Annotated in this window: 203 protein-coding genes and 2 tRNA genes (1 of these 205 cut by a window edge); 109 read left to right on the top strand and 96 right to left on the bottom strand. The window is 69.3% G+C overall.

From position 1 onward, the window contains the following. Positions 1–899: 899 nt before the first annotated feature. Entirely contained in the window at positions 900–2,360 is a 1,461-nt protein-coding gene (locus ACT54X_RS08720) for an MFS transporter (protein WP_294366796.1), read from the bottom strand. A gap of 122 nt (positions 2,361–2,482) precedes the next feature. On the opposite strand from ACT54X_RS08720, the gene ACT54X_RS08725 reads away from it, so the two are divergent. Continuing rightward, a complete protein-coding gene (locus ACT54X_RS08725) occupies positions 2,483–2,719 on the top strand; it encodes a hypothetical protein (RefSeq protein ID WP_476346100.1) in 237 nt (78 codons plus the stop codon). Between the two features lie 248 nt (positions 2,720–2,967). On the opposite strand, the gene ACT54X_RS08730 is transcribed toward ACT54X_RS08725, so the two are convergent. The 5 genes from ACT54X_RS08730 to ACT54X_RS08750 all read right to left on the bottom strand — a co-directional run bounded on the left by ACT54X_RS08730 (position 2,968) and on the right by ACT54X_RS08750 (position 7,072). Beyond that, positions 2,968–3,798 carry an urease accessory protein UreD gene (locus tag ACT54X_RS08730; protein WP_476346102.1) on the bottom strand — a complete coding sequence of 277 codons (831 nt, stop codon included), beginning with the start codon at positions 3,796–3,798 and terminating at the stop codon, positions 2,968–2,970. Positions 3,799–3,928: 130 nt separating this feature from the next. Continuing rightward, a complete protein-coding gene (locus ACT54X_RS08735; RefSeq protein ID WP_294366802.1) occupies positions 3,929–4,447 on the bottom strand; it encodes a nucleoside deaminase in 519 nt (172 codons plus the stop codon). 206 nt (positions 4,448–4,653) lie between these two features. Next, positions 4,654–4,923, bottom strand: coding sequence for a hypothetical protein (locus ACT54X_RS08740; protein WP_294366804.1), 270 nt, complete (start codon positions 4,921–4,923; stop codon positions 4,654–4,656). A gap of 140 nt (positions 4,924–5,063) precedes the next feature. Next, positions 5,064–6,026 carry an isopenicillin N synthase family dioxygenase gene (locus tag ACT54X_RS08745; RefSeq protein WP_294366806.1) on the bottom strand — a complete coding sequence of 321 codons (963 nt, stop codon included), beginning with the start codon at positions 6,024–6,026 and terminating at the stop codon, positions 5,064–5,066. 17 nt (positions 6,027–6,043) lie between these two features. Continuing rightward, positions 6,044–7,072: an ABC transporter substrate-binding protein gene (locus ACT54X_RS08750; RefSeq protein ID WP_294366808.1), complete on the bottom strand. Its 1,029-nt coding sequence runs from the start codon at positions 7,070–7,072 to the stop codon at positions 6,044–6,046. Between the two features lie 535 nt (positions 7,073–7,607). On the opposite strand from ACT54X_RS08750, the gene ACT54X_RS08755 reads away from it, so the two are divergent. Continuing rightward, entirely contained in the window at positions 7,608–8,612 is a 1,005-nt protein-coding gene (locus tag ACT54X_RS08755; protein WP_476346103.1) for an isopenicillin N synthase family dioxygenase, read from the top strand. A gap of 33 nt (positions 8,613–8,645) precedes the next feature. Here the strand turns inward: ACT54X_RS08755 and ACT54X_RS08760 are convergent, their stop codons facing one another. Beyond that, the gene (locus ACT54X_RS08760) at positions 8,646–9,335 is read right to left on the bottom strand and encodes a GntR family transcriptional regulator (protein ID WP_476346105.1); all 690 of its coding nucleotides are present in this window, start codon (positions 9,333–9,335) and stop codon (positions 8,646–8,648) included. 101 nt (positions 9,336–9,436) lie between these two features. On the opposite strand from ACT54X_RS08760, the gene araD reads away from it, so the two are divergent. The 6 genes from araD (at position 9,437) to ACT54X_RS08790 (ending at position 16,022) form a co-directional block, all read left to right on the top strand. Continuing rightward, positions 9,437–11,167 carry an L-arabinonate dehydratase gene (gene araD, locus ACT54X_RS08765; protein WP_476346106.1) on the top strand — a complete coding sequence of 577 codons (1,731 nt, stop codon included), beginning with the start codon at positions 9,437–9,439 and terminating at the stop codon, positions 11,165–11,167. Positions 11,168–11,241: 74 nt separating this feature from the next. Next, entirely contained in the window at positions 11,242–11,952 is a 711-nt protein-coding gene (locus ACT54X_RS08770) for a ribonuclease activity regulator RraA (protein WP_294366815.1), read from the top strand. Between the two features lie 41 nt (positions 11,953–11,993). Further along, entirely contained in the window at positions 11,994–12,974 is a 981-nt protein-coding gene (locus tag ACT54X_RS08775; protein WP_476346109.1) for a Bug family tripartite tricarboxylate transporter substrate binding protein, read from the top strand. 12 nt (positions 12,975–12,986) lie between these two features. Further along, entirely contained in the window at positions 12,987–13,958 is a 972-nt protein-coding gene (locus ACT54X_RS08780) for a tripartite tricarboxylate transporter substrate binding protein (RefSeq protein ID WP_294366819.1), read from the top strand. A gap of 65 nt (positions 13,959–14,023) precedes the next feature. Continuing rightward, positions 14,024–14,983 (top strand): 2-hydroxyacid dehydrogenase, encoded by a 960-nt coding sequence (locus ACT54X_RS08785; RefSeq protein ID WP_294366821.1) that lies wholly within the window; start codon positions 14,024–14,026, stop codon positions 14,981–14,983. 49 nt (positions 14,984–15,032) lie between these two features. Further along, the gene (locus ACT54X_RS08790; protein WP_294366823.1) at positions 15,033–16,022 is read left to right on the top strand and encodes a Bug family tripartite tricarboxylate transporter substrate binding protein; all 990 of its coding nucleotides are present in this window, start codon (positions 15,033–15,035) and stop codon (positions 16,020–16,022) included. 56 nt (positions 16,023–16,078) lie between these two features. Here the strand turns inward: ACT54X_RS08790 and ACT54X_RS08795 are convergent, their stop codons facing one another. Together ACT54X_RS08795 and ACT54X_RS08800 are read right to left on the bottom strand one after the other, a co-directional pair. After that, positions 16,079–16,528 (bottom strand): C40 family peptidase, encoded by a 450-nt coding sequence (locus ACT54X_RS08795; protein ID WP_294367611.1) that lies wholly within the window; start codon positions 16,526–16,528, stop codon positions 16,079–16,081. An 89-nt stretch (positions 16,529–16,617) separates the two neighbouring features. Further along, complete coding sequence (locus ACT54X_RS08800; RefSeq protein ID WP_476346111.1) at positions 16,618–17,667, bottom strand: DUF2272 domain-containing protein; 1,050 nt, start codon at positions 17,665–17,667, stop codon at positions 16,618–16,620. Between the two features lie 226 nt (positions 17,668–17,893). Between ACT54X_RS08800 and ACT54X_RS08805 the strand changes: the two genes are divergently transcribed. After that, positions 17,894–18,307, top strand: a complete 414-nt coding sequence (locus tag ACT54X_RS08805; protein ID WP_294366826.1) for an OsmC family protein — start codon at positions 17,894–17,896, stop codon at positions 18,305–18,307. A 342-nt stretch (positions 18,308–18,649) separates the two neighbouring features. Here ACT54X_RS08805 and ACT54X_RS08810 read toward each other — a convergent pair whose 3' ends face one another. The 8 genes from ACT54X_RS08810 to ppc form a co-directional block, all read right to left on the bottom strand. After that, entirely contained in the window at positions 18,650–19,417 is a 768-nt protein-coding gene (locus ACT54X_RS08810; RefSeq protein WP_294366827.1) for an ABC transporter permease, read from the bottom strand. Between the two features lie 24 nt (positions 19,418–19,441). Then, entirely contained in the window at positions 19,442–20,284 is an 843-nt protein-coding gene (locus ACT54X_RS08815) for an ABC transporter ATP-binding protein (protein WP_476346114.1), read from the bottom strand. Positions 20,285–20,363: 79 nt separating this feature from the next. Next, on the bottom strand, positions 20,364–21,395 hold the full coding sequence (locus ACT54X_RS08820; protein WP_294366831.1) for an ABC transporter substrate-binding protein: 1,032 nt from the start codon (positions 21,393–21,395) through the stop codon (positions 20,364–20,366). 188 nt (positions 21,396–21,583) lie between these two features. Beyond that, positions 21,584–23,884 carry an NADP-dependent malic enzyme gene (locus ACT54X_RS08825; protein ID WP_294366834.1) on the bottom strand — a complete coding sequence of 767 codons (2,301 nt, stop codon included), beginning with the start codon at positions 23,882–23,884 and terminating at the stop codon, positions 21,584–21,586. Between the two features lie 287 nt (positions 23,885–24,171). Further along, on the bottom strand, positions 24,172–25,146 hold the full coding sequence (locus ACT54X_RS08830; RefSeq protein WP_294366837.1) for a 2-hydroxy-3-oxopropionate reductase: 975 nt from the start codon (positions 25,144–25,146) through the stop codon (positions 24,172–24,174). Between the two features lie 41 nt (positions 25,147–25,187). Next, entirely contained in the window at positions 25,188–25,967 is a 780-nt protein-coding gene (gene hyi, locus ACT54X_RS08835; protein ID WP_476346117.1) for a hydroxypyruvate isomerase, read from the bottom strand. Between the two features lie 93 nt (positions 25,968–26,060). Beyond that, entirely contained in the window at positions 26,061–27,854 is a 1,794-nt protein-coding gene (gene gcl, locus ACT54X_RS08840) for a glyoxylate carboligase (protein ID WP_354318452.1), read from the bottom strand. A gap of 175 nt (positions 27,855–28,029) precedes the next feature. Next, positions 28,030–30,891, bottom strand: a complete 2,862-nt coding sequence (gene ppc, locus ACT54X_RS08845; RefSeq protein WP_476346119.1) for a phosphoenolpyruvate carboxylase — start codon at positions 30,889–30,891, stop codon at positions 28,030–28,032. Positions 30,892–30,995: 104 nt separating this feature from the next. On the opposite strand from ppc, the gene hemC reads away from it, so the two are divergent. From hemC to ACT54X_RS08865, 4 genes are read left to right on the top strand one after another with little or no spacing between them, the layout of a single operon-like run. Then, entirely contained in the window at positions 30,996–31,907 is a 912-nt protein-coding gene (gene hemC / locus ACT54X_RS08850; protein ID WP_476346121.1) for a hydroxymethylbilane synthase, read from the top strand. A 42-nt stretch (positions 31,908–31,949) separates the two neighbouring features. After that, the gene (locus tag ACT54X_RS08855; protein WP_476346123.1) at positions 31,950–32,708 is read left to right on the top strand and encodes a uroporphyrinogen-III synthase; all 759 of its coding nucleotides are present in this window, start codon (positions 31,950–31,952) and stop codon (positions 32,706–32,708) included. Next, positions 32,705–33,790: a uroporphyrinogen-III C-methyltransferase gene (locus ACT54X_RS08860; protein ID WP_476346125.1), complete on the top strand. Its 1,086-nt coding sequence runs from the start codon at positions 32,705–32,707 to the stop codon at positions 33,788–33,790. Before ACT54X_RS08855 ends, ACT54X_RS08860 begins: the two co-directional genes overlap by 4 nt. A 4-nt stretch (positions 33,791–33,794) precedes the next feature. Beyond that, on the top strand, positions 33,795–35,069 hold the full coding sequence (locus ACT54X_RS08865; protein WP_476346127.1) for a heme biosynthesis HemY N-terminal domain-containing protein: 1,275 nt from the start codon (positions 33,795–33,797) through the stop codon (positions 35,067–35,069). Positions 35,070–35,278: 209 nt separating this feature from the next. Here ACT54X_RS08865 and ACT54X_RS08870 read toward each other — a convergent pair whose 3' ends face one another. Continuing rightward, positions 35,279–38,296 (bottom strand): Rne/Rng family ribonuclease, encoded by a 3,018-nt coding sequence (locus ACT54X_RS08870; protein ID WP_476346129.1) that lies wholly within the window; start codon positions 38,294–38,296, stop codon positions 35,279–35,281. A 140-nt stretch (positions 38,297–38,436) separates the two neighbouring features. After that, positions 38,437–38,637, bottom strand: coding sequence for a hypothetical protein (locus tag ACT54X_RS08875; protein WP_147284333.1), 201 nt, complete (start codon positions 38,635–38,637; stop codon positions 38,437–38,439). A 229-nt stretch (positions 38,638–38,866) separates the two neighbouring features. Here ACT54X_RS08875 and ACT54X_RS08880 point away from each other — a divergent pair, with 229 nt between their 5' ends. The 4 genes from ACT54X_RS08880 (at position 38,867) to ACT54X_RS08895 (ending at position 42,177) form a co-directional block, all read left to right on the top strand. Next, positions 38,867–39,925: an RluA family pseudouridine synthase gene (locus ACT54X_RS08880; RefSeq protein ID WP_476346131.1), complete on the top strand. Its 1,059-nt coding sequence runs from the start codon at positions 38,867–38,869 to the stop codon at positions 39,923–39,925. Further along, positions 39,912–40,592, top strand: a complete 681-nt coding sequence (locus ACT54X_RS08885) for an HAD-IA family hydrolase (RefSeq protein WP_294366859.1) — start codon at positions 39,912–39,914, stop codon at positions 40,590–40,592. The genes ACT54X_RS08880 and ACT54X_RS08885 overlap by 14 nt, the downstream gene beginning before the upstream one ends. 118 nt (positions 40,593–40,710) lie before the next feature. Further along, a complete protein-coding gene (locus ACT54X_RS08890) occupies positions 40,711–41,082 on the top strand; it encodes a Rieske (2Fe-2S) protein (RefSeq protein ID WP_234196047.1) in 372 nt (123 codons plus the stop codon). 45 nt (positions 41,083–41,127) lie between these two features. Continuing rightward, positions 41,128–42,177 carry a S49 family peptidase gene (locus tag ACT54X_RS08895; protein WP_234196049.1) on the top strand — a complete coding sequence of 350 codons (1,050 nt, stop codon included), beginning with the start codon at positions 41,128–41,130 and terminating at the stop codon, positions 42,175–42,177. A gap of 26 nt (positions 42,178–42,203) precedes the next feature. Here ACT54X_RS08895 and ACT54X_RS08900 read toward each other — a convergent pair whose 3' ends face one another. The 3 genes from ACT54X_RS08900 to ACT54X_RS08910 are packed head-to-tail and all read right to left on the bottom strand — an operon-like array spanning position 42,204 to position 44,763. After that, positions 42,204–43,382 (bottom strand): MFS transporter, encoded by a 1,179-nt coding sequence (locus ACT54X_RS08900; RefSeq protein ID WP_294366863.1) that lies wholly within the window; start codon positions 43,380–43,382, stop codon positions 42,204–42,206. Next, on the bottom strand, positions 43,379–44,185 hold the full coding sequence (locus ACT54X_RS08905; protein ID WP_294366865.1) for an SAM-dependent methyltransferase: 807 nt from the start codon (positions 44,183–44,185) through the stop codon (positions 43,379–43,381). Before ACT54X_RS08905 ends, ACT54X_RS08900 begins: the two co-directional genes overlap by 4 nt. Further along, the gene (locus ACT54X_RS08910) at positions 44,182–44,763 is read right to left on the bottom strand and encodes a Maf family nucleotide pyrophosphatase (protein ID WP_294366867.1); all 582 of its coding nucleotides are present in this window, start codon (positions 44,761–44,763) and stop codon (positions 44,182–44,184) included. Before ACT54X_RS08910 ends, ACT54X_RS08905 begins: the two co-directional genes overlap by 4 nt. An 81-nt stretch (positions 44,764–44,844) precedes the next feature. On the opposite strand from ACT54X_RS08910, the gene ACT54X_RS08915 reads away from it, so the two are divergent. From ACT54X_RS08915 to ACT54X_RS09025, 23 genes are all read left to right on the top strand, one after another. Continuing rightward, a complete protein-coding gene (locus tag ACT54X_RS08915) occupies positions 44,845–45,411 on the top strand; it encodes a YceD family protein (RefSeq protein WP_294366869.1) in 567 nt (188 codons plus the stop codon). Positions 45,412–45,686: 275 nt separating this feature from the next. Beyond that, positions 45,687–45,869, top strand: coding sequence for a 50S ribosomal protein L32 (rpmF, locus tag ACT54X_RS08920; protein WP_017760020.1), 183 nt, complete (start codon positions 45,687–45,689; stop codon positions 45,867–45,869). A 60-nt stretch (positions 45,870–45,929) separates the two neighbouring features. Further along, a complete protein-coding gene (gene plsX, locus ACT54X_RS08925; protein ID WP_294366873.1) occupies positions 45,930–47,021 on the top strand; it encodes a phosphate acyltransferase PlsX in 1,092 nt (363 codons plus the stop codon). After that, positions 47,018–47,995, top strand: a complete 978-nt coding sequence (locus ACT54X_RS08930) for a beta-ketoacyl-ACP synthase III (RefSeq protein WP_294366876.1) — start codon at positions 47,018–47,020, stop codon at positions 47,993–47,995. The genes plsX and ACT54X_RS08930 overlap by 4 nt, the downstream gene beginning before the upstream one ends. A gap of 72 nt (positions 47,996–48,067) precedes the next feature. Beyond that, entirely contained in the window at positions 48,068–49,015 is a 948-nt protein-coding gene (gene fabD, locus ACT54X_RS08935) for an ACP S-malonyltransferase (protein ID WP_294366878.1), read from the top strand. A gap of 30 nt (positions 49,016–49,045) precedes the next feature. Beyond that, the gene (fabG, locus tag ACT54X_RS08940; protein WP_294366879.1) at positions 49,046–49,789 is read left to right on the top strand and encodes a 3-oxoacyl-ACP reductase FabG; all 744 of its coding nucleotides are present in this window, start codon (positions 49,046–49,048) and stop codon (positions 49,787–49,789) included. A gap of 152 nt (positions 49,790–49,941) precedes the next feature. Beyond that, complete coding sequence (acpP, locus tag ACT54X_RS08945) at positions 49,942–50,181, top strand: acyl carrier protein (RefSeq protein ID WP_017758944.1); 240 nt, start codon at positions 49,942–49,944, stop codon at positions 50,179–50,181. Between the two features lie 181 nt (positions 50,182–50,362). Next, on the top strand, positions 50,363–51,607 hold the full coding sequence (fabF, locus tag ACT54X_RS08950) for a beta-ketoacyl-ACP synthase II (protein WP_114802592.1): 1,245 nt from the start codon (positions 50,363–50,365) through the stop codon (positions 51,605–51,607). 50 nt (positions 51,608–51,657) lie between these two features. Continuing rightward, positions 51,658–52,119: a hypothetical protein gene (locus ACT54X_RS08955; protein WP_294366886.1), complete on the top strand. Its 462-nt coding sequence runs from the start codon at positions 51,658–51,660 to the stop codon at positions 52,117–52,119. Continuing rightward, entirely contained in the window at positions 52,116–52,754 is a 639-nt protein-coding gene (gene rpoE / locus ACT54X_RS08960; RefSeq protein ID WP_294366888.1) for an RNA polymerase sigma factor RpoE, read from the top strand. The genes ACT54X_RS08955 and rpoE overlap by 4 nt, the downstream gene beginning before the upstream one ends. Before the next feature lie 13 nt (positions 52,755–52,767). Then, positions 52,768–53,394, top strand: coding sequence for a sigma-E factor negative regulatory protein (locus ACT54X_RS08965; RefSeq protein WP_294366889.1), 627 nt, complete (start codon positions 52,768–52,770; stop codon positions 53,392–53,394). Between the two features lie 26 nt (positions 53,395–53,420). Next, positions 53,421–54,503: a MucB/RseB C-terminal domain-containing protein gene (locus tag ACT54X_RS08970; protein ID WP_476346139.1), complete on the top strand. Its 1,083-nt coding sequence runs from the start codon at positions 53,421–53,423 to the stop codon at positions 54,501–54,503. Positions 54,504–54,632: 129 nt separating this feature from the next. After that, entirely contained in the window at positions 54,633–56,102 is a 1,470-nt protein-coding gene (locus ACT54X_RS08975) for a DegQ family serine endoprotease (RefSeq protein ID WP_294366893.1), read from the top strand. Positions 56,103–56,660: 558 nt separating this feature from the next. Next, the gene (gene lepA, locus ACT54X_RS08980) at positions 56,661–58,472 is read left to right on the top strand and encodes a translation elongation factor 4 (protein ID WP_294366895.1); all 1,812 of its coding nucleotides are present in this window, start codon (positions 56,661–56,663) and stop codon (positions 58,470–58,472) included. A 52-nt stretch (positions 58,473–58,524) separates the two neighbouring features. Next, a complete protein-coding gene (lepB, locus tag ACT54X_RS08985; RefSeq protein WP_294366897.1) occupies positions 58,525–59,499 on the top strand; it encodes a signal peptidase I in 975 nt (324 codons plus the stop codon). A 63-nt stretch (positions 59,500–59,562) separates the two neighbouring features. After that, positions 59,563–59,919 (top strand): DUF4845 domain-containing protein, encoded by a 357-nt coding sequence (locus ACT54X_RS08990; protein WP_294366899.1) that lies wholly within the window; start codon positions 59,563–59,565, stop codon positions 59,917–59,919. 61 nt (positions 59,920–59,980) lie between these two features. Next, positions 59,981–60,664 (top strand): ribonuclease III, encoded by a 684-nt coding sequence (rnc, locus tag ACT54X_RS08995; protein WP_294367614.1) that lies wholly within the window; start codon positions 59,981–59,983, stop codon positions 60,662–60,664. Between the two features lie 80 nt (positions 60,665–60,744). Next, positions 60,745–61,731 carry a GTPase Era gene (era, locus tag ACT54X_RS09000; RefSeq protein WP_294367615.1) on the top strand — a complete coding sequence of 329 codons (987 nt, stop codon included), beginning with the start codon at positions 60,745–60,747 and terminating at the stop codon, positions 61,729–61,731. A 221-nt stretch (positions 61,732–61,952) separates the two neighbouring features. Beyond that, complete coding sequence (gene recO / locus ACT54X_RS09005; RefSeq protein ID WP_294366900.1) at positions 61,953–62,735, top strand: DNA repair protein RecO; 783 nt, start codon at positions 61,953–61,955, stop codon at positions 62,733–62,735. A 58-nt stretch (positions 62,736–62,793) separates the two neighbouring features. Continuing rightward, entirely contained in the window at positions 62,794–63,558 is a 765-nt protein-coding gene (locus ACT54X_RS09010) for a pyridoxine 5'-phosphate synthase (RefSeq protein WP_294366902.1), read from the top strand. Beyond that, positions 63,555–63,950 (top strand): holo-ACP synthase, encoded by a 396-nt coding sequence (gene acpS / locus ACT54X_RS09015; RefSeq protein ID WP_017758930.1) that lies wholly within the window; start codon positions 63,555–63,557, stop codon positions 63,948–63,950. Before ACT54X_RS09010 ends, acpS begins: the two co-directional genes overlap by 4 nt. Before the next feature lie 105 nt (positions 63,951–64,055). Next, positions 64,056–65,159 carry a beta-N-acetylhexosaminidase gene (gene nagZ / locus ACT54X_RS09020; RefSeq protein WP_476346142.1) on the top strand — a complete coding sequence of 368 codons (1,104 nt, stop codon included), beginning with the start codon at positions 64,056–64,058 and terminating at the stop codon, positions 65,157–65,159. Between the two features lie 10 nt (positions 65,160–65,169). Beyond that, the gene (locus tag ACT54X_RS09025; protein WP_294366912.1) at positions 65,170–65,403 is read left to right on the top strand and encodes a DUF167 domain-containing protein; all 234 of its coding nucleotides are present in this window, start codon (positions 65,170–65,172) and stop codon (positions 65,401–65,403) included. A gap of 38 nt (positions 65,404–65,441) precedes the next feature. On the opposite strand, the gene lysS is transcribed toward ACT54X_RS09025, so the two are convergent. Together lysS and ACT54X_RS09035 are read right to left on the bottom strand one after the other, a co-directional pair. Next, positions 65,442–66,980: a lysine--tRNA ligase gene (gene lysS, locus ACT54X_RS09030; RefSeq protein ID WP_354318431.1), complete on the bottom strand. Its 1,539-nt coding sequence runs from the start codon at positions 66,978–66,980 to the stop codon at positions 65,442–65,444. 231 nt (positions 66,981–67,211) lie between these two features. Beyond that, on the bottom strand, positions 67,212–67,838 hold the full coding sequence (locus ACT54X_RS09035) for an LON peptidase substrate-binding domain-containing protein (protein WP_354318430.1): 627 nt from the start codon (positions 67,836–67,838) through the stop codon (positions 67,212–67,214). Between the two features lie 72 nt (positions 67,839–67,910). Here ACT54X_RS09035 and ACT54X_RS09040 point away from each other — a divergent pair, with 72 nt between their 5' ends. Next, positions 67,911–68,468 (top strand): YggT family protein, encoded by a 558-nt coding sequence (locus ACT54X_RS09040; RefSeq protein ID WP_294366920.1) that lies wholly within the window; start codon positions 67,911–67,913, stop codon positions 68,466–68,468. Positions 68,469–68,528: 60 nt separating this feature from the next. On the opposite strand, the gene ACT54X_RS09045 is transcribed toward ACT54X_RS09040, so the two are convergent. The 21 genes from ACT54X_RS09045 to ACT54X_RS09145 all read right to left on the bottom strand — a co-directional run bounded on the left by ACT54X_RS09045 (position 68,529) and on the right by ACT54X_RS09145 (position 93,386). Then, positions 68,529–70,994: a PepSY domain-containing protein gene (locus ACT54X_RS09045; protein WP_476346144.1), complete on the bottom strand. Its 2,466-nt coding sequence runs from the start codon at positions 70,992–70,994 to the stop codon at positions 68,529–68,531. Positions 70,995–71,012: 18 nt separating this feature from the next. Next, positions 71,013–73,106: a TonB-dependent siderophore receptor gene (locus tag ACT54X_RS09050; RefSeq protein WP_476346146.1), complete on the bottom strand. Its 2,094-nt coding sequence runs from the start codon at positions 73,104–73,106 to the stop codon at positions 71,013–71,015. 167 nt (positions 73,107–73,273) lie between these two features. After that, a complete protein-coding gene (accD, locus tag ACT54X_RS09055) occupies positions 73,274–74,146 on the bottom strand; it encodes an acetyl-CoA carboxylase, carboxyltransferase subunit beta (protein WP_017761322.1) in 873 nt (290 codons plus the stop codon). A 108-nt stretch (positions 74,147–74,254) separates the two neighbouring features. Then, positions 74,255–75,118, bottom strand: coding sequence for a tryptophan synthase subunit alpha (trpA, locus tag ACT54X_RS09060; RefSeq protein WP_476346148.1), 864 nt, complete (start codon positions 75,116–75,118; stop codon positions 74,255–74,257). Beyond that, positions 75,115–76,371: a tryptophan synthase subunit beta gene (trpB, locus tag ACT54X_RS09065; protein ID WP_294367617.1), complete on the bottom strand. Its 1,257-nt coding sequence runs from the start codon at positions 76,369–76,371 to the stop codon at positions 75,115–75,117. Before trpB ends, trpA begins: the two co-directional genes overlap by 4 nt. A gap of 127 nt (positions 76,372–76,498) precedes the next feature. After that, positions 76,499–77,191: a phosphoribosylanthranilate isomerase gene (locus tag ACT54X_RS09070; RefSeq protein WP_354318427.1), complete on the bottom strand. Its 693-nt coding sequence runs from the start codon at positions 77,189–77,191 to the stop codon at positions 76,499–76,501. A 64-nt stretch (positions 77,192–77,255) separates the two neighbouring features. After that, positions 77,256–78,068 carry a tRNA pseudouridine(38-40) synthase TruA gene (gene truA, locus ACT54X_RS09075; RefSeq protein WP_354318426.1) on the bottom strand — a complete coding sequence of 271 codons (813 nt, stop codon included), beginning with the start codon at positions 78,066–78,068 and terminating at the stop codon, positions 77,256–77,258. 124 nt (positions 78,069–78,192) lie between these two features. Beyond that, entirely contained in the window at positions 78,193–80,880 is a 2,688-nt protein-coding gene (locus ACT54X_RS09080; RefSeq protein ID WP_476346151.1) for a motility hub landmark protein FimV, read from the bottom strand. A 145-nt stretch (positions 80,881–81,025) separates the two neighbouring features. Further along, positions 81,026–82,156 (bottom strand): aspartate-semialdehyde dehydrogenase, encoded by a 1,131-nt coding sequence (gene asd / locus ACT54X_RS09085; protein ID WP_476346153.1) that lies wholly within the window; start codon positions 82,154–82,156, stop codon positions 81,026–81,028. 318 nt (positions 82,157–82,474) lie between these two features. Continuing rightward, positions 82,475–83,545, bottom strand: a complete 1,071-nt coding sequence (gene leuB, locus ACT54X_RS09090) for a 3-isopropylmalate dehydrogenase (RefSeq protein ID WP_476346155.1) — start codon at positions 83,543–83,545, stop codon at positions 82,475–82,477. Between the two features lie 29 nt (positions 83,546–83,574). Then, positions 83,575–84,225, bottom strand: coding sequence for a 3-isopropylmalate dehydratase small subunit (gene leuD, locus ACT54X_RS09095; protein ID WP_294366963.1), 651 nt, complete (start codon positions 84,223–84,225; stop codon positions 83,575–83,577). Between the two features lie 17 nt (positions 84,226–84,242). Beyond that, positions 84,243–85,664, bottom strand: a complete 1,422-nt coding sequence (gene leuC / locus ACT54X_RS09100) for a 3-isopropylmalate dehydratase large subunit (protein WP_294366967.1) — start codon at positions 85,662–85,664, stop codon at positions 84,243–84,245. A 208-nt stretch (positions 85,665–85,872) separates the two neighbouring features. Next, positions 85,873–86,844, bottom strand: coding sequence for a LysR family transcriptional regulator (locus ACT54X_RS09105; protein WP_294366971.1), 972 nt, complete (start codon positions 86,842–86,844; stop codon positions 85,873–85,875). Between the two features lie 186 nt (positions 86,845–87,030). Next, complete coding sequence (locus ACT54X_RS09110; protein WP_114802580.1) at positions 87,031–87,171, bottom strand: entericidin A/B family lipoprotein; 141 nt, start codon at positions 87,169–87,171, stop codon at positions 87,031–87,033. 171 nt (positions 87,172–87,342) lie between these two features. Beyond that, positions 87,343–88,653: a citrate synthase gene (locus ACT54X_RS09115; RefSeq protein ID WP_294366975.1), complete on the bottom strand. Its 1,311-nt coding sequence runs from the start codon at positions 88,651–88,653 to the stop codon at positions 87,343–87,345. A gap of 63 nt (positions 88,654–88,716) precedes the next feature. Next, positions 88,717–89,028, bottom strand: a complete 312-nt coding sequence (locus tag ACT54X_RS09120; RefSeq protein ID WP_294366978.1) for an FAD assembly factor SdhE — start codon at positions 89,026–89,028, stop codon at positions 88,717–88,719. A gap of 34 nt (positions 89,029–89,062) precedes the next feature. Then, positions 89,063–89,764: a succinate dehydrogenase iron-sulfur subunit gene (locus ACT54X_RS09125; protein ID WP_017761520.1), complete on the bottom strand. Its 702-nt coding sequence runs from the start codon at positions 89,762–89,764 to the stop codon at positions 89,063–89,065. 28 nt (positions 89,765–89,792) lie between these two features. Further along, entirely contained in the window at positions 89,793–91,601 is a 1,809-nt protein-coding gene (gene sdhA, locus ACT54X_RS09130) for a succinate dehydrogenase flavoprotein subunit (protein WP_294366993.1), read from the bottom strand. Between the two features lie 4 nt (positions 91,602–91,605). Continuing rightward, on the bottom strand, positions 91,606–91,971 hold the full coding sequence (gene sdhD / locus ACT54X_RS09135) for a succinate dehydrogenase, hydrophobic membrane anchor protein (protein WP_017761522.1): 366 nt from the start codon (positions 91,969–91,971) through the stop codon (positions 91,606–91,608). A 25-nt stretch (positions 91,972–91,996) separates the two neighbouring features. After that, positions 91,997–92,443 carry a succinate dehydrogenase, cytochrome b556 subunit gene (gene sdhC / locus ACT54X_RS09140; protein ID WP_234196121.1) on the bottom strand — a complete coding sequence of 149 codons (447 nt, stop codon included), beginning with the start codon at positions 92,441–92,443 and terminating at the stop codon, positions 91,997–91,999. A gap of 187 nt (positions 92,444–92,630) precedes the next feature. Then, on the bottom strand, positions 92,631–93,386 hold the full coding sequence (locus ACT54X_RS09145) for a GntR family transcriptional regulator (RefSeq protein WP_234196123.1): 756 nt from the start codon (positions 93,384–93,386) through the stop codon (positions 92,631–92,633). Positions 93,387–93,592: 206 nt separating this feature from the next. On the opposite strand from ACT54X_RS09145, the gene ACT54X_RS09150 reads away from it, so the two are divergent. From ACT54X_RS09150 to ACT54X_RS09170, 5 genes are all read left to right on the top strand, one after another. Continuing rightward, on the top strand, positions 93,593–94,579 hold the full coding sequence (locus tag ACT54X_RS09150) for a malate dehydrogenase (RefSeq protein WP_058644257.1): 987 nt from the start codon (positions 93,593–93,595) through the stop codon (positions 94,577–94,579). A 134-nt stretch (positions 94,580–94,713) separates the two neighbouring features. After that, positions 94,714–95,490, top strand: a complete 777-nt coding sequence (gene tam / locus ACT54X_RS09155) for a trans-aconitate 2-methyltransferase (RefSeq protein ID WP_294367006.1) — start codon at positions 94,714–94,716, stop codon at positions 95,488–95,490. Then, a complete protein-coding gene (locus tag ACT54X_RS09160; RefSeq protein ID WP_294367009.1) occupies positions 95,487–96,512 on the top strand; it encodes an HpcH/HpaI aldolase/citrate lyase family protein in 1,026 nt (341 codons plus the stop codon). The genes tam and ACT54X_RS09160 overlap by 4 nt, the downstream gene beginning before the upstream one ends. Before the next feature lie 31 nt (positions 96,513–96,543). Further along, the gene (locus tag ACT54X_RS09165; protein WP_294367012.1) at positions 96,544–97,128 is read left to right on the top strand and encodes a hypothetical protein; all 585 of its coding nucleotides are present in this window, start codon (positions 96,544–96,546) and stop codon (positions 97,126–97,128) included. A 147-nt stretch (positions 97,129–97,275) separates the two neighbouring features. Then, on the top strand, positions 97,276–99,867 hold the full coding sequence (locus ACT54X_RS09170; protein WP_294367014.1) for a bifunctional aconitate hydratase 2/2-methylisocitrate dehydratase: 2,592 nt from the start codon (positions 97,276–97,278) through the stop codon (positions 99,865–99,867). A 149-nt stretch (positions 99,868–100,016) separates the two neighbouring features. On the opposite strand, the gene ACT54X_RS09175 is transcribed toward ACT54X_RS09170, so the two are convergent. Beyond that, positions 100,017–100,514, bottom strand: a complete 498-nt coding sequence (locus tag ACT54X_RS09175) for a pyridoxamine 5'-phosphate oxidase family protein (RefSeq protein ID WP_234196131.1) — start codon at positions 100,512–100,514, stop codon at positions 100,017–100,019. A 117-nt stretch (positions 100,515–100,631) separates the two neighbouring features. Continuing rightward, positions 100,632–101,492, bottom strand: a complete 861-nt coding sequence (locus ACT54X_RS09180) for a helix-turn-helix domain-containing protein (RefSeq protein ID WP_294367020.1) — start codon at positions 101,490–101,492, stop codon at positions 100,632–100,634. 136 nt (positions 101,493–101,628) lie between these two features. On the opposite strand from ACT54X_RS09180, the gene ACT54X_RS09185 reads away from it, so the two are divergent. The 6 genes from ACT54X_RS09185 (at position 101,629) to ACT54X_RS09210 (ending at position 108,830) form a co-directional block, all read left to right on the top strand. Continuing rightward, entirely contained in the window at positions 101,629–102,048 is a 420-nt protein-coding gene (locus ACT54X_RS09185; RefSeq protein ID WP_294367022.1) for a hypothetical protein, read from the top strand. Between the two features lie 81 nt (positions 102,049–102,129). Next, positions 102,130–104,886: an aconitate hydratase AcnA gene (gene acnA, locus ACT54X_RS09190; protein WP_476346163.1), complete on the top strand. Its 2,757-nt coding sequence runs from the start codon at positions 102,130–102,132 to the stop codon at positions 104,884–104,886. A 224-nt stretch (positions 104,887–105,110) separates the two neighbouring features. Next, positions 105,111–105,404, top strand: a complete 294-nt coding sequence (locus ACT54X_RS09195; protein WP_234196137.1) for a FeoA family protein — start codon at positions 105,111–105,113, stop codon at positions 105,402–105,404. Further along, entirely contained in the window at positions 105,397–107,277 is a 1,881-nt protein-coding gene (feoB, locus tag ACT54X_RS09200) for a ferrous iron transport protein B (RefSeq protein WP_294367035.1), read from the top strand. Before ACT54X_RS09195 ends, feoB begins: the two co-directional genes overlap by 8 nt. Positions 107,278–107,302: 25 nt before the next feature. After that, positions 107,303–107,569, top strand: a complete 267-nt coding sequence (locus tag ACT54X_RS09205) for a DUF6587 family protein (protein WP_294367037.1) — start codon at positions 107,303–107,305, stop codon at positions 107,567–107,569. A gap of 64 nt (positions 107,570–107,633) precedes the next feature. After that, a complete protein-coding gene (locus tag ACT54X_RS09210; protein WP_294367038.1) occupies positions 107,634–108,830 on the top strand; it encodes an FAD-dependent monooxygenase in 1,197 nt (398 codons plus the stop codon). A 7-nt stretch (positions 108,831–108,837) separates the two neighbouring features. Here ACT54X_RS09210 and kynA read toward each other — a convergent pair whose 3' ends face one another. After that, positions 108,838–109,722 carry a tryptophan 2,3-dioxygenase gene (gene kynA / locus ACT54X_RS09215; protein ID WP_294367041.1) on the bottom strand — a complete coding sequence of 295 codons (885 nt, stop codon included), beginning with the start codon at positions 109,720–109,722 and terminating at the stop codon, positions 108,838–108,840. A 26-nt stretch (positions 109,723–109,748) separates the two neighbouring features. Beyond that, complete coding sequence (locus tag ACT54X_RS09220) at positions 109,749–110,942, bottom strand: amino acid aminotransferase (protein ID WP_294367048.1); 1,194 nt, start codon at positions 110,940–110,942, stop codon at positions 109,749–109,751. 220 nt (positions 110,943–111,162) lie between these two features. On the opposite strand from ACT54X_RS09220, the gene ACT54X_RS09225 reads away from it, so the two are divergent. Continuing rightward, positions 111,163–111,543: a RidA family protein gene (locus tag ACT54X_RS09225; RefSeq protein ID WP_476346167.1), complete on the top strand. Its 381-nt coding sequence runs from the start codon at positions 111,163–111,165 to the stop codon at positions 111,541–111,543. Between the two features lie 6 nt (positions 111,544–111,549). On the opposite strand, the gene kynB is transcribed toward ACT54X_RS09225, so the two are convergent. The 4 genes from kynB to ACT54X_RS09245 all read right to left on the bottom strand — a co-directional run bounded on the left by kynB (position 111,550) and on the right by ACT54X_RS09245 (position 114,789). Then, positions 111,550–112,194 (bottom strand): arylformamidase, encoded by a 645-nt coding sequence (gene kynB / locus ACT54X_RS09230; protein WP_294367053.1) that lies wholly within the window; start codon positions 112,192–112,194, stop codon positions 111,550–111,552. 100 nt (positions 112,195–112,294) lie between these two features. Further along, positions 112,295–112,603: a YkgJ family cysteine cluster protein gene (locus tag ACT54X_RS09235; RefSeq protein WP_294367055.1), complete on the bottom strand. Its 309-nt coding sequence runs from the start codon at positions 112,601–112,603 to the stop codon at positions 112,295–112,297. A 19-nt stretch (positions 112,604–112,622) separates the two neighbouring features. After that, positions 112,623–113,579, bottom strand: a complete 957-nt coding sequence (gene argF, locus ACT54X_RS09240; RefSeq protein WP_234196151.1) for an ornithine carbamoyltransferase — start codon at positions 113,577–113,579, stop codon at positions 112,623–112,625. 4 nt (positions 113,580–113,583) lie between these two features. Then, on the bottom strand, positions 113,584–114,789 hold the full coding sequence (locus ACT54X_RS09245; RefSeq protein ID WP_294367059.1) for an aspartate aminotransferase family protein: 1,206 nt from the start codon (positions 114,787–114,789) through the stop codon (positions 113,584–113,586). A 178-nt stretch (positions 114,790–114,967) separates the two neighbouring features. On the opposite strand from ACT54X_RS09245, the gene ACT54X_RS09250 reads away from it, so the two are divergent. Continuing rightward, a complete protein-coding gene (locus tag ACT54X_RS09250; RefSeq protein ID WP_017761816.1) occupies positions 114,968–115,291 on the top strand; it encodes a DUF3579 domain-containing protein in 324 nt (107 codons plus the stop codon). A 141-nt stretch (positions 115,292–115,432) separates the two neighbouring features. On the opposite strand, the gene rpsT is transcribed toward ACT54X_RS09250, so the two are convergent. Next, positions 115,433–115,747 carry a 30S ribosomal protein S20 gene (rpsT, locus tag ACT54X_RS09255; RefSeq protein WP_017761815.1) on the bottom strand — a complete coding sequence of 105 codons (315 nt, stop codon included), beginning with the start codon at positions 115,745–115,747 and terminating at the stop codon, positions 115,433–115,435. 165 nt (positions 115,748–115,912) lie between these two features. Here rpsT and murJ point away from each other — a divergent pair, with 165 nt between their 5' ends. The 5 genes from murJ (at position 115,913) to yccS (ending at position 123,082) form a co-directional block, all read left to right on the top strand. Further along, entirely contained in the window at positions 115,913–117,475 is a 1,563-nt protein-coding gene (gene murJ / locus ACT54X_RS09260; protein ID WP_294367069.1) for a murein biosynthesis integral membrane protein MurJ, read from the top strand. Positions 117,476–117,561: 86 nt separating this feature from the next. Beyond that, positions 117,562–118,413: a SirB1 family protein gene (locus ACT54X_RS09265; RefSeq protein WP_294367072.1), complete on the top strand. Its 852-nt coding sequence runs from the start codon at positions 117,562–117,564 to the stop codon at positions 118,411–118,413. A gap of 146 nt (positions 118,414–118,559) precedes the next feature. Next, positions 118,560–119,249: a response regulator transcription factor gene (locus ACT54X_RS09270; RefSeq protein ID WP_076507850.1), complete on the top strand. Its 690-nt coding sequence runs from the start codon at positions 118,560–118,562 to the stop codon at positions 119,247–119,249. Beyond that, positions 119,246–120,685 (top strand): sensor histidine kinase, encoded by a 1,440-nt coding sequence (locus ACT54X_RS09275; protein ID WP_476346171.1) that lies wholly within the window; start codon positions 119,246–119,248, stop codon positions 120,683–120,685. Before ACT54X_RS09270 ends, ACT54X_RS09275 begins: the two co-directional genes overlap by 4 nt. A gap of 117 nt (positions 120,686–120,802) precedes the next feature. Then, positions 120,803–123,082: a YccS family putative transporter gene (yccS, locus tag ACT54X_RS09280; RefSeq protein WP_294367083.1), complete on the top strand. Its 2,280-nt coding sequence runs from the start codon at positions 120,803–120,805 to the stop codon at positions 123,080–123,082. On the opposite strand, the gene ACT54X_RS09285 is transcribed toward yccS, so the two are convergent. The 5 genes from ACT54X_RS09285 to purM form a co-directional block, all read right to left on the bottom strand. After that, positions 123,037–124,098 (bottom strand): GlxA family transcriptional regulator, encoded by a 1,062-nt coding sequence (locus ACT54X_RS09285; RefSeq protein WP_294367085.1) that lies wholly within the window; start codon positions 124,096–124,098, stop codon positions 123,037–123,039. The two genes, yccS and ACT54X_RS09285, sit on opposite strands and share 46 nt — an antisense overlap. Continuing rightward, entirely contained in the window at positions 124,095–124,448 is a 354-nt protein-coding gene (locus ACT54X_RS09290) for an antibiotic biosynthesis monooxygenase family protein (RefSeq protein WP_294367088.1), read from the bottom strand. The genes ACT54X_RS09285 and ACT54X_RS09290 overlap by 4 nt, the downstream gene beginning before the upstream one ends. Before the next feature lie 96 nt (positions 124,449–124,544). Next, positions 124,545–125,117, bottom strand: coding sequence for an isochorismatase family protein (locus tag ACT54X_RS09295; protein WP_294367094.1), 573 nt, complete (start codon positions 125,115–125,117; stop codon positions 124,545–124,547). A 124-nt stretch (positions 125,118–125,241) separates the two neighbouring features. After that, positions 125,242–126,291 carry an AI-2E family transporter gene (locus ACT54X_RS09300; protein ID WP_294367097.1) on the bottom strand — a complete coding sequence of 350 codons (1,050 nt, stop codon included), beginning with the start codon at positions 126,289–126,291 and terminating at the stop codon, positions 125,242–125,244. Between the two features lie 25 nt (positions 126,292–126,316). Then, entirely contained in the window at positions 126,317–127,384 is a 1,068-nt protein-coding gene (gene purM, locus ACT54X_RS09305) for a phosphoribosylformylglycinamidine cyclo-ligase (RefSeq protein WP_294367100.1), read from the bottom strand. A gap of 160 nt (positions 127,385–127,544) precedes the next feature. Here purM and hda point away from each other — a divergent pair, with 160 nt between their 5' ends. The 5 genes from hda to ACT54X_RS09330 all read left to right on the top strand — a co-directional run bounded on the left by hda (position 127,545) and on the right by ACT54X_RS09330 (position 132,237). Further along, positions 127,545–128,228, top strand: a complete 684-nt coding sequence (hda, locus tag ACT54X_RS09310) for a DnaA regulatory inactivator Hda (RefSeq protein WP_294367103.1) — start codon at positions 127,545–127,547, stop codon at positions 128,226–128,228. A gap of 46 nt (positions 128,229–128,274) precedes the next feature. Next, entirely contained in the window at positions 128,275–129,915 is a 1,641-nt protein-coding gene (gene pcnB / locus ACT54X_RS09315) for a polynucleotide adenylyltransferase PcnB (protein ID WP_294367106.1), read from the top strand. A 95-nt stretch (positions 129,916–130,010) separates the two neighbouring features. Beyond that, entirely contained in the window at positions 130,011–130,463 is a 453-nt protein-coding gene (gene folK, locus ACT54X_RS09320; protein ID WP_476346174.1) for a 2-amino-4-hydroxy-6-hydroxymethyldihydropteridine diphosphokinase, read from the top strand. Positions 130,464–130,562: 99 nt separating this feature from the next. After that, positions 130,563–131,207 carry a DUF47 domain-containing protein gene (locus ACT54X_RS09325; RefSeq protein WP_017759823.1) on the top strand — a complete coding sequence of 215 codons (645 nt, stop codon included), beginning with the start codon at positions 130,563–130,565 and terminating at the stop codon, positions 131,205–131,207. A 19-nt stretch (positions 131,208–131,226) separates the two neighbouring features. Next, positions 131,227–132,237, top strand: coding sequence for an inorganic phosphate transporter (locus ACT54X_RS09330; RefSeq protein ID WP_017759822.1), 1,011 nt, complete (start codon positions 131,227–131,229; stop codon positions 132,235–132,237). Between the two features lie 28 nt (positions 132,238–132,265). Here ACT54X_RS09330 and ACT54X_RS09335 read toward each other — a convergent pair whose 3' ends face one another. Both ACT54X_RS09335 and ACT54X_RS09340 read right to left on the bottom strand, forming a co-directional pair. Next, positions 132,266–132,766, bottom strand: a complete 501-nt coding sequence (locus ACT54X_RS09335; RefSeq protein WP_294367114.1) for a TM2 domain-containing protein — start codon at positions 132,764–132,766, stop codon at positions 132,266–132,268. Positions 132,767–132,775: 9 nt separating this feature from the next. After that, positions 132,776–133,303, bottom strand: a complete 528-nt coding sequence (locus ACT54X_RS09340; RefSeq protein ID WP_294367118.1) for a GNAT family N-acetyltransferase — start codon at positions 133,301–133,303, stop codon at positions 132,776–132,778. 156 nt (positions 133,304–133,459) lie between these two features. Here ACT54X_RS09340 and rpsP point away from each other — a divergent pair, with 156 nt between their 5' ends. The 7 genes from rpsP (at position 133,460) to hisC (ending at position 138,705) form a co-directional block, all read left to right on the top strand. Continuing rightward, positions 133,460–133,735, top strand: coding sequence for a 30S ribosomal protein S16 (gene rpsP, locus ACT54X_RS09345; RefSeq protein WP_294367120.1), 276 nt, complete (start codon positions 133,460–133,462; stop codon positions 133,733–133,735). A 17-nt stretch (positions 133,736–133,752) separates the two neighbouring features. Next, the gene (rimM, locus tag ACT54X_RS09350) at positions 133,753–134,313 is read left to right on the top strand and encodes a ribosome maturation factor RimM (protein ID WP_017759818.1); all 561 of its coding nucleotides are present in this window, start codon (positions 133,753–133,755) and stop codon (positions 134,311–134,313) included. A gap of 35 nt (positions 134,314–134,348) precedes the next feature. Continuing rightward, positions 134,349–135,107, top strand: a complete 759-nt coding sequence (trmD, locus tag ACT54X_RS09355) for a tRNA (guanosine(37)-N1)-methyltransferase TrmD (protein WP_294367126.1) — start codon at positions 134,349–134,351, stop codon at positions 135,105–135,107. Between the two features lie 148 nt (positions 135,108–135,255). Beyond that, entirely contained in the window at positions 135,256–135,639 is a 384-nt protein-coding gene (rplS, locus tag ACT54X_RS09360; protein ID WP_017759816.1) for a 50S ribosomal protein L19, read from the top strand. Between the two features lie 88 nt (positions 135,640–135,727). Then, the gene (locus tag ACT54X_RS09365) at positions 135,728–136,486 is read left to right on the top strand and encodes a CoA pyrophosphatase (RefSeq protein ID WP_294367132.1); all 759 of its coding nucleotides are present in this window, start codon (positions 135,728–135,730) and stop codon (positions 136,484–136,486) included. A 75-nt stretch (positions 136,487–136,561) separates the two neighbouring features. Next, positions 136,562–137,557: a CobD/CbiB family protein gene (locus ACT54X_RS09370; RefSeq protein WP_294367135.1), complete on the top strand. Its 996-nt coding sequence runs from the start codon at positions 136,562–136,564 to the stop codon at positions 137,555–137,557. A 62-nt stretch (positions 137,558–137,619) separates the two neighbouring features. Continuing rightward, entirely contained in the window at positions 137,620–138,705 is a 1,086-nt protein-coding gene (hisC, locus tag ACT54X_RS09375; RefSeq protein ID WP_294367137.1) for a histidinol-phosphate transaminase, read from the top strand. 75 nt (positions 138,706–138,780) lie between these two features. Here hisC and rsgA read toward each other — a convergent pair whose 3' ends face one another. Both rsgA and ACT54X_RS09385 read right to left on the bottom strand, forming a co-directional pair. Further along, positions 138,781–139,695 carry a ribosome small subunit-dependent GTPase A gene (rsgA, locus tag ACT54X_RS09380; protein ID WP_294367621.1) on the bottom strand — a complete coding sequence of 305 codons (915 nt, stop codon included), beginning with the start codon at positions 139,693–139,695 and terminating at the stop codon, positions 138,781–138,783. Between the two features lie 61 nt (positions 139,696–139,756). Continuing rightward, on the bottom strand, positions 139,757–141,025 hold the full coding sequence (locus ACT54X_RS09385) for a M48 family metallopeptidase (RefSeq protein ID WP_294367139.1): 1,269 nt from the start codon (positions 141,023–141,025) through the stop codon (positions 139,757–139,759). A gap of 69 nt (positions 141,026–141,094) precedes the next feature. Here ACT54X_RS09385 and orn point away from each other — a divergent pair, with 69 nt between their 5' ends. The 4 genes from orn to greB all read left to right on the top strand — a co-directional run bounded on the left by orn (position 141,095) and on the right by greB (position 145,032). Further along, entirely contained in the window at positions 141,095–141,679 is a 585-nt protein-coding gene (gene orn / locus ACT54X_RS09390) for an oligoribonuclease (RefSeq protein WP_294367142.1), read from the top strand. A gap of 275 nt (positions 141,680–141,954) precedes the next feature. Further along, positions 141,955–143,877, top strand: coding sequence for a DEAD/DEAH box helicase (locus ACT54X_RS09395; protein ID WP_294367144.1), 1,923 nt, complete (start codon positions 141,955–141,957; stop codon positions 143,875–143,877). 428 nt (positions 143,878–144,305) lie between these two features. Next, positions 144,306–144,382 (top strand) — tRNA-Arg (locus tag ACT54X_RS09400). Positions 144,383–144,465: 83 nt separating this feature from the next. Further along, complete coding sequence (gene greB, locus ACT54X_RS09405) at positions 144,466–145,032, top strand: transcription elongation factor GreB (RefSeq protein WP_294367146.1); 567 nt, start codon at positions 144,466–144,468, stop codon at positions 145,030–145,032. 37 nt (positions 145,033–145,069) lie between these two features. Here the strand turns inward: greB and ACT54X_RS09410 are convergent, their stop codons facing one another. The 4 genes from ACT54X_RS09410 to ACT54X_RS09425 all read right to left on the bottom strand — a co-directional run bounded on the left by ACT54X_RS09410 (position 145,070) and on the right by ACT54X_RS09425 (position 149,196). Next, a complete protein-coding gene (locus ACT54X_RS09410) occupies positions 145,070–147,325 on the bottom strand; it encodes a RelA/SpoT family protein (RefSeq protein ID WP_294367148.1) in 2,256 nt (751 codons plus the stop codon). Positions 147,326–147,426: 101 nt separating this feature from the next. Beyond that, positions 147,427–147,630, bottom strand: coding sequence for a DNA-directed RNA polymerase subunit omega (gene rpoZ / locus ACT54X_RS09415; protein ID WP_017758912.1), 204 nt, complete (start codon positions 147,628–147,630; stop codon positions 147,427–147,429). Between the two features lie 22 nt (positions 147,631–147,652). After that, entirely contained in the window at positions 147,653–148,273 is a 621-nt protein-coding gene (gene gmk, locus ACT54X_RS09420; RefSeq protein WP_017758911.1) for a guanylate kinase, read from the bottom strand. A gap of 5 nt (positions 148,274–148,278) precedes the next feature. After that, a complete protein-coding gene (locus ACT54X_RS09425; protein ID WP_294367152.1) occupies positions 148,279–149,196 on the bottom strand; it encodes a YicC/YloC family endoribonuclease in 918 nt (305 codons plus the stop codon). A gap of 119 nt (positions 149,197–149,315) precedes the next feature. Here ACT54X_RS09425 and ACT54X_RS09430 point away from each other — a divergent pair, with 119 nt between their 5' ends. The 9 genes from ACT54X_RS09430 to ACT54X_RS09470 all read left to right on the top strand — a co-directional run bounded on the left by ACT54X_RS09430 (position 149,316) and on the right by ACT54X_RS09470 (position 158,121). Next, positions 149,316–150,329, top strand: coding sequence for a serine/threonine protein kinase (locus tag ACT54X_RS09430; RefSeq protein WP_294367153.1), 1,014 nt, complete (start codon positions 149,316–149,318; stop codon positions 150,327–150,329). Continuing rightward, the gene (locus ACT54X_RS09435) at positions 150,326–151,228 is read left to right on the top strand and encodes a PP2C family protein-serine/threonine phosphatase (RefSeq protein ID WP_294367156.1); all 903 of its coding nucleotides are present in this window, start codon (positions 150,326–150,328) and stop codon (positions 151,226–151,228) included. The genes ACT54X_RS09430 and ACT54X_RS09435 overlap by 4 nt, the downstream gene beginning before the upstream one ends. An 82-nt stretch (positions 151,229–151,310) precedes the next feature. Next, positions 151,311–152,042 carry a ribonuclease PH gene (rph, locus tag ACT54X_RS09440; RefSeq protein ID WP_017760655.1) on the top strand — a complete coding sequence of 244 codons (732 nt, stop codon included), beginning with the start codon at positions 151,311–151,313 and terminating at the stop codon, positions 152,040–152,042. A gap of 23 nt (positions 152,043–152,065) precedes the next feature. After that, complete coding sequence (rdgB, locus tag ACT54X_RS09445) at positions 152,066–152,674, top strand: RdgB/HAM1 family non-canonical purine NTP pyrophosphatase (protein ID WP_294367163.1); 609 nt, start codon at positions 152,066–152,068, stop codon at positions 152,672–152,674. Further along, on the top strand, positions 152,671–153,930 hold the full coding sequence (gene hemW, locus ACT54X_RS09450) for a radical SAM family heme chaperone HemW (protein WP_476346183.1): 1,260 nt from the start codon (positions 152,671–152,673) through the stop codon (positions 153,928–153,930). The genes rdgB and hemW overlap by 4 nt, the downstream gene beginning before the upstream one ends. Before the next feature lie 98 nt (positions 153,931–154,028). Next, a tRNA-Ser gene (locus ACT54X_RS09455) sits at positions 154,029–154,116 on the top strand. A gap of 82 nt (positions 154,117–154,198) precedes the next feature. Then, positions 154,199–156,376: a sensor histidine kinase gene (locus ACT54X_RS09460; protein ID WP_476346185.1), complete on the top strand. Its 2,178-nt coding sequence runs from the start codon at positions 154,199–154,201 to the stop codon at positions 156,374–156,376. Continuing rightward, positions 156,373–156,987: a response regulator transcription factor gene (locus ACT54X_RS09465; protein ID WP_294367173.1), complete on the top strand. Its 615-nt coding sequence runs from the start codon at positions 156,373–156,375 to the stop codon at positions 156,985–156,987. Before ACT54X_RS09460 ends, ACT54X_RS09465 begins: the two co-directional genes overlap by 4 nt. A 150-nt stretch (positions 156,988–157,137) precedes the next feature. Further along, on the top strand, positions 157,138–158,121 hold the full coding sequence (locus tag ACT54X_RS09470) for a tripartite tricarboxylate transporter substrate binding protein BugE (protein ID WP_294367176.1): 984 nt from the start codon (positions 157,138–157,140) through the stop codon (positions 158,119–158,121). A gap of 146 nt (positions 158,122–158,267) precedes the next feature. Here ACT54X_RS09470 and ACT54X_RS09475 read toward each other — a convergent pair whose 3' ends face one another. The 4 genes from ACT54X_RS09475 to ACT54X_RS09490 form a co-directional block, all read right to left on the bottom strand. After that, positions 158,268–159,584 carry a c-type cytochrome gene (locus ACT54X_RS09475; protein ID WP_294367179.1) on the bottom strand — a complete coding sequence of 439 codons (1,317 nt, stop codon included), beginning with the start codon at positions 159,582–159,584 and terminating at the stop codon, positions 158,268–158,270. Then, the gene (locus ACT54X_RS09480; protein ID WP_294367183.1) at positions 159,581–160,288 is read right to left on the bottom strand and encodes a c-type cytochrome; all 708 of its coding nucleotides are present in this window, start codon (positions 160,286–160,288) and stop codon (positions 159,581–159,583) included. Before ACT54X_RS09480 ends, ACT54X_RS09475 begins: the two co-directional genes overlap by 4 nt. A gap of 93 nt (positions 160,289–160,381) precedes the next feature. Further along, a complete protein-coding gene (locus ACT54X_RS09485) occupies positions 160,382–161,515 on the bottom strand; it encodes an HPP family protein (RefSeq protein WP_476346189.1) in 1,134 nt (377 codons plus the stop codon). 168 nt (positions 161,516–161,683) lie between these two features. After that, positions 161,684–163,099, bottom strand: coding sequence for a short-chain fatty acyl-CoA regulator family protein (locus ACT54X_RS09490; RefSeq protein ID WP_476346191.1), 1,416 nt, complete (start codon positions 163,097–163,099; stop codon positions 161,684–161,686). A gap of 163 nt (positions 163,100–163,262) precedes the next feature. Here ACT54X_RS09490 and prpC point away from each other — a divergent pair, with 163 nt between their 5' ends. From prpC to ACT54X_RS09535, 9 genes are all read left to right on the top strand, one after another. Continuing rightward, positions 163,263–164,441 (top strand): bifunctional 2-methylcitrate synthase/citrate synthase, encoded by a 1,179-nt coding sequence (gene prpC / locus ACT54X_RS09495; RefSeq protein WP_294367191.1) that lies wholly within the window; start codon positions 163,263–163,265, stop codon positions 164,439–164,441. 110 nt (positions 164,442–164,551) lie between these two features. Then, on the top strand, positions 164,552–165,529 hold the full coding sequence (locus tag ACT54X_RS09500) for a tripartite tricarboxylate transporter substrate binding protein (RefSeq protein WP_476346193.1): 978 nt from the start codon (positions 164,552–164,554) through the stop codon (positions 165,527–165,529). 81 nt (positions 165,530–165,610) lie between these two features. After that, positions 165,611–168,259, top strand: a complete 2,649-nt coding sequence (gene acnD, locus ACT54X_RS09505) for a Fe/S-dependent 2-methylisocitrate dehydratase AcnD (protein WP_476346195.1) — start codon at positions 165,611–165,613, stop codon at positions 168,257–168,259. 3 nt (positions 168,260–168,262) lie between these two features. After that, complete coding sequence (gene prpF / locus ACT54X_RS09510; RefSeq protein WP_476346197.1) at positions 168,263–169,456, top strand: 2-methylaconitate cis-trans isomerase PrpF; 1,194 nt, start codon at positions 168,263–168,265, stop codon at positions 169,454–169,456. 64 nt (positions 169,457–169,520) lie between these two features. Continuing rightward, positions 169,521–170,381 carry an isocitrate lyase/PEP mutase family protein gene (locus tag ACT54X_RS09515; RefSeq protein WP_476346199.1) on the top strand — a complete coding sequence of 287 codons (861 nt, stop codon included), beginning with the start codon at positions 169,521–169,523 and terminating at the stop codon, positions 170,379–170,381. A gap of 12 nt (positions 170,382–170,393) precedes the next feature. After that, on the top strand, positions 170,394–171,362 hold the full coding sequence (locus tag ACT54X_RS09520; protein ID WP_476346201.1) for a DUF4434 domain-containing protein: 969 nt from the start codon (positions 170,394–170,396) through the stop codon (positions 171,360–171,362). 133 nt (positions 171,363–171,495) lie between these two features. Continuing rightward, entirely contained in the window at positions 171,496–172,668 is a 1,173-nt protein-coding gene (locus ACT54X_RS09525; protein ID WP_476346203.1) for an acyl-CoA dehydrogenase family protein, read from the top strand. A 34-nt stretch (positions 172,669–172,702) separates the two neighbouring features. Further along, complete coding sequence (locus ACT54X_RS09530; RefSeq protein WP_476346205.1) at positions 172,703–172,942, top strand: phosphopantetheine-binding protein; 240 nt, start codon at positions 172,703–172,705, stop codon at positions 172,940–172,942. Between the two features lie 17 nt (positions 172,943–172,959). Further along, on the top strand, positions 172,960–174,399 hold the full coding sequence (locus ACT54X_RS09535) for an AMP-binding protein (RefSeq protein ID WP_476346206.1): 1,440 nt from the start codon (positions 172,960–172,962) through the stop codon (positions 174,397–174,399). On the opposite strand, the gene ACT54X_RS09540 is transcribed toward ACT54X_RS09535, so the two are convergent. The 9 genes from ACT54X_RS09540 to ACT54X_RS09580 form a co-directional block, all read right to left on the bottom strand. Next, a complete protein-coding gene (locus ACT54X_RS09540) occupies positions 174,389–175,075 on the bottom strand; it encodes an alginate O-acetyltransferase AlgF (protein WP_476346208.1) in 687 nt (228 codons plus the stop codon). The genes ACT54X_RS09535 and ACT54X_RS09540 overlap by 11 nt on opposite strands. After that, complete coding sequence (locus ACT54X_RS09545) at positions 175,075–176,658, bottom strand: MBOAT family O-acyltransferase (RefSeq protein ID WP_476346210.1); 1,584 nt, start codon at positions 176,656–176,658, stop codon at positions 175,075–175,077. The genes ACT54X_RS09540 and ACT54X_RS09545 overlap by 1 nt, the downstream gene beginning before the upstream one ends. A gap of 5 nt (positions 176,659–176,663) precedes the next feature. Beyond that, positions 176,664–177,770: an alginate O-acetyltransferase AlgX-related protein gene (locus ACT54X_RS09550; RefSeq protein WP_476346212.1), complete on the bottom strand. Its 1,107-nt coding sequence runs from the start codon at positions 177,768–177,770 to the stop codon at positions 176,664–176,666. A 2-nt stretch (positions 177,771–177,772) separates the two neighbouring features. Continuing rightward, a complete protein-coding gene (locus tag ACT54X_RS09555) occupies positions 177,773–178,762 on the bottom strand; it encodes an alginate O-acetyltransferase AlgX-related protein (protein WP_476346214.1) in 990 nt (329 codons plus the stop codon). Positions 178,763–178,823: 61 nt separating this feature from the next. Further along, the gene (locus ACT54X_RS09560; protein WP_476346216.1) at positions 178,824–182,027 is read right to left on the bottom strand and encodes an NfrA family protein; all 3,204 of its coding nucleotides are present in this window, start codon (positions 182,025–182,027) and stop codon (positions 178,824–178,826) included. After that, positions 182,024–183,721, bottom strand: coding sequence for a glycosyl transferase family protein (locus ACT54X_RS09565; RefSeq protein ID WP_294367624.1), 1,698 nt, complete (start codon positions 183,719–183,721; stop codon positions 182,024–182,026). The genes ACT54X_RS09560 and ACT54X_RS09565 overlap by 4 nt, the downstream gene beginning before the upstream one ends. 198 nt (positions 183,722–183,919) lie before the next feature. Next, positions 183,920–186,115 (bottom strand): cellulose biosynthesis cyclic di-GMP-binding regulatory protein BcsB, encoded by a 2,196-nt coding sequence (locus ACT54X_RS09570; RefSeq protein WP_476346218.1) that lies wholly within the window; start codon positions 186,113–186,115, stop codon positions 183,920–183,922. Next, positions 186,112–187,287 (bottom strand): non-hydrolyzing UDP-N-acetylglucosamine 2-epimerase, encoded by a 1,176-nt coding sequence (wecB, locus tag ACT54X_RS09575; RefSeq protein WP_476346220.1) that lies wholly within the window; start codon positions 187,285–187,287, stop codon positions 186,112–186,114. The genes ACT54X_RS09570 and wecB overlap by 4 nt, the downstream gene beginning before the upstream one ends. Before the next feature lie 410 nt (positions 187,288–187,697). Beyond that, positions 187,698–187,889 carry a CsbD family protein gene (locus ACT54X_RS09580; RefSeq protein WP_476346222.1) on the bottom strand — a complete coding sequence of 64 codons (192 nt, stop codon included), beginning with the start codon at positions 187,887–187,889 and terminating at the stop codon, positions 187,698–187,700. A gap of 383 nt (positions 187,890–188,272) precedes the next feature. On the opposite strand from ACT54X_RS09580, the gene ACT54X_RS09585 reads away from it, so the two are divergent. From ACT54X_RS09585 to ACT54X_RS09610, 6 genes are read left to right on the top strand one after another with little or no spacing between them, the layout of a single operon-like run. Next, on the top strand, positions 188,273–188,731 hold the full coding sequence (locus ACT54X_RS09585) for a type IV pilin protein (protein WP_294367221.1): 459 nt from the start codon (positions 188,273–188,275) through the stop codon (positions 188,729–188,731). Continuing rightward, positions 188,719–189,348 (top strand): GspH/FimT family pseudopilin, encoded by a 630-nt coding sequence (locus ACT54X_RS09590; protein ID WP_476346225.1) that lies wholly within the window; start codon positions 188,719–188,721, stop codon positions 189,346–189,348. Before ACT54X_RS09585 ends, ACT54X_RS09590 begins: the two co-directional genes overlap by 13 nt. Positions 189,349–189,355: 7 nt before the next feature. Further along, positions 189,356–189,781, top strand: coding sequence for a type IV pilus modification PilV family protein (locus ACT54X_RS09595; RefSeq protein ID WP_294367225.1), 426 nt, complete (start codon positions 189,356–189,358; stop codon positions 189,779–189,781). Between the two features lie 20 nt (positions 189,782–189,801). After that, the gene (locus ACT54X_RS09600) at positions 189,802–190,983 is read left to right on the top strand and encodes a PilW family protein (RefSeq protein WP_476346227.1); all 1,182 of its coding nucleotides are present in this window, start codon (positions 189,802–189,804) and stop codon (positions 190,981–190,983) included. After that, positions 190,980–191,609, top strand: a complete 630-nt coding sequence (locus tag ACT54X_RS09605; protein WP_476346229.1) for a pilus assembly PilX family protein — start codon at positions 190,980–190,982, stop codon at positions 191,607–191,609. Before ACT54X_RS09600 ends, ACT54X_RS09605 begins: the two co-directional genes overlap by 4 nt. 53 nt (positions 191,610–191,662) lie before the next feature. Continuing rightward, positions 191,663–195,982, top strand: a complete 4,320-nt coding sequence (locus ACT54X_RS09610; protein ID WP_476346231.1) for a PilC/PilY family type IV pilus protein — start codon at positions 191,663–191,665, stop codon at positions 195,980–195,982. Positions 195,983–196,015: 33 nt separating this feature from the next. Here the strand turns inward: ACT54X_RS09610 and ACT54X_RS09615 are convergent, their stop codons facing one another. After that, positions 196,016–198,154, bottom strand: coding sequence for a putative bifunctional diguanylate cyclase/phosphodiesterase (locus ACT54X_RS09615; protein ID WP_476346233.1), 2,139 nt, complete (start codon positions 198,152–198,154; stop codon positions 196,016–196,018). Between the two features lie 186 nt (positions 198,155–198,340). On the opposite strand from ACT54X_RS09615, the gene ACT54X_RS09620 reads away from it, so the two are divergent. The 5 genes from ACT54X_RS09620 to ACT54X_RS09640 all read left to right on the top strand — a co-directional run bounded on the left by ACT54X_RS09620 (position 198,341) and on the right by ACT54X_RS09640 (position 204,837). Beyond that, positions 198,341–199,261, top strand: a complete 921-nt coding sequence (locus tag ACT54X_RS09620) for a DUF4394 domain-containing protein (protein WP_476346235.1) — start codon at positions 198,341–198,343, stop codon at positions 199,259–199,261. Positions 199,262–199,282: 21 nt separating this feature from the next. Next, positions 199,283–199,906 carry a methylamine utilization protein gene (locus tag ACT54X_RS09625; protein WP_294367236.1) on the top strand — a complete coding sequence of 208 codons (624 nt, stop codon included), beginning with the start codon at positions 199,283–199,285 and terminating at the stop codon, positions 199,904–199,906. Then, positions 199,903–202,320, top strand: coding sequence for a putative bifunctional diguanylate cyclase/phosphodiesterase (locus ACT54X_RS09630; RefSeq protein ID WP_476346237.1), 2,418 nt, complete (start codon positions 199,903–199,905; stop codon positions 202,318–202,320). Before ACT54X_RS09625 ends, ACT54X_RS09630 begins: the two co-directional genes overlap by 4 nt. 155 nt (positions 202,321–202,475) lie before the next feature. Beyond that, complete coding sequence (locus tag ACT54X_RS09635; RefSeq protein WP_294367241.1) at positions 202,476–203,060, top strand: protein-tyrosine phosphatase family protein; 585 nt, start codon at positions 202,476–202,478, stop codon at positions 203,058–203,060. Between the two features lie 16 nt (positions 203,061–203,076). Further along, on the top strand, positions 203,077–204,837 hold the full coding sequence (locus ACT54X_RS09640; RefSeq protein WP_476346239.1) for a hypothetical protein: 1,761 nt from the start codon (positions 203,077–203,079) through the stop codon (positions 204,835–204,837). A 21-nt stretch (positions 204,838–204,858) separates the two neighbouring features. Here ACT54X_RS09640 and ureG read toward each other — a convergent pair whose 3' ends face one another. From ureG to ureE, 3 genes are all read right to left on the bottom strand, one after another. Further along, the gene (ureG, locus tag ACT54X_RS09645; RefSeq protein ID WP_476346241.1) at positions 204,859–205,506 is read right to left on the bottom strand and encodes an urease accessory protein UreG; all 648 of its coding nucleotides are present in this window, start codon (positions 205,504–205,506) and stop codon (positions 204,859–204,861) included. A 38-nt stretch (positions 205,507–205,544) separates the two neighbouring features. Then, complete coding sequence (locus tag ACT54X_RS09650; protein WP_476346243.1) at positions 205,545–206,216, bottom strand: urease accessory protein UreF; 672 nt, start codon at positions 206,214–206,216, stop codon at positions 205,545–205,547. A gap of 225 nt (positions 206,217–206,441) precedes the next feature. Next, on the bottom strand, positions 206,442–207,110 hold the full coding sequence (ureE, locus tag ACT54X_RS09655; protein ID WP_476346245.1) for an urease accessory protein UreE: 669 nt from the start codon (positions 207,108–207,110) through the stop codon (positions 206,442–206,444). A 64-nt stretch (positions 207,111–207,174) separates the two neighbouring features. On the opposite strand from ureE, the gene ACT54X_RS09660 reads away from it, so the two are divergent. Next, positions 207,175–207,402 (top strand): AbrB/MazE/SpoVT family DNA-binding domain-containing protein, encoded by a 228-nt coding sequence (locus ACT54X_RS09660; RefSeq protein ID WP_294367250.1) that lies wholly within the window; start codon positions 207,175–207,177, stop codon positions 207,400–207,402. Next, on the top strand, positions 207,399–207,800 hold the full coding sequence (locus tag ACT54X_RS09665; RefSeq protein WP_476346247.1) for a type II toxin-antitoxin system death-on-curing family toxin: 402 nt from the start codon (positions 207,399–207,401) through the stop codon (positions 207,798–207,800). The genes ACT54X_RS09660 and ACT54X_RS09665 overlap by 4 nt, the downstream gene beginning before the upstream one ends. Positions 207,801–207,816: 16 nt before the next feature. Here ACT54X_RS09665 and ACT54X_RS09670 read toward each other — a convergent pair whose 3' ends face one another. From ACT54X_RS09670 to ACT54X_RS09690, 5 genes are all read right to left on the bottom strand, one after another. Next, positions 207,817–208,329 (bottom strand): GNAT family N-acetyltransferase, encoded by a 513-nt coding sequence (locus ACT54X_RS09670; protein WP_476346249.1) that lies wholly within the window; start codon positions 208,327–208,329, stop codon positions 207,817–207,819. Next, positions 208,329–210,047 (bottom strand): urease subunit alpha, encoded by a 1,719-nt coding sequence (gene ureC / locus ACT54X_RS09675; RefSeq protein ID WP_476346251.1) that lies wholly within the window; start codon positions 210,045–210,047, stop codon positions 208,329–208,331. Before ureC ends, ACT54X_RS09670 begins: the two co-directional genes overlap by 1 nt. Next, positions 210,047–210,352: an urease subunit beta gene (locus ACT54X_RS09680; RefSeq protein WP_017761531.1), complete on the bottom strand. Its 306-nt coding sequence runs from the start codon at positions 210,350–210,352 to the stop codon at positions 210,047–210,049. Before ACT54X_RS09680 ends, ureC begins: the two co-directional genes overlap by 1 nt. Positions 210,353–210,368: 16 nt before the next feature. Further along, positions 210,369–210,974 (bottom strand): HupE/UreJ family protein, encoded by a 606-nt coding sequence (locus ACT54X_RS09685; RefSeq protein WP_476346254.1) that lies wholly within the window; start codon positions 210,972–210,974, stop codon positions 210,369–210,371. Between the two features lie 113 nt (positions 210,975–211,087). Next, complete coding sequence (locus ACT54X_RS09690; RefSeq protein WP_017762114.1) at positions 211,088–211,390, bottom strand: urease subunit gamma; 303 nt, start codon at positions 211,388–211,390, stop codon at positions 211,088–211,090. A gap of 69 nt (positions 211,391–211,459) precedes the next feature. Between ACT54X_RS09690 and ACT54X_RS09695 the strand changes: the two genes are divergently transcribed. Both ACT54X_RS09695 and ACT54X_RS09700 read left to right on the top strand, forming a co-directional pair. Beyond that, entirely contained in the window at positions 211,460–215,302 is a 3,843-nt protein-coding gene (locus tag ACT54X_RS09695; protein ID WP_476346256.1) for a hybrid sensor histidine kinase/response regulator, read from the top strand. 2 nt (positions 215,303–215,304) lie between these two features. After that, positions 215,305–216,393 carry a response regulator gene (locus ACT54X_RS09700; RefSeq protein WP_476346258.1) on the top strand — a complete coding sequence of 363 codons (1,089 nt, stop codon included), beginning with the start codon at positions 215,305–215,307 and terminating at the stop codon, positions 216,391–216,393. Here ACT54X_RS09700 and ACT54X_RS09705 read toward each other — a convergent pair. From ACT54X_RS09705 to ACT54X_RS09735, 7 genes are all read right to left on the bottom strand, one after another. Continuing rightward, positions 216,353–217,099: a hypothetical protein gene (locus tag ACT54X_RS09705; RefSeq protein WP_476346260.1), complete on the bottom strand. Its 747-nt coding sequence runs from the start codon at positions 217,097–217,099 to the stop codon at positions 216,353–216,355. The genes ACT54X_RS09700 and ACT54X_RS09705 overlap by 41 nt on opposite strands. 49 nt (positions 217,100–217,148) lie before the next feature. Then, on the bottom strand, positions 217,149–218,861 hold the full coding sequence (locus ACT54X_RS09710; protein WP_476346262.1) for an AIPR family protein: 1,713 nt from the start codon (positions 218,859–218,861) through the stop codon (positions 217,149–217,151). Between the two features lie 443 nt (positions 218,862–219,304). After that, positions 219,305–220,024: a gamma-glutamylcyclotransferase gene (locus ACT54X_RS09715; protein ID WP_476346263.1), complete on the bottom strand. Its 720-nt coding sequence runs from the start codon at positions 220,022–220,024 to the stop codon at positions 219,305–219,307. A 64-nt stretch (positions 220,025–220,088) separates the two neighbouring features. After that, a complete protein-coding gene (locus ACT54X_RS09720) occupies positions 220,089–221,075 on the bottom strand; it encodes a Bug family tripartite tricarboxylate transporter substrate binding protein (RefSeq protein WP_017760886.1) in 987 nt (328 codons plus the stop codon). 81 nt (positions 221,076–221,156) lie between these two features. Next, positions 221,157–222,305, bottom strand: coding sequence for a mandelate racemase/muconate lactonizing enzyme family protein (locus tag ACT54X_RS09725; protein ID WP_476346265.1), 1,149 nt, complete (start codon positions 222,303–222,305; stop codon positions 221,157–221,159). 37 nt (positions 222,306–222,342) lie between these two features. Next, entirely contained in the window at positions 222,343–223,338 is a 996-nt protein-coding gene (locus ACT54X_RS09730; RefSeq protein WP_476346267.1) for an NAD(P)-dependent oxidoreductase, read from the bottom strand. Positions 223,339–223,488: 150 nt separating this feature from the next. Further along, positions 223,489–224,334 (bottom strand): FadR/GntR family transcriptional regulator, encoded by an 846-nt coding sequence (locus tag ACT54X_RS09735; protein WP_294367276.1) that lies wholly within the window; start codon positions 224,332–224,334, stop codon positions 223,489–223,491. Positions 224,335–224,471: 137 nt separating this feature from the next. On the opposite strand from ACT54X_RS09735, the gene ACT54X_RS09740 reads away from it, so the two are divergent. Continuing rightward, positions 224,472–224,536 carry the beginning of a 2-hydroxyacid dehydrogenase gene (locus ACT54X_RS09740; RefSeq protein ID WP_476346270.1) on the top strand. It continues 907 nt past the right edge of the window, so the window shows 65 of its 972 coding nt (coding positions 1–65); its start codon is at positions 224,472–224,474; its stop codon lies off the right edge, out of view.

Here is a 224,536-nt window from a genome sequence, read left to right on the forward strand (position 1 = left end):
CCCGGTGGACTCCAGGCCCAGCACGCTCGAAGGGGGCACTGCGCCGAGCAATTGGGCAATGCCAGAGGCGGTGTTGGCGAATCGGCGCACGCCGGGCTGTCCATGCACCGCGACGTCCAGATGGGCGCTGGCGACATCCACGCCGACAAACGCAGTAGCCGGATGAGTCTTCATTGCGCAAAATACGAGCGCCGGGATGTGCCTGCTGTCGGCGTGAGCTTGCAAGAATCGGGGATCGTTGCTGCACAGCGCATGCGACGTCGCCAGGTTCCTTATCGACGCTCGGCGCAGGGATGGGGTGATGACTCAGGGTGTCGGTCGGTAGGGTCTGAAGCTACCGCCGATGCCTGTCGATGTCCCTACATCCCGGCTCCTCGCCCTTTCTTACGGTTTGGTTGATGGAAACCAAACCATACAAGCCTGTCGAAGGGCAGAGCGGCGCGCGGCGCAAATGCCCGGCGGTGCTTGAGCCGCCTGCGTGCTGCCTATAGGGGCGGGCTGCGACAGGCTCAGCCCGAACGGGTTGGGATTGACTGGCCGGCATTAGCTCCAGCGCCCGAAGGGCCCAGAGCACCCGAAGACCCGACGACGCCGAAGACCCAACGGCGTCAAAGACCCAGGGTCCTAAAAACGGGAGGGCTCGCGCGCAGCGTCGAGGCGGAGGGTGCCGGTGTGCGTGCGGAGGTGCCATTCGCGGCGCCGTGCAGTGCGGCAAGCACGTCGGTGGAAAGCGAGCACCTGTGTCGCGCAACAAGCCGGTCAGCGCGAGCGTGCACCGGGAGCGCGCATGCCGGCGCCCTCTGCCGGGTTACCGCCCCGACGACCTGCGAACCCAGGCCTTCAGAGCGCCCCTACGACTGGCAACAGTACACCCTGACTGCCCCACCCACCCGACCGGCTCAAGACCCCCGCCGCGCCCCCTCCATCGGCGGCGCAATCTCCTCCAGCGTGCGCCGCTCCGCATCCACGCCCCAGCGCAGCGCCGCCAGCCCCGCCGCGATGACAAGTGCCGCACCGATGCCGTAACCGATGGCCACCGCCCCGCGGCTGCCCGTCTCGATCAACGCCCCGAAAAGCCAGGGCGCCACGAAGCCGCCCGCACCCGTGCCCAGCGCGTAGAACAGCGCAATCGCGATGGCCCGCATCTCCAGCGGAAACACCTCGCTCACCGTCAGGTAGGCCGAACTGGCCGCCGCCGAGGCCAGGAAGAACACCGCCGACCAGGCCAGCGCCTGCGTCAAGGCATCCAGCCAGCCCGCCATGAAGGCCACACCCGTCAGCGCCAGGCCCACGCCCGCGCCCGCATAGGTGAGGGCGATCATCCGCCGCCGGCCCACGCTGTCGAACAGCGGCCCCAGCAGCAGCGGCCCCAGCACATTGCCCAGCGCGAAGGGAAAGATGTACAGCGCCACCCGCGACGCATCCACGCCGTGGAAGCGCGTCAGCACCAGCGCATAGGTGAAGAAGATCGCGTTGTAGAAGAAGGCCTGCGACAGCATCAGCCCCAGCGCGACCGCGCTGCGCTGGCGGTAGTGCACCAGCAGCACGCGCGCCACCTCGCGTAGGCTGGGGCTGGGCCGGTGGCCCACCGGCGCATGGACGACCGGCGGCGGCAGCGGCCCGTGCTCCCGCGCCACCTGGGCCTCGATGTCGGCCAGGATCCGCTCGGCCTCCGCCGCCCGCCCGTGCGCGGCCAGCCAGCGCGGACTCTCGGGCACATGGCGGCGGATCAGCACGATGGCCAGGGCCAGCAACGCACCCAGCCCGAAGCCCACCCGCCAGCCCCACACCGGACCGAACACCCGCGGGTCGAGCACCACCAGCGCCAGCCCCGCGCCCAGCGCGGCGCCAAGCCAGAAGCTGCCGTTGATCGCCAGGTTGACCCGGCCCCGCACCCGCGCCGGCACCAGCTCGTCGATGGCGGAGTTGATCGCCGCATATTCGCCGCCGATGCCCAGGCCGGTGAAGAAGCGGCAGACCGCGAAGATCGCGAAGGTGGGCGAGAAGGCGGTGGCGAAGGTCGCGGCCGCGTACACGGCCAAGGTGAGCATGAACAGCTTCTTGCGGCCGAGCCGGTCGGTCATGCGGCCGAAGACCAGCGCACCGGTCACTGCCCCCGCCACGTAGAGCGAGCCGGCCAGGCCCACCTGCGCGGCCGTCAGGCCCAGGGTGTCGCCGCGCTCCAGCACGCCGCCGATGGAGCCGACCATCGTCACCTCCAGCCCGTCGAGCACCCAGGCGATGCCGAGCGCGATGACCACGCGCCAATGCCAGCGCGACCAGGGCAGTCGGTCCAGTCGTGCGGGGATGTCGGCGCCTGCAGGCGCCGACGGAGAGGAAGAAGTGGCAAGGGTCGTCATGGCGCTCCGATCTGCGGGCCACGCTAGCGCGGCCCGGGACGCGGAGGCGTCGGCCATGGCTGACAGGCGATGTGGCGAATGGACGTAGACGGACGCGGGCGCTGGGCCGCAGCGTCGCGGTGATGACCCAATCCCAAGACCCCTTCCAGGACGTCGCCACGCAAGGCGCGACGCCCGCCTCGTCGCCGCAGCGCGAGACGCCCCGCCAGGACAAGGCCTCGCCCGGCACGCATTACAAGGACGAGCCGGAAGTCACCCAGGAAGAGTCCGTGCCCCTCGACGGCAAGGACCCGGTGGGCGAGAAGATGATGGAAAAGCTGGGCGACGAACGTCGCCAGCAACAGGAGGATCGCCAATGAAGCGCGGGCACGACGCACTGGCAATGGGCGAGACGGTGCCCGTCATCGATCCGCCGCCGCCCACCCCGGTGCCGCCGTTGACCGAACCTTTCCCGCCCGGCACGGAACCCGCGCCGCCTGTGCCGCCGTCGCCCTCGCCGGAGCCGCTGCCCGCGCCGTTTCCTGCGTAGCCTGCGAGACGGGCCGGAAGCCCCACGCCCGGCCCTGCGCCACGACCGATGCCGGGCCCATGCCGGCAATGCGCCGATTCAGGTGGACCAGATGCGCGGCGGCGCCCCGTCCAGCCGCCACAGTTCGCGGCGCCAGTCGGTCCAGATGCCCCGCAGCAGCTGCATCGCCGGCTCGACCACCGGCGCGAGCACCCGCACGACGATCACCGAGGGCTGTGGGCTGGTGGCGCCGGCGGTCTCGCCCAGGGCGTGGCTGTCGATGCGGGTGCGGGCGATTTCCAGAAGGGCCTCGCGCCGTTCGCGAGGGATGGGCGTGCCGCTCACATGGAAGAGCGAGGCAATGCAGCGCCGACCGGCCAGGCCCAGCGCACCGTCGAGCAATGGGGCATCGCCGGCCTCGATGCGTCCCCGCTCCAGCCAGACACCGGGCACCTCCAGGTGCTGCTGCAGGCTGCCCGCCACGAAGGGCTGGCCTGCATGGGGCAGGCCGAGGGCCGTCACGTCCCAGCCGATGAATTCGCCGCCCGGTTCCACATCCATGCGCAGGCGGTTGTGGGCCTGGCAGCCGCTGTAGCACAGGGCTTCCAGCGGCAGCCATTCCAGCCGCGCCCCGGCCTGCACCTGCAGGTGCGTCTGCTGCACCGCGGGTTCGCCTTCGCTGCGGTAGAAGCGGGATGCGCCCGGCGTGGTGACCAGGCCGTGGCTGCCGGCAGCGGCCGTCGCGTGGATGTCGAGCGTGTCGCCACCCACCAGGCCGCCGGGTGGGTGCACCAGCACGTTGTGGCAGATGGTGTCGCCTTCGGGGTAGAGGCTCTGCAGGATGCGCAGCGGACCGTCATGGCGGAAACGCGCCACGCTGCGGCCGTCGCGCGCGGCATAGTCGATGGAGAGTCGGGCGTGCCAGGGCATCGGGGGAGTCTAAGCAGGCGGAAAGTGCGGTCTCGGCGGCGCAGGCTGCAGAGACGGCCTGCCGCCGACCGTTGCGGGGCGGCATCGCCGTGCGGCGGCCGGAGGCGCGTCCGGAATGAAGCCGCGCAGACTACGCGGCCTTCCAGGCCCCGAAGTGCGCCGCACCGGCCTCGTCGATCAGGGCGGGGCCGAGGCAGTCGATGGCATGCGGCGAGGCGCGGAACACGTCGCGGCAGGAGAGCTCGGCATCGCGCTGGTCCGAGCGCTCGCCACGGAACTCGCGCAGCCGCTCGGCATCGATGCCGAACACCACGCGGCCGATGCCCGACCAGAAGATCGCCCCCGCGCACATCACGCACGGCTCGGCCGAGGAATAGATCGTGGCCTTGGCCAGCACCTCGCGGCCGAGGCCCAGGCCGGCGAGCTTGCGGATGGCATTGGCCTCGGCATGGCCGGTCACGTCGCCGGTCTCGCCGCTGTTGCAGTAATCCTCGGTCAGCACGCGGTTGTCCTCGGACACGATGACGGCGCCGAAAGGGCGGTTGCCGCGGCGGCGGCCGGCATGCGACCAGCCGATGGCCTTGCGCAGGTAGCGGCCGTCGCGTTCGTCGAGCGCGACTTCCGGGGGAAGCAGGGTGGAGAAAGACATGGAGCGGGCGGCGGGCAGGTGCCGCGGAACGAAGGGGGAAGAGGCAGAACGGCCGGGCGTCGCAGACTGCAGGAGGCATGCCAGCCGCGCCGGAAGGCGCGCGATGGGCACGGGACAGGGATTGAAATGCGCCAAGCCTGGCGAAGGTGGACGGCCTGCGATGAAGCCGGCAGGAAGGAAAGGAGGATCGGTGCGGGCTCGGGCGATCAGACGTCGAAGTCCAGCGAACGCTCCTGCCGGTGCAGCGGTGCCTCGGGTGGCAGCGTCGACTGGCGAAGGGTGCGCAGGCCCAGCTCGGTGATGCCGAAGACGACCGCCTCGCGGGCGGAGCCCGGCCCGAAAGGCCCCACGGCCGGCACGCTGGCGGTGATCAGTTGGGCAGCCTTCAGCAGCAGCACGTGGTCCACCTCGGCCGTCTGTCGGACGGCCAGCGGAAAGCGTTCCTTCTCGATGCGAGCCAGGTATTCGAGGGACATCGCCACCTCCTGTGCGAACCGCCATTCTGTGACTTAATTCACAAACAAGTGTGACGCTGGATCAAGGCCTTGTGTCGACTGTGAGTACTTGTTTGCGACAGCGGCACGGGCCGGCGCGGGTAGCCCGGCGCGCCACCGCATCAGGCCGCGGCGGCGATGCCGTAGGTGCGCCGGTACATCTCCACCAGGTGTTCGCCGGCCGTGCACGGCGCGAAGCGGGGCGTCTCGCCCGCTGCGACGGTGCCGGGCACGGCCTCGATGCGGGCCAGGTAGTCCGGCTCGTAGAAGAAGGGGATGGAATAGCGCGGCGCGCCGCCCGAATGCAGGTTGCGCACGCGGTGCGGGTTGGAGTGGTACAGGCCGTTGGTCCAGCGCGGAATCATGTCGCCCAGGTTGACCACGAAGCAGCCTGCGATGGGCGTGGCGGGCAGCCAGTCGCCACCGGGCATCTGCACCTCCAGGCCGCCGTGGCCGTCCTGCGCCAGGATGGTGATGGCGCCCCAGTCGGTGTGCGCCCCGGCGCCGAACGTGCGCGCGTCGGCGCCTTCGGGGTGGGCGGGGTAGCGGATCATGCGCAGCGTGACCATGGGGCTGTCGCTGGTGGCGTCGAACCAGGTCTCGGGCAGGTCGAGCGAGAGGGCCATCAGCTGCATCAGCCGGCGCGACAGGGCCAGCATGGCCTGGATGTACGCCTCGCACTGCGCGGGCGCCTCGGGCACTTCGGCCGGCCACTGGTTGTGGCCGTAGGTCTGGTAGCCGGCGAGCACATAGGGATGGTCGGCCGGGTAGGCCATGCCGCAGTAGAAGCTTTCCTTGAGGTCGGGGCGGGCGGCGGCGTCGAGGGTCTGTGCACCCATCAGCTCGTAGCCGCGCATCGCGGGCGACTTGTGCATCTCCAGCGCCTCGCGCGTGGCCATCGGCACGTCGAGCAGCCGGCGGGCCAGCTCGAACTGGGCCTGCACCTGCGCGGCCGGCACGCCATGGTGGCGCACGTAGAAGAAGCCCGAGGCCATGGCGGCGGCGCGCATCTGCGCGGCCACCTCGGCGCTGCGCGGCCCGCCCAGGGCGAGCGCGCCGCCCAGGTCGATGACGGGGATGGTCATGGCGGCCTCGTACCTTGTCAGGCCTTGAGCTTGCGCTCGGCAGCCGTGGGCAGGAAGCGGTCGGTCCAGATGTCGCCCACGGTGGGCGAGCTCTTCAGGCCGAAGGCGGCGACGGTCTCGTCGATGGTGGCCTGCAGGCGGTCGGGCGTGGCGGCGCCCCAGCCGAGGGCCATCGTGCCCGGTGTCTTCATGCTGCCGTCGACGATCAGCTGCAGGCGCTCGTGCTCGATGGCCTCGTTGGCCAGCGGTTCGCGGGCCTTGATGGCGGCGGCGCCCGCCTTCGTGTCCGCCATGGCCTCGATCCAGCCGCGTGTGGTGGCCTTGACGAAGGCCTTCATGGCCTCGGCGTTCTCCATGCTCTTCGCATTGGCGACCAGACCGTTGCCGTACGACTTCATGCCGTAGTCCGAGAAGCGGAACGCCGTGATCTGCTCCGGGCCCATGCCGCGCAGCTTGAGGTTGAGCAGACCGGTGAAGTAGAAGTAGCCCGCGCCGTCGAAGTCGCCCTTGACGAAGCGGGTGTCGCCGATGTCGGGCGCCACGTTCTCCCACTTGACGCTGGCCGGGTCGAAGCCCTGGGCCTTGGCGAAGACGGGAAACAGCTTGCGCGAGGCATTGAAGGGCTGACCCAGCAGCGTCTTGCCCGCCAGGTCGGTGGGCTTCTTGATGGGGCCGTCCTTGCGCACCAGGATGGCGTTGGGGTTCAGGTCGTACTGGATGGCCACGGCCTTGAGGCCCGCCGTGGGGTTGTTGACGTCGAACTCGACCATGGTGGCCAGATCGGCCGAGGCGCAGTCGTAGGCGCCGCTGCCCACCAGGCTGATGGCGGCGGCCGAGCCGTTGCCGGTGTCGATGGCCACGTCGAGCCCGGCGTCCTTGTAGTAGCCGCGCTGCTGCGCCAGCAGGAAGCCGGCGGCCGTGGCCTCGACCTTCCAGCCCAGGTTGAACTTGAACTTCTGCAGGGAGCCCTGGGCACGCACGAAGGGCGTGGCGGCAAGCAGGGTGGCGGCGCCCGAGGCGGCCAGGAGGGAGCGGCGGTGCAGCATGGTGCGGTCTTCGAACAAATGCGTTGGAAAGCCCCGCGGGCGGTGGGCCGGGCGCGGGGATGCCAGAGCAATTTCCGGGCGGCTCCGGGTGGGGCCGCTGAACGCTTCTACTCCTGCAAGGGTTTCAGCACGATCCATGCCGCGCGCGTTGCAATGCCTGCGCGCCCGCGCGGCCTGGGCTCGTGCACCACCAGCGCTCGCGTGTGGTGCGGCCATGGCGGCGCGCGCACCGCCCTGGTTGGTCACGCCCCGGCTTGGCGCAAGAGACCCTTGGTCGATCTCGGAAAGCGCACAAAACGCTTGCTGCGTCCCGGGGTGCGCCGCCCATAATCGCGGCCCAGAGAGTAGAAGCGTTCAGCAACGCCCGCCTGCCGCCCCGGCAGGTGTCAGCGGCCCGGGAATTGCTCTTGACGTCCTGCCCACGTGCACCGTGGCGCGGCGCGATCAGGATGCAGCAGCAGCCCCGAAGCCCGCCCTCCATGGTCTCCGACGGACGGACAACTTCCTTCCACCCCACTCACCGGAGAGCCCCACCATGACCGCCATCGCCACCACCGCCCCCGACTTCGCCCTTGCCGAGCTTGAAAAGGAATCGCGCATGGGCGCGATGGGTTCGGAGACCACCACCCGCGAGGTGCGCCGCATCAGCCTGGCCGACTTCGACACCCGCCGCGCCGAGATCGCCGACCAACTGTGGGATGCCGCGGTCGACGTCGGCTTCTTCCAGCTGGTGGACCACGGCATCGACCTGGCCGACATCCGCGCCGCCTTCGCAGAGGCCGAGCGCTTCTTCGCGCTGCCCGATGCGGTGAAGGCCCAGTACCCGCTGGCCAACAACGCCGGCTGGGAGAGCAAGGCGCAGGTGCGGCCCTCCACCGGCACCGCCGACCAGAAGGAGAGCTACCAGATCACGCTGCCGCTGATGGGCCCGCTCTTTCCCACCGAGGCGGAACTGCCCGGCTTCAAGGCCGCCATGCTGGCCTTCGAGCAGAAGAGCTGGGAGATCGGCATGAAGGTGCTGTCCTGCTTTGCGCTCAAGCTGGGCTTCGACACCGAGTTCTTCACCCGCGCGCACGACAAGTCCAGCGCCGAGTACCAGAGCACGCTGCGTCTGCTGCACTACTACGCCATCCCGCCCGAGGCGCAGGCGTATCTCGACCTGTGGCGCGCCGGCGCGCACACCGATTTCGACTGCCTCACGATCCTCTACCAGCGCCAGGGGCAGGGCGGCCTGCAGGTGTGCCCGGGCAAGGAATTCGAGAAGCAGGAATGGACGTCCATCCCGCCCGACGAGGACGTCATCACCTGCAACATCGGCGACATGCTCATGCGCTGGAGCGACGACCAGCTGCCCAGCAACTTCCACCGCGTGCGCAACCCGCTGCCGGGCGAGTACATGGGCCCGCGCTACAGCATCGCCTTCTTCTGCCAGGCCAACCGCGACGCGCTGATCGAATCGCCCTCGGGCAAGTACCCGTCCATCACGGCGGGCGACTACCTCAAGCAGCGGATTGCGGCGAATTTCGGCAGGAAGTACTGAGCCTCGCCACGCAGGAGGCGGGCCCGACCCTGCTCAGACGAGCACGTAGTCCGGATACTGCCGGCAGATCTCGTCCACCGCGCTGAGCGTGCCCGACAGGTGGGTGCGCAGCGCCTGCTGCGCGGCGGCCGGATCGCCGGCCTCGATGGCGCGCACGATGGCGCGGTGGTCGCGCAGGATCGACTCGGTCTTGCCGGCCGTCGGCAGGTGCAGCCGCCGCAGCCGGTCCACATGGCCCGAGGCCTTGTTGACGAGTGCCCACAGGCCGGGCACTTCGGCGGCCTCGTACATCAGGCGGTGGAAGTCGCGGTCGGCCTCCACGAAGTCGCCATAACGCTGGGCCTTGGCCAGCGCCGACTGCTGGGTCACCGTGGCCTTCAGCCGCGCCAGCAGCTCGGGCGGCGCGCTCGTCGCCAGCTGGTGGACCAGCTCCAGCTCCAGCGAGCGGCGCAGAAAGTGGGACTGTCGTGCCGCCGCGATGTCGATGCGGCTGACCAGCGTGGCGTGCTGCGGAAACACATCCACCAGCCCTTCCTCGGCCAAGCGCAGCAGGGCCTCGCGCACGGGCGTCTGGCTGACGCCGAAATGATCAGCCAGCTCCTGGCGCGCGAGCACTGAGCCGGGGGGGAGGTCGAGCGCAAGGATCGCGTCGCGCAGCGTTTCGAGCACCTGCGGCGCGGCAAGGCGCGTGCGGTCGAGTCGGGTCTTGGACAGGGGGGCCATCAGCGCCCCGATTCTGGCATTTGACGCACTAATATATTAGTGTTTCAATGCGCCTCGACCGCCGGACAGACGACCACCGGCGGCGCCGGAGACACGCTTTCATGACCCGACGCACCCCCGAGAGCCTGCGCAGCGCGCGCTGGTTCGCCCCCGACGACTTCCGATCCTTCGGCCACCGCTCGCGCGTGCTGCAGATGGGTTACGGCTACGAGGACTGGATGGGCAAGCCCGTCATCGCCATCGTCAACACCTGGAGCGATGCCAACCAGTGCCACAGCCACTTCAAGCAGCGGGTGGAGGACGTCAAGCGCGGCATCCTGCAGGCCGGCGGCTGGTCGCTGGAGCTGCCGGCCATCTCGCTGTCGGAGAGCATGGTCAAGCCCACCTCCATGCTCTACCGCAACTTCCTGGCGATGGAGACGGAGGAGCTGCTGCGCAGCCATCCGGTGGACGGTGCCGTGCTCATGGGCGGCTGCGACAAGACCACGCCCGGCCTGGTGATGGGCGCCACCAGCATGGGCCTGCCCTTCATCTACCTGCCCGCCGGCCCCATGCTGCGCGGCAACTGGAAGGGCCGCGTGCTGGGGTCGGGCTCCGACGCCTTCAAGTACTGGGACGAGCGGCGCGCCGGCCGACTGGACGAGACCGCCTGGCGCGAGATGGAGGCCGGCATCGCCCGCAGCCACGGTACCTGCATGACCATGGGCACGGCCGCCACCATGATGGGCATCGCCGAGGCCGTGGGCCTGACGCTGCCGGGCGCCAGCAGCATTCCTGCCGCCGATGCCAACCACATCCGCATGAGTGCCGACTGCGGCCGCCGCATCGTCGAGATGGTGTGGGAAGACCTCACGCCCGCGCGGCTGCTCAGCCGCGCCAGCTTCGAGAACGGCATCGCCTGCGCCATGGCGATGGGCTGCTCGACCAACGCCATCATCCATCTGATCGCGATGTCGCGCCGCGCCGGCCATCCGGTCAGCCTGGAGGACTTCGACGCCGCCAGCCGCCGCGTGCCCGTGATCGCCAACATCCGGCCCACTGGCGACGCCTACCTGATGGAGGACTTCTATTACGCCGGTGGCCTGCGCGCCCTGCTGGAGGCGATCCGCGGCCACCTGCACACCGAGGCGCTCACCGTCAACGGCTGCACGCTGGGCCAGAACATCGCCGGTGCAGAGGTGCACCACGCGGACGTGATCCGGCCGCTGGACAACCCCATCTATGCCGAGGGCGCGCTGGCCGTGCTGCGCGGCAACCTGGCGCCCGACGGCGTGGTCATCAAGCCCAGCGCCTGCGCGCCGCACCTGCTGCAGCACACCGGTCGTGCGCTGGTGTTCGACGACTATCCCTCGCTCAAGAAAGCCGTGGATGACCCGGCGCTCGACGTCACGGGCGAGGACATCCTGGTGCTGCGCAATGCCGGGCCGCGCGGCGCCGGCATGCCGGAGTGGGGCATGTTGCCCATCCCCACCAAGCTGCTGCGCCAGGGCGTGAGCGACATGCTGCGGCTGTCGGACGCGCGCATGAGCGGCACCAGCTACGGCGGCTGCCTGCTGCACTGCTCGCCCGAGGCGGCCGTCGGCGGCCCGCTGGCGCTGGTGCAGACGGGCGACCGCATCAGCGTGGACGTGCCGACGCGGCGCATCCACCTGCATGTGGACGACGAGGAGCTCGCCCGCCGCCGCGCCGCCTGGAACCCCCCGCCGGCGCGCTACGAGCGCGGCTACGGCTGGATGTTCGGCCGCCACATCAAGCAGGCCCACGAGGGCTGCGACTTCGACTTCCTCGAAACCAGCTTCGGCCGGCCGGTGCCGGAGCCGGACATCTTCTGACGCTGGCCGGGCGCGGATTGCAGCGCGCCCGTGCCTCCCGCACCGACTTTCTCTTCTTCCGACAGGAGCCCTTCGTGAAAGACCAGACCCGCGCGCTGCTGATGAAGGTCAGCACCGCCACGCTGTGCACCGCGCTGTTCAAGCGCGGATTGCGCCACCAGATGATCCAGGACGTGCGTCCGCTGAACCCCGGCCTGCCCAACATGGTGGGCGAGGCCTTCACGCTGCGCTACATGCCGGCGCGCGAGGACCGCAACCGCATCGACGTCTTCCTCGACCGCAACCATCCGCAGCGCCAGGCGGTGGAGCAGTGCCCGCCCGGCGCCGTGCTGGTGATCGACAGCCGCAAGGACGCGCGGGCGGCCTCGGCCGGCGGCATCCTGGTTGCGCGGCTGATGAAGCGCGGCGTGGCCGGCGTGGTCACAGACGGCGGCTTTCGCGACAGCCCCGACATCGCGCGTTACGACATGCCGGCCTACCACCTGCGGCCCAGCGCCCCGACCAACCTGACGCTGCACGAGGCCATCGAGATCAACGGCCCCATCGGCTGCGGCGATGCCCCGGTGTTTCCCGGCGACGTGGTGGTGGGCGATGCCGAAGGCGTGATCGTCATCCCCGCCCACCTGGCCGACGAGGTCGCGGCCGAGGCCACGGAGATGACGGCCTTCGAGGACTTCGTGCAGGAGAAGGTGATGGAGGGCCGATCCATCCTCGGCCTCTATCCGCCCACCGAAGAGCAAAGCCGCAGCGACTTCGCCGCCTGGCGCGCCGAGCGCGGCCGCTGAGCCCGCAGGCCGACCCCTCGAACAACAACGGAGACGACACCATGACCATCAACCGCCGCCAGGCCCTGCAGGCCGGCATTGCCCTGACCCTGCCCGGGCTGGCCCAGGCCCAGGCCGAGTGGCCCACCGCCAAGCCCATCACCTACGTGGTGCCCTTCACGCCGGGCGGCTCCACGGACATCGTTGGCCGCACCCTGGCCCAGAAGCTGGGCGAAAGCCTCAAGCAATCGGTGGTGGTGGACAACCGCCCCGGCCAGGCCGGCGGCATCGGTGCCGCATACGTGGCCAAGGCCGCGCCCGACGGTTACACCCTCTTCGGCGGCACCATCAGCACGCACGCCATCAACGCCAGTCTGTACCGCAAGCTGCCGTATGACCCGGTGAAGGACTTCGAACCCGTCTGCCTTGCCGCCCGCCTGCCGAACGTACTGATCGTCAACACGCAGTTGGGCGTCAACTCTGTGGCAGAGCTGGTGACGCTGCTCAAGAAGGACCCGTCCAAGCGCAACTTCGCATCGTCGGGCGCGGGCACGTCCACGCACCTGGCCGGTGAAATGTTCGCCGACGCCATCGGCGTCAAGCTCACCCACGTGCCCTACAAAGGCACGCCGCCGGCCATGACCGACGTGGCGGCGGGCCTCGTGCCCTTCATGTTCGACCAGGTGACGGCGGCGCTGCCGCTGGTGCAGAGCGGCAAGCTCAAGCTGCTGGCCGTGACCGCGGGCAAGCGCATCGCACTGCAGCCGCAGCTGCCCACCATGATCGAGGCCGGGCTGCCCGGCTTCGAGATGTCGTCCTGGCAGGCCGTGTATGCGCCCAAGGGCACGCCGAAGCCCATCGTGCAGCGCCTCAATGCCGAGATCGTCAAGGCACTGCGCCAGCCCGACGTCAAGGACAAGCTCGAAGGCCAGCTCGCGATGGAGATCGTGGCGAGTTCGCCGGAAGAACTGCGCGACTTCATGGCGCAGGAGATCCCGCGTTGGGCCGAGCTGGTGAAGAAATCCGGCGCCACGGCCGACTGAGGAGCGCGCATCATGCAACGCAGACACCTGCTTGGCGCCCTGAGCGCCAGCGCCGCCGCCTGGGCCTTGCCGGCCGCGGCGCAGACCGCCTTTCCCAGCCGCTCGCTGACCATCGTGGTGCCCGCCTCGCCGGGCGGTGCCATCGACCTCGCCGCTCGCCTGATCGGCCAGAAGCTCAGCGAGGCCTGGAATCAACCGGTGGTGGTCGACAACCGTGCCGGTGCCACCGGCATCATCGGCACGGACTTCGTGGCCAAGAGCCCGCCCGATGACCACACGCTGGCGCTGGTGGCCAGCAGCCATGCCATCAATCCGAGCATGGTGCGCAAGCTGCCCTTCGACACGCTGCGCAGCTTCGAGCCCGTGGTGCTGACCCATGTGGTACCGCTGGTGCTGGTGGTGGCGCCCAGCCTGCCGGTGCGCAGCGTGCAGGAGCTGATCGCCTTTGCCAAGGCGCGGCCGGGCCAGCTGGCCTTCGCCTCCAGCGGCTCGGGTGGTGCGCCGCATTTCTCCGGCGAGCTGTTCAAGAGCATGGCGGGACTGGACCTCACGCACATTCCCTACAAGGGCAGCACGCTGGCGCATCCGGACCTGATGAGCGGGCGTGTGGCGCTGATGTTCGACACGCTGGCGGCGGTCAACGCGCAGGTGAAGGCCGGCAAGCTGCGCGCCCTGGCCGTGACCACGCCGCGGCGCGTGGCCATGCTGCCCGACGTGCCCACCATGGCCGAGGCGGGCCTGCCCGGCTACGAGACCAGCACCTGGGGCGGGCTGCTGGCACCGGCCGGCACGCCGGCGTCGGCCATTGGCCGCATCAATACCGAGGTCAACCGCATCCTGGCGCTGCCCGAGGTGCGCCAGCATTTCCAGAACGCCGGCATGGAGCCCGGCGGCAGCACGCCGCAGCAGTTCGGCGCCTTCATCGCCAGCGAGATGGCCAAGTGGGCGCAGGTGGCCCGCCAGGCCGGCATCCAGCCCGAGTGAGCACCGGCACGGCCCCTTTCGAACATCGCCCACGTGCGACCGTCCGTGCAATGCCCGACAGAACCATGACCCTCGACACCCGACCCCGCATCCTCCAGAACGGCCCGCTGCTGCCGCAACTCGAACAGGCGTTGGCCGCCACCTATCGCCTCACCCTTCTGCAGGCGCAGCCGGACCCCGCGGCCTTCCTGGCGGCGGAGGGCGCGCAGTTCGACGGCATCGCCTGCACGGCGCGCATCGGTGCGCCGCGCGCGCTGATCGATGCGCTGCCCTCGTTGCGCGTCATCTCCAACTTTGGCGTGGGCTTTGAGACCATCGATGTCGAGCGCGCCCGGGAGCGAGGCATTGCCGTGGGCTACACGCCCGACGTGCTCAATGACTGCGTGGCCGACACCGCCTTCGGCCTGGTGATGGACGTGGCGCGCCGCTTCAGTGCAGCCGACCGCTTCACCCGCCGGGGGGACTGGCTGCGGGGACAGTTCCCGCTCAGCCACCGTGTGAGCGGCAAGAGCCTGGGCATCGTCGGGCTGGGCCGCATCGGCCGCGTCATTGCCCGGCGTGCCAGCGGTTTCGACATGGCGGTGCGCTACCACAACCGCCGGCCCGTGGACGACGTGCCCTACGGCTACGAGCCCACGCTCGAGGGCCTCGCGCGCTGGGCCGACTTCCTGGTGGTGGCCAGCGCCGGTGGGCCGGCCACGCGCGGGCTGATCTCGGCCGCGGTGCTCGACGCGCTGGGGCCGCAGGGCTTCCTCGTCAATGTGTCGCGCGGCACCGTGGTCGACCAGGCGGCGCTGGTGCAGGCGCTGCAGCAGGGCCGCATCGCGGGCGCCGGGCTGGACGTCTTCGAGCAGGAGCCACAGGTGCCCGAGGCCCTGTTCGCGATGGACAACGTGGTGTTGCTGCCCCACGTGGCCAGCAACACGCACGAGACCCGGCAGGCCATGGCGGACCTCGTGATGGACAACCTGGCCAGCTATTTCGCGACCGGCCGGGTCCGCGTGCCGGTGCCGGGCTCGGCCTGAGGCGCGAGCGCCCTTCGACGATTTCACCGACCAACGAGGAGCAGATCCCATGGAGACAAGACCCTTCCTTCGGCGCCGCGGTGCCCTTCTGGCACTGAGCGCGCTGGCCGGCCTGGCACCGCTGGGCACGCTGGCGCAGTCCGCCTATCCCGTGCGGCCGATCACGCTGATCGTGCCCTTCTCGCCGGGCGGCGGCACCGACATCGCGGCGCGCCTGCTGGCCACGCGCCTCAGTGCCAAGCTGGGCCAGTCGGTGGTGGTGGAGAACCGCGCCGGCGCTGGCGGCCTGGTGGGTGCCGACCTCGTCGCCAAGGCCAAGCCCGACGGTTACACGCTCTTCTTCGGCAACGTGGGCACGCAGTCCATCAATCCCTGGCTCTACAAGATGCCCTACGACCCGGACAAGGCCTTCGCGCCGGTGTCGCTGTTCGCCGAGCTGCCCTTCGCGTTTGTGGTCAACACCGCGCTGCCGGCGCGCACGCCCAAGGAGCTGGTCGCACTGGCCAAGGCCTCGCCTGGCAAGTACACCTTCGCCAGCTCAGGCAACGGCGGATCGCCGCACCTCACCGGCGAGATCTTCCAGCAGGCCACGGGCATCGAGCTGCGCCATGTGCCGTACAAAGGCGGCGGGCCCGCCATGGCCGACCTGATCGCCGGCCATGTGGACATGCTCTTCGCCTCGGTGCTGGAGACCTCCGGCTACGTCAAGGCCGGCAAGCTGCGCGCGCTCGCCGTGACCAGCGCTCAGCGCTCTCCCGCCATGCCCGATGTGCCCACGCTGGCCGAGTTGGGTGTGCCCAATGCGGAGTCGGGCTCATGGACGGCGGTGATGGCGCCGGCCGGCACGCCGCCCGCCATCGTCGAGCGGCTGTCGACTGCGGTGCAGGAGGTGGCTCGCATGCCCGAGGTCAAGGAGGCGCTGGTGGCCCAGGGTGCCACACCGCGGGGCACCACCGCGGCCGAGCTGCAGCAGGTGATCGATGCCGACAAGGTGCGCTATGGACAGGTGATCAAGACGCGGGGCGTGCGCATCGACTGATGAAGTTGCCTGGCCCGGCGCCGCGCCTGTCCTTGCGCTGGATGCCGCGCAGTCGCTCAGGGCCGCCGGGCACTCACGGGCTGTTTCGACCAGTACACGCCGGCAAGCTGGTCCAGCCGCACGGTGCCGCCGGTCGACGGAGCATGCACGAAACGTCCGTCGCCCACGTAGATGCCGGCATGGCTGGGCCGGCCACCACCGAAGAGCACGAGGTCGCCGGTGCGCAGCGCGTCCACGCGCACCGGTTCACCGAACTCGTCGAGCTGCGCCACGGTGCGGGGCGGCACCAAGCCGGCGCGGGTGCGATAGACATAGCCGATGAGTCCGCTGCAGTCGAAGCCACCGTCGGGCGTGTTGCCGCCGTAGCGGTAGGGCGTGCCCACCAGGCCGAGGGCGTGGATCGCGATGTCGCTGGCCTGATCCGGCGTGAGGGGCGGGTAGCGGTAGCGGTCGGGCCGCGACGGTGCGCTGCCGCAGCCCGCCAGCAGCAGGCCCTGAAGCAGCATCGCTGAGAGGAAGAGTCGCTTGCCGGGCGTCACGGGCGCGATTCTGGCGCAGGCCGCCGCCCGCGCACGCACCGCCGACCCTGCTGCCATCAGCGCCATTGCAGCAGCAGCACCCAGGGTGCGGTGCTCATGTGCCGGTCGGTGCAGCCGCTGCAGCCGGGCTGGTAGCTGGCGTCCAGAAGACGGGCGCCCGGCGCAAAGGCCAGGCGCCGCCCGGTCACGCTGTCGAGCACGTTGCCGCCGACGGTGTCGAAGCCACCGTCGTCCATCTGCACGACCACATCGCAATGCATGGGTAGGCCGCTGCCGGCCGTGCGGCGGAGCTCCAGCGCCTGGCCCAGTTCGTCCAGCGTCACGAGGTCGCGGCTGCCGGCGCGGGCATGGCACACCAGGTCGCCCACGCGGGGCGTGGTGGTGCGCAGGTCGCAGGCCCGCATCGCGCCCGTGGAAGGGGCGCCGGCGCCTTCCTGCATGCGGGTATGCCACGCATCGGCCGCATAGTCGGCATGCGCCTCGGAGAAGAGGAACTCGCCAGGCCGCAGGCCGGCCTCGCGCCCGACCCAGCTGATGAAGGCCGCCGACCAGGGCGTGTCGATGACGGCGACGCGCGCCAGCGCCACGGCGATGGCGCGGCGCTCGTCGCTTTGCAGGCCCAGTCCCTGGCCGACGCCCAGGCCCTGGAGCAGGTCGGCGGATGCCATCTGAAGCGCCTGTTCCAGCAGTTCGCGTTGCGCGGGACGCGCGGCGCCGAAGCGCACGGCCGAGGGCCAACGGGCCTGCTCGGCGTCGTCGACGGCGGACCAGTAGCGCAACACGCGCTGCCAGGGTGCGGGTCGGGCGAAGACGCCGCTTTCTTCCGCCTCGGCGGCGCCGCTGCGGATCAGCCGACCTTCGGCGTCCAGCCGCGCGCCGCCCCAGGCGGCGTGCTCGGCCTGCGCGATGCGGGCCATGGCGAGCGCGCGCGGCGGCGAAGGCTGGTTGCTCGTGGCCGCGCAGCGTTCAGGCGAGGAAGGTGCCGCCGCCGGGTTGTCTGCGGCAGCGCAGCGCAGGCTGGCGATCAGCGCAAGGCACGCCGCGAGACAGGGCCGCAGCCAGGTGCGCAAACGGGGTCGCAGCGTGGCGAGAGCCGATGGAAACATGGCGAGGAGCATACGCTGCGCGGATTGCCGGCGATGTGCGGATCGGCGTCTGGCGGAACAGGGGCGTCGTCCTCTTGTATCTTTCGTCCAAGACGTCAGCCGACGCTTGACGGCGCGTTGTCCGTGTACACCGTGGCCCTGTTGTCGTTGGGCGGATTCCGCGGCGGCCCACGGCGCTTGGGCCGAGTCCTTCCTTTTTTCCTTCCTTCAAATCCAGGAGCCTCGAATGACCGTCACCGTTCGCCGCAACGGCAGCAGCGGCACTGCCCACACGCTGCACATCCGCGGCCATGCCATCACCGTCGACGCTTCGATCGCAGGCGGCGGCACCGACGCCGGCCCCGACCCGCACGACCTGTACGACGCCGCGCTGGCCGCCTGCAAGGCGCTCACGATGCTGCTGTACGCACAGCGGCGCGGCATCCCGGTCGAGGACATTCAGGTCGACGTCGACCGCGACGCCAGCCAGGAGCGGCAGGGCACCTACCGGCTGTCGGCCAGGCTGCAGGTCGGCGGCGCGCTCAGCGATGCCCAGCGCGACGAGCTGCTGCGCGTGGCCGGCAAGTGCCCGGTGCACAAGCTCATGACGGAGGTGAAGACCGAGATCGAGACAGACTGGGCCGACGGCACGGTTGCCTAGGGATGCTCTTCACGAATGCGCGCGCCGTGGGCATCTGCGGACTCGGGCGATCTGCGTCGTTGCAAATGCTCGCAATAGCCGGGCTATTGCTATTGCTGCGCTTTGCGCCTCGCAGCTCATCCCGATCCGCAGCGCCCACTTGCCGCTCGATTCGTGAAGAGCACCCCTGGGGCCGGCTCACGCTGCGCGAAGGGCCGCTTCCTTTGGGTGGCCCCGCGACTTGCGCAAGCCCTTTCGCGAAGTGGCCAGTTGCCGTCCCCACCGCGATGCGCCCGCGCTCGCGCGCTTAATGCGCAAGGCTTGGCAGGGCACGGTGATCCGCGCGAACGGGGTGCGCAGCGCTCAGCCGCCCTGCGTGCCCCGATGCGCCCAGGCGGTGGTGTGCTTCTCCAGCGCGCTGAAGAGCTCGTACATCACCATGGCCATGGCGCCCACGACCATCAGGCCGGCGAAGGCCAGGCCCATCTGCATGGCCGAGCCGGCACTGATGAGCAGGTAGCCGATGCCCTCGTTGGCGGCGGTCATCTCCGACACCGTCGTGCCCACGAAGGCCAGCGTGATCGCCACCTTGAGCGAGGCATAGAAGTAGGGCATGGAGCGCGGCAGGCCGATCTTCATCAGCACGTCCCAGCGCTTGGCGCCCAGCACCCGCAGCACATCCTCCAGCTCCGGCTCCAGCGTGGCCAGCCCGGTGGCGATGTTGACCATGATCGGGAAGAAGCTGATCAGGAAGGCCGTGAGGATGGCCGGCCCGACGCCGATGCCGAACCACACCACCAGGATGGGCACGAAGGCCGCCTTGGGCAGCGCGTTGAAGGCCGTCATCAGCGGGTACATGGCCGCATAGGCCAGGCGCGAGCTGCCGATCACGAAGCCCAGCAGCACGCCCACCACGATGGCCAGGCCGAAGCCGGCCATCGTCACCCAGAAGGTGCGCCAGGCATGGCCGGCGATGATGGTCTTGAACTCCCAGAATTGCGTCCAGATGCGCCAGGGGCTGGGGAAGATGAATTCCGAGACGGAGAAGGCCGAGCAGATGATCTGCCACAGCAGGATCACGGCCACCAGCAGCAGCCACGGCGACCAGCGTTCGAGCAACTTGTTGTTCATATGCAGACGGTTCCCTGAGCGTTCTTACTGCGGCAGCGGCGCGGCGGGTGCGCCGGCACCGCCCTGGCGGATGGCCCCGATGTGGCCGCGCAGCTCGTGCACGATGTCGCTGAATTCCTTGGTGTAGGTCACCTCGAGTTCGCGCGGTCGGGGCAGCTCGATCTCGCGCTTGACCACGAAGCGGCCGGGCGACTTGCTCATCACGTACACCGTGTCGGCCAGGAAGACCGATTCGCGCAGGTCGTGCGTCACCAGGATCACGTTGAAGCGCTGCTCGGTCCACAGGTCGCGCAGGATGCACCACAGCTCCTCGCGGGTGAAGGCGTCCAGCGCGCCGAAGGGCTCGTCCAGCAGCAGCATCTTGGGCTCGTGGATCAGTGCGCGGCAGATGCTGGCGCGCTGCTGCATGCCGCCCGACAGCTGCCAGGGGAACTTGTCCTCGTAGCCGGCCAGGCCCACCTTCTGCAGCAGGCGGCGGGCGCGCTCTTCGTACTCTTTCTTCTTCGACTTGAAGGTGGAGCGGTAGGGCGCGACGATCTCCAGCGGCAGCAGCACGTTGTCGACCGTGGTGCGCCAGGGCAGCAGCGAGGGCGCCTGGAAGGCCATGCCCGAGATCTTGAGCGGGCCGGTCACCGGCTGGCCGTCGATGCGGATCCTGCCCATCGACGGCATCTTCAGGCCGGTGGTGAGCTTCATGAAGGTGGACTTGCCGCAGCCCGAAGGCCCGACGATGGCGATGAACTCGCCCTTCTTCACCTTGAGGTCGATGGCCTCGACGGCGAAGTGGTTCTCGCGCAGCAACTGCTCGTTGTAGGCGAGCCAGACGTCCTGGAAGTCGACGAAGGGCGTGGTGTTTTGCGTGTCCATGGGCGGTGCACAAGAAACCGGCCTGCGCCGGCCGCCGGGGGCCGGCCGCAGGCCGAGGAAAAGAAGGCGCGGGCGCCGCTTACTTCTTGAGGATGGCCAGCTCGGCGGCCGGCGGCAGCACGCTGCCGTTCCAGATGGCCTCGGGCTTGACGCGGGTCTTGGTGCCGTAGGCGTCGGACACCTGCGAGGCCATCAGCGCCAGGCGCGCCGGCACCACGTTGCCGAAGCCTTCGGCGCGGGCGTCGGGGCTGTTGATGACGGTGTCGATGGCCAACTGCAGGCGGCGCGTCTCCAGCTTGGTATCGATGATGCCGTCGCGGGCCTTGACCGATTCGATGGCCACGGCCGGGTTGGCGATCACTTCCTTGGCGCCCTTGGTGAAGGCCGACAGGAAGGCCTTGACCACCTGCGGCTTCTCGGCCAGCAGCTTGGGCGACACGATGATGGCGTTGCCGTACAGCTTCACGCCGTAGTCGGGGTAGGGCAGCACGACCACGTCGCTGGCCTTGGCGCCGCGCGCTTCCAGGTTGAGCAGCGAGGTGAAGGTGAAGCCGGTGATGGCGTCGATGTCGCCGCGCATCAGCATGGTCTCGCGCAGCGTCGGGTCCATCGCCGTCCAGGTGACGTTGGTGATGTTGTTGGCCTTGGCGAAGATGGGGAAGGCGCGGCGGCCGGCGTCGAACACCGGGGCGCCCAGCTTCTTGCCCGACAGGTCGGCCGGCTTGGTGATGCCGCTCTTCTTGAGCGCCATGGCCGAAGCCGGCGTATTGTTGTAGACCATCATGACCGCGACCGGCTTGTTGGGGCTGTCGGGGTTGTTGGCGTGGAACTCCATCAGCGCCGCCAGGTCGGCGAAGCCCATGTCGTAGGCGCCCGAGGCCACGCGGGTGACGGTGCCGCCCGAGCCGTTGCCGGCGTCGATGGTCACGTCGATGCCGGCCTGCTTGAAGTAGCCCTTGGCGGCCGGATGCAGGAACAGGGCGGCGGGCCCCTCGAAGCGCCAGTCCAGCTGGAACTTGATCGGCGTGGTGGCCTGGGCATGGGCCGCGCCCAGGCCGAAGGCGAAGGCCGAGGCGGCCAGGAAGGACTGCAGGACTTGTCGCTTGTTCATGAAGACTCTCGCTGAGGGATGTGGCAGGAAAAAGCAATAACGGTGCCTGCACCGTTGGGGTGCGATCCTCAGCCTTGCGCCAAAGCGGTGCACCCGGGTCATCCCGGAGCGGACAGCAAAACGCCCCACGGCGTGCACGCACGTGGGGCGTCGATGCGCCAAGTTGGCGCGTCTTCAGCGGCGGGAACTCAGCGCGTGGTGTTGGCGTTGGCCACGGCCAGGGCCGTCATGTTGAGCACGCGACGCACCGTGGCGTTGGCAGTGAGCACATGGGCGGGCTTGGCGGAGCCGAGCAGGATCGGGCCCACTGTCACGCCGTTGGCGCCGGTCATCTTCAGCACGTTGAAGAGGATGTTGGCCGAGTCCAGGTTCGGGCAGATCAGCAGGTTGGCCTCGCCGGTCAGCGAGGAGCCGGGCAGCGATTCGCGCCGCACCGATTCCGACAGCGCGGCGTCGCCGTGCATCTCGCCGTCGCATTCGATGTCGGGCGCCATCTGCGCGAACAGGTCGCGGGCGATGCGCATCTTGCGGGCCGAGGCGCGCTCGGAGGTGCCGAAGTTGGAATGCGACAGGAAGGCCACCTTGGGCGGCAGGCCGAAGCGGCGCACCTCGTCGGCGGCCATCAGCGCGATCTGCGCCAGTTGCTCGGCCGTCGGGTCCTCGTGCACGTTGGTGTCGGCGATGAACAGCGTGTACTTGTCCAGCATCAGCGCGTTCAGCGTGGCGAAGTCCGGCACGCCGCGCTGGGTACCCAGCAACTGGCCCAGGATCTTGAGGTGGCTGTCGAAGCGCCCGACCAGGCCGCACAGCATGGCGTCGGCGTCGCCCAGGTGCACCATCAGCGCGGCGATGGTGGTGTTGGAGCGGCGCACCATCGCCTTGGAGGCTTCCGGATTGATGCCGTGGCGGCCCATGAGCCGGTGGTAGGCCTCCCAGTACTGGCGGAAGCGCGGATCGTTCTCGGGATCCACCACCTCGGCGTCGACGCCGGGGCGCAGGTTCAGGCCCGCCTTCTTGATGCGCATGGCGATGATGTCGGGCCGGCCGATCAGGATCGGACGCGCGATGCCTTCGTCCACCGCCAGCTGGGCGGCGCGCAGGGCGCGCTCGTCCTCGCCCTCGGCATAGGCCACGCGCTTCTTCTCGGCCATCTTGGCGGCGGCGAAGACCGGGCGCATGAACATGCCGGTCTGGTAGACGAAGCGCGACAGCTGCTGGCGGTAGGCCTCCAGGTCCTCGATGGGGCGGGTGGCGACGCCGGATGCGGCGGCAGCCTTGGCCACGGCCGGGGCGATGCGCAGGATCAGGCGCGAGTCGAAGGGCTTCGGGATCAGATAGTCGGGCCCGAAGGACAGCTCCTCGCCCGCATAGGCGTTGGCCACTTCCTCGCTGATGTCGGCCTTGGTCAGGTCGGCGATCTCGCGCACGCAGGCGAGCTTCATCTCTTCCGTGATCTTGGTCGCGCCGCAGTCCAGCGCGCCGCGGAAGATGTAGGGGAAGCACAGGACGTTGTTGACCTGGTTCGGGTAGTCGCTGCGACCGGTGGCGATGATGCAGTCGGGGCGCACGGCCTTGGCCAGCTCGGGGCGGATCTCGGGCTCGGGGTTGGCCAGCGCCAGGATGATGGGCTTGTCCGCCATGGTCTTGACCATGTCGGCCGTCAGCACGCCCGGGGCCGAGCAGCCGAGGAAGACGTCGGCCTGCTGAACCACGTCGGCCAAGGTGCGCGCGCCCGTGTCGGGCTGGGCGAAGCGAGCCTTGGACTCATCGAAGCCGCCGGCCCGGCCCGAGTAGATCAGGCCCTTGGAGTCGCAGGCGAAGATGTTGGCCGTCTTGGCGCCCAAGCCCACCATCACGTCCAGGCAGGCGATGGCGGCGGCGCCGGCGCCCGAGACGGCGATCTTCACGTCGCCGATCTTCTTGCCCACCAGCTCCAGGCCGTTGAGCAGGGCGGCGGCCGAAATGATGGCCGTGCCGTGCTGGTCGTCGTGGAAGACGGGGATGTTCATGCGCTCGCGCAGCTTCTTCTCGATGTAGAAGCACTCGGGCGCCTTGATGTCCTCGAGGTTGACGCCGCCCAGCGTGGGCTCCAGCGCCGCGATGATGTCCACCAGCTTGTCGGGGTCGCGCTCGGCCAGCTCGATGTCGAACACGTCGATGCCGGCGAACTTCTTGAACAGGCAGCCCTTGCCTTCCATCACCGGCTTGCCGGCCAGCGGGCCGATGTCGCCCAGCCCCAGCACCGCGGTGCCGTTGGTGACCACGCCCACCAGGTTGCCGCGGGCGGTGTATTCGGCCGCCTTGGAGGGATCGGCCTGGATGTCCAGGCAGGGATAGGCCACACCCGGCGAATAGGCCAGCGACAGGTCGCGCTGGTTGACCAGCGGCTTGGTGGGCGTGACCGAAATCTTGCCGCGCACACCGGCGCGGTGGTATTCACGGGCAGCGTCGCGCAGGGCTTCTTCTGCGGGGGACAGCGGCTTGGACATGCAATCTCCTTGGGGGCGGGAAACGGTCGGAATCGTTGGAAAGGGGGCCGAGGCTAACGCAAAGGGCGGGCCCGGAAGAGGCCGGGAGCGACAGCGCCATCAGCCGTCTCATGCCGATACGGCATGGGCTCATGCAGTCGGCGGGATCGCGCGTGGCGGATGCCGAATGCAATGCGCCGCGCGTCCCGGTGGGGGACGCGCGGCGTCGGACATTCTCGTGCTGGTGCGGCGATGCGTCGCGGCTGCGACGCCTAACGAAAGGCGATCCGTTCGGACCTTTCCCTTGTTCAGCCACCGTCTGGTGTCACCGGATGCCCCGCAGTGGCCTCGAGTGCCAGCACCAGGGCGGAATGGTCCGACTGGCCATGACCGAGCGCCGCACAGGCATTCATCAGCTGCGCCGCACCCGCCGTCTGCGGCAGGGCAACGCCCAGGCTGCGGGCGCTTTGCATCGCGAGGTTCAGGTCCTTCTGATGCAGGGCGATGCGAAAGCCGGGGGCGAAGCTGCGGTTGATCATGCGATCGCCATGCACCTCCAGGATGCGGCTGGCCGCGAAGCCACCCATCAGCGCCTGCCGCACCTTGGCCGGATCGGCGCCGGCCTTGCTGGCGAAGACCAGGGCTTCGGCCACGGCAGCGATGTTGAGCGCCACGATGATCTGGTTGGCCACCTTGGTGATCTGGCCGGCGCCCACCTCGCCCACACGCGTCACGTTCCTGCCCATGGTGTGCAGCAAGGGCCGCACGTCCTCGAACACCGCCTCGTCCCCGCCGCACATGATGGTGAGGCTGGCGGCCTTGGCACCGACCTCACCGCCGGAGACGGGCGCGTCGACATAGCCGGCACCCAGGGCCGCGATGCGGCGGGCGAAGTCCTGCGTGGCGATGGGGTCGATGGAGCTGCAGTCGACCACCGTCTTGCCTGCGCCGCCACTGCAGTCGCGGGTTGCGTCGGCCAGGCCCTCGGCCACGCCGTGTTCGCCGAACAGCACCTTCTCCACGTCGGGCGTGTCCGGCACCATGAGGAAGATCACTTCGGCTTGGCGCGCCACCTCGGCGGCGCTGGCGAAGGCCTCGGCCCGGCCGGCAAGGGCGGCCGGCACCTGGCCGCGGGTGTGGACGAAGAGCGTGTGGCCGGCAGCGGCGAGGTGGCCAGCCATGGGCGCTCCCATGATGCCGAGGCCGATGAAGCCGATGCGGCGGGGTGCGGTGGGGGCGTTGCGGGCGCCGGTGCTGGTGTCGGTCGAGGTATGGGCGTTCATGAGGGTCGTCTCCGTCGAAGTGCTTGCGCGATCCGTGCGGCTCAGGCGGTCAGTGCGCTGATCCAGTCCAGCCCTTCCTGCGTGCTGGCGCGGGGCTTGTATTCGCAGCCGATCCAGCCTCCATAGCCCAGCGCGTCGATGTGCTGGAACAGCCATTGGTAGTTGATCTCGCCCGTGCCGGGCTCGCCGCGGCCCGGGTTGTCGGCCACCTGGATGTGGCCGATGCGGTCCAGGTGCCGGCCGAGGGTGTTGGTCAGCTCGCCTTCCATGCGCTGGGCGTGATAGACGTCGTACTGGATGCGTAGGTTGGGCTCCCCCACCTGGTCGAGCAGGGCCAGCGCCTGATCGGTCCGGGTAAGGGCGAAGCCGGGAATGTCGAAGTGGTTGATGGGCTCGACCAGCAGCCGCAGCCCGGCGGTGTCGAGTGCGCGGACGGCGAAGCGAAGGTTGTCAACCAGCACGGGCTGCACGTCGGCAAGCGTCGCTCCTTCGGGCAGCTTGCCCACCAAGCAGTTCAGCTGCGGGCAGCCCAGCGTCTTGGCATAGCCGATGGCGCGACCCACGCCGTCGCGGAACTCGGCCACACGGTCCGGGTGGCAGGCGATGCCGCGCTCGCCCGCCGCCCAGTCGCCGGCCGGCAGGTTGTGCAGCACCTGCACGAGCCCGTGGGCGCGCAGGGCCTCGGCCAGTTCGCGGGCCTCGAAGTCGTAGGGGAAGAGGTATTCCACCCCTTCGAAGCCGGCGCGGGCGGCGGCCTCGAAGCGCTGCAGGAAGGGCAGCTCGGTGAACAGCATGGTGAGGTTGGCGGCGAAGCGGGGCATGGCGGTCTCTTGTTTTCGAAATGGGACGGTGCTCAGCAGGCGTGAGTGAATCCGGCATGGCCGAGCGGCCATGGCGAGTTCGCTCGCACCTTCTCAATCGAGCATGGCGACGGCAAGTGCCGTGGGTGCGTCGGCCAGGCCCTCGGCCAGCGGTTCGAACTCGCGGATGGCGTCGATCTCGGTGCCCATGGCGATGTTGGTCACGCGCTCCAGCATCACCTCGATCACCACCGGCACGCGGTGCTCGGCCATCAACGCTTCGGCCTGGTCGAACGCGGGCTGCATCTCCTCGGGCCGCTGCACGCGGATGGCCTTGCAGCCCAGGCCTTCGACCACCTTTTTGTGGTCCACGCCGTAGTGCCGCTCGATGCCGGCATCGGGCGCGGCATTGATGTTCTCGAAGCCCAGCTGCACGCAGTAGTCCATGTCGAAGCCGCGCTGCGCTTGGCGGATCAGGCCCAGGTAGCTGTTGTTGACCACGATGTGGAGGTAGGGCAGCTTGAACTGCGCGCCCACCGCCAGTTCCTCGACCATGAACTGGAAGTCGTAGTCGCCCGACAGCGCCACCACGCGGCGCGACGGATCGGCGGCGCGCACGCCCAGTGCGGCCGGCACCGTCCAGCCCAGCGGGCCGGCCTGGCCGCAGTTGATCCAGTGCCGCGGCTGGTAGACATGCAGGAACTGCGCGGCCGCGATCTGCGACAGGCCGATGGTGCTGACGTAGCAGGTCTCGCGGTCGAAGTGCCGGTTCATGCACTGGTAGACGCGCTGCGGCTTCATCGGCACCTCGGCGAAGTCGGTCTTGCGCAGCATCGTGCGCTTGCGCTCGCGGCATTCGGCGGCCCAGGCACCGCGGTCGGGCAGGCGGCCCTCGGCCTTCATGGCCTCGGCCACCTCGACGAACAGGGCCAGTGCGGCGCCGGCGTCCGAGACGATGCCGAAGTCGGGCATGAACACGCGGCCGATCTGCGTGGGCTCGATGTCCACATGCACGAAGGTGCGGCCGTGGGTGTAGACGTCCACCGAGCCGGTGTGCCGGTTGGCCCAGCGATTGCCGATGCCCAGCACGAAGTCGCTGGCCAGCAGGGTGGCGTTGCCGTAACGGTGGCTGGTCTGCAGGCCGCACATGCCGGCCATCAGCGGATGGTCGTCGGGAATGGCGCCCCAGCCCATGAGCGTGGGAATGACCGGCACGCCGGTCAGCTCCGCCAGGCGCACCAGCAGCGCGCTGGCATCGGCGTTGACGACGCCGCCGCCGGCCACGATCAGCGGCCGCTCGGCCGCGTTGAGCATGGCCAGGGCCTTCTCGATCTGGGCCCGCGTGGCGGCCGGCTTGTAGGGCGGCAGCGGAGCGTAGGTGTCGATGTCGAATTCGATCTCGGCCATCTGCACATCGAAGGGCAGGTCGATCAGCACCGGCCCCGGCCGGCCCGAGCGCATCAGGTGGAAGGCCTGCTGGAAGACCTGCGGCACCTGCGCGGGCTCGCGCACGGTGACGGCCCACTTGGTGACGGGCTTGGCGATGGACTCGATGTCCACGGCCTGGAAGTCTTCCTTGTAGAGCCGGGCTCGCGGCGCCTGGCCGGTGATGCACAGGATCGGGATGGAATCGGCCCATGCCGAATAGAGCCCCGTGATCATGTCGGTGCCCGCCGGGCCCGAGGTGCCGATGCACACGCCGATGTTTCCCGCCACGGCCCGCGTGTAGCCCTCGGCCATGTGCGAGGCGCCTTCCACATGCCGCGCCAGGATGTGGCCGATGCCGCCATGGGCGCGCAGCGCGGCATACAGCGGATTGATGGCGGCGCCGGGCACACCGAAGGCCTGCACGATGCCCTCGCGCTCCATCACCAGCACGGCGGCCTGGGCCGCGGTCATTCTTGCCATGGGTTCGTCTCCTCGTTCGATGGGTCGAACTCTAGGAAGGACGGCCCGGACGCAGAAGGCGAGGGCGGGCGATAAGCGCTATTCCGCCAGCGAATGGCGCGGCAGGCGCGGGCGAAGAAAAGCCGCGCGGGCCCAGGGCCGGCGCGGCTGTGGAAGGGCGCGGGGCGCCGGAGGATCAGCCCGTGTTGCGCAACCCCGCTGCCACCCCATTGATCGACAGGTGGATGCCGCGCTGCAGCCGCTCGCTGCCGTCGCCGCCGCGGAAGCGCCGCATCAGCTCCACCTGCAGGTGGTGCAGCGGGTCGATGTAGGGGAAGCGGTGGCGCACCGAGCGCTGCAGCTCGGCATTGCCCTCCAGCCGCTGCTTCGCGCCGGTGATGAGCGTGAGCGCATCGGAGGTGCGGCGCCATTCGGCCTCGATCATCGAGAACACCTTCTGGCGCAGCTTGCGCTCGCCCACCAGCTCGGCATAGCGCGCGGCCAGCTGCAGGTCGCTCTTGGCCAGCACCATGTCCATGTTGGACAGCAGCGTGCGGAAGAAGGGCCACTGGGCATACATCTTCTGCAGCAGCGCCTCGCGCTCCTTGCGCGCGGCCGGGTCCTTGGCCTCGGCCAGGAAGGCCTGCACCGCACTGCCGAAGCCGTACCAGCCATTGATGGTGAGCCGGCACTGGCCCCAGCTGAAGCTCCAGGGCACGGCGCGCAGATCCTCGATGTTGCGCTTGGGATTGCGCGAGGCCGGCCGCGAGCCGATGTTGAGCTCGGCGATCTCGCGGATCGGCGTGGAACCGAAGAAGTAGTCGACGAAGCCGGACGTCTCGTAGACCAGCGCACGGTAGGCGTCCATGCTGGCCTGCGAGATCGTCGCGGCCGCCTGCGTGAAGGCCGCGGGCGCGGACTTGGTGGAGCCCAGGAAGGTGGCCTCCAGCGTGGCGGCGACCAGCGTCTCCAGGTTGCGCCGGCCGATCTCGCGGTTGGCGTACTTGGAGCCGATCACCTCGCCCTGCTCGGTGAGCCGCAACTGGCCGCGCACGGTGCCGGGTGGCTGCGCCAGGATGGCCTGGTAGCTGGGGCCGCCGCCGCGGCCGACGGTGCCGCCGCGGCCGTGGAACATGCGCAGGCGGATGCCGTCCTTCTGGCCCTCGTTCATCTCGTCGAACAGCTTCACCAGCGCCATGCCGGCGCGGTAGAGCTCCCAGTTGCTGGTGAAGATGCCACCGTCCTTGTTGCTGTCGCTGTAGCCCAGCATGATGTCCTGCTCGCCACCCGAGCGCTGGATCATGGCGCGCACGCCGGGCAGCTCGTAGACGGCGCGCACGATGGGCGCCGCATTGCGCAGGTCGGCGATGGTCTCGAACAGCGGCACGACGATCAGGTCGCACACTGCGTCCTCCTGCAGCGTGCCGCGCAGCAGGCCCACTTCCTTCTGCAGCACCATGGCCTCGAGCAGGTCGCTCACCGTCTCGGTGTGGCTGATGATGTAGTGGCGGATGGCGGCGCGGCCGTAGCGGCGGTGCGATTCCAGCGCCTGCTGGAAGATCGCCACCTCGCTCACCGTCAGCGGCTGGTAGCTGGCGCCGGGCACGCGCAGCGGGCGTGCGTCGTTCAGCAGCCGCAGCAGCAATGCCTGCTTGTCCTCTTCGGACAGCTCGGCATAGGCGGGCTCGATGCGGGCCACCTTGAGCAGGTCGGCGATCACGGCCTCGTGCTTGTCGGAACTCTGGCGCAGGTCCACCGTGGCCAGGTGGAAGCCGAAGACCTCCACCGCGCGCATCAGTGGGCGCAGGCGCTGGTCGAGCAGCGCGCTGCCGTGCTTGTCGATCAGCGATTCCTCGATGGTGCGCAGGTCGGCCAGGAACTCCTCGGCCGACTTGTAGGGGTTCTGCGGCGCCACGGCATGGCGCGCGGCGACACCGCCGGTTAGGTCGCGCAGTGTGGCGGCCAGGCGGGCATAGATGCCGGTCAGCGCGCGGCGGTAGGGCTCGTCGTGGCGGTGCTCGTTGGGGTCGGGCGAGGCCTCGGCCAGGGCCTGCATCTCCACCGTCACATCGACCAGCGTGGCGGACATCGACAGCTCGCCGCCCAGGTAATGCACCTCGGTCAGGTAGTGGCGCAGGACTAGCTCGCACTGGCGGCGCAGGGCGTATTCGAGCGTCTCGGCCGTGACGTTGGGGTTGCCGTCGCGATCGCCGCCGATCCACTGGCCCATGCGGAAGAAGGAGGCGATGTGCTCCGCGCCCAGGGCCTTTTCCAGCGTCGCATAGACCTTGGGGATCTCGCGCAGAAAGGTGGCTTCATAGTAAGAGAGCGCGTTCTCGATCTCGTCGGCCACGGTGAGCTTGGTGAAGCGCAGCAGCCGCGTCTGCCACAGCTGCACGACGCGGGTGCGCAGCAGGGCCTCGTTCTCTTCGAGCTCGCGCGGCGTGAGCGTGTCCTTCTGGCCGGCGAACAGGAGCTGGCGCTGCCGGATCTCGTCGCGGGCCGTCAGCAGCTGGGCGATGCCGCGTTCGGCGTCGAGGATGGACTTGCGCTGCACTTCGGTCGGGTGGGCGGTGAGCACCGGCGACAGGTAGCTGTGGGCCAGCGTGCCCACCACCTCGTCCGCCGAGACGCCGGCCTTGCGGATGCGGGCCAGGGCCACGTCCAGGCTGCCGTCGATGGCTTCGCCGGCGCGCTCGGCCTCGGTCCGCCGACGGATCAGGTGGCGGTCCTCGGCCAGGTTGGCCAGGTGGCTGAAGTAGGTGAAGGCGCGGATCACCTGCACGGTCTGCGCCGCCGACAGGCCCTTGAGCAGCTGCTTGAGCGCCCGGTCGGCCGAATGGTCGGCATCGCGGCGGAAGGCCACCGACAGCGTGCGCACCTTCTCGACCAGATCGAAACTGTCCTTGCCCTCCTGCTCGCGGATGACGTCGCCCAGGATGCGGCCCAGCAGCCGGATGTCTTCGATCAGGGGGACATCGTCGGGGCCCTTGCGCAAGGGCGGGGCGATGGTGTCGCCGGGCTTCTTCGTGCTCTTCGTCCGGTTGGCGGGCGGCATGCAGGACTCTCCTCTTCGCAGTGGTTGTGGTGTGCGCCATCAGTCGTTGCTGCGGCGCAACATGCTAGCATCCGCGACCCAGCAAACCACGCGGAGACCGCTCTGTGAGCCACATCGTGATCGCCACCCGCGAAAGCCGCCTTGCCCTGTGGCAGGCCGAGCATGTGCGGGACCTGCTGCAAGAACAGGGCCACACGGTCGAACTGCTGGGCATGACCACCCGCGGCGACCAGATCCTGGACCGCACGCTCAGCAAGGTCGGCGGCAAGGGCCTGTTCGTCAAGGAACTCGAGCTCGCGCTGGAAGAAGGCCGCGCCGACATCGCCGTCCATTCGCTCAAGGACGTGCCGATGGAACTGCCCGAAGGCTTCGAACTCGCGGCCGTTCTCGAACGCGAGGATGCGCGCGATGCCTTCGTCTCTCCCACGTACGCCCGGCTGGACGACCTGCCCGAGGGGGCCGTCATCGGCACCTCCAGCCTGCGGCGCACCGTGCTGCTGCGCGCACTGCGGCCCGACCTGCGCATCGAGCCGCTGCGCGGCAACCTCGACACCCGGCTGCGCAAACTGGATGAAGGGCACTATGCCGCGATCGTGCTGGCCGCTGCCGGTCTGATGCGCCTGGGCCTGGCCTCGCGCATCCGCACTGTCTTCGAGCCCGAACAGATGCTGCCGGCCGCTGGACAGGGAGCGCTGGGCATCGAGATCCGTGCCGACCGGCCCGACCTTCGCGAAGCCCTGGCTCCGCTGGTGGACATGACGACCTGGCGCCGTGTGGCGGCCGAGCGCGCGGTGAGCCGGGCCATGGGCGGCAGCTGCTCCATGCCGCTGGCCGCCTTCGTGCAGGACCTCGGCGACGGGCGGCTGCATGTGCGTGCCGCCTGGGGCGATGCGGAGCAGCCAGGTGCGCTGGTGCGGGCCGAGCTGACCGATGTCGCCACCGACCTCGCTGCGGCCGAGGCCCTGGGCACCGAGGCGGCACGGCGTCTGCAGGCCGGCGGTGCCCGGCTCGGCTGAGCGGCACTGGCGCCCGCGGCCCGAGCGCTGTCCTGCCCTGCCATGACTGCGGCGCCGTCGCTGATCGTCACGAGGCCTGAGCCCGAGGCCACGCGCTGGACCGAGGCGCTGCGCGCGCGGGGCATCGATGCACACGCCTTGCCGCTGATCGAGATCGCGCCGCTCGCCGGTGCCATCGCCTGGCCTGTGGGCACGCCGCCGCAGGCCTTGATGTTCGTGAGCGCCGCCGCCGTGCGGCACTTCTACACCGCCCGGCCGCCCGAGGCCGTCGCCACCTGCCGTTGCTGGGCCACCGGCCCCGGCACGGCCCGCGCGCTGGCCGAAGCCGGTGTGGATGCGACCCGCATCGACCAGCCGCCCGCCGAAGGTCCCTTCGACTCGGAATCGCTGTGGGCCCGCGTCCATGACCAGGTCGGGCCGGGCGCCTGCGTCTGGCTGGTGCGCGGTGCCGATGCCGAGGGCCGCGCCGCGGGCCGCGACTGGCTCTCGCGCCAGATCGAGGCCGCAGGGGGCGTGGCCGTGCAACTGCCCGTCTACCGTCGGCTGGCGCCCGTGCTCGGCGACGCGAGTGCCCGGATCGTGCAGGCCGGCATTGAGGGCGGGGCGACCTGGCTGTTCAGCAGCTCGGAGGCCGTGGGCAACCTGCGTGGCCTGGTGCCCCAGGCCGACTGGTCGCGCGCCGCAGCCCTGGCCACGCACGAGCGCATCGCCCAGGCCGCGCGCGATGCCGGCTTCGGCCTTGTCCGCGTGGTGCCGCCCGATCTGGACGCCGTGGCCGCGTCGATAGAATTCCCGCGATGAGCGCACCCCCCGCGACCGACGACACCGTCACCGATCCCGTCGCGCGACCCCTGGCCCCCGTTCCCCCATCTCCCGTGCCCGCCCCCGGCGCCGTGCTGTTGGTGCGGCTGGCCTTTGGCGCCATCACCCTCGCGGCGCTGGTCGCCATCGTCATGGCCGCCATGCTGTGGCAGAAGGTGGGCGGCATGCAGGAGCAACTGGCGCGCCAGAGCGCCGACGCCACGCGCCAGGCCACCGAGGCCCGTACCCTGGCCCGCGAAGCGCAGGAGACGGTGCGCGCCGCCGATGCCCGCGTGGCGCTGCTCGAAACCCGCCTGGCCGAGGTCAGCCTTCAGCGCGCGCAGGTCGAAGAGGCGCTGCAGAGCCTGTCGCGCTCGCGCGACGAAAGCCTGCTGGTGGACATCGACGCCGCCCTGCGGCTGGCACTGGAACAGGCCCAGGCCACCGGCAACGTGCAGCCGCTGCTGGCCGCCTTGAAGGCCAGCGACCAGCGCATCGTGCGCGCCAGCCAGCCCCGGCTGCAGCCCGTGCAGCGGGCCATCCAGCGCGATGCCGACCGCATCCGCGCCACGGCCAGTGGCGACGGCGGCGAGGCCCTGTCGCGGCTCGACGACCTGCTCAAGGGCGTGGACGAACTGCCCGTCATGAACGCGCTGGCGCCGCGCGGCAACCGCGCCGCGAGCGACGGCTGGGCCAACGAGGCCGTGCCCGCCGACGCGCCCTGGTGGCAGCGCATCCTGCTGGCCGTGCGCAACGAGGTGCGCTCGCTGATCCGCGTCTCGCGCATCGACCGGCCCGAATCGGTGCTGCTCGCCCCCGACCAGACCTACTTCCTGCGCGAGAACCTCAAGCTCAAGCTGCTGAGCGCCCGGCTGGCCCTGCTGGCCGGCCAGGTGGCGCCGGCACGGGCCGAGCTGGCTGGCGTGACGGCCTCGCTCAACCGCTACTTCGACCCCGCCTCGCGCCGCGTGCAGGCCGCGGCCACGCAGCTGCAGCAGGTGCAGGCGCTGGTGCGCGCCGCCGAGCCGCCGCGCATCGACGACACCCTCACGGCCCTGGCCGCCGTGTCCGCGGGGCGCTGAGGTCATGCGCGCGGCCGTCTGGCTCCTGGTGCTCTTCGCGGTCGCGGCCGCGGTGGCGCTGTTCGCGGGCAACAACCAGGGCATCGTCACCGTCTTCTGGCCGCCCACGCGGGTGGACCTGTCGCTCAACTTCGCGCTGCTGTTGCTGATCCTCGTGTTCATGCTGCTGTATGGCGCGTTGCGCGCGCTGCAGGCGCTGTTCTCGTTGCCCGTGCAGGCGCGCCAGTGGCGGTTGCAGCAGAAAGAGCGCAATCTGCACGCGGCCCTGCTGGACTCTGTGGTGCAGCTGCTGGCCGGCCGCTTCACCCGCGCGCGCAAGTCGGCGCTGGCGGCGCTGGCGCAGGAGCATGTGCTGGCCGGGCTGGACGCCCGGCTGCCCCAGTCGCAGCAGGTGCGGGTGTTGGCCCACCTGATGGCCGCCGAGAGTGCCCAGGCGCTGCAGGACCGCGCGGCGCGCGACGCCCATCTGCAGCATGCCCTGAACGAGGGCCGCGACCGCGGCGGCATGTCCGCCGAGACACGCGACGGCGTGCAGCTGCGCTCGGCCCGCTGGGCCCTGGAAGATCGCAATGCCGTGGCCGCGCTGGACCGCCTGGCCGAATTGCCGCAGGGCGTGCAGCGTCGCACGCTGGCACTGCGCCTGCGGCTGAAGGCCACGCGCCTGTCGGGCCGCACGCAGGATGCGCTCGACACTGCGCGTCTGCTGGCCAAGCACCGTGCCTTCTCGGAAGACGGTGCGCGCAGCATCGTGCGTGGCCTGGCGCTGGAACTGGTTGGCCAGGCGCACGACCCGGCCCAGTTGATGCGCGCCTGGAACGAACTGGACCCGGCCGAGCGCGCCATCCCCGAGGTGGCCATCCAGGCGGCCCAGCGCATGGTGGTGCTGCGCGGCGACCTTGCGATGGCGCGGGCCTGGCTGCTGCCGGTGTGGGAGCGCTCGCTGGCCCAGCCCGACGCGCTCAGCGACAGTCAGCGTGCCAAGCTCGTGCGTGCGCTGGAGGCGGGGCTCGACACGGTCGATCCCGAATGGCTGGCCCGCATCGAAGGCGCCCAGCGCGCCCAGCCGCGCGATGCGCACTTGCAGTACCTGGCCGGCATGGCCTGCATGAAGCGGCAGCTCTGGGGCAAGGCGCAGCAATTGCTGACCCAGGCCGGCTTCGGCCAGCAGGACGCGGAACTGCATCGCCGTGCCTGGGTGGCCGTTGCCCAGCTCGCCGAGCAGCGCGAGGATGCCGAGCAGGCCCTGATGGCCTGGAAGCGGGCCGCGCAGGGCGGCTGAAAGGCCAGGGCGCGTTCGAGGACAGCCGGTGTCTTCGGCCCCCGGGCGGTGTCGTTCGGGCTCGGGTCCGGCATCTCCCGATGACCGGCCGACTCCCATGCAAAAGGCCCGTGGTTTGCGCCACGGGCCTTTTGCTTTGACGCAACCTGCAAGACAGGTCGGGCCTGGGCTGCCGGCCCGCCGCAGCGGGTCCGGCATGTTCCTTTCGATCAGGACACGGTTGCTGCCGGCTGGCTGCCGAGATCGGCCGCCTTCTCGAAGGGCAGCGTGATGGCGCCCAGGTCGCGACGGGTCTCGACCAGCACCAGCGGGCCTTCGTCCAGCACCACCACCGGCGGCCGCTCGCGCGGCACGTGGACCGGCTTGGGTTCGGCCGCGATGGCCGCCCGCACTTCGGCGATGCGGTCGGGGTTGGAGTTCACCCATTCGAGGCCGGCACCCTGGGCCACGGCGGCCAGTTCGTCGGCCGGCAGGGCGAAGGCGGTCACACGGGGCAGTGCGCCGCGGCCCGGTGCGGCCGCAGCAGGGGCTGGCGCCGGCACGGGCGCGATGGCCACGGGTGCAGCGGCGACGGCCGGCTCGGTCGCCGGTTCGGCGATCGGCGCGGCAGCGGTCAGGCCCGGCTCGACGGCGGATGCCAGCGGCGCGTCGGCCTCGTCGCGGACCGCCTCGCCGGCCTCACGCTCGCGCGAGGCGCGGTCGCGGCGATCACGGCCATAGCGGTCGCGGGAGCGGCGGCGCTCCTCGCCTTCGCGGCGCGGCGCCTGGTCGTCGCCCACCGCGGCGTCGGCCGCTTCGGCAACGGCGGCCGCCTCGGCCGGCGTCTGGTGCAGGGCTTCGGCCTCGGTCACTGCGGCTGGCAGGGCGTCGACCGGGCGCCGCTCGCGGCGGCCCTCACGCGGCGCCGGATCGCCGCCACGCGGTGCGTCCTCGCCCTCGGCAGCGGCGCCTTCGCGCGCCATGCCGTCGTCGCGGCGGCGTTCGCCGCGCTCGCCGCGTTCACGACGTTCGCCCTGGCGGCCGTTGCGCTCGCCACGCTCGCCGCGTTCACGGCGCTCTGCGGGCGCATCGCTGCCCTCGACCGTGCCGTCGACCGGCGCCTGCAGGGCTTCGACCGGCGCGGCATCGCGACGCTCGCCACGGCCATTGCGGCGTTCGCGTTCACCGCCTTCGCGCGGTGCGCGGCTTTCGCGGCCCGCGGTGTCGCCGTTGCGGGCTTCACGCGGCTCGCGGCCCTCGCGGGCGTCACGGCCTTCGCGCGGCTCGCGCCGGCCTTCGCCGTTCAGTGCCTCGCGGCGTTCACCGCGGCCTTCACCACGCTCGCCCCGGTCGGCACGGCCTTCGCGGTTGCCACGGCCTTCACCGCGGCCGTTGCGACCTCCGCGTTCGCCGCGGCGATTGCCGCCGCCTGGGCGTGCCGTTTCTTCCGCCGCCGGTGCCGGTGCAGGAGTCGGGGCGGCGATGGGCGCCGGCGCTGGCGTGGCGCCGAACAGGCCCTTGAGCCAGCCGAAGAAGCCGCGTTCGGCCGGTGCGGGCGCTGCCGGCGCCGGTGCTACCACGGGTGCGGCGGCAACGGGCGCCGGCGCCGCGGGCTTTTCCTCGCGCGCGGGCACGACAGGCGCCGGCGCATCCGGCAGCACACCCTTGATGACGGGGCTCTGGCGGTTGGTCGGCTCCTGCGAGCGGCGCGTGATGCGCGTCGGGTCCTCGACCTCGTCGGCCATGGTGTAGCTGGCACGCAGCTGATCCAGGCGCGGGTCGTCGTGCTTCATCCGCTCCAGCTTGTAGTTGGGCGTCTCCAGCGTCTTGTTCGGGATCATCAGCACGTTCACGCGCTGCTTGAGCTCGATCTTGGCGATCTCGGTGCGCTTCTCGTTCAGCAGGAAGGAGGCGACCTCCACCGGCACCTGCACGTGCACGGCGGCGGTGTTGTCCTTCATGGACTCTTCCTGAATGATGCGCAGGATCTGCAGCGCGCTCGACTCGGTGTCGCGGATGTGGCCGGAGCCGCCGCAGCGCGGGCAGGGGATCGACGAGCCTTCGGACAGCGCCGGCTTCAGGCGCTGGCGGCTCATCTCCATCAGGCCGAATTTGCTGATGGTGCCGAACTGTACGCGGGCGCGGTCCTGGCGCAGCGCGTCGCGCAGGCGGTTTTCGACCTCGCGGCGGTTCTTCGACTCGTCCATGTCGATGAAGTCGATGACGATCAGGCCGCCCAGGTCGCGCAGGCGCATCTGGCGGGCCACTTCGTCGGCGGCTTCGAGGTTGGTGCGGGTGGCCGTCTCCTCGATGTCGCCGCCCTTGATGGCGCGGGCCGAGTTGACGTCGATGGACACCAGCGCCTCGGTGTGGTCGATCACGATGGCGCCGCCGGACGGCAGCTGCACCGTTCGCGCGTAGGCCGACTCGATCTGGTGCTCGATCTGGAAGCGGCTGAACAGCGCGGCATCGTCGCGGTAGCGCTTCACGCGGGCGGCATGCTCGGGCATGACGTGCGCCATGAACTGCTGCGCCTGCTCGTAGATGTCGTCGGTGTCGATGAGGATGTCGCCGATGTCGTGATTGAAGTAGTCACGGATGGCGCGGATGACGAGCGATGATTCCTGGTAGATCAGGAAGGCGCCCTTGCCGCCCTTGGCGGCGCCGTCGATGGCGGTCCACAGCTTGAGCAGGTAGTTCAGGTCCCACTGGAGCTCGGGCGCGGTGCGGCCGATGCCGGCGGTGCGCGCGATGATGGACATGCCCTTGGGGTACTCGAGCTGGTCCATCGCCTCCTTGAGCTCGGCGCGGTCCTCGCCCTCGATGCGCCGGCTGACGCCGCCGCCGCGCGGGTTGTTGGGCATCAGCACCACGTAGCGGCCGGCCAGGCTGACGAAGGTGGTGAGGGCGGCGCCCTTGTTGCCGCGCTCTTCCTTCTCGACCTGGACCAGCAGTTCCTGGCCCTCGCGGATCGCATCCTGGATGCGCGCCTGGCTGGCGGAGACGCCTTCGGCGAAGTACTGCTTGGAGATTTCCTTGAAGGGCAGGAAGCCGTGGCGGTCTTCCCCGTAGTCGACGAAGCAGGCCTCCAGGCTGGGCTCGACGCGGGTGACGACGGCCTTGTAGATGTTGCCCTTGCGCTGCTCGCGCCCTTCGATCTCGATTTCGTAGTCGAGCAGCTTCTGCCCGTCCACGATCGCCAGGCGGCGTTCTTCGGCCTGCGTGGCGTTGATCAGCATCCGTTTCATGGGAGTGCGTGTCCTTGTTCGTGTGTGTCTTCACTGGCCCGGAAGGGGCCCACGATGCGCGGACGACGCGGCGAAACGACAGGACAGCGCCGTTCTCCTTTCCGCAGGTGTGCAGGCGGCACGCAGCCACCGGCCGGGCATCAGCCCGCAGGACGCAGCAGGGGAGGGGGCGCGAGGATGGGCGCGAGACCGATCTGCCGCCGGCCGGACATCTTGGGGACGTCGGGCGGCTGGGCAGGCACCGAAGTGGCGGGCGCTGGATGCATGGGCGCTGCCACCGGCATCAGCCAGCGCAGACACATACGGAGCAGCCACATCAGCAGCACAAGGGGGTCTCGCATCGATCCGCCGTCCGGCGCCCGTCTCTGAAAGAACAGGCCGCCGGCCGGCAAGGGGGGAATCCGTCTCGGGGTTTCGTCGGCGTCGGCTCGCCTTGCGCATCCGGCGCCGCCCGTGGCCTGGTGGGCGCGGGGCCGGCGATGGTGGACCACGCAAGTGGCATCGACCTCCAGCGCTTCCGGCGGGTGCTCTAAACTTCTCGTTCGAATAAGCACTGACCGAGCCGCGCTGGTGACAAATATTATAGGTCTTAAGCCCGGCCCCAAAGAGCGTCCGGCGCGGGCGCCGGCCCCCGAAGTCCGGTTGGTGACGGTGGACGCCGAGTCCGCCGGCCAGCGCCTGGACAACTTTCTTTTCCGTCACCTCAAAGGCGTGCCCAAGACGCATGTCTACCGCATCATCCGTTCGGGTGAGGTGCGGGTGAACAAGGGCCGCGTGCAGGCCGACTCCCGGGTGGAAGAGGGCGACGTGGTGCGCCTGCCGCCGGTCCGGGTGACGGCGGCCCCAGCGCCTTACGCACCGACCGCGCCGGCCCGCGACTTCGATCTGCTGATGGAGGACGAGGTGCTGCTGGCCGTCAACAAGCCTGCCGGCACGGCCGTGCACGGGGGCAGCGGCGTGAGCTTCGGCGTGATCGAACAACTGCGCGCCGCCCGGCCGACGGCGCGCTTCCTCGAGCTCGTGCACCGGCTGGACCGCGAGACATCCGGCATCCTGCTGGTTGCCAAGCGGCGCAGCGCGCTCACGGCGCTGCAGGCGCAGTTCCGCACCCGCGAGACGGGAAAGACCTACTTGGCCCTGGTGGACGGCGACTGGCCGGCCCGCCGCAAGGTGCTCGACGCTCCGCTCGCCCGCTACCTGCTGCCGCCCAAGGACGGCGCCGCCGAGGGCGAACGCCGCGTGAAGGTGGTGGACAAGGACCATCCCGACGCCATGCGCGCCCTCACGCTGGTGCGCGTGCTGGCCCGCGTGCAGCTGCCCGGCGACGACGCGCCGATGAGCCTGCTGGCCGTGACCATCAAGACCGGCCGCACCCACCAGATCCGCGTGCACCTGGCGCACGAGGGCCATCCCATTGCCGGTGACGACAAGTACGGCGACTTCGAGCGTCGCCGTACGCTGGCGCGGCTGGGCCTGCGCCGCATGTTCCTGCATGCCTGGCGGCTGCGCTTCCAGCATCCCGTCTCCGAGGCGCCCGTGGCGCTGCAGGCGGCGCTTCCCGACGAACTGGCGCAGCTGCTGCCGCCGCAGGCGCTCGTCGCCCTGACCGATCCCCATGACGAACACTGACACGCCCGCGGCCAGCCGCCGCTTCGACCTGATCGCCTTCGACTGGGACGGCACGCTGTACGACTCCACCGCGGTCATCGTGCGTTGCATCCAGGAGGCGGTGGTCGACGTCGGCGGCCGCCGGCCCAGCGATCAGGACGCGGCCTGGGTCATCGGCCTGGGCCTGGCCGAGGCGCTGGCCCGCGCCGCGCCAGACGTGCCGCCCGAGAAGTACCGCGAGTTGGGCGAGCGCTACCGCTTCCACTATTTGCGCCACCAGGACGACCTCGTGCTCTTCGATGGGGTGCTCCCGTTGCTCGACGCGCTGGCCGCGCGCGGCCACAAGCTGGCGGTGGCCACCGGCAAGTCGCGCCGGGGACTGGACCAGGCGCTTCATACCGTCGCGCTGCGCCATCGCTTCGATGCCTCGCGCACGGCCGACGAGACCTTCGGCAAGCCGCATCCGCGCATGCTGCTCGAACTGATGGACGAACTGGACGTGACGTCCGAGCGCACGCTGATGATCGGCGACACGGTGCACGACCTGCAGTTGGCACGCAATGCCGGCTGCGCCAGCGTGGGCGTGGGCTATGGCGCCCATTCGACCGAGGGCTTCGAGGCGCTGGGGCCGTTGCATGTGGCCCATTCCGTGGCGGAGCTGACCGACTGGCTTCTGCGGCACGGCTGAGGCCGCCCAGCCCCTGGCCGCGCCGGGGGCACTTGCCGGCGCCGCCGGGCGGTGGCCGGTGTGGCGCCGCGGCAACCCCCGATACGGCATCCGGGGCGTTCTTTGGTACGCTGCCCAAGTGGCCGACGACGCCCCCATTCCCTTGTGCCGCAGCGCCGACCTGACCGATGGTGGGCTGGCGGTGTCATTCGACGTCATCTATGGCGGCCAGACCTGCCGGGCCTTCGCCATCCGCTGGCAAGGTCGGCCGCATGCCTACCTGAACCGTTGCACCCATGTCGCCATGGAAATGGACTATCAGGAGGGACGCTTCTTCGATGACACCGGCCGCTGGCTGCTGTGCGCCACCCATGGCGCGGCCTATTCCCCCGACACCGGCGCCTGCGCCGGCGGGCCCTGCCGCGGCGGGCTGGTGCGCATCGAGCTCAGCGAAATCGAGGGCGTGGTGCACTGGCATACTGCCTGGAACCTGCGCCCGTTCACCTTCTGAACCCGAGCCTGCATTGATCATCACGGCTCGACGGCCTTCCGCATCATGAGTCCTCCCGACCGCCTGGAACCCTCCGGCTTCGAGCCTTTCGAGCCCAAGCCCGCGCCCTTGAACGAATCCGCAGCCCCTGCACCCACTTCCGTGAAAAACGATCCGACCTCCGCGCCCGGTTGGGAGCGCGCCACCTTGGAAAAACTCGCCTTCGCCTCGTTGAAGGAGCAGCGCGCCGCACGCCGCTGGAAGACCTTCGTCCGCCTGGCCTGGCTGGTGTTCTTCATTGCGCTGGCCTGGATGGCCCTGAGCCGCGCAGCGCCCAGCACAGCCACCACCACCGCCCACACCGCCGTGGTGAGCATCCGCGGGGAGATCGCCGACGGCGCAGACGCCAGTGCCGAATTCATCATCGCTTCGCTCAAGAGCGCCCTCGAGGATCCGGGTTCCAAGGGCGTCGTGCTGCTGATCAACTCGCCCGGCGGCAGCCCGGTGCAGGCCGGCATCATCCATGACGAGATCAAGCGCCTGCGCGCCAAATACGGCAAGCCGATCTACGCCGTGGTCGAGGAAAGCTGTGCCTCGGCGGCTTATTACATCGCCGCCGCCGCCGACAAGATCTATGTGGACAAGGCCAGCCTCGTCGGCAGCATCGGCGTGCTGATGGACGGGTTCGGCTTCACCGGCACGATGGAGAAGCTGGGCGTCGAGCGCCGGCTGCTTACCGCTGGCGAGAACAAGGGGTTCCTCGATCCGTTCAGCCCCATGAGCGATGCCCAGCGCGCCCACGCCCAGCGCATGCTCGACCAGATCCATGCGCAGTTCATCGATGTGGTCAAGAAGGGCCGGGGCGACCGACTCAAGCTCGACACGCCCGGCCTGTTCAGCGGCCTGTTCTGGACCGGCCAGGAGGCCGTGGACCTGGGCTTGGCCGACCAGCTTGGCAGCATCGACTACGTGGCGCGCGACGTGATCCAGGCCGAGGACGTGGTCGACTACACCCGCCGCGACAACGTGGCCGAGCGCCTGGCCAAGAAGTTCGGTGCGGCCTTTGCCGATGTGGCGGTGCACGCCACCCTGCGCGCCGCGCCTTCGGTGCGCTGAGCCGGCGCAGCGGCGATGCCGCTTCTTCAGCGGGCGGTGCCGCGTGCCGCGAGCGGCGCCGAAACCGCCAGTGCCAGCGCGAACAGCACCACCACCGAGAGGGCGTGGGTCAGCGAACTGGCGCCGGCGATGAGGCCGATGACGGGTGGTCCCGCCATGAATCCCAGGTAGGCGGCCGCAGAGACGGCCGCGATCCCCCGCGCGGGCTCCACGCCCGGGACGCGGGCTGCGGCTGCAAAAAGCAGCGGCACCACATTCGCGAAGCCCAGTCCGACGCCTGCGAAGGCGGCCAGCGCCACCCAGGGCGAATGCGTGAGCAGGCCGACCGTCATGGAGGCGGCGGCCAGCAGGGCGCTTCCTGCCAGCAGCCGCGTCGACGGGACGCGGGCCCGCAAGGCATCGCCGCCAAAGCGCGCCGCGGCCATGGCCGCCGAGAAGCTGGCGTAGGCGAGGGCGGCCTGCTGCTGCGGGCTGCCGAGTTCCTGCTGCAGGTACAGCACGCTCCAGTCGTACATCGCGCCTTCGGCCACCAGGCCCAGGGCCGCCAGCAGGCCAAGGACGAGCAGCGGGCCGCCCGCATCGCGCAGGCCACCGCCTTCATCTGCGCTGGCGGAGGCCGTGTGCGAGGCGGGGAGCATGCGCGTCGCTGCCACGCCGATGGCGAGCGCCATCGCCCCGGCGACGACCGCCAGGTGGGTGACGGGCGGCCAGCCGGCCGCGAGCAGCGCGGCGCCGCTGCTGGCGCCCGCCATGCCGCCCAGGCTGAACATGCCATGCATGCCGCTCATGCGTGGCACGCCTTCGGCCAGTTCGATGGCGGCGGCCTCGGTGTTGATCGCGACGTCGAACACGCTGGTGAGCAGGCCGAACACGGCCAGCAGCGCGAGCAGGGCGGCATAGCCTGGCATGGCCAGCAGCAGGGCGAGCAGCAGCGCATAGCAGCAGCCGGCTGCGCCGGCGATGCGATTGGCGCCGTGGCGGCCGATCCAGCGGCCGGCGCGCGCAAGGCCGAGCAGCGCCCCCGCGCCAGCGGCCAGCATCGCGAGGCCCAGCGCTGCCTCGTCGATGCCGTAGTGCGCCTTGACGGTGGGAATGTGCACGCCCCAGGTGGCGAAGATGAAGCCGGAGCAGAAGAACTGCGTGCGCGCCGCCCAGCGGGCGGCGGGCAGGCGGGCTGCCGGTTGAATCAGCGGTGGCGCACTCATCGGCCGAACGCGAAGACCGCCGGCAGCTTGCCCAGGGCGCGCTCGGGCAGGGCTCGCCAGGCCTTCACGCTGCGGCTGCTGATCTGCGCCTGCGGCAGGGTGAGTCCCGAGGCCACGGCCAGGCGCGTGTTCGGCTGTAGCGTCTGCACCAGGGCCTGGAGCACGGCCTCGTTGCGGTAGGGCGTCTCGATGACGATCTGCGTCTGGCCGCGCTTGAGGGCCAGGCCCTCCAGGTCGCGGATGCGCTGGCGCCGGGCCTCGGCGTCCTGCGGGAGGTAGCCGGTGAAGGCGAAGTCCTGGCCGCCCAGCCCGCTCGCGGACAGAGCCAGCAGCAGGGACACGGGCCCGACCAGCGGCACCACCGGCGCGCCCAGGTCGTGGGCCGCGCGCACCACGGACGAACCGGGATCGGCCACGGCCGGCATGCCGGCCTCGCTCAGCAGCCCGACGTCGTGGCCGGCCTGCAGGTCGACCAGCAGGTCACGGGCGTCGAAGCCGCCGCCGTGATCGCCCTTCTTGTGCACTTCGCGGGGCAGCTCCCGGATCGACATCTGCTGGATCGGCACGGTGAGCGGCGCCACGCTGTCGATGCGCTTGAGCAGGGCTCGGGCGCTCTTGGCGTTCTCGCAGACCCAGTGGCCGAGGCCGGCGGCCGCGCGCAGGGTGGCGGCGGGCAGGCCGTCCTCGACCGGCACCTGGGTCTCGCAGCCGAAGTCCAGGGGGGCGGGCACCAGATAGAGCGTGCCGGGGCGCGGGTGTCCGTCGGGTGGAAGGGCGTGGGCTGGCGTGGAGGATTCGCTCACAGCAGTTCCACTCCCGCGGCACGCAGCATGCGGCAGGTGCGGATCAGCGGCAGGCCCACCAGCGCCGTCGGATCGTCGTTGTCGATGGCGTCGAGCAGCGCGATGCCCAGGCCCTCGCTCTTGGCGCTGCCGGCGCAGTCGTAGGGCTGCTCGGCACGCAGGTAGTGTTCGATGGCGGCGTCGCTGAGCGTGCGGAAGGTGACGCGCACGGGCGCCAGGTCCTGCTGCACGAAGCCCGTGCGCCGGCAGACCACGGCCAGCGCGGTCTGGAAGACCAGGGTGCGGCCGCTCATCCGGCGCAGTTGGGCGGTGGCGCGCTCGTGGTCGCCGGGCTTGCCCAGCGGCTCCCCGTCGAGGTCCGCGACCTGGTCGGAGCCGATCACGATGGCCTCGGGAAATCGCTCGGCCACCGCGCGGGCCTTGGCCAGCGCCAGGCGGGCGGCGAGTGCGGCGGGCGCCTCGCCGGGGTGGGGTGTTTCATCCACCTCGGGCGGCTGGACATCGAAGGGCAGGCGAAGCCGCGACAGCATTTCGCGGCGGTAGCGGGACGTGGACCCGAGGATGACGGTGCGTTGCATGCGCGGATTCTCTGCGAGCCTTCGGGGGTGGCGGGTCGGCCGCGATGCCGTGCGGCCAGGGGGGGACGTAGACTGCGCCCCATGAAGACGGAATTCGATGCGGCCCGCCTGGACGTGAAGGCCTTTGCCCAGGCCGGTGCCACCCTGGCCGAAACCAGCCCGCTCGCGCAATGGACGCGCCTGACCGAGGAGGCGGCGCAGGCCACCGGTGATGCAGGACCTGTGGAAGTCGCCTGGAGCACGCACGGTGAAATGCGCGGCAGCGCCACCGGCCCCGGCGTGCCCTGGCTCCATGTCGAGGCCGAGGTGCAACTGCCGCTGGTATGCCAACGCTGCCTGGGCCCTGTGCAGACTGTGCTGTCGGTGGACCGGTGGTTCCGCTTCGTCGCCGACGAGGCCACTGCCGCGGCCGAGGACGAAGAAGCCGACGAGGACGTGCTGGCCCTGTCGGCCGACTTCGACCTGCGCGCACTGGTCGAGGACGAGCTGCTGATGGATATTCCCGTGGCGCCGCGCCACGAGGTCTGCCCCGAGCAGCCGCGCTTTTCGGCGGCGGACGAGGATTTCGACGCGGCCGGCAGCGACAAGCCCAACCCCTTCGCGGTGCTCGAAGGCCTGCGCAAGCCCAAGTCCGAATCGAACGATTGACGCCCGAGGCGGCTGGCTCTGGCGCTGACCTTGCCGGCTGGGTTATACTCATTGGCTTCGCGCGCATGCCGCAGGCCCTGTCAGACGATGCACGAATGCTTCGTGCATGTCCGGGCCGCCCCCGGTGCTCCGCTCTTTGGTCGGCATTGCTGACTGATTGTTGGCTGGGCACTCGCGGGTTGCAGCGCGGTTAGCCAGGCCGGTTCGACCGCTGGCGCCGCTGCCTCAGGGTCTCGCGCCTTTCCGCCACCCCAACAGATTCGCAGGAGCCAACCATGGCCGTTCAGCAAAACAAGAAGTCGCCTTCCAAGCGCGGCATGCACCGTTCGCACAACGCGCTGGGCGTGCCCGGCATTGCCGTCGAGCCCACCACGGGCGAGACGCATCTGCGTCACCACATCAGCCCCAACGGCTTCTACCGTGGCCGCAAGGTGCTGAAGACCAAGAACGAAGCCTGATTGCCCCTTCAAGGCCAAGGCCCGAGGCTACTGAACCCGTAGCGTCGGGCCTTTGTTTTGATGTCCAGCACCGATCTGCACGCTCCGGCTGCCACGGCGATCACCCTCGCGGTCGATTGCATGGGCGGCGACCATGGCGCCCGCGTCACGCTCGCGGCCTGCCGCCGTTTTCTCGACAACCATCCTGATGCCCACCTGGTGCTGGTCGGCGTCGAGTCGGCCGTGGCTGGCTTCAGCCACGAGCGGGCGCGGCATGTGGTCGCCACCGAAGTGGTGGGCATGGACGACCCTGTCGAGGTGGCGCTGCGCCGCAAGAAGGACTCGTCCATGCGCGTGGCCATCCAGCAGGTCAAGGACGGCGCCGCGCATGCGGCCGTCTCCGCCGGCAACACCGGTGCGCTGATGGCCATCGCCCGCTATGTGCTCAAGACGCTGGACGGCATCGACCGGCCGGCCATCGCCACCCAGTTGCCCAACATGAAGGGGGGCGCCACCACGGTGCTCGACCTGGGGGCGAACGTGGACTGCGATGCCGAGACGCTGCTGCAGTTCGCGGTGCTTGGCTCGGCGCTGGTGTCGTCGATGAGCGGCGACGATTCGCCCACGGTCGGCCTGCTCAATGTCGGCGAAGAGGTCATCAAGGGCAGCGAGGTCATCAAGCGCGCCAGCGTGCTGCTGCGCCAGGCGGCCGAGTCGCGCGACCTCAACTTCCACGGCAACGTCGAAGGCAACGACATCTTCAAGGGCACCACTGACATCGTGGTGTGCGATGGCTTCGTCGGCAACGTCGCGCTCAAGGCCACCGAGGGCGTGGCCTCGATGATCGTGGACTTCCTCAAGCAGGAGTACTCGCGCGGCCTGATGAGCAAGGTCGCGGCGCTGGTCTCCTACCCGGTGCTCAAGGCCCTCAAGAAGCGGCTGGACCACCGTCGCTACAACGGTGCAGCGCTGCTGGGCTTGCGCGGCTTGGTGTTCAAGAGCCACGGCTCGGCCGACGAGCTGGCCTTCGGGCATGCTCTGGATCGCGCTTATGATGCCGCCCGCAACAACCTGCTCGACCGCGTCCGCGCCCGCATCGCCCATGCCGCCCCACTGCTGGCGCGGCCTGAGGTGACGGCGCCCACCGACAACGCGGCACTCCAAGCTTCATGACGCTCTATTCCCGCATCACCGGCACCGGCAGCTATCTGCCGCCGCGCCGGGTCAGCAACGACGAACTGGCGCAGGAACTGGCTGGTCGCGGCATCGAGACCTCCAACGAATGGATCGTCGAGCGCACCGGCATCCATGCCCGCCATTTCGCGGCAGACGGTGTCAACAGCAGCGATCTGGCGCTGGAAGCCTGCCGCCATGCCCTGGAGGCCGCCGGCCGCAGCGCAGCCGAGGTGGACCTGATCATCGTGGCCACGTCCACGCCCGACATGGTGTTCCCCTCGTCGGCCGCCATCCTCCAGCACAAGCTCGGCATCGCCGGCTGCCCCGCCTTCGACGTGCAGGCCGTGTGCAGCGGCTTCGTCTATGCGCTGACGGTGGCCGATGCCATGGTGCGCACAGGCGCGGCCAAATGCGCGCTGGTCGTCGGCGCCGAAGTGTTCTCGCGCATCCTCGACTTCAACGACCGCACCACCTGCGTGCTGTTCGGCGATGGCGCCGGCGCCGTGGTGCTGGAGGCCAGCGACACCCCTGGCATCCTGGCCAGCGACCTGCATGCCGACGGCTCGCACGTGGGCATCCTGTGCGTGCCCGGCCATGTGTCGGGCGGCCAGGTGCTGGGCACGCCGCTGTTGCACATGGACGGCCAAGCTGTCTTCAAGCTGGCCGTGCGGGTGCTCGAAGAGGCCGCGCGTGCCACGCTGGCCAAGGCCGGCAAGACCGAGGCCGACATCGACTGGTTGATCCCGCATCAGGCCAACATCCGCATCATGCAGGGCACGGCCAAGAAGCTGAAGCTGGGCCTCGACAAGGTGGTCGTGACCGTGCATGAGCACGGCAACACCTCGGCCGCGTCGATCCCGCTGGCGCTGGATGCCGCGGTGCGTGGCGGGCAGGTGCGCACCGGAGACACGGTCATGCTCGAAGGCGTGGGCGGCGGCTTCACCTGGGGCGCCGTGCTGCTGAACCTGTAAGGCGCTTCCGTCACCGGGATCGCTGGGCGTCGCGTCCATCACAGGATGCGCGCCGATGGAGACTCAATCACCATGAAGAACTTCGCATTCGTCTTCCCGGGCCAGGGCTCGCAGTCCGTGGGCATGCTCGACGCCTGGGGCGACCATCCGGCCGTGCGCGAGACCCTCGCCGAGGCGTCCGAGGCGCTGGGCCAGGACGTGGGCCTGTTGATCAAGGAAGGCCCGAAGGAAATCCTGGCCCTCACCACCAACACCCAGCCGGTGATGCTGGTGGCCGGCATCGCCGCTTGGCGCGCCTGGCTGGCCGAAGGCGGCGCTCAACCGTCGGTGGTGGCCGGTCACTCGCTCGGCGAGTATTCCGCGCTGGTCGCTGCCGGCGTGCTGACGCTGGCGCAGGCGGCGCCGCTGGTCCGCTTCCGTGCCCAGGCGATGCAGGAGGCCGTGCCGGTCGGTACGGGCGCCATGGCCGCCGTCCTGGGGATGGCGGCCGAGCAGGTAAAGGCCGGCTGTGCTGAGGCCACGGCCGCCATGGGCGCCCCAGGTGAAGTGGTCGAAGCCGTCAATTTCAACGACCCGATGCAGACCGTGATCGCCGGCAGCAAGGCGGCCGTCGAGCGCGCCTGCGAACTGCTCAAGAGCCAGGGCGCCAAGCGCGCACTGCCGCTGCCGGTGTCGGCGCCCTTCCATTCCAGCCTGATGAAGCCGGCGGCCGAGGCCCTGGCGCGCCGCCTCGCGGAGGTCGAACTGAAGGCGCCGCAGATTCCCGTGCTCAACAACATCGACGTGGCGATCGAAACCGATCCGGCCCGAATCCGCGAGGCGCTGGTGCGCCAGGCGGCAGGTCCGGTGCGCTGGGTCGAGAGCGTGCAGGCGCTGCAGGCCCGGGGCGTCGAGGCCGTCGTCGAATGCGGTCCGGGCAAGGTGCTGTCGGGCATGGTCAAGCGCATCGCGCCCGGTTTGGCCAGCGGCTTCATCCAGGATCCGGCCTCGCTGGGCGAAGCGCGGCAACTGGTCGCCTGACGCCGTCTCTCCCTTTTTCTGGAAACACGCATGAACACTCCCGCGATCCAGGGCCAGGTGGCCCTTGTCACCGGCGCCACGCGCGGCATCGGCGCAGCCATCGCGCTGGAACTCGCCCAGCGCGGCTACAAGGTCATCGGCACGGGCACGAGCGCCGACGGCGCCGCCAAGATCGGCGCAGCGCTGTCGCCCCACGGTGGTGAAGGCCAAGTGCTGAATGTCACCGACGGCCCGGCCGTGGAGGCCATGATCGACGCCATCGTGAAGGCCCACGGGGGCCTGCATGTGCTCGTCAACAACGCCGGCATCACCCGCGACATGCTCGCCATGCGGCTGAAGGACGAGGACTGGGATGCCGTCATCGACACCAACCTGAAGGCTGTCTTCCGCCTCTCGCGGGCGGTGATCCGGCCGATGATGAAGCAGCGCTATGGCCGCATCATCAGCATCACCAGCGTGGTGGGCGCCTCTGGCAATCCGGGGCAGGTCAACTACGCCGCTGCCAAAGCGGGCGTGGCCGGCATGACCCGTGCCTTGGCGCGCGAGCTGGGCAGCCGTGCAATCACGGTGAACTGCGTGGCGCCTGGCTTCATCGAGACCGACATGACCGCAAGCCTGCCCGAGGCGCAGCAGCAGGCGCTGCTGTCGCAGATCCCGCTGGGCCACCTGGGCAAGCCAGCCGACGTGGCCCATGCCGTGGCCTATCTCGCATCGCCGCAAGCGGGCTATGTGACCGGGCAGGAACTGCACGTCAACGGCGGCATGTACATGTGAACGCCGCCAGCCGCCGCGCGCGTCCGTCGGACGAATCTGCGCAGGGGGCTGGACAGTGGCTTCTCCGAGCGGCCGTAGGCCCTTGCCGGGACTTCGCCCGGAGCGGCCCGGCTAAAATCCTTGATTCTTTACCACCCTCAGAGGGAACCTAAATGAGCGATATCGAAGCACGTGTCAAGAAAATCATCGCCGAGCAACTCGGCGTGGAAGAGTCGCAAGTGACCAACGAAAAGGCCTTCGTGGCCGACCTGGGCGCCGACTCGCTGGACACGGTCGAACTCGTGATGGCGCTGGAAGACGAATTCGGCATCGAGATCCCGGACGAAGACGCCGAGAAGATCACGACGGTGCAGAACGCCATCGACTACGCCGTCAAGAACCAGAAGGCCTGATCGGCCAAGCCCCAAGCCGTTTGCCCGCTGCGCTGCACGACCGGCGCTTTGCGAGGCTCCCTCCTCTCCCGTTTCGCGGGCCTTCGGCTTCACTTCCTCCCGGAACCGTCCTTTCAATGACGTTTCAGGCGCACGGCGCCCCAGGTCTGGGAGACCCACCATTGCAGAAAGGTTCGCCGGCATGACTCAACGCCGCGTCGTCGTCACCGGGCTCGGTTGCATCTCCCCCGTCGGAAACACTGTGGCCGAGAGCTGGGCCAATCTCGTGGCGGGCCAGTCGGGCATCAGCACCGTCACCAGCTTCGATGCCAGCAACCTGGCTTGCCGCTTTGCGGGCCAGGTCAAGGGTTTCGACATCACCCAATACATCTCCGAGAAGGAGGCGCGCCACATGGACCGCTTCATCCATCTCGGACTCGCCGCCTCGATCCAGGCGGTGCAGGACAGCGGTCTGCCCACCGGCGAGGCGCTGTCGCCCGAGCTGGCTGAGCGCATCGGCTGCAACATCGGCTCGGGCATCGGTGGCCTGCCGATGATCGAAGAGACGCATGCCGAGCTGACCAACCGCGGCCCGCGCCGCATCTCGCCCTTCTTCGTGCCGGCTTCGATCATCAACATGATCTCGGGCCACCTGTCGATCAAGTACGGCTTCACCGGCCCGAACATCGCGGTGGTCACGGCCTGCACCACCGGTCTGCATGCCATCGGCCTGTCGGCGCGCCTGATCCAGGCCGGCGACGCGGACGTGATGGTGGCCGGCGGCGCCGAATCGACCGTCTCGCCGCTGGGCATCGGCGGCTTCGCGGCCGCCCGTGCGCTGTCCACGCGAAACGACGATCCGGCCACGGCCTCCCGCCCGTGGGACAAGGACCGCGACGGCTTCGTGCTGGGCGAGGGCGCTGGGGTCGTGGTGCTCGAGGAATACGAGCATGCCAAGGCCCGTGGCGCCAAGATCTATGCCGAGCTCGTGGGCTTCGGCATGAGCGCCGACGCGTACCACATGACTGCGCCCAGCGTGGACGGTCCGCGCCGCAGCATGCAGGCCGCCCTGCGCAACGCCGGCATCAACGCCGACCAGGTCGATTACCTGAATGCGCATGGCACGTCCACGCCGCTGGGCGACCTGAACGAAACCAACGCCATCAAACTGGCCTTCGGCGACCACGCCCGGAACATGGTGGTGAACTCCACCAAGTCCATGACGGGCCACCTGCTGGGCGGCGCCGGGGGCATCGAATCGGTGTTCACGGTGCTGGCGGTGCACGAGCAGAAAAGTCCGCCGACCATCAACATCTTCAACCAGGATCCCGAATGCGACCTGGACTACTGCGCCAACACTGCGCGCGACATGAAGATCGACGTGGCGGTGAAGAACAACTTCGGCTTCGGCGGCACCAACGGCACGCTGGTGTTCAAGCGGGTCTGACGCGTTCCCTTGGCGTTCCTCCCGTCGCTTTTCGCCCCTCTGAATTTCCCATGCACCACGCCCCGGCGGTGAGTTTTCCGGTCGGGGCCTCCCGCCGCGCGGTAGCCCTGCATGGGGCCGTCGCGGGCATCGGAGGCCTCTGCGCCTTGGGTTGGGGCTTCCATTTCGCCGCCTTCGATGCGGCGACTGTCGCGATGATCCTGGCTGCAGTGGCGGGCGTGGTACTGGCGTGGGATGCGCGCCGGACCGCTGGCCGGGGCGTGTTGCATTGGACCGGTGGCGAATGGTCGATGACCGACCTTCGCGGCCTGAACCCGCAGGCGGGCGGCGCGCTGGCCGTGCTCATGGACCTCGGCACGCTGATGCTGGTGCGGTGCGTGATGACCGACGGCCGCACCCACTGGATGTGGCTGGACCGGGACGCCGATCCCCTGCGGTGGCGGGCCCTGCGCCGGGCTGCTTTCGATGGTGTGCCCGCCGAAGGGCGCCGTTCCCAGGGGGCGTCGGCATGACGAGCGCTCCGCCGCCGCCACCGCCTGCCAATCCGGGCGAAGCCGATCTTCTGCTGGTCCAGCGCACCCTGGCCGGCGACGCCAAGGCCTTCGAACTCCTGGTGATCAAGTACCAGCGAAGGATCGAGCGCCTCATCGGCCGGATGGTGCGCGATGTGGACCTGATCGAAGACATCGCGCAGGAAACCTTCATCCGGGCCTATCGTGCGCTGCACCAGTTCCGTGGCGACGCGCAGTTCTACACCTGGCTGTACCGGATTGCGGTGAACACCGCCAAGAAGGCGCTGGTGGACATGAAACGCGACCCGACGGTGTCCGAAGCGGCGCTGCGCAGCAGTGACGACGACGATGAAACTTACCGCGGCGGAAACGAACCAATCAGCGACGAAACCCCTGAATCCGTGCTCGCGGCCAATGAAGTGGCTGCGGCGGTGAATGCCGCCATGGAGGCGCTGCCGGCCGAATTGCGCCAGGCCGTGACCTTGCGTGAGATCGAGGGGTTGAGCTACGAGGAAATCGCCGAAGCGATGAATTGCCCGATCGGTACCGTCCGTTCGCGCATCTTCCGGGCCCGCGAGGCGATTTCTGCGCGAGTGAAACCCCTGCTGGAGAACCAGTCGGGCAAACGTTGGTGATCAGGTGAACCCCATGAACGAGCTTAGGACCCAGACCCTCGAACGGGTATCGGCGCTGATGGACGGCGAGATGCCGGCGGACGAAATGGCGCAGGCCGTGCAACAGGTGGCCGGCGACGGCGCACTGCGTGACTCCTGGCAGATGTACCACCTCGTGGGCGAGGCGCTGCGCACCGGACGGCACACCGCCTGCACCGACAGCGATGCCTTCCTCGACAAGCTGCGTCAGCGCATGGCCCAGGAGCCGCCGGTGCTGCGGCCCATCGAAGTGGTGCAACCCCCGTTCGAATGGAGCCGTCGCGCGGAGGCGGCCAACGAACCAGTGTTCCGGTGGCGCATCGTGGCCGGTGTGGCCTCGGTGGCCGTGGCGGCGGCGGTCGGCTGGAGCTTCGTGTCGGGTGGCGGCACCTCCGGCGGCGCCCAGATGGCGAGGCAGGATGTCGGCGCGCCGACGCTGGCGTCCGTCAGTCCGGCGCCCGCGCAGCAGCAGAGCCTCGTCCAGGTGGGCAACCGCCCCGAGGTGATGCTGCGCGACCCGCGGCTCGACGAGTTGCTCGAAGCCCACCAGGAGGCCGGCGGCGCCTCCCAGATGCCATCAGGCTTCCTGCGCAACGCCACCTTCGAAGCCCCTTCCCGCTGACCGACCGGATCGCCATTCCACTGCCGATGCCCGTTTCTCCCGCCTCGCGCCGCCGACTGGTCGCGACCGTTCCCGCTGCCTTGCTGGTATTGGCTGCTGCGCCAGCAGGCGTGCAGGCGGCGCCGCCTCCGGGCAGTGCCTCGCCTTCGACGACCACCTTGCCGCCTGTCCAGGCGCCGACCGGCTCAGGTGCGATCGACTGGCTGCGCCGCATGCACGAGGCGGCGCGCACCACCGAATACGTGGGCACCTTCGTGGTCTCGACCGGCGCCGGCGCGTTGTCGAGTGCGCGCATCTGGCACGCCTGCGACGGCCCGGTGTGCATCGAGCGTGTGGAGACGCTGTCGGGGCCTCAGCGGTCCACCTTCCGCCGCAACGAGCTGGTGCGTACCTTCCTGCCGGACCAGCGGCTGGTCAAGACCGAGCAGCGCGAGAACCTCGACGTCTTCCCCAATCTCCTGGGGGCGACCGAGGGCTCCATTACCGAGTTCTACGACGCCCGTCCGCTCGGGCGGGGCCGCGTGGCCGGCATCGAGGCCGACGTGGTCCAGATCGTCGCCCGCGACGCGATGCGCTTCGGCTACCGCGTGTGGTGCGAGCGACGCTCGGGCCTGGTGCTGAAGCTGCAGACCCTCGATGCGCGCGGCGCCGTGGTGGAGCAGTCGGCCTTCTCCGAACTCCAGTTCGAGGAGCCCATGCCCGTTCCGGCGCTGGCCGAGATGATGGACAACACCCAGGGCTGGAAGACCGAGCGCTCCAGGCTCGAGTCCGTCAATGTCGACGCCGAGGGCTGGACGCTGTCGCAGCCCGTCCCCGGTTTCAAGCCGGTCAGCAGCTACCTGCGTCCCATCGGCGAGCCGCGCTTCTTCTTTGGGCCGCGCAAGCGCATCCTGCAGTGGACCTTCTCCGACGGGCTGGCCACGGTGTCGCTGTTCCTGGAGCCCTACGGCGACCAGCCGCGCCAGGAGGGGGCCCAGGCCCAGGGCGCCACCTACACCCTCTCGCGCAAGCTCCCCGACGCTGCGGGCGACTGGTGGCTCACTGCCGTGGGCGAGGTGCCGATGCGCACCCTGGACGCCTTCGCCCGCGCGCTCGCGCGCACCCGCTGAACCTTTCGCCGCCTGGGCCTTCTCAAGGGCATCTCCCGAGAGGGGCGGCCCAGCGGCTATCGTGGTGCCCGCTCCTTTGCTCTCCCTGTTGTTGAAAGAAGTCCGAGGATGACGAACAGAGACCGTTTCATGTCTTCTTCCGCCCTGGTCCGCCGCGTTCCGGCGCTGGCCTTCGCCGCCCTGTCCGGATTGACGCTGCTGGTGCCGATGCAGCCGGCCGTGGCCCAGGCGGCTCAGGCGACCCGCACACTGCCCGACTTCACCGACCTGGTCGATCAGGTCGGCCCGTCGGTGGTCAACATCCGCACGGTGGAGCGGGTCACGCGCCGCGGTTCGGGGGAGATGGACGAGGAGATGCAGGAATTCTTCCGCCGTTTCTTCGGCCAGCCGCTGCCTAACGTCCCGCGGCAGAACCGGCCCCAGCAGCAACCGCAAGAGGAAGAGCGGCCCCGTGGCGTCGGCTCAGGCTTCATCCTCACCGCGGACGGCTATGTGATGACCAACGCCCACGTCGTCGAGGACGCATCGGAGGTGATCGTCACGCTCACCGACAAGCGTGAGTTCAAGGCCCGCATCGTCGGCGCCGACAAGCGAACCGATGTGGCCGTGGTCAAGATCGACGCCACCGGCCTGCCGGCGGTGAAGGTGGGCGACATCTCCCGCCTGCGCGTGGGCGAATGGGTGATGGCCATCGGCTCTCCCTTCGGTCTGGAGAACACCGTGACGGCGGGCATCGTGAGCGCCAAGCAGCGCGACACGGGCGAATACCTGCCCTTCATCCAGACCGACGTGGCCATCAACCCGGGCAACTCGGGCGGGCCGTTGATCAACATGCGCGGCGAGGTCGTGGGCATCAACAGCCAGATCTATTCGCGGTCGGGCGGCTTCATGGGCATTTCCTTCTCGATCCCGATCGATGAGGCCATCCGTGTCAGCGACCAGTTGCGTGCGACGGGCCGCGTGTCCCGCGGGCGCATCGGCGTGCAGATCGACCAGGTCAGCAAGGATGTGGCGGAATCCATCGGCCTGCCGAAGGCGCAGGGCGCGTTGGTTCGCGGTGTCGAAAGCGGCTCCCCGGGCGACAAGGCTGGCATCGAGCCCGGCGACGTCATCCTGAAGTACGACGGCCGCGACATCGAGCGGCCGAGCGACCTGCCGCGCATGGTCGGCAACACCAAGCCAGGGACCAAGACCACGGTGACCGTGTTCCGCCGGGGCGGGACGCGTGACCTCTCGATCACGGTGGCCGAGCTGGAGGCCGACCAGCCGACGCGCCGGCCGGCCGCCGGCAAGGAAGAGCCCAAGCCTTCCGTTTCGGCGGCCGCGAAGTCGTTGGGGCTGGCGTTGGCCGAGCTCACCGAGGCCCAGCGGCGCGATCTCAAGCTGCGCGGCGGTGTCCGGGTCGAATCCGCCACCGACGCGGCGGCCCGCGCCGGCCTGCGCGAGGGCGACATCATCCTGTCGGTGGGCAATGTGGAAGTGGCCAGCCTCAAGGAATTCGACGCCGCACTGGCCAAGATGGACCGGAACAAGGCCGTCAGCGTGCTTTTCCGGCGTGGGGATTGGGCCCAGTACGCGTTGATCCGCCCCACCCGCTGAGCGCTGCGGACGGTGTCGGGGCCCGTCAGGAGTGCGGCGGGCGGATTCTGAGTGGCCCCATCCATGACTTGGTTTTTGAGGCCATTCGGGCTTCGTGGGGCGGCCTTGACGGCGCCTCTCGGATAAAAATTTGCGAACGACCGGTGGAGGTTGATAGGACGCATCGCCTCGGCGGGATCTCAGGCGCTAACAACCATTTCGGTAGAATGAGGCCGCCTCAGTGCGGTTTTGCTTCATAAGCACCCATCGCTTGTTCACGATGCGGGATTCAAGGTCGCGATGCACCGTCGGTCCACAGATCGCCCACAAGTTGTCCAGAAAACAACCCACACAGCCTGTGAATAAGGTGTTGATAAATTCCTGTTGCTGACCTGCAACGAGGCTTCCCCGGCGTCCGCCGGCCTGTACGCGCCCCCCGTTTTGCCTACAATGAAGTTCCAACTACTGCAGTTGCCATTGCTTGTTGGTTCAGGGCGCGTCTGCCGAGGACGCGCCCTTTTTTCTTGTGCGCTTCGCCCTGCTGCACCAGCAAATTCAAAGACTTAAGTCTTCTCGTTGATGAACCACATCAGAAACTTCTCGATCATTGCGCACATCGATCACGGCAAGTCCACGCTGGCGGACCGCCTGATCCAGCGTTGCGGCGGCCTGGCCGAGCGCGAGATGGAAGCGCAGGTGCTCGACTCCATGGACATCGAGAAGGAGCGTGGGATAACCATCAAGGCGCAGACCGCTGCGCTGCACTACAAGGCCAAGGACGGGCAGGTCTACAACCTCAACCTCATCGACACGCCGGGCCACGTCGACTTCTCGTATGAGGTCTCGCGTTCGCTGTCCGCCTGCGAAGGCGCGCTGCTCGTGGTCGATGCTTCGCAAGGTGTGGAAGCGCAGACGGTGGCCAACTGCTACACGGCGCTGGACCTCGGTGTCGAAGTGCTGCCGGTGCTCAACAAGATGGATCTGCCCCAGGCCGATCCGGACCGCGCGAAGGAAGAGATCGAGGATGTGATCGGCATCGATGCCGGTGACGCCATCCCCTGCTCGGCAAAGACCGGCATGGGCGTGGACGAGATCCTGGAGGCTGTCGTTGCCAAGATCCCTGCGCCGCGCGGCAATCCGGATGGCGCGCTGCGCGCCATGATCATCGACAGCTGGTTCGACGCCTACGTGGGCGTGGTCATGCTGGTGCGCGTGGTCGATGGCCGGCTGGCCAAGGGCGAGCGCATCAAGCTGATGGCCACGGGCGCCACCTACAACGCCGACAACCTGGGCGTGTTCACCCCGGCCAACGAGCCGCGCAACAGCCTGGAGGCGGGCGAGGTGGGCTACATCATCGCCGGCATCAAGGAACTGCAGGCCGCCAAGGTGGGCGACACGGTCACGCTGATCAAGCAGGGCTCCGGTGGCGCCGCCTTCACGGCCACCGAGCCGCTGCCGGGCTTCAAGGAGATCCAGCCGCAGGTCTTCGCGGGCCTGTACCCGACCGAGGCCAGCGAATACGACCAGCTGCGCGACGCGCTGGAGAAGCTCAAGCTCAACGACGCCTCGCTGCATTTCGAGCCGGAGGTGTCGCAGGCGCTGGGCTTCGGCTTCCGCTGCGGCTTCCTGGGCCTGCTGCACATGGAGATCGTGCAGGAGCGCCTGGAGCGCGAGTTCGACCAGGACCTGATCACCACCGCGCCGAGCGTCGTGTACGAGGTACTCAAGAGCGACGGCGAGGTCATCATGGTGGAGAACCCCTCCAAGATGCCCGACATCGGCCGCATGGCCGAGATCCGCGAGCCCATCGTGACGGTGCACCTGTACATGCCGCAGGAGTACGTGGGCCCGGTGATGACGCTGGCCAACCAGAAGCGCGGCGTGCAGATCAACATGGCCTACCACGGTCGGCAGGTCATGCTCACCTACGAGATGCCGCTGGGCGAGATCGTGCTGGACTTCTTCGACAAGCTGAAGTCGGTGAGCCGCGGCTATGCCTCCATGGACTACGAGTTCAAGGAGTACCGCGCCTCCGACGTGGTCAAGGTCGACATCCTGCTCAATGGCGACAAGGTGGACGCGCTGTCCATCATCGTCCACCGCAGCCAGTCGCAGTACCGCGGTCGCGCCGTGGTGGCCAAGATGCGCGAGATCATCAGCCGCCAGATGTTCGACGTGGCCATCCAGGCCGCCATCGGCGCCAACATCATCGCCCGTGAGACCGTCAAGGCGATGCGCAAGAACGTGCTGGCAAAATGTTACGGGGGTGACATCACCCGCAAGCGCAAGCTGCTCGAGAAGCAGAAGGCCGGCAAGAAGCGCATGAAGCAGATCGGCTCGGTCGAGGTGCCGCAGGAAGCCTTCCTCGCCATCCTGCAGGTCGAGGACTGAGCGGATCTGCCGGTCCGCCGCCACTCAGCTTCCCCCAGAACAATTCCAAGCGATGCCCATCCTCACCTCCCTGATCCTCGCCGCGTTCGCCGGCTACATCGGCGCCTGGTATGTCGGCGCGGTGGAGGGCAACTTTGCCCTGCTGCTCTTTCTGGCGACCGTGGTCACGGGCCTTTACTGGCTGGCCGAGCGGCTGGTCTTCCTGCCGCGGCGCCGCCAGGCGGCCCAGGCCTTCGAGGCCACGCAGGCGCAGCGCCGCGAAGAACTCAAGCGCCAGGGCATCGACCGGCTCGACACCGACGACGGCGGCAAGACGCGCGAGCGGTTGCTGGCACAACCCTGGTGGCTCGACTGGACGGCGGGCCTCTTCCCCGTGATCCTGGTCGTCTTCCTCCTGCGCTCCTTCGTGGCCGAGCCCTTCAAGATCCCCTCCGGCTCGATGATGCCGACGCTGCTGACCGGCGACCTCATCCTGGTCAACAAGTTCACCTACGGTCTGCGCCTGCCGGTGCTGGGCACCAAGATCACCGAGGGCACGCCGCTGGCCCGCGGCGACGTGGTCGTGTTCCGCTATCCGCCACAGCCGTCGATGGACTACATCAAGCGCGTCGTCGGCGTGCCGGGCGACGAGGTGTCCTACCAGAACAAGCGGCTGACCATCAACGGTCAGCCCGTGAGCAAGGACCCGCTGCCCGACTACTTCGACGAAGACACGATGCGCTATTCGAAGCAGTACTCCGAGAAGCTGGGCGCCGTCGAGCACCGGATCCTCAACGACGACAGCCGCCGCGCAGGCCTGTCGGACGCCGAGATCATGGCCTTCCCCAATCGTGAAAATTGTCGTTACAGTGTTGAAGGGTTTGTTTGCAAGGTGCCGACCGGTCAGTACTTCATGATGGGCGACAACCGCGACAACTCCCTCGATTCGCGTTACTGGGGTTTCGTGCCGGACCAGAACGTCGTGGGCCGTGCCTTCTTCGTCTGGATGAACTTCGGCAACCTCAAGCGGATCGGGCCATTCCACTGATCAGGCGCCGCAGCGTGGCGGCGGGCAACGAGGGCGGGTCATCCCGGCGAAGGAGTGAAGTTCATGAGGGCAGGCGAAGGCAGAACCCGTCAGCGGGGCATTTCGTTCATCGGGCTGTTGTTCGTCGTGGTCGTGCTGGGCTGTGTCGGCGTGGTCGCCGCACAACTGGTGCCCACCTTGATCGAGTACCAGGCCATCATGAAGGCGGCGGAGCGGGCCAAGGCCGGCACCACCGTGCCCGAGGTCCGCTCGCTGTTCGACCGGGGCCAGGCCATCGACGACTTCACCGCCATCTCGGGCAAGGACCTCGATGTGCAGAAGGTGGGCGACAAGGTGGTGGTCTCCTTTGCCTACGAGAAGCAGATCCATCTGGTCGGACCGGCCTGGCTGCTGATGAAATACTCCGGCCGCACCGACTGAGAGCCGCCTCGGCTTCCAGCAGGCTGCGGCACCACCACAACAGGGAAGTCTTCACGTGAATCTGAGCAGCAGCCTGGCGGCGCTCCAGGTGCGCCTGGGGCATGCCTTCTCCGACGAGCGCCTGCTGCAGCGGGCCCTCACGCACCGCAGCTATTCGGCCGAGCACAACGAGCGCCTGGAATTCCTGGGTGATTCGGTCCTGGGCCTGGCCATTTCGCATCTGCTCTACACCCGGTTGGCCCGTCAGGCGGAGGGCGACCTGTCGCGCGTGCGCGCCAACCTCGTGAAGCAGGACACGCTCCACGGTATCGCGCAGCGCTTGGAGCTGGCCGGCCTGCTGCGGCTCGGCGAGGGCGAGGCCCGTTCGGGCGGCGCGGCCCGCCCCTCGATCCTGGCCGATGCGGTCGAGGCGCTGATCGGCGCCGTCTACCTGGACGCCGGCTTCGGCCCGGCGCAGGCGCTGGTCCAGCGACTCTATGCCGGGATCGAGATCGATCCGCAGATGAGCGCCGCGTCCAAGGACCCGAAGACCGAGCTGCAGGAATGGCTGCAGGGCCACAAAATGAAACTGCCGACCTACCGCGTCGTCGGTACCCTGGGTGCCGCGCACAAGCAGACCTTCGAGGTCGAGTGCGAGGTGCCGGAACTGAGCCTGGTCGAGCGGGGCAGCGGCGGCTCGCGACGGGCTGGCGAGCAGGCGGCGGCCGCCACCATGCTGCAGCGCCTGAAGACCCGCGGCCGCTGAATCTCCCTCTTGCTGTCATGAACGAGCACAACGACCTTCCCGACGTCCCTTCCGCGCCCGACCACGATCCGGTGCCCGACATGCCCCCCATGCCGCCGCTGCCCGCGGGCGTTCAGGCCGAGCCCATCCCGGGCCAGCGTTGCGGGCTGGTGGCCATCGTCGGCAAGCCCAACGTGGGCAAGTCCACGCTGATGAACGCGCTGGTGGGCCAGAAGATCAGCATCACCTCGCGCAAGGCCCAGACCACGCGCCACCGCATCACCGGCATCCGCACCGTGGCCGACGCCGAGGGCCCCGGTGGCACGCAGTTCGTGTTCGTCGACACGCCCGGCTTCCAGACGCGGCATGCCAATGCGCTCAACCGCTCGCTCAACAAGACGGTGCTGGGCGCGGTGGCCGACGTCGACCTGATCCTCTTCGTGGTCGAGGCCGGCCGCTTCACGTCGGCGGATGCCAAGGTGCTGGGCCTGCTCGACCGCAACATTCCAGTGCTGCTGATCGCCAACAAGCTCGACACCGTGCTGCGTCGCGCCGACCTGGCCCCGTGGCTGCAGCAGATGCAGCGCGAGCACGGCGGCGAGGCGCAGGACCGCTTCGCCGAGTTCGTGCCCATGTCGGCCAAGAACGCCAAGGACATCGAGCGCCTGTTCGCGATCTGCGCCAAATACCTGCCCGAGCAGAACTGGTGGTATGACGCCGAGGAGCTGACCGACCGCAGCGAGAAGTTCCTGGCCGGCGAGACGGTGCGCGAGAAGCTGTTCCGCCTGACCGGCGACGAACTGCCCTACACCTCCACGGTGGTGGTCGACAAGTTCGAGGAAGAGCCGCCGCAGAAGAAGGGCCACAAGCGCCTGGTCAAGATCGCCGCCACCATCGTGGTCGAGCGCGACGGCCACAAGGCCATGGTGATCGGCGACAAGGGCGAGCGCATCAAGCGCATCGGCATGGAGACGCGCCAGGAACTGGAGAAGCTGATGGACGCCAAGGTGTTCATCGAGCTGTGGGTGAAGGTGCGTTCCGGCTGGGCCGACGACGAAGCCCGCGTCAAGAGCTTCGGCTACGAGTAATGCTCCCCCCCGTTGCTTGCTCACTTCGTGTAGCCGCCTCCCTCCTCAAGGGGGCCGAGCCCGTACAGCCGAGATCCTGTGAATCTCGGCTGACTGGCGAGGGGTCGCGCCGGAGGGGCGGCGCGGTCTGCAAGACCTCGCTGGCGGCCCGGCTAAGCCGGTTCCGCGGGCGCTCACGCATGGCCTGCTCCGCGGCCATTCGACCGGGGCTGGGGAACTGAGTGGCCGGGGCGGCGCGCCGGGTCGCGCATGAACCCGCCTTCGTGCTGCACCGCTACGACTGGAGCGAGTCCAGCCTGATCCTGGAGGTGTTCACCCGCCACCACGGGCGCATCGCGCTGGTGGCCAAGGGGGCGAAGCGGCCGAGTTCCAACTTCCGGCCGGTGCTGCTGCCGTTACAGCCGCTGCAACTGGCCTTCGGCGGCGATGCCGAGGTGCGCACCCTCAAGTCCGCCGAATGGATGGGCGGCCACGTCATGCCGACCGGCGACGCGCTGATGTCGGGCTACTACCTCAACGAGCTGCTGCTGCGCCTGCTGGCGCGCGAGGATGCGCACCCGACGCTGTTCGACGCCTATGCGGCCGTCGTGCAGGTGCTGGGCACGCCGCACGATCCGGCCTCGCAGCAGGCGGTGCAGGCCTCGGCCCTGCGGGCCTTCGAGCTGCTGCTGCTGCGCGAGACCGGCTTCCTGCCCGACCTGGATGTCCAGACCCTCACGCTGAGCCCGCTCACGCCGGGCGGCCGCTACCTGCTGGTGCCCGAGGCCGGGCTGCGCGAGGCCGGCGAGGACGAGCCCGCGTCCATCGGTGCCGAAGGCTGGCAGTCGCTGCAGCGCGCACTCGCCGACCATGCCCCCTTCACCCGCACGCTGCGCACCGTGGCCGAGCTGTCGCCCGGCGCCAGTGGCGCGCTGCGCAGCCAGCTGCGCCAGCTGCTCCACTACCATTGCGGCGTCGCCCAGCTGCGCACCCGGCAGATGATGCGCGACCTGCAGGATCTGTGAGGCGCGTCCGACCACCGGTCGCAACGTTCGCCATCCAGGCCAAGCCGAAGGTCCATCCGTGAACACCGCCACTTCCTCCCGCACGGCACTGTCCGTCAACGTCAACAAGGTCGCGCTGCTGCGCAACACCCGCCACCTGGGCATTCCGAGCGTCGCCCGTGCGGCCACGCTGTGCCTGCAGGCCGGGGCGCACGGCATCACCGTGCATCCGCGGCCGGACGCCCGCCACATCCGCGCGGGCGACGTGCACGAACTGCACGCGCTGCTGAAGCAGGACTGGCCGGGCGTCGAGTTCAACATCGAAGGCAACCCCTTCCACAACCTGATGGACTTCGTTCGCGAACTGCGCCCGCATCAGGCCACGTTCGTGCCGGACAGCGAAGACCAGTTCACCAGCGACCATGGCTGGACCTTCCCGCAGGACGCCGAGCGCCTGCGCCCGCTGATCGCCGAGGCGAAGGCCCTCGGCGTGCGCGTGAGCCTGTTCATGGATCCTGTGCCCGAGATGATGGCCGCGGCCCGCGCCGTGGGAGCCGACCGTGTCGAGCTCTACACCGAAGGCTATGCGGCCTCCCGCGGCCGGTCCGACGCCGATGCCGTGCTGGCCCGCTACGCCGCCGCTGCCCGGGCCGCGCAGGCGGTCGGCCTCGAAGTGAACGCCGGCCATGACCTGAGCCAGGACAACCTCACGGACTTCCTGCGCGCCGTGCCGCAGGTCAAGGAGGTGTCCATCGGACATGCCTTCGTCGCCGACGCGCTCGAAGCCGGTTACGACGCCACCACGCGCGCCTACCTGGGCTGCATCGACGCGGCTGCCTCGTGATCCACGGCATCGGCACCGACCTGTGCGACATCCGTCGCATCGAAGCCACCGTCGGCCGGCAGGGCGACCGCTTCGCCGAGCGCGTGCTGGGCGATGCCGAGCTCGCGATCTGGCGCCAGCGCAGCAGCCGCTGGCCGGCGCGCGGCATGCGCTACCTCGCCACCCGCTTCTCGGCCAAGGAGGCCTTCAGCAAGGCCATCGGGCTGGGCATGCGCATGCCCATGAGCTGGCGCCTGTGCGAGATCCTCAACGACCGCAGCGGCAAGCCCTACATCGCGCTGCACGATCCGCTCAAGAGCTGGTTCGAGGCGCAGGGTCTGTCGGCCCATGTGACCGTCACCGACGAGGCCGACTATGCGGCCAGCTTCGTGGTGGTCGAGAAGCGCGACTGAGGAGGTGCCGCTCGTTCCTTTGATCGGCGCCCGCCCGGCAGTCTCACAGCGCTTGCCGGTCGCCCCGCCGTCTGTTCTCCGGGCCTCGCGCCGTACCTTGACCCCATGACCGATTCCCCGCTCATCATCGACGTCGCCGGCACCGCCCTCACGGCCGACGACCGGCGCCGGCTGCAGCATCCGCTTGTCGGCGGCTGCATCTACTTCAGCCGCAACTTCGAGAGCCGGGCGCAGATCACGGCGCTCTCGGCCGAGATCCAGGCGCTGCGCCCCGACCTGTTGATCGCGGTGGACCATGAGGGCGGCCGCGTACAGCGCTTCCGCACGGATGGCTTCACGGCGCTGCCGTCGATGCGGTCGCTGGGCATGCTGTGGCAGTCGGGGAGCGATGGCCCGCAGTGCGCACAGAACGCGGCGGCCGCCCTCGGCCAGGTGCTGGCGGCGGAGCTGCGTGCCTGCGGCATCGGCTTTTCCTTCGCGCCGGTGCTGGACCTGGACCATGCCGACGCCGCCGCGGTCGAGACGCCGGGCTCGCGCAGCGCCGTCATCGGCAACCGCAGCTTCCACCGCGATCCGGCCATCGTGGCGGCGCTCGCCCGGGCGGTGATGCACGGCCTGCGCGATGCTGGCATGGCGCATTGCGGCAAGCATTTCCCCGGTCACGGCTTCGCGGCGGCCGATTCGCACGTGGCCGTGCCGGTCGACCCGCGTGGCCTGGAGGAGATCCTGGCCGACGACGCCGCGCCGTATCGATGGCTCAGCGCGACCCTGGCGGCGGTGATGCCCGCCCACGTGGTCTATCCCGCCGTCGATGCGCGGCCGGCAGGCTTCTCGTCGCACTGGCTGCAGGAGGTGCTGCGCCAGCGCCTGGGCTTCACCGGCGCAGTCATCAGCGACGACCTCAGCATGGAAGGTGCCCGCCATCTCGAAGGCCGGCTGCTGACGCCGGCCCAGGCGGCGCTGCAGGCTCTGCAGGCCGGCTGCGACCTGGCGCTGCTGTGCAACCAGAGCCTGAACGGCGGCGCGGTGCTGGACGAATTCCTGGATGCGATGACGCAGGCGCGCGCGAGTGGCGAACTCGCGCCGTCGCCCGAACGCGAAGCTCGCCGTCGGGCCCTGCTGCCGCGCGGGGAGGCACTGGGCTGGGACGCGCTGATGGCCGATCCGGCCTACCGCCACGCCCGCGCGCTGCTTCCCGCCACCGTCTGAGAGCGCGGCCATGGCGACCACGATGCTGCAGGTGAAGGTCAAGCCCAACGCCCGGGCAAGCACGCTGGTGCAACAGGAAGACGGCACCTGGCTGGCCCAGCTGAAGTCGCCGCCGGTGGACGGCAAGGCCAATGCCGAGCTGATCGCCCTGGTGGCGAAACAACTGGGCGTGGCCAAGGCGGCCGTCGACATTCACGCCGGCGCGGGCGGGCGGATGAAGCTGGTGAAGGTGCATCAGGGCTGAGAGCGGCCAGGCCGCCGCGCCGGCCCCGACAGGCCCGTTCAGCCCTCGCGCCGTAGCGCCGGGAACAGGATCACGTCGCGGATGCTGGGCGAGTCGGTCAGCAGCATCATGAAGCGGTCGATGCCGATGCCGCAGCCACCGGTGGGGGGCATGCCGTACTCGAGCGCGCGCACGAAGTCGTGGTCGAAGTACATCGCCTCGTCGTCGCCGCTGTCCTTGGCGGCCACCTGCGCATTGAAGCGGGCGGCCTGGTCCTCGGCGTCGTTCAGCTCCGAGAAGCCGTTGCCGAACTCGCGGCCGGTGATGTAGAGCTCGAAGCGCTCGGTCACTTCGGGCCGCTCATCGTTGGCACGGGCCAGCGGCGAGATTTCGGTCGGGTGCTCCATGATGAAGGTGGGCTGCCAGAGCTTCTCTTCGACCACTTCCTCGAAGTACAGCACCTGCAGGCTGGCCAGGGTGCGGCTGGCCAGGCGGTCCTTCTCTTCGCTCATGCCCAGCTTGCGCAGCGCGGCGATCAGCCAGTCGCGGCTGTCCACGTTGTCGCCGGCCTCGGTGTGCTTGACGATGGCCTCGCGGATGGTGAGGCGCTCGAAGGGCGCGGCCAGGTCCACCGGCTTGCCCTGGTAGGTCAGCTGCAGCGTGCCCACGGCCTTGGTGGCGGCGTCGCGGATCAGCGCTTCGGTGAAGTCCATCAGGTCGCGATAGTTCCAGTAGGCCGCGTAGAACTCCATCATCGTGAACTCGGGGTTGTGCCGGACCGAGATGCCTTCGTTGCGGAAGTTGCGGTTGATCTCGAACACGCGCTCGAAGCCACCCACGATCAGGCGCTTGAGGTAGAGCTCGGGCGCGATGCGCAGGTACATCTCCTGGTCCAGCGCGTTGTGGTGCGTGACGAAGGGCTTGGCATTGGCGCCGCCGGGAATGGGATGGAGCATGGGCGTCTCCACTTCCAGGAAGCCATGGCTCACCATGAATTCGCGGATGCCGCTCACGGCCTTGCTGCGGGCCGCGAAGCGGGTGCGGGCGGCCTCGTCGGTGATCAGGTCGACGTAGCGCTGGCGGTACTTCTGCTCCTGGTCGCTCATGCCGTGGAACTTGTCCGGCAGCGGTCGCAGGCTCTTGGTCAGCAGGCGCAGGCGGCTGACCTTGATCGACAGCTCGCCGGTCTTGGTCTTCATCAGCGTGCCTTCGGCACCGACGATGTCGCCCAGGTCCCACTTCTTGAAGTCGGCGTAGGCCTCTTCGCCCAGGGCGTCGCGGGTGACGTAGAGCTGGATGCGGCCGGTGGCGTCCTGCAGCGTGGCGAAGCTGGCCTTGCCCATCACGCGCTTGAGCATCATGCGGCCGCCCACGCTGGCAGCCACGGGCGTGGCTTCGAGCGTCTCGGCGGCCGTCTCGCCGTGGGCGGCGAGCAGGGCGTCGGCGCGGTCGGCGGGTTTGAAGTCGTTGGGAAAGGCGACACCGCGGCCCTCGGCCTGGCCGGCCCGCAGCGCCTTCAGTTTCTCGCGTCGTTCGGCGATCAGCTGGTTGTCGTCAACGGAAGGGGCGGCAGCGGCCGGCGTGGTGTGGTCGGACATGGAGGGCGTCGTGCAGTTGGAGGCCGCCGCCGGGCGCGGGGGCGACCGGGGGGAGGGCGGCTGTCAGGGGAAGGGCGCCAGGGTCGCCGGGCGGCGGGCCCGGTGCAGCGCGGCCGGCGATTTTAGCGGGGCCGCGCTGTGCAACGCGGTACGCGCGCCGCGGGAACGCCGCCTGGGCGAAGCCTGTGTGCTCGCAGTGTGATAACGGGGCGGGCGGCCCGCGCCGTTCGCTCAGCGCTGGCCCGAGATGCGGGTCTGCGCCAGCAGGTCGCTCACCAGCTCCAGGCGAACCAGCGGACTGTCCAGGGCCAGCAGGCGCTGCCGCATCTCGGAGGGCAAGGGCAGCAGCTCGCACCAGCGGTTGGCCACCCAGGCGCAGTCGTCGTAGTCCGGCGGCTCGGCCAGGGGCAGCGGCCCGCCGCGCTGGCGCAGGGTCTCGGCGAACTGGCGCAGCGCATCGGCCACGCCGAGCAGGTCGTCCGGCACGGGCACGCGGGCTTCGGGCGGCAACACCTCGGTGCGCGCCGTCCACAGGCCGTTGTTTTGCTGCCGGCGCTCCAGGATGCGAAAGCGCTCGGTGCCCACGCATTCGATGACCAGCAGGCCGGATTGAGGCGACTCCAGGTGACGAATGGTGGCCAGCGTGCCCAGGTCCGCAAAGACTTCGGGCGCGGCGCCGGCAGCGCGCACCTCCGCGCCCCGCATCAGCCCGACCACGCCGAAGGGCGTGCCGGCCTTGTGGCACTCGCCGATCATCTGCAGGTAGCGCAGCTCGAAGATCCGCAGCGGCAGCAGCCCGCCCGGAAAGAGCACGGTTCCGAGGGGGAAAAGCGGCAGGAAGGCGTTGGCTTCGGACATGATGGGCGCAAAAGTGCGTGGCTATCATCGCACTCCCTCCTTGCCCCCTGCGGCGCCTTCGATTTCCTGACGATGCTCTACCAGATCCCTTCGTTCCTGCTGGACGTCATCGCCGGCCTGCTGGGCGGCGCCTGCCTGCTGCGCCTGTACATGCAGCTGCACCGCGTGCCCTTCGGCAATCCACTGGGGCGTTTCGTCTTCGCGTTGACCGACTGGATCGTGCTGCCCCTGCGCCGCATCCTGCCCGCGGCGGGCCGCTGGGACCTCGCCAGCCTGGTGGCGGCCTGGCTGATCGTCATGCTCAAGTACCTGCTGCTGATGCTGCTGGCCGGCGGGCTGCGGCCGGTGGCGCTGCCGCTGCTGTCGCTGTTCGGGCTGCTGCAGCTGGCGGTGTCGGGGTTGACGGCGCTGCTGATCGTCTATGCGGTGCTGTCGTGGGTGCCCGGTGCCTCGCCGGTGCTGCACGACCTGGTGCAGCGCCTGGCCGAGCCGCTGGTGCGGCCCATCCGCCGCGTGGTGCCGCTGATCGGCGGCGTGGACCTGTCGCCGCTCGTGGCCATCGTGCTGCTGCAGATCGTGGCGATGGTGCTGGGCAACCTGCTGGTGGGCATCTACGGCATCGGGCGCTGAGGCACGGAGCCGGCGCCGAGCCCCACAGGGCGGGCGCCGGGCAACTGCGCCTGAAGCCGCTCAGTAGACGTCGCGGCGCAGCCGGCCTTCCATGAGCAGCGCCTCCACTGCCGCGGCACCGAGCAGCTCGCGCAACGCGGCATCCACGCCCTGCGCCATGCCTGCCAGGCTGCCGCAGACATAGAGCACGGCGCCGTCGTCCATCCAGCGGCGCAACGCGTCGCCTGCATCCTTCAGCGCGTCCTGCACATGGCGGCCGGTGGGCGCTACGCGCGACCAGGCCAGGTCCACCCGCGGTAGAAGGCCGCGAGCCTGCCAGGCCTGCACGTCGTCGGCGAAGAAGGCATCGTGGTCTGGGTGCCGCTCGCCGAAGATAAGCCAGTTGCGCCCGTGGCCGCGCCGCGCCCGCTCGCGCAGATGTCCGCGCAGGCCCGCGAAGCCCGAGCCGTTGCCGATGAAGATGCAGGGGCGGTCGTCGTCGATCAGCCGGAAGCCCGGGTTGTCGACCAGCCGCAGGCGCAGCGGTGCGCCAGGCAGGGTCTGCACCGTGAGCCAGTTGGACATGAGGCCGAGGCGCCCGTCGTCCAGCACGCGCTGGCGCACCAGCAGGCTGAGGGTGCCGTCGTCCGGGATCGAGGCGACGGAATAGCGCCGTGGCGGCTCGCCGGACGTGGGCGCTTCGATCTCCACCAGCGCGCCTGGCTGCCAGGCGGTCTCGGGGGGCAGGGCGATCTGTAGCTCGAACAGCGGCGAGCCGGCGCTCCCAGGATTCAGGTGCGTGCGCAGGCCCAGCTCGGCATGCAGCCAGTCAGGCGCGGCCTGGGCCGGGCCCAGCGTTGCGTCCTCGTCCAGCACGACGCCGAAGGCTGCGCCCACTTCGGCGCGCCAGCGCACGAGTGCGGAGGCGTCCGTCTCGTCCATTTCCACCAGCGGGAACAGCGGTCGCGCGCCCAGACGCCGTAGTTGCCCGTCGAGTGCACGACCGAAGCCGCAGAAGGCGCCGTACTGGCGGTTGCCCAGGGCCATCAGGCCGAAGGCGGGCGCCGGCGTCAGCGGCCCGCTCATCGTGCTCAACCGCCGGGCGAAGGCGCGTGCCGCGTCGGGCGGCTCGCCGTCGCCATAGCTGCTGGCCACGACCAGCACGCGCGGGTGGCGGGACAGATCAGCCGGGGCCAGCGCCTGCAGCGGCCGGACGTTGGCGGGCACGCCAGCGGCGCCCAGGGCTGCCGCGGTCTGCCAGGCGAGTCGTTCGGCGTGGCCCGTCTGGGTGGCGAAGGCGATCAGCAGCCCGCCGGTCTCGGGTGTGGCGCTGCCCCCTGCGGCGGCCAGCGAGGCCCGCCGCGCCTGCCGAGCCGCCGCTGCCTCGCGTCGGCGGCGCAGGTACAGCAGCCAGCCGGTGATGGCGAAGAGCAGGAGCCCGGCGCTGGCCAGCACCATCACCACCTGGCCGAGCGGGCCCCAGAAGCTGCCCATGTGCAGCGGATAGATGCTGTTGACCAGCCGCGCTGGCGCGCTCAGTTCGGCATAGCGGCGATGCTCGATGGGCTCGCCGGTGGCGGCGTCCAGGTAAAGCCGGTTGCGGGCGCGCTCGTGCTCGGCGTCGCGGCGCAGGTAGGTGACTTCGACGCGCGGATTGGCCCGTGCCGGCAGCCGCAGCGTCACCAGCTGCCAATTGCCGTCCGATGCGCGCAGGAATCCCTGCCAGAGCCGGTCCAGATCGGGCGCGACGCGGGGTGGCGCAGACCCGGGGCCCGCCGCGGACGATGCGCCGCCAGCGGCGCCCATGGTGCGGCCGGCCGGGTTGCCGCCGCTGCGCTGCATGCGCACCGCCTGTCCTTCGCCCACCGCGCCGTCCACCGCCGCACGCACGGCGTCGAAGCCCCAGTAGACGCCGGTCAGCCCCGACACCAGGTAGCACAGCAGCGCCAGCGTGCCCGCCACCGCATGCAGGTTCCACAGCAGCGCGCGGCCGCGCAGGCGCAAGTCCACGCGCAGCCAGGCGCGCCAGTCCAGCGTCCGGCGCGGCCAGCGCAGCACCAGGCCGGAGAGGGCCAGCAACAACAGCGAGGCCGCGAGCACGCCCGTCACCGGCTTGCCGATGTCGCGCGGCAGCAGCAGCCAGCGGTGCAGCGATTCGACGGTCTCGAAGAATTCGTCGCCCTGCGGCTCGGGCAGCGGCTCGGCGGTCCACGGGTCCAGCCAGTGCTGTGCGCCGCGGCGCTGGCCGGGCGCCGCTGCGAGGCCGATGCGCACGGGCCAGCCGGCCTGCTCGCGCAGGGTGAGCGTCTGCACCTGTACCTTCGGGTCACGCGTCTGCACGGCGGCGACCAGCGCGGCGGGGTCGAGCGGCGCAGCGCCGGGCATGGGCGGCTGGCGCTGGAACAGCGCCGGATTCAACGCCTGGACGATCTCCGCGCGGTAGGCCAGCAGCGCGCCGCTGCTGCCGATGACCGCCAGCGCCGTGCCGGCCGTGATGCCGGCCAGCCAGTGCAACTGGAACAGGACTTGGCGCCAGGTCCAGCGCATGTCAGCCTCTCGCTGCGCTCACAGGTCGACCTTCATCAAGGCCTTCACGGTGCGCGGCGTGCCGACAGCCAGACGCGTCCCGGCGGCCGACCAGTAGCGCTTGTCGCCGGCGTTCTCCAAGTTCAGCTGGAACTGGGTGCGCCTGCCGAACAGCTGCGTCACGTAGCGCGCCCCCACGTCGAACAGCGTGTAGCCGCCGATGAAGCCCTGGTTCAGGTCGTCGATGGGCCGTCGGCCCGTGTAGTAGGCGCCGCCGTTGATCGAAAGCCCTGGCACGCCTGCGATGTCATACGACAGGAACAGGCTGGCCGTCTTGCGCGCCGTGTTCTCGGGCATCTTGCCGTTGTACTGGGCGTTGATGTCGCGGAAGGCGGCGTTCAGCAGCTGGCCCGAGGCCTGCCAGGCCAGCTGCTTCGTGATCTGGCCCTGGGCCGACAGCTCCAGCCCGCGGAAGACCTGCCGGCCGTCGCCCACGAAGGTGTTGGCGCTGTTGGTGTAGGTGCCGGGCCGGTCGATGTCGAACACCGCGGCCGAGAACATCGTGCCGGTGGGCGCCTGCCAGCGCAGGCCGAGTTCCTTCTGCTTGCTCACGCCCGGGGCCAGCCGCTGGTTCTGGTTGGTGGTGCCGGCGGGCGCCGCCTCGCCTTCCTCCACACCCTGCGCATAGGAGCCGTAGACGGCCAGGTCCGGCGTGAACTTGTGGGTCAGCGCGAGCAGCGGCGAGGTCTTGTCGACGTCGTAGGCGATCACCGGCAGCGTGGTGCTGGCGCCCTGCACGCTCTGGTAACGCGTGTGGCGCACGCCGGCCACCAGTTGCCACTCGGGCGAGATCACGATGCGGTCCAGCGCGTACAGGCCCAGGTCGCTGCTGTCCTGGAAGCCGTTGGTGGGCACCAGCGTGCGGCTGCTGAGCGCCAGGGGCGCGATGGGAAGCGGGGCGTACAGGTACTGCACCGTGCTGGCGCTGCCGTAGCTGCGGTTGTAGAGCGGTGCCTGGCTCTTGTCGGCCCGTGCCACGCCCAGGGTCAGCTCGTGCTGGAGACTGCCCGTCTGGAAGGTGCCGAACAGCTCGGTGCGCAGCAGCTGCGAGGTCTGCTCCAGGTGCTGCACGGTGCCGGTGATGCGGCCCCGGCCCGTCGTCACGTTGTAGTTGCTGAAGGTCGCCAGCCCGCGGTCGCGCTCGGCGTCGGATCGACCGGCCTCGACCATCAGCGCCCAGTCGCTGTTGATCGAGTAGTCGGCGCGCAGCTGGGTGTTGGTCACCTCGGCGGAGAAAGGCGCCCAGGTGGGGCCGAGCAGCCGGGTGGGGTCGGGCAGGGCCGGCAGCGTGATCACGCCGTTGACTGCCGCCGGCCGGGCGATGCCGGCCTGCTCCACGATGCGCTTCTGGTAGTGCTCGATGTCGGCCTTGAGGGTCAGCTGCGAGTTCACGCGCCAGTCGAAGGCCAGCGACTGCATCTGGCGGTTGCCGTCCACGCCGCCGATGGCCGAGCCCAGGCTGCCGCCCGCGGCATTGATGCGCACGCCGAACTGATCGTCCGCGCCGAAGCGCCGGCCGATGTCCACCAGGCCCTGCGCGCCGCCATGGTCGTCCACCTTCACGCCCACGCTGGTCACCGGTGTGGCGCCGGCCCGCTTGGTCACGAAGTTGACGATGCCGGCCGGCGAGGTGAAGCCGTAGTAGAGCGCCGAGGCGCCCTTCAGCACCTCCACCCGCTCCTTGTTCTCCATCGGGATCTCGGAGATGTTGGGGATGGCCAGCGAGCCGTTGAGCCGGTAGTTGGTGCGGTTCTCGACCCCGATCCCGCGGATCACCAGCTGGTCGAAGGTGTCGCCGCCGTTCTGCTGGCGGGTGACACCGGCGGTGTTGCGCAGCACGTCGTAGACGCTGTCGGCCGCCTGCAGTTCGATGACGGCGCTGGTGACGGCATTCACGGTGGCCGGAACGTCCATCAGCTGTCCGCCGCGGAAGGTGCCCGCCTCCACCGTGTTGGCGACGAAGCCGTTGCTGCGGTCGGCGCGCACGTCCACGGTGTCCAGGGTGGTCTGGGCCAGGACGGCGCAGGGCAGCGGCAGCGCCAGGGCGGCGGCGACAGGGAGCAGTCTTCTCATGAGCAGGCGGGTCGGCGTGCGGCCACAAAAAAGCGCGCCGATGCGCGCTGTTGGCGAACTGGTAAAAACCCTATTCTGCCTTGCTAATGAGAACTTTTCTCATGTTCGTGGCGATTGTCGCAATCGCACCACGGCCCGGCCGCTTCGGACCGGGCGCCCAAGGGCGATCAGCCGACCGCGTCGGCCGGCTGGCGCGTGAGCATGGCCAGCACGCTGGCGATGGTCTTGCGAAGCTCGCGGCGGTCGCTGATGAAGTCGACGGCGCCCTTTTCCTGCAGGAACTCGGCGCGCTGGAAGCCCGCGGGCAGCTTCACCCGCACGGTGGACTCGATCACGCGCGGGCCGGCGAAGCCGATCAGCGCCTTGGGCTCGGCGATCACCACGTCGCCCACGAAGGCGAAGCCGGCCGAGACGCCACCCATGGTCGGGTCGGTCAGCACGCTGATGTACGGCAGGCCCTTCTTGGCCAGGCGGGTGAGGGCGGCGTTGGTCTTGGCCATCTGCATCAGCGACAGCAGGCCTTCCTGCATGCGGGCGCCGCCGGTGGCGGTGAAGCAGATGAAGGGCACCTTCTGCTCGATGGCGGTTTCGACGCCGCGCACGAAGCGCTCGCCGACCACCGAACCCATGGAGCCGCCCATGAACTCGAACTCGAAGCAGGCGGCGACCACGCCGATGTTGAGCACCGAGCCGCCCATCACCACCAGGGCGTCAGTCTCGCCGGTGGACTCCAGCGCTTCCTTCAGGCGCTCGGGGTACTTGCGGCTGTCCTTGAACTTGAGGGCGTCGACCGGCAGCACTTCCTGGCCCAGCTCGTAGCGGCCTTCGGCATCGAGGAAGGCGTCGAGCCGCGCGCGGGCGCCGATGCGGTGGTGATGGCTGCAGCTGGGGCAGACGTTCTGGTTCTGCTCCAGGTCGGTCTTGTAGAGCACCGTCTCGCAGCTCGGGCACTTGATCCACAGGCCCTCGGGCATCTGGCGCCGGGCACCGGGGTCGGTGGGCGCGATCTTGGGGGGGAGGAGTTTTTCGAGCCAGCTCATGGTGTGCGTCCGAGTTCTGTGCAAGGAGGCGGACGGGGCGGCCAGGCCGCCTGTCCGCGGCGCCTGCCGGGCGCGGTGGCCGGGCAGGGCGGGGAACGAGGGGACGGATTATCCCGCTTTCGGCCCGGAGACCGGCAGCGCATCCAGCGCGGCGCGGATGCCGCGCAGGAAATCGCCCGCCGCAGCCAGTGCCGCTTCGCGCGGCTGGCCCTCCAGCAGCTGGATGATCCGCGTGCCGATCACCACCGCGTCGGCCGTGCGGCCCACGGCCTGCGCCGTCTGCGCGTCGCGGATGCCGAAGCCCACGCCCACCGGCACCGTCACGTGCTGGCGGATGCGCGGCAGCATCTGCTCGACGGCACCGGTGTCCAGGTGGCCGGCGCCGGTCACGCCCTTGAGCGAGACGTAGTAGACGTAGCCGCTGGCCACCCGAGCCACCTGCGCCATGCGCGCGTCGGTGCTGGTGGGGGCGAGCAGGAAGATCAGGTCCAGCCCATGGGCGCGCAGGTCGGCGGCGAAGGCTTCGCATTCCTCGGGCGGGTAGTCGACGATGAGCACGCCGTCCACGCCCGCCGCCGCCGCGTCGCGCACGAAGGCGCCGACGCCATGCTTGAGGTCGTAGCGCTCCACCGGGTTGGCATAGCCCATCAGCACCACGGGCGTCTTCGTGTCCTGGCCGCGGAACTCGGCCACCATGACCAGCACCTGCGCCATGCCCACACCCATCGCCAGTGCGGCCTCGCCGGCCTTCTGGATCACGGGGCCGTCGGCCATCGGATCGGAGAAGGGCACGCCCAGCTCGATCACGTCGGCGCCGGCGGCGACCATGGCGTGCATCAGTGCAGGCGTGATGTCGGACTGCGGAAAGCCGGCGGTGACATAAGGAATCAGCGCCTTGCGGCTCTCGCCCGCCAGGCGCGCGAAGGTGGACGCGATGCGCCGGCTGTCCGGCGTGGTGCTCGTGCTGCTCATTGCTTGCCTCCCTTCACCGAGAGGCCACGCATGGAGGGGCGGTCGTAGAAGTCCACGCCCGACAGATCGGCCACGGTGCCGATGTCCTTGTCGCCGCGGCCGGACAGGTTGACCAGAATGGACTGGTCGGGCCGCATCGTCTTGGCGAGCTTCATGGCGTAGGCCACCGCATGACTGGACTCGAGCGCCGGGATGATGCCTTCGGCGCGGCACAGGTGGTGGAAGGCAGCCAGCGCCTCGGTGTCGGTCACGCCCACGTACTCGGCGCGGCGGATGTCGGCCAGGTAGGCATGCTCGGGGCCCACGCCGGGGTAGTCCAGGCCGGCGCTGATGCTGTGCGTCTCGGTGATCTGGCCGTCCTCGTTCTGCAGGATGTAGGTGCGGTTGCCGTGCAGCACGCCCGGGCTGCCGCGCTGGATCGAGGCCGAATGCTTGCCGCTGTCCAGGCCCTCGCCGGCGGCTTCCACGCCCACCAGCTTCACCTGCTCATAAGGGATGTAGGGATGGAAGATGCCCATGGCATTGCTGCCGCCGCCCACGCAGGCCACCACCACGTCGGGCTGGCTGCCTTCGCCCGGGAGCATCGAGGGCATCTGCTCCAGGCATTCCTTGCCGATCACGCTCTGGAAGTCGCGCACCATGGCCGGGTAGGGGTGCGGGCCGGCCACCGTGCCGATGATGTAGAAGGTGTTCTCCACGTTCGTCACCCAGTCGCGCATGGCCTCGTTGAGCGCGTCCTTGAGCGTGCGGCTGCCGGATTCGACCGGCACGACGGTGGCGCCCAGCAGGTTCATGCGGTAGACGTTGGGGCTCTGGCGCTTGACGTCCTCGCTGCCCATGTAGACCACGCATTCCAGGCCGTAGCGGGCGCAGATGGTGGCCGTGGCCACGCCGTGCTGGCCGGCGCCGGTCTCGGCAATGATGCGCGGCTTGCCCATGCGGCGCGCCAGCATGGCCTGGCCGATCACGTTGTTGATCTTGTGGGCGCCGGTGTGGTTGAGGTCCTCGCGCTTGAGGTAGATCTGCGCGCCGCCCAGCTCGCGGCTGGTGCGGGCCGCGTGGTAGATCGGCGATGGCCGGCCGACGAAGTGCTTGAGCTCGTAGGCGAATTCGGCGAGGAAGTCCGGGTCCTCGCGGTAACGGTCGTAGGCCTCGCGCAGTTCGGCGATGGCATGGGTCAGCGTCTCGCTGACGAAGCTGCCGCCGTAGGGGCCGAAATGGCCGGCGGCGTCGGGCAGGGCATAGGTGGGCATGTTCATGGCGATCGTGATGATGGCGCCGGTGCGCAGGCGGGCACCGGCAGAACGATGAGGTCTTCTTGGCAGCCGTCAGGACGCGCAGTGTCCTGACGGTGCAGCCGGCGGGCCCGAAGGCCCGGGCTCAGCGGGCGAGGAGCGCGTCGGCCGCGCGGACGGCGGCGACGAACTCGCGGATCTTGTCGCCGTCCTTGATGCCCTTGGCCGTCTCGACGCCCGAGCTCACATCAACCGACAGCGACCGGCAGCGCGGGCGCAGCAGCGCAATGCCATCGCCCACGTTTGCAGGTGCGAGCCCACCACTCAAGACGAGGTGAGCGTCGACGGCGGTTGGAAGGAGTGACCAATCGAAGACCTTGCCGGCACCGCCATAGCCGTCGACATGGGCGTCGAGCAGGATGGCGCTGGCCTGGGAATAGGAAGCCGCGTAGTTTAAGAGGTCGAAGCCGGCCCCTGCCGCGCCCAGGGGGATGCGGGCGGCGCGCAGCCAGCGGTGGCGGCCCTCGGCGGCGGATTGCCAGCACAGTTCAGGCGTCTCGTCGCCATGGAACTGGGCCATGGAACCCGGCACCGCCGCCAGCGCGGCCTGCACCCGATCCGGTGCTTCATTGACGAAGAGCAGCACCGGCACCACGAAAGGCGGCAGCCGGCGCGCCAGCTCCGCGGCGCGCTCCACGGTCACGGCCCGCGGGCTTTTGGCGTAGAGCACGAAGCCCACCGCATCGGCCCCCGCGTCCACGGCCGCGTCCACGTCCTGCTCGCGCGTGAGACCGCAGATCTTGATGCGGGTGCGGAAGGTGGCGGACGAAGGGGGCATGGCGTGTGCGGACAGAGGAACAGGGCGCGTGACTGGGCGAGAGGGGGTGACTGCCCGACGAGGTTCAGGGCAGGTCCTCGCAGGCACCAGGCTCCACGCCCATGGTGACCTCGGGCGGAAGTCCCCATGCGGCGTCGTACATCGGCCCGAGGAAGTACAGCCCGTCGGCTGCGAAGGTGGGCGCCGCTGCCTGCCGGCTGCGCGCGTCGCGCACCTCGCGCAGCCAGTCGGGTGTCGCATGGCCCTGGCCCACGCGCACCAGGCAGCCCATGATGTTGCGGATCATGTGATGCAGGAAGGCGTCGGCCTCGAAGTCGAAGTGCCAGTGGCAGCGCTCTGCCGCACCGACGCGCGCGATGGCGATGCGCCGCACGGTCTTGACCGGCGATTTGGCTTGGCACGCCGAAGCGCGGAATGAGCTGAAGTCGTGCTCGCCCAGCAGGTGCGCGGCGGCGGCGCGCATGGCCTCTCCATCCAGCGCATGCATCGACCAGCCCACCTTGCCCGCCTCCAGGCTGGGCCGCACCGGCGACTGCGACAGCACATAACGGTAGCGCCGCCCCAGGGCCGCGGCGCGGCAGTGGAAGCGGTCGGGCACCGGCTGCGCCCACTGCACGGCGATGTCCTCCGGCAGGAAGCGGTTGGGCCCGCGCACCCAGGAGAAGGGCACGCGCTCGACGTCGGTGTCGAAGTGCACCACCTGCATCCAGCCATGCACGCCCGCGTCGGTGCGGCCGGCGCACAGCGTGCCGATGCGCTGCTGCGCAAAGCGTTCGAGCGCCCGTTCGAGCTGGTCCTGCACCGTGCGACCGGAAGGCTGGCTCTGCCAGCCGTCGTAGGCGCGGCCGTTGTAGCGGACGCCGAGCGCGAGCCTCATGCGCGCGACGCGCCTGCAGCGGGCAGGCAGGCGAGGAAGATCGGAGGGCAGGACGGCAGCGCGGGCATGGCAGAAAAAGAGGGCCGGCCACCCTGGGTGGGTGGTACGGCGCGGCCCTGGAGTATCAGCGCAGTTCGGCCAGCAGGCGGCGTGCGTCTTCCTGCAGGGCGCCGTCGCTTTCAGCGATCAACTCCTCCAGCAGCATGCGGGCGCCTTCCGGATCGCCCAGCGCGTGCAACTCGCGCGCGAGCGACAGCTTGACGGCGTCGGCACTCTCCCCGGGGCCAGGGTCGATGCCCGTGGGAATGTGCAGCGGCAGGTCCATGGGCTGCGTGTCGGCCGTGTTGAGCGCGGCGTGGAAGTCGCGGCTGAAGATGTCCGAGCCTTCCATGGACAGCGGCGCGTGCAGCGTGGCGGGCTGGGTGTGCACCTCGTCGCCGACATGGCGGAACCCTGCCATTGGCTCCAGTTCGGCCGGGGCGGTGTCGAAGTCGTTGCCCAGATCGCCGACCGGGGCCGAACGCAGGGGCGCCGGAATGGTGGGCTCGTCCGCCGCGCCGCGAAGTCCCGAGGCTGGCCCGCCGGGGACCGGACGCGCGTCGTCTGCCAGCGCCGACGGGAACAGCGACGAGACCGATGGCGTCGTGGGCGCCGGAGCGGCCGCCGGCGTGCGTGCGGGCGGCAGGTCCAGATCCAGGTCGAAATCCAGGGGCGCGACCGAAGGCACGAACGCCTGGGGCTTCGGCTCCTCCGGGGGGGCGGACATGGCGCCGGCCGCGCTGGCGGATGCGGCGATGCCGGCGGCGCTCATGGCAGGCGCCAGGCCGGCAGGCAGGGCGGCTGCCGGGGCGTCGGCCGCATGGGCGCCCTGGTAGAGCGCGTTGGACGGGTCTAGGCTGCGGCCCAATTCCTGCGCGCGATGCCAGTCGGACCCCTTGCCGCCCGTCTGCCCCTGCAACTCGAGCGCCAGTTGCTCGAAAGCGCGGGCGTCGCGGCGGCGGGCGTAGATCTCCAGCAGCTTGAGCTGGATGCTGGTGCGTTCCGGCGACGTGCGCAGCGCTTCCTTGAGGATCTCCTCGGCCTGGAGGTCGCGGCCGTAGGCGAGGTACACGTCCGCCTCCGCCACCGGGTCCACATCGCCTGCATCGAGCTGGCTGGGCGAATAGTTGAGCGAGGAGGCGCCGCTGTGGTCCTCCTTGGTGTCGACCGTCGCGCCGCCGGAGCCGCCGAAGTAGGAGTCCTTCTGCAGGCTTTCGGGGAACAGGCTCTCGGCCGCGTCCTTCTTCTGCTGCTGGCGCCGGCGAGCCAGCAGGGCGAGCAGCAACAGCAGCAGGACAATGCCGCCACCCGCCAGCATCAGCGGATTGGCCAGCAGCGAATCCAGCAGGCCTTGTTCTTCCTGCGCGGCGGAGGGGGCAGGCGGGACCGGTGCGGGAGCCACCGCTGCGGAGGCGGGTGGTGCCGGTAGCGCCACGGCGGCCCCGCCGGACGCGGCGGCTTGCGGCGTTGGCGCCGTGGCTGCGGGTGTCGACGAGGCGGACCCTGTGGTGGAAGGCGCCGTCACGCCTGGTGCGCCCGTACCGCCCGCCGTTCCCTCGGAGGGCGCCGCGGCCTGAGGGGCGGAAGGCCCGGCAGGTGCAGCCTGTGCGGGCGCCGCCGTGCCTGCGGACGCGCCGCTCGATGCGCCTTGCAGCCGGTTGAGTTCCTCGATGTTGCGGGAGAGTTCGGCGACCCGGCTGCTGGATTCCTTTGCCTGGCGCTGCTGTGCCAGGCGCTCCTCGGCCGAGGCCTGGCCCGGCGCCGCGCCCCGCGAGATGGTCAGCCGGTCCGCGGATGCACCCGCGGCCGATCGGTCCTGCACGCGCGCCTGGAGGCCGCCCGACGCCTGCCGGTCCGCCCCTTCCACGTTCATCGACGGCGCGTTGGTGGCCAGGCGTTGCCGGTAGCTGTTGAAGTCGCGGCTCTGGGCCACGATGGTGCGGCGGGCTTCTTCCGGCGGTGTGGCCCGGGCCGCGTCGGCCGAAGGCATCTGCAGCACGGCGCCGGCGCGCAGCCGGTTGACGTTGCCGTTCATGAAGGCGCTGGGGTTGGCGCGCAGCATGGCCAGCAGCATTTGGTCGAGCGAGACATCGGCCGGCTTGGCGGCCGCGGCCAGGCGGCCGGCGGTGTCGCCCGCGCGCACGGTGATGGCGCTTGCAGCCCCTGGCGGCGCCGCTGCCGGAGCAGGCGCTGCCGCGCCTTCCACCGGGGTTGCTGCCGGCCGCTCGGCCCTTGCGGACTGGCGGGTGGGTGCGGGCGTGATCGGTCGGTCGATGGCCACACCCGACGATGTCGCGGGCGCCCGGCCCTGCGGCGGATCGATTAGGGCGGTGTAGTCCCGGACCAGTCGCCCGCTGGGCGAATTGGCTTCGATCAGGATGTCCACGAACGGGTCGTTCATCGGACGCACCCCTTCCAGGCGGACGACGTAGCCGCCGTCCGCGCGCCGCTGGAGCGTGGTGCGCACGCCCTGGAGCGTATCGGCGAACGTCAAGCCGGCGTTCTGGAAAGTCTGAGGTGCAGCCAGGCGGACCTGCAGGTTCGTCGCCTCGGCCTGGGTGACGTCGGTGACCTGGACTTCGGCCCGCAGGGGCTCGCCCAGCGCCGACAGCACATTCAGCGCGCCCAGCGTCAGCGCCTGCGACTGGGTGGACCACAGGCCGAACGCCGCCACCACGGCCCAGCCCAGTGGAGAAATGCGGAAACGGCGAACGGCCGCCGAAGCGGCCGTGTCGCGCCCGGCGGCCTGCGCAGGCGGCGAGAGTCTGGTCATGCTGTCGCGGGCCATGCCCGAAAAATGTAAGTAGACGTTAACACCCGCGCTGCCCAAAAACAAGGCGAAGGGCCCCGCTCGGTTGGGGCGCCGGCCGTCTCATCCAGATCATGCGTTGCCCCGGGGCAACGCATGATGAGGAGTGTTAAGCGTCCAGCAGGATGCGCAGCATGCGGCGCAATGGTTCCGCCGCGCCCCAGAGCAGCTGGTCGCCGATGGTAAAGGCGCCCAGGTACTCGGAGCCCATGGCCATCTTGCGCAGCCGGCCGACCGGGATCGTCATGGTGCCGGTCACGGCCACGGGCGTCAGGTCCTTGAGGGTGGCTTCGCGCGTGTTGGGCACCACCTTCACCCAGGCGTTGTCGGCCGCGATCATGGCCTCGATGTCGGCCAGCGGCACGTCCTTCTTGAGCTTGAATGTCAGGGCCTGGCTGTGGCAGCGCATGGCGCCCACGCGCACGCAGAAGCCGTCGACCGGCACGGCGGGGCTGCCGAAGCCCTCGCCCTGGCCGAGGATCTTGTTGGTCTCGGCCATGCCCTTCCATTCTTCCTTGGACATGCCGTCGCCCAGGTCCTTGTCGATCCAGGGGATCAGCGAGCCGCCCAGGGGCACGCCGAAGTTGGCCGTCTCTTCGCCCGAGAGGCTGCGCTGCCTGGCGATGACCTGGCGGTCGATCTCGAGGATGGCGCTCTTGGGGTCGTCCAGCAGGGCCTTCACTTCCGAGTAGAGCGTGCCGTACTGCGTGAGCAACTCGCGCATGTGCTGCGCACCGCCGCCCGATGCGGCCTGGTAGGTCTGCGTGCTCATCCACTCGACCAGGCCGGCCTTGTAGAGCGCGCCCACGCCCATCAGCATGCAGCTGACGGTGCAGTTGCCGCCGATCCAGTTGCGGCCGCCATCGGACAGGGCGTTCTTGATGACCGGCATGTTGACCGGGTCCAGCACGATGACCGCGTCGTCCTTCATGCGCAGGGTGGAGGCGGCGTCGATCCAATGTCCGTTCCAGCCGGCGGCGCGCAGCTTCGGGAAGACTTCGGTGGTGTAGTCGCCGCCCTGGGCCGTGATGATGATCTCGCAGCGCTTGAGCTGCTCGATGTCGAAGGCGTCCTGCAGCGTGGTCTCGTTCTTGGCCATGGCGGGCGCCTTGCCGCCGGCATTCGAGGTGGAGAAGAACAGCGGCTCGATCAGGTCGAAATCCTTCTCGGCCACCATGCGGTCCATCAGAACCGAGCCGACCATGCCGCGCCAGCCGACCAAACCTACCAACTTGCTCATTTCAAAAGCCCTTTCAGAGTCATACAAAGAAGACCGCGGCGAAGGGGCTGGCCCGCCTGGCTCGTCCGGGGCCAGGGGGAAGGCACGCGCGACGAACCAGGCTGGGTCAGCCCTTAATGGTCGTCGTGGTTTTGGTGATGGATGCGCGCGCGGTGCTGGCCAGGGCGGCAGGCACGGTGTTCAGGGCGAACGGGCGGGCGACAAACATGGGGCGCGATTGTAGCCGGCATCGGCGCAGTCCTACATGCAAAACGGCCCGACAGGGCCGCTTTGCAGTGGGTGTCGCGTGCGCCCGACGGGCGCAGCGTTCACACCTTTTCAGGCCAGGGCCTTCAGAACGGCATCGCCCATTTCCCGCGTGCCAACCTTGGTGGTGCCCTCGCTCCAGATGTCGGGCGTACGCAGGCCCTGCGCCAGCACGGCCTTGACGGCGACCTCGATGCGCTGGGCGGCCTCTTCCTGGTTGAGGGAGAAGCGCAGCATCATCGCGGCGCTCAGGATGGTGGCCAGCGGATTGGCCACGCCCTTGCCGGCGATGTCGGGGGCGCTGCCGTGGCTGGGCTCGTACAGGCCCTGGTTGCTGTCGTTCAGGCTGGCCGAGGGCAACATGCCGATGGAGCCGGTCAGCATCGAGGCCTCGTCCGAGAGGATGTCGCCGAACATGTTGCCGGTCACGATCACGTCGAAGGCCTTGGGCTTCTTGACGAGTTGCATGGCGGCGTTGTCGACGTACATGTGCTCCAGCTCGACGTCCGGATAGTCCTTGTGCACCTCGGTGACCACGTCCTTCCAGAACTGGAAAGTCTCCAGCACATTGGCCTTGTCCACGCTGGTGACGCGCTTGTTGCGCTTGCGGGCGGCCTCGAAGGCCACGCGGGCAATGCGCTCGATTTCGGGGCGCGAGTAGCGCATGGTGTCGAAGGCCTCGTCGGCGCCGGGGAAGTGGCCGTCGGTGGCCACGCGTTTGCCGCGCGGCTGGCCGAAGTAGATGTCGCCGGTCAGCTCGCGGATGATGAGGATGTCCAGGCCTGCGACCAGTTCGGGCTTGAGGCTGGAGGCATGCGTCAGCTGTTCGTAGCAGATGGCGGGACGGAAGTTGGCGAACAGCCCCAGATTCTTGCGCAGGCCCAGGATGGCCTGCTCGGGACGCAGCGGCCGGTCCAGCTTGTCGTATTTCCAGTCGCCGACGGCGCCGAAGAGCACCGCATCGGCTTCCTTGGCCAGCTTGAGCGTGGCCTCGGGCAGCGGATGGCCGTGGGCCTCGTAGGCGGCGCCGCCGACCAGGGCGGTCTCCATCTCGAACTTGAGGTTCAGCGCGTCCAGCACGCGCACGGCCTCCGCGACGATTTCGGTGCCAATGCCGTCGCCGGGCAGAACTGCGATCTTCATAAGTGGTGTTTGGTTGAAAGTGAAATGGGTCAGGCCAGCATTTGATGCGCGAGCCAGGGCTTGGCCGCCAGCCGCTCGGCCTCGAAGGCCTTGATCTTGTCCTTGTGGCGCAGCGTCAGGCCGATGTCGTCCAGGCCGTTCATCAGGCAGTAGCGGCGGAAGGGCTGCACCTCGAAGGGGATCTCCTCGCCATCGGGCTTGACGACGACCTGGCAATCCAGGTCGACGGTCAGCTCGTAACCCGGGAAGGCGAACACCTCATCGAACAGCTTCGCCACGGTGGCCTCCGGCAGCACGATGGGCAGCAGGCCGTTCTTGAAGCTGTTGTTGAAGAAGATGTCGGCGAAGCTGGGCGCGAGGATGGCGCGGAAGCCGTACTGGTCCAGTGCCCACGGCGCATGCTCGCGGCTGGAGCCGCAACCGAAGTTCTTGCGCGCCAGCAGCACCGAGGCGCCTCGGTAACGCGGCTGGTTCAGCACGAAGTCGGGGTTGGGCTTGCGGCTGGCCGGATCCATGCCGGGTTCGCCATGGTCCAGGTAGCGCCACTCGTCGAACAGGTTGGGGCCGAAGCCGGTGCGCTTGATCGACTTGAGGAACTGCTTGGGGATGATGGCGTCGGTGTCGACGTTCTCGCGATCCATCGGGGCCACGAGGCCCTTGTGCACGGTGAATTTCTGCATGGTGTCTGCTCCCTGGCTCAGGCGATGGTGCGGATGTCGACGAAGTGGCCACGGATGGCGGCGGCGGCGGCCATGGCCGGGCTCACCAGGTGGGTGCGCCCGCCGGCGCCCTGACGGCCTTCGAAGTTGCGGTTGCTGGTGGAGGCGCAGCGCTCGCCCGGCTCCAGCCGGTCGGCGTTCATGGCCAGGCACATCGAGCAGCCGGGCTCGCGCCATTCGAAGCCGGCGGCCTTGAAAACCTCGTGCAGGCCTTCGCGCTCGGCCTGTTCCTTCACCAGGCCGGAGCCGGGCACGACCATCGCCACCTTGATGTTCTTGGCCACCTTCTGGCCGAGCTTCTTGACCACCGTGGCGGCCTCGCGCATGTCCTCGATGCGGCTGTTGGTGCAGCTGCCGATGAACACCTTGTCCACGAAGATGTCGTTCATCGCCTTGTTGGGCTCGAGGCCCATGTAGGCCAGGGCACGCTCGATGGCGCCGCGCTTGTTGGCGTCCTTCTCCTTGTCCGGGTCGGGCACGCGGCCGTCGATGGGCAGCACCATCTCGGGCGAGGTGCCCCAGGTGACCTGCGGCTTGATCTCGGCGGCATTGAGCTCGACCACGGTGTCGAATTTCGCGTCGGGGTCGGAATGCAGCGTCTTCCAGTAGGCGACGGCCTGGTCCCATTCCACGCCGGTGGGCGCCAGCGGGCGGTTCTTCACGTAGTCGATGGTCTTCTGGTCCACCGCCACGAGGCCAGCGCGCGCGCCGCCTTCGATGGCCATGTTGCAGACCGTCATGCGGCCTTCCATGGACAGGTCGCGGATGGCGGAGCCGGCGAACTCGATGGTGTAGCCCGTGCCGCCCGCCGTGCCGATCTTGCCGATGATGGCCAGCACGATGTCCTTGGCCGTGCAGCCCAGCGGCAGCTTGCCCTCGACCTTGACCAGCATGTTCTTGGCCTTCTTGGCCAGAAGGGTCTGCGTGGCCATCACATGCTCGACCTCGCTGGTGCCGATGCCGTGGGCCAGCGCGCCGAAGGCGCCGTGGGTGGAGGTGTGGCTGTCGCCGCATACGACGGTCATGCCCGGCAGCGTGGCGCCGTTCTCGGGGCCGATCACGTGCACGATGCCCTGGCGCTTGGACAGGAAGGGGAAGAAGGCGGCGGCGCCGAATTCCTCGATGTTGGTGTTCAGCGTGGTGACCTGTTCCTTGCTGATCGGATCGGCGATGCCGTCGTAGCCGCGTTCCCAGCCGGTGGTGGGCGTGTTGTGGTCGGCCGTGGCCACCACCGAGCTGACGCGCCACAGCTTGCGGCCGGTCTGGCGCAGGCCTTCGAAGGCCTGCGGGCTGGTCACTTCGTGCACCAGGTGCCGGTCGATGTAGAGGACGGCGGTGCCGTCTTCCTCGGTGTGGACGACGTGCTCGTCCCAGATCTTGTCGTAGAGCGTGCGGGCCATGGGGTCTCGTCTTTCGTGGGGGATCGGGGTTGGTATTCGGGAGGTCTCACAAGGTGTGAATGAATCCGGCGTGGCCGAGCGGGCTGCGAAAACGCTCCCAATCAAGGAGCAAAGCGCAGCCATAGCTCGGGCTATGGCGAGCATTTGCAACGCGGAGTGGGCGTGTTTTGGCAGGACGGGCGGGCATGTCGGGTTCGTTCACACCTTGTCAGGCGTCGTCCGCGTCGGCGGGCACCTGTGCGGCTTCTGCCTGCTGCAGGTGCTGAACCAGCGTGCGCGCCGCCACTGGCAGGGTGGAGAAGTCGCGGGCCACCAGGCGGATCTCGCGGTGCGCCCAGTCGTCGCTGAGGTCCACTGCGGCCAGCCGGCGGCCGATGCCCGCCTGCATGAGCTCGAAGGCGCGGCGTGGCATCACGCCTACGCCCAGCCCGTTGTCGATCATGCGGCACATGGCGTCCAGCCCGGTGACGTGGATGCGCAGCCGCACGCTGCGGCCCTCGGCGGTGGCGGCCTGGTACATCGCGCGGTAGATGGAGCTGTGGGTGTGAAGGCCCACGTGGTCCTCGTCCAGCGTCTGGGCGAAGCCGACGCAGGGCTGCGCGGCCAGGGGATGCTGCTGCGGCAGCACGAGTGCCAATTGGTCGCGCCGGTAAGGCAGGGTCTGCAACTCGCCCGCATCGTCCTCGGGCACATGGCAGATGCCCAGATCGGCCGCTCCGGCCTGCACCGCGCGCACCACCTCGTGGCTGAGGTGTTCTTCCAGATCGATCTTGATGCCTTCGTGAAGCCGGGCGAAGGCGCCCAGATCCTCGGGCAAGTACTGCACGATGGCGGAGATGTTGGCATGCACCCGCACATGGCCGCGCACGCCCTCGGCGTACTCGGAGAGCTCGCCCTGCATCTTCTCCAGGCTGTAGAGCATGGCGCGGGCGTGGTGCAGAAGGCTTTCGCCAGCGGGCGTCAGGTCCACCCCTCGGGCATGGCGGTAGAGCAGGCTGATGCCGAGTGTGGATTCGAGGTCGGACAGCCGCTTGCTGATGGCCGATGCCGCGATGAACTCGCGCTCGGCCGCACGGCCGATGCTGCCCAGCTCGCACACGGCCACGAAGAGCTGCAGCGACGTCAGGTCGATGCGGCGCGCAAAACTGCGTTCGAGGGTGAGCGGGGCGGGCGAGGTCATCACGATCCACGAGGGGAGGCGTGATTTTCCTATGGTTTGTCCATGCTAGTCATCGCGGATGGCGATGGGGTGGCTGGCAAGGCGCGAACCCGTTGTGCCCCGTCGCGCCATGACGGTCGCGGGGTGCCAAGAAAAACGGCCCACGAGGGGCCGTCCGGTGGTGTGGAGCGGCAATGCCGCCCACGGTCACTGTCGCTTCTTTGCAGAATCTTCGATCTTTTCGCCAGCCTTTTGGACGTCCTGGCCCGCACCCTTGAAGGTGTTGCAGCCGGCCAGCGGCACGGAGACGGCGAAAGTGATGGCGAGCAGGGCGGCGAGTTTCTTCATGGGACGTTTCCTTCCTCTTCGTGGACGATGTGGATGTCGGAGGTCACCCTCCGCAGCGCAATGTGACGACCAGGAAGTCAGGCGGATGTCAGTCAAGACGCAAAAAGGCCGCCCGAAGGCGGCCTATGCATTGCAGGCGGGCACCTCGCGGCACCTGCATGCGGGCGGCGTTCAGCGCTGGGCGATCGGCTTCACGTCGCGCTTGTCGGCGCCGGTGAAGAGCTGACGCGGACGGCCGATCTTGTACTCGGGGTCGCTGATCATTTCGTTCAGCTGCGCGATCCAGCCCACCGTGCGGGCCAGCGCGAAGATGCCGGTGAACAGGTTGACCGGGATGCCGATGGCGCGCTGCACGATGCCGGAGTAGAAGTCGACGTTCGGGTAGAGCTTGCGCTGCACGAAGTAGTCGTCTTCCAAGGCGATCTTTTCCAGCTGCTTCGCCAGGGCGAACAGCGGGTCCTTCTCCAGGCCCAGCTCGGACAGGACCTCGTTGCAGGTTTCCTGCATCAGCTTGGCGCGCGGGTCGTAGTTCTTGTACACGCGGTGGCCGAAGCCCATCAGCTTGACGCCGGAGTTCTTGTCCTTGACCTTCTCCATGAACTCGCCAACCTTGGAAACACCGCCATTGCGCTGGATGTCTTCCAGCATATTCAGGCAGGCCTCGTTGGCACCGCCGTGGGCGGGGCCCCACAGGCAGGCCACGCCGGCCGCGATGGCGGCGAACGGGTTGGTGCCCGAGCTGCCGCACAGGCGCACGGTGGAGGTCGACGCGTTCTGCTCGTGGTCCGCGTGCAGGATGAAGATGCGGTCGATGGCGCGCTCGATGACCGGGTTGACCTTGTACTCTTCGCACGGCGTGCCGAACATCATGCGCAGGAAGTTGCCTGAGTAGCTCAGGTCGTTCTTCGGATACATGTACGGCTGGCCGGTGCCGTACTTGTAGGCCATGGCGACCAGCGTGGGCATCTTGGCGATCAGGCGGATGGCCGCGATCTCGCGATGCTCGGGGTTATTGATGTCGGTGCTGTCGTGATAGAAGGCCGACAGGGCGCCCACCAAGCCGGTCAGCACGGCCATCGGGTGCGCGTCGCGGCGGAAGCCACGCAGGAAGAACTGCATCTGCTCGTTCACCATCGTGTGGCGCGTCACCGTGTCGGTGAACTCGGCCTTCTGCGATTCGTTGGGCAGTTCGCCGTTGAGCAGCAGGTAGCAGGTTTCCAGGAAGTCGCAGTTCACCGCCAGCTGCTCGATGGGGTAGCCGCGGTACAGCAGCTCGCCCTTGTCGCCGTCGATGTACGTGATGGCCGACTGGCACGACGCCGTGGACAGGAAGCCCGGGTCGTAGGTGAACATGCCCGTCTGCGCGTACAGCTTGCGGATGTCGATGACGTCCGGACCGACCGTGCCCTTGTAGATCGGCAGATCGATGGCTTGATCGCCATTGCTGAACGCGAGCGTGGCCTTGATGTCGGAGGCTTTCATGTCGACTTTCTCTTGAGAAGGTGGAGGAAATGGGGAGGGTGGCGAAGGATCGGATGGAGCGGCTCAGGCCGCGAGCCGGTCGCCCGGGGGGCGCATCAGCTCCAGCACCGCCGCCACCTCGGCCCCGGCCCATGCGGGCTCGGGCTCCTTTCGGCGCAGCAGAAGGTCGAGCAGGTCGTTGTCCGGCAGGTCCATCAGGGTTTCGATCGCCTGGGCCTGGGCCCGGGTCAAGCCAGAACCATGCCGCTCGAAGAAGCGGGTGATGAAGATGTCGTTCTCCAGCAACCCGCGTCGGCAACGCCACTGCAGCCGGGCCAGGGCGCGCTCGTCGAGTCGTTCGTCGGATGCGCCCGGGGCTGGCTGCGATTGCGGCATGGCGTGTCGTCTCCGTTGCTTCGTTCGGCCAGGATCAGATGGCGCGACGCACCATCAGCTCCTTGATCTTGCCGATCGCCTTGGTGGGATTCAGGTGCTTGGGGCACACGTCCACGCAGTTCATGATCGTGTGGCAGCGGAACAGGCGGTACGGGTCTTCGAGGTTGTCGAGCCGTTCGCCGGTGGCTTCGTCGCGGCTGTCGGCGATGAAGCGGTAGGCCTGCAGCAGGCCGGCCGGGCCGACGAACTTGTCGGGGTTCCACCAGAAGCTCGGGCAGCTGGTGGAGCAGCTCGCGCACAAGATGCACTCGTACAGGCCGTTGAGCTCTTCACGCTCCTCGGGCGACTGCAGCCGCTCGCGCTCGGGCGCCAGGCCCTCGGTGATCAGGTACGGCTTGATCGAGTGGTACTGCTTGAAGAACTGGGTCATGTCCACGATCAGGTCGCGGATGACCGGCAGCCCCGGCAGCGGCTTGAGCACGATGGTGCCCTTGAGCGTGTTCATGTTGGTCAGACACGCCAGGCCGTTCTTGCCGTTGATGTTCATCGCGTCCGAGCCGCACACGCCTTCGCGGCAGGAGCGGCGGAAGGCGATGCTCGGATCCTGGGCCTTGAGCTTGACCAAGGCGTCCAGCAGCATGCGCTCGTGGCCGTCGAGTTCGATCTCGACGGTCTGCATGTAGGGCTTGGCGTCCTTGTCCGGGTCGTAGCGGTAGATCTGGAATGTGCGCTTCATGTCGGTGTCTCGTGGGGTTGCGGCGATGTCAGAACGTGCGGACCTTCGGCGGCACGCTGTCGACGGTCAGCGGCTTGAGGTTGACCGGCTTGTAGGTCAGGTTGTTGCCCGCGCTGTGCCACAGCGTGTGCTTCATCCATTCCTTGTCGTTGCGGCCCAGCGGGAACTCCGGATGGTCGGCCGGGTGCTCGTAGTCGTCCACCGTATGGGCGCCGCGGCATTCCTTGCGGGCAGCGGCCGAGACCATCGTGGCCTGGGCCACTTCGATCAGGTTGTCGACTTCGAGCGCTTCCATGCGCGCGGTGTTCCACACCATGGACTTGTCCTTCAGCGTCACCGAAGGAACGCGGCTGCGCAGGTCGGCCACCTTGACCACGCCTTCGTCCATGCTGGCCTGGGTGCGGAACACGCCGGCGTGCTGCTGCATGGTGGCGCGGATGTCGTTGGCGATGTCCTGCGCGTAGATGCCGTCGTTGGAGTCCTGCAACTGGTTCAGGCGCGCCAGGGTGCGGTCGGCGCCGTCGGCCGGCAGGGGCTTGTGCTCGCCGCTGTTCTTGACGAAGTCGACGATGTGCTTGCCGGCCGACTTGCCGAACACCAGCAGGTCCAGCAGCGAGTTGGTGCCGAGGCGGTTGGCGCCGTGCACCGACACGCAGGAGCATTCGCCCACCGCGTACAGGCCGCCCACGACCTGGTTGTGCACCTCGCCGTTCTGCACCACCACCTGGCCGTTGATGTTGGTCGGGATTCCGCCCATCTGGTAATGGATGGTGGGCACGACCGGGATCGGCTCCTTGGTGATGTCGACGTTGGCGAAGTTGTGGCCGATCTCTTCCACCGAAGGCAGGCGCTTGCGGATGGTGTCGGCGCCCAGGTGGTCGAGCTTCATCAGGATGTAGTCCTTGTTGGGACCGCAGCCGCGACCTTCCTTGATCTCCTGGTCCATCGAACGCGAGACGAAGTCGCGCGGGGCCAGGTCCTTCAGCGTGGGCGCGTAGCGCTCCATGAAGCGCTCACCATTGCTGTTGAGCAGGATGGCGCCTTCGCCGCGGCAGCCTTCGGTCAGCAGCACGCCTGCGCCGGCCACGCCGGTGGGGTGGAACTGCCAGAACTCCATGTCCTGCAGCGGGATGCCGGCGCGCGCCGCCATGCCCAGGCCGTCGCCGGTGTTGATGAAGGCATTGGTCGACGCGGCAAAGATGCGGCCCGCGCCGCCGGTGGCCAGCAGCACGGCCTTGGCCTGCAGCACGAACAGGTCGCCGGTTTCCAGCTCGATGGCGGTGACACCCACCACGTCGCCGTCGGCGTCGCGGATCAGGTCCAGGGCCATCCACTCGACGAAGAAGTTCGTCTTGGCCTTCACGTTCTGCTGGTACAGCGTGTGCAGCATGGCGTGGCCGGTGCGGTCGGCCGCGGCGCAGGCGCGCTGCACGGGCTTCTCGCCGTAGTTGGCGGTGTGGCCGCCGAAGGGGCGCTGGTAGATCGTGCCGTCCGGATTGCGGTCGAAGGGCATGCCGAAGTGTTCGAGCTCGATGACGACCTTCGGTGCTTCACGGCACATGAACTCGATGGCGTCCTGGTCGCCCAGCCAGTCAGAACCCTTGATGGTGTCGTAGAAGTGGTAGTGCCAGTTGTCCTCGGACATGTTGCCGAGCGAGGCCGACACGCCGCCCTGCGCCGCCACGGTGTGCGAGCGGGTCGGGAAGACCTTGGACAGCGAGGCCACGTTCAGGCCGGCGCGCGAGAGCTCGAGCGCGGCACGCATGCCGGAACCGCCGGCGCCGACGATGACGACGTCGAACTTGCGCGTCGCGATTTTTGCTTTGGTGTACGACATGGGCTCAGATCCTCCAGAGCACTTGAATCGCCCAGCCGGCACAACCCACGAGCCAGACGATGGTGAAGATTTGCATGAACAGACGGATGCCGACGGGCTGGACGTAGTCCATCCACACGTCGCGCATGCCCACCCATACGTGCCAGAGGAGCGCGGCGATCACTGCGAAGGTCAGGACCTTCATCCATTGCGGGGCAAAGATGCCTGCCCACTGGTCGTAGCCGACGGGGCCGCGCGTGAGGAGAACCTGCGCCAGGACGACGATGGTGAAGACCGCCATCAGCGCGCCGGTGACGCGTTGCGAGAGCCAGTCGCGCAGGCCGTAGTGCGCGCCGACGACGGTGCGCTTGGAGCCGTAATTCACTGCCATGGTGTTGTGTGCCTTCTTCTTGTGATCAGTACAGGCCGAACAGCTTGGCGCCAAGCGCCAGTGTCAGGAGGATGCTGATGGCCAGGACGACGATGGCGGAGGTCTTGCCGAACTCCTTGGTCACGGCCGCATGGCTGACGTCCATCCAGAGATGGCGCAGGCCCGCGCAGAAGTGGTGCAGGTAGCCCCAGATCAGAGCCAGGGCCACGAGCTTCAGGAACCATCCCGGCAAAAAACCAAGGCCGCTGTCGAAGGCGGCCTTGAACTTGGCATAGGAGATTTCCGAAGAGACGGAGGTGTCGAACATCCAGATGATGAAGGGCATCAGCAGGAACATCAGCACGCCGCTGACACGGTGCAGGATGGACACGATGCCCGCCGGCGGAAGCCGGTAGCCCGTGAGATCCGTGACCACGTTGATGTTGCGGAATTCGCGGCGCGGCGGCCTGGTCTTGGAAGCTAGCTCTGTCATGGGGAGGTTCTTTCTGGGAGGTCGATAGGGCGACTCGTGTCAGGACGTTTATGCAGGCAACTCAAAATTCTATTGCAATGCACCATGTTGCATGGGCTGTCTCTGAAGCTTTCTGTCGCCTTGCTCTGTTGCTATATTTTTTGGAGCAACATCGTTTCTGCCCATCAGTGTCGGAGGGGGCAGCGGGCTAGCCGAGGTCATTGCGATAGTGGTGCGTGTCGGTGCGGTACAGGCCGCGGCGCAGCTCCATCGGCGCATCGTGATACGTGTGGGCGATGCGTTCCACCGAGAGCAGCGGCGTCTGCAGTGTCACCTGAAGCAGCGAAGCCTGCTCGGCATCGGGGAGAACGGCGCGCAGCTTCTCCTCTGCCCGCACCATGCGGACGCCGAACTCGGTCTCGAACATCTCGTACATGGGGCCGCGCCACTCGGCCAGACGTTCCGCCGTGAGTCCCTTGAAGGGCGCGCCGGGCAGCCAGAGGTCTTCGAGGATCGTGGGAACGCCGGCATAGGCCAGCACGCGGCGTACCTGCAACACGGCGTCGCCCGCGCGCAAGGCCAGCGCCCGCGCGACCTCGGCGCTCGCGCGCACCCTTCTGCAGTCCACGATGGTGCGTTCTGCGGGGCCCTCGCTGGTGGGGCTTCCCTGGTCGGGCACCAGCTTGAGGAAGCGGTATTGCACCTGCTGCTCTGCATGAGTGGCGACGAAGGTGCCCTTGCCCTGCCGGCGGACCAGCAGGTTGTCGGCCGCCAGCTCGTCGATGGCCTTGCGCACCGTGCCCTGGCTCACACGAAAGCGGGCGGCAAGTTCGATCTCGCTGGGGATCGGCTCACCCGGCTTCCATTCCCCCGCCTGCAGGCTCTGCAGGATCAAGGCCCGTATCTGCTGGTACAGCGGGCTGAAGGAAGGCGTGCCGGCATCCGCGGCGGGTGGGGAGGACATGGGTGGGGTGTGCAAGACGGGCATCGCGAAGCGTGCCAAGTCCCACATCTTATATAAGACATAAGACGTGCGCCATGGAATCGGCCTAGAATGAGCGGTTGTTTCCTGCCCCGGGTCGATTGGCGGTGCCGGTCGATGTGCAGATTCCTGCAGGCAGGGCTCACACGGCACGTTCCGTTTCCTTTCTCTTCGTCTGGAGTCTTCCCATGAGCAAAAAGCCCGTTCGCGTCGCCGTCACCGGCGCCGCCGGCCAAATCGGTTACGCCCTCCTGTTCCGCATCGCCTCGGGCGAGATGCTCGGCAAGGACCAGCCGGTCATCCTGCAACTGCTGGAAATCCCCGACGAGAAGGCCCAGAAGGCGCTCAAGGGCGTGATCATGGAGCTGGAAGACTGCGCCTTCCCGCTGCTGGCCGGCGTGATCCCCACCGGTGACCCGGAAGTCGCCTTCAAGGACGCCGACTACGCCCTGCTGGTGGGTGCGCGCCCCCGCGGTCCTGGCATGGAGCGCGCCGACCTGCTGGCCGCCAACGCCCAGATCTTCACCGCCCAGGGCAAGGCCCTGGACAAGGTCGCCAGCCGCGACGTCAAGGTGCTGGTGGTCGGCAACCCCGCCAACACCAACGCCTACATCGCCATGAAGAGCGCGCCCAGCCTGCCGCGCGAGAACTTCACCGCCATGCTGCGCCTGGACCACAACCGCGCCGCCAGCCAGATCGCCGCCAAGACTGGTGGCCAGGTCGGCGAGATCGAGAAGCTGACCGTGTGGGGCAACCACTCGCCCACCATGTACGCCGACTATCGCTTTGCCACCATCGGCGGCAAGAGCGTCAAGGACGCCATCAACGACCAGGTCTGGAACGCCGACGTGTTCCTGCCCACCGTGGGCAAGCGCGGCGCCGCCATCATCGATGCGCGCGGTCTGTCGTCGGCTGCTTCGGCGGCCAACGCCGCCATCGACCACATGCGCGACTGGGCCCTGGGCTCGCAGGGCAAGTGGGTCACCATGGGCGTGCCCTCCAACGGCGAATACGGCATCCCCAAGGACGTGATCTTCGGCTTCCCGGTCACCACCGAGAACGGCAAGTACAAGATCGTCGAAGGCCTGGAGATCGACGCCTTCTCGCAAGAGCGCATCAACAAGACCCTGGCCGAACTGCAGGGCGAGCAGGACGGCGTCAAGCACCTGCTCTGAGGCCTTCCGAGGCCACGCGCGTTCCGGCCGGCTCGGCCGGGCGCGCGGCGGGAAGGGGTTCCAGCCGCCTCGCGGACCTTCTTTCCGATGGCCCGGGAACGCGGGGCCCGTTTTCCGACTCTTCCTTCGACACCATGGATTGGGATCCCGCGCTGTACCGCCGCTACGAGGATGAGCGGACTCGCCCGGCCGCCGAGTTGCTGGCGCGGGTGCCGTTGACGTGGGCGAGGCGGGTGGTCGACCTGGGTTGCGGCCCGGGCAATTCCACCGAGCTCCTGGTGCGCCGCTTCCCGGATGCCGAGGTGATCGGCGTCGACAACGCCGAATCCATGGTCGCCGCCGCGCGCCAGCGGCTGCCGCAGTCCCGCTTCGAGTTGGGCGACATCGGCACCTGGCAGCCTTCAGGCGACGCGCCCGATCTCATCTATGCCAATGCCGCCCTGCAATGGGTGCCGGGCCACGAGGAGTTGCTGCCGCGGCTCTTCTCCTCGCTGGCGCCGGGGGGCGTGCTGGCCATCCAGATGCCCGACAACCGCCAGGAGCCCACGCATCGCCTGATGCGCGAGCTGGCCGGTCGCACGCCCTGGTCCACGCACATCGGCGATGCCGACCGCGTGCGCACCGAGCTGCTGACGATCGGTGGCTATTACGACTTGCTGGCGGCCGAGGCGGCCGAGGTCGACGTCTGGCACACCGTCTATCAGCACCGCATGGCTTCTGCCGCGGCCATCGTCGAGTGGGTCAGCGGTACCGGCCTTCGCCCTTTCCTCGATCCTTTGCCAGCGGACCTGCGGGCCAGCTACCTGCAGGCCTACGAGCAGGGCGTCGACGCGGCCTATCCGGTGCGCACCGACGGCCGCCGCCTGCTGGCCTTTCCGCGCATGTTCATCGTGGCACGCCGTCCCTCATGAGTGCCGATTCCATCGCTGTACGACGCGCCGCGCACCCGGCGGAGGTACTGCTCGGCGCCCAGGCCGGCGCTATCGCGCTGCCGGTGTGCGACCACTACAGTGGCGTCGAGGCCCGCATGCGCAAGAGCCTGGCGCTGCAGGCCGAGATGGCGGCCGAATTCGGGGCCTGCGTCTTCGACGTCACGCTCGACTGCGAGGACGGGGCGCCCGTCGGCGGCGAAGTGGATCATGCCCGGCTCGTCGTCGAATTGGCCCGCAACGCTGCGCCCGGCATGCGAGTGGGCGTTCGCGTTCATCCGGTCGACCATCCTGCGTTCGAGGCCGACGTCGACACCATTGCCGGCCAGGCCGGCGACCGCCTGGCCTACCTGATGGTGCCGAAGGTGGAACGGCCGGCCGATGTGGCGCGCGCCGTGGCCGCGCTGGACGCGGCCGGCGCCTCCGGCTTGCCGCTGCATGTGCTGATCGAGTCTCCCCTGGCGGTGCACCATGCCTTCGACATCGCGGCGCATCCTCGGGTGCAGTCGCTCAGTTTCGGCCTGATGGACTTCGTCTCGGCCCATGCCGGTGCCATCCCGGCGGACGGCATGGGCGCGCAGGGCCAGTTCTCGCACCCGCTGGTCGTCCGCGCCAAGCTGGCCATCGCGAGTGCCGCCCACGCCTTTGGCAAGGTCCCGTCCCATTGCGTCGTGACCGAGTTCAACGATGCGCAGGCCATGAAGAGCGCCGCGCGCCGGGCGGCGCGGGAGTTCGGCTACACGCGGATGTGGAGCATCCATCCGAACCAGATCCGTCCCATCCTCGAGGCCTTTGCGCCGGACGAGGATCAGATTCAAATTGCTACACAAATAATAGCTTCAGCACAAGAAGCAGATTGGGCGCCCATCAGCTTTGATGGCACATTGCACGACCGCGCGAGCTACCGCCACTTCTGGCAGGTGCTGATGCGCGCACACGCCACCGGACGCACATTGCCGGGCCGCGCTGCCGGCTGGTTTGCGACCGACAACGCGTCCACCTGAACTCCGCCATCCAAGGAAGGTTCCTCTCACCATGAACAAGACCCTCGCGTTCATCACCGCTGCCGCGCTCGCGCTGCCGCTTTCCACGCTGGCCCAAACCAGCAGTACCGCCGACAAGGCCGCCACCAAGGCCAAGCCTGCCGCCAAGGCCGCGTCCAAGGACAAGGTCGTGCACGTCAAGGGCAAACAGCACCTCAAGGCCAGCGCCGTCAAGGCGGTGGAAGAGACCACGCCCGTCGCCGACGACGCCGTGCTCACCGACAACGACATCGAAGTCGCCAAGCGCGTCTTCACCGGCAAGATCCAGTGCGAACTGGGTGCCGACGTGACCGTCACGGCCGACGATGCCAAGCCCGGCTTCTTCACCGTCAGCACCAAGGGCGCCAAGTACCGCATGCACCCGGTCGAGAGCCGCACCGGCGCCATCCGCCTGGAAGACAGCCATGCCGGCGCCATGTGGCTGCAGCTGGGCAACAAGTCCATGCTGATGAACCAGAAGCAGGGCGTGCGCATGGCCGACGAATGCCAGGCTGCACCGCAGGTGGCTTTTGCCGAAGAGATGAAGAAGAACCCGCCCAAGGCGCTGTTCGAAGGCGCCGACGCACCCAAGAAGTAACCCACAGCCCGGCTGGTCACCGGCGCGGCTCTTGCTTGGAGCCCGTCGCCGTGGCCACCGTCGGCGCGCAGGCCCTGGGAGGGCTCGAACCCCTGCGGCTGCCGGCGTGAATGGATGCTGTCCGAACGTTTTCCGGAGAAAAGAAAGATGTTGCAAGCCTACGTTGACCATGTCGCCGAGCGCGCCGCGCTGGGCATCCCCCCGCTTCCCCTGTCGGCCAAGCAGACCAGCGAAGTCATCGAACTTCTGAAGTCCGCCACCGCCAAGGATGGCGAATTCCTGCTGAACCTGCTGACCTATCGCGTGCCTGCCGGCGTGGACGACGCGGCCAAGGTCAAGGCCAGCTACCTCGCCGCCATCGCCCATGGCACCGAGAAGAACGCGCTCATCAGCCGTGCGCACGCCACCGAACTGCTGGGCACCATGCTGGGCGGCTACAACATCGGCCCGCTGATCGATCTGCTCAAGGACGCCGAGGTCGGCGCCGTGGCGGCCGAAGGCCTCAAGAAGACGCTGCTGATGTTCGACCAGTTCCATGACGTCAAGGAACTGGCCGATGCCGGCAATGCCAACGCCAAGGCGGTGCTGCAGAGCTGGGCCGACGCGGAATGGTTCACCAGCCGGCCCGAAGTGCCCCAGAGCATCACCTTCACCGTCTTCAAGGTGCCCGGCGAGACCAACACCGACGACCTGTCGCCCGCCCCCGACGCCACCACCCGTCCCGACATCCCGATGCACGCCCTGGCGATGCTGAAGAACAAGCGCGATGGCGCGCCCTTCGAGCCCGAGGAAGACGGCAAGCGCGGCCCGGTCAAGTTCATCCAGGACCTGGTCTCCCGCGGCCTGCCCGTGGCCTACGTCGGCGACGTGGTCGGCACCGGCTCCTCGCGCAAGTCGGCCACCAACAGCGTGCTGTGGTGGACGGGCGAGGACATCCCCTACATCCCGAACAAGAAGTTCGGCGGCATCTGCCTGGGCACGAAGATCGCCCCGATCTTCTACAACACCATGGAAGACGCCGGCTCCCTGCCCATCGAGCTGGACGTGAGCCAGATGAACATGGGCGACACCGTCGAGCTGCGTCCCTACGAAGGCAAGGCCCTGAAGGACGGCAAGGTCATCGCAGAGTTCCAGGTCAAGAGCGACGTGCTGTTCGACGAAGTGCGCGCCGGTGGCCGCATTCCGCTGATCATCGGCCGTGGCCTCACCACCAAGGCACGCGAGGCGCTGGGCCTGCCGGCCTCCACGCTGTTCCGCCTGCCCAAGGCGCCGGTCGACACCGGCAAGGGCTTCTCGCTGGCGCAGAAGATGGTCGGCCGCGCCTGCGGCCTGCCCGAAGGCCAGGGCATCCGCCCGGGCACCTACTGCGAGCCCAAGATGACCTCGGTCGGCTCCCAGGACACCACCGGTCCGATGACCCGCGACGAGCTGAAGGACCTGGCCTGCCTGGGCTTCTCGGCCGATCTGGTCATGCAGTCCTTCTGCCACACGGCCGCCTACCCCAAGAAGGTGGACGTGAAGATGCACCACGAGCTGCCCGACTTCATCAGCACCCGTGGCGGCATCTCGCTGCGCCCGGGCGACGGCGTCATTCACAGCTGGCTCAACCGCCTGCTGACGCCCGACACCGTCGGTACCGGCGGCGACTCGCACACGCGCTTCCCGATCGGCATCAGCTTCCCCGCAGGCTCCGGCCTGGTGGCCTTCGCGGCCGCCACCGGCGTGATGCCGCTGGACATGCCCGAGTCGGTGCTGGTCCGCTTCAAGGGCAAGATGCAGCCCGGCGTCACGCTGCGCGACCTGGTCAACGCCATTCCGCTCTACGCCATCAAGCAGGGCCTGCTGACGGTCGAGAAGAAGGGCAAGAAGAACATCTTCTCCGGCCGCATCCTCGAGATCGAGGGCCTGCCCGAGCTGAAGGTGGAGCAGGCCTTCGAACTGTCCGACGCCAGCGCCGAGCGCTCGGCCGCCGGCTGCACGGTGCACCTGAACAAGGAACCGATCATCGAGTACATCAACAGCAACATCACGCTGATGAAGTGGATGATCGCGGAGGGCTACGCGGATGCCCGCACGCTGCAGCGCCGCATCGACGCGCAGGAAGCCTGGCTGAAGGACCCGCAACTGCTCAAGGCCGACGCGGACGCAGAGTACGCCGCCGTGATCGAGATCGACCTGGCCGACATCCACGAGCCCATCGTGGCCTGCCCGAACGACCCGGACGACGTGAAGACGCTGTCCGACGTGGCCGGCGCCAAGATCGACGAGGTGTTCATCGGCTCGTGCATGACCAACATCGGCCACTTCCGCGCGGCGTCCAAGCTGCTGGAAGGTAAGCGCGACATCCCGGTCAAGCTGTGGATCGCACCGCCGACCAAGATGGATGCCCAGCAACTGACCGAGGAAGGTCACTACGGCGTGTTCGGCAATGCCGGTGCCCGTACCGAGATGCCGGGCTGCTCGCTGTGCATGGGCAACCAGGCCCAGGTGCGCGAAGGCGCGACGGTGATGTCGACCAGCACCCGGAACTTCCCCAACCGTCTGGGCAAGAACACCAACGTGTACCTGGGTTCGGCGGAACTGGCCTCCATCTGCTCCAAGCTGGGCCGCATTCCGACCAAGGACGAGTACATGGCGGACATCGGCGTCATCAACCAGAACGGCGACAAGATCTACCAGTACCTGAACTTCGACAAGATCGAGGACTACAAGGAAGTGGCCGACGGCGTCGCTGCCTGATCCTGATCGCCGGCCTCAGCCAGCGCATCGCCAATGCAAGGGCCCGCCTTTCGGCGGGCCCTTTTTCGTTCGTCCGGGGGCCGCAAACCTGCAGCCTCGCTGTCGTTCGGTTAAAGCCCCGTCGCGCCGAGCAGAAGCGCGCAACGGGATCAGAGATCCAGCTTCTTGTGCTCGCCCATCGAGGGCGGCGCCTTGCCGCCCATGGCGGCGCGCGCGATCTTGAGCAGCTGCGTGACCTTGCTCTCGGTCACGTCCCAGTACTCGGCCGCTTCGATACCCACAGCCAGCAGACCCAGGTTGGGATCGTCCACGCCCTTGGGGAACCAGGCCTCCGCGACCTTGTTGAAGAGCTCGCGCTTCATGGTCTCGTCATTCGAGAGCACGGCCCGGCCGGCTACCGACACATAGCTGTCGTCGTCCGGATTCGCATAGGCCACGTTCACGACCGGATCGCTGGCGACATGGCGGGCGATCTCGCCGTCGAGCGGGATGAAGAAGTACAGCGTGGCGTTCTCGTCCACCGAGCGGTTCTGCGTAGTCAGCGGGTGGCTGTGCAGCAGGCCATCGCCATGGCGGTGCGTGAGCATGCCGAAGCGCGTGTCCTTGATCAGCTCCCAGAGCTTGGCGTGGTCGTCGGTGTGAGTCATGGCGAACTTCCTTTGTCCTTCTGATGGGTGGGTGAGGCGGCGCGTCGTGTGGACGCGTGCCATGCACCGTAGAAGCCCTCCGCGGGGGCGCCTGACGCCTGCAGGCGCGTCCGCCTGTCAGCGCATGCCGACCCCGCTCGACAGCGGTGCGTCGTCTGCCAGGGCGGCAAGCGCCGCCGAGGTGGCCGCGTCGGCAGGGAAGAAGGATTCGATGGCCAGGTCCTGCAGCGTGATGTCCACCGGCGTGCCGAAGACGGTGGTGGTGCTGATGAGATTGAGCACCGCCCCGCCATGGCGAAGGCACAAGGGCACGGCGATGCCCGCGAGATCGCCATCGGCCACCGCCTCGTCCCGGGGCGCCGGCAGGGCGTAGCCGGACAACTCCTGGTGCAGCGCCTGCAGCACCGGATCGCCGGTGGCGCCGATCTGCTGGGCCAGGCGCTCCAGCAGGTGTGCCCGCCAGGCGCGCCGGTTGGTGATGCGCGGCGCCAGGCCCTGGGGATGCAGGCTCAGGCGCAGCACGTTGACCGGCGCTGCCAGCAGAAAGGGCGCGACGCCTTCGAGCAGCCGTGGCACGAGCGCATTGGCGGCCACCAGTTGCCAGTGGCGGTCCACTGCCAGTGCGGGGTAGGGCTCGTGGGCCTGCAGCAGACGGTCGACGGCCTTGCGGGCCATGGCCAGGGCCGGATCGTCGATGGGCCGTTCGCGGTACATCGGCGCATAGCCGGCGGACACCAGCCACCGGTTGCGTTCGCGCAGCGGCACCGAGAGCCGCTCGGCCAGCCGCAGCACCATGTCGCGGCTGGGCAGGGCTCGGCCCGTTTCGACACAGCTGAGGTGGCGCGTGGAGATGTCGGCCTCATGGGCCAGGTCGAGCTGGCTCATTCGCCGGTGCTGGCGCCAGTGGCGCAGATGGGCACCGAAAGACGCGTCGCTGCCCGGCGGCGGGGAGGAGTCGGGGTGGGGACTGGCGGACATGCGGCCATTCTGGCGGCCCCCTCCGCGGCCGGACCATGACCTGCCAGGTCATGGCCGCGGTGCAGCGGCGGCGGGAGGATGCGTTCGACGGGGTCCCGCGGCCCCGTCGATTCCATCCACCCTGCAAGGAGTTGCCATGTCCCCGATCCTGACCTCGCCCCGTTTTCTTTCCCGCGTGATGGGGCTGGATGCCGCGTCCTGCCTGCTCACGGGCGCCATCCAGTGCGCAGCGACCGCGCCGCTGTCCGCGCTGACCGGCCTGCCTTCGGCACTGCTTGGCTACAGCGGCCTGTTCCTGCTGGTCTATGCCGCCGCGGCGGCGTGGATGGCCAGCCGCGCCGCGCCGCCCCGCGTTCTCATCGCCCTGGTGGCCGTCGGCAATCTCGGCTGGGCGCTGGGGTGTTTGGCCTTGCTTGCCGGTGGCCGCCTGCAGCCCACGGCGCTCGGCGCGGCCTGGGTGGGGTTGCAGGCCGTGGTGGTGCTGGCACTGGCTGCTGCGCAATGGGCCGGCCTGCGCGCCACGTCGCCCCGCCGCCGGCCGGCGCTGCAAGCCTGAGCGCCTCGGTAGGAGGGGCATCCCGCTGACGTCCAGTGCCTTCAAAGCCTGCTATCTTGCTCGTTGGTTCGAACAAGAAGGATGCTTTCCATGGCCGACGCTGCTCCTGCCCACGTCTTCGCTTCCGCCCTCAAGACCTTCAAGACGGCCTCCGGCCGGCAAGGCAAATACTGGTCGCTGCCCGAGCTGACCAAGAAATTTCCCAACATTGCCAAGCTGCCAGTGTCGATCCGCATCGTGCTGGAGTCGGTGCTGCGCAACTGCGACGGCCAGAAGGTCGCCGCGGAGCATGTGGAGCAGCTGGCCAACTGGCAGCCCAATGCCGAGCGCACGGAAGAGATTCCCTTCGTCGTCACGCGCGTGGTGCTGCAGGACTTCACCGGCGTGCCGCTGCTGGCCGACCTGGCCGCCATGCGCAGCACCGCCAAACGCCTGGACAAGTCGCCCAAGACCATCGAGCCGCTGGTGCCCGTCGACCTGGTGGTGGACCACTCGGTGATGGTCGACCACTACGGCACGCCGCAAGCGCTCGACCTGAACATGAAGCTGGAGTTCTCCCGCAACAAGGAGCGCTACCAGTTCATGAAGTGGGGCATGCAGGCCTTCGACACCTTCGGCGTCACGCCGCCGGGCTTCGGCATCGTGCACCAGGTGAACCTGGAGTACCTGGCGCGCGGTGTCTACAAGGCGGCCGACGACAAGGCCGAGGTGGCGACCTGGTATCCCGATTCGCTGGTCGGCACCGACAGCCACACCACCATGATCAACGGCGTGGGCGTCGTGGGCTGGGGCGTGGGCGGCATCGAAGCCGAGGCCGCCATGCTGGGCCAGCCGGTGTACTTCCTCACGCCCGACGTGGTGGGCTTCGAGCTCACCGGCCAGCTGCGCGAAGGCGTGACTGCCACCGACCTGGTGCTCTACGTCACGCAGATCCTGCGGCAGGAGAAGGTGGTCGGCAAGTTCGTCGAGTTCTTCGGCCCGGGCGCCGCGTCCATCCCGGTGCCCGACCGCGCGACCATCGGCAACATGGCGCCCGAATACGGCGCCACCATGGGCTTCTTCCCGGTGGATGAGAAGACCATCGCGTACTTCCGCGGCACCGGCCGCACGGACGAGGAGATCGAGCGCCTGGAGGCCTACTACAAGGCCCAGGGCCTGTTCGGCATGCCCGCCCCCGGCGCGCTCAACTACACCAAGACCGTCAAGCTGGACCTGTCCACCGTCACGCCCAGCCTGGCCGGCCCCAAGCGGCCGCAGGACCGCATCGACCTGGGCCATCTGGCCGGCCGCTTTACCGAGCTCTACAGCAAGCCCAACGAGGCCAGCGGCTTCAACCAGCCGGCCGACAAGCTGGCAGTGCGCCATGACATCGCACTGGACGGCAAGCAGGTCTCCATCGGCAACGGCGACGTGCTGATCGCGGCCATCACCTCGTGCACCAACACCTCCAACCCCAGCGTGCTGCTGGCGGCCGGCCTGCTGGCCAAGAAGGCGGTGGAGGCGGGCCTGACGGTCAAGCCGCACGTCAAGACCTCGCTGGCGCCCGGCTCGCGCATCGTCACCGACTACCTGCAGAAGACGAAGCTGCTGCCATACCTGGAGAAGCTGGGCTTCTACCTGGCCGGCTATGGCTGCACCACCTGCATCGGCAATGCCGGCGACCTGGCGCCCGAGATCAACGACGCCATCACCGGCAACGACCTGGTGTGCGCGGCCGTGCTGTCGGGCAACCGCAATTTCGAGGCGCGCATCCATCCCAACCTCAAGGCCAACTTCCTGGCCTCGCCGCCCCTGGTGGTGGCCTTCGCCATCGCCGGCAACGTGACGGTCGACCTGATGACGCAGCCCGTGGGCAAGGGCACGGGCGGCAAGGACGTGTACCTGGGCGACATCTGGCCCAGCGCCGCCGAGGTGGACGAGTTGCTGCATTTCGCCATGGACGCGCAGGCCTTCCGCCGCAACTACGAGCAGATCACCGCCAACCCGGGCGAGCTGTGGAACAGCATCAAGGGCGTGCAGGGCGAGGTCTACGACTGGCCCACCTCCACCTACATTGCCGAGCCGCCCTTCTTCGAAGGCTTCGGCATGCAGCCGGAGGCAACGGAGGCGGGCGTGACCGGGGCGCGCGTGATGGCGCTCTTCGGCGACTCGATCACCACCGACCACATCTCGCCGGCCGGCTCCATCAAGGAGAGCTCGCCCGCCGGACAGTGGCTCAAGGCGCATGGCGTGGGCAAGGCCGACTTCAACAGCTACGGCTCGCGCCGCGGCAACCACGAGGTGATGATGCGCGGCACCTTCGCCAACGTGCGCATCAAGAACCTGATGCTGCCGGCCGGCGCCGACGGCTCGCGGGAAGAGGGCGGCCTGACGCTGTTCCAGCCCAATGGCGAGAAGATGTACATCTACGACGCCGCGATGAAGTACATCGAACAGGGCGTGCCGACGGTGATCTTCGCCGGCGAGGAATACGGCACTGGCTCCAGCCGCGACTGGGCCGCCAAGGGCACGCAGCTGCTGGGCATCAAGGCCGTGGTGGCCCGCAGCTTCGAGCGCATCCACCGCGCCAACCTGGTCGGCATGGGCGTGCTGCCGCTTCAGTTCCTGGGTGCCGACTCCTGGCAGAGCCTGGGCCTCAAGGGTGACGAGAAGATCGACGTGCTCATTCCCGGCGAGCTCAAGCCGCAGCGCGAGGACGTCAAGCTGGTGATTGAAAGCGCCGACGGCAGCCGCAAGGAGGTGACCGTGCGCCTGCGCATCGACACGCCGATCGAGGTCGAGTACTACAAGCACGGCGGCATCCTGCCCTTCGTGCTGCGGCAGCTGCTGCAGGGCTGAAGCGCCCGGCCGCTGCGTCCGATTGGACGCGGTCCCGGTGCCAGCAAGGTCGCGGAACGGTGAGCGCCGGTCCGCGGCCTTTGTTTTGCGCGGCCCGCTTTGGCCAGCATTGCCGAATGGCAACGCGGTTTCTGATCCCCGGGACTCCTGCTTGCAATTGAAAATTGTTAGCATCTGGCTTTTGCCAGAGAGAGCTTCGCCTTGCGGCGGGGCCCATTGCTTCCGTGTCCACCTCTGCCTCGCGCGCACCGGCCGCCTTTCTGCCGCTCGACCAACTGCCCGACCGCCAATGGGCGACCGTGATGGATGTCGCCCGCGGCGAAGCCGCGGACGACCGCGACCTGGCGCTGCGCCTGACTGAAATCGGCTTCGTCCCCGGCGAGCGCGTCTGCGTGGTGGCCAGTGGTCACCCCGGTCGCGAGCCGCTGGCCGTGCGCCTGGGTCACACCACCTTCGCCCTGCGTCGCTATGAGGCCGCACTGATCCACGTCGCACCTGCGGAGGCCGCCCATGGCTAAGGCGAGCATCGCGTTCCAGTCGCCCAACCCACCGCGCCGCGTCGCGCTGCTGGGCAATCCCAACTGCGGCAAGACGGCCCTGTTCAATCTGTTGACGGGCAGCCGCCAGAAGGTGGCCAACTACGCCGGCGTGACCGTCGAGCGCAAGGAAGGTGAACTGCGCACACCCGGCGGTCGCCACGTGGCGGTGCTGGATCTGCCCGGTGCCTACAGCCTCAATGCGCTGTCGGCCGACGAGGCGGTGACGCGCGACGTCGTCACTGGCCGGCGCGACCAACTGCCCGACCTGCTGGTGTGCGTGACCGACGCCACCAACCTGCGGCTGAACCTGCGCCTGGTGCTCGAGGCCAAGCGCCTGGGCGTGCCGATGGTGATGGCGCTGAACATGACCGACATGGCCGAGCGCCAGGGCATCCGCGTCGACACCGACATCCTCTCGCGCGAGCTGGGCATCCCGGTGATCCGCACCGTGGGCGTGCGCCGCAATGGCGCCACCGACCTGCTGGCCGCGCTCGACATCCCAGTGCCCGCCTCCTCGCCGCTGCCCTGGGAGGCGCCCTCGATGGACGACGTGCTGGCCTCGCACAGGGAAGTGCGCCGCATCCTCGACCTCGCGGTGCAGACGCCGCAGGGCAGCCTGGCCACCAGCGACCGCATCGACCGCGTTGTGCTGCACCCGGTGTGGGGCATGCTGGTGCTGGCCGTGACCCTGTTCCTGATGTTCCAGGCCGTGTTCAGCTGGGCAGCGGTGCCCATGGACGCCATCAAGGCCGGCACCGACGCCATCGGCGGCTGGTTGCAGGGTGTCATGGCCGAGGGCCCGCTGCGCAGCCTGCTGGTCGACGGCGTGGTGGCGGGCGTGGGCGGCGTGCTGATCTTCCTGCCGCAGATCCTGATCCTGTTCCTCTTCATCCTGGCGCTGGAGGACTCGGGCTACCTGCCGCGCGCCGCCTTCCTGCTGGACCGGGTGATGGGCACGGTGGGCCTGTCGGGGCGCTCCTTCATTCCGCTGCTGTCCAGCTTCGCCTGCGCCATTCCCGGCATCATGGCTACGCGCACCATCAGCAACTGGCGCGACCGGCTGACCACCATCCTGATCGCGCCGCTGATGACCTGCTCGGCCCGCCTGCCGGTGTATGCGCTGCTGATCGGCGCCTTCATCCCGCAGCGCGAGGTGCTGGGCATCTTCAACCTGCAGGGCGTGGTGCTGTTCCTGCTGTATGTCTTCGGCATCGTCTCGGCCATGGCCGTGGCGTGGGTTCTCAAGCGCCTGCGCACGCAGCAGGGCCATTCGCCGCTGCTGATGGAACTGCCGGCCTACCGCTGGCCCAACCTGCGCAATCTGCTGCTGGGGCTGTGGGAGCGGGCGTGGATCTTCCTGCGTCGCGTGGGCACCATCATCCTCACGCTCACCATCCTGCTGTGGTTCCTGTCCAGCTACCCGGCGCCGCCCGCCGGTGCCACCGGCCCGGCCATCGAATACAGCTTCGCCGGCCGGCTGGGCCAGTTGCTGGAATACATCTTCGCGCCCATCGGCTTCAACTGGCAGATCTCCATCGCCCTCGTGCCCGGCATGGCCGCCCGCGAGGTGGCGGTGGGCGCGCTGGGCACGGTGTATGCGCTGGCGGCCTCCGGCGAAGAGGTGGCGGGCGCGCTGGAGCCGCTGATCGCCGGCAGCTGGTCGCTGGCCACGGCCCTGTCGCTACTGGTGTGGTTCGTGTTCGCGCCGCAGTGCATCTCGACGCTGGCCACCGTGAAGCGCGAGACCAACAGCTGGAAGCAGGTCTTCATCATGGCCGGCTACCTGTTCGGGCTGGCCTACGTGGCCTGCTTCATCACCTACCGCGTCGCAGTGGCCCTCGGGGCCGGCTGACGCTTCTCTTGCGGAGATCCGAGTCATGCAGAACGCCGTCGTTGCCCTGATCGTCCTCGTGGCCGCCGTCTATGCCGCCTGGCACTGGATGCCGGCCGGCTGGCGCCGGTCGCTCGCGCCCCGCATGGCGCGCTGGATGGCGCGCAGCGGCCTGGTGCGCGAGGAGCGCGAGGCCAAGGTGGCCCGCTCCCTGGGCCAGGCGGGCGGCTGCGGTTCCTGCGACAGCTGCGGCACCTGCGGCCCGACGCCGGTCTCGGGCCGCGACGGTGCCTCGCCGTCGGCGCGCCGCTGATCCAGCGCAGCCCGGCCGGCGCGGTCGGGCCGAGAATCGTGGACTTTTTGGGATCCACGAGCGCATGCGCATCCATTCCCTCATCGTCGGCGGCGGCATCGGCGGTCTGGCCGCCGCCCTGGCCCTGGCGCGGGCCGGCCACACGGCAGACCTGATGGAACAGGCGCCCGCCTTCAGCGAGGTGGGCGCGGGCATCCAGCTGGGACCGAACGTGGTCCGGAGGCTGCGCGCTCTGGGGCTTGGCGAGGCGCTGAATGCCATCGTGGCCCATCCCGAGCGGCTGTGCGTGTCATCGGCGCTGAATGGTGGCCGCATCGCCACCATGCCCCTTGCAGGCGCCATGGAGCAGCGCTACGGCGCGCCCTACTTCACGGTCCATCGCGCCGATCTGCACGGCCTGCTGCTGGAGGCCGTACGCGCGCAGGCCTCGGGCGCCGTGACGCTCAGCACGGGCGCGCGCATCGAGCGCCTGTCCACCCGCGGCGACGAATTCGTCTGCGCCGCCACCGACGATGGCCGCGCCTGGGAAGGCGATGCGCTCATCGGCGCCGATGGTGTGTGGGGTCGTGTCCGGCCGCGCATCTGGCCCGACGCAGCGCCGGCGCGGCCGACCGGGCACATGGCCTTTCGTGCATTGCTGGAGCAGAACGCCTTGCCCGCGGCACTGCGCAGCCGGCAGGTGGATGTCTGGCTGGCGCCGCGACTGCACGCCGTGGCCTATCCGGTGCGGGGGGGCGAACGGCTCAATCTGGTGGTGCTGACCGAAACATCGCCGGACGAGGTCGGTGCCGATGCGCGCGATTGGGACCAGGCCGCCAGCCGCGCTGCACTCGACCGTGCCACCGGCCATGTCGGCCAGCCGCTGCGGGCGCTGCTCGATGCCGTTCCGGCGTGGCGAGCCTGGACGTTGTGCGACCGGACGCCGCTGACCGGTCCGCAGGAGATGGTCGACGGCCGTGTGGCGCTGCTGGGCGATGCGGCGCACCCGATGCTGCCCTACCTGGCGCAGGGTGCCGGCATGGCGATCGAGGACGCCGTGACGCTGGCGCAGCAGCTCAGTGGCTGCACCTCGGCCGAGGTGCCCCAGGCCCTGGCGCGCTATGCGCAGGCGCGTTGGGCCCGCAATGCGCAGGTGCAGGCCCGTGCGCGGCGCAACGGGCGCATCTTCCACCTGGGCGGGCCGGTGCGCTGGGGTCGCGACCTCGCGATGCGCCTGGCCGGTCCGGCCCTGATGGACCAGCCCTGGCTCTACGCGGGCTGAATAGCCATCAAAGCTCCGTCCTCAGCGTCCAGAGTTCAGGGAACAGCACCACGTCCAGCATCTTGCGCAGGTAGCTCACCCCACCGGTGCCGCCAGTGCCGCGCTTGAAGCCGATCACCCGTTCCACCGTCGTCACATGGCGGAAGCGCCAGAGGCGGAAGGCGTCCTCGATGTCGGTGAGCTTCTCGCCGAGCTGGTAGAGGTCCCAGTGGGCCTTCGGGTCGCGGTAGACCGTGAGCCAGGCCTCCTGGACGGCCTCGCTCGCGGTGTAGGGCTGCGTCCAGTCCCGCTCGAGCTTGTCGGCCGGAATGGCGAGGCCCTCGCGGGCCATGAGTCGCAGGGTCTCGTCGTAGAGCGAAGGGCGGCGCCACGCGGCGTCCACCATGGCCAGCAGGTGCGGCCGGTGGGCATGCGGCTTGAGCATGGCGGCGTTCTTGTTGCCCAGCGCGAACTCGATGCAGCGGTACTGCGCGCTCTGGAAGCCGCTGGAATTGGCCAGGTAGGGCCGCATGGCGGTGTACTCCGGCGGCGTCATGGTCGACAGCACCGTCCACGCGCCCACCAGCTGCTCCATGATGCGTGTCACCCGCGCGAGCATCTTGAAGGCCTCGGGCTTGGTGTTCTCGCTCGGGTTGGCGATGGCGGCCGTGGCGGCCGTCAACTCGTGCAGCATGAGCTTCATCCACAGCTCGCTGGTCTGGTGCTGCACGATGAACAGCAGCTCGTCATGCGTGGGCGACAGCGGATGCTGGGCGCTCAGGATCTCGTCCAGATGCAGGTAGTCGCCGTAGCTCATCGACTGGCTGAAGTCGAGCTGGGCCTTTTCTTCGTGGACGATCTGTTCGGGCAGTGCTCCGCACTCCGCCGGGCCGGCGGATGTCGAGGAATTCATCGCAAGGCTCCTTGGAGGGGTAGGGGTCAGTCCAGCACGGCGGCCATGGCCTGGGCGACGTAGGCCACGTTCTTGGTCGACAGGCCGGCGATGCACATGCGGCCCGAGCGCACCAGATACACCGCATGCTCTTCGCGCAGGCGGTCCACCTGCTCGGGCGTGAGACCGGTGTAGCTGAACATGCCGCGCTGGGTCAGGAAGTAGCCGAAGTCGCGGCCGGGCAGGCGGTCGGCCAGCGTGGCATGCAGGGCCTCGCGCATGGCCTTGATGCGGCCGCGCATCTCGGCGAGCTCGGCGTCCCACTGGGCGTAGAGCTCGGGCGTGCTCAGCACGCGCGTCACGATGCGCGCGCCGTGCGTCGGCGGGCTGGAGTAGTTGGCGCGCACCGAGCTCTTGAGCTGGCCCAGCACCCGGCCGGCTTCCTCGGCCGAGCCGCACACCACCGACAGGCCGCCGCAGCGCTCGCCGTACAGCGAGAAGCTCTTGGAGAAGGAGTTGGCCAGGAAGAAGCGCACGCCCGCATCGGCCAGCGCGCGCGGCGCGAAGGCGTCCTCGACCAGGCCGTCGCCGAAGCCCTGGTAGGCCATGTCCACATAGGGAATCAGGCCGCGCTCGGCGATCACGGGGATCAGCTGCTTCCACTGGTCCTGCGACAGGTCGACGCCCGTGGGGTTGTGACAGCTGGCGTGCATCAGCACGATGCTGCGGGCGGGCAGCGTCTTGAAGGCCGCCAGCATGTTCTCGAAGCGCAGGCCGCCGGTGGCCGGGTCGTAGTACGGGTACAGGTTCACCTGGAAGCCGGCGCCCTCGAACATGGCGCGGTGGTTCTCCCAGGTCGGGTCGCTGACCCACACCTGCGAATCGCCGAAGTAGCGCTTGAGGAAGTCGCCGCCCACCTTCAGGCCGCCGGAGCCGCCGATGGTCTGGATGGTGGCAACGCGGCCGCTGGTGACGGCTTCGTGCGTGGGGCCGAAGGCCAGCTTCTGCACCGCGGCGCGGTAGTCGGCCATGCCTTCCATGGGCAGGTAGGAGCGCGGGCCGATTTCCTGCAGCAGCGCGGTCTCGGCGGTGCGCACCGCCTTCATCACGGGCAGGCGGCCGTCGTCGTCGAAATAGATGCCGATGCTCAGCGACACCTTGTTGGGCCGCGTGTCGCGCTGGAAGTCCTCCATCAGCGAGAGGATCGGGTCACCGGGGTAGGCGGGAATGTGTTCGAACATGGCGTGGCTTTCGGTGGTGCGGTCCGTGGGCGGAGGGCGGCACGGACGATGCAAGCTGCGGGCCGGGCGGGCTGCCGCGCTCGGGGACGAGCGGCGTAGGACAGGGCGCTACGGAGCGAAGCGGGGAAGTTATCACCGTCAAAAAATGCGTTGTGTCGCTTATTTCCAACGGTGACCATAAAATAAACGTCGTTTTATGTATGGAACATCTGGGGCTGTGATGAAGCAAGTGATCGATGTGGGCCTGCCGGCGCTCAAGCAACCTTTTTCTTGGGCCGTGAAGGCCACGGGCGCGATGCTGTTCACCGCCCATGGGCCCGTCCGCACCGACGGGACCATCGACACCGGGACCATCGAGGCGCAGACGCGCCTGACCTTCGAGAACCTGCGGCGCGCCGTGCAGGCGGCCGGCGGCACGATGGCCGATGTGACGCAGGTGCTGATCTACATGACCGACGTGGCCGACATGCCGGCCATCGACGCGGTCTACCGCAAGTTCTTCGAGGCGCCGTATCCCAACCGCTCCAGCGCCGCCGTGGCGGCGCTGGTGGTGCCGGGCATGAAGATCGAGATCGTCGCCTACGCCATGGTGCCGGCCTGAGGGCCGTCAGGTCAGCGCGCGCAGCACGGCGCGCACGGGCGAGGCATCCGCCTGCACCAGCTTGAGCGGCAGCGCGATCAGCTCGTAGTCGCCCTCGGGCACGGCGTCGAGCACCAGGTTCTCCAGCACGCGCATGTCGTGGCGGCGGATGGTCTGATGGCTGGGCAGGGCCTTGCTGTCGGCCGGGTCGATGCTGGCCGTGTCGATGCCGATCAGCCGCACGCCCAGCGCGGCGAGGCGCTCGACCGTCTCGGGCGCGTAGGCGGGCAGTTGCGGGTCCCAGCGGTCCACGGGGGCGCGTTCATAGGTGCGTACCAGCACGCGCGGCGGCAGGTGGTCGTCGACTGCATGAGCGATGTGCCGCCATTCGATGAGCGGCGCCGCGCCGATGGCATGGATCACGCGGCAGGTGCCGAGGAAGGCGTCCAGGTCCACCAGGCCGATGGTCGTGCCATCGGCCGCGTAGTGGAGAGGGGCGTCGGCATGCGCGCCCACGTGTGGCGACATCGTGATCTGGCTGACGTTGACCGGGCAGCCGGGCCCCAGCGTCGCGGCCCATTGCTGTGCATAGGGCGTGTCACCAGGAAAGACGGGGGCGCCGACGTAGACGGGCGGCGAAATGTCCCAGAGGCGGGCAGAGGTGGCAGACATGGGTCGGACCATAGCGCTGCCGCGGCGGGCGTGGTGTCGGTTATTCCCAACGCGGACGAAGACGCGACCTGTGCGCGTTGCCCCGGCGTCAGGCGCTCGCTCAGCCCTCGAGTGCCGGCAGGCCGTGCCGTGCGCGCGCCTTCTCGCAGCCGTAGCTCCCGGGCTCGAGTTCGCGACAGGGATTCGGTCGCCACTCGTAGATGCCGCAGCTCACCGATTGCCCCACCTTGCCGGTGAGCGCCGCGCAGCGAATCGGCACATGGTCCGTGCCTCGCATGCGGCAGGTGGCGCCGTTGACCTCGACCGTCAGCCCGGCGGGCACCGTGCCGCCCATGTCGTCCAGCTCATAGATGCTGAAGTCGACACGGTAGCTGGCGCAGCAGGCACCGCAGCTCTGGCAGGGGCTCATGGACGCGCCGCGAACGCCGTCAGCCGATGCGGCCGAGCAGCAGATACTCCATCAGTGCCTTCTGCACATGCATGCGGTTCTCGGCCTCGTCCCAGACGACCGACTGCGGGCCGTCGATGACCTCGCCCGTGACCTCTTCGCCGCGGTGGGCGGGCAGGCAATGCATGAAGAGGGCGTCGGGCTGGGCGACGGCCATCATGGCCTCGTCCACGCACCAGTCGGCGAAGGCCTGGCGGCGCTGCTCGTTCTCGGCCTCGTAGCCCATGCTGGTCCACACATCGGTGGTGACCAGATGGGCGTCGCGACAGGCGTCCATCGGGTCCTTGAAGACCTTGTAGCTGTCGCCGGAGCGGATGCCGGCGACGGCCTGGTCCACCTCGTAGCCGCTGGGCGTGCTCACGTGCACTGCAAAGCCGAGGATCTCGGCAGCCTGCAGCCAGGTGTTGGCCATGTTGTTGCCGTCGCCCACCCAGGCCACAGTCTTGCCACGCAGCGCCTCGGGGTCCGGCGTGCCGTCGGCGCCGAGACCGCGGTGCTCCAGGTAGGTGAACAGGTCGGCCAGGATCTGGCAGGGATGGAATTCGTTGGTCAGGCCGTTGATGACCGGCACGCGCGAGTTGGCGGCGAAGCGTTCGATCTTCTCCTGCTCGTAGGTGCGGATCATGACCAGGTCGGTCATACGGCTGATGACCTTGGCGCTGTCCTCGATGGGCTCGGCGCGACCCAATTGGCTGTCGCCGGTGGTCAGGTGCACGACGCTGCCGCCGAGCTGGTACATGCCGGCCTCGAAGCTCACGCGGGTGCGGGTGCTGGCCTTCTCGAAGATCATGGCCAGTGTGCGATCCGCCAGCGTGTGGTGCTTCTCGTAGGTCTTGAACTTCTTCTTGATGAGCGCCGCGCGTCGGAACAGGTACGCGTACTCGTCGGCCGTGAAGTCGCTGAACTGGAGGTAGTGGCGGATCGCAGGAAGGCTCATGGGCTTATTGTGCCGGCTCGGCCAGGAAGGCCTTCACGATGGGGGCGAGGAGGGCGACGATCTCGTCGGCTTCGGCCACGGTGAGGACGAGCGGCGGCACCAGGCGGATCACGCTGTCTGCCGTCACCGACAGCAGGAGGCCGGCGTCGCAGGCGCGGGTCAGCACGGCGCCGGCGGGCCGGTCGAGTTCGATGCCGAGCATCAGGCCCTGGCCGCGTACCTCCTTCACGCCGGCCACGCCTTCGAAGGCGGCCTGCAGCGCGGCCTTGAGGTGCGCACCGACATCGGCGGCGTTCTGCAGCAGGCCGTCCTTCTCCATGATGCGCAGCGTCTCGATGCCGGCGCGCATGGCCAGCGGGTTGCCGCCGAAGGTGGTGCCGTGGTTGCCCGGCTGGAAGATGTTCGCGGCCTTGGGGCCGGCCACCACCGCGCCCACCGGCACGCCCGAACCCAGGCCCTTGGCCAGCGACATCACGTCCGGCACGATGCCGGCCCACTGGTGGGCGAACCACTTGCCGGTGCGGCCGATGCCGGTCTGGATCTCGTCGATCATCATCAGCCAGTCGTTGGCGTCGCACAGGGCCCGCACCTGCTGCAGGTAGTCCCAGCGCATCGGGTGGATGCCGCCTTCGCCCTGGATGGTCTCGAACATCACGGCCACCACGTTGGGGTTTCCCTCGGTCGCCTTCTTCAGCGCCTCGATGTCGTTGAGCGGCACGCGGATGAAGCCCTCGACCAGCGGGCCGAAGCCTTTCTGGATCTTCGGATTGCCGGTGGCCGACAGCGTGGCCAGGCTGCGGCCGTGGAAGGCATGCTCGTACACGACGATCTCCGGCCGCTCGATGCCCTTGTCGTGGCCGAACTTGCGGGCCAGCTTGATGGCGGCCTCGTTGGCCTCCAGCCCGGTGCAGCAGAAGAAGGCGTTGGTCATGCCCGACAGCGCCGTCAGGCGCTCGGCCAGCACTTCCTGGCCGGGCACGTAGTAGTAGTTGGAGGTGTGGATCAGCTGGGTGAGCTGTTCCTGCAGCGCCGGCACCAGTTCGGGATGGTTGTGGCCCAGCGTGTTGACGGCGATGCCGCCCAGGCCATCCAGATAGGCCTTGCCATTGACGTCCCACACGCGGCAGCCCTGCCCGCGCACCAGGGCGATGGGCAGCCGGCCATAGGTGTTCATGACGTGGGGCGAGGTGGGGGCGGCAGTGGCGCTCATGGGTTCTCCTGAAAGTGAAGAAATTCTAGGTGGGGGGCATGACGCCTTCGTTGAGGATTGCGCATCACTGCCATGCGCCCCAGTCCCATCGGATGCATGTCCCGCGGCGGTCGCGCGCGGGACACGCTGGGTAGAATCCCTTGTGCGGCGCAACACGCCTGCGCCGAACACGAGAACAATGGTTTCCCCCTCTGCCAAAGAAGTCTTCATCCAGGGCGTCACGAGCCAGGGTCGCACCTTTCGGCCCAGCGACTGGGCCGAGCGGCTGGCCGGCGTGATGAGCCAGTTCCGCCCCGGCGGTGCCCGCCTCGGGGGGCATCTCAGCTATTCGCCCTGGTGCGTGCCGACGGTGATCAACGGCGTGAAGTGCGTGGTGGTCCACCGTGACCTGCAGGAGTCCGAACCGATGGCATGGGACTTCGTCATGAACTTCGCCAAGGACAACGACCTCCAGGTGGCCGAGGCCTGCCTGGTGCCGGACGGGAAGCCCGCCAAGGGCTGATTGCCTCGCCCCTTTGCTGCTCCGGGCCCACCGGGTCCAGAAACGAAAAAACCGCCCGAAGGCGGTTTTTCTTTTTTCGCTGCAGCGCACCCGATCAAACGGCGGACCGCCTGTCGGCAGTCCGGGCTGACCTGAATTTCGTCAGGCGGCGGCCGCCGGAGCGGCAGTGGCCAGGGCCTTGACCTTGGCGGCCAGGCGGCTCTTGTCGCGCGCGGCCTTGTTCTTGTGGAAGATGCCCTTGTCGGCGATGGTGTCGACGACGCTCTGGGCCTTGGCGAACAGCTCGGTAGCCTTGGCTTGGTCGCCAGCGGCAACGGCCTTGGCAACGTTCTTCAGGGCCGTGCGGTACTTGGAGCGCAGCGAGCTGTTGGCGGCATTGAGCTTGGTGTCCTGGCGGACGCGCTTGCGGCCCGACGCGAGGCGCGGGTTCTTCTTTTTGGGCTTGGCGGATGCCATATTTGTGTTCCTTGAGTGTCTGGGGATGATGCGGCGAACCCGCGAGTATAGCCCACCCGATTCTTGCTCGCCTCGGGCAAGAGTGCCCTGGTCAGCGGCGGCAACGGGAGCAGGCGGTTGCCCGCGCAGCCAGGCGCCCCAAGGCCCCGCCTACACTGCGCCGCCGTGTCGCTCTTCAAATCCGCTTCCACCGTCTCCCTGCTGACCCTGGCCTCGCGCATCACCGGCCTTGTGCGCGATGTGCTGATGAGCTCGGTGTTCGGCGTGAGCGCGCTGACCGACGCCTTCTACGTCGCCTTTCGCATTCCCAACCTGTTCCGTCGCGTGCTGGGAGAGGGCGCGTTCAGCCAAGCCTTCGTGCCGGTGCTGTCGGCCACCCGCACCGAGGGTGGCGAGGACGCGGCGCGGCAACTGATCGACCATGTCGGTACGCTGCTGCTGTGGGCGTTGGTGCTGCTGTGCGGGGTGGGCGTGATCGCCGCGCCGCTGATGGTGTGGGCCATGGCCAGCGGCCTGGAACGCTCGGGTAGCTTCGATGCCGCCGTCGTGATGACGCGCTGGATGTTCCCCTACATCGGCTTCATGTCGCTGGTGGCTTTTGCCGGCGGCATCCTCAACACCTGGAAGCGCTTCGCGGTGCCGGCCGCCTCGCCCGTACTGCTCAACGTGGCGTTGATCCTGTCCATCGTGGCGGGGGCGCCGCTGTTCCGGCGCTGGGGCATCGAGCCGATCTACGCCCAGTGCGTGGGCGTGATGGTGGGCGGCATGTTGCAGCTGGCGATCCAGATCCCGGCGCTGCGCCGACTGGGCCTGATGCCGAAGCTGGCGGTGCGCTTCGCAGCCCTGCGCGAGGCCTGGGCCGACCCGGGCACCCGCAAGATCCTCGGCCTGATGCTGCCGGCCATGATCGGTGTCAGCGGGGCGCAGCTGTCGCTGCTCATCAACACACAGATCGCCTCGCACCTGACCGCCGGCAGCGTCACCTGGATCACCAATGCCGACCGGCTGATGGAGTTTCCCAGCGCGATGCTGGGCGTGGCCCTGGGCGTGGTGCTGATGCCCCAGCTGGCGGCGGCCCGCGCGGCCCAGGATGCGGATCGCTATTCCGCCATGCTGGACTGGGGGCTTCGGCTCATCGTGCTGTTGGCGCTGCCCTGTGCGGCGGCCCTGCTGGTGTTTCCGGTGCCGCTGGTGGCGGTGCTGTTCCACAACGGCGCCTTCGACGACGCCAGCGTGCTGCGCACGGCGGATGCGCTGGCGGGCTACGGCGTCGGGCTGGTGGGCATCGTGTCGATCAAAGTGCTGGCTGCCGGTTTCTATGCGCGCCACGACATGCGCACGCCCATGCGCATCAGCCTGGCGGCGCTGGCCATCACCCAGCTGCTCAACCTGGCGTTCGTTCCCTGGCTGCAGCATGCGGGCCTGACGCTGGCCATCGGCGTGGGGCAACTGGTCAATGCGCTGGCGCTGTGGGTGGGCCTGCGCCGCAGCGGTAGCTACCGGTTGGCGCCGGGCTGGGGCCGCTTCCTGCTGCAGGTGCTGGCGGGAACCGTGGTGATGACGACGCTGCTGGTCTGGGGTGCGCACGGTTTCGACTGGGTGGGCCTGCGCAGCCAGCGGCTGCTGCGCATCGGGCTGCTGGCGGCCTTCGTGGCGGGGGCGGCGGTGCTGTATTTCGGTGTGTTGACCGCCTGCGGCCTGCGGTTGCGCAGCTTCGTGCGGCGCTGAAGCACGGCGCCCGGCATCGCCGAGGTGGCCGTGGGGCTTCCGCCGGCCGCCTTGACGCTGGCGACGCGGCTCCACTACAAAGGCCCATGTCTCTTCGATACGACACGCCGACGCCACTGGCCTATTTCGAATCGCTGGTGCAGAGCGACGAGCACTTCCCCCTGCTCGAGGCCGCCGCCAGCCTCGCGCAGGATGAGTATCCCGAGCTCGACGTCCAGCAGGTGCTGGGCGACATGGACCAGCTGCTGGCCCGCCTCAAGCGGCGCCTGCCGGCGGACGCCGCGCCGCTGGCGCGGCTTCGGGCGCTGAACCAGTTCTTCTTCCACGACCTGGGTTTCGGCGGCAACGTCAACGACTACTACGACCCCGACAACAGCTTCCTGCATGCGGTGCTGCGCACCCGGCGCGGCATCCCGATCTCGCTGGCGGTGCTGTGGATCGAGCTGGCCCAGGGCCTGAACCTGCATGCGCGCGGCATCAGCTTTCCCGGTCATTTCATGCTGAAGGTGTCGCTGCCCAAGGGGCAGGTCGTGATCGACCCCTTCACCGGCCGTTCGCTGTCGCGGGAGGAACTGGCCGAACGCCTGGAGCCGTACAAGCGCAGCAACGGCCTGGTGGGCGAATTCGACGTGCCGCTGGGCCTGTACCTGCAGCCCGCGCCTGCACGGGAGATCATCGCCCGCATGCTGCGCAACCTGAAGGAGATCCACAGCGCGCAGGAGGACTGGGCCCGCCTGATCGCCGTTCTGGACCGCCTGATCGTGCTGCTGCCCCAGGCCTGGGGCGAGTACCGCGACCGCGGCCTGGCCCGCGCCGAGCAGGGCCATACCGCGCAGGCAGTGCATGACCTCGACACCTACCTCGCCCATGCCGAGGACGCTCTGGACGTCGATGCCATCACGGAGCGTGCCGCCGAACTCAGACGCGCACTGTCCTGAAGAACGGCCGTCACCGCCCGCTCGGGGCTCCGCGCGCCCGCAAGTGGCGCAATCAGGCCAGAACAACGAGATTCGCGCCGATGCACTGACGACTTGCTGACCACCCCCTGGTCAGCTTCCCTTCGGGTGGGGTAGCCTTCGCCCCCATGCGAATCCTGTTGGTGGAAGACGATGCGACCCTGCGCGACGTGATGCTGCGCAGCCTGACCGATGCCGGACATCGGGTCGATGTGGCGGCGAGCATGGAGGAGGCCGATTACCTCTGGCGTGTGCAACCCTTCGATGCCGTGCTGCTGGACCTGAACCTGCCGGCCGGCCCCGGCCCCGGCAGCCCGCTGGGCAGCGGCCTGACCGTGCTGCGGCAGGCGCGCAGCCGCGGTGACCGTACGCCGGTGCTGGTCCTCACCGCCCGCAACCGCACCGACGAGCGCATCGCCGGCCTGGACGCCGGCGCCGACGACTACCTCGGCAAACCCTTCGAACTGCCCGAAGTCGACGCCCGCCTGCGCGCCCTGGTGCGCCGCGCCCAGGGCACGGATGACGTCGCATTGGTCGGCCAGCTCAAGCTCGACCGCCGGGCGCGCCGTTTCTTCATCGGCAGTGCGCCGCTGGACCTGCCGGCCCGCGAATTCGAGGTGCTCTGGGAGCTCATGAGCCCGCCGGGCCACGCCGTCAGCAAGCGCGTGCTCTCCAACAAGCTCTCGAGCTTCGACGACGCGCTGGGCGACAACGCGCTGGAGGCCTTCATCTCGCGCCTGCGCAAGAAGCTGCTCGGCAGCGGTGCCGGCATCCGCACCCTGCGCGGCATCGGCTACCTGCTGGAAGGCGACGCTTGAGCGCCCGGCCGGCCACCGCCGCGGCAGTTGCGGCGGCCGGGCATCGCCCGCGCCCGTCGCTGCGCGCGCGGGTGCTGCGGCAGGTGATGCTGCCGCTGGCCCTCACCTGGCTGTCCGGCACGGTGGTGGTGCTGACCATCTCCAACTATTTCGTGCGCCAGGCCTTCGACCGCGCACTGGTGGACGATGCCTACGCCATCGCCGCCAACATCCAGCCCCAGGGCCGGCCCGACGCGCAGTTGCAGCTCACGGCGCGCGAGATGACGACGCTGCTGTTCGACCAGCGGGAGACGGTGTACTTCGCCGTCCGTCGGCCCGACGGCAGCCTGCTTTCCGGCGAGCCGACGCTGCAGACGCCCTTCCTGGCCGACGGCGCGACCTGGCATCTGGCGGACGTGCGCTTCGCCGGCAAGCAATTGCGCGCCGTGGTCCTGCGCCATCCCGCCGGGACGGGCGACTTCACCGTGGTCGTGGCCCAGACGACCGGCTCGCGCACGGCGCTGCTGCGGCGCTTGGCGCTCTATGCGACGCTGCCGCAGATCCTGCTGCTGGGCGTGCTCGCCTGGTGGCTGTGGCGTGGCATTGCGCGCGAGCTGGCCCCGCTGGGCGCGCTCCAGCAGGACCTGGGCCGGCGCGACGCCAGCGACCTCTCGCCGGTGATCGTGGGCGGCGACACACGCGAGGTCGCGCAATTGGGCGATGCCCTGAACGACCTGTTCGTCCGCCTGGACGGCAGCGTTCGGGCGCAGCGGGAGTTCGCCGGCAACGTGGCGCATGAGCTGCGCACGCCATTGGCCGGCATCCGCGCGCTGGCGCATTACGGCCTGGGCCATTCCGACCCGGGTGTCGCGCGCGAACAGTTGCAGCGCATCGCCGACAGCGAGGCGCGCGCCAGCCACCTGGTCGACCAGTTGCTCGCGCTGGCGCTGGCGGCCGAATCCGATGCCGTGCTGCAGCGTGAGCCGGTGGTGCTCGACGAACTGGCCCATGAGGCCGTGCTGCGCCACCTGACCCGTGCCGACGCCCGCGGCGTCGATCTGGGCGCCCGCGGCCTCGACGAGGCGCAGGAAAGCGGCGGCTTCACCATCAACGGCAGCGTGGCGCTGGTGGAGGGCATCCTCGACAACCTGATCGACAACGCCCTGCGCTACGGCGGCAGGACCGTGACCATCGAGTTGTCGAAGGAAGAGGTCGATGGCGCGATGGTGCCCGTGCTCTCGGTGGCCGACGACGGACCCGGGATTCCCGAGGTGCAGCGGCAGGCGCTGATGCACCGCTGGGCCCAGGGCACCGACGGACGCAAGCTGGGCGAAGGGTCGGGCCTGGGCCTGTCCATCGTCGCCCGCTATGCGAAGCTGCTGGGCGCGCAGATGCGCCTGGCCGCCACGGCGAGTTCGGGCGGGCTGCGGGCGAGCATCCTGTTCACGACCCGCTGAGCCGGCCGGCCATCACCGCCGTCGGTGCGCCGGGCCACCGCCTGCATCGACGGGCGCGCTGCTTCAACAGACCCGCGGCATGCATCCTGCGTGACCCGGACGACTTTCCGCTCTTCCATGGACTCCCTGATCTCGATCGACGGCCTGCGCGGCCAATGGCGGCTGCTCTTCCAGCGCGCGCAACCCCTGCGCGTGCTGCTGGCGCTGGCCACGCTGATGGCCGGCGCACGGCTGGCTGGCCACCAGGATGCGGTGATCCCGCTCTTCCTCGGCACCATCGCCAGCGCGCTGGCCGAGACCGACGACAGCTGGCGCGGCCGTCTGCGTGCGCTCCTGGTGATGCTGGCCTGCTTCGCGGCCGTGGGCGCGGGGGTGCAGGCCCTGTTCGGCCTGTCGTGGGTCTTCATCGGCGTGTTCTGCCTGGCGGCCTTTGGCATCACCATGCTGGGCGCCATCGGCGCACGCTACAAGGCCATCGCCTATGGCACGTTGATCCTGGCGATGTACGCCACCATCAGCATGGAGCACGCCGTCGCGGCGCACGGCCCCGGCCACCACTGGCGCGAGCCGCTGCTGCTGGTGGCCGGCGCGGCCTGGTACGGGGCGATCTCGGTGCTGTGGTGCGCGCTGTTCCCTTCGCTGCCGGTGCAGGCCATGCTGGTGCGGGTCTATGGCGTGCTGGGCGAGTACGTGCGCTACAAGGCCTCGCTCTTCGAGCCGCTGCGCGGCGTGGACGTGCAGCGCAAGCGGCTGGCGCTGGCCGGGCTCAACGCGAAGGTGGTCGCCGCTCTCAACGATGCCAAGGAAGCCATCTTCTCGCGCCTCGGCCCGCGGGCGCCCACGGGCCGGCTCGCGCGCTACCGCGGTCTCTACCTGATCGCGCAGGACGTGCACGAGCGCGCCAGTTCCTCGCACGAGGACTACAACGCGCTGGCCGAGGCCTTCTTCCACAGCGACCTGCTCTACCGTTGCCAGCGCGTGCTCTGGTTGCAGGGCGATGCGTGCAGCCAGTTGGCCCGGTCGGTGGAGCGGCGCGAGCCCTTCGTGATGGACGGCCAGAGCGTGCAGGCCCTGGCCGAACTGCGCAGCGCCATCGTGCATGCGCGTGCGACCGCAGGTGAAGAGGCGCAGCAACGGCTGCCCGCCATCGAGGCACTGGCGCGCAACCTGGCCCTGCTCGACGGGCAACTGGCCGGCGCCAGCGATACGGCGCATCCCTCGGCCCGGCTCGGCCGCACCGACATGAGCCTGTTCGACCGCTCGGCCCGCGACTGGCGCGATGCGCTGGCGCGCGTGCGCCGGCAGCTCACGCCCCGCTCGCCGCTGTTCCGCCATGCCGTGCGCCTGGCCGTCGCGCTGGCCGCCGGCTATGGCGTCATGCATGTGGTGCAGCTGCAGGAGGGCTACTGGATCATGCTGACCACGCTCTTCGTCTGCCAGCCCGGCTATGGCGAGACCATCGCTCGCATGGGTCAGCGCGTGGCCGGCACGGCCCTCGGCGTGGTGGCGGGCTGGGCGCTGATCGACCTCTTTCCGCAGCCGCTGCTGCAGTCGGTGTTCGCCGTGGTGGCGGGCGTGGTGTTCTTTGCCAACCGCAGCACGCGCTACCTGCTGGCCACGGCGGCCATGACCTTGCTGGTGCTGATGTGCTTCAACCAGATCACCGACAGCGCGCGCCTGATCGAGCCGCGGCTGATCGACACCGCCATTGGCAGCGTGATCGCCGGCCTGGCCGTGCTGCTGGTGCTGCCGCACTGGCAGGCCCGGCGCATCCACGAGATCGCCGCGCAGGCCATGCGCCAGCATGCGGCCTACCTGCGCCAGATCGCGAGCCAGTACGACAGTGGCGCACGCGACGACCTGGCCTACCGGCTGGCGCGGCGCAACGCCCATAACGCCGACGCGGCGCTGTCCACGGCCGTGACCGAGATGTTCCGCGAGCCCGGCTTCGCCCGCCGCCGCGCAGGCGTGGCGGTGCGCTTCGTGATCCAGTCGCACACGCTGCTGAGCTACCTCTCGGCGCTCGGCGCGCACCGCGCCGCGGTGCCCGACGGCCCGCAGGTGGCGGTGCTGCGAGAGGCCGCCCAGCAGGCTGCCGCGGCGCTGGAACAGTTGGCGGCAGACGTCGAGGCGGGCCGGTTGGGTACGGCGCCGCCGCACCCGGCGCGCGAAGCGCTGGCCGCCGGCGCCGAGACGGACGCCGGTCGCAACGTCCCCCAAGCGGACGAGGCCGACGAGGTGATGGCCCGCCTGCGGCTGATGCGCACCGAGTTGCTGCTGGTGTGGGTGCAGATCGACGTGCTGCGTGCCCATGCCGCCGACTGGCTGGCGGTGGCCGACGCCGCGCCCGATCAGGCGGCCGAGGGGCGCGCGGGCGTGCCCGGCAGCCCAAACTGATGCCAGGCCCGGCGCAACTGCGTGTCCGTGCCGAAGCCCGAGGCCTCGGCCGCCTGGGTCACGCTGGCGCCGGCGCCGATGGCCTGCCGCGCCTTTTCGAGCCGCAAGCGCCGCAGGTAGGTCAGGGGCGCCACGCCGGCATGCTGGACGAACAGGCGTGTCAGGTGCCGTGGTGAGGTGTGGGCCAGGGCGGCCATGCCCGGCACAGTCCAGCCGGCCTGGGGCGCCTCGCTCACTGCGTCCTGCACGCGGTGCACCACGGCATGCAGGTGATGGCGGTGGGCCAGGAAGGGCGAGAGTTCCGGATCCTGCGGGCCGCGCCGTAGCGGCATCACCATCGTCTGCGCCACCTGGGCTGCCAGCGCTTCGCCGCACAGCGTGCCGATGCGGTGCAGCACGAGGTCGATGCCGGTGGTCACGCCGGCGCTGCTGAAGACGGGCGCGTCGAGCACGAAGACCCGGTTGGCCACCACCTCGCAGGCCGGTTCGCTGGCCTTCAGTTCATCGAGGTGATGGTGGTGCGTGGTGGCGCGCCGGCCCGCCAGCAGGCCCGCGTGGGCCGCGAGCAGGGCGCCGCCGCAGATGGTCAACAGCTCCAGTTGGCCGGCTTCCAGACGCTGGCCGCGCAGCCAGTGCAGCAGATGACGCGCCTCGGGTGTGTCGACGTCGATGTGTCGCCCGGGCAGGCCCACCAGCACGAGCCAGGTCGCCCGCCCATCCCAGGCGCCGGGCAGCGGCATGAGGCCCGCCAGCTGCACGCCAACGGAGCTGCGCAGTTCGGGCTGGGCAGCGGCGAACTCCACCTCGAAACGCAACGGCCGGCCGCTGGCCTCGAGCAGCCGGTTGGCGATGCGCAGCGCCTCGGCGGGCCCGGCCCAGTCCAGCGCCAGGCTGTCGGGCAGCAGGGCAAAGACGACGCGGATGATGGTGTGCGCTTCCTGCGGCTGGCGCGCCGGTGCTGTTGCGGCCGTGGTTGCGGCGCGTACGTGCGTGGGCGCGGCCGGACGGTCGCTCATGGCCGGCCGCTGCCATAGGCCCGTTCGACGCAGGCCACGCGCAGTTCGAAGGCCGTGTACCAGCGGCTGCGGCCCTGCTCGCGGGCGGCGGCGTGCTCGGCATGGTGGCGCCAGGCGGCGATCGCCTCCTCGCTGGCCCAGTACGAGACCGTGATGCCGAAGCCATCGGCGCCGCGTGCGCTTTCCACGCCCAGGAAGCCGGGCTGCGCCGCCGCCAGCTCGACCATGCGGTCGGCGGCCTCGGCGTAGCCGTCGTCGTCATGCCCAGCACTTCGCTGGGAGGAAAAGATGACGGCGTAGCAGGTGCCGTCGGGCAGGTGCGCAAAGGGGCTGGCGTTCGGGGTCGTCATGGAGGGGGTCCGGGACATGTGCCCTCGGCGCGCCGTCGCCTGGAGGGCGCAGCGCGGGGCGCCGGGCGTCGAGGTCAGCCTGCGATTCTGTGCGCTTCAGGCCGTTTCGAGCGCGGGCAGACGTGCGAGGGCCTGCGCCGCGCTGCACACCTGCGCGAATCGGCCCTGCAACACGGTGGCCGTCCGGGCCTTGATCTGCACGGCCGTCAGCGGCTGGCCATCGGGCTGGACCATGTCGAAGGTGAGCGTGGCGTCCAGCGCATAGTCCACCTGCCAGCCGAGATCGCTGGCGTGGCGTGTCGTCGTCTCGCAGCATTGCTCGGTGCGGATGCCGCTGACGATCAGCCGGCGGACGCCCTGCTGCGTGAGCCAGACGTCGAGCCCGGTGCCCACCAGCGCGCTGTGCCGGTGCTTGACGAAGGTGGCGTCGGCGGCGAAGTCGGCCAGGCCGTCGAAGGGGCGGACGTGGCCGCTCTCCTCGGCGAAAGGGTTGGCGGCATCGTGCGGGCCGTCGACGTGGTAGATCCTGACGATGGGCACGCCGGCCTCGCGGCAGCCTGCGATCAGCGCGTTCTGCGCGGCCAGCCACGCGGAAACGTCGTCGGGACGGTAGAAGGGGCGGTGGAGAAAGGACGCCTGGGCGTCGATCACGAGCAGGGCGGTGGTCATGGCTGCTTCCGGTCTGGGCGTTGAGGAAGCCTGCATTGTTCGGAGCGCCGCGCCCTGCGTCCGCACCGGCTGCGCCCGCTTTCGATCGGAATCGGACATCGGCAGGTCGCGCCCCGTGCCTGCCTCAGACCAGCTTCGCCGCCTCCAGCTCCTTCTTGAGGTAGGCGTAGAACAGCGGCGCCGCCACCAGCCCGGCCGGCCCGAAGACGGTTTCGGCCACGAACATCACCGACAGCAACTCCCACACCGCCATGTGGGTGCGCTTGCCGACCACCTTGGCGTTGATGACGTACTCGGCCTTGTGGATCAGGATCAGGAAGACCAGACAGGCCGCCGCCGTGAGCGGCGACACCGACAGCCCCACCAGGGTCAGCACCACGTTGCACAGCAGGTTGCCCACGATGGGCACCAGCCCCGCCACGAAGGTGAAGGTGATCAGCACGGGCGTGTAGGGCAGCCGCGTGTCCCACAGCGGCAGTACCAGCAACAGGAAGGTGGCCGTGAGGGCGGTGTTGAAGCTGGCGATCCAGAACTGGGCCGCCACGATCTGCTTGAAGGCCAGGCCGAAAGTGGTGATGCGCTGGTGAAGTGCGGCAGCCAGGGGGCGGCGGTGGAGCGGCGGTAGCGCGACGGCGGCCAGGCCGCCGACGATCAGGCCCACGTAGCCGTGCAGCACGGCGTTGAGCCAGGCCCGGCCGGCCAGGGCGAGCGTGCCCGCTTCGTTGCGCAGGTAGTTGGCCACCATGCGCTGGACGTCGTCGGCCGCCGCCGGCAGCGAAGCGGCCAGCTCGGGCGGCAGCTTCTGGCGCAGTTCCAGGATGGTGCGGGCGATGTAGTCGAGCAGTCCGCGGTACTGCTGCGGCGCCTCCACCACGTATTCGCGCGCCTGCGACACACCCAGCGCCAGCAGCGCCAGCGGGCCCAGCACCACCAGCAGGATCGCCACGGCCTTGATGATCGATTCGACCCGCGCCCGCGCGCGGGGCGGCAGCCGCCGATGTGCCCACTGCACCGTGAGGCGCGTGAACCAGCGCGTGAACAGAAAGCCCACGCAGGCGCACAGCAGGCCCACCAGCAGATGGCTGAGCAGGATGCCCAACAGGCCCAGCCCCATCAGCAGGTAGCTGGCGATGACCACCGGCCGGCTTGCGCCGACGGCGACAGGATGCGGCATCGTCACGGCGTGGCCGGGCGCATCCTCAGGCCACGACGACTGCGGCGCCGTTGCCGCGCTCGGCGATCATGCCGATCTGATAGACCGTCTCGCCCTGGGCGCGCAGCGTGGCCGCGCAGGACTCAGCGTCGGCGGCGGCCACTACCACCACCATGCCGATGCCGTTGTTGAAGGTGCGGTTCATCTCGATGTCGTCGATGCCCGCCACCTTCTGCAGCCAGGCGAACAGCTCGGTCTGCGGCCAGCTGCCCTTGGTGAGGTGGGCCGCGGTGCCTTCGGGCAGCACGCGCGGAATGTTCTCCAGCAGGCCGCCGCCGGTGATGTGGGCCAGCGCCTTGATGCCGCCGTCGCCCGCCTCGCCGCCATGCGGATGCGCGGCCAGGGCCGCCAGCACCGGCTTGACGTACAGGCGCGTGGGCGCCATCACGGCCTCGCGGAAGGGCTGGCCATCGAGCGTGGAAGGCAGGTCGGCGCCGGCGCGTTCGATCACCTTGCGCACCAGCGAGAAGCCGTTGGAATGCACGCCGTGCGAGGCCAGGCCCAGCACCACGTCGCCGGGCTTGACGTTCTGGCCGGTGAGGATCTTCGACTTCTCGACCGCGCCGACGGCGAAGCCGGCCAGGTCGTATTCGCCGGCGGGATACATGCCGGGCATCTCGGCCGTCTCGCCGCCGATCAGCGCGCAGCCCGACAGCTCGCAACCCTTGGCGATGCCGCCCACGACGCGGGCGGCGGTGTCCACGTCCAGCTTGCCGCAGGCGAAATAGTCCAGGAAGAACAGCGGCTCGGCGCCTTGCACCAGGACGTCATTGACGCTCATGGCCACCAGGTCGATGCCCACGGTGTCGTGCATCTGCCATTCGAAGGCCAGCTTGAGCTTGGTGCCGACGCCGTCGGTGCCGGAGACCAGCACCGGCTCCTTGTAGCGCTTGGGCACCTCGAACAGCGCGCCGAAGCCGCCGATGCCGGCCAGCACGCCTTCGCGCATCGTCTTCTTCGCCAGCGGCTTGATGCGGTCGACCAGCGCGTCCCCCGCGTCGATGTCGACGCCGGCGTCCTTGTAGCTGAGGGGGGTGGAGGAGGGCGAAGTCATGGTGGCGAGCGGCGCAGGGAAGAGACCAAAAGAAGGCGGCCCGGGCGTCTTCGACAGGCGCGGAGGCGGGCCGCATAGAATTTCACGCGATTTTAAGGGTCGGCTCCGGCCCGCCCCACCGCATTCCCGCATCCCCTCCGCCGCCATCCATCTCCCTCGCATGAAGCAGCTCGCGCTCGACATCGGCCTGCAGACAGCGCCGACGCTGGCGAGCTTCCACGTCGGGCCCAATGAAGAGGCGGTGGCCCATCTGCGGGCCTGGGTGGGTACGGGCCGGGGCACGCTGCACTCGCCGGTACCGATCTACCTGTGGGGCGAATCGGGCACCGGCAAGACGCACCTGCTGGAGTCGGTGGCTTCGGCCCTGTACGACCAGGGGGCCCGGCTGGGCTGGATGCATCCGGGCCTCTACGATCCGCCACCCTTCGACGAACAGTGGGACGCCGTGCTGATGGACGACGTGCACCTGTACGACACCGTGCAGCAGCAGGCCGCCTTCAGCTGGTTCGTTCAGGCCCAGTCGCTGCAGTGCGGCGTGGTGGCGGCGGGCGAGCTGCCGCCGGCCGACCTCAAGCTGCGCGAGGACCTGCGCACGCGGCTGGCCTGGGGCCATGTGTTCCAACTGCAGCTGCTGAGCGAGGCAGAGCGGCGGGCGGTGCTGCACGAACTGGCCTCGGCGCGCGGCCTCAAGCTGCCGCCGGAGGTGGTCGACTACATGCTGCACCGCTTCAGCCGCGACCTGGGCAGCCTCATCGAGCTGCTCAAGAAGCTCGACGGTTATGCGCTGCAGACGCAGCGTGCCATCACCATCCCGCTGGTGCGGCACATGCTCGAAAACGAATGAAGACACTCCGGGCCGCCCTGCGGGGGCGGCCCGACACACGGATTCCATGATCAAGCAATTCATCGACAAGATCCTGGCCAAGACGGGCTCGGCCCGCGGCAGCCGTTCGCGCTTCGGCAAGCGCCAGGAAGTGGATGCCAGCGTGCACCGCATCGACCCCGCGCTGGTGGACGAGCGGGCCAAGAATGTGGTGACCACGCTGCAGCAGGCCGGTTTCGAGGCCTACATCGTGGGCGGCGCGGTGCGCGACCTGCTGCTGGGCCTCAAGCCCAAGGATTTCGACGTCGCCACCAACGCCACGCCGGAAGAGGTCAAGGGCCTGTTCCGTCGCGCCTTCATCATCGGCCGGCGCTTCCGTATCGTGCACGTGGTGTACGGCCGCGGGCGCGAGCACGAGGTGATCGAGGTCTCGACCTTCCGCGCCTACATGGAGGCCGGTGCCGCCGAGCAGGTGGCCGGCAACGAGCGCACCAGCAAGAGCGAACTCTCGGCCATGAAGCATGCCGTGGACGCCAGCGGCCGTGTGCTGCGCGACAACGTCTGGGGGCCGCAGGACGAGGACGCCGCTCGGCGCGACTTCACCGTCAACGCGATGTACTACGACCCGGCGCGGCAGATCGTGGTCGACTATCACAACGGCATCCGCGACGCGCACAAGCTGGTGCTGCGCATGATCGGCGACCCCGCCACCCGCTACCGCGAGGATCCGGTGCGCATCGTGCGCGCCATCCGCTTCTCGGCCAAGCTGGCGGCGCTGGGCTTCAAGATGGACGCCAAGACGGCGGCGCCGTTGGTCGAATCGGCCCGGCTGCTGGCCGACGTGCCGCAGAGCCGCATGTTCGACGAGATGCTCAAGCTGCTGCAGACCGGCCATGCGCTGGCCAGCATCGCGCAGCTGCGCACGCTGGGTCTGGCGCGCGGCATCTATCCGCTGCTCGACGTGGTGGTGGAACGCGCCGACCTGCCCTTCGTGAAGGCCGCGCTGGCCGACACCGACCGCCGCGTCGGCGAGGGCAAGCCGGTGGCGGCCAGCTTCCTGCTGGCCTGTGTGCTGTGGAGCGACGTGCGCGAAGGCTGGCAGGCGCGCCTCAAGGAGCGCCCGGGCCAGCGTGCACAGCCGCCGATCCCCGCGCTGCAGGACGCCATCGACGACGTCTTCAACACCCGCATCGGCGACGTGTCGGGCCGCGGCAAGCTGGCCGCGGACATGCGCGAGATCTGGATGATGCAGCCGCGCTTCGACAAGCGTGTCGGCAGCACGCCCTATGGCCTGGTGGAGCAGGCGCGCTTCCGCGCCGGCTTCGACTTCATGCGCCTGCGCGCCGACATCGGCGAGGTGGATGAGGCCATCGCCGAATGGTGGCAGGAGTTCAGCACCGCCGACGACATCCGCCGCGAGGACCTGATCGAGCAGGTGCGGGCGGAGCAGCGCAAGGCGCAGTCGGGCAGCCGCGCGCCCCGCGTTCACACGCGCAGCCCTCGTGCCGCGGCGCCTGCGTCGACGGGCGGCGGTGAACCGGCCGAGGCCGCCCTGGGCGAACAGACCGGCGATGGCGAGGAGGCCCTGGTGCCCGCAGACGGCGAGGGCGGGGCACCGCGCAAGCGCCGCCGGCGCCGCAAGCCGCGCAGCGGCGGCGGCGCGGCGGGGGGTGGCGACGCGGGCGGCTCCTCGCCCGACGCGGCGTGAGCCTCGCGCCGGGCACGCCGACGGGCGCACTCATCGCCAGCGACGCTGGAGGTCACCCCGTCCCAGGCAAGCACGCCGCACCCGAAGTGCCCTGCGTGCGCGCCTACGTGGCGCTTGGCGCCAATCTCGGCGACGCCCAAGCGGCCGTGGTTCGTGCACTCGCCGACCTTGGCGGCCTGCCGCAGACGCGCCTGGTCGCCCGCTCCAGCCTCTACCGCAGCGCGCCCGTCGATGCCGGTGGCCCGGACTTCATCAATGCGGTCGCCGCCCTCGAGACGCAGCTGTCGCCGCTCGATCTCCTTGACGAGTTGCAGCGCCTGGAGCTCGAGGCGGGCCGCGAGCGTCCGTATCGCAACGCGCCGCGCACGCTCGATCTGGACCTGCTGCTCCATGGCGATGCCCGCATCGCCGAGCCGCGCCTTGTGGTGCCCCATCCGCGGATGCATGAGCGGGCCTTCGTGCTGTTGCCGCTGGCGGAAATCGCGCCCGAGCGGGTCGACGCGGCGCAGCTCGCAGCCGTGGCGGGCCAAGCCATCCAACGCCTCTAAAGCACCCGTTGGGGGCGCCGGCAGGCGCCGCCCTTTACACTTGCGGGTTGCTCGGGTGTCATCACCCTGTCGCATCTTTCGTGTAAGGACGCCAATTTCATGCTCGGCAAGCTGCTGCCCCGCGAGGGCAATTTCTTTGAGATGTTCAACCAGCATGCCGAGCGCATCGTCGAGGCCGCACGGGCTTTCGAACAGCTGGTTGCCAACTACAACGACGTGCACCTGCGTGAGCAGTACAACCGCGACGTCGACAACGCGGAGCGCGCGGCCGACCGCGTGACCCACGACGTCAACCTGCTGCTGCACAAGACCTTCATCACGCCCATCGATCGCGAGCAGATCCACAAGCTCATCAACACGATGGACGACGTGGCCGACCTGATCCAGGACTGCGCCGAGACCATGGCGCTGTACGACGTGCGGCAGATGACGGACGAGATCTCCCGCCTGACCGCCCTGTCGGTCAAGTGCTGCGGCCGTCTCAAGGATGCCGTCAAGTACCTGGGCAAGATCGCCGATCCCGCCGTGGCCGAGGCCACGCTCAAGACCTGCGAAGAGATCGACCGCATCGAATCCGACGCCGACCGCGTCATGCGCAGCGCCATGAGCAAGCTCTTCCGCGAAGAGCCCGACGTGCGCGAAGTGATCAAGCTCAAGGCCATCTACGAGCTGCTGGAAACGGTCACCGACAAGTGCGAGGACGTGGCCAACGTGATCGAGGGCATCATCCTCGAGAACTCCTGATCCGCCGGGAGCAATCTCCATGGCAACGGTGCAGGTCGCCCTCTGGGTGGTGGTGGTGCTGGTCGCGCTGGCCATCGCCTTCGACTTCATGAACGGCTTCCACGATGCGGCGAACTCCATCGCCACCGTGGTGTCCACCGGCGTGCTCAAGCCGGGCCAGGCGGTGCTGTTCGCCGCCTTCTTCAACTTGATTGCCATCTTCGTCTTCCACCTCAGCGTGGCGGCGACGGTGGGCAAGGGCATCGCGCATGCCAACGTGATCGACGTGCACGTGGTGTTCGGCGCGCTGATCGGGGCCATCAGCTGGAACCTGGTCACGTGGTACTACGGCATTCCCAGCAGCTCCTCGCATGCGCTGATCGGCGGCATCGTGGGCGCCGTGATGGCCAAGACCGGCACCTCGGGCCTGGTGGGCGCCGGTATCTGGAAGACGGTGGCCTTCATCTTCGTTTCGCCGCTGCTGGGCTTCCTTCTGGGTTCGCTGATGATGGTGGCCGTGGCCTGGATCTTCCGCCGGGCCACGCCCTCCCGGGTGGACCGGTGGTTCCGGCGGCTGCAACTGGTCTCTGCCGGCGCCTACAGCCTGGGCCACGGCGGCAACGATGCCCAGAAGACCATCGGCATCATCTGGATGCTGCTGCTGGCCACGGGCTATGCCTCCGCCGCCGACACCTCGCCGCCCACCTGGGTGGTGGTGTGCTGTTACACGGCCATTGCCCTGGGCACCATGTTCGGTGGCTGGCGCATCGTGCGCACCATGGGCCAGAAGATCACCAAGCTCAAGCCCGTTGGCGGCTTCTGCGCCGAGACGGGCGGGGCGCTGACGCTGTTCCTGGCGACGGCGCTGGGCATTCCCGTGTCGACCACGCACACCATCACGGGTGCCATCGTCGGTGTGGGGTCCGTCCAACGCGCCAGCGCGGTGCGCTGGGGCGTGGCGGGCAACATCGTGTGGGCGTGGATCTTCACCATTCCCGCTGCTGCCTTTGTGGCGGCCATCGCCTACTGGCTGAGCATGCAGCTGTTCTGAGGCGGCGGGGCGCCGGCCTGCCGCCTGCTCATTGCGAGATGCGGCGGCCTTCCTCGATCTGGTGCTCGAAGTAGCGCTGGAAGCTGAAGACGATGCTCGACATCAGCACCGTCGCGCCGATCAGCAATGCAAGCACGACGGCACCGATGGTGAACCAGTTGGTGCCACCCGGCGCCGCATCGGGCGCGAGCTGGGGGTTGTGCTTGGCGTTCCAGCGTTCCGGCGTCATCAGGCCGTAGATGATGGCCATCAGCGCGCAGCCCGCGATGGTGAAGCCCAGGAACGGGATGAGTACCCAGCTCCAGCCGTCGTCCAGCCCGTACATGCGGGCCCGCTCGACGCCGTAGAGGCCCAGAGCGGTCGGGATCGGCAGCAGCCAGCCCAGCATGTCGCCCAGGCCGTGGAGGTAGAAGCGGTGCAGCCCCAGCGGGCCGCCAACAAAGGCGAGCCACGCTGCGAGGGTCTTGCTGCGAGGGCTGCGCACGGAAACGGCGGCGGGGACGGTCCTGGCCGGGGTGTCGACGGTCATAGCGGTTCCTTATTCGGGTGACGTGCTGCTGCCTTCGCCGAGCACCTTGTCCATCAGCACCACGTCGCGCCACTGGCCGAACTTCCAGCCGCAGTCCTTGATGACGCCGACGTGGGCGAAGCCCAGCTTGCGATGCACGCCGACCGAGCCGGCATTGGCCGAGTCGCCGATCACGGCGATGAGCTTGCGCACACCGGCTGCCTGCGCGGCAGCGACCAGGGCTTCAAGAAGCCGTGCGCCGAGGCCCATGCCGCGTGCGGCGTCGGCGATATAGATCGAGTCCTCGGCGGAGTAGCGATAAGCGGGCCGCGGCTTGAACCAGTTGCAGTAGGCGAAGCCGAGCACCTCGCCGGCCTCGCTCTCTGCCACCAGATAGGGCAGGCCCTTGGCCAGAACGTCGGCCCGGCGGTTGGACATGTCGACCTGGGTCGGGGCGTCGGTCTCGAAGGTGCCCGTGCCATTCAGGACGTGATGGGCATAGATGGCCGTGATGGCCGCGAGATCTTCGTCGCGGCTGGGTCGAATGGTCAGGTGCATGGAAGCGGGGGTGCGGAAGGGCGCTATACTCGCGGGCTTTTCAGCGTGTCGCTGGCCGGGTGGCCATGTCGCGTGTCTCAACGCTGGAGAAGAATTCACCGGCCGATCCCAGGCATTCCCAGAAACCTGCGGCTGGCTCCACCCCAAGGATAAATCATGGTCGTCATTCGACTCTCCCGCGGCGGCTCCAAGGGCCGTCCGTTCTTCAACATCGTCGTTGCCGACAAGCGCACCCGTCGCGACGGCCGCTTCATCGAGCGTCTGGGCTTCTACAACCCCACCGCCCGCGGCGGCGAGGAAAGCATCCGTATCGCCCAGGACCGCCTGGCCTACTGGAAGAGCGTTGGCGCCCAGGCTTCGCCCACCGTCGTGCGCCTGATCAAGCAGACCGGCGCCGCCGCCCCTGCCGCCACCGAGCAAGCCGCCGCCTGATCGGCGCGCCGTCGCCGATGCTGCCCACGCTCGACGCTGCCGAACTGCCGGCGGACGCCATCGAAGTCGGGCGCATCGTCGATGCCTGGGGCATCAAGGGCTGGTTCAAGGTCCTGCCCCACAGCGCCGAGCCCGAGGCGCTGTTCACTTCCAAGCGCTGGTTCCTCCAGCCGCCTGGCAACGGTCGCCAGGTCTTTCGACTTCCCATCCGAGAAGCCCGCGAGCACACCGACTGCATCGTGGCGCATTCCGATGAGGTGCCCGACCGCAATGCGGCCGAGGCCCTGCGCGGTGCCCGCATCTTCGTGCCGCGCTCCCTGTTCCCGACGCCGGGAGACGACGAGTACTACTGGGTCGACCTTGTCGGCCTGTCGGTCGTCAACCGCGAAGGCGTGGCCTTGGGCACGGTGCGTGAACTGCTGGCGACCGGCCCGCAGACCACCCTGGTCCTCGAGGTGCCGCCGACTGCTGAAGGCGACAAGCCTGGCGAGCGGTTGATTCCCTTCGTCTCCGCCATCGTCGACAAGGTCGATCTGGCCGGCCGCCTCATCGTGGCCGACTGGCAGCCCGACTACTGAGCGGCTGGCCCACTGCCGCCTGCACGCGGACGCGCATGCGCTTCGACGTCCTGACCCTTTTCCCGGAACTGTTCGCGCCCTTCCTCGCCAACGGCATCAACCGGCGCGCCTTTGCGTCCGGACAGGTGGACGTGCGCTTCTGGAATCCGCGCGACTTTGCCGAAGGCAATTACCGGCGCGTCGACGACCGGCCTTTCGGCGGCGGGCCCGGCATGGTCATGATGGCCGAGCCCCTGGCCCGTTGCGTGGAGGCTGCCGTTGCCGACCGGGGTGAGGCCTCGTCCGTGGTCCTTTTCTCACCCGTGGGCCAGCCACTGGGCCACGCAGTGGTGACCGAATGGGCGGCGAGTGCCGGGGCGGTGCTGATCTGCGGCCGCTACGAGGGACTGGATCAGCGCTTCATCGATCGCTACGTGACCCATCAGATCAGCCTGGGCGATTTCGTGCTGTCCGGCGGCGAACTGGCGGCGCTGGCGCTGCTCGATGCCGTGGCACGGCTACAGCCCGGCGTGCTCGGCGACGCCGACAGCCATGCGCAGGACAGTTTCAATCCCGAACTGGATGGCCTGCTCGACTGCCCGCACTACACGCGACCCGAGGTCTGGCGCGATATGCCCGTGCCGGCGCCCCTGATGTCCGGTCACCATGCCCAGATCGAGCGCTGGCGGCGGGAGCAGCGGCTGGCGCTGACGGCCGAGCGCCGGCCCGACCTGATCGAGGTGGCACGTGCCGAAGGCCGTCTCCAGCCGCGGGACGAGCAGTACTTGCAGCAACTGCCGCAGCCCACGCTATAATCGAGGGCTTTTCGATCCTCTGTCCGGCCGCGGCCCTCGTCCCGAGGCTCGCCCTTGTGGATCCGGCGCCTTCTTCGCAACTCGCGATAGTGCAGGCACCGGCAGCCGCCTTCAGTGCAGCGCGGACACGATCCTTTCGCAGGAAACCATGAACCTCATCCAGACCCTCGAGCAAGAGGAAATCGCCCGCCTGGGCAAGAAGATCCCCGCGTTCGCTCCTGGCGACACCGTGATCGTCAGCGTCAACGTGGTCGAAGGCACCCGCAAGCGCGTGCAGGCTTATGAAGGCGTCGTCATCGCCAAGCGCAACCGCGGCCTGAACAGCGCCTTCACCGTGCGCAAGATCTCCAGCGGCGAAGGCGTCGAGCGTACCTTCCAGACCTACAGCCCGCTGATCGCCGGCATCGAAGTCAAGCGCCGCGGCGACGTGCGCCGCGCCAAGCTGTACTACCTGCGCGAGCGCAGTGGCCGTTCTGCCCGCATCAAGGAAAAGCTGCCGGGCAAGGCCTCCAACGCGGCCGCTGCGAACTGATTCGCGACGTGCAGGCAGGACCGGTCACCGCTCCTGCCGTCCTCACAGGGCCGCCTTCGGGCGGCCTTTTTCATTGCAGTGCACCGCCATGTCCCTGAGTCCTGAACCTCCTTCTTCCGGTAGCCCGGGCCATGCACCGCCCGAGGTGGTCAACGCGGTCGGCACGCCGGCTGGGGCGGTGACGGATCCGCGCGCCGTGCCGGTGACCCGCATCGACCGCGACCTGCCCGCGGTGCCTGCCGCCCGTCTGACGGCTGCGGCCCTGCGCGAGCGCTTTTCCACGCCCCACAGCGTGACGTGGACCCCCGAAGTCCGCAGGGAGCCGAGCCTCACGCGCCGCAACCCCGCCCCTGCTGCCGTCCTCGTGCCGATCGTGCAGCGGGATGAGCCCACGGTACTGCTGACCGAACGCGCCACCCGCATGTCCACGCACTCGGGCCAGATCGCCTTTCCGGGCGGGCGGGTGGATCCCGGCGATTCCAGCATCGCTGCCGCGGCCTTGCGCGAGGCGTGGGAGGAGGTGGGACTGGAGGCGGGCTTCGTCGAGGTGCTGGGTGAACTGCCCACCTACACCACCATCACCGCCTTTGTCGTGACGCCGGTCGTCGCGCTGGTGCAGCCCGGCTTTGTGCTGCGACCCAATCCCGCCGAGGTGGCGGATGTGTTCGAAGTGCCGCTGGCCTTCCTGATGAACCCTGCCCACCATCGTCGCCATCAGGTGGAAGGCGAGGGCCCCGCGGCGCGGCACTTCTTCTCGATGCCGTACCAGGACGGCAGTCGCGAGCGCTTCGTCTGGGGCGCCACAGCGGGCATGCTGCGCAATCTCTACCGTTTCCTGGTCGCATGACGGCACTGTGCGTGCCAGCGATGGCTGCGCCGCCGGAGTCCGTGGCGGGCTTCAGGGCCGTCTTATGATTCCTCGATGAGCTTCTTTGCCATCCTGTGCGCGCTGCTGATCGAGCAGGTCCGGCCGCTGGCATCCGACAACCCGGCAGCTCGCGCGGCGCTGGCCTGGACACGCTGGACGAGCCGCAACTTCGATGCCGGCAAGCCGCACCACGGATGGGTCGCATGGTCGCTGGCCGTGGGGGTGCCCAGCCTGCTGGCACTGGGGCTGCACTGGCTGCTGATGCTCACGCTGGGCGCGCCCTTTGCGCTGGTCTGGGGCGTGGGCGTGCTCTACGTCACGCTGGGCTTCCGACAGTTCAGCCATCACTTCACGGAGATTCGCGACGCGCTGGATGTGGGCGACGAGGCGCTCGCGCGCAGCCTGCTCGCACGCTGGCAGCGGGTCGACGCGGCCGAGTTGCCGCGCAGCGAGATCGTGCGACACGTGATCGAGTACTCGGTCATTGCGGCGCACCGCCATGTGCTGGGCGTGCTTGCCTGGTTCTCGCTGGGTGCGCTGCTGGGCCTGGGGCCGGCCGGGGCGGTGTTCTATCGCATGAGCGAGTTCGTCGGCCGCTATTGGGCCTACAAGCACAACGCCATGAGTCAGCCGGCAAGCGTCTGGGTGCAGCAGGCCGCGGACCGCGCATGGACGGTGATCGACTGGCTCCCCGCCCGCATCACGGCCCTGGGCTTCGCGGTGGTCGGTAGCTTCGAGGAAGCCATCGACTGCTGGCGCAACGACGCGCGTCATTTCGCGGGAGTGAACGATGGCGTGATCCTGGCTGCCACCTCGGGGGCGCTGAATGTGCGCCTGGGTGGCGAGCAGTTGCGGCCCAGCCGGCCGCTGGCCGACGCGCTGGTGGATGCTGCCGACCAGCCCGGTCCTGCCATGTCGGCCGGTGGCGGCACGGCGGGGCGAGAGCCCGAGCCGGCCCATCTGCGCAGCGTCGTGGGCCTGGTGTGGCGCTCGGTGGTGCTGTGGATGCTGCTGCTGGCGCTCTTGACGCTGGCGCGCCTGCTGGGCTGAAGGCCCGCGTCGTCTTCTCTCTTTCATCTTCCTCAGCGGTCTTGTACCGCATGGTGAGCGACATGTCCCCTCCCTATCCTGTCTTCTGGAGCCCGCGTGTCGTGGGGCTCGAGCCCTATGTGCCCGGCGAGCAGCCGCGCATCGCCAACCTGGTCAAGCTCAACACCAACGAGCATCCGAGTCCGCCGTCGCCGCGGGTGATTGCCGCCATCGCCGAGGCCGCGCGTGAAGGGCTGCAGCGTTATCCCGATCCTGAGTCCACGTCGCTGCGCGAGGCCATCGCCCGCCGTCATGGCTTGCAGCCCGCGCAGGTGTTCGTCGGCAACGGCTCCGACGAGGTGCTGAGCCACGCCTTCCTGGCTTTCTTCCAGCGCGGCGAGCCCCTGCTCTTTCCCGATGTCACCTACAGCTTCTACCGGGTCTGGACCCAGCTGCACGGCATCGAGGCGGAGGCGGTGCCGGTGGACGAGGCCTTGCGCATCGACATCGACGCCCTGGCCCGGCGGGCGGAGCAGGGCTGCGCGGGCGTGGTGATCGCCAATCCGAATGCGCCGACGGGGCAGGGGCTGCCCCTGGACGCCATCGAACAGTTGCTGCGCGCCTGCCCCATGCGGGTGGTGTTGGTCGACGAGGCTTATGTGGACTTTGGCGCCAGCAGCGCCGCGGCACTGGTCGAGGCGCACCCTAACCTGTTGGTGGTGCAGACCCTCTCCAAGTCGCGCGCGCTGGCCGGCCTGCGCGTGGGCTTTGCGCTGGGGCAGGCGCCGCTCATCGAAGCCCTGGCCCGCATCAAGAACAGCTTCAACTCCTACCCGCTCGACCGGCTGGCCCAGGCCGGCGCACAGGCGGCCATCGAGGACGACGAGTGGTTCAGCGCGCAATGCCGCGCGGTGATCGACACGCGCGAAGGGCTGACGCTGCAGCTGGAGGACCTCGGCTTCGAAGTGTTGCCTTCGCAGGCCAATTTCGTGTTCGCGCGCCATCCGCAGCGCGACGCGGCCACCCTGGCGGCAGCGCTGCGCGAGCGGGCCGTGCTGGTGCGGCATTTCCGGCAGCCGCGCATCGACCAGTGGCTGCGCATCAGCATCGGCACGCGGGCGCAGTGCGGGGTGTTGGTGGAGGCGCTGCAGGCGATCCTGGAGGGCTGAGGCTGAGGTTCGGCGCGGCAGTCGCGCCGGCATGCCCGGCTTGCGACTGGGAGGCGGGGCGCAGCCCGTGGCCCTTCAGTACGCCGGCCGGCTCAGCTCGTCGAAGAGTTCGTTGTAGATGCGGTAGCGCATCGCGCTGATGTCCGCGTCGCTGTTGCCGTTGCGCTCGTCACCTTCCACATGGGCGATCACGCCGCACCCAGGCTCGTGCCGGTGCGTGCAGTTGTAGAAGCGGCATTCGCCCGTGTGGGCCGCGATGTCGGGCATCAGCGCCGGCAATTGCGTGGGCTCGATGTGGTGAAGGCCGAATTCCTGGAATCCGGGCGAGTCGATCAAGGCCGTCCCGGCTGGCTTGTCCATCCAGTACCAAGTGGTCGTCGTGGTGGTGTGGCGGCCCGAATTGAGTGCCTGCGAGATCTCGCCCGTCTGCGCCAGCGCCGAAGGCACCAGCCGGTTGACCAGCGTGCTCTTGCCCACACCCGAGGGGCCGAGGATGAGCGTGGTGCGGCCTGCCAGTTCGGCCTGCACCTCGGCCAGGCCCGAGGCGCCGGTGTCCTTCAACGAAAGGGGCAGCACCCCGTAGCCCATGCGGCGGTAGGGCGCGAGCCGCTCCCAGGCCGGCGAGAAGAGACCGGGCAGGTCGCTCTTGTTGAGCACGATCAGCGCGCGGATGTGCTCCGCCTCGGCGGCGATCAGCGCCCGCGCCAGCTGATGCTCCGAAAAGTCGGGTTCCGCCGCGACCAGCATCAGGATCTGGTCCAGGTTCGCCGCGAAGGACTTGGTGCGGATCTCGTCCTGGCGGTAGAACAGATTGCGGCGCGTGTCCACCCGTTCGATGGTGCCCTCGTCGGTGCTTGGCAGCCATTGCACCCGGTCGCCCACCACGGCCTGGCTCTTCTTGCCGCGCGGGTGGCAGATGCGGCGCTCGCCGTCGGGCGACTCCACCAGGCAGTGGCGGCCATGGCTGCCGACCACCAGCCCCGCCTGCATCGTTGCCGTGGCGGGTGCGGTGCCGGCGGGCGTACTGTGCTTGCTGCGGCCCACGGCTGCCTCAGGCCACCGCGGCCGGCTGCAGCCGCGCCAGGCGCTGCGCCGCCGGCGGGTGCGAGTAATAGAAGCCGACATAGACCGGATCCGGCGTCAACGTGGACGCGTTGTCCTGGTGCAGTTTGAGCAGGGCGCGGGACAGGTCGGCACCGTCGGCATGCGTGGCCGCGAAGGCATCAGCTTCGAATTCGTCCCGACGCGACATGCGCGCCATGACCGGCGAGACGAAGAAGCTGAACACCGGCACCACCAGCATGAACAGCAGCAGCGCCAGCGCGTCGTTGGGCGCCGCCATGTGCGGCTGCACGCCCAGCCCGGTGTAGAACCAGGCCTGGGCCGACAGCCAGCCCAGAAGTGCGAAGGCCGCCAGGCTCAGCACCAGCATCAGGCCCATGCGGCGAGTGATGTGGCGGTGCTTGAAGTGGCCCAGCTCGTGGGCGAGCACGGCCTCCACCTCGCCCGGTGTGAGCTGCCGCAGCAGCGTGTCGAAGAACACCACGCGCTTGGACCGGCCGAAGCCAGTGAAGTAGGCATTGGCGTGGGCGCTGCGGCGGCTGCCGTCCATCACGAACAGGCCCTTCGCCGCGAAACCGCAGCGGGTCATCAGCGTCTGCACGCGCTGCTTGAGCGATTCGTCCTCCAGCGGCGAGAACTTGTTGAACAGCGGGGCGATCCAGGTCGGGACGATGAACTGCAGCAGCAGCGTCCAGCCCGCGAGTGCCACCCAGGCCCACAGCCACCAGAGCGGCCCGGCCGCACCCATCAACCAGAGCACCAGCGCGGCCAGCGGCAGGCCCAGCGCCACGCCCAGTGCCGTTCCCTTGAGCAGGTCGGCCAGCCAGAGCCTGGGCGTCATCTTGTTGAAGCCGAAGCGCTCTTCGAGCCGGAAGGTCTGCCACCACGTGAAGGGCAGGTCGATCAGCCCGCCGATCAGGCTGAAGGCGCCAAGCAGCGCGAGCTGTTGCCACATGCCGGCGCCGAGCCAGGTGGCCAGCGTCTTGTCCAGCAGGTCCAGGCCGCCCAGCAAGGTCCAGGCGATCAGGGTGGCCGCGCCCCAGGCGGCTTCGATCAGGCCGAAGCGCATGCGCGCGACCGTGTAGTCGGCGGCCTTGCGGTGTGCTGCCAGATCGACGGCGCCGGCAAAAGGCGCGGGCACGGCATCGCGGTGCCGGGCCACATGGCGGATCTGACGTGCCGCCAGCCAGAAGCGCAGCAGCAATCCGGCACTCAGCGCGACGGCGAAAAGAAGGGTGAAGGCAAGGGAGGCGGACATGCGTGGCGCAGTGTAGTGGCGCCCCACCGGCCACACGGGGCGCGGGTGACTGTGGGCGAGAATGCCCCGATGTCCGCATCCCAAGCCTCTTCTGCCCCGGCCCTCCCCAAGAGCGATCAGAACCTCGTCTGGCTCGACTGCGAGATGAGCGGCCTCGATCCCGAGAAGGAGCGCCTGCTCGAGATCGCCGTCGTCGTCACCAGCCCCGACCTGTCGGTGCGTATCGACGGCCCCGTGCTCGTCGTCCACCAGAGCGACGCCGTGCTCGACGCCATGGACGCGTGGAACAAGGGCACGCATGGCCGCAGCGGCCTGATCGACAAGGTGCGCACCTCCACCCTCGACGAAGCCGCTGCCGAGCAGCAGCTCATCGACTTCCTCATGCGCTACGTGCCGCGCAGCGGCTCGCCGATGTGCGGCAACACCATCGGGCAGGACCGGCGCTTCCTGGTCAAGTACATGCCGCGGCTGGAGGCTTACTTCCATTACCGCAACCTCGACGTCAGCACGCTCAAGGAATTGGCCAAGCGCTGGAAGCCCGCCGCCTATGCCGCCTTCAAGAAGCAACAGGCCCACACGGCGCTGGCCGACGTGCACGAGTCCATCGACGAGTTGCTGCACTACCGCGACACCTTCCTGCGCCTGCACGATTGAACATTTGCTCAAAGCGGGATTAGGCAAAACCCTGAACTCCTGCCATAATCGTGGGCTCGCTGCAAAACCATGACCGCAGCGAGGTTGCGCATCTCCCTTCTTGCACATTGGTCGGCGGCTCCCGCACACAGCGGAACAGCTCGATGAACCCGACCACGGCGCCTGATCCTCTTACACGGATCGCCTGCGCGCCGATCGTCGTTGGATGGTTGATGTTTTTCTGAACCTCCAACGTGCCTGCCCCTGCGGGGCGGCGTGCGTTCACGATCAGTTTTATGACCGACTCCCTGCATGAGCAGGGCGCTGCTGCGCCTGTGCTCGACCCTTCCTTTTCCACTGAAATCGTGGCTGATGGCCGCGCCGACGCGCCCGAAGCCGTCCTGGCCCACGACGTCGTCGCCGAGCCTGCTGCGCCCGAGGGCCCGCATCCTTTTGCCAAACTCGGCTTGGCGCCCGAACTCGTCGCCGCCGTGCGCGACCTGGGCTACACCGAACCCACCGCCGTCCAGACGAAGGCCATCCCGATGGCCATGCCCGGCAACGAAGAGCAGGACGCCAGCGCGGCCGGCTTCGTCGACCTGATGGTCTCCAGCCAGACCGGCAGCGGCAAGACCGCCGCCTTCCTGCTGCCCGTGCTGCACACGCTGCTGTTGCAACAGCAGCGCGAAGAAGAAGAGGCCAAGGCCGAGCATGCCCGCCTGGTGGCCGAAGCCGCCGCCCGCGGCGAAGCGCCGCCCAAGAAGCCCCGCCGCGTCAATCCGACGCAGTCGCGCAACTTCAAGGCGGCCGTCCCCGGCGCGCTGGTGCTGTGCCCCACGCGCGAACTGGCTCAGCAGGTGGCCCACGACGCCATCGAACTGGTGCGCCACTGCCGCGGCCTGCGCATCGCCAACGTGGTGGGCGGCATGCCCTACCAGTTGCAGATCGCCCGCCTGCAGAACGCCAACCTCGTGGTGGCCACGCCCGGCCGGCTGCTGGACCTGCAGCGTTCGATGCAGATCAAGCTGGATCAGGTGCGCTTCCTCGTCGTCGACGAGGCCGACCGCATGCTCGACCTGGGCTTCGCCGACGACCTCGCCGAGATCAACCAGCTGACCATCCAGCGCCAGCAGACCATGATGTTCAGCGCCACCTTTGCGCCGCGCATCCAGCAACTGGCCGCCCGCGTGATGCGCGAGCCGCGCAAGGTGCAGATCGACAGCCCGCAGCAGAAGCACGCCAACATCCGTCAGGTGCTGCACTGGGCCGACCACGCCAGCCACAAGCGTGCGCTGCTCGATCATTGGCTGCGTGACACGGCCATCCAGCAGGCCGTGGTCTTCGCCAGCACGCAGATCGAATGCGACGGCCTGGCCAATGACCTGCAGCAGGCCGGCTTCTCCGCCGTGGCGCTGCACGGGGCGCTGAGCCAGGGCTTGCGCAACCGTCGACTCATGGCGCTGCGCAACGGCCAAGTGCAGATCCTCGTGGCCACCGACGTCGCTGCCCGCGGCATCGACGTGCCGACGATCAGTCACGTTTTCAACTTCGGCCTGCCGATGAAGGCGGAGGACTACACCCACCGCATCGGCCGTACCGGGCGGGCGGGCCGCGATGGTATCGCCGTGACCTTCGCCGAGTTCCGCGACCAACGCCGCATCTTCGACATCGAAGCCTTCACCAAGCAGCAGTTCCAGCCCGAAGTGATCGAAGGCATGGAGCCGACCCGCCGTGCGCCGACGGCCCAGCCGCCGCGTGGCGGCGCGGGCCGGGGCCGTGGTGGTCCGGCCGGTCGCCAAGGAGACGACCGCCGTCGCTCGCCTGGCTTTGCCGGCGGTGGCCGTGCGCAGGGCTGGGGTGAGTCCTCGGGCGGCGCGCGTCATGGCGGCCAGCGCTCGCAGGGTTTCGACGGTGGCGCTCGCGCAGGGGGTGGCTTTGGCCGGCCTCAGGGCGACGACGGTTTCGGTGGCGGCCATCGCGGCCGTCAAGAGGGCTTCGGCGGCGGCCAACGTTCTGGCGAAGGCTTCGCAGGTCATCGTGGACACAACGAAGGCTTTGGCGGCCGTGGGCATGGCGAGGGCTTTGGCGGTCCCCGCTCGCACGGCGACAGCCGCCGGCCCGCGCCTGCTGCGCGCGACGGTCGTCCTTCGGGCGCCGGTCGTGGCCCCGGCGGCAAATCTTTTTCGGGTCGTGCCTTCGTTCCGCGTGACAGAGGCTAAAAAATCGTGTCATAATCTCACCTCTTCGGGCCGTTAGCTCAGTTGGTTAGAGCAGAGGACTTGAAGGGCATCAGCCTAAAGGTGCCTCGGCGCCAACGGATGAAGCCCGACGGGTTGCTCAAGGTAAGTTCACTCTGCCTTGAAGTAGAACTTCTCAAATTCGGCGAACGCTAACGTGCTCTTCCGAGCGCCAGGCCAACGCCGAGCGAAGCCCCGAAAGGGGAACGTGTAGAGACTCGACGGGAAGGCCGAAAGGCAAGACAGAGTCCAGACCACGAACCGGAAACGGGCAGCGAAAGCTGAAGTGGTAGGCATAATCCTTTGGTCGCTGGTTCAAGCCCAGCACGGCCTACCAGGACGGAAGAAACGAAGAAAGTTTTGCTTGATAGTTGGCGCCACGAAAATGTCGTGCTATACTAGAAAGCTCAGCGGCTGTAGCTCAGCTGGATAGAGTACTTGGCTACGAACCAAGGGGTCGTGGGTTCGATTCCTGCCAGCCGCACCATATTTCCCTATGGGGAACAACGGGTTAGCGCCACAAGCGCTAGCCCGTTTTTCTTTGTCCGAAACTTTTGAGGGAGTTCGCGCATGAGCAAAGCCTTCACCAAGGAACGCGACAACGGTGATGAGGACGACGAGGCGGGCGGCCTCCCGCCCTTACCCCCAGGTGGCAAGAACTACATCACGCCGGCAGGTTATGAGCGCCTGCGTGCCGAACTACTGTCATTGATGGATGTGGAGCGTCCCAAGGTGGTCGAGGCCGTCCACTGGGCCGCCAAGAATGGTGACCGATCGGAAAACGGCGACTACCTGTACGGCAAGAAGCGGCTTCGAGAAATCGACCGGCGGATCCGCTTTCTCACCAAACGCCTGGAGATCGCCGAAGTGACCGATCCGTCGGCCCATTACGGCAGCGACCAGGTGTTCTTTGGCGCTACCGTGACCTACGCGGACGAATCCGGCGAGGAGCACACGGTCACCATCCTGGGGATCGACGAGGCGGAGAGCGCACAACGCCAGGTAAGCTGGATCGCGCCCATCTCGCGGACCTTGCTCAAGGCCCGCGTGGGCGATGCGCTCAAGCTGGTGACACCCGGCGGTACGCAGGAGATCGAGGTGGTCGAGGTCGTGTACCCGGCGCCGGCTTCCCTCTGATCGGACCACAGCGCGGGCGGGCGACGGCGGGGGGCGCTCAGGGCGCGGGCACGATCCGCCGTGCCGACAGCACGGACGGTGTACGCCGCGCGGCGCGCAGCACGGATTCGACATGGGCTGCGTCGCGCACAGCGATGACGAAGCGCAGGTCGGTCGAATCCTGCTGGCTTTCGTCTGGCATCTCGACGTGGGTGATGTCCGCCTCGGCCCGGGCGAGGGTGGAGGCGACGCGCGCCAGCACGCCCTTGTCGTTGCGAACCGTCACGAGGATGCCCGTCTCGAAGCTGCGCACGGGCTCGTCGGCCCATTCCACTGCGAAGAAGCGCTCGGCGTCCTTGTGGCGCAGCCGCTGGCCGACCCCGCAGGCGTCGGTGTGGACCACCAGACCTTCGCCATGGCCCAGATAGCCCACGATCGGATCGCCGGGCACGGGGCGGCAGCACAGCGCAAAGCGCACGGATGAGTTTTCGCTGCCGTCCAGCGTGACCGCGCCTTGCGAGACGTTCTCATGCGCCGTGAAGCGCTCGCGGCTCATCAGCAGCGCATCGGGCTTCTCGCCACGCTCGGCCAGCAGCGTCATCAACCGCTTGGCCACGATGCTGGCCACCCGCTTGCCGAGGCCGATGTCGGTCATCAGGTCTTCGCGGTTGCGGTTGCCGGTGAAGCGCAGCAGCTTGTCCCAGATCGCCTGATAGTCCGCTTCGATTCCCGGCAGCTTGCGCACGCCCTCGGCACGCAGCGCCTGGGACAGCAGCTTTTCGCCCAGGCGCTCCGACTCGGCCTGGGCGAGGGTCTTGAGGTAATTGCGGATCTTCGAGCGGGCCCGCCCGGTACGCACAAAACCCAGCCATGCCGGGTTGGGCGTGGAGACCGGCGCGGTGATCACCTCGACCACGTCGCCGTTCTTGAGTTCGGTGCGCAGCGGCACCTGCTCTCCGTTGATGCGGGCTGCCGAGGCGTGGTGGCCCACGTTGGTGTGGATTGCATAGGCAAAGTCCACCACCGTGGCGCCGCGCGGCAGCGCCAGGATCTCGCTGCGAGGCGTGAAGACATAGACCGCGTCCGGGAACAGATCCACCTTGACGTGTTCCCAGAACTCACGCGCGTCGCGCGTCTCGTCCTGGATGTCGACCAGCGACTGCAGCCACTTGGCGCTGAGCCGCTCGCCCTGGTCTGCATCGCCGACGGCCTTGTAAAGCCAGTGTGCCGCCACGCCGGACTCGGCGACCACATGCATCGCTTCGGTACGGAGCTGGAACTCCACGTTCACGCCCGAAGGGCCCACCAGCGTCGTGTGCAGCGACTGGTAGCCGTTGATCTTGGGGATCGCGATGTGATCCTTGAACTTGCCCGGGTGCGGCTTGTACAGCTGGTGCAGCACGCCCAGGCCCGTGTAACAGGCGATCGTGCTGGGCACGATCAGGCGAAAGCCGTAGATGTCGGTGACCTGTGCAAAGCTCAGGTGCTTGTCGTCCATCTTGCGGTAGATGGAATACAGCGTCTTCTCGCGGCCGGCGATACGCACTTGGAGGCCGGCGGCAGCAAACGCCGTCTCCACGTCGCGCTGCACTTTCTGGATGAGATCGCGCCGGCGGCTGCGGGCCTTGGCCACGGCCTTGGTCAGGATCGCGTGGCGCCAGGGCTTGAGATGCCGGAACGACAACTCCTGCAACTCGCGGTAGGTCTGGTTGAGCCCCAGGCGGTAGGCGATGGGGGCGTAGATGTCCAGCGTCTCGCGCGCGATGCGGCCCCATTTGGCCCGCGGCGCATCGCTCAGGGTGCGCATGTTGTGCGTGCGGTCGGCCAGCTTGATGAGGATGACGCGCACGTCGCGCGCCATGGCGAGCAGCATCTTGCGGAAGGACTCGGCCTGGTTCTCCTCGCGCGTGTCGAACTGAAGCTTGTCGAGCTTGGTGAGGCCGTCCACCAGTTCCGCCACCGCCGAACCGAAACGCTCGACCAATTCAGGCTTGGTGACGCCGCAGTCTTCGATGGCGTCGTGCAGCAGCGCGGCCATGAGGGCCTGGGCATCGAGCTTCCACTCGGCACACTGGGCGGCGACGGCGATGGGATGCGTGATGTAGGGCTCGCCGCTGTTGCGCAACTGGCCGAGATGGGCTTCGTCGGCAAATCGGTAGGCGCGGCGCACCAGGTCCACATCCTCCGCCGCCAGATAGTCCAGTCGCGCAGTCAGCGCGGCGAAGCTGGCCGCAGCCGCATTCAGCGCGGCGGTCGGCGCCTTGCCGGGCGCCGGCGCCGCGCCGGATGCGGAAGAGGGAAGGACCACACTCATGCTTCGACTTTAGCCGCTGAAGCGTCCCGCGGTCTCCGGGCGCAAAAAAAGCACCTCGAAAGGTGCTTGTTCTTCGCCGGAGTTGCGAGAGGTGGCGGCAATCAGCCCGGAACCTTCTTGAGCATCTCGAGGCCGACCTTGCCATCGGCGATCTCGCGCAGGGCGGTGACCGCGGGCTTGTTCTTGCTCTCGATCTTGGGCGCATGGCCCTGGCTCAGCATGCGGGCGCGATAGGTGGCCGCCAGGACGAGCTGGAAGCGGTTGGGGATCTGCTGCAGGCAGTCTTCGACGGTGATGCGGGCCATGACGGTATGCCTTGATGAAGTGTCAGGGAATGTTCAGTGCCGCGAAGGTGTCGGCACGGGCGCGGCGCTGGGCAGAGTAGCGAAGCCGCTGCGCGTGAACGATCGCTTTGAGGTCGAAAAGCGCGCGTTCAAATAACTCGTTGATTATAACGTAGTCGAATTCACGGGTTTGCGTCATCTCCTCGGCCGCATTCTGCAGGCGCAGCTCAATGACCTCGGGGGCGTCCTCGCCGCGGCGCTCCAGGCGGGAGCGCAACTCTTCCCAACTCGGCGGCAGGATGAAGATCAGCACCGCGTTGGCGAACACCTTGCGCACCTGCAGCGCGCCCTGGAAGTCGATTTCCAGGATCACGTCGGCACCCGAGGCGATGCGCTCTTCCACCGCGCGCTTGGACGTGCCGTAGCGGTGGCCATGCACATTGGCCCACTCGAGGAAGGCCTCGGCCTGCACCATGGCGTCGAATTCGGCGGGCGAGACGAAGAAGTACTCGCGGCCGTGCTTTTCCTGCCCGCGCGGCGCACGGGTGGTGTGCGAGACCGACGGGTTGACCGCCGAATCCAGCTCGCGCAAGGCCTTGACCAGGCTGGACTTGCCGGCGCCGCTCGGCGCCGCGACGACAAACAGGTTTCCGGGATATTCCATGGCGCTCATTCGATGTTCTGGACCTGCTCGCGCATCTGCTCGATCAGCACCTTCATGTCGACGCCGATGCGGGTGAGTTCGAGTGCCGCCGACTTCGAGCCGAGTGTGTTGGCCTCGCGGTGCAGTTCCTGGATCAGGAAGTCGAGCCGCTTGCCGACTTCGCCGCCCTTGGTGAGCAGCCGGTCGATCTCGTCGAGGTGGGCGCGCAGACGGCCCAGTTCCTCGGCGACGTCGATGCGGATCGCAAAGGCGGTGGCCTCGGAGAGCGCGCGGTCCTGCGCGGTCTCGGGCGTCGCACTGCCCGCGGTCAGGCCCATGGCTTCCTGCCAGCGCTCCAGAAAGCGGGTGCGTTGCTGCTCCACGAGCCGGGGCACGAGCGGTTCCGCCTGCTCGGCCAGGGCGCGCAGGCCCTGCAGCCGCTCCTGCAGCAAGGCCACGAGCCGGCCGCCTTCGCGCTGGCGCGCGGCGATCAGGTCGTCCACCACGGAGGTGGCGAGAGCGACGACATCGAACTGTTCGGCGGGCAGCGTGCGGCCGCCGTCGCTGCCGGCCAGCCGCAGCACATCGGCCACGCTCAGCTCGCGGGCCGTCGGCAGCCAGGCACGCACCGCGTCCTGGACGCCGTTGAGCCGCTGCAGCAGGCGCACGGAGGGCTCGGCCACCGCCGCGTCCGTGCCGGTCTCGACCGAGCCACGCATCTCGACCTTGCCGCGCTTGAGGCGGCGGGTGAGAAGTTCGCGAAGGGCCGGCTCGTGCTGGCGCAGCTCTTCGGGCAGCTTGAAGCTCAGGTCCAGGAAGCGGCTGTTGACGGCGCGCAGCTCCAGGCCGAGGCGAGGGCCCGGGCGTTCCTCGCCCGCGGGCGCGTCCGCGCTCGACGCGCGGCTCTGGCCGCTGGCGTAACCGGTCATGCTGTAAACTGCCATTGCACCTCGCTCTCGGCTCGTGTTCGTCTGACAAGCCCCGCAGAAGCGACGGGCCGGCACCCTCTCTCATGTGGATCGACGGGCTTGCCGCCTCACCTCTTCGGGCGAAGCCTCCGATTATGTCAAAGGTCAAACCGTCGCCCCTGATGCCGGACACGGTGATCGGTGGCTACCGAGTCGTTCGACGCATTTCCTCCGGCGGTTTCGGCGTGGTCTACCTGGCGGTGGACAAGGCGGGCCAGCAGGTCGCCATCAAGGAATACCTCCCTTCGTCGCTCGTGACGCGCGAGGACGGCAGCCTCATTCCGCAGGTGGCGCCCGAAAAGCTGTCGCTCTACCGACTCGGACTCAAGAGCTTCTTCGAGGAGGGCCGGGCCCTGGCGCAGATCGCCCATGCCTCGGTGGTGAGCGTGCTCAACTTCTTCCGCGAGAACGAGACCGTCTACATGGTGATGAACTACCTGGAAGGCGCCACGCTCCAGGACTTCATCGTCACCGCCCGCGAACTCAAGCGCGCCAAGGTGTTGCGCGAGTCGACCATCCGCTCGCTGTTCGACGAGATCCTCCGCGGTCTGCGTGTGGTGCACCAGCACAAGATGCTGCACCTGGACATCAAGCCCGCCAACATCTTCATCACCGACGACGACCGCGCGGTGATGATCGACTTCGGCGCCGCCCGCGAGGTGCTCTCCAAAGAGGGCAACTTCGTGCGGCCCATGTACACGCCCGGCTTTGCTGCGCCCGAGATGTATCGGCGCGACTCTTCCATGGGCCCGTGGACCGACATCTATGCCGTGGGCGCCTGCATGTACGCCTGCATGCACGGCTATCCGCCGCTGGACGCCCCCCAGCGGCTCGACAAGGACCGCCTGGGCCTGTCGCTCACGCGCATGCGCGGCGTGTACTCGGACGACCTGATCGAGGTGGTCGAGTGGTGCATGGCCCTCGACCCGCTGTCGCGGCCCCAGTCCGTCTTCGCGCTGCAGAAGGAGCTGGGCCGCGAGGGCGAGCGCCGCTACACCAAGCTGTCGGTGGCCGAGCGCATGCGCCTGTCGATCGACAACATGCGTGCCACGGAGCGCAAGCCGCTGGCCAAGGCCGGCACGCCCACCACCCGTCCGGCGGCGTCATGAAGTTCTCCGTCTTCCAGGTCAGCCGCAAGGGCGGGCGCCTCAAGAACGAGGACCGCATGGGCTACTGCTACACCCGCGAGTCGGCGCTGTTCGTGCTGGCCGACGGCATGGGCGGCCATCCGGAAGGCGAGGTGGCGGCGCAGATCGCGCTGCAGGCGGTGGCGGCGCTGTTCCAGCGCGAGGCGCGGCCCGTGCTCAAGGACGTGCGCGCCTTCCTCGCGGCGGCGGTCATGGCGGCCCACCAGCAGATCATGCGTTACGCCAGCGGCAAGGCCATGCTCGACACGCCGCGCACCACCATCGTGGTGGCGGTGCTGCAGCAGGGTTGCGCCACCTGGGTCCACTGTGGCGATTCGCGCCTGTATGCGGTGCGGGGCAACCGGCTGATGGTGCGCACGCGAGACCACTCCAATGCCGAGCGGCCTCGTGCCGAGGGGGGCGCCATGCCGGTGAACCGCAACCTGCTGCAGACCTGCCTGGGCTCGCCGGTGCCGCCGCTGTTCGATCTGTCCGAGCCGCTGTCCCTGCAGCAGGGCGACCGCCTGATGCTCTGTTCCGACGGGCTCTGGAGCGTGGTCGAGGACGCGCTGCTGGTCCGCACCCTCGGCGCCCGCCCGGTGGCCGATGCGGCGCCCGAACTCGTCGAGATGGCCCTGCGCCGCGGCGGCAGTCACTCCGACAATGTCACGCTGATCGCGGTGGAGTGGGAGACGCCCGATGCGCCCGGCTCCGAGCCGGGCGTTTCCACCGACAGCATCGGGCCGGACGTCTTTGCCTCCAGCATCCAGGCCGGGCTGCCGGGCGAGGAAGACCACGACGAGCTCGACGAGGCCGCCATCGAGCGCTCCATCGCCGAGATCAACGAGGCGATACGGCGCTCCGCCGCCCGAAAGAACTGATCCGCGCAAGGTGCTGCACGGCGAGCCTTCCGGGCCCGCGGCCATCGCCTTGCTTTTCCACGTTTCCGATCCAGAGATTCACATGAGCCCTTTCATCCGCAGCAGCGGCCGCGCCGCCGACCAGCTCCGCCCCGTGCGCATCACCCGCGGCTTCACCATCCATGCCGAAGGCTCCGTCCTCATCGAGTTCGGCCAGACCCGCGTGCTGTGCACCGCCTCCGTCGAAGAGAAGGTGCCGCCGCACAAGCGCGGCAGCGGCGAAGGCTGGGTCACCGCCGAGTACGGCATGCTGCCGCGCGCGACCCACACCCGCGGCGATCGCGAGGCCGCACGCGGCAAGCAGAGCGGCCGCACGCAGGAGATCCAGCGACTCATCGGCCGCTCGATGCGTGCCGTGTTCGACCTGGCCGCGCTGGGCGAGCGCACGATCTACCTCGACTGCGACGTGCTGCAGGCTGATGGCGGCACCCGCACGGCCGCCATCACCGGCGCCTTTGTGGCCGCGCATGACGCCGTTGCCAAGCTCATCGCCGCCGGCACGCTGGCCGCGTCGCCCATCCGCAGCCATGTGGCCGCCATCTCGGTCGGCATCGTGCAGGGCACGCCGCTGCTGGACCTGGAATACGTCGAAGACTCTGCCTGCGACACCGACATGAACGTCGTGATGACCGGCGCCGGCCACTTCGTGGAAGTGCAGGGCACGGCCGAGGGCGCCGCCTTCAGCCGCGACGAGATGAACCAGCTGCTGGCGCTGGCCGACAAGGGCATCGCCGAGCTGGTGCAGCTGCAGAAGCAGGCGCTGCAGATCGCCTGAGCACGCGCGCGTACGAGACATCCATGAAACTGGTTCTCGCATCCAACAACGCGGGCAAGCTGGCCGAGCTGCAGCAGCTCTTCGGTACGCTGGGGCTCACGCTCGTGCGGCAGTCCGAGCTGGGCGTGGGCGAAGCGGAGGAGCCCTTCCGCACCTTCGTCGAGAACGCGCTGGCCAAGGCCCGCCACGCCAGCGCGGCCACCGGCCTGCCCGCCATTGCCGACGATGCCGGCCTGTGCGTCGACGCCTTCGGCGGCCTGCCTGGCGTGGACACGGCCTACTACGCCACGCAGTTCGGCTACGAGAAGGGCGACGCCAACAACGTCAAGGCACTGCTGGCGCAGCTGCGCGGCGAATCCAACCGCCGCGCCGCGCTGGTCAGCACGCTGGTCGCGCTGCGCCACGTCGAGGACCCCGAGCCGCTGGTCGCCGTGGGCCGCGCCGTCGGCGAGATCACCACCGAGCCGGTGGGCGAGCACGGCTTCGGCTTCGATCCGGTGATGTTCCTGCCCCAGTTCGGCAAGACCTTCGCGCAACTGCCGCCCGAGGTGAAGAACGCCCACAGCCACCGCGGCCAGGCCGCGCGCGCCATGCTGGCCCTGATGCGCGAGCGCTGGGCCCTGGGCGGATGAGCAGCATCCCGATCCAGCCCGTCGTGGCCGTGGCGCCGCAGGCCAACGACGTGCTGCACATGATGCGGCCCGGCCCGCTGCAACTGGCCGCATCGCCGCCGCTGTCGCTATACATCCACCTGCCCTGGTGCCTGCGCAAGTGCCCCTACTGCGACTTCAACTCGCACGAGTGGCGCGGTGAGGGCGATGCGGCGGCCGTGCCCGAGCAGCGCTACATCGACGCCCTGATCGCCGATCTGGATGCCGCGCTGCCCCTGGTGTGGGGCCGCACCGTGCACACCATCTTCCTGGGTGGCGGCACGCCCAGCCTGTTCGCGCCCGAAAGCATCGACCGGCTGCTCGGCGCCGTGCGCGCCCGCCTGCGGCTGGAGCCCGGCTGCGAGATCACGCTGGAGGCCAACCCCGGCACCTTCGAGCGCGACCGCTTCCGCGCCTACCGCGCCGCGGGCGTCACGCGGCTGTCGGTCGGCGTGCAGAGCTTCGACGACGCGCACCTGAAGGCGCTCGGCCGCGTGCACGACCGCCGCCAAGCCATCGCCGCCGTCGAAGAAGCCGCCCAGGCCTTCGAGACCTTCAATCTCGACCTGATGTACGCGCTGCCCGGGCAGACGCCGCAGGGCCTGGAGGCCGAGCTGGACCAGGCCCTGGCCCTTGCGCCCCCGCACCTGTCGATCTACCACCTGACCATCGAGCCCAACACCTTCTTCGCCAAGCACCCGCCCGTGCTGCCCGAGGACGACATCGCCTACGCCATGCTCGACCGCATCACCGAGCGCACGGCGGCCGCGGGCCTGGCGCGCTACGAGGTGTCGGCCTATGCAAGGCAGGGCCACAGCTGCACGCACAACCTCAACTACTGGCAGTTCGGCGACTACCTGGGCCTGGGCGCGGGTGCGCACGGCAAGCTGAGCTTTGCCCACCGCATCGTGCGGCAGGTGCGCGTGCGCGACCCGCAGCGCTACATGGCGCAGGCCCTGGCCGGCCAGGCCGTGGCCCAGAGCGACGACGTGGCACTGGCCGACCTGCCCTTCGAGTTCATGCTGAATGCGCTGCGGCTGAAGGAAGGCTTCACGCTGGCCCAGTTTGGCGAGCGCACCGGCCTGGCCATCAGCGCCATCCGCCGCCCGCTGGAAGAGGCCGAAGCCCGCGGCCTGCTGGCGCGCGACCTGCACCGCGTGTGGCCCACCGAGCGGGGCATGGATTTTCTGAGCGACCTGCAGGCGATGTTCCTGCCGGAAGGTGGTGCGGGGGACTGAGGCCGTCCCACCCGCGAAAGGGTGCTGCGCTGCCCTTACACTTGCGGCCTCTTTTCGCCTTCGGGCGCCACACGGCGCCGCCGCAGAAGGCCGACCCAGGAAGCGTGGCAGAGTGGTCGATTGCACCGGTCTTGAAAACCGGCGACGGGCAACCGTCCGTGAGTTCGAATCTCACCGCTTCCGCCAATCTTGGCTTCCCTCCGCATCAACGGACTATCCGGCCCGCTGACTCCGCCAAGCGTCGCTGCATGAAAATTGCGGCCCGCTCATGCCGCCTTACGCTTCGCTCACCAGTGATGTCGCCGCTCTCCGGGCTTCGCCCCGCTGGCGCCGTCTTGCCGCCTGGAGCGCCCTTCTCGCCGCAGCCGTCCTCATCATCGCCCTCGCCGGCCAATGGGCCGCCGACCGCGCCGCCCGCAACCAGGCCGACGAAATCCGCCGCGCGGCAGAGGTCCAGCTCTCGGGCCTGCGCGATGCCACCGGCCGCTACCGGCACCTGCCCTTCACCGCGGCCCTGCACCCTGTGGTGCTCGCGCTGCTGAACGCGCCCGGGCAGGCCGCGCTCGGCCAGAGCGCCAACCGCTACCTCGAAGAACTCAACCGGCTGGCCGGCTCCGACGTGCTCTATCTCATCGACGCGCACGGCGTCACGCTGGCCGCCAGCAACTGGGCCGCGCCACAGAGCTTCGTCGGCCATTCCTATGCCAACCGCCCGTACTTCACCGAGGCGCTGGCGGGCCGCAGCGGGCGCTTCTACGGTGTGGGGCAGACCACCGGCGAGCCCGGACTGTTCATCTCGGCGCCGGTACGGGGCGACGGTGACCAGGTGCTGGGCGTCGTCACCGTCAAGGTCAGCCTGCGGCAGCTGCAGGAGTCCTGGCGCATCGCCAAGGATCCGATCCTGCTCACCGATGCGCGGGGCATCGTCTTCCTCAGCTCCGTGCCGCAGTGGCTCTACCACGCCACGCGGCCGGTCGATGCCGAGGGGCTGGCGCAGGTGCGGCGCGACCAGCAGTACGGTCCGCGTGCCAGCTTTCCGCAACTGCCCTGGAAGGTGGCGCGGGACGGCGACCGGCCCGGCGCCTTGATCCGCACGCAGATCGACGGTCAGGCCCGCCACTTCCTGGCGGTGAGCGAGCCGGTGGAAGACCTGCCGTGGACGCTGACGGTGATGGCCGACCACGACCAGGTGCTGCGCACGCGCGAGAGCGCGTGGATGGTCGCCGTGCTGTGCCTGAGCCTGCTGTTGCTGGGCGGGCTCTACTGGCGCCTGCGCGAGCGGCGCTTTGCCGAGCAGCGCGACGCCCGCCGCGAGTTGGAGCTGCGCGTCGAGGAGCGCACCCACGCCCTGGGCGAGGCGCATGCCTTCCGCAAGGCCATGGAAGACGCGCTGCCCGTGGGCATGCGGGCGCGCGACATGGAGGGGCGCATCACCTACGTCAATCCCGCCTTCTGCCAGATGACGGGCTTCGAGGCCGGTGAACTGCTGGGCCGGCTGCCGCCCTATCCCTACTGGCATCCCGACGAGGTCACGCGCCACTGGCACCACTACGACGCCATGATGAGTGGCCGCAGCGCGCCCGATGGCCACGAGTCGCGACTGCGGCACAAGGACGGGCACGAGGTCATCACCATGGTCTACACCGCGCCGCTGATCGACGCCGAGGGCCGGCATGCGGGCTGGATGAGTTCGGTGGTCGACGTGACCGAGCAGCGGCGCGCCGAGCTGCAGCAGCGCCAGAACGAAGCGCAGCTGCAGCATGCCCAGCGCCTGGCCAGCCTGGGCGAGATGGCCTCGACGCTGGCCCACGAGCTGAACCAGCCGCTGATGGCGTTGAGCAGCTTTGCGAGTGCGGCCAAGGCCTTCGCGCAACGCGGCGAGGGCGCACTGCTGACCCAGAGCCTGGACGACACCATCGCGCAGGCCCAGCGCAGCGCCGAGATCGTGCGGCGCATCCGCGGCTTCGTGCGCCAGCGCACCGCGGGCGCGGAGGACTGCGCGCTCGCCACGCTGGTGGCGCAGGCGCTGGCCCTGCTGCGCGGCGAACTGCGGGAGTCCCAGGTGACGCCCGAGGTGCGCATTCCCGACGACCTGCCGCTGCTGCGCGGCGACCGCGTGCTGCTGGAGCAGGTGCTGCTCAACCTGGTCTCCAACAGCCTGCATGCGATGCGCGCGGTGCCGGCCGCGGAGCGCCGGCTCGAGATCGAGGCGCATCCGCGCGAGGGCTGCATCCAGCTGCAGCTGGCCGACCGCGGCACGGGCATCGATCCGGCCATCGCCGACCAGGTGTTCGAGCCCTTCTTCACCACGCGCCCGGGCGGGCTCGGCCTGGGCCTGAACATCTGCCGCACCATCGTCGAGGCCCACCGCGGCCGCCTGTTCTTTGCCGGACGCGAAGGCGGCGGCACGATCTTCACGCTCGAACTGCCCATCGCCTGCCCATGACCCTGCCCGCCAACAACCTGTGTGTCGTCGACGACGACGAGGCCGTGCGCCGCTCGCTGGGCCTGCTGCTGCTGTCACGCGGCTATGCGGTGCGCACCTTCGAAAGCGGCGAGGACTTCCTGGCCGGCGTGGACCTGCAGCATCCCGGCTGCGTCATCCTCGACCTGCGCCTGGGCGGCATGAGCGGGCTGCAGGTCTTCGATGCATTGCGGCAGCGGGACAGCGCGCTGGAGGTGCTCTTCCTCTCCGGCCATGGCGACATTCCCATGGCCGTGGAGGCGGTGCAGAACGGTGCGCTCGGCTGGCTCGAAAAGCCCTGCAACGACGAGCGCCTGCTGGCCGCCGTCGCCAAGGCGCTGGAGAAGGCCCAGGCCGGCGCCGAGCGCCGCCAGGCGCTGCAGGCCGCCCAGGCGCTGTGGCAGAAGCTCACGCCGCGCGAGATGCAGGTGGCGCGGCTGGTGGCCGAGGGCAAGCCCAACAAGGAGATCGCGCAGGAGCTGGCCCCGGTGGAGCTGCGCACCATCGAGACGCACCGCGCCCATGTCTTCGCCAAGCTGGGCGTGGCCAACAGCCACGGGCTGTACCGCTTCCTGCGCGAGCACGGCCTTTAGAACTGCACGTGCCGGGATTGGGGATAACCCCTGCGTAGCGCCACGGAGGCCGCCGGCCCGCGGCTACGGACGACGCCGCCCCGCCGCCGCGCCACACTGCCGGCCGGCCCGCAACGAGGCCGCTCCCGATCACGACAGAAGGAAACAACCATGCAACGCAGTCACTGGAAGGCATTGGCGGGTGGCGCCGTGCTCGCCGCCCTCGTTGCGGCGCCCGCCGCATTCGCGCAAGGCTATCCCGAGCGGCCGATCGAGCTGCAGGTGCCCTTCGCACCCGGCGGCACCACCGACATCGTGGGCCGCGTCATTGCCGATCCGCTGGGCAAGATCCTGGGTCAGCCGGTGGTGGTGGTCAACAAGGCCGGCGGCGGTGGCGCCGTGGGCGCGCTGGAAACCGCACGCGCCACGCCGGACGGCTACAAGCTGGGCGTGGCCACCGTGTCCAGCACGGCCGCCAATCCGGCGATCAACCCCAAGACGCCGTACAACCCGCTGACGGACTTCACGCCCATCATCAACATCGCGGCCACGCCCAACGTGATCGCCGTGAACCCCAGCTTTCCGGCCAAGGACTACGCGGGCTTCATTGCCGAGCTGAAGAAGAACCCGGGCAAGTACTCGTACGGCACCTCCGGCACCGGCGGCATCGGCCACCTGCTGATGGAGCTCTACAAGAGCGTGACCGGCACCTTCATCACGCACATTCCCTATCGCGGCGCCGGTCCGGCCCTCAACGATGTGGTGGCGGGCCAGGTGCCCATGATCTTCGACAACCTGCCCTCGGCGCTGCCCTTCATCAAGGCCGGCAAGCTGGTGCCCATCGTGGTGGCCGCGCCGCAGCGCCTGAAGGAGCTGCCCAATGTGCCCACCTTCAAGGAAGTGGGCCTGGAGCCGGTGAACCGCATGGCCTACTACGGCATCCTGGGGCCCAAGGGCCTGCCGAAGGAGGTGGTCGACAAGATCAGCATGGGCACCAAGAAGGCCCTCGAAGACCCGGCCGTGCGCAAGCGCATCGAAGACACCGGCTCGATCATCGTGGCCAACACGCCCGAGCAGTTTGCTGAACAGATCAAGGCCGAGTACGCGGTCTACAAGGACGTGGTGCAGAAGCAGAAGCTGACGCTCGACAACTGATGCGCCCGCGGCTGGCCGGCGCTCCGTGACGCCAGCCGGCCTGCACCACCAAGCCCGCCTGCTCGGCCTGTCCGCGCGGGCGTTGTCGTTTCAGCTCTCCGTTGTGCTGCGCGACAGCCGCGGCGCGCGGAGCTGGATGCTCGCCTTCAGCGTTGCATGACTTCGCGCAGCGTGACTTCTGCCCCCGTATTGCCCCAGCTGCTTCGCACATAACTCAGCACCGCGGCAATGTCCTCATCGCTCAGCACATGGCCGAAGGGAGGCATGCCGTAGGGGCGCGGATTGCCCTCGGTGGCCGGCGGGTAGCCGCCGCGTCGCACCACCTGCACCAGGTTGACCGGGTTGGCCAGGTTGACTGCCCGGTTGCCCGCGAGCGGCGGGAAGGCGCCCGGCTCCCCCTGGCCCTGGTCGCCGTGGCACCAGGCGCATTGCTGGGCATAGATCTTCTCGCCGCGGGCCAGCAGCGACACGTTGCGGTGCGGTGGCTGGGTGGGGGCAGGCGGCGCGGGCTGCTGCGGCAGCTCCTTCAGGTACAGCGCCATCGCCTGCAGGTCCGCGTCGCTCATGTGCTGCGTGCTGCGGTACACCACCTCGGCCATGGGGCCCAGCACCGAGCCATGCTCGGTGCGGCCGGTCTTGAGCAGCGCCACGATGTCCTGCAGCGGCCAGCCGGCCACGCCCGCCTCGTGCGGCGCGTCGAGTGCGGGTGCATACCAGTTCTCGCCGGGCAGCATGCCGCCGGCCAGGCCGCGGCTCACATCGGTTGCGCCCAGCGTGTTGCGGCTGCCGTGGCAGGCGATGCAGTGGCCCAGGCCCTGCACCAGGTAGGCGCCGCGGTTGTGCTCGGCCGAGCGACCGGGCTCGGGCACGAACTCGGCCGGCCGGAAGAACAGCGCCCGCCACACGGCCAGCGCGACCTGCGTGTCGTAGGGAAAGCGCAGCGTGTGCGGCCGGTTGGCCTGCGTCACCGGCGGCAGGCTCTGCAGCCAGGCGAAGAGCGCGTCCGAATCCTCGCGCGTGACCTGCGTGAAGCTGGTGTACGGAAAGGCCGGATACAGCAGCCGCCCGTTGCGCGAGCGGCCATGGTGCAGGGCGCGCCAGAAATGGTCGGCGTTCCACTGGCCGAGGCCGGTGAGCGGGTCGGGTGTGAGGTTGCCGGCATACAGCGTGCCGAAGGGCGTCTCGATGCCGCGCCCGCCTGCATAGGCGGCGCCGCCTCGGGCGGTGTGGCAGCCAGCGCAGTTGCCGGCAATGGCCAGGTAGCGGCCGCGGTCGAGCTGCGCGGCCGAGGCCGCGGGCGGCGGCAGGTCCCCGCGGATCGGGGCTTCGCCGCGCAGGTTGAGCAGCACCACGGTGGTCGCCAGTGCGGCGAGCAAGGCGGCGAGGGCCAATCCGCTCCACAGGGCAACGCGTCGGAATCCGAACAGGCGGGCTTCGGTCCCGGCAGCACGGGGCGCGCTCATTGGTGCGCCTCCATCGCGCTGCACGCCACCGGCAGGCCCGCGGGCAGGGCCGACGGGGGCACGGCCTTGTAGTTCGCCGGCACCGGCTGCGCGGCCAGCCAACCGGCGACGGCGCGGATGTCCTCGCTCTTGAGCCGCCTTCCGACCTCTGCCATGCAGTCGGGTGCCAGTGCGCGCCGGTCGCCCGTGACCCAGGCGCCCAACTGCGAGGCGATGTACAGGCGCGGCAGCCCCAGCAGCCCCGGAATGCCCGGCTGCACGCCGGTGAGCGCCGGTCCGTGGCAGCGCACGCAGGCCGGAATGCCGCGCGTTGCATCGCCTTCGAACACCAGCGCCCGGCCGCGTGCCAGCTCGGCGGCCGGCAGGTCGGAGGGCGTGGGCGCGGGATAGGGCAGGTCCAGCCCGGCGAAGTACTCGGCCATCTCGCGCAGGTAGGCATCCGAGAGCTGGGCCAGCAGGTGGTTCATGTCGGCCTGCTGGCGCCGGCCGTCGCGGAAGCTGCGAAGCTGGTCATAGAGGTAGCCGGCCGGCTTGCCCGCCAGCCGCGGGAAGTAGCCGGAATTGGTCGCCAGCCCCTCGCGGCCGTGGCAGGTGGTGCAGGCGGCCATGCGGCGCTGCATCTCGTCGGCGGCCTGGGCGCTGCTCAGCGTGCCGGCCAGAAGTGCCAGGGCCAGCACGACCCCGCGTGCAAGGCGTGGGCGCACGCCGGGTCCCTGCCGCGCGCGAGCCGCCTCCGGCCCGCCTTGTCGTCTCGTCACCGTTTTCTTCATGGTCGACTCCGTGGCTCCGTTGCGTCCTCAACCCGCGGGGCGGGTGGCCCGGTGAAGCGCGCGCACCACGTCCGACTGCGTGATGATGCCCACCAGCCGCTTGTCGGCATCGATCACCGGCAGGTGGTGATGCCCCGCCTCGGCGAACAGCGGCACCAGCTCGGCGATGCGGCGGTGGCCGCTCACCACGCGCACCTCGCGGGTCATGATCTGGCCGACGGTCTCGGGCTTGTCGGAATGGGTGAGGCCGTCGCGCCGCAGCAGTGTGCGCAGGCGCTCGCCCACGCCTTCGTGCTGCTCCCAGCCGGCATGGCGCAGGAAGTCGGCCCGCGTCAGGATGCCCACCACGCGCTGCGAGCGGTCCACCACCGGCAGGGCCTTCACGCCCCGCGTGCGCATCAGCGCCCAGGCTTCGTCCAGCGGTGTGCCGAACTGCACCGACGCCGGTTCGGGCGACATCACCTCGGCGCATTGCAACTGGCCGAAGTTGCGCTCGTAGGCAGCCGATTCGGCGTACTGCAGGATGTCCTGCAGGTCGTCGCGGCTCACGTCCAGCACCTGGTTGTAATGGGCCAGGGCCGCATCCAGGTCGGCGGCAGAAAAGCGGTCGGCCGCCGACGCGGGGGCCGGGGCCTGCGGCGCATGCGGATAGCGCCGGCCGGTCAGGCCGTTGTAGAGCATGCCCGCCAGCACCAGCAGCAGCGAGTCGACCAGCATCGGAAAGAGCGCGAAGCCGAAGCCCACGCCGCCCAGCGCCGCCAGCAGGGCCGAGGCGCCGCCCGGCGGATGCAGGCAGCGCAGCGCGAACATCACGGCGATGGCCGCCAGCACCGCCACCGCGCCCGCCCAGGCCGGGTCGGGAATCAGCAGGGAGCAGGCGCTGCCCACCAGCGCCGAGACGGTGTTGCCGCCCACCACGGCCCAGGGCTGGGCCAGCGGGCTGGCCGGCACCGCGAACACCAGCACCGCGCTGGCGCCCAGCGGGGCCACCAGCCAGGGGGCGCTCATGCCGGTGCGCAGGGCCCAACAGCGGGCGATCAGGGCTGTGAGCAGGATGCCCAGCCCGGCACCGGCGAAGGCCCGCAGCCGTTCGCGGGCGTCCACCCGGGCGGCGGCGGGACGGAAGCGGGCCGCCAGATCGGCCCAGGAGAGAGATGGCATGGTCACGCAGGCAATGCCGGCGCGCGGCTGCCGGCGGGAAGAGGCTGGCCGGCTCGGGGCGGCCGGTACGGGGCGGTCGTGGCCGCCGCCCGTATCCTACGTGGCGCACGGCTTTGGTGCATCTGCCCGGGCGCTCGCGGGCGACATCGGCCGGCCCTCGGCATGCGATCAGCTGCAACCATAGGGAATGAATTCGGTGCGCTGCTCGTCCACCTTGAGCGGCTGGCCGACGAAGGGAAAGGCGCGCTGGGCGCAGTCGCGCCGCTCGCACACCTTGCAGCCCATGCCGATGGGCGTGGCGCGCGCCGGGTCCTGCAGGTCCAGCCCGTCGGCATAGACCAGGCGAGGCGCATGCCGGATGTCGCAGCCCAGGCCGATGGCGAAGGTCTGGCGCGGGGCGCCCCAGCCGCGGCTGCCGCCAGCCACCGTGCGCGCCACCCACAGGCTGGTGCGGCCGTCGGGCATGCGGGCCAGCTGCGGCAGGATGCGCCCCGGCTGGCTGAAGGCTTCGTACACCGCCCACAGCGGGCAGGTGCCGCCCGTGCGGCTGAAGTGGAAGTGCGTGGCCGACTGCCGTTTGGAGATGTTGCCCGCCCGGTCCACCCGCACGAAGAAGAAGGGCACGCCCGGCGCACCCGGCCGTTGCAGCGTGCTCAGGCGGTGGCAGGCCGTCTCGAAGCCCACGCCGAAGCGCAGCGCCAGCAGGTCGATGTCGTGCCGCAGCCGGTCGGCGGCCTCCAGGTACTCGCCATAGGGCAGCAGCAGCGCGCCCGCGAAGTAGTTGGCCAGGCCGATGCGCGCCAGCCGGCGGGCCGGCGCGTCGGCGTCGAAGGGCGCGTCGCCGGTCAGCGCCGAGAGCGTGTCGGCCATCTCCAGGAAGGCGAGTTGCGTGGCCATCTGGAAGGCCTGCTGCGCCGGTGCCAGCAGCGGCGAGAGGGTCAGCGTGCGGCTGGCCGCGTCGTACTGCCGCTTGCCGCCGATGCCGGTTGCATCGGCCTGCGTGACCCGCACGTCGTGCCGCTCGCGCAGGCGCTGCGCCAGCCAGGGCGCCATGGCGCCGCCGCGTGCGCGGGTCTGCGCCGCCAGCGACTCGGCCGCGCGGTCCAGTGGATCGAAGTGGTTCCGCTGGGCAAAGAAGAAATCGCGCACCGCCTCGAAGGGCGTGGCGCGCGGCAACCCGAGTTCGGACGACCGGTCGTCGCCCAGGCGCAGCGCCATGGTCTCCAGCTGGGCCTGCAGGTCGAGTTGACGGCGGTGCAGCGCGACCAGCGCGCGGCCCAGCGCGGGCATCTGGGCGGCCACCTCCTGCATCTCGGGCAGGCTGACCGGCTCGGCGGCATCGGCCAGGGCCTCGCGCAGGCCGGCCACCAGGCGTGCCTCGTCGTCTTCGGAGAAGGCCTGGATGTCGACGCCCAGCGTCCGGTTCAGCCGCAGCAGCACCGCCACCGTGAGCGGGCGCTGGTTCTGCTCCAGCTGGTTGAGGTAGCTGGGCGACAGGCCCAGCGCCTGCGCCATGGCGATCTGCGAGAGGCCGCGCTCGGCCCGCAGCTTGCGCAGGCGCACGCCCATGAAGCTCTTCTTCATGCGCAACTCCGTGGCCCAGTGATTCGCAGGATTCGCAGATTCGCCGATTTCGTTCGCACCGATTCGCCTTTTCAGTCCTGGTGGGAGGGCGCCATTCTGCGTAGATTGCGAAGCCTTGCAAGCCGGCTGTTCCGCCGCTGCACACCGTCAGGAGACCTGCCCCATGAGCCTTGCCACCGCACTCGCCCCTGCGCCCGACGCCGCGCCCGCCTTCAAGCCCAAGAAGTCCGTCGCGCTTTCCGGCGTGGCCGCCGGCACCACGGCCTTGTGCACGGTGGGCCGCAGCGGCAACGACCTGCACTACCGCGGCTACGACATCCTGGACATCGCCGAAGTCTGCGACTTCGAGGAGATCGCGCACCTGCTGGTGCACGGCACGCTGCCCAATCGCGCCGAACTCGCGGCCTACAAGGCGCGGCTGCGGGCCCTGCGCGGCCTGCCCGCCAGCGTGAAGGCCGCCCTGGAGCGGCTGCCCGCCGCCGCCCATCCCATGGACGTGATGCGCACCGGCGTCTCGGCCCTGGGCTGTGTGCTGCCCGAGAAGGACGGCCACGGCGCCGCCGGCGCCCGCAACATCGCCGACCGCCTGCTGGCCTGCCTGGGCTCGATGCTGCTGTACTGGCACCACTGGAGCACCAACGGCCGGCGCATCGAGGTCGAGACCGACGACGACGCCATCGCCGGCCACTTCCTGCACCTGCTGCACGGCCGGCGGCCCGGCGAGGATTGGGTGCGCGCCATGCACACCTCGCTCAACCTCTATGCCGAGCACGAGTTCAACGCCAGCACCTTCGCCGCGCGGGTCATCGCGGGCACGGGCAGCGACATGTATTCGTGCATCGCCGGCGCCATCGGCGCGCTGCGCGGCCCCAGGCATGGCGGTGCCAACGAAGTCGCCTTCGAGGTGCAGCAGCGCTATGCCACGCCGGACGAGGCCGAGGCCGACATCCGCCGGCGGGTGGACGCGAAGGAGGTCGTGATCGGCTTCGGCCACCCGGTCTACACGGTGGCCGATCCGCGCAATGCCGTCATCAAGGGCGTCGCCCGGCGCCTGTCGCAGCAGGCGGGCGACCCGCGGCTGTTCGACATCGCCGAGCGGCTGGAGTCGGTCATGTGGCAGGCCAAGCGCATGTTCCCCAACCTTGACTGGTTCAGCGCCGTGAGCTACCACCGCATGGGCGTGCCCACGGCCATGTTCACGCCGCTGTTCGTCATTGCCCGCACCAGCGGCTGGGCGGCCCATGTGATCGAGCAGCGGCAGGACAACAAGATCATCCGGCCCAGCGCGGTCTACACCGGCCCCGAGGACCGCGCCTTCGTGCCGCTGGACCAGCGCGGCTGAGCGATGGCCCTCCTTCGCGCGATCCGCGCAGGTTCCCGTCAGGTTGAGACACCGACCATCCCGCGCCCGGCCGGCCGCATGGTGCGGCCCGCCCATCTGGAGACATCTTCGTGACCCTCAATCGCCGCCTCTTCAACACCGGCCTCGCCAGCCTGGCCCTGCCGCTCGGCTTCGACGCCGCCGCGCAGGACGGCTACCCCAACAAGCCGATCCGCATCGTGTGCCCTTTCGCGCCGGGTGGCGGCTCGGACTTCATCGCCCGCGTGGGCTCCAACCTGCTGGCCAAGGGCGTGGGCCAGTCGGTGATCGTCGACAACCGGCCCGGCGCCGGCGGCACGCTGGGGACGGACTATGCGCTGCACCAGCCCGCGGACGGCTACACGCTGCTGCTGGTGGCGGGCAGCTACACCGTCAACCCGGCGCTGTACAAGCTCAAGTTCGATCCCGTGGCCGACATCACGCCCGTGATCCAGCTGTCCAAGGGCGCCTACGTGCTGTGCATCAACCCCAACAAGGTGCCGGCCAAGAACATGGCCGAACTGCTGGACTACATGCGCAAGAACCCCGGCAAGGTCGCCTTCGCCTCGGCCGGCAACGGCAGCCACCTGCACATCACGACCGAATACCTGTTCGGCATGGCCAAGGTCAAGGGCACGCACATTCCCTACAAGGGCACCGGCCCGGCCGTGACCGACCTGGTGGCCGGCAACGTGGACCTGCTGGTGGCCGGCACCGAGGCGCTGATGCCGCATGTGAAGGCCGGCAAGCTGCGCGCCCTGGGCGTGACCACGGCCCAGCGCCTGGCGGCCTACCCGGACCTGCCCGCCATCGCCGAAGCCGGCCTGCCCGACTACGACGTGGTGGCCTGGCACGGCCTGATCGCGCCCAAGACCCGCCCGCCCGCGGTGCTGGCCAAGATCAACGGCGCCATCAACACCGGCCTGAAGGCGCCCGAGCTGGTCGCGCAGCTGGAGCCCACGGGCGTGTCGCCCGCGGGTGGCACGCCAGAGCAGTTCGGCGCGCTGATCAAGGCCGAGATCCCGCGCTACGCCAAGGTGGCGCGCGACAACAACATCCAGGCCCAGTAAAAACGGGCCGGCCGGCGCGGGCCGCCGGCCGTCTTCCCGCAACGCGGCGGCGCACCGAGGCGCCGCCCGCTCCACGATCCCATGAACAGTCTTCACCGCCAGCCGCTTGCCGGTACCGATCTGCATTTCTACGACGCCCGCGCCGCCATCGAGGCGCTGCAGCCCGGCGCCTGGGCCCGGCTGCCCTACACCGCGCGGGTGCATGCTGAGAACCTGGTACGCCGCGCCGACCCGGCCCGCCTCGACGACTACCTGCGCCAGCTGATCGAGCGCCGCCGCGACCTGGACTTTCCCTGGTACCCGGCACGGGTGGTGTGCCACGACATCCTGGGCCAGACCGCGCTGGTGGACCTGGCGGGCCTGCGCGATGCCATCGCGGCCGAAGGCGGCGATCCGGCCGCGGTGAACCCGGTGGTGCCGGTGCAACTGATCGTGGACCATTCGCTGGCGGTGGAATGCGGTGGTTTCGATCCCGACGCCTTCGCCAGGAACCGCGCCATCGAGGACCGCCGCAACGAGGACCGCTTCCACTTCATCGAGTGGACCAAGCGGGCCTTCGACAACGTGCAGGTGATCCCGGCGGGCAACGGGATCATGCACCAGATCAACCTGGAGAAGATGTCCCCGGTGGTGGCCGTGCAGGACGGCGTGGCCTATGCCGACACCTGCGTAGGCACCGACAGCCACACGCCGCATGTCGATGCGCTAGGCGTGATCGCCGTGGGCGTGGGCGGCCTGGAGGCCGAGAACGTGATGCTGGGGCGTGCGTCGTGGATGCGGCTGCCCGACATCGTGGGCATCGAGCTGATCGGCGAGCGCGCGCCCGGCATCACGGCCACCGACATCGTGCTGGCGCTGACCGAGTTCCTGCGCCAGCAGAAGGTGGTGGGTGCCTATGTGGAGTTCTTCGGCGAGGGGGCGGCGAAGCTGTCCATCGGCGACCGCGCCACCATCTCCAACATGTGCCCCGAGTACGGCGCCACCGCCGCGCTCTTCGCCATCGACGCGCAGACGCTGGACTATCTGCGCCTCACGGGCCGCGACGAGGCGCAGGTGCGCCTCGTCGAGACCTATGCCAAGGTGGCCGGCCTGTGGGCCGATACGCTGGCCGAGGTCGCGTACGAGCGCGTGCTGCGCTTCGACATCTCCACCGTCGAGCGCAACCTGGCCGGCCCTTCCAACCCGCACCGCCGTCTGCCGGCCAGCGCCCTGGCCGAGCGCGGCATCGCCGATGCGGCCAAGCTGGCGGCCGGCCGTGCCGACGAGGCCGCGGGCCGCCTGCCCGATGGCGCCGTCGTCATCGCCGCCATCACCAGCTGCACCAACACCAGCAATCCGCGCAACGTCATCGCCGCCGCGCTGCTGGCGCGCAATGCCAACGCGCACGGGCTGTTGCGCAAGCCCTGGGTCAAGACCTCGCTGGCGCCCGGCTCCAGGGCCGTGGAGCTCTACCTGCAGGAAGCCGGCCTGCTCGGTGAGCTGGAGCGGCTGGGCTTCGGCATCGTGGCCTTTGCCTGCACCACCTGCAACGGCATGAGCGGCGCGTTGGACCCGGCCATCCGGCAGGAGATCGTGGACCGAGACCTGTACGCCACGGCCGTGCTCTCTGGCAACCGCAATTTCGACGGCCGCATCCACCCGTACGCCAAGCAGGCCTTCCTGGCCTCGCCGCCGCTGGTGGTGGCCTATGCCATTGCCGGCACCATCCGCTTCGACATCGAGCGCGACGTGCTGGGCACCGACGCGCAGGGCCGCCCGCTGCGCCTGGCCGACCTGTGGCCCAGCGACGCGGAGATCGACGCCGTGGTCGCGTCCAGCGTCAAGCCCGAGCAGTTCCGCCGCGTGTACGAACCCATGTTCGCGATCCGCGCCGAGGGCGAATCACGCGCCAGCCCGCAGTACGACTGGCGCCCGCAGTCCACCTACATCCGCCGCCCGCCCTACTGGGACACCGAGGGCATGGGCGCGCTGGCCGCCCAGCCGCGGACGCTGCGCGGCATGCGGCCCCTGGCCCTGCTGCCGGACAACATCACCACCGATCACCTCTCGCCCTCCAACGCCATCCTGGCCGACAGCGCGGCCGGCGAGTACCTGGCCCGCATGGGGCTGCCGGAGGAGGACTTCAACTCCTACGCCACGCACCGCGGCGACCACCTCACGGCCATGCGTGCCACCTTCGCCAATCCGCAGCTGGTCAACGAGATGGCCGTGGTCGATGGCGAGGTCAAGAAGGGATCGCTCGCCCGCATCGAGCCCGAGGGCCGCGTGGTGCGCATGTGGGAGGCCATCGAGACCTACCTGCAGCGCCGCCAGCCGCTGGTGGTCATCGCCGGCGCCGACTACGGCCAGGGCTCCAGCCGCGACTGGGCGGCCAAGGGCGTGCGCCTGGCTGGCGTGGAGACGGTGGTGGCCGAGGGCTTCGAGCGCATCCACCGCACCAACCTGATCGGCATGGGCGTGCTGCCGCTGGAGTTCTTGCCCGGCACAACGCGGCTGACACTGGGGCTGGATGGCACCGAGACCTATGACGTGGAGGGCGAACGCATGCCCGGTGCGCAGTTGGATCTCATCGTTCATCGCCGCAACGGCGAGCTGCTGCGCGTGCCGGTGCGCTGCCGGCTGGACACGGCCGAGGAAGTGTCGGTCTACGAAGCCGGCGGCGTGCTGCAGGGCTTTGCGCAGGACTTCCTGGCGGGGCAGACTGCACGCCTTCAACCGACCGCCCGCTGAATCATGCCCGCCCATCAGATCAAGATCCCCGCCACTTACATGCGCGGTGGCACCAGCAAGGGCGTGTTCTTCCGCCTGCAGGACCTGCCCGAACGCGCCCGCACGCCCGGCCCCGCGCGCGATGCGCTGCTGATGCGCGTGATCGGCAGCCCCGACCCCTACGGCAAGCAGACCGACGGCATGGGCGGCGCCACCTCCAGCACCAGCAAGGTGGTCATCCTGTCGAAGAGCAGCCGCCCCGGCCATGACGTGGACTACCTCTTCGGCCAGGTCGCCATCGACAGCGCCTTCGTCGACTGGTCGGGCAACTGCGGCAACCTGTCGGCCGCCGTGGGGCCCTTCGCCATCGCGGCGGGCCTGGTCGATGCGGACCGCGTGCCTGCGGAAGGCGCGTGCACCGTGCGCATCTGGCAGGCCAACATCGGCAAGACTATCGTGGCCCATGTGCCCATGGCGGATGGCCAGGTGCAGGAGACGGGCGACTTCGAACTCGACGGCGTGACCTTCCCGGCGGCCGAGGTGCCGCTCGAATTCCTGGACCCGGCGGAGGAGGGCGAGGGCGGCGCGATGTTCCCGACCGGCCGGGTGGTCGACCAGCTCGACGTGCCCGGTGTCGGCACCTTCGCGGCCACGCTGATCAATGCCGGCATCCCCACCATCTTCCTCAACGCGGCCGAGCTGGGCTACACCGGCACCGAGCTGCAGCCGGTCATCAATGGCGACGCCGCCGCGCTGGCGCGCTTCGAGACGATCCGCGCCTGGGGCGCCGTGCGCATGGGGCTGATCCGCGACGTGGCCGAGGCCGCCACGCGGCAGCACACGCCCAAGGTGGCCTTCGTCGCGCCGCCGCAGGAGTACGTGGCCTCCAGCGGCAAGCCCGTGCGCGCGGCCGACATCGACCTGCTGGTGCGTGCGCTCTCCATGGGCAAGCTGCACCACGCCATGATGGGCACCGCGGCCGTGGCCATCGGCACCGCGGCGGCCATTCCGGGCACGCTGGTCAACATGGCCGCAGGGGGTGGCGAGCGCAGCGCCGTGCGCTTCGGCCATCCCTCTGGTCTACTGCGGGTCGGCGCCGAGGCGCGGCAGGTCGATGGGCCGGCCGGGCCGCAATGGCAGGTCACCAAGGCCCTCATGAGCCGCAGCGCCCGCGTGCTCATGGAAGGCTGGGTGCGCGTGCCCGGCGACTGTTTCTGAACCGGACCGCCGACGCGCGCCAGGCCATGGCGGTTGCGCCCGGCGGTCGAATCCTCTCGCTTGCATGTCCACTCGCAAACAACTCAAGTCCCTGGTCGAGGCCCGACGCGGCGTGCTCGTGCCCGGGGCCTTCAATGCCCTCTCGGCCCGCGTGATCGAAGACCTGGGCTTCGAGGCGATCTACGTCACCGGTGCCGGTGTCACCAACATGTGGTTCGGCATGCCCGACCAGGGCTTCATGGGCCTGGCCGAGATCGCCGACCACACGGCCCGCATCCGCGACGCCGTCGAACTGCCGCTGATCGTCGATGCCGACACCGGCTTCGGCAATGCGCTCAACGTCCATCACACGGTGCGCACGCTGGAGCGGGCCGGCGCCGACTGCATCCAGCTGGAAGACCAGGTCGCGCCCAAGCGCTGCGGTCACTTCTCGGGCAAGGAGGTCATCAGCACCGAAGAGGCCGTGAGCAAGATCAAGGCCGCCGTCGATGCGCGCCGCGATGCCGACCTGATGATCCTGGCCCGCACCGACGCCGCCGCCACGCACGGCTTCGAGGCCGCCATCGAGCGCGCACAGCAGTTCGCCGAGGCCGGGGCGGACATCCTCTTCGTCGAGGCAGTGACGAAGGCCGACGAGGTGCGCGCACTGCCGCAGCGCCTGGCCAAGCCCCAGCTGATGAACATGGTCATCGGCGGCAAGACGCCCATCTTCAACGCCGACCAGTTGGGCGAGCTGGGTTACGGCATCGTGCTCTATGCCAATGCCGCGCTGCAAGGTGCGGTGATGGGCATGCAGAAGGCCCTGACCGTGCTGCGCGACCAGAAGGAAGTGCAGGAGTCCAGCGGCCTGGTGGCGCCCTTCGCCGAGCGGCAGCGCCTGGTGGGCAAGCCCGGCTGGGACGCGCTCGAAAAGCGCTACACCTGAACGGGCGACACGATGCCCACCCGACGTTCCTGGCTCGGCGCCGCAGGCGCTGTGGCAGCCCTGCTGGCAGCCGGCTGCGCCCCCGCGCCGATGCGGCTGGACGGCACTTTCCTGCAGCCCTGGCGCAGCCACGAGGCGCTGTCGCTCGAGGAGTGGCAGCGCCGCCTGCGCGTGACGCGCGAGCTGGGCTGCCGCGAGGTGGTGGTGCAGTGGATGGGCCTGTACGGCGGCGCCAACGACTGGATGCTGACGCCCGCGCTGCTGCAGATGCTGTTCGACGAAGCGGCGCGCCAGGGCATGGGCGTGCGCCTGGGCCTGCCCTACGACGAGCGCTGGTGGACCACGCTCGGTGCCAAGCAGCCCGAGGCGCTGCCGGCCTTCCTGACCCAGACGCGCGAGCGCAGCCTGGCCGCCATGCGCAGCGAGCCCTGGCCGGCCCATGCCGCCTTCCGCGGCTGGTACCTGCCCTACGAGATCGACCAGTACAACTGGGCCACGCCCGAGCGCCGGCGCCTGCTCACCGCCTGGCTGCGCGAGCTGGCGGCCGAGCCCCTCAAGCGCAGCCAGCCGCGCCTGGCCGTCTCCACCTTCTACAGCCGCCTGCCCACGCCGGGCTCGCTGGACGGCCTGTGGGCCGAGATCCTCGACGCGGCGCCGCTGCGGCCCATGCTGCAGGACGGCGTGGGCGTGGCCGGCATGGGCAACTACGCCGGCCTGGAGCCGCTGCGCCGCCTGCTGCGCCAGCGCGGCGTGGCCTTCGACCTCATCGTGGAGCTGTTCGAGCAGTTGCCCAACCCGCCCGGGCAGCCCGACGGCTTCCGCGCCCGGGCGGCCACGCTGGAACGCGTGCGTGCCCAGCTGGAGGTGGCGCGCACCTATGGTGCCGAGCATGTGCTCGCCTTCGCCATCGACCCCTGGCTGCTCGGCGACACGCCCGAGGCCAAGAAGCTGCTGCGCGACTGGCGCGGCGGCGACGCCTGAAAAAAGCGTCCGCGCGTGGTCGATGTCACACCGGGCGCGCTCGCGTCAGGTGCTGGTCACGCCTGCTCCGCAAAGCTTGCGAAAAGTGAACATATACTAAAAATGTATCAACATTCGCAAGTTGTGGACGGGCATGAAGGCCGCTGAATCGTTGTCTGCAGCGGCCTCCGTGGAGGACGCCACATCCCGTGCGGCCGAGGTGGCCGCCGCCCATGCCGATGCCGTCGACCGCGAAGGCCGGCTGCCCACCGAGGTGCTCGACGCCCTCCGGGCGGAAGGGCTCATGGGCCTGCTGGTGCCCGCCCGCCACGGCGGCCCCGGGCTGCCGCTGCGCACCGTGGTCAACGTCTGCCGGCGCCTGTCCGAGGCCTGCGCCTCGACCGGCCTGATCTACGCCATGCACCAGTCGCAGTCGGCCGTGGCCATCCAGCATGCGCAGAACAGCGACTGGCTGCAGGGCCTGCTGGCGCGCATGGCGTCCGGGCAGTTGCTGGTGGCCTCGGCCACCACCGAAGGCGCCACCGGCGGTGCCATCCGCTCCAGCGCCTGCTTCCTCGACCTGCAGACGGATGGCCGTCTGCAGCTGCGCAAGAACGGCGCCGTCATCTCCTATGCGCCTGCGGCCGACGTCTTCCTGGTCAGCGCCCGCCGCGCCGAGGATGCCGCGCCCACCGACCAGCGGTTGGTGGCCGTGCTGAAGGACCAGATCCAGCTGCACGCCCACGCGCCCTGGAACCCCATGGGCATGCGCGGTGCCCGCACCGACCGCTACGACCTGGTGGCCGACTGCGGGCCCGAGCAGGTCTATGCCGAGCCGTTCTCGGTGCACATGTCGCAGACCATGCTGCCCACCTCGCACCTGCTGCTGGGCGCCGTGTGGCTGGGTATCGCCGTCTCGGCGCTGGGCCGGGCGCGCGCCTTTCTGCGGCACCGCAACCGTGGCGGTGCGCCGCTCAACCCCATCGCCAACCTGCGGCTGGCCGAGGGCGAGACGCTGGTGCAGCAGTTCCGCGGCACGCTGGCGGCCTGCATGGCGCTCTACGAGGACGCCGCCGGGCCGCAGACCGCCACCGAGCGCATGGTCAGCTACAACGCGCTGAAGGTCGGCGCTTCGGAGCTGGTGGTGCGCGTCACCGACATCGCGCTGCGCATCTGCGGCATCCAGGGCTACATGGAGCCGGGCGAGTTCTACCTGAGCCGCCACATCCGCGATGCCCATGCCGCAGCCGTGATGGTCAACGACGATCGCATCCTCGGCAGCCTTTCCACCGTGGTGCTGGGCGTGCCGCTCAACCGCGACCTTTGAACATCGAGGCCCCGCGCCTCCGCCTTTTCCATCCATGACCACGCCTGCCGAGATCGAACAACAACTCATCGTCCTGATCCAGTCCGCCATCCTCAAGAAGGTGGACCCGGAGGTGCCCTTGCTCGAATCCGGCCTGCTCGATTCCGTGGCCGCCGTCGAGTTGATGCTGGCCATCGAGAGCCGCTTCGGCTGCACGGTGCCCATCACCGAGGCGCAGGAGCATCTTTACTCGGTGCGCACGCTGACCGACTTCGTGGTCGCCAACGCCGCCTGAGGCCTGCCCCGCCCGCCATGCATTTCGACTACGACAGCGGCCGCTTCGTCCAGACCGAGTCCGGCGGTGAGCGGCCCGCCATCGTGGCCCGCGACCGCCACCTGGACTGGGCCCAACTGCAGCGCGAGGCCGAAGCCTGGTGCGACGAGGCCCGCCGCCTGGGCCTGGGCGCGGACATGCCCATCGTCATCCGCGGCCACAAGGAAGCGGCCTTCATGGTGGCGCTGACGGGCGCGCTGATGCTGCGCGCGCCCTTCGTGCCGGTCGATGCCGTGTACCCGGCCGAGCGCCTGGCCAGCATCTGCCAGATCCTCGATGCCCATCTGCTCTACGACGCGGCCCAGGGCCGCTTCGAGGTGCTGCGCGACGGCGCCGGCACGCCGCTGGCCGAGAAGCAGCTCTGCTACGTGATGTTCACCTCGGGCACCACCGGCCAGCCCAAGGGCGTGCAGATCGGCCGCGAGAGCGTGCAGGGCCTGATCGACTGGATGCGTCTGGACTTCGGCCTGGGCGAGCGCCCGGTCTTCCTCGACCAGACGGTGTTCAGCTTCGATGTGTCGCTCTACGACGTGTTCGGCATGCTGGCGCTGGGCGGCACCATCCTCATGCTCGACCGGCAGGACGCCGCCTCGCCGCTCAAGGTGGCGGCATTGATGGCCGAGCATGGCGTGACGACCTGGGTGTCCACGCCGTCCTTCGCGCAGCAGCAGTTGGTCAACCCGGGCTTCACGCAGGCCGCGCTGCCGCAGTTGCGCACCTTCGTCTTCTGCGGCGAGCCGCTGCCGGTGCCGCTGTGCCGGCAGCTGCGCAAACGCTTTCCCGATGTGCCGCTGCTCAACACCTATGGCCCCACCGAAGCCACGGTGGCGACCACGCTCCTGGTGGTGGAAGACGCCATGCTCGCCACCGACGCGCCGTTGCCCATCGGCCGCGCCAAGCGCGACAGCGCCGTGTACTGCGACGAGGGCGAGCTGTGCATCGCCGGCCCGCATGTGATGCGCGGCTACCTCAACCGGCCCGACCTCAACGCCACGCGCATGTTCGTCCGCGACGGCCAGCGCGGCTTTCGCACAGGCGACCTCGGCACCGAGACCGAGGACGGCCTGCTCTTCTGCCATGGCCGCATCGACGACCAGATCAAGCTCAATGGCTACCGGCTGGAGCTGATGGAGGTGGACGCCGCCCTGGCCACGCTGCCGGGCAACCGCGGCGCTTCGGCTGTTGCCCTACGCCGGCCCAACGGCGCCGTGGCCCGGCTGGTGGCCTTCGTCGAGACCGGGAGCGACGACCCGGCGCTGCCGGCCGAACTGGCCGACTGGAAGGCGCTGCTGGCCGCCCGCCTGCCGCACTACATGGTCCCGTCGGAGCTGCTGCCCTGCGCGCAGTTGCCGGTGTCGGTCAACTACAAGACCGACCGCGCCAGGCTGGCGCGGCTGTACGAGACGCTCAACGCTTGAAGGTGTCGGTGCGGGCCGGCTGCATCGTCAGCACCGGCTTGTCGGCGGTGCCGGTCATGAACAGGCTCAGATGGTCGCCGGCCTGCAGCGCGGGAAGGGCCTGCGGCGCGCTCGTGGCACCGCCGCAGGCCGCCGCCAATTGCGCCTGCACCGGATTCACCGAACGCGCACCGGCCGTCATCGGCGCGACGTCGCGCACGACGGGCGTGCCAGCGGGTGCGATCTGCAGCTGGGCCTTGGCGCAGCCGGGCACCAGGTTGTAGAAGCGCAGCTCGGCTTTGAGCGCATCGGGCACGTCGCCCGTGTCGTCGATGGCGGTGAAGGCATGGCCGCTGCCCTCGCGGCGCAGCACCCAGGTGCCGAAGCGGTCGGGCTGCACCTCCAGCGTCGCGCTCTTCTTTCCCCCCACCTGCACGGTGAAGGGCTTGCCGCCGGCCACGATGGCGTAGCTGGTGGCGGGGGCCTGCGGCCCGATGCGCTGGGCCGGGCCGCCGGCCACCTGCACCAGCAGCGTCTCGGTCGTGGGGTTGACCACGCGCACGAAGGACGAGCCGGCCGGTGGCCGCGCGGCATACAGCTGCGACAGGGCGCCGTCCTGGGCCTGGGCGGGCAGTGTCACGAAGGCGGAGACGGCGGGCAGCACCAGCGCGCGAAGGAGGAAGGCGAGAGGCTTCATCAGAATTGAAAGTAGAGGAACCGCGCTTCGCGATGCAGGTTCATGACGCTGACCAGCAGCAGGATCAGCACCACGACCAGCCAGCCTGTGCTCGGCTGCCAGCGCAGCCACGTGGGCCGGCCTTCCTGCACGCGCCCCAGGGCAGGCGAGAAGCGGCCGAGGATCTGGTAGGCGTTCGGCGCGCCCCAGGCGATGGCCAGCAGCCCCACGATCAGCAGCGCCTGCATGTGGCGGCCGATCAGCGCCTGCCAGCCCGCCCAGCCCTGCGCCAGCAGGCCGGCCGTCTGCGCGCCGCCCAGCGACTCCACGCCGCGCAGCCCGGCCATGCCTTCGAGCAGTGCCAGGGCGCCCTGCACGTCATGGGCGCGGAAGAACACATGCGCCACCGTCACCGAGGCAAAGGTCAGGCCCACGCAGGCGATGAGCCACAGCCGCTTGCCGCGCGCACCCTGCGGCGCGATGCGTGGCGCCAGGCCGATGCGCCAGGCGTGGTTGAGGCACAGGTAGCTGCCATGCAGCAGCCCGTAGATGAAGAACTGCAGCCCTGCGCCATGCCACACGCCCGCCAGGCCCATGGTGTAGAGCGTGGGCCAGCCGATCATCAGCGCGAAGCCCAGCGGCGTGCGGCTGCCGGCGGCACCCACCGGCAGGCCGCGGCGGCTGCGCCAGCGCGACACCTTCATGGCCATCGGGTAGTAGAGGTAGGTGGTGAGGTAGCGCGTCAGCGTCATGTGCCAGCGCGCCCAGTAGTCGATGATGCTGGCCGCCTTGAAGGGCGAGTTGAAGTTCAGCGGAAAGCGCACGCCGAACATCTTGGCCAGGCCCAGCGCCATGTCCGAATAGCCCGAGAAGTCGAAGTACAGCTGCAGCGTGTAGGCCAGCGCGGCGCCCCAGGCGCCCCAGAACTGAGGGTCGCCCGGCGCCGCGAAGCCGGCGTCGGCATAGGGTGCGATGCTGTCGGCCAGCAGCACCTTCTTGGCCAGCCCGATGACGAACAGCGTGCCGCCCACCGACAGGTTCTCGGCGCGGAAGCGGTAGGTCTCGGCCTGGTCGAACTGCGGCATCATTTCCTTGTGATGCAACACCGGCCCCGCGATCAGGTGCGGGAAGAAGGTGACGAACAGCGTGTGGTTGAGCAGGCTCGCCTTCTTCACCGCGCCGGCCTGGCAGTCCAGCAGGTAGCCGATCTGCGTGAAGGTGAAGAAGGAGATGCCCAGCGGCAGCAGGATGTCCTGCACCGGCCCCGCGCGCAGCCCCAGGTCGGCCAGCGCAGCCAGTAGCGTGGTGAAGTACTTGTAGTGGAACAGCAGCGCCAGGTTGCAGCCCACGCCCACCGCGGTGATCCACCACTGCCGGCGCTTGTCGGCAGCACTGCCGATGATGAGCCGGCTGAACACATGGTTGACCAGGATCGAGCCGGCCAGCAGCGCGACGAAGCGCGGGTTCCACCAGCCGTAGAAGACGAAGGAGGTCAGGCACAGCCACAGCGCCGTCCAGCGCCGGCCGGCCGCGGCCAGGGCGTAGTAGCCACCCAGCGCCACCGGCAGGAAGAGGAACAGGAAGAGGTACGAGTTGAACAGCATGCGCGTCAGGGCAGGGCGGCGGCGGCACGCGCCTCGTCGGCGCTCAGGGGCAGCGAGAGCGAGAGCTCGGAGAAGGTCCACACCACGAGCTTGAGGCTGGCGGGCCAACGGTCCTGCTGGGCCAGGGCGGCCAGCATGGCGCCGGAGAAGTAGCCGCCGTCGTGGCTGATGGTCCAGACCTCGCGGCCGAGCTGGCGGCCCAGGCGGCCGGGGAATTCGCTGCGAAGGCCGTTGGAGTCGCCCACCAGCAGCACCTCGGCCGACGGTCCCGCATCCAGCAGACCGCCAGTGGCCACGGGCACGATGCGCTCGGGCGTGAATTGCTCCAGCGTCGGGCGCCAACCTTCGGGCATTCGATCCAGGCCGGCCAGCACGATCAGGTCGCCCATGCGCGGCTCGGGCATCGCCCCGCGCTGGTCGTCGAAGCGCTGCTCGCCCGGGCCGCCCAGCATCGGCAAGGCGGCCCGGGCGATGGCGTCGGCCGCCGCCTCGGCGCCCGCCGGGGCCATGTGCACGTCGGTGCGGTAGTAGGCCTGGGGCAGGGCCGCCAGCGCAGGGCGCAGGTCCACCTGAGGCACGCCGGCCTCGGCCAGGCGCTGCTGCCAGTCGTCCAGCCGAGCCTGCATGACGGCCGACACCGGCAGGCCGCACAGGTGCGCGGCCTCGATGCGCGACTTGTCCGGCACCGTGGCCACCACCAGTTGCACGCCGCGCGCGCGCAGCACCTGCGCCCAGTGCCGCATCAGGGCCAGGCGGCGCGCATAGGCCGCGGCCGCGACGGCCTCGCCGGCCGGTGGCCGCAGCCCGTCGCGGTAGAAGAGCCAGCCCGGGCAGCCCGGGGCCACCTGCGGACCCAGGTCGCCAAGCAGGCGCCAGCGCAGGCCGGCACCCCAGCGCGTCCAGTCGGACTGGCCGGGCAGGGCGCCCAGCGTGCGGTTCATGGCGGCCTCGGCGCCGGTCTGCTGCCAGGCGGTGCGATCCGTCGTTCCCAGCCGCCACGCGCCCCAGGCGAGGCCGGCGACCAGCAGCAGGCCGATGACGATGGCGAAGGGGACGTGCCGGCGGTCGGGGGGGGCGGAGGCGGAGGGCGGGGGCGCAGGCGGTGCGGCCATGCTCACGCGAGCGCGGCCTGGATGCGGCGCTGCCACTCCTCGGCCGACACCACCGACGCGCTGTCCCACAGCCCGCGCGCGTCCGGTCCCAGGTGGAAGTTGGGCTCGAACAGCTGCCACACCAGCGCCTGCGGCTTCTGCTGGCGGAAGGCATTCGATTCCACGTACTCGAGCAGCACCCGCCAGAAGCCCACGTCGCCCGGCTTCCAGTTGACCGACACCGGCCGGTCCAGCACGTTCGACAGCTTCTGCGGAAAGCCGAAGTAGGGCTGCACCATGCTGTTGCCGGTGACGTGCACCGGCGAGGGCGCGTCGGCCAGCAGGCTTTCGCCATCGCCGGCGCGGCGCACCGAGTAGATCTCGCGGCCCACGGCGCGGCGCTGCTCGGGCGAGAGGAAGCGGTCCGCCAGGTCGCCGTAGCGGCGTTCGTTGATCAGCGGCCCCAGCGCCATGCCGGTGCCGGGCTGGCCGGCCAGGTTGGGCACCTTCTGGCGGATCAGGTCGGCCGTGGCCTGGGCCGTGGCGTCGGCCGCGGGCTGCGCCCAATGCTGGTCGGTGCGGTAGTAGACCGGCTGGCCGGCGGCCTTGAGGGCCATCAGCAGCTTGTCGTCGTCGAAGGTGGCCACGCCCGCCGTCTGCAGGCGCGAGAGGATGCCGGCGTAGCGCTGGCGCATCTCGGGCGACATGGGCTTGTCCGCGGGCAGCTTCTCCTCGTAGATGCGCATCTTGTCGGGCAGCACCGGCACCACCAGGGCCACGCCCTTGGCCGCCAGCAACTGGCTCACCTGCGCCACGCGCGCCACGGTGGCGTCGATGCCCTTCCAGTCGGGCGTGGACAGGCTGTCCCAGGCCGCGAAGATGTAGTTGTCCTGGCCCACGAAGGCCAGGTTGTCGGCGGGCTGGGCCCGTGCCAGGCCGGCCAGGGCCAGGCCCATGGGCAGGCCCAGCAGGTGGCGGCGTCGCAGGCCGCTGGCGGTGCGGTCGTCGGTCATGGATGCAAACCCCTCGTCGTGTCGTCTCGGTGCGCGCGGCTGGGCCGCGCGTCGGCAGGAATCAGTAGGAATAGGACAGCGTCATGAACAGGCCCTTGGCCCGGTCGGCATCGCCGCCCAGGCGGGCGCGGTACTGCAGGCTCAGGTCGGCATGCGAGCGCTGGGCGTTGTAGCGGTCCTCGTTGAGCCAGTAGCGCAGGTTGACGCCGATGCCGGCGCCGGCGGACCAGCTGCTGCCGTTGCCCGCCAGCGCGAAGCTGCTGGTGCCGGCCAGCGGCACGCCGCTGACGCGCGCCTGCGTCGAGTACCAGTCGGCCGCCAGCGTGACGTGCGGGAACACCACCAGCCGGTCGCTGTACGAGGTCAGGAAGCTGCGGCCCACGCGCACTTCACCGGCCGCGAAGCCCTGGCCGCGGCGCAGGCGCCCGTTGCCGGTGGCGAGCGTGTTGCCCGAGGCATCGCGCTCGGTGTAGTCCACGCCATGGTCCAGCAGCGTGTAGCCGGCCTGCACGTAGCCTTCCATCGTGTACCAGCTGGGCTTGTCCAGCCGCAGCGCGGTGCCCTCGTAGAAGCCGTAGAGCATGTAGGCCTGCCAGCCACCCGAGGCCTTGCCGCCCTGGTAGTCGATGGTGGCGGCCTGGCTGTTGAGCGCGCAGCGCACCGAGGCCGGCCCGGCGTTGATGGCGCCCGAGCGCGTGGCCGTGCCCAGCAGGAACTGACGCTCGATGCCGAAGGTGAGGTTGGTGCCCGCATCGGGCGTGAAGCGCGCGCCGATGGCGCCCGTGGTCGACGGCCAGCCCGAGGCGCTGTTGAAGGTGCCCTGGCTCACGGTGGTCGTGCCGCCGCAGGGGTTGTCCACCACCTGCGCGCCGGTCACCGTGTTGCCGCTGTGCAGCGTGTTGGACAGCCGGCCGTAGACCTCGAAGGTGCGGTTGCTGCTGTTGAGGAACTCCGGCGGGCGCCAGTAGGCCTCCACGGTGCTGAAGGTGGAATTGCCCGGCACCGAGATCGGCTGGCCGGCCAGCGCGTTCGAGGGCGAGCGCGCGCCGCGGTAGCCCACCGAGGCGTTGACGCCCCATTCGCGCGAGAAGTTGGCGACGGCGCTGCGGGTGTCGAAGCGCTGCTGCCTGTCGAGCGTGAGCTTGCCCGCGTCGGCATCGTCGATGGCCTGCCGCAGCATGGCGGCGGCGGCGGGGCGGTTGCCGACGGCGGCGGTGGCATAGGCCTCGTCCAGCACGTTGGTCTCGGGCGCCTCGCCGGTGCTGCGCGCCGCCACGAAGTCCTGCAGCGACAGGTCGTACTGCTTGCGCGCGCCATAGAGGTAGGCGCGCTGGCGCAGCAGGCCGGCGTCGGTGGGCTTGGCCGCCAGGGCGGTGTTCAGGCGGTCCATGGCCTCCTGCTGCTCCTGCGCATTGCCGGAGGCCAGCGTGGTGGTCAGCAGGTTCTGGTTGGCCTCGCTGTCGGGCTGCTCGGCCACGGCGCGGCGGGCCAGGGCGATGGCCTTGGGGTATTCCTGCCGGCCATAGGCCGCATAGGCACGGCTGGCGGGGCTGTCGGTGCCCGGGTCGTCCCAGGGCGCCAGTTCGCAGACGGTGCCGTAGGGCGTGTCGCGGCACAGCTGCAGCGGCGCATGGGTCTCCAGGCTGTTGTCGGCGTCGGTGCCCCAGCCGGCGAAGCGGCTTGCACGCTTGAGCCTTGCCTGCGCCTGGGCATCGTCCGCCGGCAGCGGGGCCAGCAGCGCCTTGGCGCGATCGGGCTGGTCGGCGGCCAGCGCCAGGTCGGCGCCGATCAGCCGGGCATTGCGGCGCTGGTCGTCGGTGATCCAGTCCAGCGCCAGCACCTCGTCGATGTCCTGCTGCGCGGCGGCGGTCTCGCCCAGCGACTGGCGCAGGTAGGCGCGCAGCAGCTGCACGCCGGTGTTCTCGTCGTCGGCCGACAGGGCTTCGGTGGCGGCCTTCTCGGCTGCGGCGTCGTCGCGCATGGCCTGCAGCACACCGATGAGCAGCATGCGGTGGCTGGCCACGTCGGGCGCGATGCGCACCGCATCGCGGGCCTCGGCCAGCGCCTCGCGGTTGCGGCCCTTGTTGAGGGCGGCGTAGGCGGCCTGGGCGTGCAGGTTGGCGATCTGCTGCCGCGCCAGTCGCATGCGGGCCATGATCGCGTCCTTGTTGGGCGCGCCCAGGGCCATGGCCACGTTGCCGTACTGCACCACGTCGTCGTAGCGCTGCTGGTTCTCCAGCGCGTTGAGCCACAGCAGGGTCCAGGGCCCTTGGCTGGGATCGATGCGCACCGCCTGCTCGGCCAGCTTTGCGGCCTCGGCGTACTTGCCGTCGTTGTAGAGGGTGTAGGCCTCGGTGGCGATGGGAAAGCCGCGGCGATAGGCCTCGGTGGTGGGGGCGGCGCCGGTGCCGGCGGGCGCCGGACGCAGGTTGACCAGCGCGGCCTGCAGCTCGGGGCTGCCGTGGCCCTGCGCGATGGCCTGCGCGGCGCTGCGTTCGGCCTCGTCCAGGCGGCCGAGCTTCTGCAACGTGTAGACGCGCAGCAGCTGCAGGCGCGGCACGTCCGGCCGCAGCTTCAGGGCGGCGTCGGCGCGCTCCAGAGCCAGTGCATAACGGCCCTGGTTGTAGGCGCGGTAGCCCTGCGCGGCCAGGCGCCAGGCGGTGCCGCGCAGGCGGTTGCCGCCGCGGCTCGCGCGGCCGGCGCGGGGCCCGGGCGCACGCGCGGCGGGGGCCGCGCGGCGCTCGCCGGGCCGCACGAACTGCGCGGGCGCGTCGGGCGAGGGCGGCTCCTGCAACTGCGCCAGGTCCAGCCGAGTGGGGATCGTCGGCAGGCGGCGGGCGCCGGCGCCCAGCACCACGTCCGGCCCGCCGGGCGGGAAGGGGCCCTGCGGCGGCGCCGGCGGCGGCGCACCGCCGATCTGCATGAGCGGGTCGGCGTCGGCGGAAGAGGGCAGGCCCCGCGGCTCGATGCGGGCCATGCGCACCATGGCCAGGCTGTCGCCCGACAGGCGCCGGCGCCAGCCGGGCAGTTCGGCCATCTGCAGGGCGTCCTGCGGTGTCTCGGGCACGGGCGTGGGCGCCGGCTGTCCGCCGGCCGTGGCCGTCTCGGGCAGCGCCAAACGGTAGGCGACACGCAGCTGGACGCCGGTGTCCTGCCCGGCGGGTGCCTCGGCGGCGAGGGGCGCGACCGAGGCCAGGGCCGGCATCACCGGCCAGGCCGCGGCCAGGGCCATCGCCAGCGTGGCTTTGCGGTGCAGCGGTTTCATGCGGGAGCCTGTTGTTGGGTGTGGGTTTCGAGGCCGACGAACTGCGAGTCGTTCTCCTGGAAGGCGATGGCCTCGTCGAGGGTGGCGTCGTCCAGCCAGCCGTTGTCCACCAGGATGGCGCCCAGCGGCCGGCGCGACTGCGCCTGCTGGCGCAGCGCGGCCTCCAGGTGCTCGGGGTCGATGGCCCGCCATGACAGCAGCAGCTCGCCCAGGCGCTGGCGCGTCTGCACCAGGTGGTCGTCGGAGGGGAAGTCGTGCATGGTCTTGTCCCACACCAGCCGCGTGCCGAAGAGCTTGTGCGACAGGAACAGGCGCCAGGCCCGGGCCGCGGCGGCGGCATTGATGAAGTTGCCCACCACCATTCGCGGCACCGAAAGCAGGCCGTGCTCCCAGCCGTACATGCGGGTCACGAACCAGGCGCGCTGCAGCACGCGCCAGACCAGCAGCACGCCGTTGATGGCCATCACCGTCACCACCCAGCTGCCCGGATGCAGCAGCGGCGGGTAGTGCACGGTGAACCAGCCGAACTGGTAGGCCAGGAAGAACAGCATGAAGTTCAGCACCAGCAGGTAGCCCAGCATGGCGACGAAGGAGGTCACCAGGCCCTTGCGGTCACGGTAGAGCAGGTACTTGGCCGCGAGCGAGCCGCGCCAGCCCACCTGCTCCCAGCCCTGGAAGCCGATGCCCAGCGTCCAGCGGGCCTTCTGCCGGTAGGCGGTGCGGAAGGTGTCGGGAAAGAACTCCCGCACGCCCAGCGGCATGCGCAGGGCATGCACCTTCTCGCGCCCCAGGCCGAACCACGAGCTGCGCCGCGTCACGTAGTCCACCTCGAAGCGGCCGAAGATCTGCTTCATGCCGAGCTGGCCCAGGCGGTTGCCGATGTCGTAGTCCTCGGTCAGGCTGTCCACGTTGAAGGGCTGGTTCTGCGTGGCCTCGGCCAGGGTGTGCAGGGCGCGCAGCGAGAAGCAGGTGCCCACGCCGGCCGACGGCACGGTGCCCGCCAGGCTCTCGCGCACCACCAGGTCCTTGCTGTGCCATTCGGCGAACTCGTCCATGTAGGTGCCGGCCACCAGTTCGAACCAGTGGCGCTCCAGCGAGGTCACCGGCAGCTGGATGAAGTCCATCCGCGGCAGCAGGTAGTTGTAGTACTTGAGCTCCAGCGGGTGGAGCACGTCCTCGCTGTCGTGCAGCACCACGCCCGCGAAGCGCTGGCCGGTGGACTTCTCGTACTTGAACACGGCCTGCACGACCCAGTTGAGGCAGTCGGCCTTGCAGGTGGGGCCGTCGTGCGGCACCTCCACGCGCACCAGGTGGCGGTAGCGCCGGCGCATGCGCTCCACCTCCTCGATGGTGCGCGCGTCGTTGCGGTAGGTGCCGACGAAGATCGCGTAGTCGCGGTACTCCAGCGTGGAGACCATGTTGGCCAGCATGGGCGCGATCACGTCGTACTCGTGCCACGCCGGGATCATGATGGCCATGGGCTGCTCTGCGCGTTCGCGCAGCTGCGCCACCGACAGCGGCGCATAGCGCCGCCGCACGGTGAGCGCGCGCCAGGCCTCGCGCACCCAGTACCAGAGGTCGATGAACAGGTCGTCCAGCCCCGAGATCAGCACCAGCACCGCCACGGTCGCCGTCAGCACCTCCAGCAGGTGGTAGTAGTCGGCCGCCAGGTACGGCCAGTAGAGCGAGTCCATGCGGGAAAAGAGCCTCAGCGCCGCATGCCGGCCGATGGCGGCGCCATCCTCTGCCGGCATCGGCAGGACCGGGCACTTGCGCGAAACAAGAGGCCGCGGAGCAGGCCACGCGCGTGCACCCGCGGAACTGGCTTTGCCAGGCCGCCGGGTGCGCCCCCTTCAGGGGGGGGGCGTAGCGCGCAGCGCGCAGCCTGGGGGTCACTTGTTCCGGTCATGGCGACGCTTCAGGCGATGGGCGATCACGAAGAGCAGCAGCAGTGCCAGCAGCGCGAAGGCGATCACCGGCACGCCCCACGACAGGTGGCGGCGCCATTCGGCCAGGAAGCCGGAGCCTTCGGGCGCGGCGTCGCTGTTGGCCGCGGCGCTGCCATCGGACCAGGCCACCGGGCCCTCATCGCCCAGCACGGCCAGGTCGCCACGGTTGAGCACGAAGGGCTTGCCCAGCGCCGGCTGCGCGCCCAGCACCTGGTAGACGAGGCCGTACTGGCCGTGGCTGCTGGCCACCTCGATGGCACTGGCCTGGCTCAGGCCGCCGACGTCCAGCCAGGGCGACTGCTTGCCGTTGATGCGCAGGTGGCCGTCCTTGACGGACACGCGGGCATTGGCACCGTCGACCGGCACCTGCAGCGCCAGGAAGGGGCGGGCGGGGCTGAAGGCACCCTGGCCCTGCACCACCAGCTCGGCCCGCACGGGGCTCACGCCCGATGCGGCGGCGATGCGCACCAGGCGCGGCAGCGTGGCGATGGCGTCGGCCAGGTAGGACTCGGGCACGGCCACCTGCGGGTGGTAGGCCATCAGCGGCAGCAGGCCGACGAAGGTGCCGTCGGGCGCGGCGTCGCCCGTGCGCAGGGCGGTGGTGCGCAGCACCTGCACGGGGTAGGCCTGGGGCGCCTCGTTGCAGCCGTCGTAGTAGGGCTGGCGCTGGATGGCCACGCGCAGCACGTTGTTCAGGCCCAGCACGTAGCTGGGCACGCGGGCGTCGATGCGCTCGGGATGGCCGTCGGCGTTGAGCTGGCGGGCGCCGAGCAGGGTGTCGTTCCAGTACACCGTGGCCACCGGGCGCGAGCGGCCCGCGCTGGGCGAGACGGCCAGGTCGACGCCGATGTCGGTGGGCAGGCGGCCGTCGGCCGACAGCGCGGCCAGCGGCATGGTGACGGTCCAGTCGCCCTTGGCGAGCACGTCGAAGTTGGGGTTGGTGCCGCCCCATTGCGTCGGATGGATGACCGTGCGGCTGCCGGCTTCGGCCTGGTCGGCCTTGTCGATCACGGCATTGCGGCCGATGAGCACGTTGCGCCAGGCGTCGGCGAAGGCACCGGCGGCCTGCGCGCCGGCATCTTCGGCCAGCACGATCACGGGCCGCGCACCCAGCGTGGCCAGCCGCACCATGTGCGAGGGCATGCCGTCGGCGGCCAGGGCGGTCTGCCGGCCGCGCCAGTCCGACAGCGCGCGGGCGGCGTCGGCATCGGCATTGAGTTGCGTGGCCAGCGCGTCGAGCGCAGCATTCATCTGCTGGCGCAGGGTGGCGTCCATGACGAGCAGGTCGCCCGTGGCGGCACCGGAGCCCAGCACCATCAGCGCGCCCACCTCGGCGGCATCGCGGATCTGGTGGCGGGCGTCGCCGGCGGCCAGGGCCGAGAAGGCGGGCAGGCCGGCCAGCGCGGGCGGGATCTGCCAGCCCTGGGTGTCGACGCTGTCGCCCACCGCGGGGAAGCTGCGCACGTTGATCTGGCGGCCGGCCTGTTCCATGGCCAGGCCGATGCGCCAGGCGCTGTCGTAGGCGCCCTTGGACAGGCGCTTGCCGGCCACGATCATCGTCGGCCTGGCGGGCAGCGCCACCCAGGCGTCGGCCAGGTTGGTCAGGGCGCCGCTGGTGAAGCGGTAGGTGAAGCGGGTGTCGGGCTCGACGGCCAGCACGTTGCCCGAGGGACGCTCATAGGCGCAGATGCGCTCGGGCGAGTTGTTGATCCAGCTGACGCCCAGGCGCAGGAAGCCGTCGACGATGGTGCGGGTGTCCACCTTCAGCACCTGGCTGGCGTCGCCCTCGGCCGTGTCCACCCGGGTGGCATAGCTGGGCCGGCCGTTGACGGCCAGCGTCATCGAGGTGCGGGCCTCCTCGGGCTTGTAGTAGCGGCCGCGGAAGTCGATGCCCGCATCGGCAATGGCCACGTTGCGCGGCACCGGCAGGTAGAACTCCTGCTTGGCGTCGAAGCCGGTGAGCAGCACGGTGCGGGTGATCCCCAGGTCGGCCAGCGTGAAGCTGCGCGTGACCCAGGTCTCGCCCTGCAGTCGCTGCAGGGCGTCGCCCGCAGGACTGGCCAGGGCGGCGACGGGGGCCAGCAGGCCGATCCCGAGGACCAGTGGAAGAGGATGAAGCAGGCGGTGGGGCAGTCTCATGCGAAGTCCAGGCTCGGAACGGAAGCGGGTTGGAGGGGCGGGGGCGCGAACTCGGCCACGGGGCGGCCGCACAGCGCATCGACGATGCGGCGGCAGGCATGGCCGTCGCCGTAGGGGTTGCCGCGGCGGGCGATCTCGGCATGGGCGTGCGGGTCGTCCAGCAGGCGCCGGGCGGCGCGCAGGATGCGCTCGGGCGCCGTGCCCACCAGGTGGGCGGTGCCGGCGGCCACGGCCTCGGGGCGTTCGGTCACGTCGCGCATCACCAGCACGGGTTTGCCGAGGTGGGGCGCCTCTTCCTGCACGCCGCCGGAGTCGGTGAGGATCAGGTGCGCGCGGCGCATCAGCCAGATGAAGTCCAAGTAGCCCACCGGCTCGATCAGGTGGACATTGGGCAGGCCGTGCAGCAGCTGCATCACGACGCCGCGCACGTTGGGATTCATGTGCACCGGATAGACCACCTCGACGTCGTCGCGCAGGGCCAGCTCGCGCAGGGCGGCGCAGATCTGCCGGAAGCCGTCGCCGAAGTTCTCGCGCCGGTGGCCGGTGACCAGCACCAGCCGGCGGCCGGGCGCGAGCCAGCCGTAGCGGCCGGAGACGGTGGCCGACAGCGCGGGATCGGCGTCCAGCCGGGCCAGCGCGGCGGCCAGCGCGTCGATGACGGTGTTGCCCGTCACCCAGGCGCGGCCGCCCAGGTTCTCGCGTCGCAGCGCATCGCGCGCGGCGGGCGTGGGGGCGAACATCCACTCGCTCATCACATCGACGACGCGGCGGTTCATCTCCTCGGGGAAGGGCGCCTTCATGTCGCCGCTGCGCAGGCCTGCCTCCACATGGCCCACCGGGATGCGCAGGTGGAAGGCGGCCAGGGCGCAGGCGGCGGCGGTGGTGGTGTCGCCATGCACCAGCACGCAGTCGGGGCGCAGTTCGTGCAGCACCTCGTCCATGCGCGTCGTGAGGCGGGCGCTGAGTTGGTTGAGCGTCTGGTCCGGCTGCATCACGTCCAGGTCGTGATCGGCCTTCAGGCCGAACAGCCCCATGGCCTGCGCCAGCATCTCGCGGTGCTGGCCGGTGATGCACAGGGTGCTGCGCAGCTGGGGCTCCGCGGCCAGCGCGGACACCAGGGGCGCCATCTTGATGGCTTCGGGGCGGGTTCCAAAAATCGAGAGGACGTGCATCGGAAGGCGGAAAACGTGCCGCGGCCAGAGCGCCCGGACGGCGGACTCCGCCGCGTCCCCGGGACTCTTGGCTTCAACGGTACGGACTGTTAACTTTAGTTAACTATGGTATCGAGCGTGCCGGACAGGACGCCGAACTGCACGCTGAAAAGGGACTGAAATGTGAACTATTGTTAACTAACGGCGAGCGTCGCTGGGCTTTCCCAGCGGAGCCTGACTCCGTGCGCCCAGGCCATGTGGCCGATGACCCGGTCCAATGCAAAAGGTCCCCCTGCCGGTGAAGGCAGGGGGACCTTGAAAAGGGGGCGGCGGCGATCGCCGCCGACCGCGAGGGCCCCGGCGCCCTGCATCTTCGGCCGCGCCCCAACGGGCGGGCGGAAAACAGGGGCCGGCTCCGCGGCGGTGGACGCTCAGTGGCGCAGCTTGTCGGAGGCGTCCTTGGCCGCTTCCTTGGTGTCGCCGTAGGCTTCCTGGGCCTTGCCGGCGGCCTTGTCGGCCATGCCTTCGGCCTGCATCTTTTCGCTGCCGAAGGCCTTGCCCACGGTCTCCTTGACCGAACCCTTGGCCTGCTTCAGGTTGCCCTGCACGGAATCCTTGTTCATGAATACCTCCTGGTCGAAGCGCCTGCGGCGGGATTGCCCCAGGCATTCGCGATGCGGCGAATGCATCCATGCTAGGCAGACGAGGCGTGCAGAACAGGGCGGACCACCCCATGCCGGCGTAGTGCGGAAAGCCTGCCGCCTGTAGGCGCCGGATGGCGTGGGCCGTCGCTTTTGCATGCCTCCCCACGAAGCGACTTCCTGCCTGGCTGGCGCGGGTACGTCCATCCACCATAAGGCGCACGTTGCGGCCTAGCCACTAGCACGTCGATGGCCCGCGCGGCAAGCAGCCGTTCGATTGACGTTCTCGTTACCGCAGTTAACAATTCATTAGCATTCGGCCAAGAGTCTCCTTTTTTCCCTCTCCATCTTCCGCAAAGGCCCCGATGAGGTTCAGCACGCGGCACGCTCGGGGCTTTACGCTCATCGAGGTCATGATCGTGGTCGCCATCGTGGCGATCCTCACGGCCATCGCCCTGCCCAGTTACCGCGACTACGTGCTGCGCGGCCAGATGGTGGACGGCACCAACGGCCTGGCGACGATGCAGGCCAACATGGAGCGGTACTTCCAGGACAACCGGCAGTACTCCGACGTGAGCAGCAGCGTGCAGTCGCCCTGCCGCACCGGCACGGACGCCTCGCGCACGGTCGGCAAGTTCCTCATCTCCTGCGACAGCACGACGGCCAATGCCTATTCGATCCAGGCGGTCTCCAGCGCGCTGGGCGGGCTGACCTTCAAGCTCGACCAGACCGGCAAACGCTCGACTTCCAACCTGCCCTCCGGCTGGGGCGCCGACTGCGCCAATGCGTGGATCCTCAAGCGAGGCCAGACGTGTCCCTCCTGAGGCGCGGCGCGCGCGGGGGGCGGGGCCGCGGGGCCGGCTTCACCCTCGTCGAGCTGATGATCACCGTCTCGCTGCTGGCGATCCTGCTGGCGGTGGGCGTGCCCTCGCTGGCCGACTGGGTCCGCAACAGCCGCATCCGTACCGCGGCCAACAACATCCAGGACAGCCTGCGCACCGCCCAGGCCGAGGCGATGAGCCGCAGCCGTCCCATGGTGCTGGTGTTCACCGACGGTCCGCCGGCCACGGCCCCCGCGTCGGTGGCCGTGCGCAGCGGCGGCAGGTTCTGGGCCGTCTACCAGCTGCCGCTGGACGGCTCGGCCGAAACGGCGCAACTGGTCGTCTCGGGCAACTTCAGCGGCGCGGCCGATGGCGTGGCGGTGACGGGGCCCGCGGCCCTGTGCTTCAGCAGCCTGGGGCGCGTCGTGTCCACCGGTGCGAGTTCGGGCCTGACGGCCGCCTGCCAGGTGCCCACCGGCACACCGCCGCAGCAGGCCTACAACGTCACGCTCACGGGTGCCGACCGGCCCCTGCGCGTGACCGTGGGCCTGAGCGGCCAGGTGCGCATGTGCGACCCGGCCCGCAACATCACCAGCAGCCCCGACGGCTGTCCGAGCTGAGCGCCGCATGCCCCTCCACACCGATCGCGCCGCCCCGTCGCGCGGCCCCCGCCAGGCGGGTGTCGCGCTGATCGAGGTGCTGGTCTCCATCCTGCTGTTCTCCATCGCCCTGCTGGGGTTGATCGGCCTGCAGGCCCAGGCGACCTCGCTGTCGCTGGAGGCCGACTACCGCAGCCGCGCGGCCCTGCTGGCCGACGAGATCGCCGCCCAGGTCTGGATGAAGAAGACGGTCGCGCTGGACAACGACGCCATCACGAGCTGGAAGAACAAGGTGGCCTCGTCCGCCAGCCTGCTGCCCAGCGGCACCGGCGGCTTCGACCGCGTCGGCAGCACCAACGCGGTGGACATCACCATCACCTGGAAGCCGCCCTCGCGCAGCAGCACCGACGCCGCCAGCAGCTTCCGCACGCGGGTCACCGTGCCTTCGCTGTGAACCGGATGGCCGCACGCACGATGCTCCTTCGCGCTGCCGCGGGTCGGCGGTCCGCGCGCGGCGTTTCGCTGATCGAACTGCTGGTCGCCATGGCCCTGGGCCTGATCGTGGTGCTGGCCGTGATGAGCATGCTGGTGGTGGGCGAGGCCAACCGCCGCACCACCACCGGCACCAACGACATGACCCAGACCGGCGGCTTCACGGTCGCCACGCTGGACCGGGCGCTGCGTTCCGCCGGCGCGGGCTTCGCCCAGGGCTTCGACTGGGGCGTGATGGGCTGCAAGCTCCATGCGGCGCGCAACGGCACCAACGTGCTGCCGGTGAGCGCCGCCTTCCCGGCCCCCTTCGCAGGCCTGCTGGGCGGCGCGACGGACAGCGCCGACCTGCGCCTGGCGCCGGTGCTGATCGGCCAGGGGCAGAGCCAGACCGGCTCCGACATCCTCGTCACCATGGGCGGCAGCGCCGCGCTCGGCGACCTGCCGCGCCTGGTGCGCGGCAATGCCGGCACCCAGAAGATCCTGCTGGACAACACCCTCGGCCTGCAGGCCAACGACGTGCTGCTCATCAGCGCCAAGAGCGCGGGCGACTGCGTGGTCACGCAGGTCGATGGCACCTTCACGCCGCCCGCGGGCGGCACCGACACGCTGCCGCTGGCCGGCCTGTACTTCCGCGCCAACACCACCAGCAGTTCGCTGGCCGGCATCGCCGGCAGCGCCGACGCCTACATGACCGCCCTCGGCAACCAGGATGCCGACAACCTGCAGATGCAGATGTTCGGCGTGGGCACCGGCGGCATCCTGTACCGCTACGACCTGCTGCGCTCGACCGGCAGCAGTGCCGCCGAGCCGCTGGCCGAGGGCGTCTATGCGCTGCGGGCGCTCTATGCCGTGGACAGCAGCTCGACGCCGGACGGCGTGTGGGACGGCGGCTATGTGGCGCCCACCGGCGACTACACCATCAAGACCCTGATGAAGACGCCGGACACCCAGCGCCGCATCGTCGGCGTGCGCGTGGCCATGCTGGTGCGCAGCCCCGTGTACGAGAAGACGATGGTGTCGCCGGCCACGTACGTGCTGTTCAGCGACCAGACGGCGCTCAAGTACACGATCAACCTTTCCGACGACGACCGGCACTACCGCTACCGCGTCATCGACACCGTCGTTCCCCTGCGCAATCTGTTGATGAAGCAGCCCGCCTCATGAGCCTTCGTCCCGTGTCACGTCCGCGCCGCGCGGCCGGCCTGCGGCGCCAGCGCGGCGTCGTGCTCGTCTTCTGCCTGATCGTGCTGGTGGTGCTGCTGGCCGGCGGCGTCGCCGTCACGCGCTCGATGAATGCCTCGCTGTCCAACACCGGCAGCCTGGCGCTGCGCCGCGACCTGATCAACCAGGCCGAGTCGGCCATCAAGCGCGCCATGGACCAGACCTATCCGGTGGGCGGCACGGCCGCCGCCAACAAGGCGCTCAACTACAGCCCGACGCCGCTGGACGTCAACGACATGGGCATCCCCAACGCGCTGCTCACCGACACGGCCTTCGGCGCCGTGGGCAGCACGGCCAACGACATGGACGGCGCCATCGGCGACCTGACCGGGGGCGTGCGCATCCGCTACGTGGTGGACCGCATGTGCGACATCGCCGCCCAGAGCGCCACCGACCAGGGCCGCGGCCACTGCGTGCCGATCACGCGCGAGGCCGTGGGCGGCAGCGCCCAGCTCGCCACCCGGGCGCCGCCGCCGGTGCAGCCCATCTACCGCGTCACCGTGCGCGTGACCGGGCCGCGCAACACGCAGGTCTTCGTCCAGAGCTCGTTCACCAAGCCCGAAAGCTGATGCGGGCGCGCCCCGAGCCGCCTCGCCTACCCGTCGTGAAGCACGAACCCGCCATGCCCAAGCCCCTCCTTCGATGCGCGCAGCGCCTGTGCTGCCTGCTGCTGATGCTGGTGCTGCCCTTCCATGGGGTGGCGCTGGCGGCGTCGCTGGCCGACCAGCCGGTGTTCTCCAGCTCCAGCGTGCCCGGTAACCTGGCGCTGGCACTGTCGGTGGAATGGCCGACCGCCTCGCGCACGGCGCACACCGACAACTACGCGAACACCAGCCGCTTCCTGGGCTACTTCGACACCGAGAAGTGCTACCGCTACGTGCAGAACACGGCGGCCAACGTGACGGACGGCGGCATCACGATCGAGACCGGCAAGGGCGACCAGAGCTACTTCACGCCCATCGGCGCCGCCACCAACCGCACCTGCAGCGGGGCCTGGAGCGGCAACTTCCTCAACTGGACCACCACCGCGGCCATCGATCCCTTCCGCTGGGCCATGACGGGCGGGCGCCGCGTGGTCGACACGGTCGACACCACCATCATCGAGAAGGGCTGGCATTCGGGCCAGGGCCTGTTCAACGACCGCAACCTGCCGCAGCAGTACATTGCCGGCGCCACGCCGTTCACCAGCGCCAGCTCGCTGGGCATCTCCATCAACGGCCGCGGCTTCGCGATGCGGCTGACGCCCACCACCGGCATCCGCGGCGACTACTACGCCAACACCGTCAACCAGAACCCCGCCGGCAACCCCACCTATACCAACTACGCCGATTCGCTCAACACCAACTGGGGCACGGGCGGGCCGGGCAATGGGGTGGGCACGGACAACTTCACGGCGATCTACAACGTCACCTTCGCCGCGCCGAGCAGCGGCAGCTACCGCTTCCGCACCACGTCGGACGACGGCGTGCTGCTCTACGTCAACGACGTGCTGCAGATCAACCAGTGGAACGACCACGGCACGCAGCAGGACGTGACCGGCGACCTCGTCTTCACGGCCGGGCAGTCGGTGCGGGTGCAGGTCAAGTACTACGAGCGCGGCGGCGGCGCCGTCATGCAACTGGAGATGCAGCCGCCGGGCGGCAGCTATGCCTCGCTGTCCTCGCAGCTCGCGCCGACGCTGGACTACACGGTGCGCGTGAAGGTCTGCGACCCCTCGGCCGGTGCCGGCGGCGTGGAGGCCAACTGCACGCAGTACGGCAACAACTGGAAGCCCGAGGGCCTGGTGCAGCAGTACGCGGGCGACATCCGATTCAGCGCCTTCGGCTACCTCAACGACAGCTCGGCCACCCGCGATGGCGGCGTGCTGCGGGCACGCCAGAAGTTCGTGGGGCCGACGATGCCGGTGCCCGGGCAGCCCGACACCGCCAACACGGCGGGCCGCGAGTGGGACCCGGCCACGGGCCAGTTCGTGCGCAACCCCGACAGGGACGACGCGCTGGCGACCACCACCACGGCCGTGCCCATCGCCGACAGCGGCGTCATCAACTACCTGAACAAGTTCGGCCAGATCTACCCGGGCAACTACAAGGACTACGACCCGGTCAACGAGCTGTACTACGCCACGCTGCGCTACTACCGCAACCTGGGCAATGTGGCCGAGTGGTCGAACCTGCCGGGTACCGGCAATGCCACCGACGTGGCGGCGCGTCGCAAGCAGCTCGACGGCTTTCCCGTGATCACCACCTGGGACGATCCCATCCAGTACTCCTGCCAGCGCAACTTCGTGCTGGGCATCGGCGACATCTACACCTGGAACGACAAGAACGTGCCGGGCAACAACACCGGCACCGACTCCGAGCCGCGCAAGCCCGATCCGGTCGCCAACGACGCCTCGGTCGATGCGGTCGTGGCCACCAACCGCGTCGGCGTGCTGCAGAACAAGGACGACTCGACCGTGAACGTGAACCTGGCCTCGGTCAACACCGGCGCCGGCGCCTCGCGCTTCTACATGGCGGGCCTGGCCTTCGACGCCAACACCAAGGACATCCGGCCCGACAACGCCGCCGTGGCCAAGACCATCGGCAAGCAGACGGTGCAGACCTACTGGGTGGACGTGCTGGAGCAGCCCTTCCAGAGGAACAACAAGTTCTACCTGGCGGCCAAGTTCGGTGGCATGAAGGTGCCGGCCGATTTCGATCCGTACGACTTCGCCGGCACCATTCCGACGGAGTGGTGGTCCACCAACGGCGACATGCTGACCGACGCCCGCGACAACCCGTTGAAGCCTCAGGCGCGTCCCGACAACTACTTCACCGCGGGCCGGCCCGACACCATGGTCTCGGGCCTGACGCGGGCCTTCGAGAGCATCGTGGGCAACATCAAGGCCTACACCAGCACCTTCTCGCTGGCGGGCCGGCAGGTGACCACCCAGGCCGACGTGTCGTATGCGGCGCAGTACGACTCCAGCAACTGGTCGGGCGAGGTCACGGGCACCGCCATCCGCTTCGACACCGACGGCACGCCCACCCCCGCCGCCACGGCCACCTGGACCACCAACACCGCCTTCGAGGGCCAACTGGGCAGCGGCGACGGCTGGAGTACCGCGCGCCGGGTGGTGACCTGGTCGGGCACCGCGGGCGTGGCCTTCCGCTACGACAGCCTCAGCAGCACGCAGAAGAGCGCGCTGGACACCAGCTACGTCAGCGGCAACGACGGCGCCAGCTACCTGCAGTGGTTGCGCGGCGACCGCACGCTGGAAGGCCAGGGCTACCGCACGCGCGTGGTCACCTCCACCGACAGCAGCGGCACCACGCAGCGGCTGCCGCGCCGGCTGGGCGACATCGTCAACTCCCGCATCGCGGTGGTCGGGCCGCCGGCGGGCCCCTATTCCGACGCCGCCAACCCGGGCTACAGCGCCTTCAAGACCGACGCCAACAATGCCGCGCGCCCCACCGTGCTCTACGTGGGCGCCAACGACGGCATGCTGCACGCCTTCCGGGGCGGCACCGGCACCACCGCCGGGCAGGAACTGTTCGCGTATGTGCCCTCGGTGCTGTTCGGCCGCGACCCGGGCGATGCAACCAATCCGGCCGACGGACTGCTGGCGCAGCTGGGCAAGCCCACCTATGCGCACCGCAACTATGTGGATGCGACGCCGCAGGTCATCGACATCGACTTCGCCCGCACCGGCCAGGCCTTCGCCGACACGGCCGCCGGCCAGAGCCCGACGCCGGCCTGGCGCAGCCTGCTGATCGGCGGACTAGGCAAGGGCGGGCGCAGCTACTACGCCATCGACGTCACCCGGCCCGACCTCATGACCACCGAGGCCACGGTGGCCAGCAAGGTGCTGTGGGAATTTCCGAGCGCGGCGCAGCTGCCCTCCGCGGCGGGCGGCACCTGCAACCTCAGCAGCGGCAACTGCGTCGACATCGGCTACAGCTTCGGCGACCCGGTGGTGGTCAAGACCGCCAAGTGGGGCTGGGTGGCGCTGTTCACCTCGGGCTACAACAACCAGGACGGCAAGGGCTGGCTGTTCGTCGTCGATCCGCGCAACGGCCAGTTGCTGGAGAAGGTGTCCACCGGCACCACTGCCGCCGACGGCATGGCCCGGGCGACGGCCTATGTGCGCGACTACAACGACTTCACCGCCGATGCCGTCTATGTGGGCGACCTCGGCGGCCAGCTCTGGCGCTTCGACCTGACGGCGCCCAAGGGCGGCGGCGCCTATCCCGCACCCACGCGCCTGGCGATCTTCAAGGACGGCAGTGGCGCCGTGCAGCCCATCACCACCGCGCCGCTGGTGGAGGTGCATCCCGTCACCCGTCAGCGCTTCGTGCTGGTGGGCACGGGCCGGCTGCTCGACCGCTCCGACATCCTCAGCAGCCAGAGCCAGAGCTTCTATGCGCTGATCGATGGCGGCATCGGCAGCTTCGCCACCGCGGCGGCCGACGCCAGCGGCACCAATGCCGGAAGCTATCCGGTGGACGGCCGCACCCGCCTGGCGGCGGTGACGCCCGCTGGCGCCACGGGCAACGCCAACGGCGGCACGCTGACTTCGGCCGTGAACCTGGCCGGCAAGGCCGGCTGGTACATCGACCTGGGCCAGAGCGGCTCGGTGGGCTGGCGTGCCATCTCGCCGGCCACGGCCTTCAGCGGCCTGATCGCCTTCAGCGCCACGCTGCCCACCGGCGACGCCTGCAGCCCGGGCGGCCAGAGCCGCATCTATGCGCTGAACTACGCCAGGGCCACCTCGGTGCTCGACAGCAGCGTGGCCTACGTGCCCCAGAGCTCGGTGCTCACCGACCTGAGCTTCTACAACGCCCGTGGCAAGCCGCGCCTGATTGCCGGCAACACCAAGGGCGAGGTGGCCGCGCCCACGGGCAGCTTCTGGGCCTTCGATCCACGCCAGCTGGGCTGGCGCGAGGTCGGCACGGTCAGGTAGGGGCGGCGGCGCCGGGCCGCCGCCGCGGGCGGCTCACAGCGGCGCGAGCACCGAAGGCGAGAAATCGCCGTGGGTGTCCGCCGGCCGCCGGCCCAGGCTCCATGCGAGCAGCTGGTCCGCCGGCATCGGCCGCGCGAAGAAGAAGCCCTGCAGCTCGTCGCAGCCCATGCCCAGCAGGATGTCGCGCTGGCCGGCCGTCTCCACGCCCTCGGCCACCACGCGCAGGCCCAGCGCGTGCGACAGGCGCACCACCGCGTCGACCACGGCCCGCGCGTCGGCGCTGGTCTCCAGGTCGCTCACGAAGCTGCGGTCGATCTTGAGCTGGCGCGCCGGCAGCTGGCGCAGGTAGCTCAGGCTGGAGTAGCCGGTGCCGAAGTCGTCGATGGCCAGGAAGACGCCGATGCGCGAGAGGCCGTCGAACACCCGCTGCGTGGCGGTCACGTCCTCCATGGCCACGCTCTCGGTGATCTCGCACAGCAGTCGTTCGGCCGAGATGCGGTGGCGGCCCAGGGCGTCGGCGATGCGCTCGACGAGGTCGGGCTCGCGCAACTGGTGCGCCGACAGATTGATGGCCACGCGCATGAGGAGGCCCTCGTCCTCCCACTGCGCGACCTGGCGGCAGGCTTCCTCGATCACCCAGTGGCCCAGCGCGTTGATCAGGCCGAAGCGCTCGGCCAGCGGAATGAACACCAGCGGGCTGATGGGCCCCAGCGTCGGATGCGTCCAGCGCAGCAGGGCCTCCACGCCGCGGATCTGGTTGCGGCGGCCGTCGATCTTGGGCTGGTAGTGCAGCGCCAGCTGGCCGCCCTGGATGGCCAGGCGCAGGTCGGACTGCAGGCTCAGCTGCTCCTCGGCGTTGGTGCCCATGCGCGACTCGAACATGGCGTAGTTGCCGCCGCCGGCGCGCTTGGCCGCGTACATGGCGGCGTCGGCGCAGGCCACCAGCTTGTGCTTCTCGCCATGGTCGGGGTAGACGACGATGCCGACCGAGGCCGAGATCTGCACCGGCCGCTGGCCCACGAGGAAGGGCGCGCGGATCGCCTCAACGATGCGGCGGGCCACCGCCGTGCAGTCGGCGGCATAGACCACGTTCTCCATCAGCACCACGAACTCGTCGCCGCCGATGCGGGCCACGGTGTCGGTGCCGCGGGCCACCGCGCGCAGGCGGTCGGCGGCGTCGCGCAGCACGGCGTCGCCCAGCGAATGGCCGAAGGAGTCGTTGACCGGCTTGAAGCCGTCCAGGTCCACGAACAGCACCGCCAGCTTCTCCTTGCCGCCATCGGTGCGGGCCAGGGCATGGCCCAGCCGGTCGTCGAAGAGCACGCGGTTGGGCAGGTCGGTGAGCGGGTCGAGGAAGGCGCGGCGGTGCAGCTCCTCGTTGGCCTCCTGCAACTGGTGGTTGGCCTCCTTGAGCGAGCGCGCCAGCTGCATGGTGCGCCCGCGCAGCCGGGCATCGAGCACCGAGGTGAAGAGGGTGAGCATCAGCATCAGCAGCGTCGCCGCCATGACCATCAGGCCCAGGCTTTTGCCGCCGAGCTCGCCGGCACTCAGGCAGACGCTGCCTTCCACGAAGCCGGCCGCGGCCATGCCGGCATAGTGCATGCCGCTGATCGCCAGCCCCATGACCACCGCGGCGCCCAGCTGCAGCAGCCGGGCCTGGCCGCCTTCGCTCTCGCGCAGCAGGAAGAACAGCAGCAGCGCCGCCGCCGAGGCGCCCCACGCGATCAGGGCCGAGGCCCCCACCATGGGCCAGTGCCACTGGATGCCCGGTGCCACGTCGATGGCCGCCATGCCCAGGTAGTGCATGGCGCAGATGCCCGCAGCCATCGCCGCCGAACCGTACAGCAGCGGCTTCGCGCCCAGCCGGTGTCGGGCGGCCAGCCGCAAGGCCAGCGCCGAGACCGCCACCGCCGCCAGCCACGACAGAGCCGTCAGAGCATAGGTGTAGCCCAACTCGATGGGCAGCGAGTAGGCCAGCATGCCCACGAAGTGCATCGACCAGATGCCGGTGCCCAGCACGAGCGAGCCGGCGGCGGACCAGGTGCGCGAGACGATGCGGTCGCGGGTGTGGACACGCCGGGCCAGATCGAGCGCCACGTAGGAGGCGAAGGCCGCGATCAGGACGGAGGCGGCCACGACCCACGGGTCATAGCGGGGAATGAGGAAGTTCACGGCGGCAGGTGGCCCGCCGGATTGGAGGCCGAGCGCAGCCCAGGAGGAATGGGACGACCAAGACTTCGGCTATACGCAGCAAGACTTGAGTCGGATCAAGGCGCGCATTGGACGGCTTTCGCCCGACCCGGGTTTGTGTAGGGGGATTGGGCTCAAGTCCGCGCCGGAATTGCCGAAGATCAAAAGATGACCTTGTCCATTTTTTCTCGGCGTGGGTGCCTTGGCGGGCTGGGTCCCGCCGCCATCGCCGCCGGCCTGCTGGTGCAGGGGCTGGCGGATCCGGCACTCGCGCAGCCCGCGCCCGCGGCGCGGCCCCACACACTGTGGACGCTGACCGCCGACCGCGTGCTCCACCGCTACTCGGCGGCCGAGCCCGCCGTCGAGCAGGCCAGCCGCCCGGTGGCCGGTCTGCCTGCCGGCGATCCGGTGGTGGGCATCGACTACCGCGTCGCCTACGGCCAGCTCTACGCCCTGACGCGCAGCGGCCGCCTCTATGTGCTCGACACCGACACCGGCGAGGCCAGGGCCGTGAGTGCCGCCGCCACCGCCGTGCCCATGGACCGGGGCGAGGTGTACGGGATGAACTTCAACCCCAGCGCCGACCGGCTGCGGGTGGTCGATTGCGCCGGCCAGAACTTCCGCCTCCACCCGCTGACCAACGAGGTGGTCGACGCCGATCCGGCGACGCCGGGCGTGCAGCTCGACGGCCGCCTGGCCTATGCGGCCACGGATTCGGGCGCCGGCAAGGGCGTGTGCATCAAGGCCGTGGCCTACACCTACAACAAGCGCGACCCGAAGATCACCACCAACTACGCCATCGAGGCCTCGCAGGGCTGGCTGCTCATGCAGGGCAGCCTGGAAGGCGCGACCCCGGTCGTGTCTCCCAACACCGGGCAGCTCACCACCGTGGGCGCGCTGGCCCTGGGCCGGATCGAATCGGTGCAGTTCGACATCGCCGACCGCGACAACGACGCGCTGGCCGCCATCCGGCTCACGCCGCAGTCGCCCACGCAGCTCTACCGCATCCGGCTCGCTTCGGGCGCCAGCACGCTGCTGGGCACGCTGGGCCAGGGCGCGCCGGTGCTGGGCTTCGCCATCGAGCCCTGATCCCCCGCGCGGCCAAGTCCCATGCCGGCCCTCGCAGGACTGCGGCGCGCCGCCCGCCTGTTGCCCGTCGCCCTGCTGCCGCTGGCGGGTGAGGCGGCCACGGTCGAGGTGGGCGTGGTCGACGCTGCCGGCCGGCCGCTGGCGCAGGCGGTGGTGTTCCTCGAATCGCCGGCTGCGGCCGCCCAGGTGCGCCCGCTCAAGGAAGTGGAGTTGGCGCAGGCGCAGCGCCGCTTCATGCCCGAGGTGCTGCTGGTCACGCGCGGCACCTCGGTGGACTTTCCCAACCGGGACGAGGTACGGCACCACGTCTATTCCTTCTCGCCGGCCAAGCGCTTCGAGCTCAAGCTCTACATCGGCCGCCCCGCCAACCCGGTGCTGTTCGACATGCCGGGCGTGGTGGTGCTGGGCTGCAACATCCACGACGACATGGTGGGCTGGGTGCTGGTGCTGGACACGCCCCACTACGGCCGCACCGATGCCGCCGGCCGGCTGGTGCTGAAGGATGTGCCCCCCGGCAGCTACCAGCTGCGCGCCTGGCATGCCACGCTGCCGGTGGGCGAGCCGCCGGCCGGTGCCGTCCTGAACGTGGGGCGCGAAGGGGTGCAGGCACGGACGCAGCTGCCGGTGCGCACGGCCCCGCCATGATCCGCGCCTTCCAACGGGCTTCGCTGGTCAACCGCATCGCGCTGGTGATGCTGGCGCTGCTCCTGTTCATCCAGGCCGGCACTTTCTGGGCCGCGCGGCAGTCGCTGTGGCGGCAGGCGCGCACCGACGTGCAGCAGCGGCTGGTGGTGGGCGAGGGCATCTGGCGCAACCTGCTGGGCCAGCGGCAGCAGCGCCTGCACGAGGCGGCCTCGGTGCTGGCCTCGGACTACGGCTTCCGCGCCGCGCTCGCGGCCGGCGACGATGTCACGCTGGCCTCGGCGCTGGGCAACGGGCTCGCGCGCATCGGTGCCAGCACGGCGGCCTCGCTCGATGCGCAGTTCCGCTGGCTCGCCGACAGCCCCGGCGACCTGCCCCTGAGGCTGAGCACGGCCCAGCTGCGCCACCTGGCCGGCCTGCAGGCCGGCAGCGGGGCGCAGCTCTATGCGGCGGGCGGCAAGGTCTACCAGCTTGTGCTGGTGCCCATCCGCGCGCCGCTGATCGTCGGCTGGGTGCTGATGAGCTTCGAGCTCACCGCCGAGATTGCGCGCGACTTCAGCGCGCTGGCGCAGATCCAGCTGGTGCTGATGGCCAGCGACGACGGGCCGGGCCCGCTGGTGCCCGTGCTCGACACCCTGCCGGTGGGCGGCCAGCCGCCCACGCAGCGGCTGCAGGACGACGCCGCCCTCGAGTGGACGCATGGCGGTCAGGCCTGGCTGCTGCGCCGCGCCCCGCAGCCCATGCTCGACGGCCGCATGGAGGCGGTGCTGATGGCCTCGCTCGCGCCGGCCACCGGGGCCACGCGCGAGATGACGCTGCAGCTGGGCCTCATCACGCTGCTGGGCCTGGTGCTCTTCGCCATCAGCGGCCGCATGGCCGTGCGCCAGGCGGTGCAGCCGCTGGCCGAGCTGTCGGCCAGTACCCGGGCCATCGGTGCCGGCAATTTCGACGTGGCCATCCACCAGCGCAACCGCGCCGACGAGGTCGGCATGCTGGCGCGCGACTTCGACGACATGCGGCTGAACCTGCGCGACCACCGGGGCGAGATCACCCGGCTGGCCTTCCGCGACACCCTGACCGGCCTGCCCAACCGCGAGGCCTTCCAGCGCATGCTGGCCAAGGAACTCGCGAAGGCGGGCGTGGCCGCCGAAAAGGCGCCCGCGCCGGACAGCCCGTGCGCCCAGGGCGTGGTGCTGCTGCTGGACATCCACCGCTTCAAGCTGGTGAACGACGTGCTCGGCTTTCCCTTCGGCGACGGCGTGCTGCGGGCCGTGGCCGCCCGGCTGCAGGCGCGCATGCCGCTGCCGGGCGATGGCGTGGCCCGCATCGGCGGCGACACCTTCGCCGCGGTGCGCAGCGGCCTCGACCAGGCCGAGGCGGAGGACTGGGCGCAGTCGCTGGTGCGACTGTTCGACGATCCGCTGCTGGTCGCCGGCCAGCGCATCGATGTGCAGATGAGCGCGGGCTATGCACGCTGGCCGGGCGATGCCGCCACCGGCGACGAGCTGGTGGGCCGGGCCGAGCTGGCGCTGCAGGCGGCCAAGCGGCAGGGCCGCGAATGGCTGGCCTACGAGCCCGTGCAGTCCGTGAGCACGGCGGTGGCCGTGTCGCTGCTGTCCGAGCTGCGCAGCGCCGTCACGCGCAGCGAGTTGCGGCTCTTCCTGCAGCCCAAGCTGAGCCTGGACAGCGGCCAGGTGTGCACCGCCGAAGCGCTGCTGCGCTGGCAGCATCCCGAACGGGGCTTGCTGCCGCCGGCGCACTTCATCCCCTTCGCCGAGCAGACCGGCTTCGTGCGGCGGCTCACGCAATGGGTGTTCGACGAGGCCTGCCGCTGCTGGCTCACGCTGTCGGCGCAGGGCCTGCGCATGGTGTCGGTCAACCTTTCCACGCGCGACCTGGTCGATGTGCACCTCATCGGCCGGCTGCAGGCCAGCCTGGACCGCCATCGCGTGCCGGCCGGGGCCTTCTGCCTGGAGATCACCGAGAGCGCGATCATGGACGACCCGCAGCGCGCCCGGGCCACGCTGGTGCGCCTGGGCGAGATGGGCTTCCGGCTGTCCATCGACGACTTCGGCACCGGCTATTCGTCGCTGGCCTACCTCAAGCACCTGCCGGTGCACCAGCTCAAGGTCGACAAGTCCTTCGTGCTGAAGATGGCCGACGACGAAAGCGACGCGAAGATCGTGCGGGCCATCGTCGACCTGGCGCACAACCTGGGGCTGGAGGTGGTGGCCGAAGGCGTGGAGGGGCCCGAGGCCCTCGCGCAGCTCGCGCGCATGGGCTGCGAGAAGGCGCAGGGCTTCCACATCGCGCGGCCCATGGCCTGGGAGGCCTTCGGCGGCTGGATCGCGGCGTGGACCGCGGAGCAGGCCGTGGCGCGCGCGAGTGCGCTGGACAGGGCCGCGGCCGCGGGCTGAGCGCACGCACCGCCTGCCGCGCATCGCCGTCGAAACGCAGCAACCGGGGGCCGGTCTCGGCCGGGCTGTGGCAGTGCCCCTGTGGGACAAAGCTGACTGCGTTGCGGGTGCCAGGTGCTTGCGCGCGCCATGGCCTGCCCGCCAAGATCAGGCGGATGAATACGTTGCGCGCATCCCCGCATTTCGACTGGATCACGCCGCAGCTGGCGGTGGGCGGACATGTTCCCGTGGGCTTCTATCCCGAACTGGCCGGCATGCATGGCGTGCGTGCCGTGATCGACCTGCGCGAGGAAGACCGCGATGACGAGGAGGCCCTCACGCGCCACGGCGTGCGGCTGCTGCACCTGCCCACGCCCGACATGTGCAGCGTGGGCGATACGCACCTGGACCACGGCATCCGCTTCGCGCAGGCCAGCCTCGACGCGGGCGAGCGCCTGCTGATCCACTGCCAGTGGGGCATCGGCCGCTCGGCCACGCTGGCGCTGTGCGTGCTGGTAGCGCGCGGCATGCCGCCGCTGCAGGCGCTGGCGGACATGAAGTCGCGGCGCGCGGTGGTCTCGCCATCGCCCGCGCAACTGGGCTGCTGGATCGCGTGGATGGAACGCCATCGCGATATCGCGCCCGAGCCCTTCGCGGTGCCTACCATGGCGCAGTGCCAACGCATCGCCTATGCGCACCTGATGGGCGGCACGGGCAGCGGCACGGCCGACGTCGCCACGCGCGGCGCCCCCGACCGGTGAGGCGTCCGGCCCGGCCATGATCGTCTACGGCGACGGGCAGCGGAAGGAGCGTTCCCGGGCCAAGCTGGCGCGCGTGTGCATCGGCCTGCGCCGTGCACGCGCACTGCCGCCCGGCATCGTGCGGCATGCGCGGCTGGTGGAGGCGCTGATCGAGGCCGGCGAACTGCTGCAGGGCGTGGCCGATGCGGTGGGCGACGAGGCGCTGTCCCAGGGCGTGCCTCCGGGCGTTGCCAGCGCCACCCAGCTCACGCTGGCCCTGGCGCGCTGCTGCCTGCACAGCTGGTGCTACGGCTTTGCGCTGGCCCATGAGGACGCGGTGGAGGACGCCGTGCGCGACTGCGCCCGCCAGCCGCTGCCGGCCTGGATCACCGTGCACCGCTGCGAGGGCTATGCCTTCTATGGGCTCTACCCCGAGGGCCACGGCATGGCGGCGCTGCAGGTGCGCGAATCCGGCGCGCTGTCGGGCGAGCGCACGCGCGTGGTGGGGCTGCGCAGCATCGGCACCAGCCTTGCGGCCATGGTGGCCGCGGGCCTGCGTGCGCCGGGCTTCGAGACGCTGCGGCCGCAGGGCCATCCGTTCGACCGCCAGGCCGGTGCCTTGCCGTCGGCCGGCTGGGCGCCCGATGCCGCCCTGGTCGACGAGGGGCCGGGCCTGTCGGGCAGCAGTTTCCTGGCCGGTGTGGAGGCGCTGCGGCGCGCGGGCGTGCCGCCGCCACGGGTGCATCTCTTTCCTTCGCACGGCCATGGCCCGGGCCCGGCGGCAAGCCCGCCGGCACGCCAGCTCTGGCGCGAGCAGCCCGTCCACTACCTGGGCTTCGACGACGTGGCCGGCGCCGCCGCCATGCCGCCGCACCGCGTGCTGGACTGGGTGCGCGACCGGCTGCCGGGCGTGGCGGGCGACATGATCGACCTGTCGGGCGGCACCTGGCGGGCCCGGCACGGCGAGGGGGCCGGGGAACTGCCCGCGCAGGTGCACATGGAGCGCCTCAAGTTCCTGCTGCCGGCCGACGGTGGCGACTGGCTGCTGCGCTTTGCGGGCCTGGGCCGTGGCAGCCGCCTGGCCTGCGCGCGGCGGCACCTGTTGGCCCGGCATGGCTTCTGCCCGCCGGTGCAGGGCCTGTGGCATGGCTTCACGGCCGAGCGCTGGCTGGCCCATGCACGGCCGCTGCCGCTGTGGCCGGCGGCGCAGCAGCCCACCCGTGGCCTGCTGCTGGAGCGGCTGGCCGAGTACCTGGCCTTCCGCGGCACGCGGCTGCCGGCACCTGCCACAGCCGGCGCCACGCGCGAGGTGCTGCTCGACATGGCGGGCCACAACATTGCCAAGGGCCTGGGCGACGAAGGCGCGCGCGCCTGGCAGGCCTGGCGCGGCGCACTGCCGGCCGCCGGCCTGACGATGCCGCTGCGCCGCGTGCTGACCGACAACCGGCTGCATGCCTGGGAATGGCTGTGGGACGGCCGCACGCTGCGCAAGACCGATGCGGTGGACCATGCCGTGGCCCATGACTTGGTGGGCAGCCAGCCGCTGGAGTGGGACGTGGCCGGCGCCACGGTGGAGTTCGGGCTGGATGCCGGCGAGCGGCACTGGCTGATGGGGCGACTGCGGGCGGCTGGGGTGGCCGTGCAGTCGTCGCTGCTGGCGCTGTACCTGCCGCTGTACGCGGCCTTCCAGCTGGGTGCGTTCACCATGGCCCTGCAGGCGGCGCCCGACGCGGAGAAGGCCACGCTCGCGCGCGAGGTGCGCCGCTATGGGCAGTGGGTGCGGCGCGTGCTGGGCTGATGCGGGTTCGTCCGCGCCCGCTCAGCCCGCAGCGAGCATCCCGCGTTCCTCGATGAAGCGCACCACCTGCGCCAGGCCGTCCTGCGTCTTGAGGTTGGTCATGACGAAGGGCTTGCCCTTGCGCATGCGCACCGTGTCGGCTTCCATCACGCCCAGGTCGGCGCCCACGTGCGGCGCCAGGTCGGTCTTGTTGATGACGAACAGGTCGCTCTTGGTGATGCCGGGGCCGCCCTTGCGCGGGATCTTCTCGCCCGCGGCCACGTCGATCACGTAGATGGTCAGGTCCGACAGCTCGGGGCTGAAGGTGGCGGCCAGGTTGTCGCCGCCACTTTCCACGAACACGACGTCGGCATCGGGAAAGTCGCTCAGCATGCGGTCGATGGCCTCGAGGTTGATGGAGGCGTCCTCGCGGATGGCGGTGTGCGGGCAGCCGCCCGTCTCCACGCCCAGGATGCGCTCGGCCGGCAGCGCGCCGGCCACGGTGAGCAGGCGCTGGTCTTCCTTGGTGTAGATGTCGTTGGTGATCGCGATCAGGTCGTACTGCGCGCGCATCGCCTTGCAGAGCATCTCCAGCAGGGTGGTCTTGCCCGAGCCCACCGGGCCGCCGATGCCCACGCGCAGGGGCGGCAGTTTCTTGGTGCGGTTCGGAACGTGGTGGAGTGCGGTCATGGTCTTGTTGCGTGAAGGTGGGGAAGGGCCTGTCGGGCCTAGCTGCGGAACAGCCGCGAATACTGCGTCTCGTGCCGTGCCGACAGGATGGCCAGCATGGGCGAGAAGGACTGCCGCCGGTCGTCCGGAAGCGCCATGGCGGCCTCGACCGCGGCGGGGATCTCCTGCGCCAGCCGCGCCAGGATGCGCTGGCCGGCGCTCTGGCCCAGTGGAACGGCCTTGATGGCGGCCGCGCTCATGTTCTCGGCCCAGCCGAAGGCGAAGGCCAGGCAGCCGTCCTGCGCGCTGGCGCCCGCGCGCGCCGCGGCAAAGGCGAAGGCCACGGGGTAGGTGGGCGGCAGCTCGGCGAAGCAGGCGGCGGCATCGGCATGGTGCAGCTTGAGCCATTCCACGAAGGAGCGGCCCATCTGCTCGGTCTGCAGCAGGAATTCGGCGGATTCGCGCGTCTGGCGCACCCAGTCGTTGAGCGACTGCACGCGGGCCAGGTCGCCAGCCGACCAGGCCGAGATGGCCTGGGCCACCACCGACAGGTCGCCGCGCGCGAGGCTCAGGTGCAACTGGCCGGCCAGCCAGTCGGCCGCGGTGGCTTCGTCCTTGACGCCGGCCCATTCGATGGCGGCCTCCAGCCCTTCGGAATACGAGAAGCCGCCCACGGGCAGCGCGGGCGAGGCGAGCCAGATGAGCTGCAGAAGGCTGTGGGGGGCGAGCATGGTCAGAACCCTCGCGCCGGCTGGCCGCTTCGTCGCCATGCATGAGGCGCAGGGATTGGCTCCCTCTCCCTCTGGGGGAGGGCAGAGACGGACTCCCTCCCCCTCTGGGGGAGGGCGGGGGTGGGGGCCTGCCCACTCGCGATGCGTCGCGGCGCACAAGCCCCCATCCCTGCCTTCCCCCAGAGGGGGAAGGAGCCTTCGCGCCTCCCCATCTGCAGCGTCATGTCAGTGCGAATGGTCATGGCCGCAGCCCGGCCCATGCACATGGCCGCCCTGTGCCTTGCCGTGCTCATGGTCATGGTCATGGTCATGGTCATGGTCATGGTCATGGTCATGGTCATGGTCATGGTCATGGTCATGGTCATGCGCGTGGTCGTGGTCATGCCCGCCCCCATGCGCATGCCCGTGGTGATGGTGCGAATGCCCATCGTTGGTCACATGCCCGCCATAGGCACCGCCTTCCGGCTCGAAGCTTTCCTGCACCTCGTTCACGATCAGGTGCATGGCGCGCAGCATGTCGGCCAGCACATGGTCGGGTTCGATCTTGAGGTGGTCGGGTTGCAGCTCGATGGGCACATGGCGGTTGCCCAGGTGGTAGGCGGCGCGCACCAGGTCGAAGGGTGTGCCATGGGCCGTGCAGTGGGTGATGCGCAGCACCGTCTGCGGCGCGGCGATCACCCGCACCAGCGAGCCGTCTTCCACCACCAGGATGTCGCCGCCGCGCACGGCCGTGCCGCGCGGCAGGAAGACGCCGATGCGCCGCCCCTGCGAGTCGGTGGTGTCGAAGCGGCTCTTCTGGCGCACGTCCCAGTCGAGTTCGATGGTGGCGGCGCGCTTGACGAGCACGGGCGCGAGGCCGCGGCCCTGGGGCATGAGTTTGTTGGCGGTGAGCATGGTGGATTGCCTCTGCGACGAGCGGTCGATAATATAACGGTTGTTATAACTTTTCGGGACGGCCATGGCCATCGTCAAGCTTACGCAGATCGGCAATTCGGTGGGGGTCATCTTTCCCAAGGAGATGCTCGCCAAGATGAATGTCGAGAAGGGCGACAACCTCTTCCTGTCCGAATCCGCCATCGGCGGGTATCACATCTCTCCCTATGACGAAGAGTTCGCGCGTCAGATGGATGCCGCGCGCAAGGTCATGAAGAAGCGCCGCAACGTACTGCGCGAACTGGCCAAATGAGTGCCGCGAATGCGGCTTGGGTCTGGCTCGGTGCCGGGCTCCTGCGGGCAGTGCACGAGGAGCAATTGGCGGAGCACGGTGGGCCTGCCGGTCTGCGCGACGAGGGAGGGCTGGAATCCGCGCTGGCGCGGCCTCGGCATCGCGCGCTCTACGAATCTCCCGACGTGGCCGATCTTGCTGCCAGCTATGTCTTCGGTCTGGCACGCAATCATCCCTTCGTGGACGGCAACAAGCGGGTGGCATTCGTGGCGCTTGAAGTGTTCCTTGAACTGAACGGCTGGTCGCTGACGGCGACCGATGAAGAGTGTGTGTCTGCCATCGTCCGTCTGGCTGCGGGCGAGCTGGGCGAGGACGAACTGGGTGCCTGGGTCCGCGATCGCATGGAGCGGCACAGCTGACTGTCCGACACCACCCTCACAGTCCGCGCGTCATGAAGCAGCTGGCCGGATCGGGCCCATAGTCGCCAAAAGGCGGGCAGGGCGCGAAGCCGTGGCGTGCGTAGAGCGCGCGCGCCGGGGCGAAGAAGGGCTGGCTGCCGGTTTCCAGGCTCATGCGCATGTGGCCGGCGGCGCGGGCCTCGGCCAGGGCGTGGGCCAGCAGTTGTGCGGCGATGCCGCGGCCGCGCAGGTGGGCGGCGGTGCGCATGGACTTCAACTCGGCATGGCCCTCGTCCAGCCGCTTCAGCGCCACCGTGCCGGCCAGCGTCTCTTCAGCGCCATCGTCCGTCCAGGCGCTCCAGAAGCGGATCTCCGGGCGACGCAGGCCTTCCAGGTCCAGCGCATGCACGCTCTCCGGCGGCGAGACGCGGCGCATGTCGGCCAGGTGCTCTTCGAGGAAGCGCGCGATGCGCGCATCGCGCAGATCGTCCAGCCGGATGACCAGGGCCGGCGCGTCGCCGGACGTCGAAACCTCGGCCGGCATTCCCATCAGAACAGGAAGTAGCGCTGCGCCATCGGCAGCACCTTGGCCGGCTCGCAGGTCAGCAGCACGCCGTCGGCGCGCACGGCGTAGGTCTGGTGGTCGATCTCCATCACCGGCGTCAGGCCGTTGTGGATCAGGTCCTTCTTGCGCACGTTGCGGATGTTCCTGACCACGCCCAGCGTCTTGGCCAGGCCGTAGCGGCGGCCCACGTCGGCAGCATGCGCGGCCTGGGAGACGAAGGTCAGGCTGCTCTTGGCGATGTTGCCGCCGAAGGCGCCAAACATGGGCCGGTAGTGCACCGGCTGCGGCGTCGGGATGCTGGCATTGGGGTCGCCCATCGCCGCCATGGCAATGCTGCCGCCCTTGATGATGCAGAAGGGCTTGACGCCGAAGAAGGCCGGCTTCCAGATCACGATGTCGGCCCACTTGCCCACCTCGAGGCTGCCCACCTCATGGCTGATGCCGTGCGAGATGGCGGGGTTGATCGTGTACTTGGCCACGTAGCGCTTGGCGCGGAAGTTGTCGTTGCGGGCGCTGTCCTCGGGCAGGCTGCCGCGCTGGGCCTTCATCTTGTGCGCCGTCTGCCAGGTGCGGATGATGACCTCGCCCACGCGGCCCATGGCCTGCGAGTCGCTGCTCATCATGCTGATGGCGCCCATGTCGTGCAGGATGTCCTCGGCCGCGATGGTCTCCTTGCGGATGCGCGACTCGGCGAAGGCCAGGTCCTCGGCGATGGCGGCGTCCAGGTGATGGCACACCATCAGCATGTCCACATGCTCGTCCAGCGTGTTCTGCGTGTACGGCATCGTGGGGTTGGTGGACGAGGGCAGGAAGTTGGCCTCGCCCACCACGCGCAGGATGTCCGGCGCATGGCCGCCGCCCGCACCTTCGGTGTGGAAGGCGCACAGCGCGCGGCCCTTGGTCGCCGCGATGGTGTCCTCGACAAAGCCCGACTCGTTCAGCGTGTCCGAGTGGATGGCCACCTGCGTGTCGGTGGCCTCGGCCACCTCCAGGCAATGGTCGATGGCCGAAGGCGTGGTGCCCCAGTCCTCGTGCAGCTTCAGGCCGATGACGCCAGCCTCGATCTGCTCGTGCAGCGCGCCGGTGCGGCTGGCGTTGCCCTTGCCCAGGAAGCCCAGGTTCATAGGGAAGGCATCGGCCGACTGCAGCATGCGCTCGATGTGCCAGGGGCCGGGCGTGCAGGTGGTGGCGAAGGTGCCCGTGGCGGGGCCGGTGCCGCCGCCGAGCATGGTGGTCACGCCGCTGGCCAGCGCTTCCTCGATCTGCTGCGGGCAGATGAAGTGGATGTGGCTGTCGATGCCGCCCGCGGTGACGATGTTGCCCTCGCAGCTGATGACTTCGGTGCCCGGGCCGATCACGATGTCCACGCCCGGCTGGGTGTCGGGGTTGCCGGCCTTGCCGATGGCGGCGATGCGGCCGTCCTTGAGGCCGATGTCGGCCTTGACGATGCCCCAGTGGTCGAGGATGAGCGCGTTGGTCAGCACCGTGTCGACGGCGCCTTCGGCGCGCGTGCGCTGGCTCTGGGCCATGCCGTCGCGGATGGTCTTGCCGCCGCCGAACTTGACCTCCTCGCCGTAGCCGCCGGCGCGCAGGGTGTAGTCCTGCTCGACCTCGATGACGAGACCGGTGTCGGCCAGGCGCACGCGGTCGCCGACGGTGGGGCCGAAGATTTCCGCGTAGGCGCGGCGCGAAATGGAGGCCATCAGAGTTTTCCTTGCACCAGGCCGCGGAAGCCGTAGACGATGCGGTCGCCCGCGAAGTCGACCAGCTCGACGGTGCGCTGCTGGCCGGGCTCGAAGCGCACGGCGGTGCCCGAGGCGATGTTCAGCCGCATGCCGCGCGCGGCCTCGCGGTCGAAGTCGAGGGCGCCGTTGGTTTCGGCGAAGTGGTAGTGGGAGCCGACCTGGATCGGCCGGTCCGAGCCGTTCTTGACCACCACGGTGAGTGTGCGGCGGCCGGGGTTGAGGTCGTGGTCGCCCGCGTCGATGAGCAGTTCGCCCGGGATCATGTGCGTCGCCTTTCGATCAGGCGATGCCGCCCAGCAGGGCCAGTCCGAACAGGCCGACAGCGGCACCGGCGATGCGCGGCAGCCAGCGGTTGGCATGGCGCAGCGCCAGGCCCAGGCCGATGCCCGCGGCATGCAGGCCGACGGTGGCCAGCAGCATGCCGGCCAGGGTGGCGACGGCGCCACCATGCTCGGCCAGCTCACGGCCGTGGGCGATGCCGTGGAACACGGCGAACACGCCCACCAGCGCGGCAGCGGCGGCGGCGGGCAGGCGGCGCTGCGTGGCCACCAGCAGGCCCAGCACCAGCAGCGAGGCGGCGATCATGGGCTCCACCGCCGGCAGCGACAGGCCGGCCAGGCCCGCCAGCGCGCCGGCGAGCAGCATGCCGGCAAAGCCGAGCGGCGCGGCCAGCAGCTCGCGGCGGCTGGTCGCGGCCAGGGCGCTCCACAGGCCCACGGCCACCATCGCGGCCAGGTGGTCCAGGCCGGTCAGCGGGTGGACGAAGCCGGCGACGAAGCCGTGGTGCGCGCCGGCATCGGCGCCGGTGTGGGCCAGCGCGGGCAGGGCGGCCGTGGCGGCCAGAGCGGTGGCGATGCGAAGAAGCAGGGGGCGGGAAGTGCGCATGGGCGTCTTTCTGGGAAATGGGGTGGATGGCGATGCGGGCCGGGCGGCGGAGTGCGTGCGGGTGGCGCAGAGGGTTGCAACCGGCCGCGGTGTTCGGGCGGCCGCGCGACGCCTCATTCGATCGGCTGGTGCACCGTCACGAGCTTGGTGCCGTCGGGGAAGGTGGCCTCGACCTGGATGTCCGGGATCATCTCGGGCACGCCTTCCATCACGTCGGCGCGGGTCAGCACCTCGCGGCCTTCGCTCATCAGCTGGGCCACCGTCTTGCCGTCGCGGGCGCCTTCCATCACCGCCGCCGAGATCAGCGCGACGGCTTCGGGGTAGTTGAGCTTCAAGCCGCGGCCCTTGCGCCGCTCCGCCAGCAGGGCGGCGGTGAAGATCAGCAGCTTGTCTTTTTCTCTGGGCGTGAGTTCCATGGTTCGCTTTGCTCTGGTGTCCGTGCGGCGACGGGCGGCCGCATGCCGGCAGGAAGGGCCGGGCGCCGCATGATAGGCAGCGTCAACGCGTTGCAACAGTCGTGCCTTGCTCGGCATGAAAGCTGCACTCTGCCGCCTGTGAACGCCGACGCCCCGCCCCTGCCCGCCGCGCCCGACGCCGACGACGCGCCCCAGCGCATCGTCAAGGTCCGCCGCGACTACAACAGCTGGGTCGGCAGCGAGACGCTGGAGGACTACGCCCTGCGCTTCACGCCGCAGCGCTTTCGCAAGTGGTCCGAGTGGCGGGTGGCCAACACGGCCTTCGGCGCCGCCTCCTTCCTGATCCTGGAGGCCGTGGGCGCGACGCTGCTGGTTCAGTTCGGCTTTGCCAATGCCTTCTGGGCCATCGTGGCGACGGGGCTCATCATCTTCCTGGCCGGCCTGCCGATCAGCGCCTATGCGGCCCGCTACGGCGTGGACATGGACCTGCTGACGCGCGGCGCCGGCTTCGGCTACATCGGCTCGACCATCACCTCGCTGATCTACGCGAGCTTCACCTTCATCTTCTTCGCGCTCGAAGCCGCCGTGATGGCCTATGCGCTGGAACTGGCGCTGGGCATTCCGCCGGCCTGGGGCTACCTGGTGTGCGCGCTGGTGGTGATTCCGCTGGTGACGCACGGCGTCTCGGCCATCAGCCGGCTGCAGGTCTGGACGCAGGCCATCTGGCTGCTGATGCTCGTGGTGCCCTTTGCCTTCGTGCTGGCGCGCGATCCTGGTGCATTTGCGGGCATCACGCACTATGGTGGTGATCGCGGGGGCGTCTCCAGCTTTGGATTGCACGGATTTGGTGCCGCGCTGACGGTCGGCATCGCCCTCATCACCCAGATGGGGGAGCAGGCCGATTACCTGCGCTTCATGCCGGCGCGCACCGCCGCCAATCGCGGGCGGTGGTGGGCGGCCGTGGTGGCGGGCGGCCCGGGCTGGGTGGTGCTGGGTGTGGCCAAGATGCTGGGCGGCGCCCTGCTGGCGTACCTGGCCATCACCCACATGGTGCCCACCGAGCGGGCGGTCGATCCCAACCAGATGTACCTGGCGGCCTACGAGTACGTCTTTCCGCAGTACGGCTGGGCGGTGGCGGCCACGGCGCTGTTCGTGGTCATCTCCCAGCTCAAGATCAACGTCACCAATGCCTATGCCGGCTCGCTGGCCTGGAGCAACTTCTTCTCGCGCGTGACGCACAGCCATCCGGGCCGGGTGGTGTGGGTGGTGTTCAACGCCTTGATCGCCTTCATGCTGATGGAGATGAACGTCTTCGAGGCGCTGGGCGACGTGCTGGGCCTGTACGCCAACATCGCCATCGCCTGGATGATGGCCGTGGTGGCCGACCTGGTCGTCAACAAGCCGCTGGGCCTGTCGCCGCCGGGCATCGAGTTCAAGCGGGCCTACCTGTGGGACATCAACCCGGTGGGCGTGGGCGCGATGGTGCTGGCCTCGGGCGTGTCGATCACCGCGCACCTGGGCGTGTTCGGGCCGATGGCGCAGGCCTTCTCGGCCGTGATCGCCCTGGGCACGGCGCTGGTCGCCTCGCCGCTGATCGCGTGGGCCACCGGTGGGCGCTTCTACCTGGCGAGGCAGCCCGGGGCGCCTGCTGCCGCTGCGCCCACTCCCGCCAGCAGCGCCCCGGCTGTTCCTCCCTCCCCCCCTGGGGGAGGGCAGGGGTGGGGGCCAGTTCAGGCGCAGCGCTCATCACTCGGCGCCTTGGCCCCCATCCCCACCTTCCCCCACAGGGGGAAGGAGCAACAGCCATCGGCATCGCGGCAGCGGGCCCATCGCATCCACTGGGTCGCCCCCGAAGCCTCCTACCAGCGCCTCGCCCTCCGCCGCTGCGTCATCTGCGAGCGCGAGTACGAGGGCCCCGACATGGCCCACTGCCCCGCCTACCAGGGCGACATCTGCTCCCTGTGCTGCACGCTCGACGCCCGCTGCGGCGACCTCTGCAAACCGCATGCGGGCCTGTCGGCGCAGTGGTCGGCCGTGCTGCGCTGGCTGCTGCCGCGGCGCGTGTGGCCCTACCTGGACACCGGCCTCGGTCACTTCCTGATGCTGATGCTGATCGTGGTGCCGCTGCTGGCCGCCGTCTTCGGCGTGCTCTACCAGCAGGAGCTGCGCGGCATCGGCGACTGGATCGACAGCGGCGGCGCGCCCTCGGTGGCGGCCGGCCGGGCCGCCGGCAGCGAGGCGGCGCAGGCCCTGGGCTCCGGCTTTCTCAAGGCCTACATGGCACTGCTGCTGATCGCCGGCATCGTGGCCTGGTGGCTGGTGCTGGCCCACCAGAGCCGCAAGGTGGCGCAGGAAGAATCGAACCGCCAGACCCGCCTGCTGATGCGCGAGATCGAGCTGCACCGCCAGACCGACCGCGCGCTGCAGGCCTCGCGCCAGGCTGCCGACGAGGCCCGCCAGACCGCCGAGGCCGCCAACCAGGCCAAGAGCCGCTACATCAGCGCCATCAGCCACGAGCTGCGCACGCCGCTCAACAGCATCCTGGGCTATGCGCAGCTGATGGGCCAGGACCCGTCGGTGCCGCCGCACCGCCAGCAGGCCGTGGCCGTCATCAAGCGCGGGGGCGAGCACCTGCTCTCGCTCATCGAAGGCACGCTCGACCTGGCCCACATCGAGGCCGGCAAGCTCACGCTGCAGGCCCGGCCCATGGCCTTCGGCGACATGCTGCAGTCGCTGGCCGACATGTTCGAGCTGCAGGCCGCTGACAAGGGCTTGCGCTTCGTCTTCGAGCCCGCGCTGCAGCTGCCGGCCGTGGTGCGCGCGGACGAGCGCCGCGTGCGGCAGATCCTCATCAACCTGCTGGGCAATGCCATCAAGTTCACGGGCCGGGGCCAGGTCACGTTTCGCGCCGCCTATGCCCGCGAGTTCGCCACGCTGGAGGTGGAAGACACCGGCCCCGGCCTGCACGAGGACGAGCTGGCCCGCATCTTCGAGCCCTTCGCCCGCGGCGACTCGCGCGGCAGCGCGCCCGGCGCCGGCCTGGGCCTGACCATGGCCAAGATGCTCACCGACCTGATGGGTGGCGAGATGAAGGTCAGCAGCACGCCGGGGCAGGGCGCGCTGTTTCGCGTGCGGCTCTTCCTGCCGCGGGTGCACGAGGCCATGGCCGGCACGCTGGGCCACGGCGCCTCCATCGGCAGCACCAGCCTGGCGGCGGGGCCGGCGGCCGAATCGCCGATGCCGCGACGCGGCTACGAAGGCCCGCGCCGCCAGTTGCTGGTGATCGACAACGAGGAAGCCGACCGCGACCTGCTGGTGCACGTACTGCAGCCGCTGGGCTTCGAGCTGCGCACCGCCGCCAGCGGCCATGACGGGCTGGACCTGTTGGCCGCCGGCTACCGCCCGCATGCCGTCTTCGTGGACCTGGCCATGCCCGGCATCGACGGCTGGGAGACCATCCGCCGCGCCCGCGCCCTGCTGGGCGCGAGCCGGGGCGCCGCCCACGAGACCGTGTTCGCCGTCGTCTCCGCCAATGCCTTCGACAAGCGGCTGGAGAACGACGTCGGCATCACGCCCGAGGACTTCTTCGTCAAGCCTGTGCGCCACAGCGAGCTGCTCGACTGGATCGGCCGCCGCCTCGACCTGCGCTGGACGGCCGACCCGGCCGCCGCCGCAGCACCCGCCGGGCCGGCCGAGCCCGCCGCCATCGTCGCCCCCGGCGCCGACCGGCTGCGGGCGCTGGAAGAGGCCGTCCAGCTCGGCTACCTTCGCGGGATCATGACCAAGCTCGACGACATCGACGCCGCCCAGCCCGAATGCGCCGCGTGGACGGCGCAGCAGCGCGCGCTGGCGCGGCAGTTCCGCTTCGAGGACATGGGCCGCGCCCTCACCGAAGCGCTGGAAGCTTCCTGACCATGAACGGCATCGACGAACTCTCCGAAGACGACGACGGCGGCGCGGCCGCCGCTGTGCCCGCCATCTCGCCCCTGGCCGCCAGCCTGCGTGAGAACACCGCCCGCGGCGACCTCGTGCTGGTGGTCGACGACGTGCCCGACAACCTGGCCGTGCTGCACGACGCGCTGGACGAATCGGGCTACACCGTGCTCGTGGCCACCGACGGCCCCACCGCGCTGGCCCGCGCCGCCCAGGCCCGTCCGGACATCGTGCTGCTCGACGCCATGATGCCGGGCATGGACGGCTTCGAGGTCGCGCGTCGCCTCAAGGCCGACGCCGCCACGGCGGAGATTCCCATCGTCTTCATGACCGGCCTGACCGAGACCGAGCACCTGGTGGCGGCGCTGGAATCGGGCGGCGTGGACTACGTCACCAAGCCCATCAAGCCCAAGGAAGTGCTGGCCCGCATGAACGTGCACCTGCAGGGCGCCCGCCGCGCGCGCCAGCAGGCCCAGCAGGCGGGCCAGGCCCGCAACGCCCTGGACGCCTTCGGCTACGCCAGCATCACCGTGCGCATGCCCGAGGGGCGGCTGATCTGGCAGACCTCATTGGCGCGCGAGCTGCTGATGCGCTACTGCGGCACCGAGGCGCCCGCCACGCCCGCCGCCATCGTGGCCTGGCTGGAGCGCCACCTGCCCCAGGCCCAGCAGGCCGGCGCCGAGCCCCCGCCGCTGGAGATCGGCCAGCAGGCCGCGAGCCGCCTGCAACTGCGCGTGCATCGCCAGACCGGCGACGCCGACGGCACGGCGAGCGCAACGGTGCCCGGCGCGGGCGACTGGCTCATCATCATCCGGGAGCTGTCGGACACGGCGGTGATCGAGGCCATGAGCCTGGCCCTGAAGCTCACCGCCCGCGAGGCCGAGGTGCTGTACTGGGTGGTCAAGGGCAAGACCAACAAGGACATCGGCGAAATCCTGGGCGCCAGCCCGGCCACCGCCAAGAAGCACCTGGAGCGGGTGTATGTGAAGCTAGGGGTGGAAACGCGCACCGCGGCAGCGGGGGTGGCAATCAAGCGGATTCGGGAGATTCAGCCGCATTTTGAGGTGTGAAGCTATCGAGATGCTCTCCACACCAATCTATGCGCCATGCTGAAGTACGTTCAAAGGCCTTGGTGGTCGAAGGCCCTAGTTTCACCGCAGATGATTTGCTGAGTTCGGCAAGCGGAACTGGACGTGTAATGTAGCCGGTGAAAATAGAGAGAGCTAGACAAGAAATGTTGACGAATATCGTTGCCGTTCCGGCGCCGTTCGGGGTTGGAAGCTGGGGTAAGAACAGGATAATATAAATTATCGCAGTGACAAAGGTCATTGCGATAAATAACGACGGTGGAAGCCTGAGAAATATTGCAAGCGCGGGGAGTGTGAAAAGAGCGGATACAAATGGACTTTGTCGACTACCACCGGAGCAAAGTATCAAATAACTCACCAAGAGTATATCTAAAAAAAATACCAAGGCGATCGAAGTGGTAGCCGATACAGTATTGATCCCAACGCCCTGAAAAATCGGGCTCCAGATTGAGTAAAGTTCCTCCGACACCAACAATGTCGCAAGAGAAAATAAGGCGATGAAGAGGAGCGGTGATCGACGAAGGCCGCGGGCGGCTAAACCAGAAAACCTATCGGTCATCGCAGCCGAATAATTTGACCTGCGGTCATGAAGTGATGCAGCTACAGCAAGGAGAGAAATAAAAAGTAGCTGTATCAGTATCGTCGCAGCGGCAACGTTGAGTGGTTTGATTGTTTGTTCAAGTTGCATTAACGTTCCCCTCCGTTGTAAGATAATTCTTATAAAACAGGGGTCAGCGTTAGGTATTGACTAAATTTAATTTAGGTAGCTTCCATGCACTAAATCGCGTCATTTTTAGGGATAGATTTCGCTTCAATTTATCCAAAAATGGTTTCACGCGCAGTTCATTTCTCGCATTCGATGAGCCATCATCTGTGCTAATTATATTGATCGCGATCTCGGCGTACAGTTCGATTGCCTTTCGCGCATATTTGGCGAGCGCCGGTTTAAAGTCCGGTGACGTCATCCTCTTCAGCGTTAACTTGCTCATGTCAGACCCGGAGTTCTCGATAAGCACATTAGCGACATATATGCCCCAAGGTGTGCCGTGTATTCCCAGTATTGCACGCATTACCGGATCATCCTTTGCCTCTGTTGCCGACAGCATGTGAGATCGCTCGGCCTCGATCTCTTGAGCTATTAACCAAGCAAGCAAAACCCGCTCCGGCTTCAGGCTGCGTGGGAATATGCTCTTATATGAGCGATCAAAAAGTTCTGCCTTTTTTGCGACCGCTTCTAATATTGTTTCATCCGACATCGCAGCCAGATATTGTGTAATTCTGTCGAGTTCGATGCGTTTGGAATTTTTCACAGTTTTTGCCCCTTCCTGCTTTGGGGCGTATAAATAGTCAATTGTCGCTAATGCAGTACGAAGACTTTCTTGTATTGGGTCTAAAAGACGTACGGCGGCAAGTTTTACCGGGTTCTGAGTATTGTTATACCTAACAATATCAGTTAATAATGCCTTTTTCGCACCGACAATTCTGACAAGGACTTGAGATTTTCCGGCAGCAGTGGAACCTTCGATTGCCTTGGATAAACTTACGGTGGTCTGGCAGCCGTTAACAATTGAGAATCTTGTAATAGCGTATCTCGTAGAAGTTTCGCTTTCAAAATCATCGGCCACAATGGTGATCCCATTATTCAGAGCCCAAAATTCGCCCGGGCGTTCTCTGGCGGTCTCAACTATTTTTTCGTTGATGCCTCCTTTTCTTTGACCAATAAACAGGCGCACATTGCCTTCGAAGAGCTGGTTCTTATATTTGGCATGCAGTCGTACTAGTTCTGAAGCCGGAACTGCCCCAACTATTGCATGGCCAAATTCCCCTTTGACGTCCACTACTGGACCATTGAAGGTTATAGTGTCACGACCCACATTTCGATCTGCCGCGCGCGCGACAACAAATTTATCGTATAGTGACTCCTGATATTCATAGAAAAAATTTGAATCGTTGTAAACTCTAGACCGTGTGGTGGACTCAAGATGGCGAGCGATTTGATCAGATTTAGATGCTAGCGTAACTAAACCAAAAACTAGAGAAAAAGATTTAACGTCGACTTCACTTAGACGCTCGAAAATATCTTGTCGGCCGCTGTGCTTGAACGATACTGGGTCTTTGATACTTGAAACTGCTGCTAGTAGGGCGTTCCACTTTTTTATGCCAGCTGTTCTTTCTGGCCGGTCAGAAACGTAACCCTGCAAGACATAAACAGTCTCTTGATCCTCATCAATATAAATAAAGTCGCAGCCGCCATCTTCTGGCCCGTCTACTGATGCAGCGTCGATCGCTTCATCCTCGTCAATGCCGAGCAGCGTAGATGCATACCAAGCGGTAATTGCTTTATCACGAGGGATGCCGCCGCGCTTTGCTACGGAATCGACGGCTTGAAGTAGCTCTTTTCGCGGGTCTGAGCTTGATGTGCCTGAGACTCCGCCGTAAGTAGTTGCCATCTCGTCCTCCGAACTGCTAGATGCTGAGGAGTCTAACCAAAAATCCAGCTGTTTCTGTAGCGCAAGTAGAGCAAATAGGCTAGTGCAGCGGACCCTGGCAAGGGAATGCAGTATTGGCAGCGCTGGCTATCTCTGCTAAGTACAGAGTCTTGCCTCCCGATTACATCCACTGACCGCCGACGCCCTCATCACGGGGCGATCTCATACTGCCCCGAGCGCGTTCTGGATTGAATCCTGTGCAGTCAGTTACCGCCAAGTCGAATTCTCCAAGTGCCTATTAGTCCCCTGCCGCGGTTGACAGCGCAACTGCCAAGGTGGACTATGTATCGTTACACGGCATCGGTCCTTGGACTAAGAGCCGGGTTGCGCGCCCGAGCCACTTTAATTTCACCAACTACAGGCAAAAATTGAAAGACGACGTGGGTGGAGGATCAGCCCGAATCTCATGCAGAAGTGGCCGTAGTGAGCGGAGTGCTGAGTTCTATCGCCACCCGCTGGATTTCTAAGTCATGCATGCCGAGGCTAGCCAAAGCATCCACCGTGTGCTGAAAGTAGTCCCTGCAGGTCCCCAAAGCTCCCCGCCCATCCGCGATATACCGCGCCACCTCCCCCGGCGCCATCCGCCCCGCATACCGCGGATGCGCCCGGTTCGCCACGAAGGTCAGCATCCGGCGCCGCTCCCCCTGGCATTCCGCCGTCACCCAGCGCGCGGCATAGGCCCCCGACAGCATCTCCCGCCGCCACACCAGCTGCAGTTCGCTGCGCACCTGCTCGGCGGCGATGCGCAGGGCGATGCCGCGGCAGGCGCCGCCGCGGTCCAGGGCCAGCATCAGGCCGGGGTGCTCGACGGAGCCGCGGGCCATGTACAGCCACAGGCAGAAGCGCCGGCCCCAGCCGCGCACCAGGGCGGGCGCGGCGTCGATGTGGTGGATGGCGGGGTTCCACATCAGCGAGCCGTAGCCGAAGAGGTAGAGGTCTTCGGCCGGGTCGTGGCTCGCCAGGGTGGCGTCCAGGCAGGCGTCCAGCTCTTCCTGGGTGCGCAGCCGCACGTCGGGCGGGGCGCAGGCCTTCAGGGCTGCCATCACGGAGCCGTCGAACAGGCTCTCGCGGGTGAAGGGTTGACCGGCATGCGCGGGAGGCAGCGGGCTGAGGCTGGCGGGCATGGCGTTGGATTGTGCGACGGGCAGGCTGACCGCCAGCACGTTTCGTGCGCGCCTGCCCGTGTGCTCACTCCAGCTTGACGCCGGCGTCGTTCACCACCTTGGTCCACTTGGGAATCTCCTTGGCCAGCAGCTCGCCGAAGGCCTCGGGCGTGCTGGCGACCACCTCGACGCCCTGGTCGCGGAACAGCTTGACCACCTCCGGGTCCTTCAGCACGGCCACGATGTCGCGGTTGGCGCGCTCGACGATGGGCTTGGGCACGCCCGCCGGCATCTGCATGCCGAACCACACGATCACCTCGTAGCCCGGCACGCCGGCCTCCTGCACCGTGGGCACCTCGGGCAGCAGCGCGGCACGGCTGGCGCCGGTCACGCCGATGGGCTTGAGCTTGCCGGCCTTGATCTGCTGCATGAGGTTGGGCACGTTGTCGAACAGCACGTCGATCTCGCCGCCCAGCATGGCCATCACGGCCGGTGCGCTGCCCTTGTAGGGCACGTGGGTCATTTTGGTGCCCGTCATGCTCATGAAGAGCTCCATCGACAGATGGTTGGACGAGCCCGAGCCGGTGGAGCCGTAGTTGAGCTTGCCGGGGTTCTTCTTGGCGTAGGCGATGAGTTCGCGCACGTTGGTCACGCCCTGCAGATCGGGCCGTACGACCAGCGCGTTCTGCGTGTAGCCGGCCCACACCAGCGGCTGGAAGTCGGCCGTGGCGTTGTAGGGCAGCTTGTTGCCGTACAGCGCGGGCAGGGCCGAGAAGGGCAGGGGCGTGATGAGGATGGTGTAGCCGTCGGCCGGCGACTTGGCGGCCAGGTTGTTGCCCAGCACCGTGTTGCCGCCCGGCCGGTTGTCCACCACCACCGACTGCTTCCAGGTGCGGTTGAGGCGGTCGCTCACCGTGCGCGCGAGCGTGTCGTTGAAGCCGCCCGGCGTGTACGGAACGATGATCCGCGTGGGCTTGCTCGGGTAATCGTCGTTGGCCCAGGCGCGGCCCACGGCCAGGGTCAGGGGGGCTGCGGCCATGGCCCGCAGCAGTTGGCGCTTGTCGAATTGCATGGCTTGTCTCCGTTGTTCGTCGTCGTCGTTGTCGTGGTGCCGGTTGCGCACCGGCGGGCGGGGTGGCGGCTACGGCGTGGGTCAGAACTTCACGACGTAGCCCGGGCCGTCGACCATCGGGTACTTGTCGAAGATCGACTCGTCCACCTCGATGCCGATGCCATGACCGCGCGGCGGCTCGACGCAGCCGTCTTCGCCGATCTGGAAGGTGCTGCCGAACATGTCGCGGAAGGGGTTGAAGTGCGACACGCAGGCCTCGAAGTAGCCCGCGTTCTCGGTGGCCGCCAGAAAGTGCAGCGTGGCCGCATGGTTGAGCCCGGTGGCCGAGCTGTGGGCATGCAGCGGAATGCGGTAGGCCGAGGCCATGGCCGCGATGCGCACGCCCTCGGTGATGCCGCCGCTCTTCGACAGGTCGGGTTGCCAGACCTGCACGGCGCGCGCGTCCAGCATCTGGCCGAACTCGAAGCGGGTGAAGTGGTTCTCGCCGGCTGCAATGGGCACCAGCGGCGAGATCTTGGCGGCTTCGCGGTACGAGGCGAAGTCGTTGCAGGCGAAGGGCTCTTCCAGCCAGCCGGCCTGGATTTCGGCCAGCACGGGCATCACGCGACGCACATCGGCGATGGTGTAGGCGGTGTTGGCATCGGTGAGGATGTCGATGTCGTCGCCGAGCACCGCGCGCACCTTGCGCAGGCGCGTGACGTCGTCCTTGACGGTGTCGCCGATGCGCAGCTTGACGGCCTTGTAGCCCTGCGCCACATAGGACTGGGCTTCTTCGGCCAGCGACTCGGGGCTCTGGTAGCCCAGCGCGATGCCGCCCGCGTAGGCGGGGATGCGGCGGTGCGATCCGCCGAGCAGCTCGTACAGCGGCATCTTGGCGGCCTTGCCGCGGATGTCCCACAGCGCCATGTCGATGCCCGACAGCGCCAGGCAGGTGCCGGCGCCCAGCCCGTGGCTGGACAGCTGCATGCGGTGCACGCGCTGCCAGGCGCCCACCACGTCGGTGGCGTTCATGCCCACCAGCAGCGGCTGCAGGGTGTTGTGGATCAGGCTCACGATGGCGCCGGGGCTGCGGCCCGGATGCGCCTCGCCGTAGCCGGTGATGCCTTCGGAGGTCTCGACGCGCACGATGATGCAGTCGCGCTTGAGCGTGCTGCCGATGCCCATGGTGACGGTCTTGCCCTCGGGCAGCCGGTACGACAGCGGGATGGCGGTGATTCGGGTGATCTTCATGGCGTGTCTCCTGTTCTTGAGGGTGGGGTGGAGGTCTTCAGCGGCCGAGCGGAGGCGGGGCGTCGAAGACCTCGGGGTTGACGATGTTGGGTGGCCGCTCGCCGCGCAGCAGCACTGCCGCCAGCGTGTCCACGGCCATCAGGCCCATGGCCCGCTCGGCCTCCTGCGTGATGCCGGCCAGATGCGGCGTGAGCAGCACGCGCGGGTGCTGGCGCAGGCCGCTGTCGGCAGGCAGCGGCTGGGTCTCGAAGACGTCGAGCACGGCGCCGCCGAGCGGACCCTGGGCGAGGGCCTGCACCAGGTCCTCTTCCCGCACCACGGGCCCGCGCCCCACGTTGACCAGCACGGCGCCGGGCCTGGCGTGCGACAGCACTTCGGCATCGACCATGCCGCGTGTCTGCGGCGTGAGTGGGCAGGCGACGACCACGAAGTCGCTGGCCGCAAACAGCGCCGGCAGTTGCAAGGCGGCCATGCCTGCAGGCACCTTGGCAGGCGTGCCGGTGCACACCGCCACGCCCATGCCAAAGCCCTGCTGCGCGATGGCGGCGATGCGCTGGCCGATGGCGCCGAAGCCGATCAGGCCCAGCGTGCGGCCCCGCAGTTCGAAGGTGCGGGCGCCGGCCTGGGCCCGCGCCGCCCAGTCGCCTGTGCGCACGCTGGCGTCGAAGCCGGCCAGCTGCCGCGCGTGGGCCAGCAATGCCGCGAACACGTACTCGGCCACGGCATTGGCATTGACGGCCGGCGTGTTGCCCACGGGAATGCCACGCGCGGTTGCGCGCTCGACAGGAATGAAGTCCAGCCCCACGCCCTGGCGCATCACGCAGCGCAGACGGTGAGGGCGGTCGAACAGGTCGGCCGGCAGCAGCCGCCGCACCACGATGCCGTCGAAGCGGCCGATGGCCTCGCGCAGCCAGGCATCGCTGGCCTCGCGCACCACGCCGTCGGGGATCTGCTCGGCCTCGGCCCATTGGGTGAGCCGTGCGAAGGCATCAGGATGCAGCGGATCGGTCAGCAGGACGCGAGGTGGGCTCATGGCGGAGGGCGTTGGCGGGTGCAGGGCCTGCCGCACGGCGAAGGTGCCTGCAGGGTGGGCGGCGGCGGTGTCCGTTCGGAGCCGCTCGCCAGACTCTTGCCAAAGTTGTGTGATGAATCTATCAGACAACTTTGCGCACGTACCCCGTGTTTACCTTGGGGCGGAGGGCTTGCCCGCCTTGACCGGCGTGGGCGATGTCGTGCCCAGCTTGGCACGGGCCACGCGGCGTGCGGCGGCCCGGCTGTCGCCGGTCCAGAAGTCCTGGCCCGCCTGCTCGATGCGCCCTGCGGTGTTGTGCATGTGCATGAATGCGGCCGTGCGGGCGGCAGCGGCGTCGCGCGCCTTGATGGCGGCGCAGATGGCCTCGTGCTCGGCCTGCACCTGCGCAGCCAGGTCGGTGCGCCGCGCCTCGTTGGAGCGGGTGAGGCGGATCGCGTCGTGCAGGGCACGCGTGAGCATGCCCAGCAGTTCGGTGTAGTGGGCATTGTGGGCGGCATGCGAGATGGCGATGTGGAAGGCCAGGTCTTCCTCCACGCCGTCGCGGCCCTCCTTCTCGGCGCGGGCGATGGCGCGCAGCGCCTGCTGGATCTGCGTCATCTCGGCGCCGGTGCGGCGCTCGGCGGCCAGCGCGGCCATTTCCGCCTCGATGCCGCGGCGCAGTTCCAGGATGCGCAGCACGCCGTGCGCGGGCGACTCGGCGTCGTTGGCGCTGCCCTGGCCCAGGCGGAAGGCGTCCGCGGCCTTGGGGTCGCGCACCACCGTGCCGCTGCCCTGGCGTGTTTCCACCAGCCCTTCGGACTTGAGGCGCGAGATGGCTTCGCGGATCACGGTGCGGCTCACACCGTACTGCTGGGTCATGGCCAGTTCGGTGGGCAGGCGGGTGTTGACGGGGTAGACGCGGGCGCGGATGTCCGCCGCGATCAGGCCGGTCACCCGGTCGGCCAGCGTGCCTTCGGCAGCGCGGGAGGTCGCATCGTCTTGGATCGAGAAGGCCATGATGAGGGCAGGCAGGTCGGGGCCCGAAGAATAGCACCGGCGCTTCGTGCTTGACAGAAGTGGTGTGACGTATTTGTAATACAACTTGAGCGCAACACGGCGATGGCCGGCGCATCGCAGAACCAAGAGAGACAGTCATGAACCTTCCCGACCGGCCGCGGGCCTTCCTCTGCCGACGCTTCACCCCCGCCGTCGAGGCCGC

Source organism: Pseudacidovorax sp. DMC4 (assembly GCF_056314265.1).

Excerpts from the sequence above, each read along its gene's own strand:
- ACT54X_RS08720 (WP_294366796.1), bottom strand. The coding sequence starts at position 2,360 with ATGACGACCCTTGCCACTTCTTCCTCTCCGTCGGCGCCTGCAGGCGCC.
- ACT54X_RS08725 (WP_476346100.1), top strand. The coding sequence starts at position 2,483 with ATGACCCAATCCCAAGACCCCTTCCAGGACGTCGCCACGCAAGGCGCG.
- ACT54X_RS08730 (WP_476346102.1), bottom strand. The coding sequence starts at position 3,798 with ATGCCCTGGCACGCCCGACTCTCCATCGACTATGCCGCGCGCGACGGC.
- ACT54X_RS08735 (WP_294366802.1), bottom strand. The coding sequence starts at position 4,447 with ATGTCTTTCTCCACCCTGCTTCCCCCGGAAGTCGCGCTCGACGAACGC.
- ACT54X_RS08740 (WP_294366804.1), bottom strand. The coding sequence starts at position 4,923 with ATGTCCCTCGAATACCTGGCTCGCATCGAGAAGGAACGCTTTCCGCTG.
- ACT54X_RS08745 (WP_294366806.1), bottom strand. The coding sequence starts at position 6,026 with ATGACCATCCCCGTCATCGACCTGGGCGGCGCGCTCGCCCTGGGCGGG.
- ACT54X_RS08750 (WP_294366808.1), bottom strand. The coding sequence starts at position 7,072 with ATGCTGCACCGCCGCTCCCTCCTGGCCGCCTCGGGCGCCGCCACCCTG.
- ACT54X_RS08755 (WP_476346103.1), top strand. The coding sequence starts at position 7,608 with ATGACCGCCATCGCCACCACCGCCCCCGACTTCGCCCTTGCCGAGCTT.
- ACT54X_RS08760 (WP_476346105.1), bottom strand. The coding sequence starts at position 9,335 with ATGGCCCCCCTGTCCAAGACCCGACTCGACCGCACGCGCCTTGCCGCG.
- araD (WP_476346106.1), top strand. The coding sequence starts at position 9,437 with ATGACCCGACGCACCCCCGAGAGCCTGCGCAGCGCGCGCTGGTTCGCC.
- ACT54X_RS08775 (WP_476346109.1), top strand. The coding sequence starts at position 11,994 with ATGACCATCAACCGCCGCCAGGCCCTGCAGGCCGGCATTGCCCTGACC.
- ACT54X_RS08780 (WP_294366819.1), top strand. The coding sequence starts at position 12,987 with ATGCAACGCAGACACCTGCTTGGCGCCCTGAGCGCCAGCGCCGCCGCC.
- ACT54X_RS08785 (WP_294366821.1), top strand. The coding sequence starts at position 14,024 with ATGACCCTCGACACCCGACCCCGCATCCTCCAGAACGGCCCGCTGCTG.
- ACT54X_RS08790 (WP_294366823.1), top strand. The coding sequence starts at position 15,033 with ATGGAGACAAGACCCTTCCTTCGGCGCCGCGGTGCCCTTCTGGCACTG.
- ACT54X_RS08795 (WP_294367611.1), bottom strand. The coding sequence starts at position 16,528 with ATGCTGCTTCAGGGCCTGCTGCTGGCGGGCTGCGGCAGCGCACCGTCG.
- ACT54X_RS08800 (WP_476346111.1), bottom strand. The coding sequence starts at position 17,667 with ATGTTTCCATCGGCTCTCGCCACGCTGCGACCCCGTTTGCGCACCTGG.
- ACT54X_RS08805 (WP_294366826.1), top strand. The coding sequence starts at position 17,894 with ATGACCGTCACCGTTCGCCGCAACGGCAGCAGCGGCACTGCCCACACG.
- ACT54X_RS08810 (WP_294366827.1), bottom strand. The coding sequence starts at position 19,417 with ATGAACAACAAGTTGCTCGAACGCTGGTCGCCGTGGCTGCTGCTGGTG.
- ACT54X_RS08815 (WP_476346114.1), bottom strand. The coding sequence starts at position 20,284 with ATGGACACGCAAAACACCACGCCCTTCGTCGACTTCCAGGACGTCTGG.
- ACT54X_RS08820 (WP_294366831.1), bottom strand. The coding sequence starts at position 21,395 with ATGAACAAGCGACAAGTCCTGCAGTCCTTCCTGGCCGCCTCGGCCTTC.
- ACT54X_RS08825 (WP_294366834.1), bottom strand. The coding sequence starts at position 23,884 with ATGTCCAAGCCGCTGTCCCCCGCAGAAGAAGCCCTGCGCGACGCTGCC.
- ACT54X_RS08830 (WP_294366837.1), bottom strand. The coding sequence starts at position 25,146 with ATGAACGCCCATACCTCGACCGACACCAGCACCGGCGCCCGCAACGCC.
- hyi (WP_476346117.1), bottom strand. The coding sequence starts at position 25,967 with ATGCCCCGCTTCGCCGCCAACCTCACCATGCTGTTCACCGAGCTGCCC.
- gcl (WP_354318452.1), bottom strand. The coding sequence starts at position 27,854 with ATGGCAAGAATGACCGCGGCCCAGGCCGCCGTGCTGGTGATGGAGCGC.
- ppc (WP_476346119.1), bottom strand. The coding sequence starts at position 30,891 with ATGCCGCCCGCCAACCGGACGAAGAGCACGAAGAAGCCCGGCGACACC.
- ACT54X_RS08855 (WP_476346123.1), top strand. The coding sequence starts at position 31,950 with ATGACTGCGGCGCCGTCGCTGATCGTCACGAGGCCTGAGCCCGAGGCC.
- ACT54X_RS08860 (WP_476346125.1), top strand. The coding sequence starts at position 32,705 with ATGAGCGCACCCCCCGCGACCGACGACACCGTCACCGATCCCGTCGCG.
- ACT54X_RS08865 (WP_476346127.1), top strand. The coding sequence starts at position 33,795 with ATGCGCGCGGCCGTCTGGCTCCTGGTGCTCTTCGCGGTCGCGGCCGCG.
- ACT54X_RS08870 (WP_476346129.1), bottom strand. The coding sequence starts at position 38,296 with ATGAAACGGATGCTGATCAACGCCACGCAGGCCGAAGAACGCCGCCTG.
- ACT54X_RS08875 (WP_147284333.1), bottom strand. The coding sequence starts at position 38,637 with ATGCGAGACCCCCTTGTGCTGCTGATGTGGCTGCTCCGTATGTGTCTG.
- ACT54X_RS08885 (WP_294366859.1), top strand. The coding sequence starts at position 39,912 with ATGACGAACACTGACACGCCCGCGGCCAGCCGCCGCTTCGACCTGATC.
- ACT54X_RS08895 (WP_234196049.1), top strand. The coding sequence starts at position 41,128 with ATGAGTCCTCCCGACCGCCTGGAACCCTCCGGCTTCGAGCCTTTCGAG.
- ACT54X_RS08900 (WP_294366863.1), bottom strand. The coding sequence starts at position 43,382 with ATGAGTGCGCCACCGCTGATTCAACCGGCAGCCCGCCTGCCCGCCGCC.
- ACT54X_RS08910 (WP_294366867.1), bottom strand. The coding sequence starts at position 44,763 with ATGCAACGCACCGTCATCCTCGGGTCCACGTCCCGCTACCGCCGCGAA.
- ACT54X_RS08915 (WP_294366869.1), top strand. The coding sequence starts at position 44,845 with ATGAAGACGGAATTCGATGCGGCCCGCCTGGACGTGAAGGCCTTTGCC.
- rpmF (WP_017760020.1), top strand. The coding sequence starts at position 45,687 with ATGGCCGTTCAGCAAAACAAGAAGTCGCCTTCCAAGCGCGGCATGCAC.
- plsX (WP_294366873.1), top strand. The coding sequence starts at position 45,930 with ATGTCCAGCACCGATCTGCACGCTCCGGCTGCCACGGCGATCACCCTC.
- ACT54X_RS08930 (WP_294366876.1), top strand. The coding sequence starts at position 47,018 with ATGACGCTCTATTCCCGCATCACCGGCACCGGCAGCTATCTGCCGCCG.
- fabD (WP_294366878.1), top strand. The coding sequence starts at position 48,068 with ATGAAGAACTTCGCATTCGTCTTCCCGGGCCAGGGCTCGCAGTCCGTG.
- fabG (WP_294366879.1), top strand. The coding sequence starts at position 49,046 with ATGAACACTCCCGCGATCCAGGGCCAGGTGGCCCTTGTCACCGGCGCC.
- acpP (WP_017758944.1), top strand. The coding sequence starts at position 49,942 with ATGAGCGATATCGAAGCACGTGTCAAGAAAATCATCGCCGAGCAACTC.
- fabF (WP_114802592.1), top strand. The coding sequence starts at position 50,363 with ATGACTCAACGCCGCGTCGTCGTCACCGGGCTCGGTTGCATCTCCCCC.
- ACT54X_RS08955 (WP_294366886.1), top strand. The coding sequence starts at position 51,658 with ATGCACCACGCCCCGGCGGTGAGTTTTCCGGTCGGGGCCTCCCGCCGC.
- rpoE (WP_294366888.1), top strand. The coding sequence starts at position 52,116 with ATGACGAGCGCTCCGCCGCCGCCACCGCCTGCCAATCCGGGCGAAGCC.
- ACT54X_RS08965 (WP_294366889.1), top strand. The coding sequence starts at position 52,768 with ATGAACGAGCTTAGGACCCAGACCCTCGAACGGGTATCGGCGCTGATG.
- ACT54X_RS08970 (WP_476346139.1), top strand. The coding sequence starts at position 53,421 with ATGCCCGTTTCTCCCGCCTCGCGCCGCCGACTGGTCGCGACCGTTCCC.
- ACT54X_RS08975 (WP_294366893.1), top strand. The coding sequence starts at position 54,633 with ATGTCTTCTTCCGCCCTGGTCCGCCGCGTTCCGGCGCTGGCCTTCGCC.
- lepA (WP_294366895.1), top strand. The coding sequence starts at position 56,661 with ATGAACCACATCAGAAACTTCTCGATCATTGCGCACATCGATCACGGC.
- lepB (WP_294366897.1), top strand. The coding sequence starts at position 58,525 with ATGCCCATCCTCACCTCCCTGATCCTCGCCGCGTTCGCCGGCTACATC.
- ACT54X_RS08990 (WP_294366899.1), top strand. The coding sequence starts at position 59,563 with ATGAGGGCAGGCGAAGGCAGAACCCGTCAGCGGGGCATTTCGTTCATC.
- era (WP_294367615.1), top strand. The coding sequence starts at position 60,745 with ATGCCCCCCATGCCGCCGCTGCCCGCGGGCGTTCAGGCCGAGCCCATC.
- nagZ (WP_476346142.1), top strand. The coding sequence starts at position 64,056 with ATGACCGATTCCCCGCTCATCATCGACGTCGCCGGCACCGCCCTCACG.
- ACT54X_RS09025 (WP_294366912.1), top strand. The coding sequence starts at position 65,170 with ATGGCGACCACGATGCTGCAGGTGAAGGTCAAGCCCAACGCCCGGGCA.
- lysS (WP_354318431.1), bottom strand. The coding sequence starts at position 66,980 with ATGTCCGACCACACCACGCCGGCCGCTGCCGCCCCTTCCGTTGACGAC.
- ACT54X_RS09035 (WP_354318430.1), bottom strand. The coding sequence starts at position 67,838 with ATGTCCGAAGCCAACGCCTTCCTGCCGCTTTTCCCCCTCGGAACCGTG.
- ACT54X_RS09040 (WP_294366920.1), top strand. The coding sequence starts at position 67,911 with ATGCTCTACCAGATCCCTTCGTTCCTGCTGGACGTCATCGCCGGCCTG.
- ACT54X_RS09045 (WP_476346144.1), bottom strand. The coding sequence starts at position 70,994 with ATGCGCTGGACCTGGCGCCAAGTCCTGTTCCAGTTGCACTGGCTGGCC.
- ACT54X_RS09050 (WP_476346146.1), bottom strand. The coding sequence starts at position 73,106 with ATGAGAAGACTGCTCCCTGTCGCCGCCGCCCTGGCGCTGCCGCTGCCC.
- accD (WP_017761322.1), bottom strand. The coding sequence starts at position 74,146 with ATGAGCTGGCTCGAAAAACTCCTCCCCCCCAAGATCGCGCCCACCGAC.
- trpA (WP_476346148.1), bottom strand. The coding sequence starts at position 75,118 with ATGAGCAGCACGAGCACCACGCCGGACAGCCGGCGCATCGCGTCCACC.
- trpB (WP_294367617.1), bottom strand. The coding sequence starts at position 76,371 with ATGCCCACCTATGCCCTGCCCGACGCCGCCGGCCATTTCGGCCCCTAC.
- ACT54X_RS09070 (WP_354318427.1), bottom strand. The coding sequence starts at position 77,191 with ATGCCCCCTTCGTCCGCCACCTTCCGCACCCGCATCAAGATCTGCGGT.
- truA (WP_354318426.1), bottom strand. The coding sequence starts at position 78,068 with ATGAGGCTCGCGCTCGGCGTCCGCTACAACGGCCGCGCCTACGACGGC.
- ACT54X_RS09080 (WP_476346151.1), bottom strand. The coding sequence starts at position 80,880 with ATGACCAGACTCTCGCCGCCTGCGCAGGCCGCCGGGCGCGACACGGCC.
- asd (WP_476346153.1), bottom strand. The coding sequence starts at position 82,156 with ATGAGCAAGTTGGTAGGTTTGGTCGGCTGGCGCGGCATGGTCGGCTCG.
- leuB (WP_476346155.1), bottom strand. The coding sequence starts at position 83,545 with ATGAAGATCGCAGTTCTGCCCGGCGACGGCATTGGCACCGAAATCGTC.
- leuD (WP_294366963.1), bottom strand. The coding sequence starts at position 84,225 with ATGCAGAAATTCACCGTGCACAAGGGCCTCGTGGCCCCGATGGATCGC.
- leuC (WP_294366967.1), bottom strand. The coding sequence starts at position 85,664 with ATGGCCCGCACGCTCTACGACAAGATCTGGGACGAGCACGTCGTCCAC.
- ACT54X_RS09105 (WP_294366971.1), bottom strand. The coding sequence starts at position 86,844 with ATGACCTCGCCCGCCCCGCTCACCCTCGAACGCAGTTTTGCGCGCCGC.
- ACT54X_RS09110 (WP_114802580.1), bottom strand. The coding sequence starts at position 87,171 with ATGAAGAAACTCGCCGCCCTGCTCGCCATCACTTTCGCCGTCTCCGTG.
- ACT54X_RS09115 (WP_294366975.1), bottom strand. The coding sequence starts at position 88,653 with ATGAAAGCCTCCGACATCAAGGCCACGCTCGCGTTCAGCAATGGCGAT.
- ACT54X_RS09120 (WP_294366978.1), bottom strand. The coding sequence starts at position 89,028 with ATGCCGCAATCGCAGCCAGCCCCGGGCGCATCCGACGAACGACTCGAC.
- ACT54X_RS09125 (WP_017761520.1), bottom strand. The coding sequence starts at position 89,764 with ATGAAGCGCACATTCCAGATCTACCGCTACGACCCGGACAAGGACGCC.
- sdhA (WP_294366993.1), bottom strand. The coding sequence starts at position 91,601 with ATGTCGTACACCAAAGCAAAAATCGCGACGCGCAAGTTCGACGTCGTC.
- sdhD (WP_017761522.1), bottom strand. The coding sequence starts at position 91,971 with ATGGCAGTGAATTACGGCTCCAAGCGCACCGTCGTCGGCGCGCACTAC.
- sdhC (WP_234196121.1), bottom strand. The coding sequence starts at position 92,443 with ATGACAGAGCTAGCTTCCAAGACCAGGCCGCCGCGCCGCGAATTCCGC.
- ACT54X_RS09145 (WP_234196123.1), bottom strand. The coding sequence starts at position 93,386 with ATGTCCTCCCCACCCGCCGCGGATGCCGGCACGCCTTCCTTCAGCCCG.
- ACT54X_RS09150 (WP_058644257.1), top strand. The coding sequence starts at position 93,593 with ATGAGCAAAAAGCCCGTTCGCGTCGCCGTCACCGGCGCCGCCGGCCAA.
- tam (WP_294367006.1), top strand. The coding sequence starts at position 94,714 with ATGGATTGGGATCCCGCGCTGTACCGCCGCTACGAGGATGAGCGGACT.
- ACT54X_RS09160 (WP_294367009.1), top strand. The coding sequence starts at position 95,487 with ATGAGTGCCGATTCCATCGCTGTACGACGCGCCGCGCACCCGGCGGAG.
- ACT54X_RS09165 (WP_294367012.1), top strand. The coding sequence starts at position 96,544 with ATGAACAAGACCCTCGCGTTCATCACCGCTGCCGCGCTCGCGCTGCCG.
- ACT54X_RS09170 (WP_294367014.1), top strand. The coding sequence starts at position 97,276 with ATGTTGCAAGCCTACGTTGACCATGTCGCCGAGCGCGCCGCGCTGGGC.
- ACT54X_RS09175 (WP_234196131.1), bottom strand. The coding sequence starts at position 100,514 with ATGACTCACACCGACGACCACGCCAAGCTCTGGGAGCTGATCAAGGAC.
- ACT54X_RS09180 (WP_294367020.1), bottom strand. The coding sequence starts at position 101,492 with ATGTCCGCCAGTCCCCACCCCGACTCCTCCCCGCCGCCGGGCAGCGAC.
- ACT54X_RS09185 (WP_294367022.1), top strand. The coding sequence starts at position 101,629 with ATGTCCCCGATCCTGACCTCGCCCCGTTTTCTTTCCCGCGTGATGGGG.
- acnA (WP_476346163.1), top strand. The coding sequence starts at position 102,130 with ATGCTTTCCATGGCCGACGCTGCTCCTGCCCACGTCTTCGCTTCCGCC.
- feoB (WP_294367035.1), top strand. The coding sequence starts at position 105,397 with ATGGCTAAGGCGAGCATCGCGTTCCAGTCGCCCAACCCACCGCGCCGC.
- ACT54X_RS09205 (WP_294367037.1), top strand. The coding sequence starts at position 107,303 with ATGCAGAACGCCGTCGTTGCCCTGATCGTCCTCGTGGCCGCCGTCTAT.
- ACT54X_RS09210 (WP_294367038.1), top strand. The coding sequence starts at position 107,634 with ATGCGCATCCATTCCCTCATCGTCGGCGGCGGCATCGGCGGTCTGGCC.
- kynA (WP_294367041.1), bottom strand. The coding sequence starts at position 109,722 with ATGAATTCCTCGACATCCGCCGGCCCGGCGGAGTGCGGAGCACTGCCC.
- ACT54X_RS09220 (WP_294367048.1), bottom strand. The coding sequence starts at position 110,942 with ATGTTCGAACACATTCCCGCCTACCCCGGTGACCCGATCCTCTCGCTG.
- ACT54X_RS09225 (WP_476346167.1), top strand. The coding sequence starts at position 111,163 with ATGAAGCAAGTGATCGATGTGGGCCTGCCGGCGCTCAAGCAACCTTTT.
- kynB (WP_294367053.1), bottom strand. The coding sequence starts at position 112,194 with ATGTCTGCCACCTCTGCCCGCCTCTGGGACATTTCGCCGCCCGTCTAC.
- ACT54X_RS09235 (WP_294367055.1), bottom strand. The coding sequence starts at position 112,603 with ATGAGCCCCTGCCAGAGCTGCGGTGCCTGCTGCGCCAGCTACCGTGTC.
- argF (WP_234196151.1), bottom strand. The coding sequence starts at position 113,579 with ATGAGCCTTCCTGCGATCCGCCACTACCTCCAGTTCAGCGACTTCACG.
- ACT54X_RS09245 (WP_294367059.1), bottom strand. The coding sequence starts at position 114,789 with ATGAGCGCCACTGCCGCCCCCACCTCGCCCCACGTCATGAACACCTAT.
- ACT54X_RS09250 (WP_017761816.1), top strand. The coding sequence starts at position 114,968 with ATGGTTTCCCCCTCTGCCAAAGAAGTCTTCATCCAGGGCGTCACGAGC.
- rpsT (WP_017761815.1), bottom strand. The coding sequence starts at position 115,747 with ATGGCATCCGCCAAGCCCAAAAAGAAGAACCCGCGCCTCGCGTCGGGC.
- ACT54X_RS09265 (WP_294367072.1), top strand. The coding sequence starts at position 117,562 with ATGTCTCTTCGATACGACACGCCGACGCCACTGGCCTATTTCGAATCG.
- ACT54X_RS09270 (WP_076507850.1), top strand. The coding sequence starts at position 118,560 with ATGCGAATCCTGTTGGTGGAAGACGATGCGACCCTGCGCGACGTGATG.
- yccS (WP_294367083.1), top strand. The coding sequence starts at position 120,803 with ATGGACTCCCTGATCTCGATCGACGGCCTGCGCGGCCAATGGCGGCTG.
- ACT54X_RS09285 (WP_294367085.1), bottom strand. The coding sequence starts at position 124,098 with ATGAGCGACCGTCCGGCCGCGCCCACGCACGTACGCGCCGCAACCACG.
- ACT54X_RS09290 (WP_294367088.1), bottom strand. The coding sequence starts at position 124,448 with ATGACGACCCCGAACGCCAGCCCCTTTGCGCACCTGCCCGACGGCACC.
- ACT54X_RS09295 (WP_294367094.1), bottom strand. The coding sequence starts at position 125,117 with ATGACCACCGCCCTGCTCGTGATCGACGCCCAGGCGTCCTTTCTCCAC.
- ACT54X_RS09300 (WP_294367097.1), bottom strand. The coding sequence starts at position 126,291 with ATGCCGCATCCTGTCGCCGTCGGCGCAAGCCGGCCGGTGGTCATCGCC.
- purM (WP_294367100.1), bottom strand. The coding sequence starts at position 127,384 with ATGACTTCGCCCTCCTCCACCCCCCTCAGCTACAAGGACGCCGGCGTC.
- hda (WP_294367103.1), top strand. The coding sequence starts at position 127,545 with ATGAAGCAGCTCGCGCTCGACATCGGCCTGCAGACAGCGCCGACGCTG.
- pcnB (WP_294367106.1), top strand. The coding sequence starts at position 128,275 with ATGATCAAGCAATTCATCGACAAGATCCTGGCCAAGACGGGCTCGGCC.
- ACT54X_RS09325 (WP_017759823.1), top strand. The coding sequence starts at position 130,563 with ATGCTCGGCAAGCTGCTGCCCCGCGAGGGCAATTTCTTTGAGATGTTC.
- ACT54X_RS09330 (WP_017759822.1), top strand. The coding sequence starts at position 131,227 with ATGGCAACGGTGCAGGTCGCCCTCTGGGTGGTGGTGGTGCTGGTCGCG.
- ACT54X_RS09335 (WP_294367114.1), bottom strand. The coding sequence starts at position 132,766 with ATGACCGTCGACACCCCGGCCAGGACCGTCCCCGCCGCCGTTTCCGTG.
- ACT54X_RS09340 (WP_294367118.1), bottom strand. The coding sequence starts at position 133,303 with ATGCACCTGACCATTCGACCCAGCCGCGACGAAGATCTCGCGGCCATC.
- rpsP (WP_294367120.1), top strand. The coding sequence starts at position 133,460 with ATGGTCGTCATTCGACTCTCCCGCGGCGGCTCCAAGGGCCGTCCGTTC.
- rimM (WP_017759818.1), top strand. The coding sequence starts at position 133,753 with ATGCTGCCCACGCTCGACGCTGCCGAACTGCCGGCGGACGCCATCGAA.
- trmD (WP_294367126.1), top strand. The coding sequence starts at position 134,349 with ATGCGCTTCGACGTCCTGACCCTTTTCCCGGAACTGTTCGCGCCCTTC.
- rplS (WP_017759816.1), top strand. The coding sequence starts at position 135,256 with ATGAACCTCATCCAGACCCTCGAGCAAGAGGAAATCGCCCGCCTGGGC.
- ACT54X_RS09365 (WP_294367132.1), top strand. The coding sequence starts at position 135,728 with ATGTCCCTGAGTCCTGAACCTCCTTCTTCCGGTAGCCCGGGCCATGCA.
- ACT54X_RS09370 (WP_294367135.1), top strand. The coding sequence starts at position 136,562 with ATGAGCTTCTTTGCCATCCTGTGCGCGCTGCTGATCGAGCAGGTCCGG.
- hisC (WP_294367137.1), top strand. The coding sequence starts at position 137,620 with ATGTCCCCTCCCTATCCTGTCTTCTGGAGCCCGCGTGTCGTGGGGCTC.
- rsgA (WP_294367621.1), bottom strand. The coding sequence starts at position 139,695 with ATGCAGGCGGGGCTGGTGGTCGGCAGCCATGGCCGCCACTGCCTGGTG.
- ACT54X_RS09385 (WP_294367139.1), bottom strand. The coding sequence starts at position 141,025 with ATGTCCGCCTCCCTTGCCTTCACCCTTCTTTTCGCCGTCGCGCTGAGT.
- orn (WP_294367142.1), top strand. The coding sequence starts at position 141,095 with ATGTCCGCATCCCAAGCCTCTTCTGCCCCGGCCCTCCCCAAGAGCGAT.
- ACT54X_RS09395 (WP_294367144.1), top strand. The coding sequence starts at position 141,955 with ATGACCGACTCCCTGCATGAGCAGGGCGCTGCTGCGCCTGTGCTCGAC.
- greB (WP_294367146.1), top strand. The coding sequence starts at position 144,466 with ATGAGCAAAGCCTTCACCAAGGAACGCGACAACGGTGATGAGGACGAC.
- ACT54X_RS09410 (WP_294367148.1), bottom strand. The coding sequence starts at position 147,325 with ATGAGTGTGGTCCTTCCCTCTTCCGCATCCGGCGCGGCGCCGGCGCCC.
- rpoZ (WP_017758912.1), bottom strand. The coding sequence starts at position 147,630 with ATGGCCCGCATCACCGTCGAAGACTGCCTGCAGCAGATCCCCAACCGC.
- gmk (WP_017758911.1), bottom strand. The coding sequence starts at position 148,273 with ATGGAATATCCCGGAAACCTGTTTGTCGTCGCGGCGCCGAGCGGCGCC.
- ACT54X_RS09425 (WP_294367152.1), bottom strand. The coding sequence starts at position 149,196 with ATGGCAGTTTACAGCATGACCGGTTACGCCAGCGGCCAGAGCCGCGCG.
- ACT54X_RS09430 (WP_294367153.1), top strand. The coding sequence starts at position 149,316 with ATGTCAAAGGTCAAACCGTCGCCCCTGATGCCGGACACGGTGATCGGT.
- ACT54X_RS09435 (WP_294367156.1), top strand. The coding sequence starts at position 150,326 with ATGAAGTTCTCCGTCTTCCAGGTCAGCCGCAAGGGCGGGCGCCTCAAG.
- rph (WP_017760655.1), top strand. The coding sequence starts at position 151,311 with ATGAGCCCTTTCATCCGCAGCAGCGGCCGCGCCGCCGACCAGCTCCGC.
- rdgB (WP_294367163.1), top strand. The coding sequence starts at position 152,066 with ATGAAACTGGTTCTCGCATCCAACAACGCGGGCAAGCTGGCCGAGCTG.
- hemW (WP_476346183.1), top strand. The coding sequence starts at position 152,671 with ATGAGCAGCATCCCGATCCAGCCCGTCGTGGCCGTGGCGCCGCAGGCC.
- ACT54X_RS09460 (WP_476346185.1), top strand. The coding sequence starts at position 154,199 with ATGCCGCCTTACGCTTCGCTCACCAGTGATGTCGCCGCTCTCCGGGCT.
- ACT54X_RS09465 (WP_294367173.1), top strand. The coding sequence starts at position 156,373 with ATGACCCTGCCCGCCAACAACCTGTGTGTCGTCGACGACGACGAGGCC.
- ACT54X_RS09470 (WP_294367176.1), top strand. The coding sequence starts at position 157,138 with ATGCAACGCAGTCACTGGAAGGCATTGGCGGGTGGCGCCGTGCTCGCC.
- ACT54X_RS09475 (WP_294367179.1), bottom strand. The coding sequence starts at position 159,584 with ATGAGCGCGCCCCGTGCTGCCGGGACCGAAGCCCGCCTGTTCGGATTC.
- ACT54X_RS09485 (WP_476346189.1), bottom strand. The coding sequence starts at position 161,515 with ATGCCATCTCTCTCCTGGGCCGATCTGGCGGCCCGCTTCCGTCCCGCC.
- ACT54X_RS09490 (WP_476346191.1), bottom strand. The coding sequence starts at position 163,099 with ATGAAGAAGAGCTTCATGGGCGTGCGCCTGCGCAAGCTGCGGGCCGAG.
- prpC (WP_294367191.1), top strand. The coding sequence starts at position 163,263 with ATGAGCCTTGCCACCGCACTCGCCCCTGCGCCCGACGCCGCGCCCGCC.
- acnD (WP_476346195.1), top strand. The coding sequence starts at position 165,611 with ATGAACAGTCTTCACCGCCAGCCGCTTGCCGGTACCGATCTGCATTTC.
- prpF (WP_476346197.1), top strand. The coding sequence starts at position 168,263 with ATGCCCGCCCATCAGATCAAGATCCCCGCCACTTACATGCGCGGTGGC.
- ACT54X_RS09515 (WP_476346199.1), top strand. The coding sequence starts at position 169,521 with ATGTCCACTCGCAAACAACTCAAGTCCCTGGTCGAGGCCCGACGCGGC.
- ACT54X_RS09520 (WP_476346201.1), top strand. The coding sequence starts at position 170,394 with ATGCCCACCCGACGTTCCTGGCTCGGCGCCGCAGGCGCTGTGGCAGCC.
- ACT54X_RS09525 (WP_476346203.1), top strand. The coding sequence starts at position 171,496 with ATGAAGGCCGCTGAATCGTTGTCTGCAGCGGCCTCCGTGGAGGACGCC.
- ACT54X_RS09530 (WP_476346205.1), top strand. The coding sequence starts at position 172,703 with ATGACCACGCCTGCCGAGATCGAACAACAACTCATCGTCCTGATCCAG.
- ACT54X_RS09535 (WP_476346206.1), top strand. The coding sequence starts at position 172,960 with ATGCATTTCGACTACGACAGCGGCCGCTTCGTCCAGACCGAGTCCGGC.
- ACT54X_RS09540 (WP_476346208.1), bottom strand. The coding sequence starts at position 175,075 with ATGAAGCCTCTCGCCTTCCTCCTTCGCGCGCTGGTGCTGCCCGCCGTC.
- ACT54X_RS09545 (WP_476346210.1), bottom strand. The coding sequence starts at position 176,658 with ATGCTGTTCAACTCGTACCTCTTCCTGTTCCTCTTCCTGCCGGTGGCG.
- ACT54X_RS09550 (WP_476346212.1), bottom strand. The coding sequence starts at position 177,770 with ATGGCCGCACCGCCTGCGCCCCCGCCCTCCGCCTCCGCCCCCCCCGAC.
- ACT54X_RS09555 (WP_476346214.1), bottom strand. The coding sequence starts at position 178,762 with ATGACCGACGACCGCACCGCCAGCGGCCTGCGACGCCGCCACCTGCTG.
- ACT54X_RS09560 (WP_476346216.1), bottom strand. The coding sequence starts at position 182,027 with ATGAAACCGCTGCACCGCAAAGCCACGCTGGCGATGGCCCTGGCCGCG.
- ACT54X_RS09565 (WP_294367624.1), bottom strand. The coding sequence starts at position 183,721 with ATGGACTCGCTCTACTGGCCGTACCTGGCGGCCGACTACTACCACCTG.
- ACT54X_RS09570 (WP_476346218.1), bottom strand. The coding sequence starts at position 186,115 with ATGAGACTGCCCCACCGCCTGCTTCATCCTCTTCCACTGGTCCTCGGG.
- wecB (WP_476346220.1), bottom strand. The coding sequence starts at position 187,287 with ATGCACGTCCTCTCGATTTTTGGAACCCGCCCCGAAGCCATCAAGATG.
- ACT54X_RS09580 (WP_476346222.1), bottom strand. The coding sequence starts at position 187,889 with ATGAACAAGGATTCCGTGCAGGGCAACCTGAAGCAGGCCAAGGGTTCG.
- ACT54X_RS09585 (WP_294367221.1), top strand. The coding sequence starts at position 188,273 with ATGAGGTTCAGCACGCGGCACGCTCGGGGCTTTACGCTCATCGAGGTC.
- ACT54X_RS09595 (WP_294367225.1), top strand. The coding sequence starts at position 189,356 with ATGCCCCTCCACACCGATCGCGCCGCCCCGTCGCGCGGCCCCCGCCAG.
- ACT54X_RS09600 (WP_476346227.1), top strand. The coding sequence starts at position 189,802 with ATGCTCCTTCGCGCTGCCGCGGGTCGGCGGTCCGCGCGCGGCGTTTCG.
- ACT54X_RS09605 (WP_476346229.1), top strand. The coding sequence starts at position 190,980 with ATGAGCCTTCGTCCCGTGTCACGTCCGCGCCGCGCGGCCGGCCTGCGG.
- ACT54X_RS09610 (WP_476346231.1), top strand. The coding sequence starts at position 191,663 with ATGCCCAAGCCCCTCCTTCGATGCGCGCAGCGCCTGTGCTGCCTGCTG.
- ACT54X_RS09620 (WP_476346235.1), top strand. The coding sequence starts at position 198,341 with ATGACCTTGTCCATTTTTTCTCGGCGTGGGTGCCTTGGCGGGCTGGGT.
- ACT54X_RS09625 (WP_294367236.1), top strand. The coding sequence starts at position 199,283 with ATGCCGGCCCTCGCAGGACTGCGGCGCGCCGCCCGCCTGTTGCCCGTC.
- ACT54X_RS09630 (WP_476346237.1), top strand. The coding sequence starts at position 199,903 with ATGATCCGCGCCTTCCAACGGGCTTCGCTGGTCAACCGCATCGCGCTG.
- ACT54X_RS09635 (WP_294367241.1), top strand. The coding sequence starts at position 202,476 with ATGAATACGTTGCGCGCATCCCCGCATTTCGACTGGATCACGCCGCAG.
- ACT54X_RS09640 (WP_476346239.1), top strand. The coding sequence starts at position 203,077 with ATGATCGTCTACGGCGACGGGCAGCGGAAGGAGCGTTCCCGGGCCAAG.
- ureG (WP_476346241.1), bottom strand. The coding sequence starts at position 205,506 with ATGACCGCACTCCACCACGTTCCGAACCGCACCAAGAAACTGCCGCCC.
- ACT54X_RS09650 (WP_476346243.1), bottom strand. The coding sequence starts at position 206,216 with ATGCTCGCCCCCCACAGCCTTCTGCAGCTCATCTGGCTCGCCTCGCCC.
- ureE (WP_476346245.1), bottom strand. The coding sequence starts at position 207,110 with ATGCTCACCGCCAACAAACTCATGCCCCAGGGCCGCGGCCTCGCGCCC.
- ACT54X_RS09660 (WP_294367250.1), top strand. The coding sequence starts at position 207,175 with ATGGCCATCGTCAAGCTTACGCAGATCGGCAATTCGGTGGGGGTCATC.
- ACT54X_RS09665 (WP_476346247.1), top strand. The coding sequence starts at position 207,399 with ATGAGTGCCGCGAATGCGGCTTGGGTCTGGCTCGGTGCCGGGCTCCTG.
- ACT54X_RS09670 (WP_476346249.1), bottom strand. The coding sequence starts at position 208,329 with ATGGGAATGCCGGCCGAGGTTTCGACGTCCGGCGACGCGCCGGCCCTG.
- ureC (WP_476346251.1), bottom strand. The coding sequence starts at position 210,047 with ATGGCCTCCATTTCGCGCCGCGCCTACGCGGAAATCTTCGGCCCCACC.
- ACT54X_RS09680 (WP_017761531.1), bottom strand. The coding sequence starts at position 210,352 with ATGATCCCGGGCGAACTGCTCATCGACGCGGGCGACCACGACCTCAAC.
- ACT54X_RS09685 (WP_476346254.1), bottom strand. The coding sequence starts at position 210,974 with ATGCGCACTTCCCGCCCCCTGCTTCTTCGCATCGCCACCGCTCTGGCC.
- ACT54X_RS09690 (WP_017762114.1), bottom strand. The coding sequence starts at position 211,390 with ATGGAACTCACGCCCAGAGAAAAAGACAAGCTGCTGATCTTCACCGCC.
- ACT54X_RS09695 (WP_476346256.1), top strand. The coding sequence starts at position 211,460 with ATGATAGGCAGCGTCAACGCGTTGCAACAGTCGTGCCTTGCTCGGCAT.
- ACT54X_RS09700 (WP_476346258.1), top strand. The coding sequence starts at position 215,305 with ATGAACGGCATCGACGAACTCTCCGAAGACGACGACGGCGGCGCGGCC.
- ACT54X_RS09705 (WP_476346260.1), bottom strand. The coding sequence starts at position 217,099 with ATGCAACTTGAACAAACAATCAAACCACTCAACGTTGCCGCTGCGACG.
- ACT54X_RS09710 (WP_476346262.1), bottom strand. The coding sequence starts at position 218,861 with ATGGCAACTACTTACGGCGGAGTCTCAGGCACATCAAGCTCAGACCCG.
- ACT54X_RS09715 (WP_476346263.1), bottom strand. The coding sequence starts at position 220,024 with ATGCCCGCCAGCCTCAGCCCGCTGCCTCCCGCGCATGCCGGTCAACCC.
- ACT54X_RS09720 (WP_017760886.1), bottom strand. The coding sequence starts at position 221,075 with ATGCAATTCGACAAGCGCCAACTGCTGCGGGCCATGGCCGCAGCCCCC.
- ACT54X_RS09725 (WP_476346265.1), bottom strand. The coding sequence starts at position 222,305 with ATGAAGATCACCCGAATCACCGCCATCCCGCTGTCGTACCGGCTGCCC.
- ACT54X_RS09730 (WP_476346267.1), bottom strand. The coding sequence starts at position 223,338 with ATGAGCCCACCTCGCGTCCTGCTGACCGATCCGCTGCATCCTGATGCC.
- ACT54X_RS09735 (WP_294367276.1), bottom strand. The coding sequence starts at position 224,334 with ATGGCCTTCTCGATCCAAGACGATGCGACCTCCCGCGCTGCCGAAGGC.